This window comes from Bombella dulcis, assembly GCF_026385505.1.
Taxonomy (GTDB): domain Bacteria; phylum Pseudomonadota; class Alphaproteobacteria; order Acetobacterales; family Acetobacteraceae; genus Bombella; species Bombella dulcis.
In genome coordinates this window covers 1-230,686 of record NZ_JANIDV010000001.1, presented here as the reverse complement: position 1 = coordinate 230,686, position 230,686 = coordinate 1, and the positions used below count along the sequence as shown (strand labels likewise).

The window sequence follows — 230,686 nt, the reverse complement described above, 5'->3', positions numbered from 1 at the left end:
AGGACATCATGACCCCGCTGGACCGGATCATCAGGCACCTTCAGGACGCTCTGGAAAATCAGGAAGAGGACCCGGACACCAGTTTCCAGCAGCGGCTGGAAGGCACCATCCGCAGCCTCTACCGCCGTGCCCTGTCCCGCCTTCAGGGCTGGATCAGCATGGTGCGGGCCATCATGGAGCAGCCCGTCACGCAACGGGGCCTGCCCACCTATGTGGACTTCATCCAGCGTGAACCCCTGCCCGCCACACGGATTCTTCAGGCAGGGCATGACATTGCCCTGAACCGCCACTGGCTGGACCCGACCATTCCCTTCGCCAGCACGTTACAGAGCACCACACACGGGCTGCTCATCACCTCGGCCACATTGCGGGACCGCAGCCCGGAAGAAGACGGGGAAACCGGATGGGACAAGGCGGAACGGCGTCTGGGTACGGCACATTTTCTCAATCCCCCCATGCGGGCCGCCCTGATGAGTCCTTTTGATTATGCTCACCAGACACGGGCTTACATCATCACGGATGTTTCCAGAGACCCTGCAACGCAGGCACAGGCCTTTCAGGCCCTGTTCGAGATTGCCAATGGGGGTGCCCTGGGGCTGTTCACGGCCATCCGCCGCCTGAAAGAAGTTCATCGCCGCATTCACGAGAAACTGGGGATGAAACACATTCCCCTTTATGCCCAGCATGTTGACGCCATGAACAACGCCACTCTGGTGGACGTTTTCCGTACCGAAACCAACAGCTGCCTGCTGGGAACGGACGCCATGCGGGATGGTGTGGATGTACCCGGTGATGCCCTCCGCATGGTGGTGGTGGAGCGCACCCCCTGGCCCCGGCCCGACATCCTCCACCGGGAACGCCGCCGCCATCTCTCTGGTGGCAGACCGGGGGATTATGACGACCTCATCACCCGGATGCGCCTGCAACAGGCCTTCGGACGGCTCATCCGCCGTGCTGATGACCGGGGCGTGTTCATCATTCTGGACAGCCGTATGCCCTCCCGCCTGCTCTCGGCCTTCCCGAACGGCGTGCCGATCCAGCGATTACCGCTGAATGAGGCTCTGGAAGACATTGACACCTTCCTGAACCGATAATCCATTAAAAAAAGCCCCGCTCCCGAAAGAGCGAGGCTTTTCTTCTGACCTGTCGTAACAGGAGGCCATCCCGGCCAGAGCAACCGAGATGGGGAAGAATGAGCGATCAGAAGCCGCCCATACCTCCCATGCCACCCATTCCGCCCATGCCACCCATACCGGCACCAGCAGCATCGTCGGACTTCTTCTCCGGACGCTCGGCAACCATGGCTTCGGTGGTGATCAGCAGGCCAGCAACAGAGGCTGCATCCTGAAGAGCCGTACGGACGACCTTTGTCGGGTCGATAATACCGGCAGCCACGAGGTCCTTGTACTCACCCTTCTGGGCGTCAAAGCCTTCGTTGTAGTTGCTCAGTTCCAGCACCTTGCCAGCAATCACGGCACCATCTTCACCAGCATTGTGGGCGATCTGACGCAGCGGAGCCTGAAGGGCCTTGCGGACGATCTGGGCACCAGCACGCTGGTCATCATTCTCGAAGGTCAGGTCATCGAACAGCAGGCTTGCACGGGCCAGAGCCGTACCACCACCCGGGACGATACCTTCCTCAACAGCGGCGCGAGTTGCGTGCAGGGCGTCATCAACGCGATCCTTACGCTCCTTCACCTCAACCTCAGTGCTGCCACCGACGCGGATCACGGCAACGCCACCGGCCAGCTTGGCCAGACGTTCCTGGAGCTTCTCACGGTCGTAGTCAGATGTCGTGGCTTCAATCTGGGAGCGGATCTGGGCGCAACGGCCCTTGATGCCCTCAGCGGCACCGGCACCTTCAACGATGGTGGTGTTCTCTTTATCGATATGCACCTTCTTGGCCGTGCCAAGCATGTCGAGCGTGACGGATTCCAGCTTGATGCCGATATCTTCGGACACAACCTGACCGCCGGTCACGATGGCGATGTCTTCCAGCATGGCCTTGCGACGGTCACCGAAGCCCGGAGCCTTCACGGCAGCGATCTTCAGGCCACCACGCAGCTTGTTGACGACCAGTGTGGCCAGAGCCTCACCATCGACTTCCTCGGCGATAATCAGCAGCGGACGACCGGACTGCACGACGCTTTCCAGCAGCGGCAGCATCGGCTGGAGAGAAGAAATCTTCTTCTCGTGGATCAGGATGTAGGGGTTTTCCAGATCAGCCGTCATCTTCTCCGTGTTCGTCACGAAGTACGGGGAGATGTAACCACGGTCAAACTGCATGCCTTCCACGACATCCAGCTCGGTGTGCAGGCCCTTGGCCTCTTCCACCGTGATGACGCCCTCATGGCCGACCTTCTCCATGGCTTCGGAGATCATCTTGCCAACTTCGGACTCACCGTTGGCAGAGATCGTACCGACTTGAGAAATCTCGTCCTGGGAAGAAATCTTCTTCGTGCGGGTCTTCAGCTCTTCCACGACACGCAGAACAGCCTTGTCGATGCCACGCTTCAGATCCATCGGGTTCATGCCAGCGGCAACAGCCTTGGCACCCTCACGGATGATGGCCTGAGCCAGAACGGTAGCAGTCGTGGTGCCATCACCAGCCACATCGTTGGTCTTGGAGGACACTTCACGCACCATCTGTGCGCCCATGTTCTCGAACTTGTCGGCCAGCTCGATTTCCTTGGCGACGGAAACGCCGTCCTTGGTGATGCGGGGAGCACCGTAGCTCTTGTCCAGAACGACATTGCGGCCCTTCGGACCGAGTGTCACCTTCACGGCATTGGCAAGAATATCAACACCACGGAGCATGCGCTCACGGGCATCAGCACCAAATTTTACGTCTTTAGCAGCCATTATACCTAATTCCTTTAAAGATGGTCAGAGAGTTCCGGAACGTGGCTTCAGCCAACGATCCCCAGAATGTCGCTCTCTTTCATGATCAGCAGGTCTTCACCGCCAATCTTCACCTCGGTACCGGACCATTTGCCGAACAGGACACGGTCGCCAGCCTTGACATCCAGCGGCACGACCTGACCCTGCTCATTGCGGGCACCGGAACCAACAGCCAGAACTTCGCCTTCCATCGGCTTTTCCTTGGCTGTCTCAGGAATGATGATGCCACCGGCGGTTTTTTCTTCACCGTCCAGACGGCGGACCACTACACGGTCGTGAAGGGGACGAAACTTCGTCATGGATCACTCCATTTTAGGCTGGCCCTTCTTCAAAGCAGCGCAGCCGGGTTATTGCGCTCATTCTAGCAGCGCACCAGTAAACTCCCCGATCTAACGGGGCGAGTGAGAGATAGTGATGGCCCCATGCAGCGTCAAGAAGGACCCCCCTGAAGGCAGCAGGATTTTTTGATCGTTATTGCTTTTCAGTTACCATGCAACAACAGACAATTCTTATCATGTATACTCCTCCCGTTTCCGCCCTTGCCCGCCCCTCATGAAAGGTGAATCCTGTCCCTGTCAGCCCCATGACGGGGCATCAGACAGAGGTGAAGGATTTCGGCATGGAACTGCATCTGCAAGGGCGTTCAGCCATCGTCATGGGCGGGAGTCAGGGGCTTGGGCTGGGCATTGCCCGTGCTCTGGCACGGGAAGGTGTCCAGCCCTGCCTGCTGGCCCGTACTGAAGACACACTGCGACAGGCCGCTAGGGCACTGGCCTCGGATACCGGCATCACACCGCTCTGGCACGTCGTGGATTTCTCGAACCCTGACAGTGTCCAGTCCTGCCTGACCACATTACGAGACAGCCTGCCGGAAACCGACATCATCATCGGCAATGGTGGTGGACCGCCTCTGGGGCCAGCCACGATCTGCGATCCGGCCCTCTGGCAGAAAGAAGCCACCACGATGCTCCTCCCCACCATGCAGCTCGTCAGCCAGTATCTGCCCGGCATGAGACAACGGCAGTTTGGCCGGGTCATCATGGTATCATCCACCAGCGTGGCAGAACCCATTCCCAACCTTGTTCTCTCCAGTGCATTGCGTTCGGCACTGGCGAGCTGGGGCAAGACCCTCGCCAGAGAGGTCGCCCGTGATGGCGTGACCGTCAACACGCTCCTGCCCGGCCGGTTTGAAACGGACCGCATCGCCTCCCTGAACAGGATACGGACCGAAAAGGCCGGAATCCCTCTGGAGGAATTCCGCAGGCAAAAAGAAGACAACGTCCCGGTCGGCCGCTACGGCCAGCCAGAAGAGCTGGGCCATATGACCGCTTTTCTGGCCAGCCCCCTCGCCGCCTACATCACAGACACCTGCATCCCGGTTGATGGAGGCCTGCTTCACGGCTTCTAAAATAGACCGGCTTACAGAAAAGGCCTCCCCGCCGGATGGCAGGGAGGCCTTTATCAGGGAACCGTCAGGCTCTCTCTTCAGCTGCTGAACAGCACACGCCCTGCCACGGCATCCAGACGGGCCAGAACGGAGAAGTCCCGGGCTTCCGGCGGGGTGATGATGGCATTGTCCAGCGCGCGCTCGGCGGCACCCGGCCCCGTGCAGAGAGGGCGTGTCCTGCCAAGAGCTGGAATGGCCCGGCGGACAAGCTCCCGTGCATGTTTGGAATTGCTCTTCATGGTACGGACCACGGCTTCCACCGTGACATGCTCATGCTCTTCATGCCAGCAGTCATAATCCGTCACCATCGCGACCGTGGCGTAGTTCATCTCGGCTTCACGAGCCAGACGGGCTTCCGGCATGTTCGTCATGCCGATGACGGACGCACCCCATGAGCGATACAGCTCACTTTCCGCACGAGTAGAGAACTGCGGCCCTTCGATCACGACATAGCTGCCGCCCCGTGCCACGGTGATGCCCAGCTTCTCGGCCTCATCCGCCAGTGTGCTGGCCATGCGGGCAGAAACCGGCTCGCCCATGCTGACATGAGCCACGCAGCCTTCCTCAAAGAAGGTCCGGGGACGGCCCTGTGTCAGGTCAATGAACTGATCCACCAGAACGAAATGGCCCGGTGCCAGTTCTTCCTTCAGGGACCCCACGGCAGAGAGAGAAATGATGTCCGTCACACCGGCACGCTTGAGCGCATCAATGTTCGCACGGTAATTCAGGCGGGAAGGCGGAATGGGGTGCCCACGGCCATGACGGGGCAGGAACACGCACTTCACACCATCCAGCGTGCCGAACAGCAACTCGTCAGATGGAGACCCCCAGGGGGATTCACAACGCCGCCATTCACGGTTTTCCAGCCCGTCAATCTCGTAAAGACCGGAACCCCCGATAACACCAATGACAGGCTCAATCATCTTGTCTGCAACCATAAATCCTCACTTCATCCTGCCCTGGCCCGGTCGCCGCCCGCAGGCCACACAATCCCGCATAACCCTTCTGGCAGTCTTTCATCAGATAGCGGAGAGTGTTTCAGAAGACCAACCCAAAAATCAAGAGGCTGGCCTGTCCGCCCTTTTTACAACATCAGGAAAAGTCAGTAAGCCAGACGGACGCTTTTCGCCTATGAACGATCGTGTTTCATGTCAGAGTGACACCGTATCCGTTTCCGCCTTCACAGATCAGGAGATGCCCATGCCGTCCTCAACACCGTTCGCCCTGCCTGACCTCCCCCATGCCGGTCTGACAGACGAGGCCCGGAACTGGTTCGAAAGCCTGCGGGACAGGATATGCGCTGCCTATGCGGCTCTGGAAGACGAAGCTGCCAGCGAGAATGGTCCTGTCCTGAAAGGCCATGAACAGCCGGGGCGGTTCCAGCGGACATCATGGGACCGGCCTGAAGGCGGCGGTGGCGTCATGTCCATCCTGAAAGGGCGTGTCTTCGAGAAAGTGGGCGTGAACGTTTCCACGGTCTGGGGTGAATTCTCACCAGAGTTCCGCAAGACCATTCCCGGCGCGGAAGAAGACCCCCGCTTCTTCGCCACGGGCATCTCGCTGGTGGCCCATCCCTGCAACCCGCATGTCAGTGCGGCGCACTTCAACACCCGCATGATCATCACCTCCAAGGGCTGGTTTGGCGGTGGTGGCGACATCACTCCCATGTTCCCGAACAGTGCGGAAGCCCGTGAAGACGCCGCCGAGTTCCACCGGGCCTTTCAGGAAGCCTGTGACAGGCACGACCCGAATTACTACCCCCGCTTCAAGAAATGGTGTGACGAGTATTTCTTCCTGAAGCACCGCAATGAACCCCGTGGGCTGGGCGGCATCTTCTATGACTGGCTGGACAGCCAGAACCTCGCCAATGACTTCGCCTTCACCCGTGATGTGGGGGAAGCCTTCCTGAACAGCTATGCAGGCATCGTCCGCAAGCGGATGTTCACCCCATGGACGGATGAAGACCGGCTGGCCCAGCTCCAGCGGCGGGGACGCTATGTGGAGTTCAATCTCCTCTATGACCGGGGCACCCTGTTCGGCCTGAAAACGGGCGGCAACACGGAGGCCATCCTGATGTCCATGCCACCGGAAGTCATCTGGCCGTAACCTCACAAAAAAGGCGGGGCATGATGACCCCGCCTTTTTTATTCCTGGGATGGGAAAATGACCGCCTCACTCATTTTCCTCGATGATGCCATCCACCAGCACATGAGGCAGACCACGGGGGCAGACCTCAAGGCGGGTCTGGACACCATAGACCTTCCCCAAGACCTCGGGTGTCGTCACGGCCATGACGCCCCCCTGCGCCACAAGCTGACCATCCCGCATATAGACGACATCATGCGCCCGCTGCAGGGCAATGTTCAGGTCATGCACGACCAGCAGCGTCACGATGTTGCGCTTGCGTGTCTCACGGCGGACAACATCCATGACGGCAAACTGATAGCGTAAATCCAGCGCACTCAGCGGCTCATCCAGCAGCAGCATGGCCGGACGGCGCACCAGTGCCTGCGCCAGCCCCACCATCTGCCTCTGCCCACCGGAAAGCTCATCCATGTAGCGAAGGGCCAGCTTGCCGATCCCCAGCTCTTCCAGAACATCCGTGCTTTCCCGCAGGGCCATTTCGGCGGACACAGCTTCTCCGGCACGGCGGGCCACCATCACGGCCTCGATCACCTGAAGATGCACGGCAGGGGGAAGGCTCTGGGGCAGATAGGCTGCCAGCCTGGCCCGCTCTCCTACACCCAGCTTTGCAAGGTCCTGCCCTGCAAGGCAGATGCGCCCCTCCGCACGGGTCAGCCCGGCCACCCCACGCATGAAAGTCGACTTGCCCGACCCGTTCGGCCCCAGAAGGGCCGTCACACGCCCCGCCCGCATGGGCGCAAGCGTCATGTCATGCAGAACCTTCCGCCGCCCGTAATGAACACTGAGACCATTGACCTCAAGCTGATTCGTCTGACACTCCTCCATGTCAGGCCCCCTTTCTCAGAACGACGGCAAGGAAGAAAGGAATACCGACCAGCGAGGTGACAATCCCCACCGGAATCACGACGCCCGGCAGGATGTTCTTGGCCGCAATGGAGGCCAGAGACATGATGAGGCCTCCACACAAGGCCGAACCGGGAAGATAGAAACGGTGATCCTCACCCAGCAGGCGGCGGGCAATATGCGGGGCCACCAGCCCCACGAAACCGATCGTTCCGACAAAGGACACGGCCAGAGCTGACAGAATGCTGATCCGCAGCAGGGACATCATCCGTAACCGTCTGGTATCAACGCCATAGCTGGCCGCCCTGTCCTCACCCAGCCGCAGGGCCGTCAGCGCCGGAGCCGCCCGGAAACAGAAAGGCAGGACCAGAAGACAGCCAATGCTCATCACGGTAATCTTGCCCCAGTCTGCCCGTGTCAGGCTGCCCATCGTCCAGAAAACGAGGTCCTGAAGTGCATCTTCATCCGCAATGAACTGCATCAGGGCCACGAATGCATGGAAGGTGAAGACCAGCGCAATGCCGAACAGCACCACCATTGCCGTGGAATGACCCCGTGCCCGTGCCACCAGCTCCAGCAGTCCGGCAGAGCCGACGGCAAAGATGAAGGCCTCCAGCGGCACCATCCAGTTTTCCGGTACATAGGGAAGATGCCAGTGCAGCACGATGGCCAGTGACGCCCCGAAAGCCGCCGCCGCCGACACGCCAAGCGTATAGGGGCTGGCCAGAGGATTATCCAGAACCGTCTGCATCTCCCCGCCGGAAATCCCCAGTGCCACCCCCACCAGAGCCGCCATCAGCGCATAAGGCAGACGGATATGCCATACAATAACCGCATTTGTTCCCGATGAAGGGTTGAGAAGTGCATTCATCAGGGCCTTTGGCCCGAGTCCTGCCGGACCAAGAGAAAAGTCCAGCAGGAGGGAAAGAATGATCAGCCCCGCCAGTAAAAACAGAAGACCAACCCTGTGGCGGGTCAGCTTCAGGTAGGATGTCTGTATGCCTGTCAGCCGGGCGGCCAGACGGGCCATCTCGGTCGATGGGCCGTCCGCCTCTGTACCTGTCTCTTTAATGGGCATTCGCCTTGATCCAATATGTCCCGCTGTTAGGCATCACTGTAAAACGGCTCTGGACCAGACTGCGGTCTGCATCCGGGTCCAGCTCCCTGAAGCGTTCGGGATAGAACCATTTCGCCATGACCTCAATGGCCAGTATGTTGAACGGACTGTCATAGAAGGTATGCCAGATGCCATAGGCACGGCCATTGCGGACAGCACCCAGCCCTGCAAGTTCCGGTGCTTTCAGCAGGGCATCAAGGGAGGCCTGCGCCAGGTCCGGCGTCACCTGGGACCCCATCTTCAGCCCCGGCCCGCTGTTGCCCGGCCCCCGTGTGCCATCCAGGATCAGCACGTCCGGATTCCTGGCAATGACCATCTCGGCAGACACGTCACCAATATACCCCGGCAGAAGGTCAGCAGCGATGTTGCGGCCACCGGCAGCCTCAATGAAGGCCCCCATATTGCCACGCCCTGCCGTGTGGCAGCAGCTCTGCCGGGCACCGGCCAGCATGTTGATGAACACGCTGGGACGCTGCGCCTCCGGTATGGTGTCCACGACCGACCGGATGACGTTCAGGCGGCTGTTATAGAAATTCACATAGGCCTGAGCTTCTGCTTCATGCCCGAGGGCCTGACCGAGAATAAGCATGCTGGGCACGGTCGTCTTCACCGGGTCCTGCCGGAAATCCACGAACAGGACGGGAATATGCGCCGCCTTCAGGCGGGCCGTCACGCCACCGGACTGACCCGGCCCATGACCGGTCGTGCTGAAAATGGCAAGGTCGGGATGGAGGTCCAGCACCTTCTCCGGGCTGATCGTGTCGGCCGTCGTCCGGCCGATCACGGCAACCCTGTCAGCCTCCGGAAAGGTCTTGAGCATCTGTTCATAATTCTGTCTGTCCGCTTCCCGGAACTCCCCCTGCCAGCCAACAATGTGGTCGAACAGGTGTCTGCCTTCCAGCGGCTCCAGTGCGTAGATCAGTCGCCCTTCGCCCAGAATGATCCGCTGGGGATGATCGGGAACGGACACGACCGCCCCCGTAATATCCCGGACATCCTTTGCCTGCGCCTGATGAACCGGCAGAACGCCGACAGCCAAGGCTGTCAGCATGACACTGGCGGAACCCAGCAGGGTCTTCAGTGAAACCATGTTCCTACGCCTTCTTTATGGAAAATCATCCCACAGCGGGACCATCCCCTGCCTCGTGATCTCCCTGTCTCAATTGATAATCATTCTCGATATTAACGTTATAGAAAACCTTCTCCCCTTCTCCAAGGGCAGAATGGCCTTCCACCATCTCTTTAACGCTTTTTCCGTAAAAGAAGCCGTAACGCTCCCTGATTCCCCTGATGGCTGTGCACGACACCCAGTATCATCGGGGCAATGTCGGCACGATGCAGCCAGTGGGGCAGTTCCCGCCGGATGCTGCCACCCCGTGCGCCACTTCCCAGCCCCGTGACGACCTCCACACACCGCCAGCCCATGACACGACTACGCTGCATGAAACGGTGAAATTCCTCGAACGCCTCCTGCACGATGTAGCCATGCAGATCGAGCCGGGCATCCACGCGCATCTGGCCACGGGACAGACGACGCCACTGCGTGTCATCAAGCCCGGGGGCACGGACTCCCACATGCGGGGCCGGGCGTACACGGGGCTGCTGCACGGGGGACATCTCCACCAGCCGGACCGTCACCATGCCCGTTGCCCTGCCACCCGCAGGACGTCCGGCAGGACTGGACGCCTCTTTTCCGAAAGATGGAGTTACCGGTACGGACGCAACATTCCGGCCCGTCCGCAGGGGGGCCACATCATGCACGAAGGCACGCCACAACGCCGCCTCATCTTCACCCAGAACCCGTCTTGCCACCTTATCACGCCCCGTCTCTCATCACAGCCCGGCAGCATCACTGCCCTGCGCTATCATGGCACGCAGCCGCTTGCGTGCAAACCGGACATATGTCGTATCTGCCTCAATCCCTATGGAACGCACCTTCAGGGACTCTGCGGCAATGAGGCTGGTCCCGGTGCCCATGAAAGGGTCCAGCACCATCATCCCGGACTTCAGACCATGAAGGCGGATGCAACGCTCCGGCAGGGCAACAGGGAACGTCCCCGGATGGCTGTACCGTGCAGACCGGCTCCGCACCGTCTCATAGGGGATGAACCATGTGTCGCCCCGGCAGCGGCGGTCCTCCCGATGCTGGCGACGATGGATGTTGCTCTTGTCAGTAAACGGCACGCCCGCACCGAGCCTGTCCAGCTCCACATCACCCTGTTTGGTCAGATGAAAGATATGCTCATGGTTACGGTTGACGTAACGGGGAGAATTCACCGGCTTGAAATGCCCATGCGTCACCTCGCCTACTGATACCGACTTGATCCATGAAATATGGTTCTGGAGCGTGAAGGTCTTCCGCAGCCGGACCATCAGCTCGAAAGGGAGCCACGGCTGGGCGGATGACCCGGCAATGTTCAGGAAGAAAGACCCGTCATCCCGCATGACACGGGATATCTTGGAGCAGACCAACTCCATCCAGTCGAGATAGCTTTCTTCAGAGAGGCTGTCCCTGTAACTGCGATAGGCCAGACCAAGATTATAGGGCGGGGATGTCACGACCACATCCACACTGCCCGCAGGCATGCGCCGCATGACACTCAGGCAGTCACCTCGGATGAGCGTGTGTATCCCCAGCGTCTCACGACGCGCCCTTATCATTTAGCCGTCTGCCCTGCCTCTGCTGGAATGGCCCCGATGACGGTCCCCGGAGGCTGGAATCCGGTTGCCCTGGATGCCGGAAGAGGAACAAGAACCATCATCCGCCCATAATTCTTCATGTCACCGGCAATCTTTGCCGCCTTGTCGCCCCAGCCAAGGAAGAGGTCCCCACGGCCTGCACCCCGTATGTCGCTCCCCGTATCCTGTGCGAAGACCATCCGCGACCATGTCACGAAGCGGCCATCCTTGTCCTGACCACTGATGTCGACCCAGACAGGCATGCCGTACCCGACGAACCGCTTATCCACGGCAAGTGACCGCTGTGGTGTCAGTGGTAGCCCGAACGCACCGGTCGGCCCCTCGCTGGCCGTACGCTGGGTACGACGGAAAAAGACATAGCTGGGGTTCGCCTCCAGCACCGACTGGGCCTGCTCAGGATGGCTGGCCAGCCAGTCACGGATGCTCTGCGCATCCACATCCTCGGATTTCATCAGCTTGCGCTGGACCAGCACACGGCCGATCGGCACATAGGGCTGCCCGTTGCGGCCATCATAGCCAAGGAATATCTGCTGCCCGTCCGGAAGACGCAGACGGCCGGACCCCTGTGTCTGGAGAAACAGCAGGTCAACCGAGCTTTTCAGCCAGGCCAGCTCAAGCCCTTTTCCCTTCAGGGAGCCACCGTCGATCGTGGCCCGATCATCATAGGGGCGGAAAACGGCATTGACCCAGTGGCCATATTCCAGTTCCCCCTGTGCATTACGGCCCCGCAGCAGGTCCTTGGGGCGGCCATAAACAGGAATCTGGTAGTCCCCGCCCTGTGTCAGGGATGCAGGAACTTCAGGGTCATAATAGCCTGTATAAAATGCCTGCTTGTCGATCAGGTAAGGCTGGAACCAGTTCTCAAAGAACTGCCGTGCCTCTTTCGCATTGCTGCCCTGCACCGTCGAAACGGCGGTGCAGACATTCTTCCAGTCCTCCATCTGTCGGCCATAGGGCAGCGTGCTGGCCCCACCGAGAGAGGTCCCTTCCGGCAGATGGGCAATACGCTGGCATTCCAGCTTCATCATACTGAAAAGCCCGGTATGATCCTCATGATCCCAGCCGGAGAAATAGTCGAAACCGACCGGAGTCATTTCCATCCTGCCCGTCGGCACACCGGGCATGCACCCGGCCAGAGCCAGCATTAGAGGGGCCACCAGCAGGCCAGCGGAAGAAAAACAGCGTTTTATCATAACAGAACACACCAGCCCCCAGCATGAACCCTGCCGGACCTTGCAACATAGCCAACCTCCCCTGCGGGAGACCCATCGTCTAGCGAGGTAGCCTCAGTCCGCCTCTGTTGCAACCACCTTCCACTGGCCATTTACCCCCTGTTCAAAAGTCCAGCGGTCCCGGAACTCCGTCAGGGCCTCCGTTCCCTCAACAAGCGTGCCCGAAGCGTCCCGGCAGTAGCTGACCTGCCATGAAACAATCCGGACCCCGAGACGGCAGGCACCATGCTCCGTCTCATCAGCCGCCATGGCTGAAACATAATCCAGACGCTCAATACGCCGCAGCTCCAGATGGACCTGCTCCTGGCGGTTCTGACGCTCATCTAGAACCTTCCTGAACGTCTCCAGCACCGCAGGACTCACGGTCTTCTCCAGGGCTGCGATATCCGCACAGGCAAATGCCTTGATGGTACGGGCGAAACTGTCCTCGACATTCTTGAGGAAATACTCCGCCGAAAAGTCACTGATGCTCACGCCGACTCGGATCAGGGACTGCCCGAGCGGCGTGCCGGCCTCTGGCAGTCCATATTCCGTCGCTTTCTGGTCCGGTCCGACACGGGTGGGCAGAGGCGGCGGTCTGGGCGCATCAGCTGTTCCGCCTTCCTGCTGCTGACCGACAGCCCGTGCAGCCGGCATCTGCTCCTGCCGGATGGCCTGGGCACCGATGCGGCGTCCCAGAACGAAAAACACGGCACTGCCCACAACAACGGCCAGCACAGCCCAAAAAACGATATCCCAAGGGAAATCCGCCATCTCACGTCCTAATCATTACAGTCGGGAACAAGGCCTGCGGCGGCCGCTCCATCAATGCCCTAAAGGTAGGATGCTCCTGTGGCAATCTCAAGAGTTTCTGCGTCCTCCCGAGGCTGGGCCACCATAAAGATCATCCATCTTGCTTGGCCCCCTCCTGAAGACATGCTACCGCCTTGCAAGACCTGCCCATGCAGGAGACCGGGTTCAGAACTGACCTGCCCCGGCATCCTGCCGGCACCCCCACTCACGCATCACGCAAGGATGATCCTGATGTCTGACAAGACAAACCCTGAAACACCGCAGGACAACACCCCTCCTTCCCTGCCGCTGGCCATCAATCTGCAATATGCCAAGGACCTGTCCTTCGAGGTGCCCCGTGGGGCCACGACCTTCACGGCCCTTCAGTCTGCACCGATGGTGGGCGTGAATGTGGACGTGCAGGCCAGCCGCATCGAGAAGGACCAGTCCATCTACGAGGTCACGCTGCTCATCCGTGCCGAGGCAACCGAGGCCCCGACCGGCAGCAGTGAAGAACCGGGGCCGGTCGTCTTCATTGCCGAACTGGCCTATGCGGCCATCATCACGCTGGACAACCCGCCGCAGGAACTCATTGAACCCATCCTGCTGGTGGAAGTTCCCCGCCTGATCTTCCCCTTCGCCCGGGCCATCATCAGCGATGTCACACGGGATGGCGGCTTCCCGCCGGTGGCCATTCAGCCGATCGACTTTGCGGCCATGTGGCAGGCCAAGCAGGAGCAGAACTTCCCCGAGCCGGAAGGTGAGGCCTGATCCGGACATCGCCTCCAGGCAGTCCGGTCATGGAAAAGGCGGACCCCATGAGATCCGCCTTTTTTCATTCAGATATCATGCCTGGCAGCGCAGACGGCTCCCCGACTTCCACTACTCCCCATGTATGGAACCCCTCAACACGCTCTGCAATTGCCTGCGACAGGCAGACGGCCCGACAGCGCATCAGGGCCTCACGCTGGTCCAATGGACACAGCTCCATGAACAAGGAAACCGTTTCACTGGAATAGAACAGGACAGCCTCCACCTGTTCCTCTGCCAGAGCCACCAACGCCGCATCAGACAGACAGGACATGGGCTGCACCTGATAGGCTTCAACCCACTGCGCTCCCAGAGACTCTGCCAGATCAGCTCCATAACGCTGCCCGTGCCGTCCCCGCCCGCAGGCCAGCATGAGATCAGGACCGCTCAGTCCTTTCTGACGGCAGAGGGTTTCCAGCCCTTCCTGTGTCCCTGACGCCGCTTCAACATGCCGGAATCCCATCGCCTCTGCCCGCTCGGCCGTGCGACTGCCGACTGTCAGCAGCAGCCTGTCACGGTCCTGATGGGCCAGAAAAGGCAGGGCCTGACTGCTTGTCACCAGCATGACCCGACAGGGCCGGTCAGCAATCGGTGGCCTGTGCGCCATCCGCATCACGGGGCAGGCCACAGCCCGCCAGCCCCGAGACTGCACGGCCTGGACCGTCTCGCTCAGGCCCGGCTCAGGACGGGTAACCAGTACGGCCCGGCGCATGGCTTTCAGGGCTGGACGATCTTGGCAAAAATGGCGGACGGTGTATCCCGCCGCAGTTCGCAGGCCAGCTCATAGCCCATCCGGGCGGCATCTTCCGGCAGGCCTTCCGTTTCCCGGCGCAGCAGGAAGGTGCCATCTTCACTGGCCACCAGGCCGGAAAGATAGAGCCGCCCTTCCTTCAGCTGGGCATAACCACCAATCGGCGTCCGGCAGGAGCCGTCCAGTTCCGCCAGAAGGGCACGTTCAGCCGTAGCCACAGCACGGGCTTCCGGGTCCTCGATGGCAGACAGGAGTTCCCGCAGCTCATGGTCGCTCTCACGCACGGTCACGCCGACAATCCCCTGCCCGGAGGCTGGCAGCATCACGTCGGGAGACAGGGGCACGTCAATGCGGTCTTCCATACCGAGGCGTTTCAGACCGGCATAGGCCAGCAGGGTTGCATCACACTGGCCCGCACCCAGCTTGTCCAGACGGGTCTGAACATTCCCCCGCAGAAGGGTGAAGCGAAGGTCCGGCCGGACATGAAGCATCTGTGCCTGACGGCGGACAGACGCACACCCCACCAGTGCCCCTTCCGGCAGGCAGTCAAACGGTCTTTCAGGATCAACCGTCACGCCACGCTTCCGCAGCATCAGCACGTCACGGGCATCTTCACGCTTCATCGTGCAGGCCAGCACCAGCCCCGGAGGCAGGTGTGTCTCCAGATCCTTGAGACTGTGGACGGCAAAATCAATGCCCCCCACGGCCAGAAGCTCGTGAATCTCCTTGGAGAACAGCCCCTTCCCGCCAATCTCCGCCAGACGGTCCTTGAGGTTCAAGTCTCCGGAGGTCTGCATCTGCTCCTCCTTGAAAGCCCCCATGTCCCGCAGGACAGGACAGAAACGGGTCAGCCGGGTCAGGAAGTGCCGGGTCTGCACCAGTGCCAGCGGGGACGCCCGTGTCCCCACCCGCAGGGGCAGCTTGCGGCGGTCTGGTGGGGCCTGAACGTGAGTGCGGCGGGCCGCTTCGGCAGCGATCTTCTGAAGGGCTGCGGAGGAGAATTGTGATGCATTCATGATGGTCCCTCCATAACCGATTCTGGAAGGGGTGTCATGCTCCTGAAGAATACGTCATAATAATCCCACCATGTCTGACTTTGCCCGCTTCACCCCTCTTCTTGCCATCGAGACCTCATGCGATGACACGGCCTGCGCCATTCTGGACGCTCACGGCACTCTCCTTGGAGAGAGCGTCCTCTCGCAGGAAGACCACGCCGCACTGGGCGGTGTCGTGCCAGAACTGGCCGCCCGTGCCCACCTGAAGGCCCTGCCGGACCTGGTGGAACTGACCCTCCAGCGGGCAGGGCTGGAGCTGAAGGACATTGCCCTTTTTGCCGCCACGACCGGCCCCGGCCTGATCGGCGGGCTGATCGTGGGCAGCTCCTACGCCAAGGGGCTGGCCATGGCCTGCGGGAAGCCTTTCATGGGCATCAACCATATTGAAGGCCACATTCTCACCCCCCGGCTGCCCGCCGCCCTGCGGCCTGACGAAACGGCACCGGCCTTCCCCTATCTGGCCCTGCTGGTCTCCGGCGGGCACTGCCAGTGCATCGCCGTGGAAGATACGGGCCAGTACCGCCGCCTTGGTGGCACGATTGACGATTCCGCCGGAGAAGCCTTTGACAAGGTGGCCAAGATGCTGGGGCTGGGCTGGCCCGGCGGCCCTGCGCTGGAAAAACTGGCACGGGACGGCAATCCACGGGCCTATGAGCTGCCCCGCCCGCTGAAGGGCCGCCCCAGCTGCGACTTCTCTTTCTCCGGTCTCAAGACGGCCGTGTCCCGCCATGTCGAGCCTTATGGACGGGACGCCCTGCCCCGGCAGGTTGCAGCCGACCTCGCCGCCTCCTTCCAGCAGGCCGTGACGGACGTGATGACTGACCGCATCCTTCATGCCCTGGACATGGTTCCACACGTCACCTCACTCGTGGTGGCAGGAGGCGTGGCCGCCAATACAGTGCTGCGCCAGCGTCTCCAGGAGATTGCCAGCCAGCGTGGCATTGCCTTTCTGGCCCCGCCCCTGCAGCTCTGCACTGACAACGCCGCCATGATCGGCTGGGCGGCTCTGGAACGGCTGAAACAGGGAGAAATCCCGGATGACATCAGCCTTGCCCCCCGTCCCCGCTGGCCCCTGAGTGAACGCCAGCCCCACCAACCGCATACCCCGCACGATACGCCCTCTTCCGGGTCTTCTTCTCTGATGGAACCATCTGCATGACCATCCAGCCACATATTGCCGTCATCGGGGCCGGAGCCTGGGGGATTGCTCTGGCCTGCATCCTCGCCCAGACCGCCCGTGTCACCCTCTGGACACGGACACCCGTCCCGGCAGGCACACGCTCCCTGCCCCATCTGCCGCAGATCACCCTGCCGGACTCCATCACGGTCACCAGCGCGCTTCCCACGGACGCCGACATCGTGCTGCTCGTCGTCCCCACGCAGGGACTGCGGGACGTCACGCTGGCCCTGCATGAACGGCTGAAGGCTGACGTGCCAGTCGTCACGTGCTGCAAGGGGATGGAACGGGGGACCTTCCTGCTGCCCCTTCAGGTCGTGGCGCAGACCATGCCCGGCCGTCCGGCCGCCGTCCTTTCCGGCCCCAACTTTGCCATCGAGGTGGCACAGGGGATGCCTGCCGCTGCCACACTGGCCGCACAGGACCTCGCCTTCGTCACGAAACTGACGGAACGTCTCACCACCCCCACCCTGCGCCTCTATGCCAGCACGGACCCGCTGGGCGTGCAGCTTGCCGGTGCCGCCAAGAACGTCATTGCCATCGGGGCGGGCATCAGTGTCGGAGCGGAAATGGGCGAAAATGCCAGAGCTGCCATCATCACCCGTGCTCTGGCTGAAACGGCCCGTCTCGTGGATGCAATGGGCGGGCAGGGGCGCACCATGTACGGTCTGGCGGGCATGGGCGACCTGATCCTGACAGCCACAGGGGCCGGGTCCCGCAATTACAGCCTCGGCGTGGCCATGGGCCGGGGTGAAAACATCGAGGACATTCTCGCCCGGCGTGACACGGTTGCCGAAGGGGTCCTGACCGCACCCACGCTACAGGAACTTGGCCAGCGTTTTGGCATCGAAACGCCCATCATCAATGTCATCACCCGCCTGCTCTCCGGTGAACTGACCCCCCATCAGGCCCGTGACGAGCTGCTCGACCGCCCCACCCGTTTCGAATAGGCCGCACCATGACCAGTTTCTACGATTTCAGACTCCCTGCCCTTGAAGGTGGCGAGATTGACTGTTCCCAGTGGCAGGGCCGCCCCGTCCTGATCGTCAATACGGCCTCCGAATGTGGTTTCACGAAGCAATATGAAGGGCTTCAGAAACTCTGGCTTGAGACGGGACATGCCACGCCGGATGGTCTCATCATCCTCGGTGTGCCTAGCAATGACTTCGGGAAACAGGAACCGGGAACATCTGAACAGATAAAGGAATTCTGTCAGGTCCGTTACGGAGTGAGCTTCCCCCTGGCAGCCCGCTCCATCGTCCGGGGAACGGAGACCATTCCCCTCTTCAGATGGCTGGCAAAAGAAGGCGGTTTTCTCTCCCTGCCACGCTGGAACTTCTACAAATATCTCATTGACCGCCAGGGAAAGCTGCACCGCTGGTTCACCCCGCTGACTGATCCCCACGCCCCCCGCCTGCTGGAAGAAATCCGGCGGGTGAGCCAGCGGCACGGCTGAAAATGCTCCGTCACCTTCTCACTGTTGGCGGCTGGACCATGCTGTCCCGCCTGCTGGGGCTTGTGCGGGACCAGCTTCTGGCCATGTTTCTGGGGGCAGGGCCGGTGCAGGATGCGTACCAGATCGCCTTCCGCCTGCCCAACATGTTCCGCCGCCTCTTCGGGGAAGGTGCCCTGAACGCTGCCTTCGTTCCCCTGTTCACCTCCCGTTACGAAAAGAAAGGCCCTGAAAAGGCCCTGCTGCTTGCCGGACAGGCCTTCTCCCTGCTGCTGCTCTGGCTGAGCCTGCTGACCGTACTGGCTGAAATCTTCATGCCGTGGGTGATCGACCTCATCGCCCCCGGCTTCCGGTCTCATGGCACGGAACGGTTCACCATCGCCGTGCAGCTCACCCGCATCACCATGCCCTATACGGTGCTGATCTGCGGGGCCGCCCTGATTGCCGGCATCCTCAATGCCCGCAACCATTTTGCCGCTGCTTCGGCGGCCTACATCTCCTTCAATATTGTCGGGATTGCCGCCATCCTTGCCGGTGCCCTCTGGGGCCGCCAGCATGTGGCCTCGACCAGCTCATGGGGCATCACCCTCTCCGGTGTCGTCCAGCTTGCCGGTCTGCTCTGGGCCGCCGGAAAGGCAGGGCTGATGGTTCCGCTGGTCCGCCCCACCCTCTCGGCGGACATCAGGCTGCTGCTCCGCCGTATGCTGCCGGGGCTGGTTGGCTCCGGTGTCACGCAGATCAACCTGACCATTGACACCATCATCGCCACCCTGCTGCCGACCGGCTCCATCTCGTGGCTCTATTTTGCCGACCGGGTCAACCAGCTTCCCCTCGGCGTGCTGGGGGCCGCCCTCGGCACAACCCTGCTGCCTCTCTTTACCCGCCATCTCTCGACCAATGACCGCCCCGCCTTACAGACCAGCCTGAATCAGGCCATGAATTATGCCCTGCTGCTCAGCCTGCCCGCCATGATCGGACTGTTCAGTCTGGCACCTGAGATCATGGCCACCCTGTTCGGTTACGGGCATTTCACGCCCCGTGACGTTTACAATTCTGCGGCAGCTCTCCGCATGTATGCGCTGGGCCTGCCCGCCTTCATCATCATCAAGCTGCTGGCCCCGGCCTTTTTTGCCGAAGGCGATACCACGACACCCGTCCGCATCGGGTTTGTCACGATGGGCCTCAATCTGGCCCTCAATCTGCTGCTCTATCGCACGCTGGCCCATCTGGCCCCGCCACTGGCCAGTGCGCTGGCCGCCATCGTCAACATGCTGGCACTGGGGTGGCTACTCTGGCGGCGGAACTCCTTCCGCCCGACCCTGCCCAGCCTGTTCCGGGCAGCCCGCATCCTGTGCGCTGCCCTCGTCATGGGAGCCTGGGCATGGAGCGGTGCCCATTTTCTGACAGCCGGCCTGCCGGAATGGCACGCCCTGCCCCGGCTCCTCGTGCTGCTCATCCTGATCGGCAGCAGCGCAGCCCTTTATGGCGGGCTGCTCATTGCCCTGCAGGTCCTGGGTCTGGACGAACTCCGCACCCGCCTGCTCCGGCGACTGAAGCGTTAGAGGTGCGCTTCCAGAAGCCGGACGAGGGCTTCCAGCTTTTCCTGATCGTCTGCTGAAAAACGGTCCTTCACGGGGCTGTCGATATCCAGCACGCCGTGAACCTCGCCATTCTTCATGATGGGCAGGACGATCTCTGATTTCGAAGCCCCGTCACAGGCAATGTGACCGGGGAAGGCATGAACATCCGCCACACGCTGCACGGCCCGTTCCGCCACGGCAGCCCCGCAGACACCTTTGCCCACGGCAATTCTCGTGCAGGCCACCCGCCCCTGGAATGGACCAAGAACTAGCTCGCCCTCTTTCATCAGGTAAAAGCCGACCCAGTTGACCTGCGCCATCGCCTCGAACAGCAGGGCGGCAATATTGGCCAGAGTGGCGATCTCGTCCCGTTCCGCTTCCAGCAGACCCTGTGCCATCGACAGAACGTCATCAAAGATGATGTGATTTTCTGGTGCAGTACTCATGGGGTCACCATGCCGCTACGGGGCAGGTCATGGCAAGGGAACAAAGCAAAATGATCCCCAACGTCGTATGACAATACCATTCCTATCTCAAGGATGGGCTATCACCTTACAGGCCGTCACAGATGAAAAAACCCATGGCAAACCCAACGCAGCACATAGTATAGTAAAACAAAATATTTTATTAAAGTTTGATGATGAAAATGCAGAACAAAAGCATGGCAATCGGTCTTTTATTGAAGAAATGGATGATGGATTAAGATTAAACATATATGATGAGCAGTCATTTTTTATAACTTCATTATAGAGAAAAATATAACGTCGTTCTTGATAATGATAGAAAAGGCTCATCCATAAAAAAACACCTATCAGACATACATTAATCAAATCCTCAAAAATTGGATTAAATGGATGAGCAGCCTCCAATGTCAAAAGAGCTGACAAAGAAATGACCGTCCAGTTTCTTACAGTTGTGTTGTGATTTGCCAAACGAGTGATGACACCCTGTATGAGATTAAGGTAAGGTGCCCTGTCTTTTGCGTCGATCATTGATGAGTCCTTTCATGTACGCTCGCTACTGTATAACAAACAATGTAATAAATGAGATTAGAAAACATCCCAGTATAGGAGGAGGACACCTAGAAAAAAAGGGAGAAGACATAAAAGGGGAATGCTTCAATGAGGATGAACATTTATCATATATAAAAAGTATTCTCCCTCCTCCTGGAGGATCACTAGATATGGAAAGGTTAAACAATACATGGTCTCCCATTCCAGAAAAGATTCCTCATGTTTTCATCTCCCATTCGCACAGAGATGAAAAAGAAGTTTTGGCACTAGTAGGTTTCTTGAAAATTCATCTTGGAATTAATTGCTTTGTAGACTCTTGACAATGGGGATATTATACGAGACTTTTGAAAATAATAGATAATAAATACTGCAAAAATGAAAAAGAGAATACATATTGTTATAATACAAGAAACATCACAACATCATTAATGTCAGTCTCTCTAGTTACATCTCTCCAAAAAATTATGGATAAAATAGAATGTACATTTTTTATTGGCTCCCAAAACAGTGTCATAGAAAATATTGGAAGAGAATACGTCGATAAATCAAAGTTGCATACGACATCCGTCTGGATATACGCAGAGCACATGGCAATGAGCACACTAAGAATCAAGAAACCACGAGAAGAGACAATAAGCCTTCATGCAAGCAACGAGTCTTACCAACGGAATATAACTGCCGATTCTCTGCCAAAAACTTATTTTCCTATCAACATGAAAAATATTCCAAATATCTATTTTAACACCCTTAACGAAATAAGAATGCAAACCTCTTCACCAGAAATCGCTCTAGATAAATTATATTCAGCAATACCTGAAGGGATTCCTCAGTAATTTTGCAAATCCATCACGTTTATGGATAAACAATCTAGGGGTGAAGGTGGAATGATAATACATAAACCTTCCATCCGAAAAACACGAACACAAAGGAGCGTTACCTCACAATAATAGGGACGCTTAGCCTTCTCCCCTCCCGTGACAGCAAACTGAAAAAACCGCTCACCATCTCCTGATGAGAAAACCGTCGCATTTCCGTTTAAATCCCTGTTAATTCTGGAGAGGTATCCTGTCACAATCTAGCGGTGAGGTCTTTTTCCCTGCATGGTCGATCAGAAGCCATCCGTCCCTCCCATTCCCCCGCAGGTAACGGGGAAGGTCACGCCGACCATGGAGCAGTGGTTCAGCCTGAAGAATCAGGAGCCTGACGCCCTGCTCTTCTTCCGCATGGGGGACTTTTACGAGCTTTTCTTCGGCGATGCCCATGCAGCCGCACTCGCACTCGACATCACCCTGACCCATCGGGGCACGCATGATGAAGAACCCATCCCCATGTGTGGCGTCCCTGTCGGTACGGCCCAGATCTACCTCTCCCGGCTCATCCGCCGGGGCTTCCGGGTTGCGGTAGCCGAACAGACGGAAATCCCCCGCAAGGGCCAGAAAGGCCCGCTCCGCCGGGAGATCGTCCGTGTCATCACCCCCGGCACCCTGACGGAAGATGAACTGCTGGAGGCCGGACGGGCCAACACGCTCCTTGCCATCGTGGCCCCGGACAAGCGTCACAGGAACCGCCTCGGCGCAGCCTGGATCGACATTTCCACCGGCACGCTGGAGCTGCTCCGCCTGGGGGCGGACACTCTGGCCGAACTTCTGGCCCGTCTTGCCCCTTCGGAAATCCTGTCCGACCCGACACTGATCCCTGCCGAACATGCAGGCATCATCACCCCGTCCACGGCCCGTCCCGGCCGGGAGGCCGCAGAACGTACCGTCACAGCCGCCTATGATGTCGCCCAGATGGATGCGCTGGGGGATTTCAGTAACGAACAGATCATCGCCTGTGCCGTGCTGCTGGATTATGTCCGCCGCAGTCAGGCAGGCAGACTGCCCCGGCTGGCCCCGCCCATCGATCACGGACTGGACAGTATCATGGGGCTGGACCCCGCCACCCGCAGCAGCCTCGACATTCTCCAGTCCCGTGATGGTGGCAGCAGACACACGCTCTTCGCCAGCGTCAACCAGACGGCCACGGCCGCCGGAACCCGCCTGCTGGCTCACTGGGTCAGCACACCCGGCACGGACCTCGCCCTCATCACCGGGCGGCAGGAAGGCTGGAGCTGGCTGCACCAGCATCCCCAGCCCACGGCCACCCTGCGGGATATCCTGAAACAGGCCCCTGATTCCGCCCGTGCCCTGGGCCGCATCTCCAGCGGCCGCCCCCTACCACGGGACCTGGCCGCCATCCGTGATACGCTCCGGGCTGCCAACCAGATCACGGAGACGCTCGGCACTCTGGCCGGTACTGACATGCCGGAGCGTATCCGCCATATCGGAGCCAGCCTATACGGGCGGGCTGATACCCTGCTGGAACGGCTGGAAGCCGCCCTGAACGCCGATCTGCCCGTCAAGATCGAGGATGGTGGGGTCATCGCTCCCGGTTTTGATGCCGAGCTGGACCGCCAGCGTGACCTGCGGGACAACAGCCGCCGCCTGATCGCCCAGCTGCAGGTCCGTCTGGCGGAGGAGTATGAGATTTCCAACCTCCGCATCCGCCATCATAACCAGCTTGGCTATGTCATCGAGGTTCCTGCGGCGGCAGGCCGCACGCTGCGTCAGCATGAAGGGCTGAGCCTGCGGCAGGGCACGGCCAGTCTCGCCCGTTTCTCCAACGAGGAACTGACCTCCCTCAATCAGGCCATTCTGGAAGCGTCGGAAAAGGCCGACCAGCTGGAACGCCACCTCTTTGCCGACCTGGCCCAGCACTGCCTGAACACCCCGGCCCTTGATGATATCGGTCTTGCCCTGGCCGAGCTGGATGCCCTGATCTCCTGCGCCCGCATCATGGACCGTGGCACATGGTGCCGCCCCACCATGACGGACGGGCAGGATTTTGCCCTCCATGCCTGCCGTCATCCCGTCGTGGAAGCCGCCCTGCATGAGCAGGCGGCCCATGACACGCCCTTCATCGCCAATGACTGCGCCCTGCCGCCGGAAAAACATGCCATCCTGCTGACAGGCCCCAACATGGCCGGGAAGTCCACCTTCCTGCGGCAGAATGCTCTGGCCGTCATTCTGGCGCAGGCGGGACTGCCCGTTCCCGCACAAAAGGCCACGATCGGCATTGTGGACCGTCTCTTCTCCCGTGTGGGGGCAGCGGATGATCTAGCCCGGGGCCGCTCCACCTTCATGGTGGAAATGACCGAAACGGCGGCCATTCTCAATCAGGCAGGACCTCGCTCCCTCGTGGTGGTGGATGAGATCGGGCGGGGAACATCAACCCTTGATGGCCTTTCCATTGCATGGGCCACGCTGGAAGCCCTGCACTTCCAGCTGCGCTGCCGGACCATTTTCGCCACGCATTTCCATGAGCTTGGAGCACTGCTGGAGACCCTGCCCCGTCTGGCAGCCTGCACCATGGCCGTGAAAGAATGGGAGGGCCATGTCGTCTTCCAGCATGAAGTCCGGCCCGGACTGGCCCAGAAGAGCTGGGGCCTGCATGTAGCCAGACTGGCAGGCATCCCGGCTTCCGTCCTCCAGCGGGCACGGAGCCTTCTGACCCGCCTTGAAAAGGAACGGGGCCAGACCGGCCAGCCTGCCAGCCTGCCCCTGTTCGAGCAGGCGGAAACCGGGCCATCATCTTTTTCCCCTGATGTTCCGCCGCCTTCCGTATCAGAGGCTCCCCTCCCGGCCAGGCTGGAAACCCTGGACGCCCTGCGGCACGAGCTGGACGGGCTGGACCCCGACTCCCTCTCCCCGCGGGAGGCCCACACGGCCCTTTATCACCTGAAAAATATGATCAAAGGCCTTTCCGAGGTGGACGTTCCGGATGAAAAATGATTTTCTGAACACCACGACGCTTCCGTCAGAACCAGCTGCCAATAAAAGAGCCGTCATGTCTGCTCCCATCGCCCCCACTGCGTCCCACTCCAGCGCAGCCTCCGCCTGCCAGCCCACCATGCCCCGCCAGGAAGCTCTGGAGATGCTGAGAACGGAGCTTGGTGTGGAAAGGGGGCGCATCCACCAGCAGTTTGAACAGCGCAGGACCAATGGCGTGGAAACCGCTCGCAACCTTGCCCTGCTGATGGATCACATCATCGGAGAACTCGCCCGTCATGCCGGTCTGCCACACCATGACGGACAGACGGCTGGCGGCGAGGCCTTCTGTCTCTGCGCCACGGGGGGCTATGGCGCAGGGCTGCTGGCCCCTTTCAGCGACGTGGACCTGCTCTTCCTGACGGAAGCTCCCCCTTCTGACGGTCTCATCAGGGCCATCGAATACGTCCTCTACACGCTCTGGGACCTCGGGCTGCAGGTCGGTCATGCGACCCGTACCATAGACAGTGCCATGGAGATGGCCAGGACGGACCAGACCTCCTGCACGACGCTGCTGGATATCCGCCCCCTCTATGGCCGGAACGATCTCGTCCTGACCCTACAGGGCAGGCTGGAAGCCCATCTGAAAGGCCCCGAACTGGAACGGTTCGTCCTCCAGGCCATCACCCAGCGGGAGGACCGGCACCGCCGCTTCGGGGAAACCCCCTATCTCGTGGAACCCCACATCAAGGAAGGGAAAGGGGGCCTGCGTGATCTTCAGGTGCTGAACTGGATTGGCTATGCCGTGCTGGGCAACGGACTTTCAGTGAAATCCAACCTCCAGCGTGCCCAGGGGCTGGCCCCCGCCTGCACCCTGCTCGGCCTTCTGACAAAACGGGAAATATCCCGCACGCATGGCCTCTGGAACTTCCTGTGGACGGTCCGGCTCAATCTTCACTACATCACGGGGCGGAACGAGGAGCGGCTGACCTTCGATGTCCAGCCCATCATCGGTGCCCGGATGCGCTATGGCAATCACGGGCACCAGCGGGGGGTGGAACGCTTCATGCGCCACCACTTCCTCATGGCCCGGGCCGTGATGAGACTGACCCATGTCATCCAGCCCGCCATCCTGCTCCATCTGCGCAACCAGCTCCAGCACCGTCCCCCCCGGGTCGAGACCGGGCCAGAGGGCTTCCAGCGCATTGACGGCTGTCTGAGCCTGCCCAACCCGCTGGACCTTGTCCGGACTCCCGTCACCGTCCTCCGTTTTCTGGACTGCGCCCGCCAGCACCAGCTGGCCCTGCATCCGGCCGCCATACAGCAGATCATCCGTTTTGAACGACACAGTGCCTCACTGCGCCACAATGAAGAAGCCTCCGCACTGTTCATCAGGCTGCTCTGTGACCCGGCAGCTGAAGCACCGGTAGCTCCCATGACGGCCGGCCACCCCGCCATCAGGGGTACCGACCACGACGATGATGACGAGCAGAGCCGCATCTTCTGGCTGCCGCTGCTCAATGAGACGGGCATCCTCTCCCATCTCCTGCCCGGCTGGTCCCGCATTCTGGGCCGGACACAGTTTGACGGCTACCATATCCATACCGTGGAAGCCCATACGATCGAATCCGTCCGCATCCTGCGGATGATCGAGCAGGGCCGCATGGCCGATGAGCTGCCGCTGGCCTACAGGCTGGCCCGCACCATGACGCAACGGCCCCTGCTCTATCTGGCTACGCTGCTGCATGACATTGGCAAGGGCCGTGGCGGCAACCATTCCGAAATCGGGGCTGACATTGCCACGACCATCTGCCAGCAGCTCGGCTTCTCCGCCAGTGACACGGACACGGTGTCCTGGCTGGTCCTCCATCATCTCCTGCTGTCCCGCACCGCCTTCAGCCGAGACATTGATGACCCGCAGACCATCCTTGACCTGGCCGACACCATCCAGTCCCCCAAGCGGCTGCGGCTCCTCCTCCTTCTCACCATTGCCGACATAAGGGCCGTTGGCCCACGAGCCTGGAACGCCTGGAAGGCCACCCTGCTCGGCCGCCTCTACACCCGTATTGCAGACGTGCTGGAGGGCGGACTTCAGGCCCAGGAGGATGACGAACGGGTGGAGCATATCAGGAGCCTCGTCCAGCAGGAGCTGAAGGAAGAAGGCATGTCCGCCCCTGCCATAACCGGCTTCATGAAACTGGGACGCCCCGGATACTGGCTGGGATTTGATACGCAGAGCCATCTCCGCCATGCCCGGCTCGTCAGCGAGCATCAGGCCAGCGGGCGTGATGACGCCATCATCGTGGACATCGAGCCGCTCCCGACACGGGGCATCACGGAACTGACCGTCTTCTGCAAGGACCAGCCGGGCCTCTTCTCCCGCATCACGGGGGCACTGGCCCTCTGTGGGGCCACCATCGCCGATGCCCGCATCCATACGCTCAATAATGGCATGGTCCTGGACACGTTCTGGTTTCAGGACCCGCATGGTGAGGCGTTCATGGAACCGGGGCATGTGGAGCGGCTGCGTGACACCATCATGCAGGTCATGGAAGGCCGGATCAATCTTGATGAGACGCTGAGTGCCGCCAGCTTCCCGCTTCCCCGGCGGCTGGAGGCCCTCCCCATTCCTTCCCGTGTCCTGATCGACAATGACGCGTCAGAAAATCACAGCATCGTGGAAGTCAACGGGCGGGACCGGCCTGCCCTGCTGCACAACATCACAGCAACACTCAGCCGCCTGAAGCTGCATATCTCGTCCGCCCATGTCATGACCTACGGGCTGCGGGCCGTGGATGTCTTCTATGTGACGGACGCCACGGGACACAAGCTGGCAACAGCGGAACAGGAAGAAGCCCTCCAGACCGCCCTGCTTGAAACACTCCGCCACACGGAAGCTGAAATAGCCTGAAAAAGGGCCTCTCCATTATCCCGGAGAGGCCCTGCCCTTCTCATCCCGTCACGTTATGTGTCACATCACATGTCTGTCGAGAATGAGGCCTTGAAGGTCCTCGGCAGCCCCTGTGTCAGATAGCCATTCACGCTGCTGAAGGCCGTGTAGGATGACGCCCAGTAATGGCTGTTCGTCAGGTTCTCTACACCAAAACGGAACGTCATCGGGCGTTTCGGTGTCATCATGAAGGTGTAACGCGCACCCAGATCATAGGTCGTCCAGTTCGGGATTTTCAGGGAGTTCTGGACATTGACCCACTGATGGCCCGTATGGGTGACACGCCCCGTCAGGGTCAGGCCCTTCACGAAGGGAACATCATATTCCAGATTCCCGTTGATGGTATATCCCGGAATGCCAACAGCCCTGCTGCCAACATAATCTCCCTTGACCTGCTTCGCCTGGATCAGGGCGGTACCACCATTGAAGCGCAGCCCCCTGATGATCTCGCCATTGACATTCAGCTCGATCCCCTGATTGCGCTGCCGCCCGCTGGCCCTGAAAATCTGTTCATTCCCGTCATCCTGCACGAGACCTGTCGGCCGTTCCAGACGGTAGAAGGCCAGAGAGGCACTGAAGCGGCCAATGTCATATTTCCCGCCAACCTCATACTGGACTGTCCGGGTTGGTGACAGGAACTGCTGGGCATTGACCAGATTGGGATAAAGGGAACTCTTCGCCGGGGCCTGAAGCCCCTGATTCAGCCCTTCCACCCGGTTGAAATAGAGAGATGCATGACGGTTCACATGCACGACCAGCCCGACAACAGGCGTGATCGCATCCCGGCTGTAATGGGTCGGCGTATACTGATAGCTGTTCTGGAGAATATGCTGATAACGGAAGCCGCCCGTCACGGCGATGCGGTCATGCCAGAAGGACACCGTGTCCGAAAAGAACAGGCTGTAAAGCTGCGTCTTCGCACTGGGTGTTGCAGAAATACGCTGGACTGAATCCGGCTTTGCCTGAATGCCGGGGCTGTAGATGTTCGTACTGCCCAGATAACCACCCGCATACCCCGTGGATGCCTCCGACCATAAGGCCGATCCACCGGCATTGACCTCATGTTTCAGGAAACCTGTCCTGAAATGGGCACGCACGCCACCCCGGGTACTTTCATTGGTCTGCTGGTACGGAATATAGGCTCCATATCCGAAACCGTTCCCCGTCAGCCCGTCCGAGACATAAACCGTATCATAATTCCCTTCCTCATGGCCTGTCAGACCACCGAAGGTGCCGTACAGCATGACATGGCTGTTCAGGTCATGCTCGACATTCAGCAGGCCGAAGACATAATGCATGTCCTCATAGCTCCAGCCCTGGCTCCAGTTGCGGCCCGGCCTCGTAGGCCGGGGAATGGATGTCAGGCCGGAATTCAGCACGACGGACCCGCGCCCCTGCTGGACATTCTGATTCTGGTAGTTGATGTCGAAATTAATGCGGGTGTTGTCATTGTGCCAGTCCGTGTCCAGCCCCAGCGCAACGGAATGACGCCGCTCGCCGGAAATGGATGTCTGTCCGTCCATGCCCGCTGCATTGAAGCGGATGCCGAACTGGTCATCCCTGCCGAAACGACGCCCGATATCCAGATCACCACCTCCCTGGCCTTTGCTGGTGTAATCGCCCGTCAGGCGTGTGACCGGTTCACTCCCGGCATGTTTGAACTGGAGGTTGATGTTCCCGCCAATGGAGGTTCCCCCCGGTGCCGCCCCATTGATGAAGGCACTGGCCCCGTTGAGCACCTGCACTGAATCATAGAGCTGGGGAGAAATCAGCTGCCGGGGGCTGATCCCGTACAGCCCGTTGATGGCCACGTCATCCCCATAGACTGGCAGGCCCCGGATGATGAAGGTCTCCGAGAAGTTGCCAAAGCCATAAGTCGTCCGTACGGAAGGATCATTCTGGAGGACCTGCCCCAGTGTCTGGGACTGCTGGTTCAGGATCATGCTGGAGGTGTAACTGCGCAGATTGAAGGGCAGGTCCAGCCCCTTCCTGTTGCCCAGAACACCGGCCTGCCCGCCCAGCTTCACTTCCATCCGCTCCCGACGCCGTGCCCTGACGAGTATGGTTTCCTGCGGGTGTGCTTCCGCTTTCTGGTGAACAGTGTCCGCAGCTTTCTGCCGGGTACCAGCCTTCCCGCCCGACCGATCAGACTGTTCCATCCGGCCTTTTACAGAGTGGTCTCCTCCCTCATCCCCGGCAGCCCAGACAGGATGCCCGGCCAGCGTGCTGCCCGCCAGCAGGCACCAGAGACCGGCGGTTCTGCAAGAAAAACGAAAAGAGATAGCCATACATGCCCATCCTGGATTGTGAGACTGAATGAGCGATGGCTTATATGGTAATGAAAATTATTCTCAACAAAAAATCACACCAAAACCACTTTTCCGTCATTTTTTTTTTACGTCTTTGTCATTTTCAGCCCCCTGACCATTTACAGCACCAGCGAAGCCCGGTAATAAATGAGAATAATTCTCATTCTTGTCGTGTTGCGTCCATATGTCCCCCAGGCTCCGCACCGCACTGCGCTTTTTCCATCGCTGGATCGGCTTCCCGGCAGGACTCTTCCTTTTCATTCTCTGTTTCACCGGGTCCCTGGCCTGTTTCTCACCGGAGATTCAGGGATGGATGCAGCCCCGCACGACTCTTCAGGCTCCCCTGCCCCCCATCACACAGGCTGGCCTTCTGGAGGCCGGGCTGGCCCTGAAGACACAGCTCGATGGAGGCACCTTCGCCTTCCTGAAACTCCCTTCCCCACGGGACCCTGTCTTCCGTCTCTGGCACTATGATGGCCGCCTTTTCCTCGGCCCTGCACTGGCTCCCGACACCGGACTTCCCCTGAAGGGCCATGACGTTACCGGTGGCACGTTCTTCGTGACCCTCCATAGCAACCTCCACCTCCCCAGCCCGTGGGGGCAGATCATCATCACGCTTGCCGGGGTCGGGCTTCTCATCACGCTCCTGACAGGCCTCTGGCTTCAGCTCCGCCGCTTCCTGCCGGACCTTCTGCTTTTCCGCCCCCATGCGGCACGCCAGAGACGCTGGCTGGACCTGCACCTGCTGGGCGGCACATTATACCTGCCCGTCCTGTTCATCATCGGGCTTTCCGGTGTGGTCCTGCAATCCCAGAAACTCCTCCACATGATAAACCCGCCACACCGTTCCCCCGGCCATGCCAGCCGTCACCAGACGCACACGGCCGCACCACCTGCCATCTCCCCCGTCATCCTCACCAGCCTGACTGACAATGGCCTCCGACAGTGGGGCACGATAGCCGATGGTTTCCTCATGCAAACGAGCAGGGAACTCGGCCTGTATGCACCTGACAATCTGCATTTCTGCCTCCAGCGTCATGCCCTGACACCCTCCCATCCCGACATGCTGCCCCAGCCCCTCTGCCCGACCGTCCACAGTTTTTTCATCGGGCTTCACAACCTGCGCTGGGCCGGACTGATAACACGCTGGCTGTACTGCCTCAGCGGTCTTCTGGGCTGTGCCATCATTGGCTCCGGCATGGTGCTGTTCCTCCAGTCTGAACGGAACGGACTTGCCCATGCCGGTACGATCTCTTTCTCCCGGCAGGGCCTCCAGCGCAGCTATGAAGCACTCTCCACCGCCACCCTTCTGGGGCTGCCACTAGCCACGCTGGCCCTCTTCTGGGGAACACGCCTGCCCACACCAGACGCTCTCTCACCCGTCATCTGGGAGGAACGCCTCTTTTACGATATCTGGGGCCTGTCCCTGCTTCATGGATTCATCACCCGGCGGGCGGCCCGCCAGCAAATCGGCCTTCTGGCCCTGCTGGGTTTCGGCACGACCGGGCTGGACCTCGCCACACGCTCCTTCCACACAGGGCGGCCCCTCCTTTTCATGGCCGTGGATGCACTGGCAGCCTGCATCGGGCTGGTCAGCCTCGTCTGTCTTCTCCGTCAGCCAAAGGTGACAGCATGATGACCCTCGCCCTGCTGGCCATCCTGTGGACACTGGTCTGGCTGCTCCATCTCAATGGCCTGCCTGCCTACAGGCGACAGAATCCATGCCATCTGCCACCCGCCAGCAGGTTCCAGAATCATCTTCTCCGGCTCCTGCCCGTCCTCGCCCTGGTTTCCGCCTGCCTGATGGACGGGCTGGACGGCCTGTTCCTCTGGGCCTTTACAGCTCCCGTCACGGGCATTCTGCTGGGGATAATCCTGCCATTGTGTGTTCCAGCCGGACGGCCACGGGCATCAGGGGGGCTGGCAGGCTCCCTTTCTTCCCTGAATGGACAGAGCTTGCAAAAACACTCGGAGGCCCCAAAATATCTGCCATGAAACCATGTCTGTCCTCATGTCTGGCCTCGGCCTTTATCCTCTCTGCCGCTCTTCTGGGACTCAGCCCGCCAGCCCAGGCGGACCGTCCGTGGAAAGATGCCGAAAAACCTGCCCAGATCGTCAGTGACCATGAGCTGCACCAGCCCCTGGCACCGGCACTGACATCCCTCCCTGACGGGTCTCCCTTCACTCTGGGCGCGACAGGCAAACTGTACCGGCTGGACCCGGTTGATGGCCGTCTCAGCCCTTTGATGGATGAACTGCCTCCCATCACGGCCTTCACGGCCACGGCGCAGGGACTCTGGGCCGTCACGCAGGCCCCAAAACCAGAACTGCTCAACATTGCACCGGATACAGGGGTCATCCTCGATCATACCAGCATTGGTGACGCCCTTGCGGTCGGCAGCCACATTTCGGCCCTTCAGGTGACAGACGGCAAGGCCTTCCTGATTGATGATGGCGTCCCGGCTTTCGTGGTCATCGACCTCAAGAGCAGGCAGGTCCAGCGTCTTCTGGAAAGCGTGCCCTCCCTGATGGCGCACTCGGCCCTCATGCGCCACGGCAGTCCCGTCACCACGGCAGCGGGACAGCCGGAAACGGGCGGCAATGTCCGCTTCCTGCTGCTGGACCGTGGCAGGAACTGGCTGTTCTACCAGACTCCGACAGGGCCGCTCTACCGAATCGGTACCAGCATCCTGACCGATCCAAGCCTCGGCCCTGCCGAACGCATCGAAGCCATGACGAACTGGCGGCGTACACCGAGCCTCGGCGGGCTGGCCATCGACAGGAATGACACGCTCTACATGGTCGACATCGACCACGGAGACCTGCTTTCTTTCGGGGCAGACCGGCTGCCGTGGCGGCTCATGCATGATGACAGGCTTTATGATGCCCAGGCCATCACGCTGCTGAAAGGCCGTGAAGGGCCACAGCGTCGTCTGGCCGTCCTGACTGCTCCCGCATCGGCAGGCAAGGGCGAACACCAGCGTCTGCTGGAAATTACCCTGCCCTGATGACATTTCAGTGTTATAGTGGAGCCATGCGTTATCGATCTACCCGCGGCACACTGGATGCCGCTGCCCCCGACTTCTCCGACATCCTGCTCAGCGGTCTGGCTGATGATGGCGGGCTTTACATGCCCGGCCACTGGCCCCACATCCCCCGTGAGACGCTGACAAGCTGGCGCAGCCTCTCCTATGCCGATCTGGCAGCGGAGGTCATCGGCCTGTTCACCGAGGGCAGCATAGACCGTGACACGCTCCGCAGCATGACACAGGATGTGTACGGGCAGTTCGATCACGCCGCCGTCGCACCACTGGTTGAAGTGGAAGAAGGCCTTTTCTCTCTGGAACTGTTCCACGGCCCGACACTGGCCTTCAAGGACATGGCCATGCAGATGCTTGGCCGCCTCTTTGAACATGTACTGAAACAGCGCAACCATCACGTCACCATCGTCGGGGCAACATCGGGCGATACAGGGTCCGCCGCCATTGAAGCCTTCCGAGGGCGGGAGCATGTCTCCATCGTCATCCTGCATCCCCATAACCGGACATCCGAAGTCCAGCGGCGGCAGATGACCACCGTTCTGGAAGACAACGTTCTCAACATCGCCATGGAAGGCGACTTTGATGACTGTCAGGACATGGTCAAGGCCATGTTCGCTGATGAAGCGTTCCGTACGGACTGCTCCCTGTCCGCCGTCAACTCCATCAACTGGGCACGCATCGCTGCACAGATTCCCTATTACGTGCGCTCCGCCCTTGCCGTTGGCGGCCCGGACCGCCCGGTCTCCTTCGCCGTACCGACCGGAAACTTCGGCAATATCCTGGCCGCCTGGGTGGCCAGCCAGATGGGCCTGCCGGTCGACCATCTCTGTGTCGGTTCCAACAGGAATGACATCCTGACCCGCTTCCTGCTCAGCAATGACATGACCAAGCGGCAGGTCGAGCCGAGCCTGTCCCCTTCCATGGACATTCAGGTTTCCTCCAATTTCGAGCGGCTGCTGTTCGAGATGCTGGGGCGTGATCCCAACCGCTGCCGGGCCATCATGGGAGAATTCCGCCAGACAGGCTGCATGGCCGTGCCTCATGACGCATGGGAGCAGATCCGTGAGACCTTCCACGGCGTCGCCCTGAGCGATGAACAGACCGCCGCCACGATGAAGGACCTGTACGCCGAAAGTCACTATCTGGCGGACCCCCACTCGGCCATCGGCCTCGCCGCAGGCAGGCGTTTCCGTGAATCCGGCGTGCCGATGATCGCAGCCGCCACGGCCCATCCGGCCAAGTTCCCCGATGCCGTGAAGAAAGCCACGGGCATCCACCCTGAACTCCCCCCCCATCTGGCTGACCTCTTCTCCCGCAAGGAGCGGTATGAGGTCCTTCCCAACGATATCGAGACGGTCAAGGCCGCCGTGCGGGCACATCGGAGCCGCTGAAAGCCACAGGCTGAAACCGGTCTCCCATGCAGGAAGGGGGGTGACCTGACCGGGTCATCCCCTTTTCTTCTGGCCCCGTAACAGATGGGGACTGGAAAAAACCTCCCCGCACACCATATTCCAGACATCTTCCGCTTCTTCACCAGACATGGATACGCAGACCTGCATGAGCGAACAGATCAGACGCACGACCCTTGAAAACGGCCTCAACATCGTGACGGAACGGATGGACCGTGCCGAAACCGTCTCCTTCGGGGCCTATGTTGCAGCTGGCACCCGCCATGAAAATGAAGCCACCAACGGAGCCGCCCATTTCCTCGAGCATATGGCCTTCAAGGGGACGGAACGCCGTTCTGCCATCCGCATTGCCGAAGAGATTGAAAATGTGGGCGGCTACATCAACGCCTATACGGCACGGGAAAACACGGCCTATTACGTCAAGCTGCTGAAAAGCGATCTGCCCCTCGGTGTGGACCTGATCGGCGACATCCTCACCCACAGCACCTTCCTGCCGGAAGAGGTGGAGCGGGAACGTGGCGTCATCCTTCAGGAAATCGGTCAGGCCAATGACACGCCCGATGACATCGTGTTCGACCATTTTCAGGAATGTGCCTATCCCGACCAGCCCATGGGGCGGCCCATTCTCGGCACGGAGAGCGGCATCGCCAGCATGAGCCGGGACACGCTGATGGCCTACATGCACGAGCATTACAGCACGCAGAACATGGTCATCGCCGCCGCTGGCAATCTCCATCATGATGAAGTGGTCGATCTTGTCCGCACCCATCTTGCGGACCTGCCCACACACACGCCCCCGCAGGCCGTACCGGGCCGCTATGTCGGCGGGCTGAAACAGACGGAACGCAAGCTGGATCAGGTCCACATCCTCATGGGCTTCCCGGCTCCCGGCTATCGGGAAAAGGCCTATTACAGTGCCATGATCCTCTCCACCCTGCTAGGTGGCGGCATGTCCTCACGCCTGTTTCAGGAAATCCGGGAACGGCGCGGGCTGGTCTATAGCGTCTACACCTTTGCCAGTCCGTTTGCGGACAGTGGCATGTTCGGTCTCTATGCCGGAACCGGACCGGAAAAGACGGATGAGCTGATCCCCGCCGCCCTGAATGAACTCCGCAACCTTCAGAACGGCATCAGCAGAGAAGAACTGGACCGTGCCCGTACGCAGCTCAAGGCATCCCTCCTCATGTCACTGGAAAGCACGGGCAGCCGCTGTGCCCAGATTGCCCGCCAGATTCAGGTGCATGACCGCATCATCTCCACGGAAGACATGATCCGCAGGATTGATGCCGTGAGCGAGGAAGACGTGCTGGCCGTGGCCCGGACCATTTTCAGCGGTGCGCCGACACTGACGACAATGGGACCGGCCCGCAACATTCCCGGACCTGACGCCATTCACGCTGCACTGAAATCCGCATGACTGATCTCCTCTCCCATCTTGATGCCGCCCTGAACTTTGCCCGTCAGCATGGAGCTGACCAGGCCGATGCGGTGGTGATCCGTGGTCAGAGCCGCTCGGCCATGATCCGGCAGGGCAAGGCCGAGGGCATCCGCCATGCAGAAAGTCTCTCTCTTGGGCTGCGTGTCTTCCATAAGGGACGTGTGGCCACGGTTTCCGGTAATGAACTCAGCCCGGAGGCTCTCGACCAGCTCGCAGAACGGGCCTGTGCCATGGCCAGGGTCGTGCCTCCCTCACCGGACGACGGTCTGGCAGCCCAGCCTCTCATTCCGGTTCCTGCCAGCACGGTAGCAAAACTTGATCTTCTCGATCCTGCCACGCCACCCGACATGAATGCCCTGCTGGACAGGGCACGGGACATGGAAGAGGCCGCCCTCTCGCATGATGGCATCACCAACAGCAGCGGGGCCTCTGCCAGCACGAGCCTTCAGGATGTCGCCCTTGCCACCAGTGCGGGTTTTGCCGGACAGTACCAGCGCAGCGGCCACGGCTATGGCATCAGTGTTCTGGCCGGAACGGGCACGCAGATGGAGCGTGACTATGCCTTCCATAACGCCGTGCATCAAGCCGACCTGGAAAATCCAGCCCGGCTGGGTCATGAAGCTGCCCGCCGTGCCCTGGCCCGCCTGAATCCCACTCGCCCTAGGACGGGCCTTTATCCTGTCCTGTTCGATCCCCGTGTGGCTGGCTCCCTGCTGGCCCACCTCGCCGGGGCCATCAACGGAGCGGCCATCGTGCAGGAAGCCTCCTTCCTCAAGGAGAAACTGAATCGGACCGTTTTTGGCAGAGGCATCACCATCACTGATGACCCGACCCTGCCCCGGCTTTCCGGCTCCCGCCCCTTTGATGGCGAAGGTACGGCCTGCCTGCCGCTGAACCTCGTGGAGGACGGGCAGCTCCGCCACTGGCTGCTGGACAGCCGCTGCGCCCGCAGACTGAACCTGCCCGCCAGCAATGGCCGGGCCAGCCGCAGCGGTGGCGGCACCGTACGGCCCGGCACGTCCAACCTCTTCCTTCATGCAGGCCCCCATTCCCCTGAAGAGCTGAGGCATGATATCAAGGAGGGCGTGCTCGTCACTGAGCTGATGGGCAACGCCATCAACATGCTGACGGGGGATTACAGCCGGGGCGGGTCAGGTTTCATGATCCGCAACGGCGAGATTGCCGAGCCTGTTTCAGGGATCACCATAGCAGGCAACCTGTCTGACATGTTTGCGCGGCTCATCCCCGCCAATGATCTCAACCTGATGGCGGGTTACTATGCCCCGACCATCCGTATTGACCAGATGAGTCTTGCTGGAGACTGACCAGATTATGCGTATTCGCCTTCTTCCTCTTGCGACGGCAGCCTTCTGCCTGCCGCTCTTCGCCCTTGCCCCGGCAGCTGATGCCAGAGCCGGCATGGGGTCTTCCATGGGCAGCCGTGGCTCCCGTACATGGAGCGCACCGCCACAGACAAGCGTTGCCCCCAGCTGGACCCGGCCGATGGACCGCAGCATGACGCCCCGCACGCCGTCCTATTCCGCTCCATCCGCAGGGAGCAGTTTTGGCCGTCAGGCCGCTCCGGCCTTTGGCAGCAGCGCACGTCCTCCCTTCGCCATGCGCCATCCCTTCCTGACCGGGCTGGCTGGCGGCTTCCTCGGGGCTGGACTGTTCGGAATGCTGAGCGGACACGGCTTCTTCAGCGGGTTCAGCGGTGCCGGTGGGGGTGGTGGCTCCTTCTTCGGCTTCATCATCCAGGTGCTGGTCATTGCCTTCATCATCAACCTGATCATCAAATTCTGGCGGAAGCGTTCTGCCAGCAGCAGCACATCCAGCAGCACCGATGGGTCCAGCCCGTTCACAGCCGCTGGCGGCGCATCTCCCTTCTCCGGCCAGTCACAGCAGGCCCCTTCACAGGAGGTTTCCCTGACATCTGATGATTACAGTGCCTTCCAGCAGCTCCTGGTGAACGTGCAGGCTGCATGGAGTGCACAGGACATGATGTCCCTCCAGCGCATGGCAACGCCGGAAATGGTCAGCTACTTCAACAACCAGCTTTCCGAGCTGACAAGCCGTGGTGCCCGGAACATCGTGTCTGATGTCCAGTTCCTGCGGGGTGATCTCTCCGAAGCATGGCGGGAAGGCAGCATCACTTACGCTACGGTTGCGCTGCAATATTCCGCCATTGATGTCACGACCGACAGCATGGGTCATGTTCTGGACGGCAGCAAGACCGAACGCCAGACCATTACGGAACTCTGGACCTTCCTCCGTGCCGATGGCCGGGGCAACTGGATCCTCTCCGCCATCCAGCAGGCTGGATAAATCCAGCCTTCATGGGAGGAGGAATTCACCTCCTCCCTGCACACAGAAAACCCCGCTTCATACCCTCGAATGCAGGTCCATGAAGCGGGATTTTTCATGTTTCATCAGGCTGTCCTTACAGCCGGTACAGGGCCACCACGAACAGGGCCAGCGTAAAAAAGGATAGGCCAAGAACGATGCCAAAGAGACGCCCCTGACGGCGGGAAGGAATGTTGTGATCGCTCATGCCAGAAGAACCCTGTCAATCAGAAGGCCACAGAAGAGGAAAAACAGATAGGCCAATGAATAGCGGAACGCATGACGGGCCGGTTTGTCTTTCGTCAGGCTGTTGCCTTTGTCATCCTGTTTATCGAACAGAACCCGCAGTCCGTAATAGATGAAGCCAAGGTCCAGCAGGCTGGCGCAGACCGTGTAGAACCAGCCACACTGCCCCACCACGCTCGGCACGAGGGACACAGCCCCCAGAATGAACGTGTAAATGACGATCTGCCAGCGTGTATGGCGTGCGCCCTTCACGACCGGCAGCATGGGGATGCCCGCACTCTCATAATCCTTGCAGGCATAGAGCGAGAGTGACCAGAAATGCGGGGGCGTCCACAGGAAGACGATGGCGAACATCACCACCGGCAGCACATCCAGTGACCCCATCGTGGCGGCCCAACCGATCATGGGCGGGAAGGCCCCGGCGGCTCCGCCAATCACGATATTCTGCGACGTGCTGCGCTTCAGCCACATGGTGTAGATCACGCCATAAAAGAAAATGGAAAAGGCCAGAATACCCGCCGCCAGCAGGTTGGTCGCCAGCCAGAGCAGCACGACAGACGCCACGGACAGCACGACCGCATAAACCAGTACGCTGATCGGCTCCACACGCCCCCCCGGTACGGGACGAACTTGGGTGCGCTTCATGATCGCATCAATGTCACGATCATACCACATGTTGATGGCACCCGCCGCACCTGCTCCGATGCAGATACAGGCAATGATGACCAGCCCGACCGGAACGGACGGCCATTTTGGAGCCACGGCCATGCCAGCAAGCCCGGTAAAGACCACAAGCGAAATCACCCGTGGCTTGAGCAGGGCTATCCAGTCCTGCAGGGCGGCATCACCATCCTGCCCTTCGACACGCAGCGTACCAAGGAACCGTGCCAGTGGAGACGCTGAAAGACCGGATGATGCCTGCATGAAAAAACGCCTTACTGTTTACGAAGAAATCCCGTAACCCCTTGGGTCCGTTCAACCAGCATACCATACCACACCAGTCCGGCAGGCAGGGCGAACATGAACAGGCTCGTGCCCATCAGCAGGGCAGCAGGCACAGCCAGCTGCGACAGGACGGAACAGAGTGCCCCGACAAAAGTGACCGCAGCATGAGTCATGCCGAAAATGGCAAAGAACCGTCCCTGAGGGACTAGCCTGCTTCCACACCAGCCATAAAAGGCTGCACTCAGGGCCAGCAGGCTCCCAAACATCACCAGCTGGTGCCCCGCAGCCCCCAGCATGAAAGCCCCCGGCTGTACGACACCCTGCGGTGCCCAGAGTGGCTCCGTCAGCATGGCCAGCCAGCCAGCCAGCAGCAGCACCAGACCGCCAGAGGCCCAGCCCGCAGCAGGACCGGCAGGCAGGGCCGTACGCCAGAGGTCTCTGGCAAAAGCCACCAGCAGGGCCAGACAAGGCAGCACCAGCCCCATGATCAGACCTGCCTTATAGGCAGCAGATGAAAGTTCACCGAACAGATGATCCGCCCAGAACAGGACAGGCACCAGCCCCATGATCCCGAAAGCATAAGGTGCACACCGGGTCACCCAGCCCTGCCCCTTCTGCCCCGGCAGAAGAGCGGCCATGATGATGCCGAGTGACGGTACACTCAGCAGGGTCATTTCCACACTGCCACGCAGGACCGTCAGCAGGGCCTCCGGCCCCCCACCAGCCATACCGCTCCGCAGCAGGAAGGCCAGAAGAACCGGTGCAATGATGAGTACGGAAAGAGCATTGGCCAGAAAGGCCCAGATCAGCGGCGGAAAATCACGAAACGGGATGGAGCGCATCTCCAGCACCGTGGCCAGCACATTGAAGGCCAGAGCCAGCACGCCCACACTCCAGAGAGCCAGACCGACAGACGGCATGACGGGCAGAAGAAACACGCCAACTGCCAGTACACCAAAACCGATACGAGCTGCAGAAGGCAGGGCCATGCCCCCACCCTTCAGCAGTCCGGGCAGGAACCACTGGGCCATACCGCCCAGAAAGGCAGGGCAGACGACATAGAACGTCATCAGCACGGCATGGGAGACGATGACACCCGCCGAAGGATGCACATGCAAGAAGGGCAGCCCCATGACGCCGCCCAGCATACCGGCAAACAGGGCAAGCAGAAAAAACGCCCCGCCACTACCGCCACGATGTGACGAAGATACTGTCTGAAATAATGGCCCTGAAGTCACGCTATTCCGCCAGCCTGTTACAATAATGAAACCTGTGCTCCATCAGGGGAGCCAATGATCTTTCTTACTTAGTCCCCTCATGCGGCAATGTCACGAGGGTGAACAGCCCGGCGGGCGGGACGGGGGCAATCGTGGCACGGGCCATATCTTCCGGCGGCAGGAGGGATTCAATGGCGAAGTCAGGATGCCAGCCGAGCGACCGGGATGCCCGGGCCATGACCTGCTCCACCTTCTGGCGGATACCGCCGGACGCAAGGAAATGATTGACGAAAAGGATGTGCCCCCCCGGCTTCACGACCCTTTTCAGCTCCGCCAGCAGCAGGTCCGGATGAGGCACGACAGAAGCCACGAACATGCCCACCGCAATGTCGAAACTATTGTCAGCAAAGCTGGTATTCTCAGCGTCCATCACCATAAGTTCATCTATGTTACGCAAACCATCACGCTTCACACGTTCCCGCGCAAGGGCCAGCATGTCTTCTGAAAGATCGATTCCGGTAATGCGCTTGTCTGCCCCATAGGACGGCAGAGCCAGCCCCGTACCAACCCCGACCTCCAGAACACGCGTCCCCGGCAGGGCGTTGACAGCTGCCACGGCCCGCCGCCGCCCGAAAGCGGATACACCACCAAAAACCTTGTCATACATGCGTGCCCACCGGCGATAGGCCTCACGCACGCTGTCAGCATCGAGAGAAGAACGGGGTTTAAGGGAAGACACCATGAAAATGCAGCCTCAACTGTATGCCCCCAACAAAGCGGGGAGCATTATCGCCACTGAATACCGATCAGTCCGCCCTTTCTTGCCTTCCAATACCCTTGGCTGACAAGGTATCCCGACGATATTATGCGAAAAAATTTGGTTTACCTGTCATATACAGAACCGGAACTCATATCAGGATTATGTGATGAAACATCTTGATCTCATACTGACACTGCTCTGCCTGTCCTTCTGGGGTGCGCTGTATGCCGTCTACTACAAGGACAACATCATCCACTGGCTCGTGAACCGTTTTACCCGGGACAAATTCCCCAAAAAGATGACAATAGAGAATGGTTATTTCCCGGATGGCCAGCCCATTCCTTTCCGGGAAAATCTGTATCCATCAGCCCGAAAGAAAGATGACGAGGCAGCAGAAACGGACACCCCACCGGCTGGAAAAGACACTCCTCCCTCACAGGAAAAACCGTCCCATGAAGAGGGAAAATCGGGCACGGATCACAGCCACTAGATCACAACAGGCATAGGGGAATACACCCCCATGCCTGCCCCTTTTCCCGTCAGGAAAGACGGGCCTCGATGCAGTCCCAGATCATCCCGGCACTGTTGATGCCGTCAAAGCGGTCCAGCTCCTGAAGACCCGTCGGGGATGTGACGTTGATTTCCGTCAGCCAGTTCCCGATCACGTCAATCCCCGTGAAGACGAGGCCATGCTCCTTCAGATAGGGGCCGATGGCCTTGCAGATTTCCCTGTCCCGTTCCGTCAGCTCCACGCGCTCGGCACGCCCGCCCACATGCATGTTGGACCGGGCATCACCCTGCGCCGGAACACGATTAATCGCCCCGATCGGCTCACCATCCACAAGGATGATGCGCTTGTCCCCCAGCCGCACGGCAGGCTCATAGCGCTGGACCATCAGCGGCTCACGGGACTGGGAGAAGTGCATTTCCAGCAGGGAGGAGAAATTCTCGTCATCTTCCTTCACCCGGAAGATGCCAGCTCCCCCATTGCCATAGAGTGGCTTCAGGATGATGTCCTTATGCTTCTGCCGGAAAGCGGCAATCGCCTCCCTGTCCCACGTCACCAGAGTGGGCGGCATGAGCTGGGGGAAATGCGTGACCAGCAGTTTCTCCGGCGCATTCCGCACGGATACAGGGTCATTCACCACAAGAGCCTGCCCCTCACCCGTGCCGTGAATATGCTCCAGCATGTGCGTGGCCGTGATGTAGCCCATGTCGAAAGGCGGGTCCTGCCGCATCAGCACGACATCAAATGACCCGAGGTCCAGCACCTCCTCCGGGCCAAAAGCGGCATGATCGCCCTTCTTCCGCTGCACGCTCACCTTGCGGCCCCGTGCCTGAAGACGGCCTGCCGTGCCTTTGCCTTCCAGCAGGGACAGGGTGGTGGGGTGATAGACATACAGCTCATGCCCACGCCGCTGGGCTTCCAGCATCAGGGCAAAGGTGGAATCACCATCAATATTGATGTGTTCCAGCGGGTCCATCTGCACTGCAACACGACGCCGGGAGGGAGATGACTGAACCATGAAAATAACTCCGCAAAAGCAGTTCAGGACCGCTGGGCTTTCTTAACATATCACCATATCAGGCCGGGTCTGGATAGGCGATGGACAGCACTTCCACAAGAACGGGACCGGATGGTGTCTGCATGGTGACCTCATCATGCACGGCAGCTTTCATGAGGGCACGAGCCACCGGAGCCTGAAGACTGACCTCCCCATGCTCCAGCCGGGACTCATCCACGCCAAGGACCGTCACGGTATAATGACGGTCTTCCTCATCCGCATAACGGACGGTAGCCCCGAAGAAGACACGGCTCCGGTTCGTCTGGGCCGCCGGGTCCACGATCACGGCCTGATCCAGCCGTTTCGTCAGGAAACGGATGCGCCGGTCGATCTCCCGCAGGCGGCGTTTGCCGTACTGATAATCCGCATTCTCCGAGCGGTCGCCATTACTCGCCGCCCATGAAACGATCTCCACGACCTGCGGACGCTCCTTCTGGGTCAGCTCCTTCAGCTCCGCCCGCATCCGGGCCGCACCCTGCGGCGAAAGATAACGGTGAAGGGCGATCTTCTCTGCCGCCATCAGGCTCAGCCTTCCGCCGGACGGCGTGATGCCTCGGCATGGAAGCGGATCATCCCGCCAGAACTCTGCCCCGGTGCCAGCACATGCAGACCACGCCCGGCGATCTCCGGCCTGTTGATGGCGTCCGTCATGCTCGTGACCGGCTCGATGGCCACATAGCCCTCATCCGGCTGAGAGAAGACAACCAGATGCGAGAAAATGCGGTCGGCCTCCACGGTCAGATTCGGCAGGCCACCGGGCTGCTCCAGCACGGCCTGTCCCTCAAAACCCGTGAAGCCATTATCCAGTGTCCGCCCTTCAAGGGCCCGCCCTCCAGAGAAATCCCATTCCCCTTCGCAGGCTTTCTTCTCGACCGGCAGGCCGTGATCATCCGTCAGCCAGACCGAGTCCGTCCTGAACTTCAGGCGGGACCCCGCTTCTGAATGGAAGAAAGGATGGAACCCCAGACCGACCGGCTGATCGACCTTATCACTGTTCCGGATCACGATGGAGACATGCAGCCCATCCGCCCGCAGCTCGTAGGACATGACCGCCCTGTAGGCATAGGGCCACTCTCCCCGGCCCGCCTCATCAGAAGGCGTGTGATCGAATGTCAGGATGGCGTGGCTGTCCGTTCTGTGCGCCACCTGCCATTCATGTTCCCAGCCATTGCCATGAATGGGATGCGGGCAGCCTTCCATATTGGGGGCAAGCCTGTATTCCTCTCCCCCAAAAGCGAAATGCCCTTCGGCAATCCGGTTGACGTAAGGCAGGAGCGGATAAGCCCCCACGGCAACACCCTTCTGGTTCCGCAGGGCAGGATTGGCGACCGGACGGAGCATGTCATGGCCCTCTACCCGCCACTGGCCAAGAGCGGCTCCCGTCTCTGGCAGGATGGTCAGGCTCTGCCCGTCTCTCTTGAGTTCCAGCATGATCAGTCCTTTTTCTTCCGTCTGGTCGTCTTGCGTGTCCTGGTCTGCGGAGCCGCCGGGGCCGGAGCAATGAGGCCAATATCACTGGCCTCCCGCCGGTGAATCTCATCCCGCAGAGCGGCTGCCTGTTCGAAATCCAGTTCAGCAGCCGCTTCACGCATTTTTTTGCGCAGTTCGTCAATGGTGAGCTGCGGGTCCGCCTCCGGCGGAGCGTCCTTGCCCGCCAGCTCTTCCTGAAAGAGCGTGTCGCTGATGCGGCTGCGGACCGTCTGCGGCGTGATGCCGTGAGCCTCGTTCCAGGCCATCTGCTTTTCCCGGCGGCGGGCCGTTTCCTCAATGGCGTAACGCAGGCTGTCCGTCTCCTTGTCCGCATAAAGCAAGACACGGCCATTCACGTTACGGGCGGCACGTCCGATCGTCTGCACCAGAGAGGTCCGGGAACGCAGGAAGCCTTCCTTGTCCGCATCGAGAATCGCCACAAGGGCACATTCGGGAATATCCAGCCCTTCCCGCAGCAGGTTGATGCCCACGAGGACATCAAACGCCCCCAGACGCAGGTCCCGGATGATCTCCATACGCTCCAGCGTATCAATGTCGGAGTGGAGATACCGCACCTTCACGCCATGCTCGGAGAGATATTCCGTCAGGTCTTCGGCCATGCGCTTGGTCAGGGTCGTGACGAGAACACGGCCATTCTCCGCAATGGTCGCCTTGGCCTCATGCAGCAGGTCATCCACCTGCCCTTCCACGGGGCGAATGATAGTGACGGGGTCCGTCAGGCCGGTCGGACGGATGATCTGCTCGGCAAAGACGCCCTCTGTCTGTTCCATCTCCCACGGCCCCGGCGTGGCGGACACGAAGATGCTCTGCGGCCGGAAGGCATCCCACTCCGAAAAGGACAGGGGCCGGTTATCCAGACAGGAAGGCAGGCGGAACCCGAAATCCGCCAGCGTTTCCTTGCGGGCACGGTCTCCCCGCTCCATCCCGCCGATCTGCGGCACGCCGACATGACTTTCATCCACGATCAGCAGGGCATCTTCCGGCAGGTATTCAAACAGGGTTGGCGGCGGATCGCCGGGACGGCGACCGGAAAGATAGCGGGAGTAATTTTCAATCCCCTTGCAGACACCCGTCGTCTCCAGCATTTCCAGATCAAAATTGGTCCGCTGAAGGATACGCTCTTCCTCCAGCGGTTTCCCTTTGTCCCGGAAATACTGGATGCGCTCCTGCAATTCATCCTTGATGCTGACCATCGCCTGATTCAGCGTGGGCCGGGGCGTCACGTAATGGGAGCTGGCATAGAGGCTGACTTCTTCCAGATCAGCCGTCTTTTCCCCCGTCAGCGGGTCGAACTCGGTGATGCTTTCCACCTCATCCCCGAAGAGCATGACACGCCATGCCCTGTCCTCGTTCTGGATGGGGAAAATATCCACCTGCTCCCCCCTCACACGGAACGATCCACGCTCGAAGGCCAGATCATTCCGCTGATATTGCAGCTCCACCAGATGGCGGATCAGATCATCCCGATCGATGATCTCCCCCGGCACGAGGCGAATCTTCATGCGGGCATAGGATTCCGGCGAGCCGATACCGTAAATACAGGAGACCGAGGCCACGATGATGACATCGTTGCGCTCCAGCAGGGCCTGCGTGGCGGCATGGCGCATCCGGTCGATGCGCTCATTGCGCTGGCTGTCCTTCTCGATGAAGGTATCCGAACGGGGAACGTAGGCTTCCGGCTGGTAATAGTCATAGTATGAAACGAAATATTCCACCGCATTGTCGGGGAAGAACTGCTTCATCTCACTATAGAGCTGGGCCGCCAGTGTCTTGTTGGGGGCCATGATGAGAGCGGGCCGCTGTGCCGCCTCAATCACCTTGGCCATGGTGAAAGTCTTGCCAGACCCCGTCACGCCCATCAGCACCTGATCCCGCTCTCCGGCTTCCAGCCCTGCCAGCAGGGTCGCAATCGCCTGCGGCTGGTCGCCTGAGGGTTCGTAATCCGACTGGACGACAAACCGGTTGATCTTCGGTTTGGCGGGCTGTTTTTCAGGGAAAAAATCCGTCTGACGGGGAGCAACCGGTTTTTTCTTTTTGCGGGACGACGAAGAGACTGCCATGCGCCCTAAATGGGGCCATTCGCCTGCTGCCACAAGATGCCTGCATGGGAATAAATAATGGCTCCCCCTTCTCTCACACCCGCCCCATAAAAAGGCTGGCAGTTTTTTTGAGGTCGTTTACCATTGCGCTGCCTCCTGATTGCCTGAGGCCCCACTTCCACAAGAAGGTCAGAACCTTATGGATATTGAACAGATCGAGCAGAGCTACACGCAGTTCCGCAACACGGCACAGGAAGCCTTCCAGCTGATTGACCGGCTGATCGGCCAGATGCAGGACGCCTCACAGAATGGCGACACCCAGGCGGGTGAATGGGCAGACAGCCTCCAGAAAGTGGCTTCCATCTTCCAGAGCGGTCAGGGCCATGCGGGTGATCTCGTTGGCCAGCTGGCCGGACTTGTCAGCCAGCTCGGCGAAAAGAACGGTGGCGAAGGCTCCAGCGAACAGAACAGCGGCTTCGCCAGCTTTGGTAAGGCTCTCCAGCAGGATGTCATTCAGGAGATCGGTGGCAGCCTGCTGAAGAAGTTCTTCCGCTGAACGCTTCCACACAGCCTGACGAACAGGCCGGACGGGCATTTCTCCCGTCCGGCCTTTCTTTTATCTGGCAGGCTGCACCTGAGCCTTCCGCAGGGCCTCCTTCTGACGGGCTGCCAGAACCTCCACACTGAAATCCTGCGTCAGCTCCATGAAGAGCCGGTGCCAGTTCACCCGTGCGCCCAGCCGCAGGAAGGCACTCCCCAGCCCGATGGCCGAACGGTCCAGCATGACGAATTCCCGTGGCAGGGTGATACCGCCCGTGCGTTTCAGCCCTTCATAGACATGCTCCAGCACCTTGCGGGCTTCCTGCGGATTGTTGCTCTCTTCCACATTGCAGATTTCATCCGTCATGAGCGGACGATAGAAGAACCGTGCCCAGTCATTGAGGACGGCAGCCCGCTCCCGTGAAATATCCCTGAAACCCCAGTCATGATAGGCCTCATAAGCCCGCTCTTCATCGCCATCCCGCAGGGCGGCAAAGAGGGACAGGACACCCCCGACAAAACGGGGCGAGAAAATACGCACCGCACCAAAATCAAGCAGATTCAGCCCGCCATCCGGCCGCACGGTGAAATTGCCCATATGAGGATCACCGTGAATGACCCCGTAATGATAGACGGGCTTGTACCATGCCCTGAACAGCGCAACGGCTATGGCATTACGCTCTTCCTGGGAGAGCTGCTCTTCCAGAACGGACTTCATGGAGCAGCCACCCACCCAGTCCATCGTCAGCAGGCGTCCCGTGACCAGGCCCGTCACCGGGGCAGGCACGGTGACTTCCGGTACGTCCGCCAGCATGAGTCTGTAAAGCCGCAGATGACTGGCCTCCCGTGTGTAATCCAGCTCTTCCCGCATCCGTTCGGCAAGTTCGGTGTAGACTTCATCCTGCCTTATGGCATTGCCCACGAGGCTGAATACGCCCAGCCCCCGCTTCAGCTGTCTGAGGTCCTGCTCCATGGCTCCGGCCATGCCGGGATATTGAAGCTTGCAGGCCACCTCCCGCCCATCAGCCAGAGCGGCACAATGCACCTGCCCCAGTGACGCCGCCGCCACGGCCTCGTGACTGAATGAGCGGAAGCGGGATTCCCATTCCGGCCCCAGCTCGGCCCTCATGCGCCGCTGGACGAAACTCCACCCCATGGGCGGCGCATTGGCCTGAAGATGGGCCAGCTCCTCGGCATAATCTTCCGGCAGGGCACCCGGAATGGTTGAGAGGAGCTGGGCCGCCTTCATCATCGGGCCTTTCAGATTGCCCAGAACGGCCCGCAGCTCCTCCGCATGACTGCCCGTGTTGCTGCGCAGCCCCAGCTTATGGCCCGCCACGCGTGCCGCCACACCCCCAACCATGCTGGAGGCCCGGAACATGCGCTGCATGTTATCGACAAAACCCGTCCTGTCGATGTCACGTTCACGTGCCATAGTCTCAACCCTTACCTGTTGCCCTGTCAGGCAGTGTGCCAGCCCCCTATAATACGGGGCTGGCTTTCATCTTCATGCTGCCGGTTCAGCCTCAAGCTGGTCAATCAGCCCGGAAATGACATCCAGACCACGGTTCCAGAAGGACGGATCGCCGGCATTCAGCCCGAACGGTGCCAGCAGCTCCTGATGGCGCAGCGTGCCACCAGCGGCAAGCATCTCCTTGTATTTTCCTGCAAAACCTGCCGGACTGTCCTGATACACGCCATACAGCGCATTCACCAGACAGTCGCCGAAGGCATAGGCATACACGTAGAAGGGTGAATGGATGAAATGCGGAATGTACGACCAGTACAGGTCATAATCCTGTGTGAAATTGAAGGCCGGACCAAGGCTGCGTGTCTGCACATCCCTCCAGATTTCACCGAGACGCTCGGCGGAAATTTCGCCCCTGCGCCGTTCATCATGCACCTGCACCTCAAACTGGTAGAAGGCGATCTGCCGCACGACCGTGTTCAGCATGTCCTCCACCTTGGAGGCCAGCAGATGATGACGGCGTTCCGCATCACTCTCCGCATCCAGCAGGGACTGGAAAGTCAGCATCTCACCAAAGACGGAAGCGGTTTCGGCCAGTGTCAGCGGCGTGTCGGAACGGAGATAGCCCTGCTTCTTCCCGGCCAGCATCTGATGGATGCCATGCCCCATCTCATGGGCCAGCGTCATGACGTCACGGGGACGGCCATGATAGTTCATCAGCAGATAAGGATGCACGGAGGGCACGACCGGATGGGCAAAGGCTCCGGAGGATTTCCCCGGCACGGCTGCCGCATCAATCCACGGATTATTGAGGAACGTGCTGGCGTGACGGCCCATTTCCTCATCAAAACCCTGATAGGCCCGCTGGACGATAGCCTTGCCCTCATCCCAGCTCAGCCGCCGGTCCTGCACGTCCGGCAGCGGAGCGTTGCGGTCCCAGTGTTCCAGCTTTTCCAGCCCCAGCCAGCGGGCCTTCATGCCGTAATAACGATGGGACAGACGGGAGAAGGATGACTGCACGGCATCCACCAGCGCATCCACCACCTCGTCTTCCACCATGTTGGCCCGGTTGCGGCTGCTGACGGGACGGGGATAGCCCCTCATGGTGTCGATCGTGGCCTTGTCCTTGGCCAGCGTGTTGGTGATGCCCACCAGAAGCTTATTATTGGCCGCCAGAGTGGCACTGATGGCCCGTGCCGCCTCTTCCCGCTTCGCCCGATCACTGTCCGTCATGTAATTGAAGACATCGCCCAGCGGCTGCTCTTTCCCCTCAAAGGACACCATCAGCCCGGCCATGGTCTCATCGAACAGACGGACCCACGCATTCCGCCCGGAGACCGCCATGTCCATCAGCACACGCTCGACCTCATCGGAGAGCTGATAGGGGCGGAACACCCGCAGGTCACGCAGATAAGGCTTCCATGACGCCAGCTCTTCACTCTCGCGGAAGCCTGTCTCAAGGGCGACATCATCCAGCCGGTTCAGCTCCAGCGGGAAGAACAGGAGAAAAGCGGAAATGGCTGTCAGACGCTCCCGCACGCTCTGGGCAAAACGGCCGCAGACAGGGTCAGTCGTATGGGCAGCAAAAAGAAGCTGGGAGTAAGAGCCGATTTTCCCCAGCCCTTCCTCAATCACCTCATAGCCCTTGAGGGCATGGGCCAGATCAGCCGGAGAAGCCTTGCCCAGCGTGCCCTTCCAGCGATCCTCGAATGTCCGGGCCTCCTTCTCCAGCCGGATGAAATCCGACTCAATGGCCGGATCCTCCGGAGACGCATAGAGGCCGGAAAGGTCCCAACGGGGGGCTGCCACAGGCGCAGCAGCCTCCCCTTCAGGGGCGGAAACCTGCCTGCCTTCCGGCAGACGGGCAAAGGAACGTGTCATGCGAAAAGATGTCATCATCTTTTCAGACTAGCCAAGCCGGAAGGCTGTGAAAACTCTCTTTTCTTTCACAGCCTCATCATCTGGCCCCGTGTCAGGCCGACAGGCTTCTGAGATCAGCTTCCTCATAGCCGATGATGCGAGCATAGTCCTTGGGCACGACGTGCCAGAACTTCGGCAGGACTTCATCCCAGTGATGCAGAAAGCCCGCCGCATAGGCACTGCCTGTCTCACGTTCATGCCGTTCCACCAGACCACGCAGCTCGTCCTTCCAGCGTTGTGCCGTCACGGGCTGGCACATGACCGTGTCGTGATTCACCCGTTTCGGGAAATCACCGTCCTGATCCAGCACATAGGCCGTACCGCCCGTAAAGCCGGCACCGAAATTGTCCCCGGCCTTGCCCAAAACAACCACCGTACCGCCGGTCATGTATTCACAGCCATTGGAGCCACAGCCCTCGACCACCGCCACGGCACCGGAATTCCGGACGGCAAAACGTTCGCCCGCCTGTCCGGCAGCAAACAAGGCACCCGCCGTGGCCCCATACAGCACCGTATTGCCAATGATGGAGTTCTTCTCCGTCGCGCAGGGTGTGGTCCGGCTGGGGCGCAGCACCAGCGTGGCCCCGGAAAGGCCCTTGCCCACATAGTCATTGGCATCACCTTCCACCTCGATGCGCAGACCCTGCACGGCGAAAGCCCCGAGGGACTGACCGGCAGAACCACGAAGGGAAAGTGTCAGATGCCCTTCCGGCAGGCTGGCCATGCCAAAGCGGCGGGTAATGAGGGAGGACAGTCTCGTCCCCACCGCACGGTGCGTGTTGCGGACAATGTAATGCAAATGCAGCTTCTCCCGCCGCTCGAACAGCGGCTGGGCATCAGCGATGATCTGCGCATCCAGCGTGTCCGGTACCTCATTACGCCCTTCCAGCGTGCAGTGACGGGCAAAACCGCCCGCATCAGCCTGCACCAGCAGTGCATTGAGGTCCAGATCATCCAGATAATCCGAGCCACGATAGACCTGATGCAGCAGATCCGTCCGCCCGATGATCTCCTCAAGGGAACGATACCCCAGACGGGCCAGAATGTTGCGGACATCCTCGGCGATCAGCGTGAAGAGGTTGATGACCTTCTCCGGCGTGCCCTCGAACTTCTTCCGCAGCTCCTCATCCTGCACGCAGACCCCGACAGGGCAGGTATTGGTATGGCACTGCCGCACCATGATGCAGCCCATCGCCACGAGAGCCGCCGTCCCAATGCCAAACTCCTCGGCTCCCAGCATGGCGGCGATCACCACATCCCGCCCGGTCTTGATGCCACCATCAACACGCAGCTTCAGCCGATGACGCAGACGGTTGAGCATCAGCACCTGATGGGTCTCACTCAGCCCCATTTCCCACGGCAGACCCGCATAATAGATGGAGGACTGGGCACTGGCCCCCGTTCCGCCGGAATGGCCGGAGATCAGGATGGCATCCGCCTTCGCCTTGGCCACACCGGCGGCAATGGTCCCGATACCTGTACGGGCCACAAGCTTCACCGTCACGGTCGCTTCCGGATTAATCTGCTTGAGATCATAGATCAGCTGAGCCAGGTCCTCGATGGAATAGATGTCATGATGCGGTGGTGGCGAGATCAGCGTGACGCCGGGCGTGGCATGACGCAGACGGGCAATCAGCTCCGTGACCTTGAAACCAGGAAGCTGCCCCCCTTCACCCGGCTTCGCCCCCTGTGCGACCTTGATCTCCAGCTCCCGGCAGTTGTTGAGGTATTCCGCCGTGACACCGAAGCGGCCGGACGCCACCTGCTTGATGGCCGAGGACGCATTGTCCCCGTTGGGCCGTGGCGTGGCACGGGCCGGGTCCTCACCCCCCTCACCGGAATCGGACTTGGCCCCGATGCGGTTCATGGCGATGGCCAGCGTCTCATGCGCTTCCGGACTCAAGGCACCGAGGGAAATGCCCGGAGCGACCAGCCTGCGGCGGATCTGGGTGATGCCTTCCACGTCATCCACATCGATGGAGCGTGCGCTGGAGCGGAAATCCAGCAGCTCACGCAGGGCGACCGGCTCCTGCGCTTCCAGAGCATCAGCGTAGCGGCGGAACAGCTTGTAGCTGTTGGCCTGCACCGCCGTCTGGAGCATATGCACCGCACTGGCCGAGAAGGAATGTGCCTCCCCGCCCGGACGGATCTTGTACCGCCCCCCGATCGGCAGCGGAGACACGTTCGCCGGCTGCCATGCCTGCTTATGTGCCTTGATGACATTCCGGGCGATACCGGGCAGGCCGATACCGGAAATACGGGAGGCCATGCCGGGGAAGAACTCCGCCACGAGCGCGCGGGAGAGGCCGATCGCCTCGAAATTATAGCCCCCGCGATAGGCCGACACGACAGAGATTCCTGCCTTGGACATGATCTTGAGCAGCCCCTTATCCACGGCCTTGCGGTACTGCTGCATGGCCTGCCGCAGGGTCATCCTGCCGAACAGCCCCCGGCGGAGACGGTCGGCAATGCTCTGCTGGGCCAGCCACGGATTGACCGTGGATGCTCCCACGCCCACCATCACGGCCAGACTGTGCACGTCCAGCACATCCGAGGCCCGGACATTCACGGAGGTGAAAGTCCGCAGGCTGTGATTGATGAGATGGACATGCACGGCCGCCACGGCCAGAACCATCGGCACGGCCACACGCTCTGCCGTGCTGTGTTCATCCGTCAGGAACAGATGGGCACAGCCACCCCGCACGGCATCTTCGGCCTTCTGGCATATCTGCGTCAGGGCCGCCCGCATCCCTTCCTCGCCATCAGCCAGCGGGAAGGTGCAGTCAATGGTCTCTCCCTGCCCGCCACACATCTCCTGAAGGCGGCCAAACTCACCACTGGTCAGGATGGGGCTGGCAAGCTGGAGAAGCTGGCACTGGCTGGCCTCCTCGGCCAGGATGTTGCCGAGATTGCCCAGCCTCGTCACCAGACTCATAGCCCGTGTCTCACGCAGACTGTCGATCGGCGGGTTGGTGACCTGACTGAAGCCCTGCCGGAAATAATGGGACAGCCCCCGATAATGGCGGGACAGCACCTGAAGCGGCGTGTCATCCCCCATTGATGCCAGAGCTTCACTGCCATTCTGCACCATCGGCTGGAGCGTGGCTTCCATGTCCTCATAGGTCAGGTTGACGGCCAGCTGACGGCGGCGCAGGGTTTCCGCATCAATCCCGTCCGGCTCATGCACCTGGGCCATCATCGGCTCGACATCGTCGATGCCGTCCCTGATCCAGCCTTCATAATCCTGCCGGTTGATCAGCATGTCCAGCACGTCATCCGGCGTGTAGAAGCGGCCTTCGGCAAGGTCCAGCGCAAGGGTCTGCCCCGGCCCGAGCCGCCCCCGCAGGGCGATGGCTTCATCCGGCACACGCACCATGCCCGTCTCGGAACCGACAATCAGCAGCCCGTCCTTCGTGATGCTGTAGCGCAGAGGGCGCAGACCGGCCCTGTCCAGCCCGGCAATGACCCAGCGGCCATCCGTCCCGCAGAGAGCCGCCGGACCATCCCACGGCTCGATGACAGCATTGCAGTAACGGTAGAACGCCTTGGCCCGGTCAGACAGGGACGAATTCGCCCCTGCCGCTGCCGGAATGAGCAGGGCCTTGGCAAAAGGCGCATTCCGTCCGGCAAAGGTCAGAAGCTCGAAAACATTGTCCAGTGCCGCCGTGTCGGACCCGGCCACCTGCACGACGGGCTTGAGGGACTCCATATGCGCATCCAGAGCCGGGCTGCTCAGCCGTGTCTCATGCGCCCGCATCCAGTTCACATTGCCGGAAAGCGTGTTGATCTCCCCGTTATGGGCAATCTTGCGGAAAGGCTGGGCAAGCTTCCATTTCGGGAAGGTGTTGGTGGAATAACGCTGGTGATAGATGGCGAAACGGGACACGAACCGTTCATCCAGCAGGTCCGGGTAAAAATCCGTCAGGTTCTCTGCCAGAAACATGCCCTTATAGATGAGGGACCGGCAGGACAGGGAACAGATATACAGCTCCACCTGTGCCCGTGTGGCTTCCTGCTCGATACGCCGCCGGATGACGTAAAGGTCACGCTCCAGCGTTTCCTCATCACGCCCCAGCGTGTTGCGGATCATGATCTGCTCGATCTCGGGACGGGTCTCATTGGCCTTCTCACCAATGCAGGCCGTATCAATCGGCACCTGACGCCAGCCATAGATACCATAGCCAAAACGCAGGATTTCCGTCTCGATGATCTGGCGGCAGCGTTCCTGCGCGGCAAGGTCCGTGCGGGGCAGGAAGACCATCCCGACAGAAATGCGCCCCTCGATCCTCAGATCGCCCGCATTATGGATGGCATCCTCGAAGAAATTCTGCGGAATTTCCACATGGATGCCCGCCCCGTCACCCGTCTTGCCATCGGCATCGACAGCCCCACGGTGCCAGATGTTGCCCAGAGCTTCGATGCCCGCCTGCACCACGGCACGGCTGGGCCGGCCATCCATCGCCGCCACAAGCCCCACACCGCAGGCATCATGCTCCTGCGCCGGGTCATATAGCCCTTCCAGCCGCTCGACATTGGCCTGATAAGCTTTCACGAAATCCCGTGCCGTTTCCGGAGCGGATGTCACGTCTGTGGTTTTTTCATTCAGGGTGGACATCAGGCGCACTCCTCGACAGATGTTGCAGACCGGGCAGCCCCGGCAGACAGATAATTCATGATGGCATCGGCAGCGTCACGCCCGTCACGGATCGCCCAGACAACCAGGCTTGCCCCCCGGACAATGTCCCCACCGGCGAACACGCCCAGCAGGCTGGTTTCATGCCCCTTCCCGGAGACATCCAGCGTGCCCCAGCGTGTTACGGCGAGGTCCGGCTGCTTCCAGAGTTCCGGCAGATTTTCCGGCTCGAAGCCCAGCGCACAGATGACCAGATCGGCCTTCAGATCACGGGTGGTGTCTGTCGGCTCCACGGCACGGCGGCCTTCCCCGTCCGCAGCACCGAGACGCATCTCCCGCAGGCGGACGGCCTTCACCTTGTCATCCCCGAGGAATGCTTCCGGCGTGACCATCCAGTCGAACCGGGCACCTTCTTCCTCGGCATTGAGAACTTCCTGACGGGAGCCGGGCATGTTGTCACGGTCACGACGATAGGCGCAGACCACATCCTCTGCGCCCTGCCGGATGGCCGTACGCACGCAGTCCATGGCCGTGTCACCACCGCCCAGCACCACGACACGCCTGCCCTTCGCTGTCAGACCCGCATCCTCGTGCCCTGTCTGGGATGCCTTGAGGTAAGGCAGGGCTTCCACCACATTGGCCAGCCCGGCACCGGGGCCTTTCACCTGTCTGGCCTGATAGACGCCCGTGGCCAGAAAAACGGCGTCATGTTCCCGGCGCAGTTCCTCCAGAGACAGGGCACCCTCACCATACCCGACAGACTGCCCCAGATGGAAAATGATCCCCTGCTCCTCCAGCAGCTTCCAGCGTCGTTCCACAACACTCTTATCCAGCTTGAAGCCCGGAATGCCATACATCAGCAGCCCGCCGGGTTTCTCCTGCCGTTCATAGACATGCACCTCATGCCCCGCAGCCCGCAGCCGTTCGGCACAGGCCAGACCTGCCGGGCCAGACCCGACAATGCCCACGCTCTGCCCCGTTTCCTCGGCAGGAAGGCGGGGCACGACCCAGCCTTCAGAAAAGGCGGTCTCGGTAATGTAGCGTTCCACGGCACCGATGGTGACGCTCTGGAAGCCCGGGCGAATAACGCAGTTTCCTTCACAGAGACGGTCCTGCGGGCAGATGCGGCCACAGATTTCAGGAAAGCTGTTGGTGCTGGAAGACAATTCATAAGCTTCCTTCAGCCGGCCTTCCGTTGTAAGGCGCAGCCATTCGGGAATGACATTCCCCAATGGGCAATGGACCGTGCAGTAGGGAATGCCACACTGGGAGCAGCGTGATGCCTGCTCCCCGGCCCGTTCCGGACTGAACCCGGCGTAAATCTCTCCAAAATCTTCCCGTCTCTCGCCCGCCGCGCGTTTGTCCGGAAGTTTCTGGAAGCAGTTTACAAACCGCAGCATCTGTTCAGCCATTACGAAATACATCCCTGAATTGCCCATGCCACACGGAGGCCCCGCCCTGCATCAGGAGCGAGACCGTAACCCCGTGGCCGGGTCGTCTTGACAGTCTTCCTGACAGATACCAGCTTGCCCACAAAAAAATAGACAGTGTTACTGACCAAATATTCCACGTGCCATTTCATTAATGCAACTGATTATCAGTAATAGTTAACAGATTAAGTCCGAAACGGACTTTTTGTGCTGATGCCAGCTGCTTCAGCTTAATTTTTCAGGAAAATGCATTTTCCCTGTTGACGGCATCACGCCCACACCGTAGAAGCGTCTTCACAGAGCCGAGGCGGCGTCTCCATCGAGACCAGCTTCCTCAGAAAGCTCTTGCCCAGATGGCGGAATTGGTAGACGCGCAGGCTTCAGGTGCCTGTGTCCGCAAGGACGTGGAAGTTCGAGTCTTCTTCTGGGCACCAAGGCTTTCCTCCCTTCACTGAAGGGATGAAGTGTCCCCCTCAGAAAATCCGGTGAAATTATGAGCACTCCGCGCAACGCCATTCATCTTCATGAGGGCGACCTCCCGGACAATCTTGAGCTGGGTTCTTCCATTGCCATTGATACTGAAACGATGGGCCTCAACCCGCACCGGGACCGGCTCTGCCTCGTGCAGATTTCTGCCGGGGATGGGCAGGCGCACCTTGTGCAATTCATTCCGGAACATCTGGGCGGGCGTGGCTACGGGCACTGCCCCAACCTCAAGGCACTCCTCCAGGACAGTTCCGTCACCAAGCTGATGCATTTCGCCCGGTTTGATGTGGCCGTCCTCCAGCACTATCTGGGCATCACGCTCAGTTCCGTCATCTGCACGAAGATTGCCGCCCGTCTTGTCTATACCTTCACGGACAAGCATGGCCTTGCCTATCTCAGCCGAGAGCTGCTGGGAATCGACATGTCCAAGCAGCAGCAGAGTTCCGACTGGGGCAGCCCGACCCTGTCGGAAGAACAGCTCCAGTATGCGGCTTCCGATGTACTTCATCTCCATAAGCTCTGGGAAAAACTGGAAGCCATGCTCATCCGTGAGGGACGGCGTGAACTCGCCCAAAGCTGCTATGATTTCCTCCCTGCCCGTGCAAAGCTGGACCTTCTGGGCTATGATGTGTCGGACATTTTCGCTCATCGTGCCTGAATAAAGCCCTTCCATGACCTCATCTCCCCTTTTGACCGCCTGCCGTACCCTCCAGACAGAACGGCGGGGGCTGGAACAGCTTGAGGACGCCCTGCGTGGCCCCATGCAGAAAGGGTTCGAGGCCGCACTGGAGGCCATCCTGACCATGAAGGGCCGTCTCATCCTGACCGGGATGGGCAAGTCCGGTCATATCGGGCGCAAGATCAATGCGACACTGGCCTCCACCGGCACGCCTTCCCTCTTCCTTCATCCCGCCGATGCCGCTCACGGAGACCTCGGCATGGTGGAGGCCGACGATGTGGTCCTCTATCTCTCCAATTCCGGTGAGACGAACGAGCTGGCCCCGGTCCTTCTGCACGCCGCCCGTCTGAACCTCACACAGATCGCCTTTACGACAAAGGCAGCATCCACGCTCGCCCAGTCCGTCCAGATCCCGCTCATCATTCCCGCAGCACCGGAGGCCTGCCCGATGGGGCTGGCTCCGACCACCTCCTGCCTGCTCCAGCTTGCCCTGGGGGACGCCCTGGCCATTGCCCTGCTGGAGCAGCGGGGCTTCAATGCCCATGATTTCGGCCTGCTGCATCCTGCGGGCACTCTGGGAGCGCAGCTGCGCCCCATCAGCAACTTCATGCATACAGGACAGGACATGCCACTGGGGCGTGAGGACATGTCCCTCCGGGCCGTCATTCTGGAAATCACCCGCAAAAGTTTCGGCTGCATCGGCATTCTGGATGATGAAGGCCGCCTCGCCGGCCTCATCAGCGACGGCGACCTTCGTCCGGCCCTGGACAGGGACCTCGACAACACCACGGCTTCGGAAATCATGAACCCCACTCCGCTAACCGGCACGGCGGAGATGCGGGCACAGGACATCCGGCAGCTCATGAATGACCGCCCCGTTCCCGTGACCAGCCTGTTCATCATTGATGAGAAGCGGCGGCCGGTCGGGATTCTCCACCTTCATGACCTTCTGCGGGCGGGCCTTTCATGAAGGCACCATCACCCAAACGGGACGATTTCGACACCGACCGTCTGGAAAAGACCCGCCAGCTGGACGCCCTGCGACAGGAAGCCATGAACAGGCGGCGGACGCCCCCTTCCGCCGCAGCCATGGCCAGACGGCGTCTGTTCATGAAGAGGGCGAAATGGGCACTCCCCGGTTTTGCCGCCTTCCTTCTGCTCTCCGTGGCAACATGGCCAGAAATCAACCATCTGATCCATCAGAACAGTGCCATTCTGGCCATCATGCGCCGTACGCATACGGATAGCGGCATGATGGAACATGCCGCCTATCGGGACATTGATTCCCACAACAGGCCCTACACCATCACGGCCCGCATCGCCCAGCAGACCGAGCATGACCGCATCGACATGATCGAGCCGGAAGCGGACATCATGCTCCACAACCATCAATGGGTCCACGCCAGGGCCGACAGCGGCATGTACCTCCAGCATGAACAAACCCTGACGCTGAATGGCCATGTCGTGATCTATCGCAGTGATGGTGTCCTGCTGAACAGCCCATCCGCCGACATCGACCTCCCCCAGCAGGTCATCGCCACGCATGACTGGGTTCACGCTGAAGGCCCGTTCGGCACGCAGGATGCGGAAGGTGCCTTCATGGACCAGCAGACCGATACGCTTCAGTTCCTTGGGGCTGGACGGACGAATCATTTTGATGATTTATCGCCATCTCCCCCTTCTCCCACGGACCTGAAAAGCCCATAAAGGAAGCATGATGCGTCTCCCTGTTTCTTTCCGCCCTCATGCTGTCCTCGCCGCTGGCAGCCTTCTGCTCGCCAGCACCCTGATGCCCTCTTCAGACGCCGTTTCCGCCGACACGGCAACGGAAGACCAGTCTCATGGGCAGGTCGTCCATCTCTTCTGGAAGAAGGAAGAAATTTACGACCATAACCGCCAGACCGTGACCCTGACGGGAGGTGCCCGTGCCCAGCGGGGCGACATGACGGTCGATGCCGATACGCTGGTCGGCTATCTGCGCCCCAGGCAGAAACCTGCCGGTGCGACCGACACGACTGACAGCAGCAGCCAGAATGGCGGCGATGACGACATGGAGCTTTACCGGGTCGAGGCGTTCGGGCACGTTCACATCTACAATCTGGAAGATCAGGGCTGGGGCGATCACGGGCTGTATGACGTCGACAAGGGCGTCCTGCTGATGACCGGCAAGGCCATGAAGTTCACCACGCCCCGCCAGCTGATGACCGCCCGTGATCTGGTGGAATATTACCCGCATACACGGGTTTCCATCGGCTGGGGTGACGCCACCGTCAATACCAATGACGGAAAACGCATCACGGCTGACATCATGCAGGCTGTTGAACTCTCCGATGCCCAGAAGGCCGCCAACAGAGCCAGACAGACAGCGGGTGCGCAGAAGTCAAAAAGCGGCAATCTGGACCGTTCCTACGGCTGGGGCCATGTGGTCATCCGGACCGAGCGTCAGACCGCCACCGGGGACCGGGGCGTCTATCTGGCCGGACCGGAGCTGGCACGTCTGATCGGCCATGTACATGTCACGCAGGGGCAGAACCAGAATAACGGGTCTCAGGCCATCGTGAACCTGAAGACGGGCGTCTCCCACATGATGTCCGGTTCCAGCAACCCGGTACAGGGGCTTATCGTTCCCAACGAGACAGGGAAATAATCATGGCAGACGACCGTCAGGCCATGCCGGGGCTGGCAGCCCGTGGCATCGGAAAAAGCTACAAGAAACGCACCGTCGTTCATGATGTATCCCTCCACGTGCAGCGTGGAGAAGCCGTTGGCCTCCTCGGGCCAAATGGTGCCGGGAAAACGACCAGCTTCTACATGATTGTCGGTCTCGTCCAGACAGACATGGGAAGCATCACGCTGGATGGTGCCGACATCACTCCCCTGCCCATGTACCGTCGGGCACGGCTGGGTGTCGGCTATCTGCCGCAGGAGGCCAGCATCTTCCGTGGCCTGAATGTCGAACAGAACATCCTTGTGGCACTGGAGGCCGTCGAGAAAGATCGGGACAAACGTCAGCACATGCTGGATGGCCTGCTGGCTGAATTCGGCATCACCCGCCTGCGTCATTCTCCTGCCCTGGCCCTGTCAGGGGGTGAGCGTCGCCGCCTCGAAATCGCCCGTGCGCTGGCAAGCCAGCCGAACTACATCCTGCTGGATGAACCGCTGGCCGGTATCGACCCGATTGCCGTCAGCGAAATCCGTGCCCTCGTGTCCCATCTGAAGGACCGTGGCATCGGCGTGCTGATTACGGACCACAATGTCCGTGAAACGCTGGAAGTCATTGACCGGGCTTATATCCTGCACAGCGGCCGTGTCCTCATGGAGGGAACGCCGGAAGCCATCGTGGCCAATGAGGACGTGCGCCGGGTCTATCTGGGAGAAAATTTCTCCCTGTAACGGGGAGACTGGAAAATACGGCCCCCCCCCCGCTTTTCTTCCCCAGTTGAGGGAGATGGTGCATGAAAAAAGTCCTGTACCGGCTGTCACTGCTCTGCCTGTACGCCACATTTATACAGTACGCCAAGTTCATAACCGACGGACTGATGCGCTGCCTTACCATCAACCAGGAATCCTCTATCGGCGCATTCAGTGCAGGGGTCCTGATCTATCTTCTGGTCATCCCCGTCGCTTTTATCAACAGGCACTATAAACAGAAAAACGGACTGTAATCTCCCTTCCGCTATCCGTCAGGGAAATCATCAGGACAGAAGCAAAGACCTATTGCAGAAAGGTCGGCACCATGTCCTGCTCGAGGATGGCGTCCACCGCACTATCCTTATCCTCGGCAATGCCGACAGGTGTCCCATCTGCGGCATGGATGGCGACCAGCGTTGCCCCCTCATGCGTGATGGTCCGGAAATAGGCGACTTCCTTCATCCCCCACTCCCGCAGCTCCGCACCCGTCATGGAGCGGGCACGCTTCTGCTCTGCCAGCTCATCACTGGCAGAGATACGGCTGTCATCATTCACGGCCAAAAGGCTCATCCTCCGTAACGGGGGAAAGATCACGGGCCAGCTCCACATCCCGGGCGGGCGGAGCGGGAGACCGCATGGCACCACCGGAGCTGCCCTGCTGGATGGCAATATGCTTCACGCGCACCTCCGGTTCAGGGCGATGAAGATCAATATGCAGCAGGCCATTATCAAGCCATGCCCCGGCAATCTCGATCCCCTCCGCCAGCACGAATGCTTTATGGAACTGCCTGGCCGCAATGCCACGATGCAGGAAGACACGCCCCTGCGTGTCGTCCGCCTGCCTACCACGGATCACGAGCTGGTTGTCCTCCTGCGTGATCTGGAGGTCATCCATGACGAACCCGGCCACGGCCAGCGTGATGCGCAGGGCCGTGCGGCTCAGCTGCTCGATATTGTAGGGCGGATACCCGTCCGATGCTGTTTTTGATGCCCGTTCAAGCATTTGTTCCAGATGATCAAACCCCAGAAACATGGGGGACGTGAAAAGGCGTCCAGATGACGACATGACGTTACGATGCCTCCTCAGGGAGCGAGACGTGAATACAGGCGGGCAACCCTCACGAGGCATTGCCGCACCGGGACATATGAGGGCCCCGCCCTTCCGATACAAGGGGATGGCATTAGCCCTCACCAGCCGCTAACATGTCTGCCATGAAAAATTTAGAGTTCCTCGACCGGCTTGATGACATTGCTCCGACATCAATCCTTGTCGCTCCCCAGCCCGTGCTGAGCCAGGTGGCCCGTGACGTCCGCCCGGAAGACATGGCCGCCATCCGCGAGGCCCTGCCGGGCATGTTCTCGGCCATGTACAAGGCCCCCGGCATCGGTCTGGCTGCCCCGCAGGTGGGGATCAGCCAGCGTTTCGTACTGGTTGATGTGGCCCGGGAAGACGAACCCCGCAACCCGATGGTCCTCATCAACCCGGAGATCATCGATTCCTCCGAGACGCTCGCGGCACGGGAGGAAGGCTGCCTCTCCCTGCCCAACCAGTATGCCGAGGTCATCCGGCCGGAATCCATCCGTGTCCGCTATCGTGACCTGGAGGGCCAGACCATCGAGCAGGACGCCTCCGACCTGCTGGCAACCTGCATCCAGCACGAAATCGACCATCTGGATGGCATCCTGTTTGTCGATCACCTCTCCTCCCTGAAACGCAACATGATCATGCGGCGTCTGGCCAAGGAACAGAAGCGGAGACGGTAAGCACCATGCGCCTCATCTTCATGGGTTCGCCGGACTTTTCCGTTCCAGCCCTTCATGGCCTGATCGATGCGGGTCATGAAGTTGTTGCCGTCTATACCCAGCCCCCTCGTCCGGCAGGCCGGGGCAAGGCCCTGCGGCGGCAGCCTGTGCATGAGGCCGCTGACGCACTCGGCATCCCCGTCCGCACGCCGGAAAAATTGCGCCATAATGAAGAAGAGCTGGCCTTCTTTCAGGAGCTTGAAGCTGATGCCGCCATCGTGGCGGCTTACGGCCTCATTCTGCCGGAAGCCATCCTGAACGCCCCACGACTGGGCTGCCTGAACATTCATGCCAGCCTGCTGCCCCGCTGGCGGGGGGCGTCTCCCATCCAGTCCGCCATTCGGGCTGGCGATGCGGAAAGTGGTGTCTGCATCATGCAGATGGACAAGGGACTGGATACGGGAGCCGTCCTGCTCTCCGAGGCCACACCCATCACGCCTGAAGACACGGCAGGCAGCCTGCATGACCGTCTGGCAGAGATCGGTGCCCGTCTGGTCGCCCGTACCCTGAAGGAACAGCCTGTTCCTGTTCCACAGGATGACTTCCGGAGCTGCTATGCCCCGAGGCTGGAACGTAAAGACGGGCAGATCGACTGGAGCCGTCCGGCTATAGAAATTGAACGTCAGGTCCGGGCCTTCATTCCGTGGCCGGGAAGTTACACCCTGCTGGAAGGCCAGACCTACCGCATCGGTGCCGTCAGCCTGCCTGATACGACCGAGACTACCGCCCTGATGGCGGAGGCTCCCGCTCCGGGCACAGTTCTGGATGACAGGCTGACCATTGCCTGCGGAACGGGCTGCCTGCGGATTGACCGCATCCAGAAACCGGGACGGGCCATGATGGACCGGGAAGCCTTCCTCCGTGGCACGAAGCTGACCAGAGGGATGCGCCTTGACTGACGCTGCCCCGCCCGGCATCAGCCGCTGGGCCATCCGCATCGAGTTTGACGGGCGGCCTTTTGTCGGCTGGCAACGCCAGAAGAGTGGCCTTTCCGTCCAGCAGCTCATTGAAGAAGCGGCCGAGCATCTCACGCAGGGACGCAAGGTCAGCAGCGTGACGGCAGGGCGGACTGATTCAGGCGTCCATGCTGCGGGGCTGGTGGCCCATCTGGATTTTCCAGAGGATGCCCCTCTCAGCCGCAAGGCCGTGCGGGATGCCATCGGCTACCATCTGAAGCCCCATCCCATTTCCATTCTGGAGGCTGCCCCGGCTCCCGAGGGCTGGAATGCCCGCTTCTCCGCCACATGGCGACGGTACCGCTATACCATCCTCAACCGTCCGGCCCGTCCGGCCATGCAGGAAGGCTTTGTCTGGCATCTCCGTGCCCCACTGGATATTGAGGCCATGCAGGAAGGAGCCAACCACCTGCTGGGCGGGCATGACTTCACCTCCTTCCGGGCGGCGGCCTGTCAAGCCCGTGATGCCCTGCGCACGCTGGATGAACTCACCATCACACGCTCTGGTGAATGTGTGCATATGGATGTACAGGCCCGGTCCTTCCTGCATCATCAGGTCCGCAACATGGTCGGGACGCTGGCCCTGGTCGGGCATCACCAATGGCACCCCGACCAGGTGAAAGAAGCACTGGATGCCCGTGACCGCTGCAAGGCTGGCCCCACGGCTCCCCCTGACGGATTGTGCCTGATGGATGTCGGCTACCCGGATGATCCTTTCCGGCCATAAACTCTGCTGATTTTCATATGATCCGGACTGATTTCGGGTTCATGCTTCTGTCTCTCCAGAATGCACCCCCGGCCAGACGGTTCACGACATCGGGTGGCAGTATGAGAGGATGCTTCTGAGGCTCCACCTTCTGGGCAATTTCATGCAGCCCCGGCGTTTCCAGAGCCTTGTCGTACGCCGTAGGAGGCGTGTAACGGACATTGTCCATGTCATAAGTGGCAGCAGGAACGTTCAGTTCCTTTTCCAGAAGACGCATGACGGACAGGGGCTGTGTCACCAGGCTGTCATAATCAACCAGTACCAGCTTGGACGAAAACTGTCCGAAAAACGCCTCCTGCAAGGCCTGATACGCAAAACCGAAAGCCCCCGCAGGAGACAGCAGATAATTCACCCGCTGATGAAGCGTGGCCCGATGCTCCACAGGCACGAGATAGGATGAAAGCGTCGGGTCCCTGCCAATGATGCGTTCAAAGGAGTTGATCACCCAGACAGGGTCACGCACACAACAGATCACTTTTGCATCAGGGTAGAGATAATCCAGAAGCTGGAGCTTGCTGCACCAGGCTCGGTTATTGTCAATGACCAGATTCGGCCTCGATGGCATGTCATGATAAGTATCCATTGTCTTCTTGAGAAGATTCATGACCTTTTCATCGCTAAATTCAGTTTTATATTCACCTTCTGAAATAACAGAAAGCATCTTTGTCATGAGAGAACAGACAGGCGTTGAATATTCTGCACAGTAAATGTCAGGATGCTGCCCTAATAGAACACTAAGAAGGGTACTTCCTGAGCGGGGAAGACCGGATATAAAGTGAACATGACGAGACATTACGTACTTCCCGGCCCTGTTTTTATGTTTCAATTTGTATTGCATGAGTATGTGTCATTATTGCCACTATCAACTTCAAAAATGTATAAAAATTTATTTATTGTGTCACAGACCCCCTTCCAGCCCGGATAAGGCCCTTTCCCTGACGACAGAGCGGTAAAAACATCCTAAACTTTCCCCTCCAGACATGAGGCCACGGACGCTGCCGGACACCATTCACGGGCAGTGCTGTCTCCTGAAGGGAGGGACGTTTTTTGACTGACACGCTGATTGACGGTGCCATTACCATTCTGGGTGATCTGCTGCTGGACCAGTACATCACCGGGGACGTTACCCGCATCTCGCCGGAAGCCCCCGTCCCTGTCCTGCTGAGCAGCCATCAGCGTTCCACACCCGGCGGGGCTGCGAATGTGGCCGTGAATGTCGCCGCTCTCGGTCATCCGGTCCATCTGATCGGCGTGGTGGGTGCCGATCAGGCCGCCGATACACTCCGGCAGGCCCTCTCCAGCTGGAAGGACATCAGGCTGGACGGTCTGGTGGAAGATGCAGGCTGGACAACCATCACGAAGACCCGGGTTCTCAGCGGACGGCAGCAGATCGTCCGGCTGGATAATGAGAAACTTGTCCCCTTCTCCCATGCCACCGAAGAGGCCCTCATTGCGTCCACCGTGAACGCACTGGACAGAAGCCACATTCTCATCTGTTCCGATTATGCCAAGGGTGTCCTGTCTGACCGGGTGCTGAAAACCGTCATTGAAGCCGCCCGTGCCCGGAACATTCCCGTGCTGGTGGACCCCAAACGGGCCGATCTTTCCGCCTATCGGGGGGCCAGCCTTCTGACCCCCAACCGGCAGGAACTCGGTAAGGCCCTTGCCGCAGCCAGCATCGCCCATCCCACAGGCTCCACATGGGCACTCCATGATGATGCCGAGGTGGAGCAGGCCTGCGCCGCCATCGCCCCCCTTACCGGAAGCGACATCCTCCTCACCCGCTCCGAAAAAGGCATGACCCTCTGGCAAAAGGATACAGCCCCTCTGCACTGTCAGGCGCATCCTTCAGAAGTCTATGACGTTTCCGGGGCTGGCGATACCGTCATTGCCACGATCGCCTGTGCACTGGCCAGTGATCGCTCCCTTACCGGCGCTGTAACCATGGCCACCACGGCGGCCGCCATTGCCGTCAGCAAGCTAGGAACGGCCTTCGTCACCCGTGACGAGCTGCATCAGAAACTTCTGGAAGAAATTGCCGATAACGGAGCCTGCCTTCCCCTGACCGATGCCTGCACCATCGTGGAAAACTGGAAAAGGCACGGAGCTTCCGTCGTACTGACAAATGGCTGTTTTGACCTGCTCCATCCCGGCCATGTCTCGCTCATCCAGTTTGCCGCCAGCCAGGGGGACAAGCTGATCGTGGCCCTGAACACCGATGCCTCCATCAGACGGCTGAAAGGCCCCCGCCGCCCTCTCCAGACCGAGCAGGCCCGTGCCACCGTCATCCGTGCCCTGCGCCATGTCGATCTGGTCGTCCTCTTTGATGAAGACACGCCACTGGATGTCATCGCCGCCCTGAAGCCGGACGTTCTCGTCAAGGGAGCAGACTATAAGGAAGATGAGGTCGTTGGTGGCGACATCGTCAGGAAACATGGTGGACGGGTCTGCCTCGCCCCGCTTCTGAACGGCCATTCCACCAGCCGCATCGTCCAGATCATGGATGACACCAACCCGGCAAAGGACACACGATCATGACACATATTTCTGCATGGCGGGACTGGCTGCTCCACAAAGGCCTTCCCCTCTGGTCTCAGGCCGGTTTCGACGGGGATGCCGGACTCTATCATGAGCGTCTGACCTTTGAAGCCACGCCCATCACCCTGCCGCACCGCCGCCTGATGGTACAGGCCCGACAGATTGCCACGTACTGTCAGGCCGCCCTGAATGGCCATTACAGTGCCGGAGACCAGGCCCTGATGGTGCTGGACCGGGTTACACGGCTCTACCACCGGGCGGACAGTGCTCCCGGCTGGGTCTTCGCCCTTGGTCCGGACCAGACGCCGTCCGACACGAAACGGGACCTGTACGGTCATGCCTTCATTCTCTTTGCGCATGGATGGGCCTACCGTCTGTCTGGTGATCCAGCACTGCTGCACAGGGCGGAGGAAAGCCTTGCCGAAATTGATGCCATCTTCCCTTCCACACATGGCGGCTACCGAGATGCCATCCCTGCTACATCAGACCGGCACTCCCAGAACCCGCACATGCATCTGCTGGAAGCCTGCCTGACACTGTCTGAAGTCTCTGGCAGGGAAGTGTTCCTTGACCATGCCGAGGCCATTCTTGCCCTGGCCCTGCACTCCTTCATCCCGGCTGGAACGGATGCCCTGCTGGAGTTCTTCACACCGGACTGGAAGCCGGAACAGCCCACAGGACTGAACCGTGTCGAACCCGGCCACCAGGCCGAATGGTGCTGGCTGTTGGGAGACTATCTCCGCCTCGCCCCTGACGGCAGACATGCCGCTGCGGCCCGGAAAGCACAGCAGGGCCTCTATGCCCGCCTTCAGCAGACGGTCCCCGGCCCCCTCCTGCCTGATGCCCTGCTGGATGATGGCTCAGTACTGGAAGCCTCCACCCGCATCTGGCCCCAGACTGAAATGATGCGCCTGCTTGCCCAGCACGCCCCGGCCGATGCCCGGACCCGGCACGAACGGCTTGCCCGGATGAGCCAGCTCTTCTTCACCCGTTATGCCCCGGCCTCGCTCAATGGCGGCTGGATCGACCGGCTGGATGAGCAGGGGAAAAGTGCCACGGACCACATGCCCGCCAGCAGCCTCTATCACATCTACAGTGCCGGGCAGGTCCTTCTGAAGGACGCTTCATAAGGCGTCCCATCGTTACACAGAGAAGCGGCCATCCCCGGCAAGGTCCCGGCGGCTGCGCTCCAGCTCCACGGCGTAACAGCGCAGCGTGTGCCGTTCGCTCAGCTGCCCGACAAGCTGCCGGGACTGACGATCTTCCACAACCGCCAGCACGTCGGCTTCCGCCTCGGCGAACAGGTCAGCCGCTTCCCGAATGGTCATCTGCGGCTCCAGCATGACATCCCGGTAGCAGGCCAGAATGGAAACCGGTTTTTCACTCGCCGGAGCCGCCGTAATCTCGGACACCAGAACAATTCCCTGATAGCGGCCTTCCTCATCCACCAGCACGAGACGTTCCTCAATACCCAGCGTCAGCTGTGCCTGCGCCTGCCGGATGGTCATGATGGCCGGGAAACTGCGGACCTGCGCCCGCATCAGCTTCAGCACGGTCAGGGCACGAAGACGGCCAACATCCACGGCGGACCTGATCGTCTCACCACGCAGATGAAAACGCCATGTCGCAAAATTATAGCCAAACAGCCGCCGGACCGTCAGCAGAGACAGAACAGCCGCCAGAACCACCGCACTGCTGACTGCCATATTGCCCGTCATCTCCAGCACCAGACAGATCATGGTCATGGGGCCGCCGATGATGGCCGTTGCCATGGCGGCCATGCCCAGCACCGCACATATCTGCCCATCCGCCGGGGCCAGCCCGTGATGCGCCAGCAGATCACCAAAACCTTCCCCTGCCAGCACGCCCAGAAACAGCGAGGCAAAGAACAGCCCGCCCCGGAATCCCGACCCAATGGACAGGCAGGCCGCCACGGCCTTGAGCAGCAAAAGCAGCAGAGTCAGAGAGGGCAGGACCTTCCCTGCCAGCACCAGCCCGACCCCGCCATGTCCTGCTGACAGGACGGACGGATAAGATGCTGCCAGACAGGCTACGGGCAGCCCGCCCAGAACAGGCCGTAACCAGACAGGGACTGGCAGTTTCTGGAACACTGACTGTGTCTGCGTCACACAATACATGATGACGATGGCCGTAAGCGCACACAGAATTGCCAGCAGACTGACACCGGGTACGGCTCCCCAGCCCATATGCCAGCCCGTCATCAGGGGAGGCACACCGCCCTCCATGCACATGAGGTGCCGCACGCCCAGACCCGCCATGGCCGCCAGCGCAATGGGAAACAAATTGACGAGGCTGTATGTCCCCAGCACGATCTCGAACGCATAGAAAGCTCCCGCAATGGGAGCATCAAACCCCGCACTGACGGCCCCGGCCGCTCCCGCCCCCACAAGAATGCGCAGCTCTTCCCGCCGGACACGGAACAGACGCCCCAGCCACGACCCGAATGCTGCGGATATCTGCACATAACCGGCCTCCAGCCCGATGGACGCCCCCACACCGTTGGACAGGACCGTCTGTACCGCAAGGCTGATACTGTCCCGAACGGACATGCGCCCCCCATGCAGGGCATTGGCCTCCACCGGGTCTACCGGGCGGCGCACCATCCGCCGGCGCAGGACTGCACCCACCAGACCCACGACCAGCCCCCCAAACCCCAGAACCAGCAGACACCGCCAGAGAGGCAGTGCCGACAGTTCCGACAGGCGTCCCCCATTATGCAGGCCATACAGGACGACATGCATCCCGAGTGTGACCGTATTGATCAGCAGGACGCAGCCGCCAGCGATGCCCCCCGTCACCAGAGCCAGAAGAAACAGCCCGAATCCATCCCGCCGCACGAACGCCCGCAATATGGCAGGTGCAAGCGGCATCGTGCGTGATGGCCCGGTCTGTCTGGGCATGAAGGATGACCTCCTCTGGTCCGATGAAACTCATAAACCGTGAATGCTGTCCCCATAGCAAAAAACCCGCCTCATCCGGGCGGGTTTTTCCAACAAACTGGTTTTTCCAGTCTCGTTCAGACGCCAAAACGCTGCATGAACTCCAGATAAACCTGTGTCAGCTGTTCCACGGAGGCCAGGGAAACATGCTCATCACGCTTGTGCATGGTGGCCCCCACAAGCCCGAACTCCGCCACGGGGCAGCAATGGGTGATGAAACGAGCATCGGACGTGCCCCCGCCCGTATCAAGCTTCGGCTTCCGGCCCGTCACTGTCTGCACGGCCTGGGACAGCTGCTCCACCTCGGTGCCCGGTTCTGTCAGGAAGGATTCCCCACTGACAGCCACTTCCATCGTGGCGTCCGGTGCATGACAGGAAACGACATCTTCAATCCAGTTGCGCAGACTCTCGCTAGTATGAAGATCATTGAAACGGATATTCACCCGTGCCTGCGCCATTGCCGGAATCACGTTGGTCGCCGGGTTGCCAACATCCACGCTCGTGATCTGCAGGGATGATGGCGCAAACCAGTCGCTCCCCTGATCCAGAGTACGGGATGTCAGATCATGCAGGATCGGCACCAGACGATGGATAGGGTTATCCGCCAGATGGGGATAAGCCACATGCCCCTGCACCCCCTTGACAGTAATCACCACATTCATGCTGCCACGGCGGCCGATCTTGATGACATCACCCATCTCGGCCGGATTGGTCGGCTCGCCCAGCAGGCAGAAATCCGGGGCCTCGCCCTGCTCTTTCATCCATTCCAGCACGGACCTCGTGCCGTAATGGGCTGGCCCTTCCTCATCACCTGTAATGAGGAAGGACAAACTGCCTTTCAGCGGTCCAGCTTCCAGCCTGCGGGCCACGGCGGCCAGAGCGGCAGCGACACCGCCCTTCATGTCCGCCGTGCCACGCCCATAAATATGCCCGTCCCGGATGTCACCGGCGAACGGGTCGCAGCTCCAGCCCTCACCGGGGGGAACGACATCCGTATGCCCTGCAAAACAGAGACAGGGTTTCCCCGTCCCCAGCCGGGCATAGAGATTGGGCGTCTGTTCCCCCTCCGGACCGAAGGCAAGGCGTGTAACCTCAAAGCCCATCATTTCCAGCGCATGAGCCACGACGCTCAAGGCCCCGTCATCCGCTGGTGTTACGGAACGGCACCGCAGAAGGTCCTGCAACAGGGCAACAGGATCGGAGGGAAATGAGGGGTTGGTCATGAGGTCACTCAGTCACGCAGCAACTCATTGATGGAGGTCTTGGAGCGTGTGCGCTCATCAACACGCTTCACGATCACGGCACAGGCCAGAGCCGGTCCACCCGGTGTGTTCGGCGGGAGGGTGCCGGGGACGACCACGGAATAGGCCGGAACACGCCCCATATGGATTTCACCCGTCGTGCGGTCCACGATCTTGGTGGAAGCCCCAAGGAAAACACCCATAGACAGAACGGAACCACGCTCCACAACCACGCCCTCGGCCACCTCGGAGCGGGCACCGATGAAGCAGTCATCCCCGATGATGACAGGAGCGGCCTGAAGCGGCTCCAGCACGCCACCAATCCCGGCACCACCGCTAATATGGCAGTTCCTGCCGACCTGGGCGCAGGAGCCAACCGTAGCCCATGTATCAATCATGGTACCACTTTCAACACGGGCACCCAGATTGACAAAGCTCGGCATCAGCACGACACCCGGTGCTATGTACGCGGAACGGCGGACGACAGCCCCCGGAACGGCCCGGAACCCGGCCTTGTCGAACTCTTCCTTGCCCCAGCCAGCGAATTTCAGCGGGACCTTGTCAAAACCCGGTGCCCCACCGCAGGCATTGGTCATCGGCTCGGAATCATACAGACGGAAGGACATCAGAACGGCCTTCTTCAGCCATTCATGCACGACACGGCCATCGTCCTTCTGCTCGGCAACACGGAACGTGCCGTCATCCAGCCCGGCAAGAGCGGCTTCCACAACATCACGGGCCTGCCCCTGTGTCTGTGAAGACAGGCTGGCACGGTCTTCCCAAAGGGTTTCAATCTGCCTGCGAAGCTCTGCGTGATCCATAAAACGCTCCTTGATTACTTAAACCACAATCCGGGCAGGCGAACCTGCCCTAACAACTCAGTCCGCCTTGATGAGCGTACCCTGCCCTGTCCTGGTGAAAAGCTCCAGCAGGCAAGTATGCGGCACACGGCCATCCAGAATGACGGCAGCCTTGGCACCAGCCTGCACGGCCTTGAGGCAGGTTTCCACCTTGGGAATCATGCCGCCGGTGATGTGCCCTTCCCGGATAAGGCGACGGGCTTCCTCTGCCGTCAGTTCCTCGATGCGCTGGCCGTTCTCATCTAGCACGCCGGGAACATCCGTCAGCATCAGCAGGCGGGAGGCCCGCACGGCACCGGCCACGGCACCCGCGGCGGTATCGGCATTGATGTTATAGATCTCACCCTCTTCCCCGGCACCCAGCGGGGCCACGACCGGAATCAGACCAGCACCCAAAAGCGCATACAGCACACGGGGGTCCACACGCTCCGGCTTGCCGACAAAGCCGAGATCAACCGCCTCGCTCTCATTTTCATCCGTCCGGTGATAATGGACGAGACGGCGTGCCTGGATCAGACGCCCGTCACGACCGGAAATCCCCACGGCCAAGGCACCGGCATGGCTGATGAGGTCCGCCACCTGCTTGTTCACCGTACCGGACAGGACCATCTCGATCACGTCGATCATCTCACGATCCGTGACACGGAGACCATCAATGAAGCGGGATTCGACACCCAGACGCTTCATCATGCTGTTGATCTGCGGGCCGCCGCCATGCACCACGATCGGATTGATGCCGACCAGCTTGAGCAGGGCAATATCCCGGCCAAAGGTTGCCGCAAGGTTATTCTCGACCATCGCATGGCCACCATACTTCACCACGATGGTGTCACCTGCATAACGACGCAGGTAAGGCAGGGCACCAGCGAGAACCGCAGCCTGCTGCTGGTCACTCAGGCTGTCAGGAGCCAGAAAGTCTTCTGGAAGAGGCATGGAAGGAGACTTGGAAGAGGACATGGATCATTCAGCTTCAGAGAAAAACTTTTCAGGGCCGTTCACCGGCAGGCCCGGCGAAGCGGGCCATTATGCCACGCAGCTCGGCCACACCCAATGAGGTCGTGCTGCTTGTCGCCACAATGTGAGGGAAGGCCGCCGCATGGGTCTTTGCCAAGGCCTCCACCTCTTTCTGCCGTGCCGCCAGAGCGGAAACCGACAGGGCATCACATTTTGTCAGTGCAATCTGGAACACCACAGCCGCCTTGTCCAGCAGGTCACAGACTTCCCTGTCAGAAGCCTTGAGACCGACCCGGCCATCAATCAGCAGGATCACACGGGCCAGATTGGGACGCCCCCGCAGATAGGCGAACATTGTCCGCTGCCAGTCTTCTTTCACGGCTTTGGACGCCTTGGCAAAGCCGTAACCCGGCATGTCCACGAGGGACAGCCTGCCACCCAGATTGAAGAAATTGAGCTGCTTGGTCCGCCCCGGTTCGGAAGATGCACGGGCCAGAGCCTTCCGGCCCGTCAGCGCATTGATGAGGCTGGACTTGCCCACATTGGACCGCCCCGCAAACGCCACCTCCGCCCGGTCTGGCGGGGGCAGCTGTTCAATCGTCTGCGCACCGAAAAAGAAGTCACAGGGACCGGCGAAAAGCCTGCGTCCCTCTTCCAGCTCTTCCTCACTGGGCAGGACTGTCTGCATCTGCTGCATCACGGCCCTTTCTTCTTTGCAGCACCGCCCTTGCGGGGAGCCTTGCCCTTACGGCCAATCAGGGGCACGGGCAGGCTGGTCCGGCGTTCGATGTAATGCTGCTGGAGGAAGGTCAGCACGTTGTTCCACGTATAATAGACCAGCAGACCGGCCGGGAAACTGGACATCACGAAGACATACACGATGGGCATGAACTGCATGATGCGGGCCTGTGCCGGGTCCATGCTGACCATGCTGTGCTTCTGGAGCAGCCAGAAGGTGATGCCCAGTGCAGCCCCCCAGATGCTGAGATGCAGGAAGGAGAAAATGTGCGTGGGATCAAACGGCAGCAGCCCGAACAGATTGAACAGGTTGGTCGGGTCCGGAACGGAAAGGTCCTTGATCCAGCCGAAGAAGGGGGCATGACGCTCGTCAATGCTGAGATTGAGCATCTTGTACAGGCAGAAGAAGATCGGGGCCTGGATCAGCATGGGCAGACAGCCCCCTGCCGGGTTGATCTTTTCTTCCTTATAGAGGGCCATGACCTTCTGGTTCATGACCATCGGATCGCTTTTGTACTTTTCCCGAATCTCCGTCACCTTCGGAGCAATCATCCGCATACGGGCGGCGGACTGAGCTGCCTTGGAGGCCAGCGGGAAAAGGACGATCTTGACGATCAGCGTCATGGCCATCAGCCCGAGGCCGAAATTGCCGATATGCGCATAAAGCCAGTGCAGCAGGAACAGGATCGGCTTCGTCAGGAAGCTGAACCAGCCAAAATCGATGCTGTCATCAAACCGGGGAAGCCCCAGCTTGCGGCCATAATAGCGCAGCAGGCCCGGTTCCTTGGCACCGGCGAACAGATGGCTGCCCTGCCCCAGACGGGCACCATCCTGAACAACCTGCGGCTCCTGCGACGTGAAGGTCACACGGTAGGACCCATTCCCTTCCGGTACATAGCTGTAACGGATGCGGACATTGGAGGACGCATCAGCACCAACGGCTGTCAGCCAGTACTTGTCCGCAATGCCGCCCCAGCCGCCCTTGCCACTGTCAGTCCATGAGACATGGTCCGGCCCGTTGCCATCCGTCCGCAGGGACTTGTACCCCTTGTCGGCCAGCTTGCCATTCATGACAGCAATCGGCCCCTCATAGGCCGTGAAAGACCCGGTATCCTCCGGCAGATAATCACGCTGCACGCGCTGGAACGGATAGACGGAAACAGGCTGGCCGGAATGGTTTTCCACTTCCTGCTGCACGGTCACCATATAATGATGATCCTGTGCCAGATGGATGATGAAGCGCACACCCGCCCCGTTATCCCAGTGCAGCGTGACCGGTGTCTCAGGTGTCAGGCTGGTCTGCCCGTCATCCACCTGCCAGAGGGAATGCTCATTAGGCAGACGGGTCGTGAAACCGGCCGCATTCTCCCAGCCAAGCACCAGATAATTCGGCCGGCTGCTGCCTGCCCTGTCCAGAAGACGGACCAAAGGACTGTCCTTGGCGATGGTCTCCCGGTAGCGGGTCAGCTCCAGATCATCCAGCCGTGCCCCCCGCAGATTGAACGACCCCTGAACATCAGATGACGACACCTTCAGCCGATGCTCTTCATGATCATCCACATCATCGCCCGGAGCGGCAGACGCAGCTGCGACCGCCGGAGCGGACTGCGTGGCCATAGCCGATGCAGGACTCTGTGCTTCCACCGGCTTGTGCTTCTCCGGAAGCAGAAAGAAATTGAAGACAATCAGGATCAGGGCCGACAGGGCGACGGCCAGAATAATACGTTTGCTACTTTCCATCGGGCAGGAGCCGCTCTCTCATTATGCTGGAAGGGTAGATTGCCTCTTCAGTGGCGTAAAATCGTCCCCAAAACAATAGCCACTGCATTTTTTTTACGTTTTCCTCCGGACAGGCAGACGGAGGTCAAGGGGGGTAGTCCACTCCACCCGGATGGAATGGATGACATTTCAGGATGCGGCGGAGCGTCAGCCAGCCTCCCCGGAAGGGACCATGCCTGCGTATCGCTTCCTCTCCATAAACACTACAGCTTGGATGAAAACGGCACTGCCTACCCATGAGGGGACTCAGAAACATGCGGTAAAGCTTTATCAGCCCCAGCAGACAGGCAGAAAGCAGCCTGCTGACTGCGTTCACTCCGCCCCCGTCTCGAGAGCGTGGAGAACCTTGCGCACATCGTTTTTAAGAAGGGGGAAAGGCCGCTTCCGGGTTGCGGCACGCCCGATCAGGACAAGATCACCCGAGGAAGGACAGCCTTCCTCCTTCACCACCAGCCGGAGAGCCTCCCGCAGGCGGCGGCGTGTACGGTTGCGTATGACGGAATTACCGACCTTCTTGGTCACGGTAAAACCGGCCCGTACCGCCATGTCCCCCTGCCCCGGCAGCACCTGGCCGATCAGCCCGGGAGACACGACCTTATGGCCCTTGCGGGCCACACGCAGAAACTGCGACCGCTTCTGCAGGCGGTCAGGCTGTTTCATGCTCAGGCAGAGAGTTTCTTGCGGCCCTTGGCACGACGGTTTGCCAGCACGCGGCGACCACCAACAGTGGCAGAGCGTGTACGGAAACCGTGGCGACGCTTACGAACCAGACGGGAAGGCTGATATGTGCGCTTCATCTTTTCAATCCTCTAATCTTAACAACACGCCCCGCAAGGCCTGTATCAGAACAGGACGCACCCAGTAACGCCCCTCCACTCAGGGAGTGGCTTTTAAGGGGATGGCCCTGTCCTGTCAATCCTGCAATTCCATCTGGATGGCGCAGGACATGGGGTCTCCGCCCGTATGCCGTTCAGGCATCTTTCTTCTCGATCAGCTCGATCTTGTAACCATCCGGGTCCTGCACGAAGGCAATGACGATCCCCGTATTGCCCATCGGGCCAGCCTCACGGGTGACACGCCCGCCCCCCTGCCGGACCACGTCCACGGCGGCGGCGACATCACGCACGCCAACGGCAAAATGGCCGAAACCCGTCCCGTGGGTATAATCTTCGGTCTGGTCCCAGTTATAGGTGAGTTCGATCTCGGCCTCACCACGGGCATTGCCCTCATATCCGATATAGACCAGCGTGAAACGCCCCTCCGGCACTTCCAGACGGCGAAGCTCCTTCATCCCCAGAAGGCTGTAGAAGGCAAGACTGCGATCAAGGTCCCGCACACGGACCATTGTATGAAGATAAATGCTCATATGTCTTTCTTCCTTTTATAAAAAACGGAGTCCGGCTCCAATCCGTAAAGGAACAGCCCCAGACGATCCGCTTCTTTTATACAATGATCCGGCTCCATGACCAAGGTAAGCCGTGACGGGAATGCCACCCCCCGCAGCCCTGCCTCCGCTGCCTTCCGGACCGTGACCGGACCAATGGCAGGCATATCGGCACGCAGCTCCTGACCTGCCTTGGGCATCTTGACCAGAACGCCACCGGCCCCGTCCTGCCGCAGGCTGCCACAACGATGCAGCATGGCATCCGTCCCCTCAAGGGCTTCGACAGCCAGTGTCAGGCCATTCTGCACCACGCAGCCCTGCCCGATATCCAGTGGCCCCATGACGGACAGCACATGCACGGCGTGCCGTATGTCCGCCATCGCCTGATGGTCAGGAGCAATCCTTCCCCACGGGCCGCTTCTGTTCTGCGCCGTGCCAAGAAATTCATGCGCGCCCCGCACACGGAAGCCTTCTTCTTCCAGAAGCCGGACGATGGCGGCCAGCAGGCCGTCATCCCCCGCAAAAAGGGACCGTCCCAGCCTGGCAAGCAGACGCACGCCCTCCGCATCCGGCCTCAGGGACCGCCATGACGGCCTTAGGACTGGACCAATCAGCACAAGTTCACGGCACCCCTGTGCCCGCAATGTCTGAAGAATGGCCCCGGCCGCTGCCAGCCGGATCATTTCATGAGGATAGGGGGCCAGAAGAGCTTCATCAGCAAACCCCCTGAACCCTACAAGAAAAGGCTCCCGCCCCTCCTTCCGCAGCACGTCGGCAAGCTGGGCCGGAAGCGGCCCGCCACCAGCCAGAATCCCGACCCGTGCGGGCTGGCTCACCCTTCCACGTCCTTCTCGAAAGCTGCCCCCAGAACAGGACGTGTCAGGCCACGACGGCTGGGTTCCTCCATGAAACGGAGCATCTCCGCCACACGCCCGACATGACCATAACGCTGGCGGACCTGTTCCATCCGTTCCCCCAGAAGGGCTTCACCCTTGCTGGAACGGGGATACAGTTCCCGGAACGCCAGACGCATCTGCTGTATCTCGCTGGCATCCACACCGGACCGTTTGAGACCAATCCAGTTCAGCCCCACCAGTCTGGCCCGGTTGCCCAGAACACTGCCATAGGGGATGACGTCCATCTCCACACCGCACAGGCCGCCGACCACGGCTCCCCGACCGATGCGGACAAACTGATGCAGGGCGGCTGATCCCATGATCCGGGCATGATCCCCGATCATCACATGGCCACCCATCACGACATTATTGACGATGATGACCCCGTCCCCCACGACGCAGTCATGGGCAACATGGGCATTGGCCATGAGCAGGCAGTCCCGGCCAATGCGGGTCTCGCCTGTTCCCTGTGCCGTGCCCCGATGGATGGTCACATTCTCACGCACCACCGTTCTGGCACCGACATGGCAGCGGGTCGGCTCACCCGCATATTTCAGATCCTGAGGAGGATAGCCGACGGTCGAGAAGGGATAGACCTCCACCCCTTCCTCAAGAACCGTCTGTCCGTCAATCATGACGGACGCATGAAGCCGGACATTGTCACCCAGCCGGACATCCGGCCCGACCACACACCAGGGACCAATCTGCACCCCTCTGCCGAGAGACGCCCGTGGGTCCACAAGAGCCATCGGATGAATCCCGGTCTTTCCAGGGTGCTGTCCCGGTTCTGGCATCAGGTTCAGTCCACAATCATGGCACTGAAGGTAGCTTCCGCAACCACAACCCCGTCAACCTTCACAACCCCACGGAATTTCCAGACCGTCCCGCGGGAACGCTCCTTGCTGACATGGATGCGCAGCTGGTCCCCCGGCCCGACCGGGCGACGGAACTTGGCATTTTCCACCGTCATGAAATAGACCAGCTTGCCCTCAAAGGCCTTGCCCAATGTCAGCACGACAAGCGTAGCCGCCGTCTGTGCCATGGCCTCGACGATAAGCACTCCCGGCATGACCGGCCGTGCTGGAAAATGCCCCTGAAAGAAAGGCTCATTGACTGTCACATTCTTGACGCCAACAGCAGATTCCGCCGCCTTGATTTCCTCCATGCGATCCAGCAGAAGGAAAGGATAGCGATGAGGAATCGCCTTCATGATCTGCATCACATCTACGCTCTCAGGCACCTGATGTGTCTGCTCAGCAGCATCTCCCACTTATCTCATCTCCCAGCTTTTTTTCGACAGAACGCAACCAGCCGCTTGTCCCAGAGGGGGAAGCGGCCAATGCAGCACCTTTTACCAAAAAAATCCCACAATACCAATCTCGCATGTCCTATCTGCGAGAAAGCCTTCGCAATGTTGCAACATTCCTGAAAAATTCCCGGAAAGGCATAGCCGGACTGCCAATGACATCCGCTCCGGCCTCAACATCATTCATCACGCCACACTGTGCCCCGATGCGGGCCTTGCGCCCGACATGGATGTGCCCGATCAGTCCGGCCTGGGCGGCAATCGTCACGAAATCCTCAATCTCGGTGGACCCCGAAACCCCCGCCTGCGACACCACAATGCAGCACCGTCCCAGACGGGCATTGTGACCGATCTGCACCAGATTATCGATGCGGGTCCCCGCTCCGATGAGCGTATCCCGCATGGAACCACGATCAATGGTCGAATTGGCCCCGACTTCCACGCCATCCTCCAGAATGACACGGCCGAGCTGGGGCACGCTCTCAAACCCGTCCGGTCCAACCGCAAAACCGAACCCATCCTGGCCGATCCGTACCCCCGGATAGAGGATGACACGTTCCCCCAGAAGAGCATGGCTGAGTGTCACGTGAGATCCGATCCGGCATCCGCTCCCCAGAACGACATGATCCCCCAGCGTGGCATGGGCACCAATGACACAGCCATCACCGATCTGTGCTCCATCACCAATGACAGCAAAGGGACCTATTTCCACCTGCTCGCCAATGATGACATTCTCACCAATGACGGCCGTCGGATGCCGCTTTGCCCGTGCAGGCGGCACAGGGTGGAAAAGACGGGCCACACGGGACCACGCCAGATACGGGTCCCGGCTGACGAGAGCCGTGCAACCCTCCGGCACCCTGTCTGCAAAAGCTGGCCCCAGAATGACGGCCCCTGCCCCGGTCTCTTTCAGCAGGGGCAGATAACGGCGGTTGTCCAGAAAGGAGACATGCTGCGGACCAGCCGCATGGAGCGGAGCCACGCCTTCAAACAGCGTGTCCGTTCCAGCATTACCCCTTGCCTCAGCCCCGGCCGCTTCAGCAAGACGCTCCAGCGTGAAAGGGCCGGAACGTGCAAAGAAACGGGAATCCCCGGGGAGCTGGTCCGCCACCATCATCAGTGTCCTTACTGCTGACGGCGCAGGACAGAATCCTGAGGCTGCGGCTGCGCCGCCGGAGCTTCAGCCGGCTGCGTCGTGGCCTGATTCATCAGGCGTTCCTCATCAGCCGTCGTGGGCATCTTGCCGGACTTCGCCAGGGCTTCCGGGTCCACCCCGTCACCGGGGATGAAGACGTGCGGCAGAACCTTGTTCAGCAGGTCAGCCACTTCTTCCGTGATGTCCTGTCCATCAACATGCAGGACAGCCTGTTCGGCATGAAGTACCAGATTCATGCCATGCGCCCCTGCCACCCGGGCAATGATTCCGTCACGCTGTTCCAGCACACGCTCGATCTGATGGAAGGCCACCTGATAGGCTTCCTGAATGATACGGGCCTGGTTGCTGAAATCACGCTGGTCCCTGGCACGACGCTCCTGAAGATGACGGACACGGAGCTGGAGCTGGTCGGATGTCAGGGTGCGGGCCTGCACCTGAAGCTTCTGCTGCTCCTCACGCCAGGCCGCTTCTTCCTTCTGCACGACACGGGCCAGACGGTCACGCCGCTCACCCAGAACCTGCTGCATCTCCTGCGCTGCGGTGGAAAGCTGCATCACGCCCTGCACGCTGATCAGCCCCATCACCACAGCCGGGGGGGCATTTTCCTTCGGCACGACCGGAGATGCCGGAACAGGCGGCAGAGGCAGGACCGGTGGAACCTGCTGGCCTTCACCTTCCGCCGCACCATCACCTTCATCCACCCCGCCCATGTCGGGCATGGCAGCCGGAGCCGGGGCCGCCGCTGGAGCCGCATGATGATGCGGAGCTGCTGCCGGAGCCGCAGGCTGGGACGCCTTCGGCACGAACCATGCCCCGTTGCTGTCATTACTGTCAGCTGCCACGGACTGCGCAACGGGCATGAAAGCCAGGGCACTTACGGCCATCAGGGACCAGGGAAATGAAAAACGTGACATGAAAAACCTCTTTATGAAAATGAAAACGGTCCACCTCATGCCGATCCCGACAGGAACCGCAGGCGATGAACCGTACGTTCTCAGAACTGCTGGCCAAACCCAAAGCGGACCGGATACAGACGGTCTCCATGCTCACGATGGATCGGCACGGCACCATCAATATTGACGAGACCGAACGGACTCTTCCACGAAATACCAAGACCGCCAGAAACACGGGGCGTCATGGTGCTGCCACCAATCGGCGTATAATACGGGTCGTTCCAGTTACGGTAATGGTTGCGGTCCTTCACACGCTTGCCGGACAGACTACCGGCATCGATGAAGCCACGCCCTGAAATGCCAAGACTGTCACCCATCGGCAGCGGGAAGTTCAGCTGGATGGAGGCCGTGTACATGAAGGTACCACCGATCAGGTCTTCCTGTCCGGCACCCGGGCAATATCCATTACGGGCCTGACCCAGTGGCGTGTTGGCCGCACCGCTATGACAGGGAGCCTTGTAATGGCTGCTTCGTGGCCCGACACCACCCTGCAGGAAGCCGCGCAGGTTCTGTCCACCAAGATAGAAGTTGTCGACGATGTTGCGGTCGCCGTTGGAACTCCAGTCATGCATGTAACCGACACCGCCCTTGAACTGGAAACCCCAGCTGTGGCTGCCCGTCAGATCATCCAGCGGCAGGTAGTAACTGCCATTGGCCTTGACGCGGTAATATTTCTCATTGCCGCCCAGACCGGCAAAATCACCCCCGGCACTGAGGACATAACCGGAACGTGGGTTCATGCGGTTGTCACGGCGGTCATAGGTGATGTTCGTGCCGATCTGTGACAGGAGGGACCAGCCCGCCGCATCACGCACATAGACGGACGGCGTGTCATCTTCCCAGCCCGGATACTGTGACCCCGGCACGCCATTCCCGACGTGACGGTCCACGACCGTATAGGTCCAGGACTGGGACAGGTACCGGTTATAGGCATAACCCAGACGGACGGACGCACCGTACTGGCCTTCATTATAGCTCTGGTAGGTCTGGTAATTGTTCTGGATCGTGTAAATGTCGAACCCGGCAACGAAGTTGCGCCCGAGGAAATACGGGTCCGTCACGGACAGGTCAGCCTGCTTTTCATAATAGGCGACCGTACCGGAGAACCCGGCATCAATCCCCGTACCCAGAAGGTTGTGCTGCTTCAGGCCGAGGTTACCCATGATACCGGCATCGGTCGAGTAACCACCACCGAGGGAGAACTCACCCGTCGGCTTCTCCACCACATTGGCAGTGACATTGACCTTGTCCGGAGACGAACCCTGCGACTGCTCCACGCCCGTGCTGCTAAAATACCCCATGTCCTGAAGGGCCAGCTTGGAATATTTGCGATTAAAGGGCGTATAGGCGTCACCTTCAACCATCGGAAGGTTGCGCCGGATCACATGGTCACGGGTGATCGTGTTCCCGTTGATGTCGATGCGCTCAACATAGACATGCGGCCCTTCGATGATGTCGAAGAGCAGGTCAACGACCTTCTTTTCCGGGTTACGGGCAATTTCAGGGCGGACCATCGCGAAAGGATGACCATTGGCCTGAAGCCATTCCTGCATGTCCGTGGCGTTGTCCTGCACCGCCGTACCGTCATAATACTGGTTCTTATAGACTTCGAGATGCCGCTTCATCGTGTCTGCCGTGACATGATGAACGTTGGAGCGCACACCGATCTTGCCCAAGCGATAGCGGGGGCCTTCATGGATGGTGTACGTCACATAGAAGCTCTTATGGTCCGGTGAAAGCTCACCGGTCGCATCGATCATGTGGAAATCCACAAAACCGCTATGCAGATAGAAGCGTCTCAGAAGCTCCGCATCATAGCGGATACGCTCCGGATTATACTCATCCGAGGAGGAGAAGAAGCGGTACCAAGCATGTTCCTTGGACGACACGACATGGGACAGGGCCGCTTCACTGAAACTGTCATTCCCGACAAAAGCAATCTTTCGGACCAATGTCTGCTGGGACTCATTGATGTTAAAAATCACGTCAACACGGTTGTGAGACAGGCGGATGACCTGCGGCACCACCGTGGCCCCGTAACGGGCGCGCGCCGCATACATGTTCAGGATTTTCTGACGGTCCACGGCCACGGTCTGTGACGAGAATACAGCACGGGTCCGCAGGCTGATCTCTTTCATCAGGTCTTTATCTTTAATGGCATGGTTACCCTCAAAGACAATACGGTTCACCACCGGGTTTTCCGTTAAATTGACAAAAAGCGTGCTGCCTTCACGTTTCAATGTCACATCCCGGAATAGCCCCGTGGCATAGAGGGTCTTCAATGAACGGTTCAGAGCATCACGGTCGAAACTGTCACCCGGCTGGACCACCATGTACGAAAGGACAGTACTGGTCTCGATCCGGGTATTGCCACGCACTTCGATAGACTGGATCATACTGCCTGAGGAAAGATGATCCCTGTCCGCAGAACGCCGGGCATGATGAATGCTGCGACCCTGCTGGGATGCTGCCTCTGTTGCACAAAGCAAGATCGGTGCCGTACAGACAGAAGCCAGCAGAGCCAGTCGAACGGCCATAGGCCGGAACCTTTTCGTACGCAATCCTGACAAAACCGGTATTCCTCGTCCCAAATTTCCACGAACAGCCATCACGCCGCATCCCGTGCCCCGAACGCCCGGACAGCGCACACGCACAGGCGCATCAGACAGAGTCCCACGCAGCGTCACACCAAAGAAGACGCCTGTCTCAGTTATATACTCTACCCTAGAAGGTCTTTTCCATCATTGGAGGGGGAAAGATCAACCCCCATGTGCAAACAACCAGTGAAAAACTCCCAACCCTCTGAGATCATTCACCGTCGAGAAGATGAAAAGTGCAGCGACCAGAAACAGCCCCGCCTGAAGCGCATAACCCTGCGTCCGCTCCGAGAGGGGACGCCCCCGGATGGCCTCACAGGCATAGAACAGGAGATGCCCCCCATCCAGCATGGGTACGGGGAACAGATTCAGCAGGCCAAGATTGAGTGACAGAAGGGCCACGAACCCCAGCGCACTGGCCACGCCATAATCCACGGCCTGGCCGGACATGTGAATGATGCCGATGGTCCCGGAAAGCTGACGGGCACTCCGCTGCCCGGTGATGATCTGCCATATGCCTTCCAGCATGTTGCCGCACATGTCCCATGTCTGGCCGATGGCTGCCGGAACTGCCTTATAGACCGGCAGTGGCGCACTGTGACTGACAGCAAAACCGACCCCCAGACGGCCCACGTCATGGCCACCCTGCTGGATGCGGTCCAGCGTGACGGGCAGCTCCCCGGCCTGGCCTTTCCGCAGGAAACCGATCTTCATGACCTCTCCCGGATGGGCCGCAACCTGCGCCTGGATGTCCCCGATGCTGAGAATGTGATGCCCGTTCAGACGCTGGATTTCATCCCCGACCTGCAGCCCGGCTTTCATGGCAGCTCCATCCGGTGCCAGCGTACCGATGTCGGGCCGTGCCTCCGGCCTGCCGAAACAGGAAAGCAGCACCACGAACAGCAGGATGGTCAGCAGGAAATTGAAGACCGGCCCCGCCACCGTCACGATGGCCCGTGACAGGACAGACTTCCGGTTGAAGGCATTCTCGTCACCTTCTTCCCGGGGCGCATCGGGGCGGTTCTCAAAGCCATGCAGCTTGACGTACCCGCCCAGGGGCAGAAGGCTGATCTGCCAGCGTGTTCCTGCCCTGTCCTTCCATGATGTCAGGGCAGGCCCGAACCCGATGGAGAACACGGTCACCTGCACCCCACGCCAGCGGGCTGCCAGATAATGCCCCAGCTCATGAATGAAAACGACGATCCCGAAAACGACCAGACCGGCAATGATACTCTGAAGACTATGCATGATCAGCCATCCGTTTCATCTGGGTCCGGGCCAGCTCACGGCCCATCTCATCCCAATGGTAAACATCTTCCAGTGAGATCGGCACAGGATTTTCAGGCATGGCCTGAAGGCTGGCGTCAATCAGCTCACCAATGCCCAGGAAGCGGATTTTCCCGGCGAGGAAGGCTTCCACGGCAATCTCGTTGGCCGCAGAGAACACGGTCGGTGCCACGCCCCCCGCCCGCAGGACCTGACGGGCCAGACGCAGGGGAATGAAACGCTCTTCATCCACCGCCTCGAACTCCATCCGTCCCAGCTTCACGAAATCCAGACGTTCACATTTCGTCTGCATCCTCGTCGGAGAGGCCAGCGTGTGGGCAATGGGAATCCGCATGTCGGCCGTACCCATCTGGGCCACGAAACTGCCATCACGGAAACAGACCATGCCATGCACGACGGACTGCGGATGCACCAGCACGTCAATCTGATGCTCCGGCAGGTCGAACAGGCGGGCCGCCTCGATGACTTCCAGCCCCTTGTTGGCCATGGAAGCGGAATCAATCGTGATTTTGGCCCCCATGGACCATGTGGGATGCTTCAGGGCCTGTTCAGGGGTTGCCTTCGCCATCTCCTCCTTCGTGGAACGGCGGAACGGGCCACCGGAAGCCGTCAGGACGATCTTCTCCACGAGGGACATGTCCGCCCCACCAAGTGACTGCACGATCGCATTATGCTCGGAATCCACGGGCAGCAGTTCCGCTCCGGCATCCCGTACGGCTTCCAGCATGACGTTCCCGGCACAGACAAGAGCCTCCTTGTTGGCCAGTGCCACCTGGTGCCCGTTCCGGACGGCCTCCAGCGTGGGGGCCAGACCAGCCGCACCCGTGATGGCCGCCATCGTCCAGTCCGCTTCCAGCGCGCCCGCCTCGATGACAGCCTGACGGCCTGCTGCCACCTTCACACCGGTACCGGCAAGACGCTCCTTCAGCTCTTCATAATGCTGCTCGTCATTCAGGACAGCCAGCTCAGCATTCAGCTCACGGGCCTGCTCGGCCAGAAGGACAGCATTCCTGCCCCCCACAAGGGCACGCACCTGAATGGAATCCGCCTGCTGTTTCAGCAGATCGACGGTCGAAACACCGATGCTGCCCGTACTGCCGAGCACGCTGATCCGCCGACGCTCAGAACCTTCCCCCATGAACTACCTCTCCCTGATGATTTCAACATGATACGTGATGGCGGGTCCGCCTCATAGCAGAACCATAGCAGAGACCGCCGCTTCAGAGTAATGATTAACGAAAGAGCTGCCAGAACGGCCCGCTTCCGGCCATCAGGGCCAGAGCTGCCGCAACGGGTGCTGCCAGCAGGAGAGCGTCCAGCCTGTCCAGCAGCCCCCCATGCCCCGGAATGAGCCGCCCGGAATCCTTGACGCCCAGCCACCGCTTGAAAGCACTTTCCAGCAGGTCCCCGATCTGGGCCGCCACAGCCAGGATGCCACCCGTCACACAGGCGGAAACGGACCAGCCATGACCGGACCAGTACCCGATCCCCCCCCCGAGAATCACCGCCCCTGCAACTCCCCCCAGGGAGCCGGAAATGGTCTTGCCCGGTGAAATGGCCGGAGCCAGTTTCGGCCCACCGATCAGCCGCCCTGCCGCATAGGCACAGCTGTCACTGGCAATGACAGCAAAAATGACGAAAAATGTTTCGTAAAGCCCTTCCGGCCGCCCCCGTAGCCAGAGCAGGGAAAAACCACCCAACATAGCCACCAGAACCGGACCGCAGGTCCGCCTGCCAAACAGGACACCAGACGCCAGAAGGTAAAAAGCCGGAAACCACTGCCCCTTGATGGCTATCAGGCCACCACAGACCGGCCAGAACAGAAGCAGCAGGCCCCGCAGGCCCTTCATCGGCTGGCCAAGCAGGGTTTCCCCTTCCCAGACGATTCCGACCATGACGAGCAGGACAAGTGCCCGGTAGGCCCAGCCACCGAACCACAGGCACAGCACGACCACCGGCACGATCACAAGGCTAGACAGGATACGCTTCTGGAGTTCTGTCATTCCGGCCGCCCCCCAAAACGCCGCTGACGACGCATGTAACGCCGCATGGCCTCGGCGAAATCTTTTTCACCAAAGTCCGGCCAGAGTACATCAAGAAATATCAGTTCTGCATAGGCTGACTGCCAGAGCAGGAAATTGGACAGGCGGCTCTCCCCGCTCGTCCTCATGACGAGGTCAGGGTCAGGCACATCATGCGTCTGAAGAACACTGGCAAACATGGCCTCGTCAATATCCCGCGGATCCAGCGTACCAGCCCGCACCCGCTCCGCCAGATGGCGGGCACCCTCTGCAATCTCGGCCCGGCCACCATAGGAAAGAGCCAGCGAAAGGGTCAGACGTGTGTTCTGCCGGGTCTTTTCTTCAGCACGGCGCAGCTCCCGACAGAAAGACTCCCCGAAGCGTTCGGGTTCACCGATGATGCGCAGACGGACCCCCTGCGCATCCAGCTCCCTGAAACGGTGCCTCAGATAAAACTGCATCAGCCCCGTCAGGTCGCTGATCTCTTCACCGGAACGCCGCCAGTTTTCTGAAGAAAACGCATAGAGTGTCAGATAGTCCACTCCATGCTCCATCGCCGCACGGACACAACGCTGCACGGCCTCACCGCCTGCACGGTGCCCCTGCACGACCGGCACGCCCCGTGCCCTGGCCCAGCGTCCGTTGCCATCCATGATGACGGCAACATGACGTGGCAGCGTCCCGGCCGGGAAAGAAGAAGGACGAAACTCCGACAAGGTTCTTGCGATCAGACCTGCTTGATGTCGCGCTCTTTGTCAGCCAGCATGGTATCCACATGCTCGATGTAACGGTCTGTCAGCTTCTGGACAGCGGCTGCCCAGGCCTTTGCATCGTCCTGGCTGAGATCACCTTTTTTCTCCAGCCCCTTTGTCGTATCCATGCCGTCGCGACGGACGCTGCGCACGGCCACACGTCCCCCCTCGGCATAGCGGGCAGCAGCCTTGGCCATCTCGTTACGGCGTTCTTCCGTCAGCTGCGGAATGGGCACACGGATGGTCTGCCCCTCGGTGGCTGGGTTCAGACCCAGCCCACTGTCACGGATGGCCTTCTCCACGGAAGAGACGGCACTGGCATCCCAGACGGACACTGTCAGCATCCGGGCTTCCGGCACGGCAACGGACCCGACCTGAGAGAGCGGCACCACGGAGCCATAGATTTCCACACGCACCGGCTCCAGCAGGTTCGGGCTGGCACGGCCGGAACGCAGACCGGAAAGGTCACGGCGCAGGCTGTCCAGGGCACCTTCCATGCGGCGTTTCAGATCATCAAGCAGGTCGTTCAGTTCTGTGTTCATGGCAAATCATTCCTCAATAATCAGTTCTGCTCGCCAGCCAGTGCAAAAGGCTGACCGGCATGACGGCCTTCAACGTTTTCCGTAACGTTCTTTCAGCTCTCGACAATCCGGGTGAAGCGTCCTTCACCCCTCATTGCCGCAGCAAAAGCCCCCGGCGCATGCATGTTGAAAACGATGATCGGCAGCTCATTCTCCCGGGCGAGGCTGATGGCGGCCGCATCCATGACCTTCAGATTACGGGCCAGCGCATCCATGTAGGTCAGCTGTTCATAACGTTCAGCATTCGGGTTGAGACGGGGATCCTCGGAATAGACGCCATCAACCTGCGTCCCCTTGAAGAGCGCATCACACTCCATCTCGCTCGCCCGCAGGGCAGCCGCCGTATCCGTCGTGAAGAACGGATTGCCCGTACCGGCAGCAAAAATGACCACACGGCCCTTCTCCATATGCCGGACGGCCCGACGGCGGATGTAAGGCTCGGCAATGGACGCCATATGAATGGCCGTCATCACACGGGTTTCCACATTGCGCTTCTCCAGCGCATTCTGGAGCATCAGCGCATTGATGACCGTGGCCAGCATCCCGGCATAGTCACCCTGCACACGGTCCATCCCCTTCGCTGCGGCTGCCAGTCCCCGGAAGATGTTTCCCCCACCGACGACAAGACAGACCTGACCGCCCATGGAGGCCACATCAGCAATGTCCGCCGCCACCATGTCCACCATCTCCGGGTCCACGCCCGCAGTCCCCTTGCCCATCAGTGCCTCACCGGACACTTTGAGGAGGACCCGTTTATAGGGGAAGTTCGGCTCTTGGGGGGCGGTGCTCATGGTCGTACCAGCTCTCTGGTTGATGATGTCCTGAAATCTGTCTGCTCCCTCATACAGAGCCATCCCCGCATGAACAAGCGAAACTCGTGCGCCTCAGCCATAATCCGCAAGGCCGAGGGCACGCAGACGGGCCGTCTCCTTGTCCCATGCCGCCCGCTCCTTCACATTGAGAAAAAGATGGCAGGGCGCATCCAGAAGCCCTTCCAGCTGCTTCCGTGCCCTCATGCCGATTTCCCGGATGCGCTGCCCCCGCTCTCCGATGAGAATGGCCTTGTGGCCCGCCCGTGAGACATAGATCGTCACGTCAATGCGGATGGAGCCATCCTTGCGTGTCTTGAAGGATTCCGTCTCCACCGTGGCGTGATAGGGAATTTCCTCATGCGTCTGGAGGAAGACCTGCTCCCGCACGATCTCGGCGGCAAGGAGACGGTCCGGCAGGTCTGTCAGGTCATCCTCAGGATAATGATAGGGGCCGACGGGAACAGCCCTGGACAGCCCGTCCAGCAGACCGTCCACGCCTTCACCGGAGCGGGCACTGACCATGTAGACTTCTTCCACGGGCAGAAGGTCCGTGATGGCCTTTGTCAGAGGCAGAAGCTGATCACGCTGGATGAGGTCCGTCTTGTTCAGCACCAGCCAGACAGGGCGTTTCCCTTCCCTGAGCTTTTCAATGATCTCCCTGATCTCATCCGTCAGGCCGATACGACTGTCTATCAGTAGAAGGGTCAGGTCAGCATCCTGAGAGCCGCTCCATGCCGCATTGACCATGGCCCGGTCCAGACGGCGGCGGGGCCTGAAAATGCCCGGCAGATCCACGAACACGATCTGCGCCACATCCCTCATGACAATGCCCAGCGTGCGGAAGCGTGTCGTCTGTGCCTTGGGGCTGACAATGGACAGTTTCGCCCCGGCCATACGGTTCAACAGGGTGGACTTGCCTGCATTAGGTGCCCCGACAAGAGCCACGAACCCACAGCGTGTTTCCCCGCCCATGGCGGTCTTTTCTGTATCCTCAGGCACGTTCTGTCTCCTGCCCTATCTTTTTCAGCAGATCCGTTGCCGCTGCACTTTCAGCCAGCCGCTTGCTGCCCGCACGCCCAACACCCGCCTGCCCCAGGGCACGTACTACCACACAGAAAATCGGCGCATGGGACGGACCATCGGACGATGTCAGTTCATAATGTGGCAGAGCTTCGCCACGCCCCAGCAGGAACTCCTGAAGCAGTGTTTTCGGCTCCTTGTGAGGCTGGCCACTCTTCTCGATGTCCCGATCCCAGAGGCGGCGGACCACATGGCGGGCCGGGTCCAGTCCCGCATCCAGATAGAGTGCCCCCAGCAGAGCTTCCATCGCATCTGCCTGGACACTGGCCAGCACCCGGATGCCCGCACTTTCCTCATGCTGGGCAATCTGTATCGCCCCGGAAAGACCGATCTTCCCGGCGATGCGGGCCAGCACCGGGCGGGATACCAGATGGGCATGACGGGCACCAAGGGCACCCTCCTGTTCCTCCGGATAACGCTCGAAAAGCCACTCGGCCATCAGCAGGCCAAGCACTCGGTCCCCCACAAATTCCAGACGCTCATTCGACCCCTGCCCCCGTGGGGGCTTCGCCGCCTGACGGCCCTTCTGGTTGCCCCGGTTACGCCCCTGCCGTCTGGGCACGGCGGAACGGTGCGTCAGGGCCTCATGAAGAAGCGCAGGGTCGGAGAAGCGATGTTCCAGCTTTGCCTCGACATGGAGGACAGCCTCATCACGTGTCATCATCAGTCGATACCATGCAGGAAACGGCCCCAGCGGATTTCCACGGGCCAATACCAGAACTGCCATGTCGGGTGACGCATGTCGACCGAGAACAGCACGATTTGCGCACGCCCGACAAGATTATCAATCGGCACGAAACCAAGATCATGCCCGCCACTGTCCGTCAGATAATCATTCCCGGCGGGCACGGCACAGGTGCCGCTTTCATGCCCCCCCTGGAAACGGCTGTCGGAACTGTCATCCCGGTCATCCCCCATGGCAAAGAAGCAGCCTCTGGGGACGGTATATTCAGGCGTATTGTTGGCCAGATCATCATTCCGCATTTTCAGGATGTCATGGGCAATGACCTTCCCGTCCTCACGGGGCAGCATTTCCCTGTAACGTGTCCCGGACAGGCGGTAACCCCGCTCGTCCACCACGCTGTAATGCCCTTTATCCACCCGTGGCACTTCCTGGCCATTGATGAAAAGATGCCCCTGCTCCATGCGGACACGGTCCCCCGGCAGGCCGACAATCCGCTTGATGTAATCAATCGACGTATCCTTGGTGAAACGGAACACCGCCACGTCACCACGATGTGGTGCAGACGCAAAGAACCGTCCTGAAATGAAGGACGGCGAGAACGGGAAGGAATAGCGGGAATACCCGTAACTCATCTTGGACACCGCCACGAAATCCCCGACCTGGAGGGTCGGGATCATGGAAGCCGAAGGAATGTTGAACGGCTCGACCAGCAGTGAGCGCACGGCGACAACCAGAACAAGCCACAGCAGAACCTGCCTAATGGAGGCTCCGAGACTTTCCTGCTTGTCTGTCTGTTCTGGCTGTCTGTCTTCGCTCATGGTCCCCGTCATCCTGTTCTGGCACCTTCCCTTCCAGCAAAGGCACCTTTTCCATACCCCCTGCCATAGCCTGACTGGGCCGCCGGGTCATGCATTAATTATGGTCCGGAAATATGTCAGGCCATGCCCCTAGAGGGCAAGAGCCTGTATCAGCACCTGTGCCATGGCCATCGGCGGGTCATCACTCATGCTCAGCAGAAGCTCGGCCCTGTGGCCCGCCGGTATGCGTGCCTCCAGAAGACGGGCCGCCTCACCGGAAAGGCTGAGTACGGGAGCACCCAGATGGTTGCGCCCCACGGAAATCTCCCGGAGCTGCACCCCCTGGGCAAAGCCGGTTCCCAGTGCCTTGGCACAGGCTTCCTTCGCCGCCCAGCGTTTGGCACAAGCCCCGGCACGGGCCGCTCCCTTCAGGCCCTGCACATAATCCTGCTCCTCCGGCGTGAAGACACGGTCCAGAAAGGCGTCGCCATGCCGTACCAGTGCCCGCTCGATCCGCCCGATGACGCAGAGATCAACCCCAATCCCCAGAATCATGCGGGTTATCCCTTTGTCCGTTCGGCCTGCAATACGCCCTTCTCAGCGCGGAAACCGGCAAGCACCGTAGCCAGGTGCCCTTTGCTGCGCACCTCAAGGTCCACCAGAATCTCCATGAAATCAAGCTGCCGGTTCACGATGCGCAGATTGACCACGCTGGCCTCGTGCCGTGTCGCAAGATTGGTCAGTGCCGCCAGAACGGCCGGGTCATTCCCGGCCACGACGGAAAGACGGGCCGTATAGCGGGGCGCATCCCGCCCTGTCCGCCCCATGGCCTCCTCGCTCCATGAAATTTCAAGGAACCGCTCGGGCATGTCCGCAAACATGCTGAGATTGTGGCATTTGCGCCGGTGCACGGTCACACCCTTGCCCTGCGCAATGATGCCCACGATCCGGTCCCCCGGCAATGGGCGGCAGCAGCCTGCAAAATGGAGTTCAATCCCCCGGCCGACGCCATTGACCAGTGTACCCTCATAGCTGGTGGTCCGTCTGGCTGGCAGGGGCCTCTGGTCCAGCCGCTCCTCCAGCCGGGGCGACAGGCCGGGCACGATCCGGGGCACCTGCCCCTGACGGGACAGCTCCGGATAGGCAGCCCTCACGACATCCTGCGGGTCCAGCTGTCCGGCACCAACACTGCCATACAGGTCATCAAGACTGTTCTGTTTCAGCGTGCCGAGGATGGATTCCAGCACCTTCTCGGACCCGTCCACGCCCTTCTGGCGGAAAGCACGGGCCACGGCTCCACGACCATTCTCAACATTGTTCTGCCGCTGCTGAAGGGCCACGAAACGCCGCACACGGGCACGGGCCTTCCCCGTGACGACAAAACGCTCCCATGAAGGCGACGGCGTGCCCCCACGGGCCGTCATGATATCAATCTGGTCGCCATTCTCCAGAACATGCTTCAGCGGAACAAGGCGACCATTGACCTTGGCTCCCACGCACCGGTCCCCGACCTGACTATGCACAGCATAGGCAAAATCCACCGGCGTGGCCCCACGGGGCAGGGAAATGAGCTGCCCCTTGGGCGTGAAGCAGAAGACCTGATCCTGGTAGAGTTCAAGCTTCGTATTCTCCAGGAACTCATCCGGCTCCTGACTGTCCTCCAAAATGTCCAGAAGATCCTGCACCCAGCGCAACTTGCGGGTATAGGCCCCGAATGTTTCTGAAAGGACAGCCGTTTCCCGCTCGCTGGGACTGGTGCCATTCTTGTAGCTCCAGTGCGAGGCGACACCATTCTCGGCCAGATCGTGCATTTCTAGCGTGCGTATCTGCACCTCGATCTTCTGGCTGTGCGGACGGTAAAGCGTCACTCCCGTATGCAGGGACTGATAACCGTTCGTCTTGGGGGTGGAAATGTAATCCTTGAAGCGTCCGGCAATCATGGGATAGGCCCCATGAACCGCCCCCAGAGCGGCGTAGCAGGCCTCCCGTGTCGGCACGAGAATACGGAAGGCCATGATGTCCGAAAGCTGCTCGAAGGCAACATTCCGCCGCTTCATCTTTTCCCAGATGGAGTAAGGCGATTTCTCCCGCCCGATGACGGTCGCTCCCTCCACTCCGGCTTCCTTGCAGAGCGTGGTCAGTTCGCAGCGTATCTGCTCGATCATGTCCGCGCCCTGGCCACGCAGATAATTCAGCCGTGCCCGGATGGTCGCATCAGCTTCCGGCTCCAGATTGACGAAAGCAATGTCCTGCAATTCCGTCTTCACCCGGTCCATGCCGATACGCTCGGCCAGTGGAGCGTAAATATCCAGCGTTTCCCGTGCGATGCGCTGGCGGCGGTCCGTCCGCTGGACATAATGGAGCGTCCGCATGTTGTGCAGCCGGTCCGCCAGCTTGACGATCAGCACCCGGATATCCCGTGACATGGCCAGAACCAGCTTACGGAAATTTTCCGCCTGCTTGGTCCTGTCGGACTGGAGTTCCAGACGTGTCAGCTTGGTCACGCCATCCACGATGGCGGCAACATCCCTGCCGAAACGCTGCCCCAGCATGTCCAGAGAAATGCTCGTGTCTTCTACGGTATCATGCAGGAACCCCACCATAATGGAGGCCGGGTCCATGCGGAACCCTGCCAGAATATTGGCAACGGCAATGGGGTGGGTGATGTAGGGGTCGCCATTGTCGCGGCACTGGCCCTCATGTGCCCTGGCCGCCAGATCATAGGCCTCTTCTATCCGGGCAAGATCGGCATGGGGATCATACCGCCTGATCCGCTCCAGCAGCCCGCTGATGGACGGGTGGAAATCCTGTGCAGGTTGTGGCTCCACGGCACCGGCCACCGCCTCCTGCACGGGAGCGGTGGAAAGCAGTGTATCATCAGCCATGACCCAGGCCCCCCATCTCTACTGATGGAAGAGCCTGTACCTGCCTGCCATCGGGCGGCAGAAGGCCCGACCCTTCCTCAGGGCACATGCCTCACGTCCAAAAGTCAGCGGCGTCCCCGGCCGGAGCCGACCTCATCAGCTGCCATGTTGGCAGCTTCCTCTTCTGCAGACACATCCTGAAGGCCGAAAATGTTCTGATCCGTCGGGATGAGGTCCATCACTTCCTCATCGGAAGGCTCAACTTCAGGCTGGTTGCTCATGGAGCGGACAATGCCGTTCTTCAGCCCTTCAAGACTGACATGGTCCTCGGCGATCTCACGCAGGGCGACGACGGTATTCTTGTCGTTATCCCGTGAAACCTGCATCTCCTCCCCACGGGACAGACCACGGGCACGCTGGGCGGCCAGCAGCACCAGGTCAAAACGGTTCGGAACCTTCTCGATGCAGTCCTCTACGGTCACACGTGCCATAAAACCGGCTCTCCCCACTCACATGCTGAAACGGCCCGCACTCATCCGGGCTGGAACCAGCCTCCTGCACCGGCAGGACAGGCTCATCCCCTTATATCTCACAATCTTCCAGTATTATTATCACAACCCCCTTTATTGGCGCAACGCAAAGCTGTAAGAGGGAAGCCAAGAGGCTGTCCTGTCTTCTCCTTACGACAAGCCTTCCACCCTCAAATCTGGTAGACGCTACCATACATCATGGAGCCGGAATACAAGACACAAGAGGCGGCCCTGCCAGCAGAGTCATGGACCGCCCGAGACAAACAGGACGTTTCTTGACCCTCGTCTCCAAGAATATAATGTGAGCCATATGTCCAATCTTCTTCTACGTAAAAATGATCGCACGTCACTTTTCATCAACGGGGCCAGCCTTCATCACGCCGCACGCAATCTGGGGTTCGAGGTCGACTTCCTCGCCCTGCGGGACCTCTTCGAACAGCAGTGCTCCTTCCAGCGTGCCTTCTATTACGCTGCCATGCCGGAGACTGAAGACTATTCCCCCCTCCGCCCGCTGACAGACTGGCTGGCCTATAATGGTTACCATCTGGTTACCAAAACGGCACGGGAATTCACTAACCAGTCCGGGCAGCGTCGAGTCAAGGGAAACATGAATGTCGAACTGGCCGTTGACCTGATCGAGCAGGCCCCCCGGCTGGATCACATCGTGATCATCAGTGGTGATTCCGACCTGCGCCGTGCGGTGGAGGCTGTCCAGTCCCGTGGTGTCCGTGTCACGGTCATTTCATCCGTCAAGACGACCCCACCCATGATCGGTGATGACCTGCGCCGCCAGACGGACCACTTCGTGGAACTGGCTGACATTGCCCATCATTTCACCCGCCGCAATGCAGACAACCGGTCCCGTCCTCCCATCCGCCACCCAGCTGATGCAGATGATTATGATGATGAGGAATGATCCTCTCTCCTTCACCCCGCTCCGGCGGGGTTTTTTATTGCCTGCCCGGCATCACGCTTCTGCCATGCCTCTTTAATCCCACCCCATGCCGGACCATCTCCCTGAACGGAGCCACTGAACTGGAAAAGGAATCCGCCCATGTCATCCATCAGGACCATCGGTTTTATCGGTTACGGGGCCATGGCCTCCCTCATGGGGCGCAACCTGATCCAGGCGGGTCATGATGTCGTCGCCTATACACCATCAGGCCGAAGCAACGGAGCAGAAGCCGATGTGCCCATGCTGGCCTCGCCCCGCCTCGTGGCGGAAAAAAGTGACGCCATCATTCTCTGCGTCCCGAATGATGAGGCCGAAAACAGGACACTTCATGGGGAAGATGGCCTTCTGGCCGGACTGCGTCATAGCCAGCTGGTGCTGGATACATCCACCGTCTCTCCTGAACAGGCCGATCACCTCGCAGCCCTCCTGAAGGAACGGGGCGTTGCCGTGCTGGATACCCCCATGTCCGGCAGCACACCGGAAGCGGAGAAAGGTGCCCTCATCATGCTGGTGGGCGGCCCCGAGGACACGGTGGAACGTGCCCGCCCCATACTGGACTGCATCGGCCGCATCACCATCCATGCAGGCCCCGCCGGAAGTGCGGCCCGGCTGAAACTGGTCGTCAATGGCATCATGGGCGGCACACTGAACATCATTGCCGAAGGGATCGCCTATGGTCTGGCTTCCGGCGTGGAACGTGATGTCCTGTTTGATGCCCTTCAGGAACTGGCCGTCATCAGCCCTCACCACAAACGCAAGATCGGCATGGGCCAGGAACGGAACTTCCCCTCCCAGTTTCCCACCCGCCTGATGAGCAAGGACATGGGCCTGCTGCTGGAGGCAGGTCGCCGCTGTGGTGTCCCGATGCATGGCATGGCTGCCGCCTCCCAGAATCTGGCCTTCTCCAGTCGTCATCATGCTGATGACGATTACTCCGCCCTGATTGCACAGATGGAACAGAACATCGCCAACCGCTGAGCATCGTCTGGCAGGTCCGTCCTGTATTTTGGACCATTTTACTCTTTTTTTAAGAGAGACGCCCCCGCACACCTTGACGTTGCCGCTCCGCAACCATAGCTAAAGAGGGTCATGAATGGGCAGGGGGACACTCCCTGCCCCTCATATGTTAAGGAAGATTCACATGGCTTTTGAACTCCCAAAACTCCCCTATGCCGAAAACGCACTGGCCGATGCTGGCATGTGCCAGGAAACACTGGAACTGCACCACGGCAAGCATCATCAGGCCTATGTCACGGCCCTGAACGGTTTTGTCGAGAGCAAGCCGGAGCTGGCCGGCAAGGCCCTTGAGGAGATCATCGCCCTCTCCCACGCTGATTCCTCCCTGGCACCGGTCTTCAACAATGCCGGCCAGCACTGGAATCACTGTGTCTTCTGGAACTGCCTCTCCCCCAAGGGCGGCAAGGTTCCCGGTGCGCTGGAAAAAAAACTGACTGAAGACTTTGGCTCCGTCGATGCCTTCAAGGCTGCGTTCAAGCAGGCTGCCACGACGCAGTTCGGGTCCGGCTGGGCATGGCTGGTTCTGGGGGCCAATGGCAAGCTGAAGGTCACCAAGACAGCCAACGCCGCCAACCCGCTCTCCGAGGATGAAGGCCGTACGCTGCTGGGTCTGGATGTGTGGGAGCATTCCTACTATCTGGACTTCCGCAACCGCCGCCCGGATTACGTTACCAACTTCCTCGACCGTCTCGCCAATTACGAATACGCCGAGAGCCGCCTGAAGGGTGCCTGATCTTCCGGTCAGCTGCACATGAGAAAAGCCCCGCCACGACTGAACGTGACGGGGCTTTTTTTTCAGGTCGGCACAAAACGTGCTGCAACCCTCACATCATGAATCGTTGGCGACCCTGTCTTCACGAGACAGGACATTCGTGATGGTGCTGCGGATGATCTTCACCTTCACGCCCGGTGCAATCTCCACATCCACTTCCTGAGAATCATCACGGGTATTCTGCACCGTCCCCAAGATGCCACCTGCCGTCACGATCCGGTCACCACGACGCAGACCATTCTGCTCCTCACGCAGCTGACGCTGACGCTTCTGCTGCGGACGGATGAGCAGAAAATAGAAAACAATGAAAACCAGAACGATCGGAGCATACTGCATCAGGGCTGCCGAATTGAAAGCACCGCCACCCGTGCCGGCATCGGCAGCATAAGCCGTGGAGAAAAGAAGATTGTTCATGGGTAATTTTGGTTCCATCTTTGTGGGATACTCCCGGGACCATATCGTTCCGGGGTTTCACGTCAAGTTCATTATGGAAGAAGACCATGCCCACGACCGCCATCATCCCTCTCCTGACCCGCATCGCCGACAGTCTGGAGCGCATGGCTCCTCCTCCCGCAGACCCCGCCATGCTGGATGACCTCACGCAGGATACCTTCCTCTGGCAGGGGACAGATGGCCGCCTGCTGCCCATCCCTCGGATGCAGGCCGTCCCACTTGACCTACTGAAGGGCATTGACCGGCAGATAAAACAGGTCATGGGCAATACACGCTTCTTCGCTCACGGGCTGGCTGCCAATAATGTCATGCTCTGGGGAGCAAGGGGCATGGGCAAGTCCTCGCTCGTCAAGGCCTGTCTGATGGCCGTCAATGGAGAACAGCGCAGCAGGAACCAGCCTCCTCTGGCCCTGATCGAGATTCCACGGGATGATCTCAGCACCCTGCCGCAGCTTCTGGCCCTTCTGCGCCGCAGCACCCGCCGGGTCATCCTTTTCTGTGATGACCTTTCCTTCGAGACGCAGGATGCTGATTACAAATCCCTGAAATCCGTCCTTGATGGCGGCATTGCCGGACGGCCGGACAATGTGCTGGTCTATGCCACCTCCAACCGCCGCCATCTCATGCCGCAGACCATGATCGAGAATGAATCAGGCGACGCCATCAATCCGGGTGAGGCCATTGAAGAAAAAGTCTCCCTCTCCGACCGGTTCGGGCTGTGGATCGGCCTGTATGGCGCATCCCAGCCCCATTATCTGAGCATCATTGACGCCTATGCAGCAGACCGGAAACTGCCCATCGCCAAGGAGGAACTGCACCGCCGTGCGCTGCAATGGTCCATCCAGCGGGGCAGCCGCTCCGGCCGGGTGGCCTCCCAGTTCATCACCGCCCTGAGTGCCGAACTGGCTGAAGAAGCCCGCTGAAACAAAAAACGGCCCGCCTGGAACCAGAGCGGGCCGTTTCTTTTCCAGACCTTCAGCGATCAGAACGCTGCGCTGATCGTGCCGAAATATTCCCGTGTCGCACCCCGCTCCAAAGACTGATAATCTCCCACGGGTGGGTTGTTGTTCTCACCCATCATGGCGATGTATTTGTTGTTGAACAGGTTATAGACATTGAAGCTGACCGTCAGGTCCCGCACGCCAGCCAGTTTCCGGAACGTATAATTCACCCCCGTATTGGCCAGCCAGTAGCTGCCAATAGAGGTATCATTCATGAAGCTGTAATAACGCTTTCCGAAATAATTGGCATCGAAATGCGCATTCAGCCCATGCCATGTATAGGAAATGGAGGTCTTGTACATCCATGCCGGGTAGTTGACGATGTTCTTGCCCTTCAGCGGGTAATAATTCCCGGCACTGGAGGTCACGTCACGGTCATAAGTGCCCTTGTTGTAACTGAGCGTGTTGGTGATGACCAGGCCCGGCAACGGGCGGATGGACACGCTGCCATTGGCCCCCGTCATGGAAATGCGTCCGAAATCAAACTCTTCAGAGATCGGATTGAACATTGTTCCCCGTGCACCCGCCAGAAGCTCGTGCATCAGGGTGGAGTGATAGACCGTGGCATCCAGCTGGACGATGGAAGACGTGAAGCGGTAGCCCCCCATATAGGTCCAGGCACGGGCAGGCTTGGTCTGTGCCTTCTGCCGCAGGAATTCCTGCTGGTTGGGCACGGAGAAGAGCGAGTTGGCAACACCCGTGCCGGAAACCTCATAAGCCCGCATGTTCTTGGACACGTCGATATAGAACTCGTTCTGCCGGTTCAGTCGCCAGTCCAGATTGAAATGTGGCAGGAAAGCCCCCGTGGCATGGAGCGAGCCAGACGGCAGTCCCCCGGCATCCAGAGCCGCCCATGAATCATCATTCTCATGCCCGCCACCGGATGTCTGGGAAATCAGGGAGCGGAAACCTGCCGTAAGGGTCAGCCCCCTGCGGATGGTGTAAGTATCCTGAAGATGGGTCTGCACCACATTGGTCCGCCATCTGAAATTGTACACCCGGTCCGCTGGCCCATAGACACCATAAGGCCCGACCGCCTTGACGGGTGCACCCGCTCCCAGTTCCGGCTCCAGATAATTGTACAGCCCGGCGGTCTGGTTGTTATTCTCATACCAGACGCCCGTATCAATCCTGTGATGGCCCCAGCGGTAATCCAGACTGCTCGTGATGCCGAAACGCTGCTGGCTGTTCTTCCAGACCTCCTGATAGAGCGGCACGCCATTGGGCGTGGCAACCTGAAGGTCCGGGTCAGTCGAGGCCGCAGAGGCAGCTGCCGTGTAGCTGTAATTGCCGGACTGGGCATGGCCGTAAGCGGTCGTATGCCATGTCAGATGATCCGTCAGGGCAAGGTCAAGATTCAGCCCGCCAAGGAAGTTCGTTTCGTGCTGGCCACCATCATAATAGGGCATCTGGCAGGCATTCACCTGCCCGTTGGACCCCGGATAGGCCATGAAATTATCCGGGCTGTTATTGCACTGCTGCGCCCACTGATAGGCCTTCTTGTAATCCGGGTAGAGATGCGGCACACGCCAGCCCAGATTGTTGATCATCCCCAGTGAAAGGTCAGGGTAGTTCTGCTGCTGGAGGTCCGTCCAGTCGAAAAAGGCCGAGACCTTGCTGCGCTCACCAAGCGGCTGCACCAGCTTGGCATTGACCTGCTGGAGGAACTGGTCACCCTTCCCCTCCCACATGCCTTCATCCGTGCGAGCATAGGAAGTGTAGAATTTCGTGCCGGATTCGTTCAGACGGCCGGAATCGAACCGGGCATAGGTACGGTAAGACCCGTAACTGCCAAATGCCTGGCTGACCTTGCCACCCAGCCTGTCGGACGGATCGCTGGAGGTGAAACGGATGGTCCCGCCCAGCGTGTTGGTGGAGGCCACATCCACCCCTCCACCGCCCTGCGACATGGTCACGCTGCCAATATCATCAGGAATGATGGCCGAGGCGAGACTCAGACCATTGACGGACTGGTAGGTCTGATCATTCAGCGGGATGCCATCCAGCGTCACACCCAGCTGGTTCATGAAGAAGCCACGGACGTACAGATTGGCCCCGAAGCTGTCGATGCCGAACGGATCGGTGGAGGTGAAGCTCACACCCGGCATCCGGTCCAGGGCCTTGTAGGGACTGGTACCGGGAACGTACTCCTTCATCACGCTTTTGGGCACGACCAGTTCCGCCGCACGGCTGACATGCGAGGCATGAACGGAGAGGCTCTGCACACCATGTGCCGATACATATTTCGGCCTGCGATGACCGGCCTTCTTCACCGGCCCTGTGCTGGCACCAGCCGTGACAGTCTTCTGGACAGCTCCTTTATGGAGGCCCTTCCGCTGTGCTTCCGTAGCACGGCCATGCCATGCAGCAGCCTTCCCCGTTGCCCTGCTGGCAGAAGATGATGGAATTGATGATCGGGTCTGGGCAAAAGCGGCTCCGCTACCCATTCCCAAAAAAAGGGCAGCGGAAGACAGAAGAAGGTGGCGGCGCAATGCGTCTGGCACTCCCATTGGTCTCGGTACATAACAGAAAATCCATGACAAGGTTGTGTTCCTGTCAGGGCAGCTATCCATTCACGGTATGACGGACTACCTACCGGGCACACCCCTCCACAGCAAAGCTCCGAGTGGGTTTTTTAACTTTTCCTCTTCCTCCTGTGGCATAAAAGGCGCATTTTCTGCCGATACCTTCACAAAATATGCCACTCATGCGGGAGTATTTGATGACCACGCCCTTTCGCCCTCATACGCTGCTTGTCACGGCAGCCATTCTCATCCGGAAGGACGGAACCGTCCTGCTGGCCCAGAGACCGGAAGGCAAGACTTTTGCCGGATTATGGGAATTCCCCGGCGGAAAAGTGGAAGTCCCGGAATCACCCGAAACCGCCCTGGTCCGGGAACTGGACGAAGAGCTGGGCATCACCGTCCAGCCCGAAACGCTGGAACCCTTCACCTTTGTCAGTGAGAACTGCGCCACCTTCCACCTGCTCATGATCCTCTATCTTGTCCGGGAATGGGACAATGAGCCTGTCGGGCGGGAAGGCCAGGCACTTGCCTGGGTACCGGCCGCAGAACTGGCAGACTACCCCATGCCCAAGGCTGACGCCCCGCTCGTCCCCCGGATTCAGTCCCTGCTGGGCTGACCTGCGGCTGTCCGTCCATGTAATCCAGCCACACATTCGGGCCTTTCGGAGCGCAATGTGTACCGTGCGTTCCGAAACACCGGACTCAGCGGCCAGCGTGGCATGGGATGAACGATCTCCCTGGAAAAGGACGGTATCACTCTGACATAAACAGAAATGTAAGAACTATCTTGGTTCAAAAATAAATCTGAGAAGATCAGACAGTTTCTGGCCTTTAATGAGCACGTGTAGCTTTGGCTTTACCTTGATTCTGAAAGGCCAAACAATTTTTGATAAACACACCTTTTGGAAACCATGCCTTTCATATTTTGGCAGATGACATTCAGAACAGTTTCCATCATCTTTTTCTGGAAACTGTTTTCCGCAAGATGAGGATAATATTACAATGGCTACCTCAACAGCACGGCTGGGTCATGTAAATCTTAAAGTCGCCAACCTTGATCGCTCAGTATCATTTTACTGTGACATACTTGGAATGCATGTGACACAGCTCTTTCCAGACCAGGCCGCCTTTTTGTCATACGGTGATTACCACCATGATATCTGTGTAAATACATGGATGTCAAAAGATGGAACCCCACCATTATATGGTATGACTGGCCTCTATCATTTTGCCGTTCTCTTTACGGAACGAGAAGAATTTCTCAAACGGATTGTCAAAATATACGAATCCGGCATCAGACTGGATGCAATAGTCGATCATGGAACAAGTCATGCAGTGTATTTCAGGGACCCTGATGAGAATGGTATTGAATATTACTGGGACCGTCCGGCAGACAAGTGGGCCGACAAAGACGGAAATTTTTTCACGGAGCAGCGTCCCATGACCATGAATGATCTGCTGACAGCAAAATGACAGAACAAACAGAACAAGACTCCATGAGAGTTTCTGCCCTCCAGATGTTCTGAAAGACCTCTTCTGTATGAAACTTAAGGACCTTCCGGCGGATTTTGCCGCCTGAAAAAAGAGCCTTTCTGTCAGGAAAGGCTCTTCTCACATATCAGACAGCTTCTACCCGGAAGCTATGCTGCGGGTTGCCCGCTATGTCCGTACGGAACGCAAAAATGCCCCCGGCCTGCGGCTGCTCAGCCAGTTCCTCTTCACTCAGCCCCTTGCGGGCCGTCGTGACGAAAACGGTCTTATAATCGTCCCCGCCAAAAGCAATCTTCGTGACATTGGACACGGGCAGGACAATCGGCTTCATCGGCGTGCCATCAGGCCGGAAACGGGTGATCTGTCCACCAGCCCATGTGCCGCTCCAGACATTACCTTCACTGTCGGTCACCACACCGTCAGGATACCCCTTCTTCAGGGTAGCGAAGACACGCTTGTTGGTCAGGCTGCCATCATCGGCAATATCGAATGCATAAATGCGCTGCTGGGGGCTGTCACAGGCATAAAGCACCTTACCGCAGGGTGAAATCGCCGGACCATTGGACACGATGTAGCCACTGTCCCAGTGTGACACGCTGAGCTGACCGCCCTTATGCTCAACCCGATAGAGGGAGCCACTCTCCCGGCTTTCTCCGTCATCCATCGTACCGAACCAGATGCGCCCCTTCTGGTCCACACACCCGTCATTCAGGCGATTGCCTTCATCCTCCGTCTCGACCATGCAGGCCTGTTCGAAATAGCCCGTCTTCACGTCAAAACGGTGCAGCCCGTCCGGCAGCCCGGCAAGGAACGTGCCATCACTGGTGGGCAGCAGAAACCCCGTGCGATTGGGAGCCTCCCAGCTGTACAGGCTGCCATCCCGCAGGCCGTAACGGTGAATGCGGCAGCTGACAATATCCACAAAATAGAAGGAATGCTCCGCTTCTATCCAGACTGGCCCTTCCCCCAGCACTGCCCGGAAATCTGACAGACATACAGGTTCATGATGTTCCAGCTTCACAGGCATTTCTCCTTTTTAAGGGCCACACTCTTCCATATGATAACAGAAAGATGCCCCAGTTTCACCGCCCGCACCGGACAGCGTTGCGGCCATCATAAGGGAATTACAGGCTCATGGCTCCCCGCACCGCATGTTTTCTCGTCATAGGTAATGAGATCCTTTCTGGCCGCACGCAGGACGCCAACATCAGGGTTCTCGCCCATGCGCTGAACGGCAGGGGCATCCGGCTGATGGAGGTCCGTGTCATTCCGGACATTGCTGACCATATCATCGCCACGGTCAATGACTGCCGGGCACGGTTCGACCTCCTGTTCACCAGCGGGGGAATCGGTCCGACTCATGACGACATCACCGCCGCCTGTGTGGCTGAAGCGTTCAATGTTCCCCTGACACGCCATGAAGACAGTTTCCGTCAGCTGGAAGCCCTCTTCCCGGCTGGTGAATTCAACAGGGCACGCCAGCGCATGGCATGGCTACCAGAAGGGGCGACCCCCATCAAGAACAGCGTTTCCACGGCTCCCGGCTTCTCACTGGGCAACGTGCATGTCATGGCCGGAGTCCCCCGCATCTTCCATGCCATGATCGACTGGCTGGCTCCGCAGCTTGAAGCCGGGGCACCACTGACAAGTGCCAGCTGGTACAGTCATGACGTCTATGAAGGTGACCTTGCCGACAGGCTGACCGCCATCCAGCAGGATTTTCCCACACTGGATATCGGTTCCTACCCGTTTGAACACGGAACGGAACGGGGCGTCGCCCTAGTCGCCAAAGGCTATGACGCTGATACGGTCATCCAGGCCGGTTCCGCCCTGAAAGACCTTCTCCAGACGCTGGATTTCACCCCAAAAGAAGGCGATCCACCACGCAGCCCGTGACAGAAAAGGCCGCCTTCCACCGGGAAGCGGCCTTTCCAGAACTTGTTATGAACAGGGCAGCTCAGCTGGCAGCCCGTGTCATCTCCAGATACCGCTCCCGGCGACGTGACAGGAGGCTTTCCTTCGGAATGGCCTGCACGGTTGCCAGTTCTGCCGCAATGGCTTCACCCACCCGGTTGATGGCTTCGGCTGGCATACGCTGGGCACCGCCCACAGGCTCATCAATGATATGGTCGATCAGTCCCAGTTTCTTCAGGTCCTGTGCGGTCAGCTTCAGGGACTCAGCCGCCGTCGGGGACATCTTGGGGTCACGCCAGAGAATGGACGCTGCCGCCTCCGGTGAAATGACGGAATAGATGGCGTGTTCCAGCATGAGGACACGGTCACCTGCCGCAATGGCAATGGCCCCACCGGACCCACCTTCACCAATCACGGTGGCGATCAGCGGCACCTTGACCTGGAGGCAGGTATCAATCGCCCTGGCAATCGCTTCCGCCTGTCCACGGGCCTCGGCATCAATCCCCGGCCACGCACCGGCCGTGTCCACGAAAGTCAGGATCGGCAGGCCGAAACGCTCGGCCATGCGCATCAGACGCTGGGCCTTGCGGTACCCTTCCGGACGGGCCATGCCGAAATTATGACGCAGGCGGCTCTCCGTATCGGAGCCACGCTCCGTCCCGATCACCATGACCGGCTGACCACGGAAACGGGCCAGCCCCCCTATGAGGGCCTGATCATCCCCGAAAACACGGTCACCAGCCAGTGGCGTGTAATCCGTCATCAGGGATTCGATATAGTCCAGTGCATGAGGCCGCTGGGCGTGACGGGCCACCTGCACTTTCTGCAACGGTGTCAGCTTGCTGTAGAGGCTGCGGAGCTGCTTGTCCGCCTTCTCCGCAAGGCGAGCCATCTCGTCATCAATGTTCAGACCATCCAGACCAGCGCCATTATCCTGGCGACCAACCTGACGAAGCTCACCGATCTTGGTCTCAAGCTCGGCAACCGACTTTTCAAAATCTAGGAACTGGCGCATGGTCCGCCCGATAGCACGCAAACGGGCCACACGACAGCCCTAATTTCATCTCCTTGCAGAAAACACGACCGGCACCATCCTCAGGCCCCGGTTTCTTCAGTTTCCGCCCCGCTGTCCCTGCCCAGAGGATGGTGCTGCTTGACGGCTTCCTTCAGCCGCTCCGTCATTACCTGCGTATAGATCTGGGTCGTGGTGATGTCGGCATGCCCCAGAAGAACCTGAAGGGCACGCAGGTCCGCCCCCCGATTCAGGAGGTGTGTCGCAAAGGAATGACGCAGCACATGCGGGCTGACACGCTGCGGGTCCAGCCCCGCCTTGACGGCACAGGCATAGAGTATCTTGTCAAATCCCTGCCGGGTCAGAGGCTTTCTAGGATTGCGTCCGGAGAACAGCCAGGGACTATCCAAAATGGCATCATAAGCCAGCAGGGCCTCGGCCGCTTCCCTGGCTGCGCTGGAGAAGGGCACGAGCCGCTCCCGGCCCCCCTTTCCCCGCACGGGCAGCATCCCGCCCCGATGCCGCACGCAGTTTGCCGGCAGACTCAGCAGCTCGCTGATACGCAGCCCGGTCGTATAGAGCATCTCCAGAGCCACACGGGACAGCAGATCACGCCGCAGGTCCGCATGACCACAGGTCCCCTTCCCCAGAAGACGCTTGACCTCGTCTTCACTCAGCGGATGGGGCAGCCCGCTATGGTAACGGGGCGAGACCTGTCCGGCCGTCAGTTCGTCAGCCCGCACGCCCATCTGGAGCATGAAACGGGCAAACTGCTTGAAACAGGACAGGCGGCGGGCCTGCGTGCGGGCTGAAATTCCGGCCCGGCCCTGATCGGCAAAATAGGCCTGGACCTTGCTGCGTGACACATCCGACAGGGAGAGTGGGGCGCACCACCGGGCAAAATCCTCAAGATCGGCCCGGTAGGCAAGACGGGTCCGCTCGGCCGCCCCCCGTTCCGCCACCATCGTCTCGAGAAACGCATCAATCAGAGCCATGGATTCCACGGGAACCCGTGTGTCCCTCACACGCTGCTCCATCATCGCAGATGCTCCCTCAGTGTCCCCCGACCGGCGGCAGCTCCGGCAGGCTGGCACCCGCATTCTGAGATGGTCCGGCAGGAGCCACAACCTGCGGCGTCAGATCATGATGCACCATCACCGGGGCTGGTGGCTGTTCACCGTGGGCCGTGAGAAAATACCCACCCCCAGCCAACACAACGAGAACCAGCAGGACCAGTGCCAAACGGACAATGGGTTTCATAAATACGGCTCCATACCAAAGGCTACGCCCTGCTTATAGAAGGATAAGCCGCTTTTAAAAACCCTCTTCTCTCCCCCTTCCACCGGGATACGGGCAGGAGTGACGGGAGGCTCTACCCCCACCCATCGGCCCGTGATAGGAGAATGGCATGTCCCTTTCTTCTTCACCCTCCACACGACCCGTGCAGCCCCCCTTCCACATCATCGTCCTTGTCGGCCTCATGGGGGCGGGCAAGACCACGCTCGGGCGACTTCTGGCCCAGCATTATGGCATTCCGTTCGTCGATACCGACGCCGAGATCGAAAAAGCCTGCCGCCAGACCATTCCCGAAATCTTTGCACGGCATGGCGAAGCCCATTTCCGGGCTGGAGAACATCGGGTCATCCGCCGCCTGCTCAAAGGTGGCCCCTGCATTCTGGCCACGGGCGGCGGCGCATGGATGCACCCGCAGACCCGCAGCCTCATCCATAAGAGAACGGATGTCTGCACCATCTGGCTGCATGTCCCTACCCCTGTCCTGCTCCGGCGTCTGCTTGGCAACCGCAGCAACCGTCCCCTTCTGGCACAGGGGGACCCGGAGGAAACCCTGCACCGCCTCGCTTCGGAACGCTATCCACGCTATGCCGAAGCAGACATCATCATCGACTGTGGAGACGAAAGCGTGGAACAGGCCACCCGGACCATCACCGAGACACTTGCAGACACGACCCTGCCCCATCATGTTCCGGTCGCTCTGGCAGGTCACAGCTATGACGTCCTCATCGGCAGACATCTTCTGAATGATGCCGGACTGAGGATAAAACCCCACCTCTCCAACAATCATGCCATCATCCTGACCGATGAGACCGTGGCCGGACTGCATCTGGAAACGCTGGAGCGGAGCTTCCGACAGGCGGGCATCCGCCTTCATTCCATCACGGTTCCGGCTGGAGAAGACAGCAAATCACTCTCCCGTTTCGAGACTGTCATGGAAACGATGCTCGATCATGGCATGGAGCGTGGCACGACCGTCGTGGCCCTCGGTGGTGGCGTGATCGGTGACCTGGCCGGTTTCGTGGCCGCCACGGCCCTGCGGGGGGTTCCCTTCATCCAGATTCCCACGACGCTGCTGGCACAGGTTGACAGTTCCGTCGGCGGAAAAACGGGCATCAATGCCAGAGCCGGAAAGAATCTCATCGGCGCATTCTGGCAGCCCCGCCTCGTCCTGGCCGACACGGCAGCCCTTGCCACCCTGCCCCGCCGCCAGCTCGTGGCCGGTTATGCCGAAATCATCAAATCCGGCCTGATCGCTGATCCTGACCTGTTCGCCTGGTGTGAGGCCAATGGTCAGGCCGTGCTGAACGGCAATGCCACCGCACTGGGCGAAGCCATACGCCGTGCCTGTGCCTTCAAGGCCGGAGTCGTACAGGATGATGAACGGGAACAGGCCCGTTCCGGAGGCCGCGCCCTGCTTAATCTTGGCCATACCTTCGCCCATGCCCTTGAAGCCGAATTCCAGTATGACGGACGCCTCCTGCATGGAGAGGCGGTTTCCATCGGCCTGCACATGGCCCTTGCCCTTTCCGTCAGGATGGGACTCGCTCCCCGGGAAGACCTTGACCGGCTGGATGCTCACTTCCATGCCCTAGGAATGCCTACCCGTGTCACGGACCTTCCCCACATGCTCAGCACGGAGACCCTGCTGTCTCACATGGGGAGGGACAAGAAACTGCGTGACGGGAAGATCACCTTCGTTCTACTCCGCAGAATTGGCATGGCTTTCACCTGCCGGGAAGTGGCCATGACAGATGTCCATACCCTGCTGCTGGAGGAAGGATTTGCTCCGTAAATCCTGCCATTTTCTGGCCTGAATACAGATTATGTGTTCTATTGGTCACAGTGGATGTCCCATCGCCATGAATGGACGGAAAATCACTTAACTTCACGCCAGGTTTCTATTACATCTCAGTCATCGGCCGCGCTGGCTCAAAACGGTGATCGTCCCGACGCCCGCCAACCGTAATGGCCGTAAGTATACAGAACTAAGGACTGAGGAAGTAAATGCGCATTCGTAACGCACTTCTCGCCATGACCTCAATGGTGGCTCTGCCGTCATTTGCCATGGCCAGCACGATCACCGGCCCATATATTGATATGGCAGGCGGTTATAATCTGGTTCAGCACCAAAGTGCTCGAGTTGGTACAGACCGTAGTATCAAACGCGCTGATACGCAGTATTACGGTAAGATGCATTCAGGCACGGGCTTCAATGGCTATCTGTCTGCTGGGTATGGCTTCGGCAATGGACTGCGTCTCGAGGTCGAGGGTACCTATAATCAGACGCATATCACCCGTTTGGGTGGGAGTTTTGCTGATGGTGCTAACCGCCGCGCTCATGGTAAAAGCGAGGGCTATGGTGGACTCGTCAATGTCCTGTACGACATTGACCTTGGTATGTTCGGTCTAGATAATTTTCCCGTTACACCGTTCGTTGGTATCGGTGCGGGTTATATGTGGCAAAACTACCGCAAGGTTTACAACCGTGCGACGGGTCGTCCCGACGGTGGCTTCAATAATACTACCGGAGGTCTCGCCGCTCAGGGTATCGTTGGTGCAGCATACGACATTCCAGGCGTTCCTGGCTTGGCTCTGACTACACAGTATCGCTTCCTCGGCCAAGCTGGATCTTCGGGTGGGGCTTCTAACGGCCGTCATTACCTGCACGAAGATGGCAAACGTGGAGATCGCGTCGGTTATGGTACCCGCTACACCCACCAGTTCATGCTCGGCCTGCGTTATGCCTTCAACAATGCTCCGCCGCCACCGCCGGCTGCTCCGCACGTTGTCGTTCCGCCGCCAGCTCAGGCTGCCCGTACCTATCTCGTCTTCTTCGACTGGGATAAGTCTGCTCTGACAGGTCGTGCCCGCGAGATCGTTGCTCAGGCTGCTCAGGCTTCCACGCACGTGCAGACGACACGCATCGAAGTTAACGGTTACACCGATAACTCCGCTGCTCATCCGGGTCCACGCGGTGAAAAGTACAACATGGGTCTGTCCCTGCGCCGTGCCAACAGCGTGAAGGCTGAGCTGGTCCGTCTGGGTGTTCCGGCCACAGCTATTGACATCCACGGCTACGGTGATGCCAATCCGCTGGTTGCAACAGCTAAGAACACACGTGAGCCGCAGAACCGTCGCGTTGAAATCATTCTGAAGTAAATTGCAGAAATGGTCAGCAACCCGAATCTCTTCGGTTAAAAAAAAGGTGCCTTTAGGCACCTTTTTTTAACTGAACTCCTTATTATAAAAAAAATTCCCCACGAAACTTACCCACCCCACGGAACCATGTTAGACTGCCATGGCCTATCGTAGCTATTTTTCTGGTTTCTCGTCGCACCCCATGATTGAACAGTTCATCCCCAAAAGCCTGATAAAATTTATTCCGCTCATGCAGCGCTTTTTCTATTTCGGGATCGTCGGGGCCGTAGGGTTTCTGGTGGACTGGGCGAGCCTGTCACTCTTCCGTCATGTGGTGGGATTACGGATTGCCGCCCTCCTGGCTTATGTCGTCGCCTCCAGCAACAACTGGATTCTGAACCGTTACTGGACATTCCGGGACTGCTGCCGCAAACGTCATAAAGTTCATCACCAGTGGGGCCGCTTCGTTCTGGCCAACCTGCCCGGCTTCATCATCAACCGGGGAATCGTGCTGGCACTCTTCAGCCTCTGGCCCCTGACACGCCATTACACGGTCATCGCTCTTCTGTGCGGCACGGCAGGCGGCATGTTCATCAATTTCACACTCTGCCACCACTTCGTTTTCCATAAGAAAAAGCCCCTCCTGTAATCCGTTCCCCCGTCATGAGGCTCCATTTCCAAGTGGTGGAAAATCAGCTAGAAAGCAGGAACTGTCTCCTCTTTCTCCTGAACCCGGATTTACAGCTTCATGATCAGTACCAACGACATCCGCGCGCAATTCCTCCAGTATTTTGAATCTCACGGGCACCGTATTCTCCCGTCTGCGTCTCTGGTTCCGCAGAACGATCCGTCCCTGCTCTTCACCAATGCGGGGATGGTGCCCTTCAAGAATGTCTTCACCGGGCAGGAGACCCTTCCCTTCAAGCGGGCCACGACAGCCCAGAAGGTCGTCCGTGCTGGTGGCAAGCATAACGATCTGGACAATGTGGGCTATACGGCCCGCCATCATACCTTCTTCGAAATGATGGGCAATTTCAGCTTTGGAGATTACTTCAAAGCTGAAGTCATTGAATTTGCCTGGAACCTGCTGACAAAAGGCTTCGGCATCCCCACCGAGAAACTGCTTGTCACCGTCTATGCGGATGATCATGAGGCCGCTTCCCTCTGGAAGAAGATTGCCGGTCTTTCGGATGACAAGATCATCCCCATTGCCACGTCCGACAATTTCTGGCGCATGGGGGATACCGGTCCCTGCGGCCCCTCTTCTGAAATCTTCTACGATCATGGCCCGTCCGTGGCCGGTGGCCCTCCCGGCAGCCCTGATGAAGACGGGGACCGTTTCGTTGAAATCTGGAACCTCGTCTTCATGCAGTTCTTTGAAGAAGGCGAAGGCAAGCGGACCAACCTGCCCCATCCTTCCATTGATACCGGCATGGGGCTGGAACGTTTCGCCGCCGTCATGCAGGGCAAGAAGGACAATTACGACACGGATACGATCCGTGCCCTCATCGAGGCTTCTGCCGACCTGCTGAAGCAGGATGCAGATGGACATTTCAGGACCAGCCATCGTGTGGTGGCCGATCATCTGCGTTCCACGGCTTTCCTCATCTCCGATGGCGTGCTGCCCTCCCGTGAGGGCCGGGGCTATGTGCTGCGCCGCATCATGCGCCGTGCCATGCGTCACCTCCATCTGATGGGTGCAAAGGAGCCCGTCTTCTACCGTCTGCTGCCTGCTCTCATCCAGCAGATGGGGCACGCCTATCCCGAACTGAACCAGCACAAGGCTCTCATCACCGAGACCATGAAAGGTGAAGAAGAACGCTTCTCCGCCCTTCTGGGCCGTGGCATGGCATTGCTGGAAGATGAAATAGGACGTCTCGCCAGCAACACCCATCTTCCTGGGGATGTGGCCTTCAAACTCTATGACACGTTCGGCTTCCCGCTGGACCTGACGCAGGACGTGCTGCGTGAGCGCGGTCATAAAGTGGACGAGGCCGGTTTCGAGAGTGCCATGAAGGAACAGCGGCGGCGTGCCCGTGCCGCCTGGGTTGGCTCCGGTGACAGTGCCGTGGAAACCGTCTGGTTTGATGCCCGTGACCGTTTCGGCGGGACGGAATTCCTTGGCTATGTCAGTGAAGCCGCCGATGCCCAGGTCCAGGCCATCTTCCGGGGCAGTGACGAACTGGCCGAAGCCAGGGCTGGGGATGAAATCGCCATCCTACTCAACCAGTCCCCTTTCTATGGCGAAAGCGGTGGTCAGGTTGGCGATCATGGAACACTGACAGGCCCTGGCCTGCGGGTCGAGATCACCGATACGCAAAAGAAGAATGGCTCCCTGATCGTCCATTATGGCCGCATCGTGGAAGGCACGCTCAGGCCGGGCATGGATGTTCATGCCGAGATCGACCACACCCGCCGTACTGCCGTGCGAGGGCATCATTCAGCCACCCACCTGCTGCATGAGGCTCTGCGCCGCCATATTGGTGAGCATGTCACCCAGAAAGGCAGCCTGAACACGCCGGACCGTCTGCGCTTTGACATCAGCCAGCCCCGCCCGCTGACCAATGACGAGCTGAAGGCCATTGAAACCGAGGTGAATGCCCGCATCCGCCAGAACAGCACGGTCGAAACACGCCTGATGACGCAGGAACAGGCCATTGAAAGCGGTGCCATGGCTCTCTTCGGAGAGAAATATGGCGACGAGGTCCGTGTCGTCTTCATGGGCAATGAAGATGAGAAGAACCGTCAGGCCTATTCCATCGAACTCTGCGGCGGTACGCATGTAAACCGCCTCGGCGAGATCGGCCTCTTCCGCATCGTTTCTGAAACGGGCGTGTCCTCCGGTGTCCGCCGTATCGAGGCTGTCTGCGGAGCGGCTGCCGAACAGACCATCCGCACCAGTGAGGACCGGCTGGCCGAAATGGCTGCGCTCCTGAAGGTCACACCTGCCGAGGCTCCGGCCCGTCTGGCGGCCCTGCTGGAAGAACGCAAGGCCCTGAATGCCCAGATTTCCTCCCTCCAGCACAAGCTGACCACGGGTGAAGGAGCAGCTTCCAGCGAGACCGTCAATGGCGTCGCACTGGCCGCCCGCTTCCTTGAAGACGTCAACCCCAAGGACCTCAAGGGGCTGGCTGATGGTCTGCTGAAACAGATGTCCTCTGGTGTGGTGGCCCTGATTTCCGGTGCCAATGAGCGGGGCAGCATCGTCATTGCCGTCAGCAAGGACCTGACAGAGCGTTTTGATGCCGTGAAACTGGCCCGTGAGGCTTCCACCCTGATGGGTGGCAAGGGTGGCGGTGGCCGCCCGGACATGGCCCAGGCCGGTGGAGCCGAACCTGCCGCTGATGCCGTGTTCGCCATGATCCGCAAGACACTGGCTGACGGCTGACCCGTTCCCTCCCCGGGAGGCCAGTATCCTGATGAAAGCGTCAGACCAGCTCCCGGAGGTCTGACGCTTTTTTCGTGCCAGAAACTCCGCATGGCACAGGAACGCTCCCGTTCTGGCCTTGTGTGCCATCTTGATGAAAGACATTTCATGAATCAGAGGCCGCTTTGCGCTGGACGGTCATTAAAAAAATTTTTAGTGTCTTCTTTATGGGCAGGCTGCCCTGTCTCGCCCATAGTGGTTTCTCGGGGTCAAGGACCCCGCATGATGCGTCTTTAAGTCAGGAAACATAACGTATGGTCTTCCACCGTAACACTCTTCTGGAGCTCCTTGATGGCGTCCATACCTTTGAAGAAGAGGTATACCCGCAGAAAAAGGACCTGTTCCAGAGTCTGGCTTACGATCAGACCCCGCCAACCCTGTTCATCACTTGCGCCGACAGCCGCATCAGCCCCAGCCTGATCACCCAGACAGAGCCGGGCGAACTGTTCCTCATCCGCAATGTCGGCAATATCGTGCCAGCCTATGGCAATATGGTCGGGGCCGTGGCGTCCGCCATCGAATATGCCGTCGGTGCCCTCCGTGTGAAGAACATCATCGTCTGCGGCCACTCCAACTGCGGGGCCATGTCCGCCCTCATCAATCTGGCAACTGACCCGGAAAAACTGGCCGAGATTCCGACCGTCCGCCGCTGGCTGCATAATGCAGAAGCCGCTGCTGCCACCATCGCCGATCTTCGTGCCGAAGATGTCGGCCCCAAGGACGTGCGCGATCTGGCCGAAGCCAATGTCCGGTTACAGCTCACCCATCTGAAGACGCACCCGATTGTTGCCAAGGCTCTGTCCCGCAATGAACTGAACGTACAGGGCTGGTACTACGACATCCAGAATGGCCGGATGTATATTCTCAGCGATGAGAACAAGACGGAATATTCCGTCAAGGAAGCCATTGACCTCCTCAAAAAGGGCAGTCCTGCCACCAATGGCTGAACAGATACCGTCCCCGGTATGGAGGAACCGTCTGTCCCACGGGGCAGGCGGTTTTTTGTACCGTGTCTCTGCTGCGTGCCTGCTCCTCGGAATGCTCCTGTTTCTCCCCTCTGCTCAGGCATCGGAGAGCATCAAGCTGACAAGCTGGAACATGGACTGGCTGACGCTCCGCCCTGCCAATGACCATGCCCTTCCCGCCGACGCTCCCACACGCACGGCAGCCGATTTCGCCGCACTGCGCCAGCAGGCAGCCAGACTGCACAGCGATGTCCTCGCTTTCGAGGAAGTGGACAGCCTGGAGGCCGCCCGGCTCGTATTCCCTGAACAGGAGTATGACCTCTACATCACGCCTGATCATATTCTCCAGAAGGTCGGTCTGGCGGTCCGTCGGGATGCCAGCCTGACCGTGACACTCAACCCGGAAGTGACTGCCCTCAACATTCCCCAGCAGGGCCGTCATTACCCCCTGCGGGGTGGCATGGATGTGACCCTCCAGAAAGGGTCATCCCAGCTGAGACTGCTGGTCGTCCACCTGAAAACGGGGTGCTGGGCACAGCCGCTCACGGCAAAGAAACGGGCCTGCATCCTGCTCTATCAGCAGTTCCATGTCATTGAGGACTGGATCATGGACAGGCTGGATGACGGAACCCCCTTTGCCATTCTGGGCGACTTCAACCGCCGCCTGACACCAGCCGACCCTCTCATGCAGAGTTTGCAGGCCGATGCCAGCCTGACCCTGACCACGGCAGGCTTCACCAGCCCCTGCCGCCGTCATGGTGAGCTGTTCATCGACCACATACTGCTCGGGAACCGTGCCCGTGACTGGTTCATTCCGGGGAGTCTGCGGGTCATGACCTTCCGCAATGTCGGAAAAGGCCTGCCCCTTTCGGATCACTGCCCCGTCTCCGTACAGATGCGGCTTCCATGACATGAAGAAGCCCGGAAGGGTCTCCCCCCTCCGGGCTTCTTCATCTCTCCCTCAGGCCTGGCCTGCCATGCCGATCTGCTTGATGTCATGGAAGCTCAGGGCCTCATTCATTTCAATGGCCCGGTTCATCATGAAACCTGACCCTGCAAGGAAGACCGGGTCCCCATCCAGATCATCGGCCATAGCACTCCGGTTGAGAGCCTCGAACTGCTCCAGGGCCGCCTTGTTGCCTGTCACCCAGCGGGCCAGCGTGAAGGGCGTACTCTCGAACCCGACCGGCACATTATATTCCGCCTGAAGACGGGATTGCAGCACGTCCAGCTGGAGCGTACCAACCACGCCCACAATCGGTGGCGCACCATCCTGTGGACGGAAGAGCTGCACGACCCCTTCCTCCGCCAGCTCCACAAGAGCCTGACGCAGTTTCTTGGCCTTCATGGCGTCATCCAGCCGCACACGCCGCAGAATCTCGGGGGCGAAATGAGGCACGCCCGTAAAGCGCAGGTCTTCGCCATCCGTCAGCGTATCACCAATACGCAGGGTACCATGATTGGGAATCCCCACCACATCCCCGGCAAAGGCCTCTTCCACAAGCTGGCGATCCTGGGCGAAGAAGAACTGCGGCGTATGAAGGGCAAACTGCTTACCAATCCGGACATGCTTCAGCCGCATTCCACGGGTCAGCTTACCGGAACAGACACGGGCAAAAGCCATGCGGTCCCGGTGATTGGGGTCCATGTTCGCCTGAATCTTGAAGATCAGGGCCGTGACATTCTCTTCTGTCGCCTGCACTTCCCGTGTTTCGGAGGCCTGGGCACGAGGCGGCGGCCCGTAGGCGGCCAGGGCATCCAGCAGGTCTGTCACGCCAATCTCCTTCATGGCGGAGCCGAAGAAAACGGGGGTCAGATGCCCTTCATCAAAAAACTCTTTCTCGAAAGGCGGCAGGGCCATCTCGGCCAGCTCCACCTCTTCCCGCATCAGGGCCAGACGCTCATCATCTTCCGGCAGCTCTTCCTTGAGATGCAGGGACTTCGTGCGGATGTCATAAATGCCAGCAAACTTCGCGGCCCGCCCGACCGGCCATGTCGCTGGAGACACATCCAGAGCCAGAGCGTTTGAAATCTCATCCAGCAGGGCAAAACAGTCCTGCGCCTCACGGTCCATCTTGTTGATGAAGGTGACGATGGGAATATCCCGCAGGCGGCAGATTTCAAACAGCTTGCGTGTCCGGGCCTCGATGCCCTTGGCGGCATCAATCACCATCACCGCACAGTCCACCGCCGTCAGAGTCCGGTAGGTATCTTCAGAGAAGTCTTCATGGCCTGGCGTGTCCAGCAGGTTGAAAACACAGCCACCATAATTGAAAGTCATCACCGAGGTGACGACCGAAATGCCACGGTCCTTCTCAATGCTCATCCAGTCCGACCGGGTCCGCCGCCGCTCTCCCTTGGCCCGGACATTTCCGGCCATCTGGATGGCCCCGCCAGCCCGCAGGATGCGTTCCGTCAGTGTGGTCTTACCGGCATCAGGATGGGAAATGATGGCAAAGGTGCGCCGCCGGGGGATCTCCGCAGCGATGGTGGGGTCGGACATGTCAGCCTTCCTGAAGAGAGAGCATAAGAAACGGCAAACGCCGGACGGTAAAACCGCCCGGCGTCTCCATATACAGCCAGGGACCGTATCTTAGCGGGAGTAGAACTCGACCACCAGATTCGGTTCCATCTGCACCGGGTACGGCACATCGGAAAGCTGCGGAATACGGATGAAGGTGCCCTTCATCTGGCGATGATCCACCTCGATGTATTCCGGCACGTCACGCTCGCCGCTCTGGACGGCATCCAGAACGATGGCAAGCTGCTTGGACTTCTCACGCACCTCGATCACGTCGCCTTCCTTCACCAGGTAGGACGGGATGTTGACGCGCTTGCCGTTGACGAGCACATGACCGTGGCTGACGAACTGACGGGCAGCAAACGGGGTCATGGCGAACTTCAGACGGTAGATGACGGCATCCAGACGACGCTCCAGCAGACCGATCAGGTTCTCGGAGGTATCACCCTTGCGGCGCACGGCCTCATCATAATAGCGGCGGAACTGCTTCTCGCTGATGTTACCGTAGTAACCCTTCAGCTTCTGCTTGGCCATCAGCTGGATGGAGTAGTCAGACGGCTTCTGACGGCGACGCTGGCCGTGCTGACCCGGACCATATTCACGGCGGTTGACCGGAGACTTGGCGCGGCCCCACAGGTTGACGCCGAGACGGCGGTTGATCTTGTACTTGCTCTCAAGACGTTTTGACATCGGTTGAACCCGTATTCTCTCTCAGGCTGCCAGCCCTGCGTGACGGCCCTTTGTTGCACCGGTAGGCTCTCCCCCGCTCCATGCGGAACTGGAAGAACGGAACAGCCTGCGAACCTCATGGAATCCTGCGCCACAGCACGCATGATTCCGGCCAGACCATCCGACATTCCCGGCAATGTGACTGCCGTTACACGAGACCCCGGAGCCTGTCAAGAAAACGGGCCACCAGCAATCACGGCATAAAACAGCTTTAATCTCAGAACATCTTGGAAAAACCGGCCCATATCACCTATACCGCCATAATTCCCTTATCAGACTGGAGCACTCCCCCTTATGGAGCAGACCGAAACGGTTACAGGCCCACGCCTGACCCCACCTCATGGTGTTGCCCCCGCCATTGCAGCCCTCATGCTCGGCACCTTCACCATCGGTACGGGGGAGTTCGGCATGATGGGCATTCTGCCCGCCTTCTCCCATGCCCTGGGGGTCTCAGTCGGGCAGGCCAGTGCCGTCATTTCGGCCTATGCTCTGGGGGTCGTGGTGGGTGCGCCCGTCATGGCCATCGCCGGGGCGCATCTGTCCCGCCGTACCGTACTCCTGCTACTGCTCACCCTGTTCTGCATCGGCAATATCGGCACCATCCTGTTCTCGTCCCTGTTCCCCATTGAAGTCATGCGCTTCATCACGGGGCTGCCGCATGGTGCCTTTTTCGGCATCGCCGCCCTGACAGGGGCCTCCATGGTGGAACGGGCACGACGGGGACGGACCGTCAGCATGGTGCTGTCCGGCATCATGTTCTCCACGGTCATCGGCGCACCGCTCAGCACCTTCCTCTCCCAGTACATATCATGGGAGGTGATCTACGGTGCCCTTTCCGTTCTGGGACTGCTCTGCATTGCCGGTGTCGCCTTCCTCATCCCGTCCGACAGGCCCCGCAATAATGTGAATGCCATGTCGGAACTGGCAGCCTTCAGAAATCCCCATGTCCTGCTGACCCTGCTGACGGGGGCCATCGGTTTCGGCGGCATGTTCGGTGTCTATACCTTCCTCACCTCCGGGCTTGGACAGGTCACCCACCTCAATCACTGGATGATCACCTTCTATCAGGTCGTCTGGGGCTGCGGGATGGTGGCGGGCAACTCCTTCGGCGGAGCCATGATCGACCGGAACCTCGACCGCACCACCATCTTCAGTCTGGTGGCCAGTGTCATCTTCATGCTGGCTTTCTGGCTGTTCCTGCCCTCCAGCCTTGCCATGCTGGCCGTCTGCTTCCTGCTGCCTGCCGCCACGGTCATCCTCAGCCCGGCCATGCAGGCCCGCCTCATGGATGTGGCCGGTGACGCCCAGACACTGTCTGCCTCGCTGAACCACTCAGCCTTCAACATCGCCAACGCCCTGGGGGCATCCATGGGGGCCATGCTGGTGGAAAACGGCTTCGGCATCAGTGCCGTTGGCTGGGGCGGTGCCCTCCTCTCTGCGGGAGGACTGGTCATCTATTTCATCACGCTTCATGTGGCCCGCCGTCACACACCGTGAAACGAGCCGCATGAAAAGCCCCTGTCAGGGGACCTGACTGCTGGACACTGGAACAGGGGCTGGTGCCCCTTCCTCCAGTGATCCCTGAATGTCAGACAGGACGCTGCTGCTGCCCAGCGTACCGGCAGCATAGGCCAGAGACGCCGCCGCACTCAGCATCCCGTAATAGCTGTCCGACACGGACAGACGGGCATTGAGCAGGGTATTCTGGAGTTCCAGCATACGGGTCATCGTACCGTCACCGGACCGGTAGGCTGTCAGGGCGGCATCAAAGCCGGTCTGGCTGGCCTTCTGGAGGCTCAGGGCGGCCTGATAGGCCGTGATGCCCGTATGGAGCATGGCCTCCGCACTCACGATCGTCCGGACAGCATTGTTCTGCGTGTCCTGAAGAGCGGCACGGGCACTGTCTTCCCGTTCATGCGCCTGACGCAGACGGTTGCGGCGCAGCCCGCCATCATAGATGGGAACGGTAATCCCCGCCGTGATCAGGCTGCCGAACGTATGGACCCGGTCATTGATCGACGTCACGTTGACAAGCGGCAGATTACGGAAGCGGATGTCATCAAAATTGTACCCGACGTTACCGCTCATGAAAATCTGCGGCCTGTAACTGGCCCGTGCGCCCTCCACGGCACTTCTGGCCGCACGCAGGCTGGTATAGGCCGCCAGAACATCCGGCCGACGGGCCACGGCCTCATGCACCATCTCGTCACTCAGCCGGATGTCATCAACACGGATGTTCCGCCCGCTGTCCGTCTGGACATGCAGCGGCTGGGACGGGTTGAGACCGACAGCCGTCAGCAGCTCCAGCCGGTAGGTTTCCACGTCACCTTCCGTCCGTGCCAGCACCAGCTCGGCCTCCGCCACGGCCTGCTCGGCCTGTGACGTGTCAACGACCGTCCCCTCTCCGTTCTTCAGGTTGGCTTCTGCCGCACGGGAAATGGCATGGGCATTTTCAAGGGACTGCCGCACGAGCGACACGTTGTTCAGGGCTGCCGCATAGCGATAATAGGCCAGAGCCACCTGGTGGATGACCTTCTGATGTTCACCCGTGAACAGGATATTCTGCCCGATACTTTTCTGGGTTGCTTCCTCCATGACGGCACGACGCTTGCCGAAATCGAACAGAAGCCATTCCAGCCCCACCTGCTGGCGTTCCAGAGTGCCGTGAATGCGGGTATCCGTATTGACCTTTCCTCCTTCGGCCCGGAAGCGGTTATGAGGTTCCAGAATCCCGTAGCCCCCCATGGCCGTTGCCGTCAGGTGCGGCAGGTAGGCCGACCGGGCAATGCCGGTCTCTGCCGCACTCTCCCTGGCCGCATCCCATGCCTGCCGTGTGGAGGGATTGATGGACTGGGCCATGTCAATCAGGTCAGCCAGATTGTAGGAATGGTCCACCTGCACATTGCCTAGTGCCGCAGGCTGCGGCAGGACATGGTCCGATGAAAGACGGTAGCCGGCAGGCATCTTCAGGACACGACCGCCCTTCTGCCCCGGTGCAGCCTTCTCGTGTCCCTCGATGATGTGGCCATTTGCGTCAACCGGCGCATTCCACGGCCTGTCAGGGGCGGGTGGCATGTTCCGCATAGCTGTCGTCTGGCAGCCGCTCAGGGCACTGCTCCCCAACAGCATGGCGCAGACCAGAACAGCACGCCGTAACGACCTGTCTTCCTTCCGCTGCCTACAAAACCAACTTACAACGGAAATATCACTACATGATCGGGACGAACCAGTCTGCATGCCCTGTTCCTGTCTTTTTACCTGCCCCATGTCACTTTTCCTTAACAGGACATTCATCAGAAACTTCCCCCTTCTTTGAGGGAGGCCATCTCTTCACCCTTCAGAATTTGTCCCAATCGAATCACCTTTTTCTGATGGCTTTCCGCTACGTCTCCGAACAGGCTCCCCGCATTCGCAGCGGCCCGACGCAGGAACAGCACGTACTGCCGCATCCTGTGCTGAGTCGGACGCATGGAGACTGGTTCAATCATGGCCTGACGCAGCTGGCTCATGGCTCCACTGGCTGTTTCCTGCACCCGTGCTGCCTGAAGCAGGCGCTGATCATGATTCCAGCCCGTAACATCCTGCGCCAGCATACCATCAAGAGCCTTGAGTTTCTGCATGACCCCGCCCATCGCACTATGCGGCCAAAACAGGGTATGCACGACGTAGGTAATGGCCAGACCGATCAGAATACCGATGATACGGTCACGCGGCACTGTCAGGTCTGTCGTCGGGGCATACTTGGCCAGATCGGACAATGTAAAGGTCACGATAATCTGCAACCCAAGGTAAGAAATACGTTGATCGCCAGCCTTTACCCATGCCCCAATGAAAATGACCACCCCTATAACAAGCATGATCTCTGCCACGTCCGTCATATGCGGCATGAGCCATATGATAGTTCCCATAGCCATGCAGCAGCCCATCAGAGCACCGACAATACGTAGACGCTGCTTGTCCAGCACGGCCCCCATCGTCGGCAAGGAGACGATGAAGCAGGTAATGATGCATGTATGCACGCCCGGCCAGTTCAGCATCTTGTACGTAATGATAGCGATACAGACAGATACCGTGCCCTTAACGGCAAAACGGACATGCTCCGGGTCCGTGAAGGCACCGGGCAGGAAGAAGGCCGGCTTCTTCTTTGGTGCTACACCACTGAGCGGACCAGAAGGAAGCTGAGCCTCCTCGGCTGTCAGAGGCTGGTCCATCCTGTTCAGAAGGCGCTCCATCTCCTGCGCAACTTCTCCTGAACAGACCTGAAAGGTCCCCATCTCAGTCGGTCGACTATTTTCTTCGAAGCAGTCAGCCACTTCTCTCAGCCTCTGAGCCAGATAAGCACTATCTTCCTCAGAAATAGGTGCATTTGGCTTCAGGCAGCGCTCAACAAACTGTAACACACCAAAACTGTTCAAGGCAGCCCGACGCAAATAGGAAAGGTCTTCTGCACTCCAGCGCTGTTCCATGGCGGCAGCACCCAGCATGCCGAACATGCCACTTACACCTTCTCCAACAGTATCCATGACAGCATCCTGCCACGCCTGAGGAATGGCACGCCCTTCTCCACGACGTCCCAGACATTTTGCCGACAGACGCAGTCGCTCGATAATCTGATCCGTAAGGACATGCTCTGGCGATGGTGAAAAACAACTCCCCACAAAAGCAAGCATTCCCCCAATAATAAGGAACACACGCCATGCAGAAAGAATGAGGCGGGCGATACTGTCGCCACTCTGCACACTATCCAGTGCCACCAGCATGTAGGACAAAATCAGCCCGCCAATGACACTAATCATACCAAGGATACTTGTCGTGCTGAGATAGAAGAAAATAAAACTGAGTATGAGATTGAAAATGAGTGTTGCCAAAAAATTATTGATCGTTGTGGCAACACCCACATAGAGAACAGCTACCACCCCCGAGAAAAAGATGACGTACATGATGGAAATTTTCATGTTCGCCACCCTGTTCCCCTGCCACAACGCACCTAGCGTCAACGTAAGCAGGGTCAGCATGGGCAGCTGCCATATCTCGCCAATGATGACAAGCACCATACATACGATGGCCGTCCGCAAAGCGAGTGCCGTGCGCCCACGGGTTGGCCTCACGGCCAACCACCATAGACGCATGAAGGCATCATAATAGGGTTTAAGCATGACAGGCCGCACCATGGAGAATTTCCACGTTGGCCGTTGCCCCCAGTCTCAGAAGATGCTCAGGCGCATCGTTATCAACCTTGATACGCACGGGGAAACGCTGGGCGATATGCACCCAGTCCATCTGCCGCTCGACATAAGGCACACCACGGGGATTTTCCTTCATGTAATCGGTCAGCACACCCCGGCCCACACTCTCCACGACACCATGAATGGGATGGCTGCGGTCGATCATGGAATAGACCGTGGCGCAGGTTCCCGGACGGACCGCAGCCAGGTTGATTTCCCGGATCGGGGCCAGCGCATACCACTCATCCTTGGCGACGAGCGTGAACAGCTCCTGATTGGCCCCCAGAACCTCGCCTTCCTTCACGCTCAGGCTGGTCACGTAACCGGCTATGTTGGCCGTGACACGTGTCTGGCGCAGCTCGTAGCGAGCATGTTCAACCGCCACGGAAGCTTCCTGAAGGACCGCCTCGGCATGTTTCACGTCACCGACGGCAACCTGACTGGCCTGCTGTGCGTGCTGCGCTTCGGCCAACGCATCGACGGCGGAGTTGAACTTCGTCACGGCCTGGTCATAGACCTGCCATGACACATAATGCTGCTCGGCCAGAGGCTTGAGACGGGTCACCGTGCGCCATGCCAGGTCCTTCTCATCTTCCGCCTGATGCCTCTTGCGCTCGTTCGTAGCCGCATTGGCTATGCGGACAGCCAGCGCACGGCGGGCATCATTCAGGTCAGCCTGGGCCTGCGTCTGGCTGGCCTCAGCCCTGTGCAGGGCAATTTCATAAGGTTCCGGGTCGATCTGATAGAGCAGATCACCCTTATGTACGACCTGGTTCTCCTTGACGGCCAGAGTCTGCAACCGCCCGCCGACAAGAGCAGCGACATGCACACTCTCCGTATAGATGACCGCGCTATCACTATTGGGATGCTGGCCTGACTGGTGATCCACATAAAGGACGCCCAGGAAGGCAGACACCAGAGTGGCCATCGCAATCACACTCCCCAACGGGAAGCGACCTTTAATCCGTACTTTTTTCATGAAACAGCCTTATTGCCCGTAGAGAAGAATCCAAGCGAACAGCCCGAGCATCGTGCCCATGGAGAGATAGGTCACCAGATGGTAACGCAGCAAACCATCAACATGCAGGACCATGAATACCAGCCTCAACAGGGCGGCACTGACCCCACCTATGAACAGGCATATAAGCCAAGCTGGAAAATAGGCCCCAGCTAAAGGAAAGCTCGGCGCTCCAATACTAGCCCAACATTCTGAGGGGCCAAAAAGCAGAAATACGATCCACCACGGTGTCCCACCACCCCGGAGAGAGATCGCCCTAAGTAACTTCATGCATGCTCCTGTTCCAGCTACTGGGAAATATATGACCCCACGGAGCACGTTCCCGCACGACACGAGGGCGATGCTGCCACGGCAAGACATCTGAACAACTGGATCATATATGTATTTTAATGAGTTGGAATACCTGACCATACGAAATCACGTTCTATTCTTCAAATGAATTGAAAGCATCAGGAACCTTCCTTACTGCATACACGCAAGCCTCCAGATCGCCGGACCCGGCAGATAGTCATCATACGTGACCTTTTTAAGGCCCCCTGCCTGCCCGGCGATAAAGCAGTAGATAGAGCCGCGCCCCAAGCGCAAAAGCCGTTACGCCCAGCCCAGCGGCCAATCCGATCCACAACCCTTCCACCCCATACCCCCGATGAAAAGCAAGCCAATATCCCAGACCAATACCGACAACACCATAACTGATGATACTGATCATCATAGGAACAAACGTATCACCACAGCCCCTTAACGCCCCATTGCAGACAGCCTGAACCCCATCCACAATCTGGAAAATACCGGCGATCTTCAGCAGCAGAACAGTCATGCCAAAGGTTCCGACATCCGACGGGGTATCAGTATAATAAAGGCTGGCTATCCGGTCCGGCCGCAACATCAGCACGAGCCCTGTCAGAACAGTCCATGCCAACACCAGCAGCAGGGCACCGCTTGAGGCCCGACACGCCTCATCCTGCCGTTTGGCCCCCCGCCAGTAAGCCACCCGCACGTTCGCCGCCTGCCCGATGGCCAGACAGACCATGAAAAACAGGGAGACCGTGTTCAGGGCAACCTGATGGGCGGCCAGACTGCGTGTACCCAGCCGCCCCGCATTGAGCGTGGTGATCTGGAACAGCAGAAGCTCCGCCGCCGCCGTGATCATCATGGGCAGGCCCAGTACCAGAAGTTCCCTGATGAGCGGCCAGTGCACTCTCACGGGCTTCAGCAGCTCCCTCAGGCCGGGCCGCAGAAGGCAGAGCAGCAGCAGGACAAAGCTCATGGCCCACCCCGTCAGCATCGTGGCATGGGCGGACCCGAACAGCCCATAAGCTGGCAGACCGAACCAGCCATGAATCAGGGCCGCATTGAGTACCCCGTTGCACAGGGCCATGGCCGGCATCGTCCAGAGCAGCAGGGATTCCGCTCCCAGAGAGGGCAGGGCCACACGGCACAGCCCCAGAAACACCAGATTAGGCAGCAGGGCATAGAGCAGCACATTGATGAACTGCCCGCCCTGCCCGATCACCATGACCGGCTCCCCCATCAGGCCGAAGATGCGCCCTGAACAGAGCAGAAGGATCAGACAGGGCACGAAAGCCAGAAGGGACAGGACAACGCCTGCACTGATGATGCTGCGCCGGTCATGCCCGCCCTCATGCCCATGCTCCACCCCTCCACGGGAATGGGAGAGCAGCACGCCGACTCCACCCAGCACCGCCTGAAAGGAGATCATGGTCGTAAAGAAGAAATTGTTGGAAATCCCCCCTATGGCAACGGCATCCACGCCAAGACTGCCCAGCAGGACCGTGTCCGTCACCCCCATGGCCATCTCCGAAAGCTGGGACAGCGCAAGAGGCAGACCAACCTGAATCAGGGTACGGATGTGAGTGGACATCCCCACGACAGGGGCGGCATGTTTCATTCGTAATGTGGACATGCGTCTGTCTCTATCGCATATAACGCAGAGTGCAAGTCTTAAAGACTGAATTCCCTGTTGCACCAGACGCATCTCTGTCGCATTGAACAGGACATGAGCACGCAGCAGAGCAACACAGACATTCCCCCCGCCCAGCCCGGCCTGAGACTTCACAACAGCCATCAGCGCACGACTGTCCCCTTCACCCCCGATGACGCCGCCAATGTCCGCCTCTATTTCTGCGGACCGACCGTCTATGACAGGGTCCATCTCGGCAATCTGCGTTCCATGCTGAGCGCGGACGTGCTGGTCCGTCTGCTCCGTGCGCTCTATCCGCAAGTCACCTATGTCCGCAACATCACCGACATTGATGACAAGATCATCCAGCGGGCACGGGAAAATGGTGAAGAAATCACCAGCCTGACGGAACGCACCACACGGGACTTCCACGACGACCTCGCTGCGCTGAACATCCTGCCCCCCACCATTGAACCCCGGGCCACGCAGCACATTCCCGCCATGCTGGAGATGATCGGCCGTCTCATCGCACAGGGCCATGCTTACGAAGCTGACGGGCATGTCCTTTTCGATGTCACGTCATTCCCCGGCTATGGTGCCCTGTCCGGCCGCTCGCTGGAGGACATGCTGGCCGGTGCCCGTGTGGATGTGGCCGACTACAAGCGCAGCCCCGGCGATTTCGTCCTCTGGAAACCCTCCAGCGGGGATGAACCGGGCTGGGACAGCCCCTATGGCCGTGGCCGCCCCGGCTGGCACATTGAATGTTCCGCCATGGCCGAGCGTTATCTGGGGGAGAGTTTCGACATTCACGGTGGCGGAAATGACCTGCTCTTCCCACATCATGAGAATGAACGGGCACAGTCCCTCTGCTGCTACCCGCACGGCCATTTTGCCCGTCACTGGGTCCATACCGGGATGCTGCTTTCCGGTGGAGAGAAAATGTCCAAGTCACTGGGCAATTTCCACACCATCCATGAAGTGCTGGAACACACCCCGGCGGAAGGCCTGCGCCTGCTCTTCCTCGGGTCGCATTACCGCTCCACTCTGGATTTCACGTGGGAGAAGCTGGACGAAGCCCGCCGCATCATGGACCGCTTCTATCGGGCACTGGAAAAGACCCCACCCGCCGAAACGAAAACCATTCCGGCGGACGTGCTGAACGCCCTCTGTGACGACCTCAATACGCCACTGGCTCTCAGCGTCCTGCACCGTCATGCTGATGAGGCTCTGGACGGTCAGCAGGATGCCGCAGACCTGCTCCTGGAAGGAGGACAGCTTCTGGGCCTCTTCACCATGAGTCCGGCTGAGTGGTTCCAGGGCGGGACGGAGCTTGATCCTGCCGCCATTGAATCCCTGATCGAGCAGCGTCTGGCGGCCCGCAAGGCCCGTGATTTTGCCCTGGCAGACCAGATACGCAATGATCTGGCCGAAAAGGGCATCCTGCTGGAAGATGGTCCGGCCGGAACAACCTGGCGGAAAGGATGACAGACCCCATGACAGGCCGTAATGGCGGAGCCGATCTGGCCCCGCCCGCTCCCTTTGACCCCGTCGTCATTCTTGTCCGCCCCCAGCTGGCCGAAAATATCGGCACCACGGCACGGGCCATGGCCAATGGCGGGCTGTTCCATCTCCGCCTCGTCGCCCCACGGGATGGATGGCCACAGCCCCGTGCCTGGTATGCCTCCTCCGGGGCAGACCGCATCCTCGAGGAAGCCACGGTCTTTGAGACGGTCGATGATGCCATTGCCGACCTGCACCGTGTCTTCGCCACCTGCCCCCGCCCCCGCCATGTCATCAAGCCGGTCATGACGGCCCGTGGTGCTGCGGCAGAATTACGGGCCACCAGCAGCCGCCAGCTGAAAAGCGGCATCCTCTTCGGCCCGGAACGGGCAGGGCTGGACAATGAAGACATGGCCCGGGCCGACACGCTCATCCGCTACCCGCTGAATCCCCGCTTCATGTCGCTCAATCTGGCACAGGCCGTGCTGGTCATGGCCTATGAGTGGTATCTGACCGAAGATACCGTGCCGGAGCAGTATCTCATGACCAATGAGACGCATGTGGCAACCAAGGGCGAAGTCGAAAACTTCATGACCCACCTGCTGCGGGACCTCGATGAATGTGGCTTTCTGCATCATGAGCAGAAACGCCCGGGCATGATCCGCAATCTGCGCCACCTGTTCACCCGTGGTGAAGTCACGGAACAGGAATTGCGGACCCTGCATGGTGTCGTCAGCGAACTTTCCCGGGCACGGAAGATACGCCATACAAAAGAATGATGACTGCCCCGGAACGGTCACAGCCTGCGGGCATCATCAGCCTTTCTTCCCTCTTCTTCCTGCCGAGTCCCCATGCATCTGAAACTTCCTGATTCCCTCCTGAACCATGTCCTGCCACAGCAGCATGCGCCACGGAAAACCAGCATCCTGTCCCAGGACAATACCGTCAACATCATCTCCCGCAAGAAGACACAGGTCCGCCTGCTGGGAGACCTGTACCACAATTGCCTAACGATGGGATGGACGGCCTTTTTTGCCACGGTGACGGGCTTCTATCTGCTGCTCAACATACTATACAGCCTAGCCTATTATCTGGTGTCCGATGGCCTGAGCAACGTGAAAACAGGCCAGTTCTGGGGGGACTTCTTCTTCAGTGCCCAAACACTGTCCACCGTAGGTTATGGGTTCATCTACCCGCAGGGCTATCTCTCCAACGCCATTGCCTCAACAGAGATGCTGTCCGGCGTCATTTTCACCGCCATCGTCACGGGCATCGTGTTTGCCCGTTTTGCACGGCCGCAGGCGCAGGTCCTGTTCAGCAACGTGGCGACGATCTTTCAGGATGGTGACCATCTGCGGCTCAATTTCCGGCTGGGGAACCTGCGCAACACCCCGCTCATGAATGCCAGCATAGAAGCCATCCTCGCCCGGACCAAAAAGGACGACAACGGCAACAGCACGCTCCAACTGGACATCCTGCCCCTCTCTTTCAACCACGTCCCCATTTTCCCCGTCAGCCTATCCTTTGCGCACCATATTCTGGAAAGCAGCCCCCTTTACGGGCTGGATGCAGCGGCCCTCGAAGCTCAGCAGGCCACCATCTTCCTGGTCCTGACAGCAACCGATCCTGTCTCAGCGCAGGATGTCTTCGCCCAGCATGCCTACAAGGCTGAAGACCTGCTCTTCGGGGCACGTTTTGTCAGCCTGCTCAAGCCGTCAGATCAGGGGAAACTTGAAGTGGATTTCAGCCTGTTCCACACGACCTCGACCGACCCCCTGCCCGTCAAGGACGAAGAACCGATCGAGCTTAAAGCGGACACGGAAACACAGAAATAGACACCACGGGCAGGACCATCCCCATGTCGGGACCCGGTCCTGCCCATGTAAGTGCCGTCCTCTCAGTGCTGCGCTGCATCCTTCAGACGCTGCATCACCCGTTCCCGCCCCATGAGCGGCAGGAGGGCCGCCAGCTCCGGCCCGGACTCTTCACCCGTCAGGGCCAGACGCAGGGGAAGGAACAACTTCTTCCCCTTGCGGCCCGTTTCACGTTTCAGCGCATCCGTCCACTGCTTCCAGACAGTGGCATCCCACGGCCCTTCCGGCAGAAGGCGGGCAGCCTCACGAAAAAACTCAGCCTCTTCCGGCTGGGATGGAGCCACGATGTCACCTTTCACCACGGACCACCAGTGCGCAATCTCCACGGCCAGATCAATATTGCCACGGATGGCCAGCCAGAAGGCTTCGTCGGCTCCTTCCGGAAGCTGCGGACGTATCTCCTCGTAGGACATGCCATGCAGGACACGACGGTTCAGTCCCAGAAGCTGAGGTACATCAAATCGGGCCGCCGAACGGGACACATGACGAATGTCATAGCCCTGCACGATCGCCTCCATGCCGGACGCTGCCTCCGGGTCATCCGAACTGCCCAGACGGGCCAGATAGGCCACGAGGGCACGGGGTTCGACGCCGTCATTCCGTAATGTGGAAAGAGCCAGCCCGCCCAGACGTTTCGAGAGCTTTCCGCCATCCTGCCCCAGAAGGAGCGGCAGATGCCCGAAGGTAAAACGACCCTCTTTCGCGCCCAGAGCTTCCGCAATGTCGAGCTGCACGCCCGTATTGGTCACATGGTCCTCACCCCGCAGGATATGCGTGATGCCCATGTCGAGGTCATCAATCACGGAGGCCAGCGTGTAGAGAATGCTGCCATCCGCCCGCACCAGAACGGGATCAGAAACCGCCGTCAGCTTCACATGACAGTCACCCATCACGAGGTCCTGCCAGCGGCGTGTGGCACCACTCAGCCTGAAACGCCAGTAAGGCACCTTGCCGTTAGCTTCTGCCCGGGCACGCTGCTCGTCCGTCATTTTCAGCATGGCGCGGTCATAGAGGGGGGGCTTGCCCGCCCTCAGACGCTGCTCCCGCTTGTATTTCAGCTCCAGCTCACTCTCGAAACAGGGATAGAGCCGCCCCGTTTCCTTGAGATGCTCGATCACCTCCTCATAACGGGCCAGATGTTCGGACTGTCGGGCATACTCGTCCCAGTCCAGCCCCAGCCATGTCAGGTCCCGGCGGATGGCCTCTTCATAAGCCTTATTGCCACGCTGCGTATCCGTATCATCCATCCGCAGCAGGAACTGCCCCCCATGCCGCCGGGCGAACAGCCAGTTCGCCACCGCAAGACGGGCATTACCAACATGAAGATGCCCCGTTGGTGAAGGCGCAAAACGTACTTTCATACCGTATCTGTTCTCATTCTTTCCCGGGAGTCTGCTGACGGCGGCGGATGATCTCCGTCACGAAGGCATCGTCGTCATCTTCATCCTGACCATCCCCGTCAGGCGGACCGGCCAGCTCGTCATCACTGACGAGACGGCGGGGGTCCAGTGCCCGCCAGTCCCGTTCCATCGGCGTGGCCGGGCTGGAAACAAAATCATCCAGTTCCGTGCTCGATTTCCAGCCTTCTTCGCCCGCATCCACGACCTCGGCATTTTCACCGAAGGCAAACCAGCTCTGCAGCACGTCCCGGTCCGCTGCACCGGGGACACGGCACCGCTCGATGCTGTCCCGCACATAGGCACGGGCGAAGGCATTGGCATGGGCCAGATCAAGAAACCCCTTGACCTCCTCCACCACGTCATCATCGCCCTCGCTGGCACCGGACTGATCGAGAATACGGACGACCCAGCCCCTGTCCTCCTGCTTCACGGCTGCCTCAGCCTCTGCCTTTACGGCGTCTTCAGTGCTCTGGTCACTTCCTTCACCCCGGATGCCATTGATGAAAGCCCGTCTGGCCTCTCTGTCTTCATCATTCATCATCTGGTCCTTTCCTGAAGTTTCTGAAGAAGGAATTCACGCCCGATCTTCACCCGTGGCTCCCCATCATAGGACACGATGTCCGCCGTGGCGTAGGTCTCCGACCAGCGGTCCGGCAGGAATGAGCCTGTTCCCACAATGTCGATCGGAGCGGAGGCATCATGCATGGCCATGCATTTGGAAATGCCAAAGCCGGACGACACGACAATCTTCACCTTCGGGAACCCTGCCTCATCCAGTGCCTCCCGCATCCGCCAGATGGCGGCGGCGGAAACGCCCGTCCCTACCAGATAACGCAGCTCTTTTTCCGACCGATACCGGCGGATGGTGCCCGGCGTGTTTCGCTCCAGCACCTCATAGGAACGCTGCGGGTCCAGCCCCTCGAGAAAACGGCCGCCATGCGTGTCCAGCCGCACGCTCAGTTCACCCGCTGCTGCCCGATCCGGAAAACGGCGGCAGACTTCCAGCATGTCCGTCACTTCCCGCCCGAAATAATCCACCAGAACGGTCAAGGGTTCATCCGGGAAGCGTTCCACATACATTTCCGCCGCCCGCAGGGTAGAGCCTGCATAACCGATGAACGCATGGGGCATGGTCCCCATCCCCCGCTCCTGCCCGAAGAAACCAGCCGTGGCATGGTTCGCATTGCCGATGAACCCGACGGCTCCTTCCTTCTGCGCAGCCCGTGACCCCACGGCAGCAGCGTAGGCCATCAGCTCCTGCATCTCGCCACCGGCACAATGGCGGGCATCCATCGCCAGAAACGGCACTTCCGGCAGGGCAAGGACCATCTGATAGGCATTATGCGCTGCCACGCAGGCAGCCCCTGTCTTCTGGAGCAGTAATGTCTCCAGCGGAGCCAGAGCAACCAGAGACCCCGTCAGATAGAAAAGCGGATCACCGGCTCCAACCCATGTTCCTTCAGGGTGTACCTCCGTGATCTCGACGGAGAACCCCTGATGACGGGCGACATTCTGCACCCATTGCAGGGCCAGCCCATACGCCGCCACGACAGGGCGGCGCACGAACACGGCATAGGTCACCTGACAGTCACCAAACTGGCTGACAATATCCCGCATCCGCAGGAAATAGGCATCCGTCCGCCCCTCGATCCGGGCCGTATCCAGAGCCTCCTGCGGCGTACGGGCCTGCTCGATGGCTTCATTCCAACGGGTCATACTGTCCTCCTCCGGCAGGGCCGGGCTGATGCGGCGGCTCCCTGGGGGCCGGTGTCTCTCAGCTGTCTTTCAGCGTTTCTCAAAAATGCGCTTCAGCCTGTCCGAAAGCTGGAAAGCGATCTCAAGAGACTGTTCAGCATTCAGCCGGGGATCACAGAAGGTCGTGTAACGGGTCGGCAGGTCGGCATCCGTCAGGCAGCGGGGGCCACCCGTACATTCCGTCACGTCACTGCCCGTCATTTCCAGATGGATACCCCCCGGAATCACCCCGGCCTGCTCGAACACCTCAAGGAAACCCATGATTTCATCCAGAACATGCTCAAACGCACGGGTCTTGTATTTGTTGGATGAGGTCGTGGTGTTGCCATGCATGGGGTCGCAGATCCACGTCACGGTCCGGCCCGTCTTCCGTACGGCATCCAGCAGCGGCGGCAGGAGGTCACGCACCCTGCTGTGGCCCATGCGGGAAATCAGGGTGATGCGCCCGGCCTCATCCTGCGGATTGAGAATTTCCAGCAGCTTCTGGAGGTCCTCAATGGTCGTGGTCGGCCCGACCTTGATGCCGATGGGGTTGGCCACCCCACGCAGGAACTCCACATGCGCACCCTCCGGCTGGCGGGTACGGTCACCAATCCAGAGGAAATGGGCGGACAGGCCGTAATGCTGGCCGGTCGCCTCATCCACACGGGTCAGGGCCTGCTCATAGGGCAGGAGCAGGGCTTCATGAGAGGTATAGAACTCGACCTCATCATATTGCGGCGCATTGTCTTCCAGACCACAGGCCTTCATGAAAGCCAGCGTGTCCTCCACCCGGGAGGCCAGCTGCTCATACCGTTCACCCTGCGGCGAGTTGCGGACGTAATCCAGGTTCCAGCGATGGACCTCATGCAGATTGGCAAAACCGCCCCGTGAATAGGCACGCAGCAGGTTCAGCACACCGGCAGCCTGAAAATAGCCCATCTCCATGCGGGCCGGGTCCGGCCTGCGGGCCTCTGCCGTGAATTCCAGGCTGTTGACATTGTCACCACGATAGCAGGGTAGTTCCACCCCATCCCGTATCTCGACATCAGACGAGCGGGGCTTGGCATACTGCCCGGCCATGCGCCCGATCTTCACGACCGGCACCTTGGCGGAGAAGGTCAGGATGGCAGCCATCTGCAGCAGGACACGGAACGTGTCCCGGATGATGTCCCCGGTGAATTCCCCGAAGCTTTCGGCACAGGGGCCACCCTGAAGGACGAACGTCTCCCCCCGGGATGCCGCCGCCAGCCGTTCCTTCAGGCGGCGGGCTTCCCCACCGAAAACGAGCGGCGGATAGCGATGCAGGCGTTCCTCCACGGCGGCCAGTGCCGCACCATCCTCATAGCTCGGAGCTTGACGGATCGGGTGCGCACGCCAGCTGGCTGGGGACCACGAGGCTGTATCATGCCTGTCTGACTGCTGCATCTTGTTCTCCCTGCGACAGCGGGCGCAGCCCTGTCTTTTTCAGGACCGCCCCGGGATCGCCGTATCTGTAAAATCAGTAACCAATTTTATGACCGAAATACCGCCCGAATGGTAGGGCAGGCCACAAATTATTCAGCCCGTCCCGCGTTGCGCCATGCCCCACTGCCGGAACGGCCTGCCCCTCCCGCCATCTTTCTCACTGAAAAAACTTGATCTTCTCGCCCTGTAAAAGGGTATATGAAGGGAATGAAGCATCCCTAATCTATGCAGGAATTATCACACATGGCTTCGCGCTTTTCTTCATCCCTCAAGCGTCTGACAGCACTGACGGCAGCTCTGGGCCTTGCCTCCCTCGTACCGGCTGCGGCTCCCCATGCCGTGGCACAGACCGTCCATTTCAGCACGCCCTATCAGGACAGCCCCACAACCACCACGACAAAACAGTCAGCCCAGCAGGCACAGAGAAACACGACCAAGGGCGGAGAGCATTTCCATGCCAGAGGTCACCGCCCGCCGCCGCCGGGCTATCAGGATGTCCCGTCCACGGAATTCGAGAACGGGCCGGACCCGGACCACGAAGCCCAGCTGAAGTCCAACCGTGATGCCGTCACGGGCAGCAATCTCGGCAAGTTCGGCAGTTCCTATCAGGATACCAACCCGATTCAGGGTGGCCAGCTGGGTGATGCCACCGGCAATGGCTGGGTCGCCCCCCGTGGCAACGGCTTCTGAGCCAGGCTGACACCAGCGGCCACGGCCCGGAAAAGCTCCCCCCTTTCACGGAAGGGTGGAGCTTTTTTCATGCGGGCAGGAACCCCTCACCCTTCCTGAAGGCGTCTCAGGATGGATACCGCCCGATGCTCGTTCAGGAAGAAATCCCGGCTGGTCTGATATTCAAAATGAATGATCCTGAGTGAGCCGATCCCGGCGGCCAGATCACGCCTGCGGGAAACATTCCTGCTGCCATGAAACGCCTCTTCCAGACGGGCCTGATCCTCCAGGAACTGCTGATGGGTCAGCGGGGCATCCTCCCGGCCATTCTCCGTCAGATGGACGATGTCCCGGACCATATGTTCCCCCGTTGCCAGCGCACAGGCAGGCAGCCGCCCCAGCATGACAAGGTCTTTCACGGTCAGCAGGTTCCGTCCCACTGTCATGACGGACAATGTGCCCCGGATCATGCTGTCAATTTCCTCCTGCGGAATCTTGCCCGCAAAGCGGATGACCTGCTCCATCCGCAGGGTCGTCTCATTGGTCCAGAGCCGCTGGGTCTGGGCACGGCCTTTCAGCGGTTCTTTCAGACGCTGGATTTCCTTCACAAGCTGACGCCGCAGCTGCGCCCATGCCTGCGTGACCGAGAAGGGCAGCACCGTACGGAACACCTGAATCCCGCTCAGCAGGGCCAGAAGCAGCACGAGGGACTGGTTGAACCATGTCACCTCATCCACCCGCCCCTGATTGTCCAGCCCCATGATCCATGGAAAGAAATTGACGTAGGAGGCCGCAATCCCTGCCAGGGACGGCACACGCAGGGCCAGACCGCCAAGAAACATCAGTACGGAAAAAGGCAGGGCAAACACGGCATATTCGGAACTCATGGGCATGATCAGGAAAACCGGAATGATGCTGGCCAGCACCGAGCAGACTGCCCCGTAAAAGAAATATTTGCTGACCAGAATCATGTTGTTCATGATGGCAAAACGGGCACAGACCACACTGAGCAGGCTCATATAGGCCCCGCCATAAGGCCATGCCGTCACATACCAGACGAAAGCTCCGATCAGGATGGCCACCGCCGCCCGGATGGCATTGATGGTGGCCAGCCGTCCGTCAGCCCTGCGCTTCATGCGGTGCCGCTCCGGGGCCGGTATCTTCCGCAGGCCGGCATAGTGGGATTCCACGGCTGAGCGGAAATCAATGAGCATGATCTCCACCCCCACCCCGACAATGCTCTGCTGGAGCGCATCATCGTCATCCCGGGGCAGGCAGCGTTCCAGCTCATCATGATTTTTCTGAAGCATGGCCTCCAGCTTCCCCAGCCCGGCCATGACCTGCCCCATATCCTGCCCGAGCAGGGCGGCGATCTCGTCCAGCTCCCCGGCCACACGCTCCAGCCCGGCCACGAGACGGTCCGGCAGATGCGGGGCCGAAGCCAACCGGGACCGCACCCCCACGCCCCGGGCCAGAACGAATGACACCCGCTCCAGCGTCACATAGGCCCGGTCCGCATCCTCACCCGCATGACGGGAATCAATGCGGACAAACTCCAGCTGATCGTTGAAACTCTGCAACGAGCCAAGAATCCGTGTCATCTGGGCCACGCCCTGCACATCCTGCCGCAGGACAAGCGCAAGAGCCGATGCCGTCTGGCTCAGCAGGGTCGCCATGCGTTTCTCAAGACCGGCACGAGCAGCACGGTCCGCTCCCGGCACGGCCACCATGCCCGCCACCATCTCACACACCACGCCCAGCAGGATGTAGGACCCGCGGGACATGGCGATATAGAAGACCTGATCGGGATGCTCCGCTGCACCGACGGCAATGATGGCCCCCGTATAGCCCGCCAGAACCATCGCATAGCCCCGGAAATTCTCCAGCAGGCAGGCCATGCCCGTACACCAGCCGACCCACCCTGCCAGAAGGACGAAAAAAATCCAAGGAGACTGCGGGGCGAGAGCGATCAGGCTGATCCCCCCGACCATGCCCAGCAGCGTCCCGGCGATGCGCCAGCGTCCCTTGGAAAGGCTCATCCCGCGGGAGTTCTGCGCCACGATCCAGACCGTCATGGCCGCCCACTGGGGCGACCCCATCTCCATCCAGAAGGCAATGGCCAGAGCCACCAGTGAGGCAATGGTCGTCCGCAGGGAGAACAGGACGGCACTCAGAGTGTTCGGCTGCAATTTAAGCCAGCTCATGACCCATCCCGTTCCCCTCCGGCTGTATCAGTGGCGGTCAACCATACGGGTGGGGGACCGCATGGTGACGAACTCCTCCGCCGTGCTGGGATGCAGGGCCACGGTCTGGTCCAGCTGCGTCTTGGTCAGCTTGGCCGTCACGGCAATGGCCAGCATCTGGATGATCTCCGGCGCATCCGGCCCGACCATATGGGCACCCAGCACCACGTCACTGTGACAGTCCACCACCAGCTTCATCAGGATCTTGCCTGCCCGTTTCGGCAGAGTCTGACGCATGGGGGTAAACTGGGAGGTATAGATGGCAAGATCATGGTCCCTGGCCGCCTCTTCCTCGCTCAGCCCCACGACACCCACGGGCGATGAGAAGAAGACCGCTTTCGGCAGGGTCTCGAAGGACCATGTCCGCCCCTGCGGATTGAAGAGCTGCTCGGCCAGCATGTGACCTTCCGCAATGGCGGTGGGGGTCAGGTTATACTGGTCCCTTATGTCCCCGATGGCATAGATGGAGGGCACGTTGGTCCTGCCATCCACTCCGGCCATGACATGACCCTTCTCCATCGCCACGCCTGCGGCCTCCAGCCCCAGCGAATCCACGGCGGCCCGACGGCCCGTCGCCATGATGACGGCATCGACCTCGTAAGACGCTCCATCATCCGTTACCAGACGGACAGCCCTGCCCCCGCCAATATCTTCCAGACGGACCGGCGACGTGCCCGGATGCTGCGTGATGCCATACAGGTCAATCAGCTCCTTGAGATGGGCACGGACCTCTTCATCAAACCCACGCAGCGGCAGGGGCTGGCGGTAGAACAGGTCCACCTGCGACCCCATGCCCGCCAGAATTCCGGCAAATTCCACACCGATATAGCCACTGCCGATGATGGCGACCTTCCGGGGCCGCTCGGGCAGATGGAACAGCTCATCAGAGGTGATGGCCAGCTCAGCCCCCGGAATGTCCAGCCTCACCGGCGTGGACCCTGTAGCCAGCACGATCTTCTTGGCCCGGATGCGCTGGGCCGGAGCCTCCGGAGCCAGAACGGAGGGACCGATCTCCAGCGTGCTGGCATCCAGCAGTCTGGCATCACCCGTGTAAAGGTCGATCCCGGCTTTCTCCAGCATGGAAATGTAAATGCCGTTCAGCCGCTCAATTTCCCTATCCTTGGCCGCGATGAAGCTGTACCAGTCGAAGGAGGACGGACGCTGCACGTCCCAGCCAAAGGCTGGTGCATCCTCAATCATCCGGCCCGTCTCTGCCGCATAGACCATCAGCTTCTTGGGTACGCAGCCCAGATTGACACAGGTCCCGCCCCAGTGCCTGCGTTCGGCAATGCCCACACGGGCACCGTTCTGGGCGGCAATGCGGGCACAGCGCACCCCGCCTGAACCCGCACCAATCACGAAAAGATCATAGTCCTGCATGTCGTCCCTTCCCGCCTGCCACCCCATCCACCAGAGCGGCAGGCCCTGATCCTTGTTTCATCTGATAGCAGAACGGGCAGGCCCGGAAGGCTCAACGATGCGTGAGAGAGATCATCACCCTCACACCGTCCGTTCACACCTCCCGAACCTGCCCGTCCGCCGGGTCCACGATTTTACGGCCCCGGCTTACCGCTCGGCAAAAGCCTTCTCGACCACATAGGAACCCTGACGGCTCATATTGCCTTCCTCAAAGCCACGCTCTTCCAGCAGCTTCTGGGTGTCAGCCAGCATCTCCGGGGAACCGCAGATCATCACACGGTCATGCTCCGGGTCCAGCTCGTCAATGTTCAGGTCACGGAAGATGCGCCCGTTATTGATGAGAGCCGTGATGCGCTCCTGCACGGGGAAGTCTTCACGGGTGACGGCCGGATAGTATTTCAGCTTGGCGGCCACATCCTCGCCAAGGAACTCATGCTTTGGCAGAATGTTCGTGATGTAATCACGATAGGCCAGCTCACCACGCTCACGCACCGTATGGGTGAGAATCACGTTCTCATAACGGTCATAGGCGTCCGGGTCCTTGATAAGGCTCAGGAAGGGGGCAAGACCTGTCCCGGTGGAGAGGAAATACAGGTTGCGGCCCGGCTTCAGATTGTCCAGCAGCAGGGTTCCCACCGGCTTGCGGCCGATCAACACCGTATCACCCACCTTGACGTGACGCAGGCGGGAGGTCAGTGGGCCATTCTCCACGGCAATGGAGAGGAACTCCATCTGATCCTCGTAATTGGCGGAGGCCAGAGAATAGGCACGCAGCAGCGGCTTGCCTTCGACCTCTATGCCGATCATCGCAAACTGGCCGTTGGAGAAACGCAGGCCGGGATCACGAGTCGTGGTGAAGCTGAAAAGACGGTTCGTCCAGTGATGGACCTGCTGGACCGTGGCCGGATAAAGATGGCTATATTCCTTTGTCGGCCCGGCGAGACGGTACTGGCCCTCATGACCTTCAAACGGGACAAGGCCGGTCAGCGGCTCATCAATCACGGGCGTGGGGGCGGATTCAGCGGGGTAAGGCGTGCTCATGATCCGTCTTCATCTCCAGAAATACAAAAGTCACAACATGTTCAGTCAACAGGGTCCAGCATCACCCGTAAACCGGGGAGCCAACCGGCATGACCGACAACATGCCTTTCTTTTACCTGATTGTCACCAGAAACGGGACGTCCTCACCCCTTTTCTCTTGACTTCCCTGCCCTGCGCTCCTGAAAACACCAGCATGACGGACCGTTCCCAGCCCCACGACCCTTCCTCCATCACCCCGGCCTCCCCGGCAGAACGTGCCCTCGAGCAGGCCGAAGCCGCTTTCGGGGCGCATCTGGCCATCACCCCACGGGAGCGTGCCGCCCTGCTGCGGCAGGTCGCCCGCCGGCTGGGAGCCGACAAGACGGAGATCAACGAGGCCGAACTGCTTCATGCGCTCTGTCAGGTCCGCCGCCGCAGCTGGGCCAACGGCATGATGAACCGTGCCCACCGCAATGGTGATGTCTGGGTCCGCAAGGCAGATGTCCTTCTGGCCGCCGAACGCATCAGCGACCCGCTGATTGATGAAGACGGCCAGAGTGCCGTGCTGGAAAGCGTGCTGGAAGAACGCTGGCGGGACATGGCGGACACCCCCCTGCGTGTGCTGGACGACATGCGGGCGGACCTCGCCGATACCGGCACCTTCCTCTCCGGCACGCAGATTGAACGGCTCTCCCACAGCATCGCCCGTGCCTTTGGCGGCGTGGACCTTGGCTTCGAGGATGAAATGATCCTTGAGGAAGAACGCCGGGCACGGGAGCAGGAGGACATCCGGGCCAAAGCCGAAGCCCGCCGGGCACGGGAGCTTCAGAAGATAAAAGACTGGGAAGCCACCCTTGTCAGCTTCGAGAAGGTCCCGGCCCTGCTGCACTGTTCCCGCCGGGAAGCCCTGCGCTGGATTGGTGAAAACCGCATCCCCGTGGCCAAACGGGACATGCAGCCGGACGGGCTGGAAATTTTCCATTTCGACCCCGCAGAGCTGAAAAAATGCCGCCCCCTGCTCAATGGCTGGCGGCGTGGTACGGGTCAGAAAGGTGATGAAAGCTACGATGACAGTCCGGAAGCCCGCAGAGGCAATGCCGCCATCGCCCGGGTGGCCGCACTGGACCGCTTTGCCGCCCATTTCCGCACCGCCCGTGCCCTGAAACGCCGCATCACGCTCGTGACCGGCCCGACCAATTCCGGCAAGTCCCACACGGCACTGGAAGCCCTCGCCCAGGCTGAAAGCGGGCTGGCCCTCGCCCCGCTGCGGCTGCTGGCCCATGAATTCCGGGATGCCATGCTCAGCCGGGGTGTTCCGGCCTCCCTGACGACCGGGGAAGAACGCATCATCGACCCCACGGCCCGCCATCTTGCCGCCACGGTGGAAATGTGCCCTTTCAGCAATCCTGTTGACGTGGCCATCATTGATGAGGCCCAGATGCTCAGCGACCCGGACCGGGGTGCGGCATGGACAGCCGCCATCATGGGCGTTCCGGCACGGCATGTCTTCATCCTCGGCGCAGCGGACTGCATTCCGCTCGTCAGACGCATCGCCGAACTCTGCAACGACCCGGTGGATGAAATCCATCTGGAGCGCAAAAGCCCCCTCCGCCCTGCCGGAACACTGGCCCTGACGGACCTGCGGGCCGGTGATGCCCTCATCGCCTTCTCCCGCCGGGATGTGCTGGACCTCCGGGCCGAGCTGATGGCCCATAACCGCCGTGTTGCCGTCATCTATGGTGCCCTCAGCCCGGAAGTCCGCCGGGCCGAGGCCGCCCGCTTCAACAGGGGGGATGCCGACATTCTCATCGCCACCGATGCCATCGGCATGGGCCTCAACCTCTCCATCCGCAGGGTGGTGTTCAGCACACTGCGCAAATATGACGGACGGCAGACACGCAATCTTGTCTCGCAGGAAGTCAAACAGATCGGCGGGCGTGCGGGCCGCTTCGGCAAACATGAAGAAGGGCTGGTCTGCGTGCTGGAAGGCGCAGGCCGCCCCAGCTTCATCCGTCAGATGCTGGATGCCCCGCCGGAACCCACGCTGGAACTCCGCCCCCTCGTCCAGCCTGATGCCGACATCGTACAGGCCGTGGCGCAGGAAATGGAATCAGACAGCCTTTACGGCGTGCTGACCCGCATCAAGCGGGCCGTCCTCCGCCCGGATGACCCCAATTACCGTCTGGCCGACATGGAACAGGCTCTGGAGATCGCCGCTGCACTGGAAGGTGTGGACGGGCTGGACCTCTCGACCCGCTGGACCTACGCCATGTGCCCGATCAACACACGGGACAACGGGATTCCCCGTCTTGTGGAATGGGCCGCCTTCCATGCCCGTGGGCAGCGCATCTTCCCCCCCGGCACGGGCCGCCTTCCTGCTGCTGCCACTGCCGGACGTGAAGAGCTGGAGCGGGCCGAGAAACGCCATCGCCGCCTTGTCACATGGCGGTGGCTGGCCATGCGCTTCCCGAAACATTATCCGGAACTCGTCGTTGCCGAGCGGAACGCTACCATTCTGGATGAATGGATCGAGCAGGTCCTCCGTACCCAGAGCCGTATGCGTGAATCCTCTCGCCGCCATCAGAGCAGCCGGACCGGTCCTTCCAGACCGCCAGAAGACCACAGCTATCATAAGAAGATACCGCACGGCAGAAAGGCTGGTGGCTTCAGCAAGAAAAAGCCCCACAACAGACGCAAGAAAGACTGAACCACTACAAAAAAAGGGCGTACCATATGATGGCACGCCCGCCCCATTTCAGGTCCGTTTATCAGCCTCAGCGGCTTGGAATGGTAACCATGGCTCCCTTGGCCGATGCCGTCTCGGCAATGGCATGAATAAACTGGAGCATAGAAAATGCCAACTTGCTGGCTAAATCATCCTTAGAAATCCAGTACCATGAACCTTCATACTCAACAGACGTATAAGCCTGCTCATTGCTAGGCCTCGCCGGACTACAATGAATAATGATGGCAGGCTGAGGCTCATTTGGCCCACGCACCACAGAGGGAGCGGTGATGCCTTTATCTACCATTTTCTTTGGCACTTCCATCGTGCTGGCAACATCTTCCCAGATCGCCAGCATGGAGCGTGTCACCATCGCCACCTGACCCGGATGATCCGCTGTCCGACCATAAATAACCTCGGCTTGGTCACATCCAGGAGGAAGCTGCAGAGCTTGCCGCACCTGCCCCTGAAGCTCAACAATCTCAGGCGCACTGCTGTGTGGCAACAGAATAAAAGTCCGTTCCGGCTGGGCCGGCTGTGTCTTGGTGGCTGCCGTTGGTGCAATACTGCGGATACTCAGCGCATTACCCGCCTGCAGTTTACGCAGCGCACGGAGTAAATAGGTGAAACGGATGGAAGCTTCCTTGCCTTCTGTCCCTGCAATCGTACTGGTCGTATTACTGGCCGGACCAATGGACTGCATCGTCATCTGCAATAGCGTATCAATCGGCAAACCGCTAGAGATCAACGGCAGAAGCGTCTGCGGAGAAATAGGACGCAAAATATTAACGGAAAACTGCATGCCGGACACGGGCTGATATGTCACCGTAGGGCTGTCACTATAGGAGTAACCCAGCGAACCACCTACCGTACCACCTGCTCCTTGGATCCAAGGCGTACCACTAATGTTGGCACTGGAACTGGTCTCTGCCGTATAGGCCGAAATAATCTGTGTCGGCTCAATCAACGTCGGTGACAACGAGTACCGGAGCTGCACGATGTTGAAAAGCATCTCCTGATTCTGCTGCCGACTCATCTCTTTTTCGTAATCCAGCCGGTCCCGCCTCATGTTATGCGGCCCAACAGAAGACGAACAAGAGGATAAAACCAGCATGCTAACAGCAAACAGACACCCCAGAGAACGTAGCAACATCATGATTTATCCCGAAAAAGTAGCGCAGGCCAAAACTCTCATACTTCTACGCATATATAGCTGCCAAACAGTCTATCACACGTGATAGGTAATGACCAGCAAGAATCTATGGAATGCTTTCCTCCTCGTTAACAGCGATGCCGAACTTTACAAAGAATACTATTCAAATCAAAATAACAGTCAGGCCTCCCATGTAAGGACGTAAGACGTCCGGTACGATGATGCTGCCATCCTCCTGCTGATACATTTCCATCAGGGCAATCATCACCCGTCCCACGGCAAGGCCGGACCCGTTCAGCGTGTGCACGAAAACGGTCGTCTTCTCCCGGCGCATCCGGGCATTCATGCGGCGGGCCTGGAAATCCCGTGTATTGGAGCAGGAAGACACTTCACGCCATGCCTTCTGCCCCGGCAGCCAGGCTTCCAGATCATACGTTTTTGCGGCACCGAAGCCCGTATCACCAGCACAGAGCAGCACCCGGCGGAAGGGCAGGCCCAGCCGCTCCAGCACCGTTTCCGCCGCACGGGTCATGCGCTCATGCTCGGCCTCACTCTCTTCCGGAGCCACAACGGAGACAAGCTCGCATTTGGTGAACTGATGCTGGCGCAGCATCCCCCGCACGTCCCGTCCGGCAGACCCGGCCTCGGAGCGGAAACAAGTGGAGAGTGTCGTCATGCGCCGGGGCAGGCTTTCAGCAGGCAGGATGTCACCCATGACGGAGGCTGTCAGCGGCACTTCACCAGTCGGGATGAGCCAGCGGTCATCATCCGTATGGAAGGAATCCTCAGCGAATTTTGGCAGCTTGTCCGTGCCATACATGGATGCATCATTGACCAGCAGAGGAACCGTCACTTCCTCATAGCCGAACTCACCCGTATGGGTATCCAGCATGAACTGCCCCAGTGCCCGTTCCAGCCGGGCCAGAACGCCCCGCAGCATCACGAAGCGGGACCCGGCAATTTTGCCCGCCGCTGCAAAATCCATCAGCCCCAGAGCTTCTCCCAGCTCGAAATGCTGCTTCGCCTCGAAAGGAAAGGACGGCACCTCACCACGCTGATGCACGACCACATTGTCGTTTTCATCCCTGCCATCCGGCACGCTAGCATCCAGCTGGTTCGGTAGACGCTGGAGGACATCATCAATGCGCTTCTGAATCTCGTTGGCACGGGCTTCCAGCGTGGCGATCCGGTCACGCAGGGCGACCCCACGGGCCTCAATCTCCGTCGTATCCTCCCCATTGCGCTTGGCCTGACCGATCTCCTTTGCCAGCCCTTTCCGCCGCGCCTGTGCCTCCTGCAATTCGGCCAGGGCGGCACGACGCTGCTCATCCTCTTTCACGAGGGATTCCGCCACGGCAGGCAGGCCACGGCGGGCCAGTGCAGCATCAAAAGCGGCAGGATCTGCACGTAGGGCTTTGAGGTCATGCATGGGTCAGTATACTCCGCCTGGTTTCTGGAACTGTTGAGGTCTGTCTATACCAGTTTCGCCTGTCGGGGAATGTCCGCCTCAGGCAGCGTCCCGCTGGTCAGGCAGGGTCCCGTCATCATCTGCCGTAATGGGTTTCGGCTCCACCATGCGGGCGGCAAGAATGGAAATCTCGTACAGCCCGATCAGCGGAATGGCCAGCCCCAGCATGGTGATGGCATCCGGCGGCGCAATGACCGCCGCAATGGCAAAAGCTCCGACATAGGCATAACGGCGTATGCGCCGCAGCAGGGCCGTACCCACCAGCCCGGCCCGCACCAGAAGGGTCAGCACCACGGGCAGCTCGAAGCAGATGCCAAAGGCCATGATCATCTTGGTGACGAGATTCAGATATTCCGAAACACGGGCCTGAAGTTCAATGCCCATCTGGTTCTCACCCCCCATCTGCTGGAAGGACAGGAAGAACTTCCACGCAAAAGGAAAGACCAGATAATAGGCCAGTGCCGCCCCGGCCAGAAAGAGCAGCGGCGTGGCGATCAGGAACGGCGCAAAGGCCTTCTTTTCATTCCTGTACAGACCCGGCGCAATGAATATCCACGCCTGAATGGCCATCATGGGAAAGGACAGAAAGAACGCCCCGAACACGGCCACCCGCACATAGGTGAAGAAAGCCTCATACAGGGCCGTATAGATCAGGTGAGGCTGCTCGCCCTTCTGCCGCATGATGCTTGCCAGCGGGGCCGCCAGAAAGCGGTATATCTCACCGGAAAAATGGTAGCAGAGGAGAAAGGCCACCACGAACGTGGCCAGAGACCAGATGAGCCGCCGCCGCAGCTCGATCAGATGGTCGAGCAGTGGCATGGGCGTGTCACCCGCAACGTGCCGCCCCTGCGTCTGGGCCGTGTCGCCTTCCGCCGCCTGATGGGGAGGGGACTCCTGCTGCTCCGTCGTCCGTACCGTCTCGCTGGATGTCTCAGGCTGGGCCATGCTGCGGTTCTCCTTTCACGCCCTCGGAGGGCCGGGTTTCCGTCAGAATGGCCATCCGCCGACCATTATGCAGGGCAATCTCCGGCGGAAGGCAAGCCGGACGATGCCAGTAACGGGATTCCTCCATCAGCCTCAGGGCCGTCGTGGGGGGCAGTATGGCCGGAGCACGCTCCAGTGCTTCGGCCTGTGCCTGCATCCGGGCATTGTAGGGCTGGGCATGGGTACGGCGGCTCTCCAGCTCCTCACTGCCCGGCGGGGGGGGAGGCGGTGGAGGTGCCGGCGTTGCGGGAAGACCGTCCGGCCCGCCAAAATCCATCTGCCTGTCCAGCGAACGGTCAGGATCGATTGCCTTGCGGAGCTGTTCCCGTGGGCTAAACTGCCTGATTTCCCGCAGCTGGTCCCTCGCCTCACTGAGGTCCGCCTCCTTAACCATCTCATCAATATGCTGCTGGAATTCCGCCCCCATTCGGCGGATGGCCTTTATGGCCTTCGAGAGGGTCCGCATGGCCACGGGCAGGTCCTTGGGGCCGATGCAGACAAGAGCAACGATCACCAGAAGGGCAATTTCTGTCCAGCTCAGGTCAAACATTGGCGGGCATCTCCCCTCATGAAGGCTGTATGGTGTCTTCTAGCCCAGTTACCTCTTCATCGGAAGAAGACTCAAAAAGCAATTCCTCCCGACGGGGCAGGTCTCCAAGGCTTTCCAGCCCGAAGAGCCGTAGGAACTGCGGGGTCGTGCCCCAGAGTACAGGACGGCCCGGTACCTCCTTGCGCCCTTTTGGAGTAATCAGCCCTTCCTCCAGCAACGTATCCAGGATGCTCTGCCCCAGCCGGACACCACGGATCGTCTCGATCTCCACACGGGTGCAGGGCTGGTGATAGGCAACAATGGCCAGAGCCTCCAGCGTCCCCTGGCTCAGCCGCCGGGGCCGTTCGATCACCCGTGCCAGGGCCGGGCCGAACATGGCCCTTGTCCGCAGCTGCCAGCCGCCCGAAATGGCCTGAAGCTCCACCGCATGGCCCTCATACCGCCGGGCCAGACCATCCAGCACCGCACCGGGATTCTCGGCCTGTCTTTCCAGCCCCTGCTCCCGCAGCAGCCCCACGATGCTGCTGGCCGTTACCGGGCCGGCACTGGCAAACAGCAGGGCCTCCACAAGGCTGACGGCCCTGGCGGATTCATCCTGCCCTTCCATGTCTGGCGGAAGTTCCTGAAAGGCTGGTCCTGTCTCACTCATGCCCGGTTTCTTCCCTTTCCCGCCATTCAATGTCTCCAAATACTCTTTCCTGCCGCAACTCAAGCTGCCCGCCACGGGCCATTTCCAGACCGGCCATCAGGGCACCCGCCAGAGCCGCACGCCTCTCCAGCACGCCACCTTCCATCAGTTCCGGCAGGACGGCCCTGAGGGACTGCCAGCCCGCCACACGCCGGCTCCCCAGCAGCCGGGCCAGAGCCGCACGGGCCTGCTGGGCACTCCAGTAACGTGTCACACGGGGCGAATAGGTCCGCCTGCGCCCTTCCCGCCGCCTCGCCGCCAGATAGGCCAGCACCAGAGCCGAAACATCCCCCTTCAGGGGCGCCATCTCGATACGTGTATGATTCTCCGGTTCGGGACGGGCAAAGACATCCCGCCCCAGCCGGGGCTGCTCCTCCAGCCAGGCTGCCGCCCGATGCATGCTCTCAAGGTCGATCAGCCGCTCATGCAGCTGGTCGGCTGCATCCCCCGCCTCGTCATCCTGTTCGGCCGAGGGCAGAAGAAGGCGGGATTTCAGCCAGGCCAGCCAGGCCGCCATGACCAGCCAGTCCGCTGCGATCTCCAGCCGGAGGACCTCCGCCCCCTGCCGGGCACGTTCCACAACCTCCAGATACTGCTCGCTCAGCTGAAGAATGGATATCTGGCGGAGGTCCACCTTCTGGGACCGTGCAAGGTCCAGCAAAAAGTCCAACGGACCTTCAAACCCTTCCAGCACAAGATGCAATGCGTCATTCACGGGCTGACATCATCCGCTTTCAATTTGCTGCTACGGCGCAGGCCTGTGCCTGGGCATGAAGCCGAACACAGAGCTGACGGGCAGCGGCTCTGTCCGCAAAACTGCCAACACGCAGCCGGACAAAGACCTTCCCGTCCCGTTCCACCTTCTGATAGACCGGCTCGTAAGCCCCCAGAAGGTCAGGCAGCCTGTGCCGCAGGCGGCTCCATTCCTGGCGGGCCAGTTCTTCATTCGGCAGGGCAGCGAGCTGCACCTCATAACGCCCCGCCGAACCGGATTCACTGCTCTTCTTCCGAGTCATTTCGAGTGGAGCAGGTAGAGCTGTCGGTGGCGGCAGGGTCCGAGTATAGGACTTTGCCTCTTCCTCATCCATATCGACCAATGGAGAAGCCGCAACCAGCTTATGCCCGCCAGATGCCTCAGGCGCTTTCTCAGCCTCACTGGATTCCGTCGGGGTTTTCGGCTCTTCCTGCTTCTGCACGGGTGGAAGAGGTTCAGCTTCCACAGCACCATCCTTCTCCTTCGAAACGGTCGCTCCCTCCGTCACGCCCCCCGTGTCAGGAGAAGCCTTCTGCTCAGAGGCCGGACTGCTTTCGACAGACGGCGTGCCTGCCGGGGCGGCCGCAGGAGACGCGGCTTTCTGGCCCTCTCCAGCGGATGATCCCGCTTCAGCACCATGCTGCTGCTCCATGCGACGGGCCAGAAGCCCCGCATCCGGCTGTTCCGGCGGGGGAGCCAGATGCACGGCCCCTTTTCCCGTCACATCACTTTTAGTCGTGTCATCCCCCATGACCATCATGCCGCCCGGGTCTTCCGGACGATCCTTCACGGGGTAAGGCGGTGGCCCGATGACAGGCACACCCGCCGGATGATGCGTCACCACCCAGCTCCATACCCCACCGACCACGAGCAGGAGAGCAGCCCCCGCCACGCCAAGCAGCATCAGCCCCCGTGTGCCGGACTGCGACCCCATGAACGAGGCCAGAAAACCCGGCCTTGCGGCGTATCCGTGACTCTCCCGGGCGGCCATCCGGCCAAGGGGTCTGCGGCCTTCTCCCCCCAGCCGTTCCCCGAGATGGGGCGGTGATACGTTGCTGTTACGGTAATCGTCCGGCGTGGACATGGCTCAGCGCAGCTCCTCTACGGCCTCGACACCCAGAATGCCCAGGCCGGTCCGCAATGTTGAGGCAATGGCTGCCACGAGGGCAAGCCGTGCCCTGCTGGCCTCCGGCGCATCATCCTGGATGAAGCGCAGACTGGTTTCCTCCCGTCCCCGGTTCCAGAGCGCATGGAAGTCGGAGGCCAGATCGATGCAGTATGTGGCGATGCGGTGCGGCTCCCGGGCAAGGGCCGCCGCCTCGATCTGCCGTGGCAGACTGGCAATGCGGCGCAGAACGGCCAGTTCCTCATCTGCCGTCAGAATGGAGAGGTCCTGCCCGGCAAGAGCCTCTTCCGTCACGACGGCGGCACCATAGGTCTCTTCCCCCAGCCGCAGGACGGACCGGCAGCGTGCATGAGCATAATTGACATAGAAAACCGGGTTGTCCCGGGTCTGCGCCACGACGGCGTTCAGGTCGAACTCCATCTGGGCATCGGCCTTGCGGGTCAGCATGGTGAAGCGCACGGCATCACGACCGACCTCATCAATCAGGTCCCGCAGCGTGACGAAGGTTCCAGCCCGTTTGGACATGCGCACCGGCTCACCATCCTTCACCACACGGACGATCTGGCACATGACGACTTCAAAATCCGTCCTGCCCTCCGTCAGGGCCGCAACGGCAGCCCTCATGCGGGAGACATACCCGCCATGATCTGCCCCCAGAACGTCAATCAGCAGATCGGACCGGGACGCCTTGCGGGCATGATAGCCGACATCATTGGCGAAATAGGTGTTGGAGCCATCTGACTTCCGCAGGGCACGGTCCTGATCGTCCCCGAACTCTGTGGAACGGAACAGCGTCTGCGGGCGGGCTTCCCAGTCTTCCAGCTTCTTGCCCTTGGGCGATTCCAGCACGCCTTCATAGAGCAGGCCACGCTTCTCGAGGCTGGCAATGGCGGCATCCACCTCACCGCTTTTCAGCACCTCGGCTTCACTGCTGAAAATCTCATGATGAATGCCCAGTGCGGCAAGGTCATCACGGATCATGCCCATCATGTGCTCAAGAGCTTCCGCACGGACCGTCTCGAACCATGTCTCTGCCGGGGCCACGCCACCCTCGGCAGAGGCAAGGGAGCGGCCATGCTTTTCGGCCAGTGCCTGCCCGACAGCGATGAGATACTCACCCTGATATTGCAGGCCGCTCGGTGCCAGCTCTCCGAATTCTTCAGCCGGAATGTCCGTGCCGATGGCCTGAAGGTAACGCCAGTACGCCGCCCATGTCAGGGCAATGACCTGTGCCCCGGCATCATTGACGTAATATTCCCGTATCACCTCAAAGCCTGCGGCCTCCAGCAGGTTCGCCAGCGCATCCCCCACAACGGCACCACGACAGTGACCGACATGCATCGGACCGGTCGGGTTGGCGGACACATATTCCACATTGGCACGCCGCCCCGCCCCGAGAGTGGAACGCCCATAGGCAGCACCACGCTTCAGCACGGCCTTTGCAACATCGTGGAACAGTTCCGGCTTCAGCGTCATGTTCACGAAGCCCGGGCCAGCCATTTCCACATGGGCGATTTCCGGCAGGGCAGCCAGTTCTGCAACCAGCTCCCTGGCGATCTCGAACGGCTTGCGCTTTGCAGGTTTGGCAGCCAGAAGGGCCGCATTGGTGGCCATGTCCCCATGAGCCGCATCACGGGGGGGCGTGACTTCCACACGGGCGGCAACATCATCAGGCAGGTCCGGCAGAACAGCCCTGAGGGCTGTCACCACCTTCTCCCGCATGACGGCGAAAAGACAATCCGGGGATGATGCTGTCGGGGCAATGCCTGCCATATTCTGTAACTTTCTCTTCAAACCTGTCAGAAGGCCCACCGGGCCATGATCCGATACATGACAGGCTCTCAGGGTGCCTGTCATCCTTGCTGTGCCCCACTATAAAAGCCGCCGCCTCTTTTTGAAACAGGCCAGCCGCCACTCACCCTTCAGGGAAGAACCGTGTTCCGGCCGGGTTACCCCAGAATGGACAGGTCCATCAGCCGGCGATGCTCTTCCATGGCAAACCGGTCCGTCATTCCGGCGATATAGTCAGCCACGACACGGCGGGCTGCCTCCTCGTTGCCTGCACGCCGCCGCTCCAGTGCCATTTCCTGCCAGGGGGTGGGCAGGAGCTCCGGCTCATTTCCCAGGATGGTGCATATCTCGGCCAGGGCGATACGGGCCTTGCGGGTCATCCGCCGCACACGCCAGTGGCGGTACATCCGGGCATGAAGGAATTTCCGGATTTCCATGTTCCGCTCCGCCATTTCGGGAGAGAACTCCACGACGGCACGGCCCGCACGGCGCACGTCATCGACACTCTGCGGGTTCAGCTCATCCAGAAGGCGGCGGCTCTGCGCAATCAGGTCACTGACCAGCCGGTTGATGACCCGGCGCACGGTTTCATGCCGGATGCGCTGGTCCCGATCAAATGTCCCATGACCGGACCAGTCCAGAGACCGGGCCTCATCCAGACAGGCCTTCAGCAGGGGGACGCCTTCAATATCCTCAAAATGAAGCAGACCGGCACGGAGGCCGTCATCAAGATCATGCCCGTGATAGGCCACATCATCGCATATGGCGGCGATCTGGGCCTCCACGGAAGCATGGCTGGACAGCTCCATCGGATAGCGTTCATCAAAACCAGCCAGCCACGGCGCAGGACGCCGGACAGGCCCGTGATGCTTGGCCAGCCCTTCCAGCGTTTCCCATGTCAGGTTGAGGCCATCGAACCCGTGATAGCGGGCTTCAATCTCCGTGACCTGCCGCAGGGACTGGATGTTGTGGTCAAACCCGCCCCAGTCCTTCATGGCGGCCTGCATGGCATCCTCACCCGCATGGCCGAAAGGTGTATGGCCGAGATCATGCGCCAGAGCGATGACTTCCGTCAGGTCTTCATTGACGCCCAGCGTACGGGCGATGGAACGGGAAATCTGGGCGACTTCCAGAGAATGGGTCAGGCGTGTCCGGAAGAAATCGCCCTCATGATTGAGGAAAACCTGCGTCTTGTACTGCAGCTGCCGGAAGCCCGCAGAATGCAGCACCCGGTCCCTGTCCCGCTGCCACGGCGTGCGGGTCCGGCTTTCTTCCTCCACAAACTGCCGCCCACGGGCAGACTGAAGCTGTACTGCGTATCTGGCCATTTCCATCGTCCGTCCCCATATCCATGCGGGCCGCATGAAGCATACAGCCTTTCAGCTTTTGATTCTTGGCGGCCAGCCTTGTAGTGTCAACAGCATCTCCACCATTCCGGCCGTAATGGTGTGAGCGTTCATGATGATGTGGAGCGAATTTTCCATGGCCGATTTTGACATTTCAGCAGCGGCAGCTGCCCGTATTGCAGAGATCATCAGCCAGCAGTCCGACCCGGACGGCATGGCCCTGCGTGTGGCTGTTCTTGCAGGGGGATGCAACGGGTTCCAGTATCAGTTCAAGCTGGTACGGGAGAAACAGGATGACGACCATCTGATCGAGAAGGACGGTGCCCGCGTGTTCATCGACACGGTAAGTTTCGACCTTCTGGAAGGGGCCGAGCTGGATTTTGTCGACAAGCTGATGGGTGCCCATTTCACCATCAACAACCCCAATGCCGCCTCATCCTGCGGCTGTGGCAGCAGCTTCTCGCTCGCCTGATCTGTCCTTCTTCCCGGAGACCCTGCGCCCCATGCCCCTGACCTTTGCCAGCTGGAACATCAACTCCATCCGCACCCGTGCCCATCTGGTAAAAGACTGGCTGGACCGCAACCCGGACTGCACCCTGCTGTGCCTTCAGGAAATCAAATGCGAGACGGAAAAATTCCCGAAGCTTTTTGAGGAAGCCGGATTTCACGTCGCCGTGGCAGGGCAGAAGACCTATAACGGTGTGACCCTCATCAGCCGTGTGCCGCTGACCGTCACGACCGATCATCTGCCAGGTTTCGAAAGTGACGAAGCCCGCTACATCGAGGCAGAGCTGGATGACGTCACCATCGGCAATCTCTACCTGCCCAATGGCAATTCAGGAGGCGAGGCCGGTTTTGCCAAGAAACTGAACTTCCTTGACGCCCTTCATCAGCGATCCCTGAAGTTGCAGAAGGAAGAACGCTCCTTCGCCTTCATCGGGGATTACAATGTCTGCCCGACGGATGAGGATTACGCCCCCAAGGCCCTGTCTCCTGATGATGCACTGCTCCGCCCGGAGAGCCGTGCGGGGTTCCGCCGTCTTCTCTGGTCCGGCCTGACAGATGCGCTGCGCTGCCTGCACCCTACGGGGCGGCATTACACGTTCTGGGACTATCAGGCAGGAGCCTATCAGCGCAATTCCGGCCTGCGGATTGACCACGCCCTGCTCTCCCCCCGCCTCGCCGATCGCCTGACCAGTTTCATCATCGACAGAGATGAACGGGGCCGGGAGAAGCCATCCGACCATGTACCGGTGGTGGTCACTCTTTCCTAGAACTGCGCTTTCACCATCTTCCGGAACAGGGCTTCGGCCTACTCATGCACAGCCTGTTCCGGTTTCGGCAGTGTCATGGCCTCGGCATGAGCGAACTCGGCTTCAATCAGCTCATTCACGGCAGGAATGGACGGACCGCTCTGCTGCTCCCGGCTTCTGGATTTCAGATGCAGAAGCTCCCGGATGGGCTTCAGCACGGCAGTCGGAAGGTCACAGCCCTGACAGAGAGCCTGAAAATTCATGGGCGGCTGACCGCTCTCATGCAGACGCATCCAGCGTAAGGCCACGGCAGGACGGAGCGCATAGAAAAGCCGCTTGTACCGGGTGCTGCCATCATCGTTCACGGCCCGCTTCCAACTGTTCCGCCCCAGATTCAGATAATGAAGCTGGCAGCTTAATCCGGCCTCAATCTGTCGGGCGAAAGCGGCCAGCTCATCCGCCTCCTCCCGCCACAGATAACGCACCGGGCTGACCAGCCATTCCAGCAGGGTTGGATTGGGTTTTGTCAGCAGATTCAAGACCTTGCGTAAATCCCAGCCATTCACGTCCAGATCATCGGAGATGGGCAGCTCGATCACATCCCGGCCGGGCTTCAGAGACAGGTACCAGTCCAGCCTGTGGCGATAAATGAAACGGACATCATAGTCACTGTCCGGTGACGGGAAGCCCCAGGCACGACTGCCACTCTCCACGGCAAACAGAATCTCGACCTCATGCTCCTGCTCTATCCGATGCAGGCTGGCCATGACCTCCCTGCGCACATCGGGCGCAATTTCCGGCACATAATCCGGCATGATCTCATCAAAATTCATCCGTTCCAGGCTCCCTGCTCGTCCATTCCTGAAACTGCGCCAGATTGGATGGAGAGAAAATAGCTTGATTTTAAAAATGATTTTAATATTAAAATTGATTTTAAGAATTACTCTCAAGAAACAGGTTCCATGCGTACAGCCCTCCGTCCTCTGCTCACCTGCTCCACTCTTGCCCTCTGTGCTTCCACGCCCGGCTGGGCCGAAACGGACCCGGCCCCATCCACGGCAGCCATTTCCTCACCTGCTCCCAACGAACAGAAGAGCATCAGGAAACACGCCAGAAATGCGAAGAAAAAGAAGCCGTCCCCTCACAAGCCCAGGCAGGAATTCATCCATGTCTATGGCAATGGCCATGTCAGCTATGGTGCCGAGGAAAGCAGCATTGGCGACAAGACGGGCGTGTCTTTCCTCCAGCAGACCCAGACGGCCAATGTCGTCACCCATCAGACGATCAAGGACATGGACCCCCAGACCATGGAGGACATTGCCAAATATGTTCCCGGCATCACGATCGGCAACAGCTTTGGGGGGACGCAGGACAGCCTGCTGAAACGGGGCTTCGGCGGACCTGATGACGGGTCCATCCTGCGGGATGGCGTGCGTATGCCCATAGGCCGCAACTTCACCACCGCCACGACCGAGCGGGTCGAAGTCCTGAAAGGTCCTGCCTCGCTGTTCTACGGAATGCAGGAGCCGGGTGGCGTCATCAACATCATCACCAAACAGCCCCGCAAGGACTGGGCCGCTTCCTTCAATAGCTCATGGGCCTCACTGGGCGGCGGGTCCGGGACGCTGGATGTGGGCGGCCCTCTCACAACCAACAAGGAGCTGACCTTCCGCCTGATTGGAAACTTCAAGAATGAAAATTACTGGCGCAATTTCGGGGCGAACAAGGACAAGATCGTGGCTCCAAGCCTGCGCTACGAGCACAAACGGTTAAAGCTGGACCTCTCCTACCAGTGGGAGGACTATCACAACGTGCTGGACCGGGGGGCCTTCTTCTATAACGGCAAGCCCATCAGTGGCCGCAGATACCGGCTGGATGAACACTGGACGGCTGATTACGGCACACGCCATCTGCTGGCAGGAGCCGCAGAATACCGGCTGACACAGCATGACCGGATACGCCTCACCAGTGGCTGGAACGCAGACAGATATCACGACCGGCAGGCAGACCCGCGGGACTATAACCCGACCACGGGCATCCTGCGCCGCCGCTTCCGCAGCAATACGGGTACGACCCGTGCAAACAGCTATGTGGCACTGGACATCATCTCCGAACACAGGCTGCTCGGCATGACGCACAAGATCGCCATAGGGGGCGATTACGAAAACCGGCGCATCACGCAGGGAAGCTTCCTGACCGGTGGCACCTATGGCAGCTTCCGTCCCTCAGACCCCGTCTATGGCCTGCTTCCCATGACAGGCGTGGATGATAAAAGCCTCGGCTACTATCATACCCGCATCAACAGTGCGTCCTTCTACTTCAAAGACAATATTCATATTGGCCACGGCATCACCATTTCACCGAGTGTCCGGTACCAGTGGTTCCATTATTCCTATGGCGGTGGAGAGCCTTTCGTCAAAGCCACGGATTCCTCCTATGCCAAGCCGCTCCCTTTCATCGGGGTTGTCTATCAGCCCGCCAGGCATGTCTCATTCTTCTGGGATTATTCCCAGTCCTACAACCCCAACCAGATATCCCCCGGCTCGGTGCTGACCAGCGGATACAAACCCACCAGCGGACGGCAGTTTGAGGTTGGTGCCCGCTACCAGAAGGGCTTCCTGACGGCGGATGTCGCCCTGTACAACATTCACAAGAAAAATATCCAGCAGACTGATGGACAGACTGCGACCGGTGCCCTGCAGCAGCGTCTCTCCGGGCTGGCCGGGTCCAAGGGCGTGGAGGCCGAGATCAATGGCCGCCTCACCCGCCACTGGAACATCATCACCAACTACGCCTACACCTACGCCCGCACCATGAAGGACATTCCCGCCACGGAGGGGAAGCTGCTCACCAACGTGGCCCGTCATACAGGCGGCGGGTATCTGACATATCAGACCAATCTGCCCTGGCATCAGTCCAGTCTGCGTTTCGGTGCGGGGGCACGCTATGTCGGGCGGCGGCCCGGTGATGCCCGTAACAGCTTCTGGCTGCCCGGCTATGCCACGGTGGACCTCTTTGCCGCATGGAAGATCAGGAAGATTTACGGTCATACTGCCAGCGTGCAGCTCAATGCCGACAACATTGCCAACAAGGCCTATTTCATTTCCAGCTCGGGAGCGAATACCCGTGTCTCATGGGGACAGGGGCGGACCATCCGGGTCAGTGTCGGAATTGCCCTGTAAAGACGTAAGCACAGAAAAGGCCGGAGCGGATCAGTCCGCCCCGGCCTTCTGTCTGTATCAGGCCATCAGTTCAGGAAACCGGGATCAGTCCTGCTTCTCCTGCGCCTTGCTGCCACCGGCGGAAGGCTTCGGCTTGGGCAGGTCCAGCTTGAGGGACAGCTCCTTCAGACGGGCAGGCTCGACCGGGGCCGGGGCTTCCATCATCAGGTCTTCACCGCTCTGGTTCAGCGGGAAGAGAATAACCTCACGGATGTTCGGCTCATCAGCCAGCAGCATGACAATACGGTCCACACCCGGCGCAGCACCACCATGCGGCGGGGCACCATAGCGGAACGCATTGAGCATCCCGCCAAAGCGGGCTTCCACCACATCCGGGCCATAACCGGCGATCTCGAAGGCCCGCAGCATCACGTCCGGCAGATGGTTACGCACGGCGCCGGAGGACAGTTCCACACCGTTACAGACGATATCGTACTGATAGGCCTTGATGGTCAGCGGGTCCTGCGTGTTCAGGGCCTCCAGACCGCCCTGCGGCATGGAGAACGGATTGTGAGAGAAGTCGATCTCGCCCGTTTCCTCATTGCGCTCATACATCGGGAAGTCCACGACCCAGCAGAAGCGGAAAGCATTCTGCTCGATCAGCTCCAGATCAGTTGCCACCTTCGTCCGCACCACGCCGGAGAACTTGACGACCTCATCACCCTTGCCCGCTGCAAAGAAGACCGCATCCCCAGCCTTCAGGCCGCAGATTTCACGGATTTTCTCGACACGGTCGGCTTCCAGATTCTTGGCGATCGGCCCCTTGCCGCCTTCCTCATCAAAGATGATGTAGCCAAGACCACCGGCACCCTGATCCCGTGCCCAGTTATTGAGCTTGTCGAAGAACGCACGGGGACGGCTGCCAGCACCCGGAGCCGGAATGGCACGCACCCGGCCACCAGAGGCTGCAATGCGGGCAAACAGACCAAAGCCGGAGTCAGCGAACTGCTCCGTCACATCCCTGATGATGAGCGGGTTACGGAGATCGGGCTTGTCGGACCCGTAATCACGCATCGCATCAGCGTACGGAATGCGGGGGAAGGCCCCGTCCGTGATCTTCCAGCCTTCCGGCGTGAATTCATTGAAGACGCCTGCCAGCACCGGCTCCAGCACGGCGAAGATGTCTTCCTGCGTGGCGAAGGACATTTCAAAATCGAGCTGATAAAACTCACCGGGACTGCGATCCGCACGGGAAGCTTCATCACGGAAGCAGGGAGCGATCTGGAAATAACGGTCGAACCCGGCAACCATCGCCAGCTGCTTGAACTGCTGCGGAGCCTGCGGCAGGGCATAGAACTTGCCCGGATGCAGACGGGCCGGAACGAGGAAGTCCCGTGCGCCTTCTGGAGAGGACGCCGTCAGGATGGGGGTCTGGAACTCCGTGAAGCCCTGCTCGACCATGCGGCGGCGCAGGCTGGTGATGACCTGGCTGCGGAGCAGGATATTGCGATGCATCTTCTCCCGGCGCAGGTCGATGTAACGGTATTTCAGGCGCAGCTCTTCAGGGTAGTTCTCGTGCCCGGCCACCTGAAACGGCAGAACCTCGGCACGGGACTGCACATTAATCTCGCTGGCACGCACTTCCACGTCACCCGTTGGCAGGGAAGGATTGCGCTGGCCTTCCTCACGCACCACGACCTCACCCGTCACGGTGATGACGCTCTCCACACGCAGACGCTCGGCCTGTTCCAGCAGGGCACCCTCAGAAGGAATGACAATCTGCGTCACGCCGTGACTGTCCCGCAGGTCGATGAAGAGCAGACCGCCATGATCCCGCTTGCTGTGAATCCAGCCGGACAGCCGTACGGTCCTGCCGGCATCATCAGCACGCAAGGCGTTGCAGAAATGGGTACGGTACTGATGCATGAATTCAAACCTCGTCAATCTCTTCATGGCCCGGCCTGTACAGGCTTTTCCTGCTCTTCCGGCTCACTGCATGGAATGGCAGCCACGCCCTGAACGCAGCTCTTCTCATAAGGCCGTTTCCTACCCCAATCATGGGGGAAAAGCCAATCCTAATCAGTCACCCCGGCCTGCTGGCGGTCGCCCGTATGCGCCTCAGTACAAGTCGTAACATCTGTATTTCCGGAGCATGTAACGCTTGACCAGATCAATGACATACCGCTTCACATTATAGGAAGGCGTACCAAACCTGATTTCTGACCGGGTGACGGGTTTCTGCCCGAAGCTGGCCAGCATCTTGGCCGTGCGGACGGACCCGAACCCGTCAAAGTCAAAAATCAGGTTCCGCTCCTTGGCATATTCGATGGCTTTCCAGATCAGCAGCATGTTCATGCCCGGTATTCTGGAGCGGTGCGACCGGACGGACTGCCAGTAATACAAGGTCCGGTCATCCCAGATCAGCAGCGCAGCCGAAACAAGTTCATCCTGATCGTACGCATACAGGGCGATGGCCTGATCCCGCCTGTGAGCCTCCGTAAAAAGGGCCTTCAGCAGTGGAAAGTCATGATGACTGTGTGGCTGCTCCCGTCTGGCCAGAGTGACAAATGCTTCCGTATCACCAGACTGCCGGACGGACAGTTTCTTGTCGGCCGTGCGGATCAGGTTCCGTGTCTTCTGGTCACAGTCCTGCCAGACCGTTTCCAGAGATTTTTCAGGGAGAATACGGAATGTGAAATCCTGAAACACCTTGAAACCGGCCAGCCGGAACGCAAAGGACGAATCATTTTCCGGGTCCAGAAAGAAATGGACCCCATGATGCTTGGGGAGGCTGGCGATCGTCCTGTCCACGACATGCCGGATATTCTGCTCATAACGGAACGTCTTGGACTGGGGCAGGGAAAAATGCGGCCCCAGCGTCCGGGTATATTTCGGCATCTTGATGACATAGGACCCCAGGGCCTTTTTCCGCACGAACGGAAAGCGGGACACGACCCTGCCGCCCATTTCTATGTCTATGGAAGAAAATGTCTGACGGCTTGCTGTATTCAGCCACCATTCCTGATGAAAAATAGGCTCGGATTTCCGGATGAATGCATTATTACACATGAGGCCGCAATACATGATGAAACAGAATAGATCAGACTGCTTATTATCATCACATAACCTTCATGGTAATTAATAAATTTTTTAATAAATAAAAAATCAGAAGATTTAAACGATTAATAAATTAAAGCCGAATGAATTAATACTTAATTTTCACTTAAAGTTTCATGTATTTAGAACGAAATGACCACTTTTTAATAATTGTGTCTCTTCATTGTCAAATATGCACCTGAAAAGCAGGCCCTTTTTCAAATGTCGTCCCGAATGACGAACCGAGAAGGACCAGAAGAAGGCCTTCCTCCCTATCCATTCCACCTAGATAATGACTGTCCTGACCTCTTTTTCAACAAATCCCTCGAAATCAACAGCAGCCCGGGCCATGGCTGAAGAGCGGCCAGCCGAAACCAGGGCCACCACCTTCTGGTCCTTCATATAGACCGCCATGAAATCGAACCCGCCCAGGTCCCCCTCAATCAACACCCGGTCAAACGATTCACCCCAGCCCATATATTCCAGTTTCTTGCCGAACTGCTGCGTCCAGTACCACGGCATGGGCATGGGCTGGCGAGGCAGACCAAGAATGCTGCGGGCGGCGGCACGTCCCTCAATCTGAGCCTGCCGCCAGTGTTCTATACGATAGAACGTGCCTTCATGACGGAACGTGGCCACATCCCCGGCGGCATGAATACCCGGCAGGACCTGCATACTGTCATCCACGACAATGCCTGTGGTCCCGCTTTCCGGTTCCGTTCCCACGTCATCTGGCAGAAATCCCCGGCATGGCTCGTTCCCGACGGCCACAAGCACATGGGTGCAGGGCAGCTTCATGCCATCGGCCAGCTCCACCCCCTCGACCCTGTCCGTCCCGTAAATGCCGACCACTGAACTGTCCGTGATGAAAGCCACACCATTATCCGTATGGAGGCGCAGCAGGACACGGCCCACTTCCCGCCCCCACTGGGCCTCCATCGGAATGACCTGATCCGGTGCAATGACCGTCACTCCGGCTCCCTTCTGCCTCAGGGCGGATGCAAGCTCCAGCGTGGTCAGCCCGCCCCCGATCAGGATGACGGCCTGTTCCCCCGTGATGTTCTGCGAGATGTCCCGTGCATCACGGACATCATGAAGGGTCATCACCCCCTCGAGACCAATACCGGGAAGGTCCGGCCTCACGGGGCGGCCCCCTGTCGTGATCAGCACATGATCTGCACTGTAATCCCGCCCATCTTCCAGACGGACCCGCCGTGTCTCACAGTCCAGAGACGCTACCGTCCCCTGCACGCGGGTAATTTCATGATGGGCGAAAAACCCCTCATTCAGCAGCAGTGGGGGCTGTACCTTGTCGGGTCCTCCAAGGAAAATGCCCTTGCTGAGTGAAGGACGGTCATAGGGGAGAGAACTTTCATCCCCGATCAGGATAATGCTCCCGCCGAAGCCTTCTTCACGCAGGGTATAGATGGCACTGGCCGCCGCCGCCCCACCACCCAGCACCAGAACGGACTGGTCCTCCATGCGTCTGGTGACCGGAGCAGGCTTCGTCGCACTCACCCCTACAAGAACCCGCCCTTCAACAAGCCGGACGGGATAGACGGGCAGGGACGCAAAAGCGACAGGTTCCTTCACCTTTCCGTCACGCACCCCGAACAGGGCCTTGTGCCACGGACAGACAATCACATCCCCATGCACCTTGCTGCGACAGTGAAGACGCCCCCGCAGCGGTGCCCCCTTATGCGGGCACCGTCCCCCCACGGCATGAACCTCCCCGCCGACACACACCAACGCAATGGGCCGCTCCTTGAGGATGATGGAAAGAACCTCGCCTTCCTTCACATCCTCCACGGCCGCCACGTCATACAGGGTCTGATCCGGCATGGAAGAGTCCGTCTCACTGACATCAGGCCCGAGAACGGGCTGGGGAGCGTGGTCCATAATGCGTGTCCTGTCTCGTCAGCCCCTGCGCAACACATCCCGCCCTGAATGCGGGGCCGTCATGGCCGGGATGTTCCATAAATGACAAGCAGGGCCATACCGGCCCGGCCCCTGACCTCACCTGTCAGACAGGCTCAGAAAAAATCATCCCGGTCCGCATCCCCATTGAAGTCGCCGCCATTATCGACCGGAGCCTCCTGCTGCGGACCAAAATCCTGCGGTGAGAAACCCGGAGCGTTCATTCCGCTCCCGGCGAAAGGATCGGAGTAATTGTCACCGTAATTGTTGATGATAGTCGTCTCGCTGCCAAAGCCATCACCCATCCCGGCATCGCCGCCCTCTGCGTGGGCATGTTCATGCTCCCCGGAGAACAGCCCTTCCAGAGCATGAGCCGCCATCATGCCACCCGCAACACCCGCCGCCGTGGAGAGGGCAGACCCCAGAAAGCCGGAACCGGACCGCGCGAACATGCCCGGCTGATAGCCCGGCGGGGGAGAATAACTCCGCCCCATCTCAGGGGCAGCCGCACCGGAGGCCGGCCCCCAGCCCGGTGGCAGGGACGCCCCACGGGGCGGTGGCTCGGTAGTCCCCGCACCACGGCCGAACAGCCCGGAGAAGAACCCGCCGGACTGCCCACTGCCCTGCTGCCCCGACTGGCTGGCCTGCTGCTGGAGCTGGGCGATCTGCCCTCTGGCCTGCTGGAGCTGGAATTCAAGATCACGGATGCGAGCCTGCGCCTGCGACAGGGCGGCCTCCTGCACAACAGCCAGTTGTGTGATGCGGTAGCGGGCCTCCGGGAAACGCTGGAAATTGTCGGCAATGAAACGATCCGCCTCCGGATCGACAGGCGGCAGAGAAGACGGCCCCTGACCGTTCGGCAGCCCTATGCCCCCACCGACACGGGCAACAAAGCGGCTTATGAGATCACGTTCTTCCGAATTCATGGGCGTACTGTCCTTCACAACTGCTCGGCAGCCTTCCCGTCCGGCCTCGGCCGTGTGCATCAACGGATGATACTGCCTCTCTGATCCCCCAAGATATGATACAGCTCCACGCACCCCGCAAGGCCCCCGACCCCCTTCACCAGGCCGATACCCGCAGAATGCCCCCATCGTGACAGTTTTTTAAAGAACTCTCCGTACATGAGACCCACTCTATCTTCCCCTCTCCAGCTCTGCCCGCTGGTGATAAGGCTGGTCATCCTGTAATGTGGCGGCCATCTTTACGTTAATGGAGCCTAGTGAATTGTCCACATCCCGGCCCCCCTGCTTTCAGGACCTGATCCTGCGCCTTCACCAGTTCTGGTCACAGAAAGGCTGTGCCGTTCTCCAGCCTTACGATACCGAGCTTGGAGCAGGCACGCTCTCCCCTCACACGACCCTGCGCGCGCTGGGCCACAAGCCGTGGGCCGCTGCCTATGTCCAGCCCTGCCGCCGCCCTTCCGATGGCCGCTATGGGGAAAACCCGAACCGCCTCCAGCATTACTACCAGTATCAGGTGCTGCTCAAACCCACACCGCAGGAAAGCCAGGACCTTCTGTTGGAAAGCTACCGGGCCATCGGGATTGATCCTGAAAAGCACGATATCCGCTTCGTGGAAGATGACTGGGAGAACCCCACGATCGGAGCCTGGGGCCTCGGCTGGGAAGTCTGGTGTGATGGCATGGAAGTCACGCAGTTCACCTACTTCCAGCAGGTTGGCGGCATTCCCACCGTCGTGCCCTCCACCGAGCTGACCTACGGGCTGGAACGTCTGGCCATGTATGTGCAGGGCGTCGAGAATGTCTATGACCTCGACTTCAATGGCCGGGGCCTGACCTACGGGGATGTCTTCCTCCGGGCGGAGCGGGACTATTCACGGCATAATTTCGAGCTGGCCGACACGGACATGCTGCTTGCCCAGTTCAGGGCTGCTGAAACCGAATCCATCCGCCTCTCCGAGGCCGGTGTGGCCCAGCCTGCCTATGACCAGTGCCTGAAGGCCTCCCATCTGTTCAATCTGCTGGATGCACGGGGTGTCATTTCCGTTTCAGAACGTGCCTCCTATATCGGGCGTGTGCGCACGCTGGCCAAAGCCGCCTGCGAGGCATGGCTTGCTGGAGACGAGGAGGAAACCACTCATGGCTGAACTGCTGCTTGACCTGTTCTGCGAAGAAATCCCCTCCGGGATGCAGGCCCGTGCCGCCGGGGACCTTGCCCGCCTGCTGGAACAGACCCTCGCCGACCTGAAACCCCGCAATATCCGTAGCTTCTACGGTGCCCGTCACATCGCCGCCAGCCTTGAAGTGGATGAGAGCATCCCCACCCGCACCATCTCCGAGCGTGGCCCACGGGAGAACGCCCCGGAAAAGGCTCTGGCCGGTTTCTCCCGCAAGCATGGCGTCAGCCCGGATGAGCTGACGAAAGAAAACGGCTTCTGGGTTCTCAACCGCACCCTGCCACCGGTCAAGGCGGCCGAGCTGATTGCCGAACAGCTGCCGGACCTGCTCTGGAAATTCCCGTGGCCCAAGGCCATGCGCTGGGGCAATGGCTCCCTGTTCACATGGGTGCGCCCGCTGCACCACATTGCCTGCCTGCTGGATGGCCAGACCGTTCCCTTCTCCCTGGCCCGTCAGGATGATGATGCCCACGGGCTGAAAAGCGGCAACGTGACTGAGGGACACCGCACCCTCTCCCCCGGCAGCTTCACCATCACCAGCACGGAACAGTGGCTGCGTGAGCTTGAAACCCGCCATGTCGTCATCAACGAGGAAAAACGGGCCGACCTCATCCGTCAGGGTGTCCACAAACTCGCCGAGGAAAAGGGTCTGACACTGGTCGAGGATGAAGGACTGGTTCAGGAAGTCAGCGGGCTGGTGGAATATCCCGTGCCTCTGCTGGGCCGCATTGACGATGCCTTCATGGACCTTCCACCGGAAGTCATGCAGGTCTCCATGCGGGTCAATCAGCGGTACTTCGCCCTGCGTACCAAGGACGGCAAGGCGGCCCCCTATTTCGCTTTCGTGGCCAACCAGACTTTCAGCGATGGAGGCACGCTCTGCATTGCCGGAAATGAACGGGTTCTGCGTGCCCGCTTCGCCGATGCCCGCCATTTCTGGGACCTCGACCGCAAGACGAAACTGGCCAATCGTGTCGATGCGCTGAAACTCGTCACCTTCCACGCCAAATTAGGCACACAGGAAGAACGGGCACGGCGCATCAGCACTCTGGCAGGCATCATCGCCAGGGCCATGGGGCTGGATGACGCACAGGTGAAACACGCCGAACGGGCAGGCCTGCTTGCCAAGGCGGACCTGACGACCGGCATGGTGGGTGAATTCCCTGAACTTCAGGGTGTGATGGGGGGGTATTACGCCGCACATGACGGCGAAGCCCCGGAGGTCGCTCAGGCCGTGGCAGAACATTACATGCCCCGTGGATTGCAGGACGGCACGGCCAGTGCGCCCGTCTCCGTTGCCGTGGCTCTGGCAGACCGGCTGGACATGCTGGCCGGGTTCTTTGCCATTGGCGAAACACCCAGCGGCTCTGGTGACCCTTATGGCCTGCGCCGTGCCGCCCTTGGTGTGATCCGTACCATCCGGGACAATGGCCTGCGCCTTGATCTCGGCAATCTGCTCTCCAGAGCGGCGGAAACTTACGCCGGGAAAGACGGCAGAAACTCTGCCCTTGATGAATTGGAACCCTTCTTTACCGACAGGCTCCGGGTGCAGCTCCGCAATGAAGGCCGCCGTCATGACGTGCTGGATGCCACACTGGCCGTCACACAGGTACAGGAGGACAGAAGCCTCTTCACCGATCATCTGGATGGCGACCTGGTGCGCCTGCTCAGCCGCGTGGAAGCTCTCTCCGACATGATGGACACGGAAGACGGCCAGAATCTTCTGGCAGCCTACCGCCGTGCCACGAACATCCTGCGCATCGAAGAGAAAAAGGACGGGCCACATCATCAGGCCCCGGAGGCAGCCCTCTATGTGCAGGATGAAGAGCGTGAACTGGATGCGGCCCTGAATAAGGCTGGACCAAAGATCACGGCCAGTCTGGCGGATGATGACTTCACCAGTGCCATGCAGCATCTTGCAGCCCTGCGCCCGATCATGGACCGCTTCTTCGAGGCCGTGACTGTCAATGCGGATGATGCAGACCAGCGGCTCAACCGCCTGCGTCTGCTGTCAGCCTTCAGCCGCAATGGTCAGCTGATCGCAGACTTTGGCCGTATTGAAGGCTGATCTTCAACGCCATAGGCGGACTGTAAAAAAGGCCGGTGGGAGCATTCTCTCACCGGCCTTTTCCATATCCCTCTTCAGTGCGAGGGGCTGTCTGTCAGGAAGATTTTGGCCCCGAAAGCGATGAAGACCAGCCCTGTCAGACGGTCCAGACGGCGTACCACGACAGGCCGGTTGAAAAACTGCGCCAGCGGTACTGTCATGGCTACCAGCAGCCCCAGCCATATGAAGGTCAGCAGGACCTGAATGACCACCTGTACCAGCGTGAACGCCACCACATTCGCATCTGGCGGAATGAACTGCGGGAAAAAGGTGATCACGAAAATCCCGGCCTTGGGATTGAGCAGGTCCGTCAGCATCCCACGACGGAACCCCGGCCAGAAGGCGTTGCGATGCTCCACCCGCCTGGCCTGTTCCGGCCCTGCCTCAGCCGTCAGGGCCATGCGGGGGCGCAGAAGCTGGTTGACGCCTATCCAGACCAGATAGACCGCACCCACACATTTCACGACGAAAAATGCCGTGGAAGAGGCTGCCAACAGGGCCGTCAGCCCGAAAGCGGCTGCCAGCCCCCAGAGGCTCAGCCCGGCAGCAATGCCGAAAATGGCCCCAACACCGGCCCGACGCCCATCAGATGCTGCCGTCCGCAAAACCATGACGGAGTCCAGCCCCGGCGTGATGGTGAAAATCGCTGCCGCTGTCGTGAAAGCCAGCAAGGGAAGAAGCCACTGATGCATAGAAAAACAGACACCTGACACAAGAACCGGTTACGGAACACCCCGCACCTGACCCTCCCCAGATGGGGCTTCTTCCTTACCGTTCCAATAGATCAGTAGTCCGGATCATCCCGATGCACCCAGCTGGACAGCAGCAGGCCAAAACCGAACATCATGGTCAGCATGGCCGATCCCCCATATGAGATCAACGGCAGCGGCACCCCGCCCACCGGAATGACCCCCATGACCATGGACAGATTGACCACGCAATAAAGGAAGAAATCCATGGCAATGCCCAGCCCGACCAGACGCCCGAAACGGTTCCGGCAGCGGAGGGCAATCAGCATGCTGCTCAGCATGATCAGGAACAGCAGCCCGATGACGACCGCTCCCCCCACATAGCCCCATTCTTCCCCGATCATGGTGAAAATGAAGTCCGTCTGCTTCTCCGGCAGAAAACTCAGCTGTCCCTGCGTCCCGTGCAGATAGCCCTGCCCCCACCGTCCCCCGGCACCCAAGGCAATACGAGACTGAAGAATGTTGTACCCCGCCCCCAGCGGGTCACGCTCAGGATGCAGGAAGGTGTCAATCCGGGCCTTCTGATAATCATGGAGGTGGCTGTAAATGAACGGCCCCAGAAACGGCAGTGGCGACACCAGAATGATGATCTGCCACCAGCGCATTCCTGCCGCAAAGAACAGGGAGGCCCCAATCACGCCGACGATGGTTGCTGTCCCCAGGTTAGGCTCCTTCAGCACCAGCACGACCGGCAGAAGCGTCAGCAGAGCCGGAATGATGAGCCGCAGCGGGTTGCCCATGCGCTCCCGCCCGATGCGGTAAAACCATGTCGACAGCATGAGGACCAGCGCAATCTTGGAGAACTCGGAAGGCTGGAACTGGAAGCCCCCCAGATTGATCCAGCGTTCGGCCCCCTTGCCCACGTGCCCCATCTTCAGCACCAGTGCCAGGAGCAGGATGGACAGGCCATAGATGGGTACGGAGAGCAGCCGCAGGACCCGTGGGCTGGCCAGAGCCACGCCCAGCATCATGAGCAGACCGAAACAGAAACGGATGAGCTGAGGCTGGGCAAAGGATTCCGCCCGTCCCCCCCCGGCTGAATAGAGAGCAATATAGCCCACACCCGCCAGACAGCAGATCAGCAGCACGAAAAACCAGTTGATCTGCCAGAGCCGGGAGAACATGCGCAGATTTGGCTCGGCCCGCAGCAGGCGGCGGGCCGTACGGGGGACAGTAAAGTCCTTCAGCGACATGGCACCCCCTTCTTTTCAGTCATCCAGCCCGTCAGCCCGTGCAACCACACCTTTGGAAAGGGACGTACGATTGGCCGGGTCCCTGACCAGCGCATCAGTCATGATCTGCGCCGCCAGCGGGGCCGCTTCCGTCGCACCGGCATTACCATGTTCCACCACGACGGACACCGCATAGCGGGGATTGTCGTAGGGCGCAAAACAGATGAACAGCGCATGGGGCCGATACTGCCACGGCAGATTCATGGAGTTGAAGTGCCCACTTTCACGCAGGGCACGTGGCACATTCCGCACCTGCGCCGACCCAGTCTTGCCTGCCATCTGGACACCGGGCAGGTTCAGCCGGGCCGCCGGGGCCGTACCCTGCGGCTCGTTCACCACGGCAAACATGCCGCTCCGGGCAGCGACAAGAAACTCCTTGGCAAAAGGCAGCGGGGCCAGGTCTGGCACGATGGCCTGATCGCTCACGGAGCGCAGAAGATGAGGCTGGACCAGCCGCCCCGTCGCCAAACGTGACGCATAGGTCGCCAGAGCCAGAGGGGTCGTCTGGACCAGTCCCTGCCCGATACCGGCATTAACCGTGTCACCCCCATTCCAATGATGGCCACGCTTCCGCCGCATCTCCGGTGTGGGCACAGAACCTGCTCGCCCATGGGGCAGTTCTATAGGCAGCGGACCATCCAGCCCGAGCGTGATGGCGACATCATGAATGGCCTCCATGCCACAACGCCGGGCCACCTGATAAAAATAGACGTCACAGGAATATTTCAGGGCCTGATGCAGGTTGATCGCCCCATGCCCATACCGGCTCCAGCAATGGAAGCGCACGCCCCCCATGTCATAATAGCCCGGACAGGAAAAACGCTCGGACGGCGTGATGGCATGCGCTTTCAGGGCCGCCAGGGCCACGGCAGGCTTGAAGGTGGAACCCGGCGGATAAAGGCCGGACACCGCCCTGTCCACCAGAGGCGTGCGCTGGTCCGTAATCAGGCTGTTCCACTGGGTCCGGCTGATGCCACCATCAAACAGCGTCGGATCGAAAGACGGCGTGCTGACCAGCCCCATCACTTCGCCATTGCGACAGTCCATCACCACGGCACTGGCCACACGCTCGCCAATCCGGTCCCGGATGCGACTCTGCAAGGTCGTGTCCAGCGTCAGCTCAAGGCGGGCACCCGGCTGCCCTTCCACACGCTCCAGCTCGCCCATGACCCGGCCATAAGCATTCACTTCCATTTCCACCGTGCCGGGTTGCCCACGCAGATGGATTTCCTGCGTCTGCTCGATCCCGGCACGCCCCACCTTCATGCCCGGCAGGGCCATGATGCCATCCCGCTGAACATCTTTTTCATTCGGAGGAGCCACATACCCGATGATATGCGCCAGAAGCTCCTTGAAAGGATATTCCCGGGTCGTTCCCACATCAATCAGGACACCCGGCAGAGTCGGTGCATTCAGCCCCAGACGGGCAACATCATCCCAGGTCAGAAACTCCTTGAGGGTCAGCGGAACATAACGGCGGACATGCTTGCGGTCACGCTCGATGCGGAGGAGGTCACGCTCATCAAGCGGCACGATGGCCGCAAAACGGTCCACAACGGCCTGAAGGTCCGTCGTCTCCTCCACCATGACGAGCGCACGCCAGTTCGGCCTGTTCCCGGCCAGAAGGACACCGCAGCGGTCATAGATTTCACCACGGGCCGGAGCGATCTGACGACGGCTTGTCCGGTTGCGACGGGCCTGCTCCTTCAGCTCCTCGCCATGAACGACCTGCATCTCGTAAAGGTGATGGGCCAGTGTCCCCATGACGCCCGCCTGGGCAGCCAGAAGTAGCAGGGCACGACGTGTGAACATGCCTCCACCGGCTGCCTGTTCTTCTGAAAAAGACAGGTCAGCTGCTGGACCACTCCGTTTCCGAAATGGCGGACGAGTTTCACCACGCCGAAAGAACATCGCTCAATATACACTTAAAGAAGGATTAAAACAAAGAAATCACAAAACTTCCCGGTCGTAGACTGGATCAGTCTATTACAGTCTGTCATGTTTTTCCATAATGGAGAGACCCCACAGATAAAGAACGTGCAGAAAAGGATAACTCCCCACAGCCAAAGCTTCCTGAAACACAATGGGATAGACTGACAGGGCACCCCGTACACGAATGACCATCAGGACCCAGTCTGTCAGAGCTTCTCCCAGAATGATCAGCCCGTAGAGCGTCCATGAAAGCAGGAATCCCCGGCGGGACAGCCCGGCCCGGCAGCCGTGAGCCACACCATAGGCAACCAGCATCCAGAAGAGCAGAACACCCGGCGGATTGGCACTGAACAGCTCGATTACCAGCCCGCCACAGAACAGGCCAAACAGGGGCATGAAGGCGGGCCGGTACAGTGCCCAGAACCAGACCGTCCCCAGAGTCAGGGCCGTCTGAAGCTCTGTCTGCCCCAGAATTCCGAAAGGAGCCGACAGCACGAAAGCCAGGATGACCATGACGACACAGGGCAAGAGCTTACGCCGCACCTGCACCATCAGCTTACGCTGCCGGATGCCTTCCAGTGCCTCATGGTCCAGTCGTCCCTGTTCCAACCGTAATGCCATGCCCCACACCCGTTGCTGTTCTACCACCCGTCTGTCCTCCGGGATAATGTCCTTTCCTCAAGAAAGCAAACCCCTTACGGGGTAGACCATGCCTCTGAATTCAGTTTCTAGCCTGTCAGCCATCCCATGGGAGCCACGGAACGACTAGCATGTCTTGTAAACCATCAATGGCAATGGGCTGTTTAGCCGGAAGCCGGAAATATGGCAAATTTCAGACAGACCCGGGAGGATCAGCCATTCCTTAAAGAAGAAAATGGCAGGAAACGGCGCAGATTCTGCCAGTTGGAGGGAGCCTCACCATCATGATGATCAGGCAGGAGCGGTGGTTTCTCCCTCACCCGGCCCGCACTGGGAGGGGCCTCCGGCATGAAGTCACCATCAAAAATACGCACCAGTTCGAGACGTTCCAGCGCAGCATCCGGTATGACAACAGGCTGCCCCGGTGCCAGATAATGCACATGCCCGACCGACACCCCCCCCGTCAGGCCGGTCTGTCCCCGCGTGACAATATGCTCGCCCTCTTCCGGACGAAGACTCTGGCTGTAATACATGAGACGGGGATAGGGCGTGTTGTCGCCAATCATCATGGCATCGCCACCGCTGTTCTGTAGCGTGACAGGAATGCGGCTGGCGGCATCCTCGATGAGCAGCACGCGCACGACATGCGGGCCAACCTCACTGACCCGACCGACCAGCCCGACGGCATCCACCGCCAGACTGCCCTGCTGCACCTGATGGTCACCCACCTGCAACAGCACGGCCCGCAGATAAGGACCACTCTCATCCCGCACGACCCAGCCGCTGACATAATCTCTGGTATCTTCTGCACCCCAGTGAAGGACCGCCTTCAGACGGGCATTTTCCTGCCGGAGCGTCTGCGCCTCACCATACCAGTAGGCAAGCTGACGATTCTCTTTTCTCAGACGGGAATTCTCGGCAAGAAGGTCCCCGACACCCTGCAGGGTCAGCTGCCATTTATAGAACTGATGCTGCGGAAAAAGCAGACCCTGATAGACCGGCCCCATCTCCCTGGCAGCCGCCATCCGCAGCTGTATGGCTTTAGCAGACCATATCTGCCCTGCCAGCATGACCCCCACAGCCAGAAAAACCATGACCGGCAGGACCAGTCCGGCGAGAAGCTGACGTGTATGAATGGAGATCATGAAACGGCCACTCCGTTCCCCCAGTCCTGACTGTCAGGAAAGCCGGAACCTTCCTGACGACAAAAAGATCAGTACATGCTGCTCAGGACACTGCGAAGCTGCTGCATCTGTTCCAGCGTACGCCCTGTCCCCACGGCAACACAGGAGAGGGCATTTTCGGCCACGAAGACGGGCAGGCCGGTTGCGTAACGCAGAACATCATCCAGACGGCGCAGCAGGGCACCACCACCGGAAAGGACGATCCCCTTCTCCACGATGTCAGCGGCCAGTTCCGGCGGCGTATGCTCCAGAACCGTCGCCACGGCATCAATGATATGGCCGACCGGCTCCTGAAGAGCCTCGGCGATCTGTGCCTCACTGACAGTGATCTCGCGGGGAACACCATTGAGGAGGTCACGCCCCTTGAGCGGCATAGTCCGCTCCTCACCCTGCGTGCCGGGATCAAAAGAGGCTGCTCCAAGATCAATCTTGATGCGCTCGGCAGAACTTTCACCGATCATGAGGTTATAGTTGCGCCGGATATAGGCCATGATGGCCTCGTCCATCTGGTCCCCGCCAACACGGACGGAGCGGGCATAGACGATGCCCCCCAGAGAAATCACGGCAACCTCGGTCGTCCCGCCACCGATGTCCACGATCATGCTGCCGGAAGGCTCCGTAACGGCCAGACCGGCACCAATGGCCGCTGCCATCGGTTCCTCGATCAGATAGACCTTCCGGGCACCGGCACTTTCCGCACTCTCCTGGATGGCACGACGCTCCACGGCCGTGGAGCCGGACGGCACGCAGATGACGATCTGGGAGCTGAAAAAGGACCGGCGGTTATGCACCTTGCGGATGAAATGCTTGATCATTTCCTCCGCACTCTCGAAATCGGCGATCACGCCATCACGGAGTGGACGGATGGCCTGAATGTTCCCCGGCGTACGGCCAACCATGAGCTTGGCCTCGTTACCAACTGCCAGAACCTGTCTGCGCCCGCGCACTTCTGTAACAGCAACGACGGAAGGCTCACTCAGCACCACACCACGACCCTTGACATAGACAAGGGTATTGGCAGTGCCAAGATCGATCGCCATATCAGCGGAAATGAGCCCCAACAGACGAGAGAACATTCAAAACTCCTGGCCGGTAACCCCGCACTCACGGGGACATGAAAATAGTCAGAACACCATCCACAGCATTCCCAACAAATTATAAAGACCCATGACGGTTCAGCAAGGCCATAATTCCCCTATGGGGGAATATTTTTCGCAGAAAACCGAGACCTAATTAATGGCGGGTAACGTCCCGACCAGCCTGCTGAGCCTGCCTGAGACCGGCATATGGCGCATGACAGCAGGCCATGCCGGTCCCCTTTTTCACGCTCAGGCGGACAGTTCTTCCGGCTCGCTGCGCAGGCGTTTGACCAGCAGCTTGTTCAGCGCATGAATATAGGCCCGTGCAGCTGACACGACGGTATCCGCATCGCTCCCCTGCCCATCCACCAGACGGCCGCCTTCCTGAAGGCGCACCGTCGTGCGGGCCTGGGCATCCGTTCCCTCCGTCACGTTGGCCACAGAGAACAGGGCCAGCGTCGCCTCATGCGGGAACGCCTCTCCAATGGCCCGGAAAACCGCATCCACCGGTCCATTCCCCGTGGAAGACACATGGCGGGCCTCGCCATCCACCTTGACATCCAGCACCACCTGGGCAGCATGCTGCGTGCCACCCTTCAGCTCCAGGGAGATCAGACGGACACGTTCATGGTCACGACTTTCATCATCAACCAGTGCCCGCACGTCATCGTCAAACACGATCTTCTTATGATCTGCCAGAGCCTTGAAACGCTGGAAGGCGGCATTGACCGTCTCTTCCATCAGGTCTTCATAACCCAGAGCCTTCAGCTTGTCCCGGAAGGCCGCACGGCCGGAATGCTTGCCCAGAACCAGAGAGGTGCTCGTCCAGCCCACGCTCTCCGGGGTCATGATCTCATAGGTGCCAGCGTGCTTCAGGATGCCATCCTGATGGATGCCACTCTCATGGGCGAAGGCATTCCGCCCCACAATGGCCTTGTTCGGCTGGACATCAAAGCCCGTGATCGTGGCCAGCAGACGGGACATGCCCAGCAGGCGGGGGGTCTCGATTCCCGTCTCCATACCATAGCGGTCATGACGGGTCCGCAGGGCCATCACGAGCTCTTCCAGAGCCGCATTGCCAGCACGTTCACCAATGCCATTGATCGTGCATTCAATCTGCCGGGCACCGCCTTCGACAGCGGCCAGCGTGTTGCCAACGGCCAGCCCCAGATCATTGTGATTGTGGGTGGAGAAAATGACCTGATCCGCCCCCGGAACACGCTCCCGCAGCATGGTGAAGATGCGCTCCATCTCATCCGGCGTCGCAAACCCGACCGTATCCGGAATATTGATGGTCGTTGCCCCGTTGGCAATGGCCGTTTCCACACAGCGGCACAGGAAGTCCGGGTCCGTACGGGACCCGTCTTCAGCAGACCACTCCACGTCATCCGTATAGCGGCGGGACTCTTTATTGCCGAATGCGATCAGGTCCAGCACCTTCTCCGGCTCCATCCGCAGCTTGTACTTCATGTGCAGCGGAGAGGTGGAAATGAAGTTGTGGATACGCCCACGCCGTGCGCCTTTGATGGCCTTCCCGGCAGCTTCAATATCCTTCGGGGCACTGCGTGCCAGACCGCAGATGACAGGGCCATCCACATTGTCGGCAATCTGCTTCACGCTCTCAAAGTCGCCCTCCGAAGCTGCGGGGAAACCAGCCTCGATGACATCAACACCCAGAGCGGCCAGGGCATGGGCCATGCGCAGCTTCTCGCCCAGATTCATGGAGAAACCGGGGGACTGCTCACCATCACGCAGGGTCGTATCAAAAATGATGATGCGGTTGTCAGCGATATGACCGAAAGAAGGATGCTGAAAAGACATGGCGACGTTCTACTCTACTTCTACGAATGAAAGACTGGAAAAGCGGAAAACCCCTGAACGCAGCAAAGCACCTGCTCGCCGGTATGGCGTTCAGGGGTTTATAAGTCGTAGAAGAAGGACGTGAGAAAATGTCATTACGGCGCAACGGTAACGATCCTTCAGGGCGAAGGCAAGAGGGAAATGCACCTGCCCCTACAGCATTCCCCTTTTCTGCCGCTGGAAGTAACCATCTATGGCCTGTTTCATCGCCTGTGTGATCTGCGTTCTGTGGGCTGCACGGCGGAGAGCCTGCTCATCCAGATGATTGGACATGAAACCCATCTCGACCAGAATGGAAGGAATGTCTCCCGATTTCAGCACCTTGAAGGTCGCATGGCGGGAAGGATGACGCAGGAGCTGGATATGATCCTGAAAGGACCGGATCACGCTGGCCGCCATATGGGCTGACCCCCGCCGTGTTTCCTCATGCACGAGACTGTTGAGAATTTCCTCCACATCGGGCGGAACGCCTCCCATGTCCGGCCCGGCAAAACGGTCTGCGCTGTTTTCCGTCTCGGCCAGCATGGCGGTCTGCCGGTCGGATGCACTGCCGGACAGCGTATAGACACTGGCACCACGCACGTCAGGCTGGTGCAGCGCATCAGCATGCATGGAAATGAACAGGTCCGCCCTGTGCTGATGGGCCAACTCCACCCGTCCGGCCAGCGGAATGAAGCGGTCATCCCTCCGGCTCATGACCACATCATACCGGCCTGAAGCCATGAGCAGATCATGAAGCTCGGTCGCCGCAGCCACGGCAATATGTTTCTCATAGGTGCCGGATACGCCGATGGCCCCGGGGTCCTTCCCCCCATGCCCCGGGTCCAGCATGATGACGGGCTTGGGAGGGGGAGCATTGCGGAGAATGGCAGGAGCCTGCACGGCCTTCCTCCCTTGATGATGCCGGGCTGCCAGAGCCGTACCGCCAGCAGGCAGCAGCAGCCCTCCGGCAACGCCCCCCAGCAGGCTCCGGCGTGTCAGTCTCCCCATGATGCCTCCCTTCCCGTTCTTCCGCTTCGCATCCTCACACGCCCATCAGCTACGATACAGTACGACCCCCTTTATCCTACCGCCTCATTTAAGTGATCATCCATATGACAAAATAATCCCCGCTCACGCCTCAATTAACAACCCAACAATACAGGAAGAGGGCATTATACCGCCCTCTTCAACCTTCTGAAACTCCCTACTTGCCACGCCGTCCGATTTAGGCCATCCTTATGTTGCGTAAGTCCACTGCCCCAATGCACCCCCGCCCCTTTACCTTGGGCTGGCAAGGCGGTATCAGGCTGGACCAGCACATGCAGTGCCTCTCCGTGCCGTTTGGCGCAGATAACCCGGGACATCCGTTTCCGGCGTGCTTACACCCTGGCAGGGAGACTGCATCAAGATCATAAGCAGCCAGCCCCAAGTAACTCTATCGTTCTCAAGAGGTGGGCTGTAAATCCCGATGGCAAAATCTGCCATCAGCGTGTTTACCAGAGGCTATAATGCTATTCTGCGTTATCCAACCCGGCGGCCGTCAGAAGTGCCCGCCCGCAAGAGGCCAGACGGACGCCCCTCTGTTGACCAAGACAATCAGCGCAGACAGGGCCATACCCCCTACGCCACGGAGTCCAGTCTTTACATGACAAAGCAGATGCTCATAGACGCCACACACGCCGAAGAAACCCGTGTCGTGGTCATGAACGGCAAGCGCATTGAAGATTATGATGTCGAGACATCAGCGCGCCGTCAACTCAAAGGCAATATCTACCTCGCAAAAGTCATCCGTGTGGAGCCGAGCCTTCAGGCCGCCTTCGTGGATTATGGCGGCAACCGTCATGGCTTCCTTGCGTTCAGTGAAATTCACCCCGACTATTTCCAGATTCCTGTTGATGACCGTGAGAAACTCCTCGCCCTCCAAGAAGAGGAATATGCCACGGAACAACGCAACCGGGACAGAGAGACCGAAGACGGCGAAACCGACGAAACCGACGAAACCGACGACGACGCCCTTGAAACGGATGAACCCGGCCCGGAAATCGTCAGCGGTGAACATGATACCGGGGATGAGCAAAGTGCCAGCCGCCGTATGGCCCGCTTCCTCCGCAATTACCGCATTCAGGAAGTCATCCGCCGCCGTCAGGTGATCCTCGTCCAGGTCGTCAAGGAAGAGCGAGGCAACAAAGGTGCCGCCCTGACGACTTACCTCTCCCTCGCCGGCCGTTATGGCGTGCTAATGCCCAACGCCCTGCGTGGAGGTGGTGTCTCCCGCAAAATCACCTCCGAGACGGACCGCCGCCGCCTGCGTGACATCGTCAGCAAGCTGGACCTGCCCCGGACGATGGCCATGATCATCCGTACCGCTGGAGCCAGCCGTCCGGAAGCAGAAATCACCAGAGACTGCGACTATCTCCTCCAGCTCTGGGACAATATTCGCACTCATGCACTGTCCTCCATCGCCCCTGCCCTAATCTATGAAGAAGCCAGCCTCATCAAGCGGGCCATCCGTGACCTCTTCACCCGGGACATCGAGACCGTTCTGGTCGATGGTGAAGAAGCCTGGAAGAACACACGGGAATTCACCCGCCTGCTGATGCCCCATAATGCCAGCCGTGTCCGCCTCTGGCAGAACCGGGGACAAAATCTCTTCGCCCACTATCATGTGGAAAGCCATCTGGAAGCAATGTTCTCCCCGACCGTCCGACTGGAATCCGGTGGCTATCTCGTCATCAACCAGACGGAAGCCCTGGTCGCCATTGACGTGAACTCCGGCAAGTCCACCTCCCAGCGCAATATTGAGGAAACCGCCCTCCGCACCAATCTGGAGGCCGCTGAAGAAGTCGCTCGCCAGCTGCGTCTGCGGGACCTTGCCGGGCTGATCGTGATTGACTTCATCGACATGGAGAGTCGCCGTCATAACAGTCAGGTGGAGAAACGCCTCAAGGATGCGCTCCGGGTGGACCGTGCCCGCATCCAGCTGGGCCGCATTTCCCACTTCGGCCTGCTGGAAATGTCCCGCCAGCGTCTGCGCCCCTCCATTGCCGAGAGCATGCTCAGCCCGTGCCCGCACTGTCAGGGAACAGGCTTCATCCGGGGTGTGGAAAGCATGGCCCTCCAGGTCCTCCGCAGCGTGGAGGATGAAGCCAGCCGCCGCCGGGCTTCCGACATCACCGTCCATGTCAGCCCCAGCATCGTCCTCTACATGCTCAACAGCAAACGAGCAGCCATCAGCCAGCTTGAACAGCGGCATGACATGACTATCCGCTTCGAAAATAATAATAGCCTGCCGGAAGGTGAACTGCGAATCGAACGACAGGCCCCCCGTCAGAAACTCGCCCGTGAAGACAATCCCATCAGCGCGCTCCGCATCAATGACATCACGGAAAGCACAGCACCCTCTGCCACACCAGAGGGTGCTGTGCTTTCCGAGCTGGAAAACGACACCAAAAACGGGGCACGTCACCTCCACTTTGATGATCGTCATCATAATGAGCAAAATAATCCAGTACCATCAACCGACATGACTGAACAGCCTGTAACATCCTCCGAGAACAGCGACAGCAGACACACTGAAACTGAAAACAACGATCAGGCCCTCATGCCCGGTCGTCGTCGTACCAGAACACGGCGTATCTCCCCATCTACCCAGCGTGACGATGAAGAGCAGTCCAGCCGTTACCACAAGCATCCCAAACGTCCGGCCCGTACTCAGAAAAGAGAGCAGACTTCGACAACGCAAGAGCTCCCTAACTATCAAGGCCCGACGCCAGCTAACCCCTTCCAAGGGACCCGGATTGATATCTTCGATATTATGGATCAGCAAGAAGCCCGTCAGAATAATCTCGCTTCTAGCGCCGACACAACAGAGACGGAAGAATCAACCTCCCATCGCCATCAAAAGCCTACCCATCGTCCCCGCCGTCGTCCGACGACACGCAGCCGCATTGTAGTGGAGCAGGATGATAACGAAAATCAGATCGTTAAAATCCCCTCTCGCCCGGCAGAGCTGTCCGAAGGTGATGAAGAAGCACGCCGTCCGACACGGCGGCCTCGCCCGCCCCGTCGTCGTCCTGCACGGAATGAGGCTGCCGAGCCTGCCGACACAGTCTCCCATGAGGAAAACAGCCCGGCTGTAGAAAGCAGCAGGCCCGAACCCTCTCCAGTGCAGGAAGACGCCCCGGCTGACGAGAAACCGGCCCGCAGGCGGCGTCCTGCACGGCGCAAAAAGGCAGCTGAAGCTGTCCCGGCTGCCAGCGAGACCGCGGATGCGGCCCCGACAGAAAATGCCGCCGTGCCCCAGCCCATCAATATTGATGAGGCCAAACCCAAGAAGCGGCGTGCTGGATGGTGGAAGCGTTAAGCTCCACCCTTCACATGACGTGAACACGAAGAAAGGGCGACCAGATCAGTCTGGCCGCCCTTTCTTCATTTCCAATTCATGCTGGCCCTTTTCAGCGGCAGACGCTGTTGCTGCCATCCTGAGCAATGAATGTACCCGTCAATGGCTGGAAACAGGCGTTCCGTGTACAGCTATTGCCTGTTGCCAGGCTGCTCCCATACACCTGTGCCCCTGTGCTGGCCTGCTCATGCAGGGCAGAACCACAGAGCGGCGTGTCCACCGGTGCAGAAGGCAGATTGGTCTTGGTCTGCTGGGAAGAAGAACCCTCTTCACTGCTGCCGCCTGACGGTGCCCCTGCAAAACTCTGAATTACCGGATGCTCCGCCGCCTCAAATGACGACGATGTCGACGAACTGCTACACCCTGCCAGTACACCCGCCATCAGCATCATCAGACCATAACCCCATATCTCACGACCGTTCATGATGCTCCGCACCATAGCCCTCCTCCATCACCCTGCTATCTCATTTCTGGCCCATAGAACCATAATTGGCCTTACAGCCCAAGCTCCCCCTGTGAGGTCTGCGCCTCCGGAGAGAATACCGTTTTTTCTGATGACAGGTCTTCTCCCGGAGTCCCGGCCTCTTCCGGGTCCAGCCGGGCCTGTCTGGTCCCATCATCAAAAGAAAGCTGCACCCGGCTCCCCCGTGCCAGCCCTCTGGAAGAGGTGACAGCACGGCCTGCTTCATCCTGCACCAGCACATAGCCACGCTTCAGAATGGCCCGGGGAGACACCGCGTCCAGATGACGGGCCACACCCTCCAGTCTTGCCCGCTGAAGGTTCAGCCGGGACTGGACGGAGTCCATACGCAGGGGCGTACGCAGCAGACGCATCTGGCAGCCATTCAGATACCGCTCCCAGCCAGACTGCAACCGCCCCGCCTGCGCCTCCACAAGGCTCCGCCTCTGCCCCAGTACCGTCTCCACCGCTGGCAGATGATAGCCCGACTGCCCCAGACGGGCACGGGCACGCATCACGAAACCCGGCAGGGCCAGTTCCAGCCTCTGGGCACGGTCATCCAGGCGCATCCGGGCCGTATCCAGCAGCCCCGGCAGGTCCGGCATCCGAGCCGCAACGGCCTGAAGCCGCAGACCATTACGCTGCAATATCCCCGCCAGCCCACCGGAAAGACGGGCTGTCCGATGGGCAAGGTCTGCCAGCAGTTCGGAGCGTAACGGCACCGCCATTTCAGCCGCCGCCGTTGGTGTCGGTGCCCGGCGGTCCGCAGCGTAATCGACAAGGGTCGTATCCGTCTCATGCCCCACGGCGGAGATCACCGGCAACGGGCAGGCGGCCACGGCCCGCACCACGGCTTCATCATTGAACGCCATGAGGTCTTCCAGAGACCCACCGCCACGGGCCACGATCAGCACATCCGGCGGGCTGGGCAGACTACTCATGGCCTGCACAGCATGGACGATCTGCCGTGCTGCGCCTTCGCCCTGCACGGCAACGGGCCAGAGCAGAACATTTCGTGGGAAACGGCGGGAAATGGTCGTGCAGATGTCATGCAGCACCGCCCCGGACCGGGACGTCACCACCCCCACACAGCGGGGCAGGAACGGGATGGGTTTCTTGCGCCCCTGATCGAACAGCCCTTCATCCCGCAGACGGATACGCAGGGCCTCGATCCGGGCCAGAAGAGCACCCTCGCCCGCAAATTCCATGCTGTCGATGATGAGCTGGTAATTCGAGCGTTCGCCGTAAGACGAAATCTTCCCGGTGGCGATGACCTCCGTGCCATTCTCCGGCACCATGCCCAGCCGGGAGACATTCCCCCGCCAGATGACGCCGGAAATCTTCCCGCCTTCATCCTTGAGGGAGAGATAGACATGGCCGGAGGCATAACGCTTCATCTCCGTGATCTCGCCACGGACACGCACCCGCCCGAACGTTCCTTCCAGCACACGCTTGATTGCCGAGGAAATGGCACCAACGGAATATTCCGGGATATTGCTGCTCCCCGGCCCCGGACCACTCTGCGCCCCGGCGGGAGAAAGAAGGCTCTCTCGTTCCATCATGCGCTCATTCTATGCTAAATGACGGATAACATGAAAGCGGCTATCTGCGTCACACGAGATATAAAAGGAAACAGGATGCGCGTACTTCTGGTGGGTTCAGGTGGGCGGGAACATGCCCTCGCCACAGCCATTGCCCGATCCCCTCTGCTGGACACACTCTTTGCCGCTCCCGGCAATCCCGGCATGGCGGACTGTGCCCGCTGCGTTTCCATCGCTGCTGACGACATTCCCGGCCTTGTCGCCTTCGCCGAGAAGGAAAAGATTGACCTCGTCGTACCGGGGCCTGAAGTCTCCCTCGTGGCAGGACTGACCGATGCCTGCCAGCAGGCGGGCATTGCATGTGCCGGTCCTTCCCAAGCAGCAGCTGCGCTGGAAGGTAGCAAGGCCTTCACCAAGGAAGTCGCCGATGCTGCCGGTATCCCCACGGCCTGCTGGCAGCGTTTCGATACCGGCAGCACCAAAGAGGCTGCCAAAGCCTATGTGCGTGAACAGGGTGCCCCCATCGTCATCAAGGCGGATGGTCTGGCTGCCGGTAAGGGCGTGGTCGTGGCCCAGAGCGTGGATGAAGCCCTGGAAGCCATTGACCGCCTTGGCCTGCCGCTGGTCATCGAGGAATGCCTTGTCGGGCGGGAAGTCTCCCTCTTCGCCTTCTGTGCCGATGACAAGGCCAGCCTGATCGGGGCCGCCCGGGACCATAAGCGGGTCGGTGATGGTGATACCGGGCCGAACACCGGCGGCATGGGAGCCATCTGCCCGCCACCTGATTTTGACCGTGCTGCACAGGAAGCTGCGCTGGACCTCACCGTCCGCCCAATGCTGGCCGAAATGGTCCGCCGTGGCACGCCCTTCCGTGGCGTGATCTTCGCTGGCCTGATGCTGACGGAAGAAGGCCCGAAACTCATCGAATACAATGTGCGTTTTGGTGACCCGGAAGCACAGGCCCTGCTCATCCGTCTGGAAAGCGACCTGCTCCCGGCCCTCAAGACCCTGGCGGAAGGTACCCTTTCTGAAGACAGCATCCGCTTCTCGGACAAGCCTTCCATCTCTCTGGTGCTGGCCGCCAGGGGATACCCTGATGCACCCGTGAAGGGCGGTGTCATTTCCGGACTGGACCGGACGGAACAGCTTCCCGGCGTGTCCGTCTTCCATGCCGGAACGAAGCTGGATGGTGACAGGCTGCTGGCCAATGGTGGCCGTGTCCTGACCATCTGCGCCACGGGTCCCACGGCCGCCAAGGCACGCTCCCGTGCCTATGAGGCCGCTGCGACCATCCAATGGGATGACAAAATGCTCCGCAGCGATATCGGGCTGTAAGATATCACTGCACGCCACGCATGAAACAGGCCCTGCTCCTTTTCAGGAGCAGGGCCTGTTCTTCATGAAGTCAGTGCCTTCAACGTTCAGTTTTCGACAGAAGAGTCGACAGCTCCCACAGACTGTCCAGCTGATAATTCGGCTTCAGGGCCTTGCAGACTTCAGCCACACCATGCCCGTAACTGGCCCAGCAGACATCCATGCCGAGCGTCTGGGCAAACTGAATATCCGCCGTCGTATCACCAACCATCAGGAACTGTCCGGCTTCCCAGCCCGGCAACAGATGGGACAGACGCTGGGTGAACACTTCCCGTTCCGGCTTGCGGGGCAGCCCCTCTTCCGCGCCGAAAGACGCCTCAAAGAATGTCTCCAGCTGGAAGCGGGCCAGACTGTGCCGCAGGGTCGGGCCATGCTTGTTGCTCAGGGCGATCATCCTGTAGCCCCTTTCCTGCAGAATATGCAGGACCTCATGGGCACCGTCATAGAGGTAGGTTTCTTCCTCATCAGCCTGTGCGTAACGCTGGCGGTAAGCCGCAACATAACGCTGGGCTTCCTCTAGGGAGGCTCCCTCATCCACGATGCTCTGGTAAAACCCCTGTAGCGCATCGCCCTTGCCCAGCCGCTCTACCAGATAGGAACGGGGCGGCGGCGTACGGCCGATGTCCCTGAAAGCTTCCTCCAGGCTCCGCAGGATGGCCGGGCGGGTTTCAGCCAGAGTGCCATCATAATCCAGCAGAATGATGGGGTAGCGTAACATGGGTGTTCCTTACTCTCTGTTCTGGCCTGACGGGGCCATGAGCCGCTCAAGACCGGCCGTCAGGCTGGCGGCATCATCTGTCACGGGCAGCATACCAGCATAATGTCCCTCCGGTGTCATCACCACGAAGGACGGGGCAGGCCTGTAATAACTCTGCCCCGCTTCCAGCTCATACGGTGCGTGGAAAAGCCCTGTCATGGCCTGTGTCATGTTCGGGGTCGCAAAGACGGGAAAAATATGCGGGGCAACGCCCATCACATAATCTTTCAGCGTATCGGGGTCCTCGGCCTTTGCATCCAGAGAGACGACCAGCGGCAGGGTATGGCGTCCCTTCTGCTTCATCGTCACGAGTGTCTGGTCCAGTGCCCTGAGCGGAGGCTGGCAACGTTCAGACGGGCAGCGTGGGTCCACGAACCAGACGACCGCCCATGATCCCCGGAAATCACCTTCCGTCACCATGCCCCCGCCAAGGGAAAAGACACGGAAAGACCCGCCCACGACATTGCCCTGCGTGTGGACCCGTGCCCCTTCACCCGCACCCGTGGAGAGCCAGTACCCCCCATAACCCAGCAGTACCGCCAGCAGAAACAGGCCCAGAACACTCCACCAGGCACGGCGGACCTTCGTTCTGGGGTCCAGCCCCGTCTTTTCCTCATCCTGCTGAAGAGTCATGCTCTGTCTCCTTCGTGCTGTCTCACTTCGTCAATGCGCTTCGGCCCAATTCTGACCAAGCCCCGTCTCCACGGACAGGGCAACATCCAGCTCTGCCACGGATTCCATGACCTCTTTCACAAGGGCTGCCGTCTCCCCGGCCTCTTCTTCCGGGACTTCAAAAAGCAGTTCGTCATGCACCTGAAGCAGCATCCGGGCTTTCAGCCCCGTCCCGGCCAGACGGCCTGACAGGCGGATCATGGCTTTCTTGATGATGTCCGCCGCTCCCCCCTGCAAGGGCGCATTGATGGCCTGACGCTCGGCATAGGACCGCTGTGCGGCCTGCTTGGCCGTAATTCCCGGCACATAACAGCGACGGCCGAAGGGGGTCAGCACATAGCCCTTTTCCCGGGCTTCTTCCTTCATCTTTTCCATGTAATCCCGGATGCCGGGATAGCGTTCAAAATAGGCTTCGATGTACCGCTTGGCCTCACCCTGCGGCACCTGAAGCTGACGGGCCAGACCAAAGGCCGAAATGCCGTAAATGATGCCAAAATTGATGGCCTTGGCCCGCCGTCTCGTCAGCGGGTCCATCTCTTCCAGAGGAATGCCGAACACTTCGGAGGCCGTGCGGGCATGAATGTCCTGCCCATGACGGAAGGCATCCAGAAGCGGTTCAATCTGTGCTACATGGGCCAGAAGACGCAGCTCGATCTGGCTGTAATCGGCAGACAGCAGCTTGTGCCCCGGTGCCGCCACAAAGGCCTGACGGATGCGTGCCCCTTCCTCCGTGCGGATGGGGATGTTCTGAAGGTTCGGCTCGTTGGAGGAGAGACGCCCCGTAGTCGTGGTCGTCATCTGGAAAGTCGTATGCACACGCTGGGTTTTCGGGTCCATCAGCTTGAGCAGCGCATCTGCATAAGTGGATTTCAGCTTGGCCAGACGCCGCCAGTTCAGGATGGCTGTGGGCAGGTCGTGCCCCTGCTCGGCCAGCTCCTCCAGAACACGGGAATCCGTCCCCCATGCGCCTGTCTTGGTCCGTTTGCCACCGGATATGCCCATTTCATCAAACAGGATTTCCCCCAGCTGCTTGGGCGAACCGATATTGAAGGGCCGCCCGGCCCGGTCGTAAATCCCCTGCTCCATCTCCGCCATGCGACTGGCGAAATCCTCCGACAGGCGGCGCAGCTCATCGGCATCCACCCGAATGCCCGCCTCCTCCATCCGCTCCAGAACAGTGATGAGCGGGCGTTCCATTTCCTCATACAGAGCCGTGGCCTTCTGGCGGGGTAGTGTTACCCGCAGCACCTCCCAGAGGCGCAATGTCACGTCGGCATCTTCTGCCGCATAGGCCGTAGCTTTATCCAGCGGCACCTGCGTGAACGGGATGCGGTTACGCCCTGTCCCCGTCACCTCGTCATAAGGGATGGGCGTATGGCCCAGATGCAGACGGGAGAGTTCATCCATGCCCTGCCCGTGCGCCCCGGCAGACTGGGCGTAGGAAAGCAGCATCGTGTCATCCAGCGGTGCAATGACATCCAGCCCGGCCTGCCGCAGAATGGTGAGATCATATTTCGCATTCTGGAAAATCTTCAGCACCGCATCATCGGCCATCAGCGGGGCAAGCTGCTCCAGCGTTTCCTTCACGTCCAGCTGTTCACCCACGGGAGCTTCCAGCGTGCCTTCATGACGGAACGGCACATAACAGGCCTTACCTGGTGCCACGGCCAGAGACAAGCCGACAATTTCCGCCGTACGGGCATTCAGGCCGGTTGTTTCCGTATCCACGGCCACACGCCCTGCGGCCTGGGCCGCCTCAATCCACCGGGCCAGCGTCTCCCTGTCCGTGACGGTCTCATAGGGGCCAAAAGGAGCATCACTGCGGGGAATGTCTCCAGCCTCCTGCGCCTCTGCTGAAGCAGAGGCCGGACTGGCATCAGGCCTGCGCTGTGCCGGATGACGAGCCTTGCCGCCAAAGCCCATGCGCTGGAGAATGGATGAAAACCCCATACTCTCCAGCCAGCTCCGCAGTGTTTCGGCATCGGGTTCACCACGGGGACGCAGTTCATCCACGGGAACAGGCACCGCCACGTCATCCGCCAGCAGCACCAGCTGACGGGAAATGCGTGCTCCCTCGGCATGATCGATCAGGTTCTGCCGCCTCTTGGAGGGCTTCATGCCGGGAGCTGCTGCCAGAACGGCATCCAGCGATCCATATTCGTTGATGAGCTGTGCTGCCCCTTTGGGACCGATCCCCGGTACGCCCGGTACGTTGTCGGTGGAATCCCCCATGAGGGCCTGCACGTCCACCACCTTGTCGGGCGTCACGCCAAACTTGGCTTCCACCTCGGCCAGACCGATGGGCTTCTGCTTCATCGGGTCCTTCAGGGAGACGCCGGGACGGATAAGCTGCATCAGGTCCTTATCTGACGAAATGATGGTGCAGCTGCCGCCCTGCTCCACGACCAGACGGGCATAGGTTGCCAGCAGGTCATCCGCCTCCCAGCCCGGCAGCTCGATGGCCGGAATCCCGAACTGGTCCGTCGCCTGACGGATGAGGTCGAACTGGGGGCGCAGGTCTTCCGGCGGTTCGGGACGATGGGCTTTATAATCGGGATAAATGTCGTTACGGAACGTCCTGCGGCCTGCATCGAAGATCACGGCCATCGGCTGGCCTTCATGTTCCCTCATGAGCTGCATGAGCATGTTGGTGAAGCCGTAAACGGCATTGACGGGTACACCCTCCGGATTACTCATGTGGCGAATGGCAAAGAAGGCACGGAAAATGAACCCCGAACCATCCACCAGAACCAGATGTGTATTTTCTGACGTCACGCCGTCTTTCTCCCCTGCCCGTGCAGACAGACCAGTCTTGCAGATGCTTTCTTCTCTAGCCGATTTCCGGCGTTTTAAAAACGGCCCCCTGTCCGTCATGGCCGTATTTCTGCTCATGGCCCTGCTCGGCGGGTGCCAGACTCTGCCTGCGCCACAAAGTCTGCCCCACCGCCCTGCTGAAGCCGCCTTCATCCCGGCCAGCACGCAGATTGCTCTCTCCGATGGCCGTCGGGCACCGGTACGACTTTACCCGGCACAGGGTACTCCACACGGGATCATTCTGACCTTTCATGGCTTTGGGGACAGCCGGGATGCGTGGGAAGTCATGGCACCAGCCCTGAACAGGGCGGGTTTTCTCATCGTGGCACCGGATGTGCGGGGATTTGGGGAATTCCCGACCAGGGGAGGCTGGAGCACGACAGACCGCATGATTGCCGATGCCGTGGAAGAAACCCGCTGGTGCCAGCAGCACTGGCCGGACCTGCCCCTCTATCTGATGGGGGAAAGCATGGGGGGTACCATTGCCCTTCTGGCCAGCACGACATTGCCCGCCCCCCACCCTGACGGGCTGATCCTTCTGGCCCCGGCCATCATGACGATTGGCGAGCCGTGGCAGACCCTTCTGGAAGGCTGGAACCTCATTACCCCACAGGCACGGCTGACGGGTGCGCATATGCCGGGGCATCATGTCGCCACGGGCAATCTCAAAGCCCTCCGCCGCATGTTTTTTGACCCCCTGACCCGCCACGGCACAAATGTTCATGCCCTGCGGGGGCTGACCCATCTGATGAGCCGTGCGCTGGAGCAGGTGCCCTCCGTGCGGACACCGACCCTGCTCATCTGGGGTGACCGGGACCAGTTTGTTCCTGCCTCGGCCACACGTCGCCTCATCCGGCAGGCTCCGCCATCCCTCTTCCGTCTGGATGAGCTGCCCCGTGGCTATCACCTCATCACCCGTGAACCACATGACCGGCCTGCCAGGGACATCATCTCATGGATTGAACAGCCCGGACGTTTCCTGCCCTCTGGCGGGGACAGTGCCGCCACCATGTGGCTATGGCTGGAGCAGACACGCTGAACGGAATGGAAAAAAGAGTGCATCAAGGGCTAGGCAAGCACGCTCCTTGCCGTTAAAAGTACCGTCAACGGGGACCCGTAGCTCAGCTGGATAGAGCGTTGCCCTCCGAAGGCAAAGGCCGCGCGTTCGAATCGCGCCGGGTCCACCATGAATCTTTCCAGTTCAACTTTGCTGTGACGTTTTTAAGATCCCGATGACTTGTAAAACGCCACCTACATCTATCATCCTAAAAAAAACTATTAAAGGCTGCCGCTTTCGTGGCCAGTGTTCCGCTAAGATCCGTCTCAGCCTGAATAGCCAGAGACTTACAAAGGCTCTTTCCGAATATACTTAATATCTTTAAAAAATCTTGCTGCTCTGCCTCAATGAGAGTTCAAAAATGAAATTGCCATTCACAGCAGAATTGGATGACTTTCCATCCATCATAAATTGTCAGATGAGACACAAAGAACATTGATTACGGTGTCGGCGTAAATTAAACACCAATATGAAGAAATTACAGCTACATTCTCCTGAAATCAGGAACATCAATAGTCAGAACAAGACCCTCACTATCTTTCGATAATATATCTTCATTCTGTTTTATCGATAAAACAAGTATCTGCAATGCTGACCGTGCAATACGGAGTGCCTGAAGGACCTCGTCCTGAAATTGTACAAATTCGTATCTTTCTATCTCTTCAAAAGAATTCCCTTCTTCATGAAGCAAATAATCATGCAATATTACGAAACGATGCGTTGAAGAATTCCGTATGTTTTTGTGAGAATTGAAAATGCCATTGTCAGAATTATAATCTCCAGACAATTCAACCAGACCATAGAGCGCTTGGACACCAGAATTAATTATGTCTACAACTTTATCTTTTAACGGACGTTCACCATTTACACTCTTAGAAACACGCCACAAATTACTAAAATTTACACCTTTCATATTCTCCCCAAGTTCAAAATATCTGTTGATGAATACAGAAATCTTATCCAGGAGATCCAATACTGAGCGATGAGCCAGAATAAGAGCTGACATATCTGCTCCGTACAAAGCACCATCAAATGTACTGGCAAACCCTTCTATGTCTGCCCAACGATCTCCATCTAAAGCCCGCCACGTCAGATCGCGAGCCAGAATGTAATCGCTTTTCAACATATTAAACATGGGAAATATAATTGGCTGACCTTCACTTATTAAACCTCTGATGTCGGGTAAACACAACCAATCCAAAGTTTCTGAGGTAAGATTCATAGCCTCCAAAGTCGGCGCAAGAGCAAGACGTTCATCTTTAACCCACTGCACATAGGAACTCTCAGATGAAGGCTGAGCCAAAGGCTCATCCCATAGGTTCGCAAAATTCAGAATATCGTCAGCTTCTTTTTGACTGGTATATTCAGTCAATTTTCCCTTATTCAGCCTTACAAGCCTGTTCAGTCTTTTTATCTGTTCAAGTGTTGCATCAGAACCCATTCCCTGGCGATACAGACGAAACAAATTCCGAGCCGCACAAGAGGCGGCAACCCCATTTTCCAAGTCTGCTTTCAGGGCAAAAAACCATGCATCCTGTGCATCTCCATATCGGAAACTGGCTGAAAATTGATTTCCAAGATTTGTTAAAGCGATTGACCTTTCTGTATTATCAAATTTTTTACCATCTGCTGCCTTCCAGAAATATTGACGTATCTTGTTACGATCATGCCGTGTTCTTTCCTGATGATCCAGCCAATCCACGTCATGTGGTGGTGTACCAATCATGGCACTCATGCCGTTTGCTAAATTATAAGCTATTCCGGGACTGGGATATTGTTCATAACACCACTGGAATATTCTTAAACCTTCCTCAATGGCATTCTTATCCTGTATGAGACTCCCAGCATTAACCAAAGTACATGCCTTCATCTGATTTAGATTAAAATACTTCACAGAATATTTATCTGTTAATTTTCTCGCTTCCTTAATCGCCTCTTCAGGATTTCTATTCGATAAGTCTTGTAAACGAGATTCAGTCTCATGAAGTTCTGCTATCTGTCTCTTTGCCTCTTTTTTTGTTATGTTTGTATCCATTACTTTTTCCTTAAAAAACATAAAACTGTGATGGAGGGAAAAACTCCCCCTCCCTCACAACTCCATTTTTGATAACGTGTCCAGTATCTCTCTTGTTTTTGACGAGATCATCATCTTCCATTTTCACATACGAAATGCAAGAAAGCTCTTCTGAAAGACTGATGACATAGCAACTGCAATAGTCCAGACCATTTTCTGCAAAAGCACTATAAATTCCTGTACTCAGAAACACCCTTCTCTCTTTCCACCACCTCCCAGGAGGCCACACTATCATGCTCTCCACCTCATGGATTTTCTGGGCGTTGCTTTCAGCCGGATTTGCGGCACTGACGGCCCTCTGTGCCAAGGTTGGTGTCAGCACCATTGATTCCGACCTTGCCACTTTCATCCGGACGATGGTCATTCTTGGCGTGCTGGGCACGATCCTGCTGGCAACGGGCAAGTTCCAGGCCACTGAAGGCTTCAGCCCGCGGGCCTGCCTGTTCCTGCTGCTGTCCGGTCTGGCAACGGGGGCTTCGTGGCTGTGCTATTTCCGTGCCCTGAAACTGGGAGATGCCGCCCGTGTGGCTCCACTGGACAAGCTGAGCGTCGTCTTCGTCGCCATTCTCGGCGTCACGATACTGGGGGAGCAGCTTTCCATCAAAGGCTGGCTGGGCATCATGTTCATCGGGCTGGGTGCCATTCTGGTCTCCCTCGGCTGAAACAGGGCACCCATAAAAAAAAGAGGGAACCTGACTGGCAGGTCCCCTCCTTCCGGAACACTCTCTTTCAGAGAGGGCACTCATCCCCCTCCCGTCGAGATCATTCGCCTTCCTTCTCAGCGGGTTCTTCTGTCGCTGCCGGTTCCTCCGTTGTGGTCACGGGGGCCAGACGGCTGGCAAAGTTGCAGGCCATCAGATAGCAGACAACAGCCGTACCCAGAGAGGCAAAGGCCGTCTCACGCTCACCCGGATTGATCAGCATGGCCACGAAAACCAGAATGATCGTGCCCAGACAGATGAGGCTCACATAGGGGAAGAGCGGCAGGGTGAAGTGCTTGCTCGTACCAGCCCGCTTGCTCCGACGCCGCAGCACGATATAGGAGGTGGAGATCAGGGCATAAGTCAGCAGGATCAAACCACCACTACAGTTCAGCAGGAAGCCGAAAATCTGGCTCGGGGCGAAGATGGAGGAGAACGCCACCAGCAGGCCGGCCACGGAGCTGATCGTGATGGCCATGCGGGGTGCCTTGTCCGGGGACGTACGCACGAGGAAGGCAGGCGCATCACCCTGAATGGCCAGCTCCGTCAGGATACGGGACGTGATGTACATGCTGGAATTCAGGCAGGACAGCACGGCACTGAGAATGGCGATCTGCATGATCAGCGCAGCACCCGGAACACCCATGATCTTGAGCACGGCCACGAAGGGAGACTTGCCCGGATACAGGGTCCACCACGGCACGATCATCGTGATCAGGCAGATGGAGGAGACGTAGAACATCATGATGCGCAGGCCAAGCGTCCGTGTCACGCGGGACACATTCTCACCCGGGTCAGCCGTTTCAGAAGCTGCTACGGTGGAAATCTCGGAGCCCATCATGGTGAAAAGCACGGTCGGCACCAGAGCCAGCAGCGGTACGACACCATTCGGCAACAGGCCACGCTGACCAAACAGGTTATGGTGGACAGGCACACCCGGACCGAACACATGCAGGACAAACAGCAGTGACAGCAGGATGAAGGCCACAATGGTGAAGACCTTGATGCTGGAAAGCCAGAACTCACACTCACCGAAAATCTTCGGAGCGAAGAAGTTGACGAGCTTCATGCAGATGATGAGCACGACGGCCAGCAGCCACACGGGCAGATTGATCCAGTCCCGCAGCATCATCGCACCGGCGATGGCCTCGGAGCCGATCACGACCACCCAGAAGAACCAGTACAGCCAGCCGGAGGCGAAGCCGATCCGGTCCCCGTGGGCAAGGCGGATATACTCCACGAAGGAGCCACGCCCCGGATCACTGACAACAATCTCGCCAAGCATCCGCATGATCCCCATGATCAGGAATCCAACGGCCACGAAAACGAACGCAATACCCGGCCCGGCCTTGGCGATGGCAGCACTGCTGCCAACAAACAGTCCAGCGCCGATCACGCCACCAAGGGCGATCATCGCAATATGACGACTCGATAGTCCCGTATCCTGGGACTGAGCCTGATCAGTGGTGGGTTCCGTCATGAAAAGGTCCTTATGAATTTTTCGCTATGCAGCCCGCCCATCATGAAACATGAACGTTCTGCTAAGTCATTCCCATCTTGTAACATCTACTGACAAAATGGAAGTCAGAACAGAATAAAAGCCTCTCCAGCCTCTCAGAAGTGGCGGTAGAAATACAGCTCCAGCACTCCTGCCGTCCTGTGCACCGGCGGGACGGCCATACCGGCCGGAACACCGGCCTTCGCCATCGCCTTTCCCGCAGGCCCGGCAAAGGCGGCACCGCCGGTAATCGCACCCGACGTGTTGCCATCAAACGTATATTCTGCGGAGAAATCAAGCTCATCCGACATATGGCTCCCGACATTACTCGGCAGCCCGGAGCCTGTGGGATAGAGAAAAGAAAGGTCGTAGAAATGCAGACCCAGCTTCAGCTCATCCTCCTTCCGCAGCAGATGGACAGGAGGCACGCCCGTCAGGTCCACCTGATGCACCTCCATGTTGGAGAGTGGAGAGAGATACATGCCCGTAATCTCTCCCGGCCAGAACCCACCATATGTATAACGGCGGCCATCGTACAGAAAGTACGTATCGTAATTATGCTTTGTCCGGCTCTGCGGGTTCTTCCCCCCGCTGAAGCGAGTATAGCGGTAGAAGACATGAGGCTTCCACGGCAGGGTGGTGAATGTGTAACCCGGCTCTATATAGGTCGCATAGGCACTGACCCCTTTGTACCCATTTCCAGCATGACTGTTCTGCTCAGAAACGAACGTGCCATAGAGGGTGAAATTCTTCGAAATTCCTAAGGCCTTGATCGGCACAAACGTACCGCCCCAGCCCAGCTGGGTCACGTTCATGCCCTGCCGGTCCCCACGATTGGCGTAATCAAAGGCGGCACCGATATTGGCCTTGCGTACGTGAAAGTAAGCCAGGGTCAGATAGGCTGCCCGGTCCTCATAGGAAGACCCGCCATCCCCACCCGGCTTGCTGCGGAACCATGTGATGTCGAAGCCCTCAAACTTCGTCTCGGGGCGGTCATTGTTCCGGGTCTGCTTGTTGTTGGTGTTGTTCTCCAGCATGAAGACATCGGCCCGAAGCTTCTTCCCCTGATACTTGATGACACCCGGCCCTGAAAAGGCAAAACGGGGAGCATACCACCAGGCTCCACGATCACCGGAACTATAGGCCCCTTTCCCCATGAGGAAGCCATCATCAATCTGGAACTTCTGCCGTCCCCCCTCGATAATCAGCTTCCGTTCCTTGCTGAAGGGCAGGTCTATGCCGAGATTGGCCTCTTCCAGCGTGACCGCACGGGGGGTCCGGGTCGTCTGGGAAATGCTCTCGGCATCACCGTCACCCAGCGTCGTGGACCCGACAGCCGAAGCCTGCCCGAACACGCTGAATCCCCACGGGGTCTTCCACTGTCCGGCCAGAATGGGCTTGCCATACAGCTCCGCATAGGTCGTGTCCTTGATGAGGGCATAGCCCCCCGTACGCCGCTCCCGGTAGGAGCCTGTCCCGAAGTTAGTATTCGGCAGAAAAAAAGCGTCTCCCCCAATATCCAGAGATGCCTTAATCGAAACATTTTTGGTCGCCACAAGTGTCTGGTCAGCATAGGCATCAGAAACCACATAGATGTGGCCAAAAGCGGCCAACGAAACAAGAAGTCTCCGCAGTTTTGATGACATATGAAAAACCTTTTGGGGATATTCTTCATCATTTTATTACAGAAGAACACACTCCTGTCCATATCTTGACTTTTACAGTCATCATTTTTATCTATGAATTAGCAGCCGCATATAAGTTATTCTTTGTTCTCATTACCCGGAAACTGTCACCCGAAATCCGGCCCGGACTGGCGGTTTATGACCCTTTCTGGCGCATGAACCCTTCTGTCCGGCTGCCTCCGAACCGGCGGGCATGAGAGTATGAAAAAAATTTCAAAAATGTTTGTAAAAATACAGTTCCAGCACCCCGGATGCGCCATGCACGGGCGGCATGTCCTGCCCGTCCGGCACGCCAGCCTTCGCCAAAGCCCGCCCCGCCGGACCGGAAAAAGCCACCCCGGCAGCAATCGCCCCGGACGTATTGGCATCCAGTGCATATTCTGCCGAAACATTGACCTCGTCAGACATATGACGCTTCGTCCCGACGGGCAGCCCTGCCCCCGTAGGATAGAGATAGGCAAGATCATAGAAATGCAGGCCTAATTTCAGCTCATCATCCTTCTTCAGGAGATGGACGGGGGGGACGCCGGTGATGTCGAACTGATGAACCTCCATGTTGGAAAGAGGTGACATGTTGTTGCCCACGATCTCACCCGGCCAGTAACCGCCATATGTATACCGGGCACCGTCATAGAGGAAGAACGTATCGTAATTATGTTTCGTCCGGCTATGCGGGTCCCGCCCTCCGCTGAAACGGGTATAGCGATAGAAAACATGAGGCCGCCACGGCAGACGGGCGAACGTGTACCCTGGCTCCACATACACGGCATAGGCACTGACACCCTTATAGCCATTGCCTGCATGACTGTTCTGCTCGGACACGAAATTGCCGTAGAACGTGATGTTCTTCGTGAAAGGATGGCTCTTCATGACAAAAGGTGAGCCGCCCCAGCTCAGGGCCGTCACGCTCATGCCCTGCCTGTCCGCCCTGTTCGAGTAGTCGTAGGCCGCCCCTTTGTCAGCATGACGGACATAAAAATAGGTCAGCGTGACATAAGCCGCCCTGTCCCCATAGATACTGCCGCCATCCCCACCCGGTTTGCTTCGGAACAGGGTCACATCAAACCCGACAAACTTCGTTTCAGGCTTGTCATTGCCATAGGTCTGGCGGTTGTTGCTGTTATTCTCCAGCATGAAGATGTCAGAGCGGATGGACTTCCCCTCATATTTGAGGACACCCGGCCCGGAAAACGCAAAACGGGGCGCATACCACCATGCGCCACGCTCGCCGGAGCTGTAGGCTCCCTTCCCCATGAGAAAACCATCATCAATCTGGAACTTCTGGCGTCCGCCCTGAATGATGAGGCGCTTTTTCTCAGCAAGAGGAATCTTCACGCCCAGAGTGGCGTCCTCAAGATTCACCTGCCGGGGCGTACCGGAGGTCTGGCTCACGCTTTCGGCGTCACCATCCCCCAAAGTCGTGGAGCCAATGGCGGACACCAGCCCGAAAACCGAAAAGCCCCACGGGGTCTTCCATGTTCCGGAAAGCATGGGCTGGCCATACAGTTCACCCAGAGCAACGTTTCTGGTGCGTGTGTAGTAACCTGATTTATGCGGCTCATAAGAACCGGTTCCAAAATTGGCATTCGGAAAATAAAACGCATCACCCCCGATATCGAGAGCGGCATTCAGGGTAATAGCCTTGCTGGAAAACAGGGACACATCCGCACGGGCTTCGGACACGGCAAAAACACCGGCTGACACTGCTGCCGCACAAAGCAGTTTCTGCACCCTCACCGCCATGACCGTCCTTTTTCCAGGCTGTTCTGGCGATTTATTACCTCATGTCCGGGGCATAATCCAGAGAATGTTACGATCTCGGAAAAACATCATCTGTCATAATACCATTCTGCAACAGGAGGATACATGCAGCACATGTTTGACATCAGCAGGTCTGCAACGGTGGTGACAGATCGCCCCGCAAGACTGTAAAATAGATCGGCGATGGGGCTATACTGGCCCCATCATCTTCTTTAGCCCGGTACGCCATCACCACCTGTGATGCCCCAGACCTGCCCTGTCACATAGCTGCTCTCCTGCGAGGCCAGAGTGACATAGACCGGCGCAATCTCCACCGGCTGACCCGGCCGATAATAAGGTGTCTCCTCCCCGAAATGCTGTACGACTGACTGAGGCTGCGCACCACAGACCTGCAACGGTGTCCAGAATGGCCCCGGTGCCACAGCATTGACCCGAATACCCCGAGGCAGAAGCTGCCGGGCCAGACTGTGCGTCATGTTGGCGATGCCTGCTTTCGTCATGGCGTAATCAACCAAAATATGGCTGGGCTGATAAGCATTGCGGGATGTCGTGTTGATGATCACACTGCCCTTCGGCAGGTGTGGCACAGCTGCCTTGACGAGCCAGAAGAGCGCGTAAATGTTGGTCTTCAGCGTCCAGTCAAATTCTTCGGTCGTCAGGTCGAGAATGTCCTCACAGTAATGCTGCCGCCCTGCATTATTGACAAGAATATCCAGCCCTCCCAGTTCATCCACAGCCTTGCGGACGATCTTCTGACAGGTGGCTTCTTTGCGGATGTCCCCCGGCAGGAGGACGACCTTCCGCCCTGCTTTCTGGATCAGGCCCGCGACCTCACGAGCATCGCTTTCTTCCTGCGGCAGATAGCTGATGGCCACATCGGCCCCTTCCCGTGCATAGGCGATGGCAACAGCCCGCCCGATGCCGGAATCCCCGCCAGTAATCAGAGCCTTGCGCCCCGCAAGACGGCCAGACCCCTGATAATGTTCCTCTCCACAATCAGGCCGAGGCGTCATCCGGCTCTGAAGACCCGGCCAATTCTGCGGCTGTTGGGGAAACGGCGGAGCAGGATAACGGGTCACGGGGTCCAGAAGGCCGCCTGCTCCCTGCGTCTGTACGACAGAAGGACCATTCCCTGCCGCCTGAGCGGATGAAAGCAAGGACAGCGACCCCAGTGCCGCCGCACCGGAGAAAAAGGCCCGCCTGCCTACAGATGGCACATCCACACCGTCATTGTCGGAAACCTCTGTCCTGCCTGTATCAGTCTCGTTCCGATGCATGGGGCCTTCTCCTTTTTCAGTAGAGCAGTTCCAGAGAAAGTACCCTCTACCCCACGGCCCCATGCGTCAACTACCCGCCCAGCCCAGGATCAGCCGTTTCATGTCACGATCCGTTTACACGGTCATGACGCCGTCCATAAACCAGATAGATACCACCACCGATCACCAGCCAGATCACCAGCCGTGCCCATGTAATGCCATCCATGGAGATCATCACGGCACCGCAGGACAGTGCCCCCGCCAGTGGAACAAACAGTGCGCCCCCCGGCACCGTGAAGCAGCGTTCCATTTCCGGCGCACGGAAGCGCAGAAGCATGACGGCAATGCAGACGATCACGAAGGCCAGCAGCGTCCCGATGGAGGTCATGGCCCCCAGCACGCCGATCGGCAGAATACCTGCCAGAACACAGGCGGCCATACCGATCAGGATATGGGTCGCCCAGGGGGTATGAGTCCGTGGGTTCAGCCGGGCGAAGAAACGGGGCAGCAGCCCGTCATCCGACATGGCAATCGCCACACGGCTCTGCCCCAGCAGCAGCCCGTACAGCACCGAAATATACCCTACCGAAATCCCCAGCTTCACCAGCGGGGCCAGAAACGAAATATGGACACGATCCATCAGCGTGGCGACCGGGTTCGGATCATTGGCCAGCTCGTGATAATTCACCACACCGACCATCACAGCCGCAAACGCCACATACAGGACGGAACTGACCAGCAGGCTCCCCATGATGCCCAGTGGCAGATCCCGCTGCGGGTTGGCCGTATCCCGTGCCGCCGTGGAAACAATGTCAAAGCCGATATAGGCAAAGAAGGTCATGCTGGCGGCCTGCATGATGCCGCTGAAGCCAAAATGACCGAAATGTCCCGTATTCTGCGGAATGAAGGGATGGAAATTCTCTCCCGCCACCGATGGCAGACAGACGATGATGACCAGCGCAACAATGGAGAGCTTCAGCCCCACGATGATGCTGTTGATGGTGCTGGATTCCTTCATCCCCCGCATCAGCATGATCGAAACCAGCGCAAGGATCAGCATGGCCGGGGCATTGACCCACGCCAGCACATGCCGCCCGTCCGGCATGGTGACCGGTGTCATGGTGGGCGCAAGGAAACGGGGGTCCAGAACGATCCCCCAGCCACGCAGCAGGGAAACCACATAGCCCGACCAGCTGGACGCCACGGCAGCCGCCGCAACGATATATTCCAGTATCAGATCCCAGCCGATGACCCAGCCCATCCCTCTCCCCATGATGCGGGACGCGTAGGAATAGGCAGAGCCGGAGGCCAGAGGCATCATCCCCGCCAGTTCAGCGTAACAGAGGCCCGCAAATCCGCACGCAATGGCCGCCACGATGAAGGAGAGCAGCACGGCTGGCCCGGCATGCTGCCCAGCTGCAACGCCTGTCAGGGAAAACAGACCGGCCCCGACCGTCACCCCGACCCCGAGTGCCGTCAGCTTCCACGGCCCCATGACCTTCTTCAGCCCCGGGCTTCTGCCCTGTGGGGATGGGGAAGAAGTGCCACCCTGCCCTCTGGCGGCCCCGCTGAACGATCCCATAGACTGTCTCCCCATATCCGCTCATCTCATTTCGATATGAGAACATCTAGACACAGAATCTTTCTTTTGGGAAATGATTTCATGCCAGTAATTTCACGGCGGGGCAGATACCCCGCCATATCCGGCATATTACGGGCGCAGCTGCCCCTTTCCATGCACTTCATAACGGTACGTCATCAGCTGGGCCGGGCCGACCGGGCCACGGGGCGGCATACGGCCCGTCGCAATGCCAATCTCCGCCCCGAAACCGAACTCCCCACCATCACTGAACTGCGTGGACGTGTTCCACATCACGATGGCACTGGGCATACGCTGCATGAAATACTGCGCCACGGCCTCGTCTTCCGTCAGGATCGCTTCCGTATGATGGGAGGAGAAACGGGCAATATGCGCCAGGGCCGCATCCACACCCTCCACGACGGAAATGCTCAGGGTCCTGTCGAGCCATTCCGTGGCAAAATCCTTTTCCGTGGCGGCGGGCAGGTCCGGCAGGATGGCACGGGTCGCCTCATCCGCTCGGAAGGTACAGCCCTCCGCTGCCAGATCATCAACAATCTTCGGCAGAAGGACCGGAGCGATCGCCGCATCAATCAGGAGCGTTTCCGTAGCCCCGCAGATACCGGAGCGGCGGAGCTTGGCATTCCGCATGACCTTTCTGGCCAGCTCAGGGTCCGCTGCCTCATGCACATAGCTGTGGCACAGCCCCGCCGCATGTGCCAGAACGGGCACACGGGCCTCCGCCTGCACACCTTCCACCAGCGCACGCCCCCCACGGGGCACGATCACGTCAATCAGCCCTGCGGCACTGAGCATGTCGCCCACATGCTCCCGCCCGGCATCCGGTGCCATGAGGACGGCATCTTCCGGCAGTCCGGCACGGGCCAGACCCTGCTGGATCACATGATGCAGGGCCCGTGCGCTATGGAAACTTTCCGACCCGCCCCGCAGAAGCAGGGCATTACCGGAGCGTATGCCGAGGGCGGCCGCATCCACCCCCACATTGGGGCGGCTCTCATAAATCACGCCCAGCACACCGAACGGAATGGCCACACGGCGCATCTTCAGGCCATTGGGCCGTTCCCATTCCGCCAGAACCTGCCCGACCGGGTCTTCCATGACGGCGAGGGTTTCCACGCCGCTGGCCATCCCTTCAAGACGTTCTTCCGTCAATGTCAGCCGCTCCCTAAAAGAGGCACTGACATCAGCCTGCTCAAGGTCCTTCCGGTTGGCGGCCAGCAGAGCCTCCGTCTCACTCCGCAATCCTGCGGCTATATGACGCAAGGCGTCTGCCCGCTGTTCTGCCGGACTTAAGGCCAGTATCCCGGCCGCCACACGGGCACGTTTTGCCAGAACATGCATGGGGGGACACTGTCCCTCATTCTGCCTCTCTGTGGGCATGGCCTTCTCTCCTCATCTCTCTACCGGCACGGCTCAAGCTGCCGGATGATCTGCACCATCCATCCCTGGAAATTCATCGTGCCGATTTATGGCGGCATGGCAAGATCGTTCCGATGCACGATGGCATCCGGCCCCTCACGCCCCAGTTTCCCGGCAATCTCTCCCGACTGGCAGCCAGTCAGCCGGACCATTTCCTCTGAATCATAAGCGGGCAGGCCATAAGCCAGACAGTGTCCCGCTTCATCCAGAATGGGCACAGGCTCTCCCTGCGAAAACTGGCCTTCCACCCGGACAAGCCCGGCAGGCAGGAGGGACCCGCCCTGCTTCAGGGCGTCACAGGCCCCGGCATCAATCACCAGAGCAACACCGGGTTTCAGACCACCGGCAATCCATTACTGCCGGACTGTCAGGGCTTCTTCCGCAGCCAGGAACCAGCTGCACCGCTCGCCTTCCATCACGGCACAGAGAGGATGCTTCATGGCTCCCTGAGCAATGACCATGGCACAGCCGGACTGCGTGGCCATGACAGCGGCCAGAAGTTTGGTTCTCATGCCGCCAGAAGGATAACCGGGCGGCGGATTGCCGCCCATTGCCATGATCTCCCGTGTCAGCCGCTCAATCACGGGCAGATGCACCGCTGCCGGGTTGCTGCGGGGGTCGGACTCATACAGCCCGTCAATGTCGGACAGCAGAACGAGCTGGTCGGCCCCGATCATCTGGGCAATGCGGGCGGCCAGCCTGTCATTGTCACCAAAGCGGATTTCTGCCGTGGCAATCGTGTCATTCTCATTGATGACAGGAACACAGCCCAGCTCCAGCAGGGTCTGTATCGTGGCCCGCCCGTTGAGGTAACGCTGCCGCTCTTCCGTATCCTCTGCCGTGAGGAGAATCTGCGAGGCTGTCATGCCGTGGCGTTCCAGTGCTTCCGCCCAGGCCTGCGCCAGAAGGACCTGCCCGACAGAGGCCGCTGCCTGTTTCTCAGCCAGACGCAGGGTACCGTCCACCAGCCCCAGCCGATAGCGGGCCAGTGCAATCGCCCCGGACGACACGACACAGACCTGCACGCCCCGCTCCCGCAGGAAAGCAATGTCCGCTACCACACTGTCCAGCCACTCATGCCTGGGGGCTGCCTGTTGCGGGTCCACCATCAGGGCACTGCCAATCTTGATGACAAGACGCTTCGCCCCGGTCAGGGACGGCAGGGAAGACACGATGCCCATTGGCAGCACTCCACATGAAACTTGCTCGTTCTCAAACCGTAACGGAACTTCCCGCCCCGTGCCAGATGAAAAATGAGCTACAGGGGAAACATCCTGTCCCGCACGACATCCTTCATGATGAGGGTGGAGGTCAGCCGCTGCACACCCGGCAGGGCTGTCAGACGGTCATCATACAGCCTCTGATAGGCGGGCAGGTCTTTCGTCATGACCTCCAGCATGAAATCCGGGTCTCCGAAAAGACGCCGTGCCTCCGTGATTTCGGGGATGGCAATGACGGCTTCCTCGAACGCCCGCAGGACGCTCTGCGTGATGTCCCGGAAGGTCACGAACACGAGTGATGAAAATTCCAGCCCCACGCTCGCCGGATTGATCTGCGCCCTGTAAGCCCTGATCGCCCCACTGGCCTCGAGCGTCTTCACCCGTCTGTGACAAGGGGACAGGCTGAGGCCGACGCGGTCGGCCAGTTCCGTGATGCTCAGCCGACCATCCCTCTGGAGTTCAGCAAGAATCTTCCGGTCAAGTGCATCCATGACATGTTTCCTTCCAAAATTTCCTCATCATACAGGATATTTTGAAAAATATTTCCATACCGGGAAGATTATCGTGTCCCGCAGACCCCGCAAGAACGAGAGCCTTCCATGCCCTTCAGTATCCTGTCCGCCTTCTGGCTTGTTTCCTTCCTTTTCATCATGTCACCGGGCATGGACTGGGCCTATGCCATCACCGCAGGCAGCACGGGCCGTCGTGTCATCCCGGCCGTCAGCGGCATGGTGCTGGGGCATTTCCTCATCATCCTTCTGGTCGCTGCGGGGCTGGGATCACTTCTCAGGGCGACGCCCTTTGCCCTGCCTGCCATCACCTTCTGTGGTGCCCTCTACCTGCTCTGGCTGGGGATCGGACAGCTCCGGGCGGAAGCCGCCCTGCCCGGCACGGTGAAAACCTCATCAGGTTCCGCCCTGCACTGGCTGGGCAAGGGTGTGACAGTCAGCCTGTTCAATCCCAAGGTCATGATGATCATAATGGCCGTCCTGCCCCAGTTCCTTCAGCAGGGGTCACCCGTAAGCCCCTACTGGCAGATCAGCCTTCTTGGCTTCATCCACTGCCTGACCTGCCTGTGTGTCTATCTGGCAGTCGGCTATGGGGCACATCTCCTCCTCTCCGCCCGCCCCCGGATGGCCGGGCTGGTCAACAGGCTTTCAGGCTGTTCCATGACAGGCATTGCCCTGCTGATGCTTGGTGAAACCTGCCTGAAGCAGATGTGAGACTCATGATGAGTCAATATGGAATAAACAAGATTACGACTTTAAGTACATATTCCGAACCATGATTGACCGGCAATTAAACAACCGTCTACATCTAGGCCCCATACTGGCATGAAAAGGAAAATCAATACATGGCTACAGAATGTACAATACATGATATGATCTTAACAGGTTCAACCCTACATGATTATGGAGCCATAGGAACGTTTCTCAAAAACTTTGGTCCCCTCATTGTCTCGACGCTTAGCTTAGGACTTGCTTGGTCTGTTTCTCGAATTACGAAAAACCAAAAAGAAATTAATAGAAAATCATACAACCTAAACCTTTTTAAAGAAAGATTCGCTTTATGGAAAAAATTCAATGACAAAAAATATGCTTACAGTGCCAAATTTGGAGATCTTTTCCGAATAGAAACACCAAGAGAACACGGAATAGATTTAGAAGAAATACTCGATAGAGCATTGAGCGATCAATCATATGAAGAGGAAATTTCAAAAATCCTGAAAGAAATTAAGTTTCTATTCAGGGATCCAGAAAACAAGTTCAGAGACGTTATAAAATCTATAGAATACAATACTAATATATCTTATAACCATGGGAAATATAAAGATATTTTTATTAGATGCAAAACTCTAAAGGAAATAATATTAATTAATCAGGAAAATTATGATGAAAAATTTGCAGAATTATTCAGAAAAATAATAATGACCTATGATTTTATAGATAATGAATTATTATTCATTAGTAATTTTAGTGAATTAAAAAATTTTTATACCACTTTCATAAAGAAGCATCGTAGCGTATGTGATCTAAAGCATAGCATCTCACAAAAAGAAGAAGAAATTTATAGTATACAACAAAATAAGAATTACTCACATGATGACGATAGCAATATTATAAAAATCAAAAAAGAAATTCAGCAAAATAAAGAATCAATAGACGAAATAGAAAAAGAATTAAATAACTTAAAAAAAATAAATAGACATTTAGTAGAACAAATCAACAACATTGAAGTAAAAATAAGAATTAAATCAGATGAATACGAAAAAGAATTAAAATTAATATATCACAATTCAAATATGAAAGGAGAATTCTTTGATAGAGTTAATAATATGATGGAATATTACCTAGATGTTGATAAATAAAATTTACCCTCCCGCTACTCTCAATGTTTCCTTCTATCCTTGACAGGAAGAGACCGGCCTCACATCTCTCGAAACATGTCTTCTACCCCCATATCGCCGCCGGCTGCCCATCCGCTCCGTCTGCTGGGAATTCTCAGCGTCCTGATGGGCTTTGCGGCCATCTCGACCGATTTCTACCTGCCCGCCATGCCTACCATGTCACAGGCCTTACAGGCACCAGGTGGCGAAATGGCATGGACGATCTCGGGCTATCTGGTCGGGTTCAGTTTCAGCCAGCTCATCTGGGGGCCGGTCAGTGACCATTATGGCAGGCGGCTGCCCATCGCCCTCGGGCTGGTCCTGTTCACGCTCGGCTCGGCAGGCTGTGCCCTTGCGGACTCCATCACGACACTCATTGCCTTCCGCATCCTTCAGGCCATCGGGGCCTGCGCCAATGTCGTCATTGCCCGTGCCATGGTGCGGGACCTCTATCATGGTCACCGTGCGGCCCAGATGCTCTCCACGCTGATGACGGTCACGGCCATCACGCCCCTGCTTGCACCCCTCATTGGCGGGCAGATTCTGGCCTTCTGGGGCTGGCGGGCCATTTTTGTCAGTCTGGTCTGTGTGGGCATCATCATGCTTGGCAGCCTCATCTTCCTGCCGGAAACCCTGCCGAAACGGACTGAACAGTCCCATTCCGTCCTTCATGCCTTTTCCCATTATGCCCATCTCATCCGCCGCCCCCGCCTGATCGGCTATGCCGGGGCGGGTGGCTGCTATTATGCGGGGACATTCGCCTATATTTCCGGCTCACCCTTTGCCTATATCAGCTACCATCATGCCTCGTCCCTGCTCTATGCGCTGCTCTTCGGCATGGGGATCATCGGCATCATGACCGCCAACATGATCAATGCCCGTCTGGTCCGCACATGGGGAAGTGACAGGCTGCTTGTCATGGGAACCATCATCAGCGTTCTGGTCTCCCTCTGGCTGATGATTGACGTCTGGACAGATTTCGGCGGGATATGGGGGATGTTCCTGCCCCTGTTCCTTTTCGTCGCCATGGCGGGCTTCATTGTGGCCAATTCACTCTCCGGTGCCCTGCATGATGACCCCGGCCATGCAGGCACCGTCTCGGCCATGACGGGTGCCGTCCATTATGGCAGCGGCATCATCGGCTCCGGCATGGTGGGGCTGCTGACCGATGGTACACCCCGCCCCATGGCCACGACCATCGGCGTCGGCTCGCTGCTCAGCCTCGCCTTCCTGCTGCTCATCCGTCAGGACAGGAAGGACTGAAAACGGCCTGACAGTTTACGGATTCAGCTCGCCCCGCTCCAGCCAGCCTGCAAGCTGCTGCATTCCCGTCTGGATATCCACGAGCTGAAACTCATAACTCCACGGCTCACCCGTCTTTGTCTTCGCCGTCAGCCGTGCAGTCTTTCCGGATGAAAGGACCTGAACGATGCTGGCTGGCAGCTCCTGCTGGGCCATGCAGCCTGTTTCATCACAGGACTGCAATGGCAGGGACACGGACTGCCCGCCATCCACGCTCAGCTGGAGATCAGCCTTCATGTCGAACGGCAGACGTGTCGGAAGGTTCAGGCTGATCTGCCAGGGCTGCTGGGCCAGCGGCTTCTTGATGAGATCCGACGTGGCATGGGCCAGCAGGAAGAAACCACTATCCATCGTGGTCCCCACCATGTGCTCCAGCTGGATGGTGCAGAACTGTGTCCCCTGACGGCTCCCTTTGGCCGGATAGGCACAGCCATAACGCCACGGCCCCGCAAAAGCGGAACGGGATGCCACGCCCGGATGTTCAGCCGCCATGATCTCCGGGAGGCCGCCTCCCTTTTCCGTCACAGCTTCCACCGCCGCTGCCCGGTTATCCTTCGGCTCGGCAGCGGAAGCAGACAGGGCAGACAGCATTCCGGCAGCTGCCACCCCTGCCATGACGACATGAGAGCGTCTGAACATCATTCTTTCTCCTTCTACGGTCACGCCCGTCACCGTAACACCAACACGCCCTCACATCATCAGGAAAACTCAGTGCTGCACACCGGCTCCGTCAGCTGCCGCAATACGCCGCAGCACATAAGGCAGAATACCCCCCTGGGCAATATAGGCCAGCTCGGCCTCCGTCTCCAGCTGGAGGGTGGCCTGAATGGTCTGCTCTGCTCCATCAGGGGTCGTAAAACGCACCTGAACCGGCTGCCGGGGTTCCAGCCGGTCGGAAAGGTCAATGCTCACCTGCTCCTGCCCTGTCAGGCCGAGCGTCTGGCGGGTCACACCCCTGGGGAAGGTGATGGGCAGAATCCCCATCCCGGCCAGATTGGCCCGGTGAATCCGCTCGAAATCCTCAGCAATGACGGCCTTCACGCCCAGAAGACGGGGGCCTTTCGCTGCCCAGTCCCGTGATGACCCCATGCCGTAATTCCGCCCGGCAACCACCACCAGCGGTACCCGCTCCTGCTGATACCGGGCGGCAACGTCGAAAATGGACCCTTCCTCGCCATCGGGCCAGTGGCGGGTCACACCGCCTTCACTACCGGGGATCATCTCATTCCTGATGCGGATATTGGCAAACGTGCCCCGTGCCATGACAAGATCATTCCCCCGGCGGCTGCCATAGGAATTGAACTGCGCCGGAGCCACACCATGCTCCTTCAGATACCAGGCCGCAGGCGAGTGGGCCGCAATCGTCCCGGCCGGGGAGATATGGTCAGTCGTGATGTTGTCCTCGAAGAGAGCCAGAATCCGGGCGTTGCGGATCGGCCCCGTCACGCCGGCACTCCCCTCCAGCCACGGTGGAGAATGGATGTAGGTGGAGGTCTCATCCCATGCAAAGGTTGCACCAGCCCTGTCCTCCCCCAGGGCCTGCCACTGGGCTGGTCCCTGCTCCACGGTGGCATAGCCACGGGCGAACGCCTCTGACACGACAGACTGCGCCATGAGCCGGGCCAGCTCGTCCCCATCGGGCCAGATGTCAGACAGCATGATGGGCTGACCGGCTTCATCATGCCCAAGCGGTTCGGTCGTCAGGTCCCGTATCACAGTCCCGGCGAGAGCATAGGCCATCACGAGCGGCGGGCTGGTGATGTAATTCAGCTTCGTATAGGGGGACACACGCCCCTCGAAATTACGGTTGCCCGACAGCACGGCGGCGACTGTCAGATCATGCTCCGTGATCGTCCGGGCAATGTCGGCCTGCAACGGCCCGCTATTGCCGATGCAGGTCGTGCAGCCATAGCCGACAATCTCAAAACCCAGCGCACTGAAATCGTCCAGCAGACCGGCCCGCTCCAGATAACGGGTCACGGCCTGACTGCCCGGAGCCAGAGAGGTCTTGATGCGTCTTGCCACTTTCAGCCCCCGCTGACGGGCCTTCCGTGCCAAAAGACCAGCCGTCAGCATGGCCGCAGGGTTGGACGTGTTGGTGCAGGAAGTGATCGCCGCCAGCACGACATCCCCGGCCCCCAGTGTTTCTCCCGCAAGAGCTGCATCCTCCGTGTGGATGGGCAGACGGGCATCATTCTGCTTCTCAGCCGCCAGTGCAGCACGGCTTGTCTCTGCCACAGCAGGAAGGTCGTGACGCTGGGACGGTGTTTTCGGCCCGGCGACAGAAGGCCTCACGGTAGCAAGGTCCAGCCGCAGCACGGTGGTGAAGAGCGGCTCCTCATTCCCTTCGCGGAACAGGCCCTGCTTCCGCAGATAGGCTTCCACGAGACGGATGTGATCCGGAGAACGACCTGTCAGGGCCAGATACTCCATCGTCAGCGCATCGGGGGGGAAATAGCCGCAGGTCGCTCCATATTCCGGGGCCATGTTGGCAATGGTGGCCCGGTCCGCCACCGGCAGATGATCCAGCGCAGGCCCGAAGAACTCCACGAACTTGCCGACCACGCCCTCTGCCCGGAGCTGTTCCGTCAGGGTCAGCACGATATCCGTGGCCGTCACGCCGGGAGCGGGCCGTCCCTCCAGATACACGCCCACGACGTCGGGCAGACGCATGGCGATGGCCTCACCCAGAGCGGCAGCTTCCGCCTCAATCCCGCCAACGCCCCAGCCCAGAACACCAAGGCCATTGATCATGGTCGTGTGACTGTCCGTTCCGAACACCGTATCCGGGAACAGGGTCGTCACGCCGTTCTCTTCCTTCCGCATGACCAGCGGGGCCAGATATTCCAGATTCACCTGATGGCAGATGCCTGCCTCGGGCGGAATGACCCGAAAATTGTCGAAAGCCTGCTGCCCCCAGCGCAGGAAGCTGTACCGCTCCCGGTTGCGGCTGAACTCATGGGCCACATTCTGCTCCAGGGCATCCTTCTGCCCGGCCACATCCACCGTCACGGAATGGTCGATCACGAGGTCCACGGGAATGAACGGATTGACCTTTTCCGGATCGCCCCCCAGAGCTTTCATGCCATCCCGCATGGCGGCAAGGTCCACCACGGCGGGCACGCCTGTAAAATCCTGCATCAGGATGCGGGCGGGGCAGAAGGGAATTTCTCCTTCGGAGTGACAGCTCTCGGCCCAGCCCGTCACCAGTGCCGCCGCATCATGCCGCCCCTGCCGCAGCACATTCTCCAGCACGATCTTCAGCGCATAAGGCAGGCGTCGTGCCTTTTCCCCGGCTTCCGCCAGTACTGGTGGAAGGGACACATAGCGATAGCTCTGCCCTTCATGCTCCAGCGTCTGCCACGCAATAATTCCCTGCCTGTCGGCCCCGTTCATCTCACTCATGATAGGCTCCCGCTCTCCTGCGTCTTTCCGTTAGTTCTCTGCGCCATAAGAAGACGGAACATCCCGTCTGGTCTGCCCTACATACAGGGCACGGGGACGGCTGATGCCGGGTCGGCTCTCCAGCATTTCCTTCCACTGGGCGACCCAGCCTGCCGTGCGGGCCACCGCAAAGAAGACCGTGAACATGGAAGACGGAATCCCCATCGCCCGCAGAATGATGCCGGAATAGAAATCCACATTGGGATAAAGCCGCCGGGAGATGAAATACTCATCATTCAGGGCCGTTTCTTCCAGCCTCAGGGCCAGTTCAAGGCGGGGGTCATGGTCCATGCCCAGCTCGGCCAGAACCTCATGGCAGATGCGCCGCATCAGCCCGGCCCGCGGGTCCAGCTTCTTGTAGACACGGTGCCCGAAGCCCATCAGCCTCGTTCCGTCCTCCCGGTTCCGTACCCGCTCCATGAAGGCCGGTATACCGTCCACCGTGCCGATCTCATCCAGCATGTCCAGCACGGCTTCATTCGCTCCGCCATGTGCCGGTCCCCAGAGAGCCGCCACACCTGCGGCAATGCAGGCAAACGGATTAACCCCCGTGGAACCGACCGTCCGCACGGTGGAGGTGGACACGTTCTGCCCGTGATCGGCATGGAGGATCAGAATTCTGTCAAAAGCACGGGCCAGAACGGGATTCACCTGCCACGGAGCTTCCGGCATGGAGAAAAGCATGTGCAGGCAGTTCTCTGCATAACTCAGTCCCGGACGGGGGTAGATCAGCGGCAGACCACGGCTGTAGCGATAGACCCATGCCGCAAGGGTTGGCATTTTGGCCACCAGCCGCAGCGTGGACATCTCCCGCTCTTCCGGCGTGATACGGTGCCGCTGGTCAGCTTCCTGATTGCCATAGAAGCTGGAAAGACCGGCCAGCGTCCCGCAGAGCATGGCCATGGGGTGAGAATCCCGCCGGAACCCATTGAAAAAATTGCGTATCTGCTCATGGAGATGGGCTTCGGCCATCAGGCCCTGCTCGAAACGGGCTTTCTGCCGGGCATCGGGCAGTTCGCCATGCGAGAGCAGCCAGGCAACATCCGTAAAGCTTGCCTTTTCGCAGAGCTGTTCGATCGGGTAGCCACGATGCAGCAGGAGTCCCTCTTCACCGTCAATGTAGGTGATGGCACTCTGGCAGGACGCCGTATTGGCAAAGCCGGGGTCATAAGAGAACACGCCTGCCTGCTGGTAGAGGTGCCGCATGTCCACCACATCCGGCCCCATCTGGCTCTTCATGCTCTCCAGAGGAACATCCTGCGCTCCGTTCGCCCTGCGAAGTACCCACCTGTCCGCTGCTGTCTCCCCGATGCCCATGATACGACCTCCCTGCGAAAAGAAACCGGAACGGTCCAGTTTATTCCGTTATCGTTATGTTTGAGTAACGCACACATCCCTGCGACCCGCAAGAAGCCTGCCTGATGAAAACATGTTTACCGACTGAACCCTTGCCATATCGTTATGAAACATGATCAGCTTTCCATTTCACGCAGACAGACTCCCTGTCTGCTGCGGCCAGGAACGGGGCATCAGGCCCCATTTTCAGGGAGAGTTCTCATGTCGGCCCATACATCCCCCACAGCAGGGCAGCCCATACCCGTCACCCTGATTCCCGGCGATGGAATCGGCCCGGAAATCACACGGGCCACAAAAGACGTTCTGGCCGCCCTCGGCGCACCATTCCTCTGGGATGAGCAGAAAGCCGGTGCCATCGCCCTGGAAGAAGACGGCACGCCCCTGCCGGACGCCACGCTCAGGAGTCTGGAACGCACCCGCCTCGCCCTCAAGGCTCCACTGGCCACGCCCAGCGGCACGGGATTTCGGTCCGTCAATGTCATGCTGCGGCAGAGATTCGATCTCTACGCCAATATCCGTCCGGCCCGCACGCTCATTCCGCAGGAAGATTTACGCCGTTATGACGGGCTGGATATCGTGCTGATCCGGGAGAATATCGAAGGCTATTACGCCGCCCGTGATTATTACATCCCCCAGGGGGATGACCCGCAGGGCATGGCCCTCTCCGCCGGATACACGACACGGGCTGAATGTGAACGCATCGTCACCCATGCCTTTGAATACGCCCTGGCGCATGGCCGCAGAAAGGTGACACTCGTCCACAAAGCCAACATCCTCAAGCTGATGAGCGGCCTGTTTCTGGAAACAGGCCGGAAAGTGGCTGCCCGCTATGAAGACCGTATCGCTTTTGACGAACGCATCGTTGATGCCTGCGCCATGCAGCTCTGCCTGAACCCCGCACAGTTTGACGTGATCGTCACCACGAATCTTTTCGGGGACATCCTCTCCGACCAGATATCCGGCCTGACGGGCGGGCTGGGACTGGCACCGGGAGCCAATATCGGAAACGACATGGCCATCTTTGAGGCCGTACATGGGTCCGCTCCCGACATAGCCGGACAGAACAGAGCGAACCCTACCGCCCTGCTGCTCGCCAGTGCGCTCATGCTGGACCATACGGGCCATGAGACGCTGGCCACACGCCTGCGTGATGCCATCACCCGGACTCTCCAGAACGGCACACGCACGGGCGACCTTGGTGGCACGGCCACGACGGACCAGTTTACGGCAGCCCTCATCAGGGCACTGGAAACTGCCTGATCTTTACCCATGAAAAAACCCGGCCTTACAGGACCGGGTTTTCCTCAATTTCCAGAAAAAATGAACTTCAGCCCATGTTTCTGAGCAGAATGCTGCGATGGATCACCGAGAACCCCCAGAACATCAGGCTGATGGCCACATAGTACCCCAGAGCTGCCTGCGCCATGATCGGATTCATGCAGAACAGGGTCACACCCAGCACGATGTTGACGATGGCATCCAGAGCCATGAAGCTGCGCCCGTAAGGGGACGCCCCCATCCCGGCCAGTTCCATCACGCCACGTACGATGAACCATGCGGTCACCCAGACCACCAGCCCGACCGCTGACCCGACAGGATTGAAAAAGACCAGAAAAGACAGGATGATAAAAAACACGCCCAGCAGGCCATCCAGCATCCTGCGTTCCATCCCTGCCCGGCGGAACACATCCACCAGCGTACACACGCCCACAACCAGCAGCACCAGTGCCACCAGTGCCGTCAGGGAGATCACGGTCAGGACGGGGGCCATCGCCATGAAAACGCCCGTGAGGACAATCAAGGCCCCCATGATGATTCCACCATTACCTTCCTGCTTCAGTAACGTCTTCTGCTGACTGTCAATCATGACCTGACCCCTTCCATAATTACCCTGCAAGGCATGACGTATATTCATCATCCTGACAAGTATCATATGCCATGCATCATAATAGGGGCCTGCCGCCTTTCTTGCAGCGGCATATCCTGCAATTCTGTCTCACAGTGCCTACATGAATGGTGCAAGCCCCTGAAGCATTAAAAGGAAACCATCATGGCGGAAACAAGGCTGGTACTGATGCGCCACGGACAGAGTCTGGGCAATGAGGCCAACCAGTTCACCGGCTGGAATGATCTGGACCTGTCTCCCGATGGCCATGAGGAAGCCCGCAGGGCAGGCCGGCTGATGCGGGCGCATGGTTTCCGCTTTGATGCCGCCCACTGCTCCATGCTCAGACGGACCATCCACACGCTTCATCACTGTCTGGACGAGCTGGATCAGACATGGCTGCCAGAATACAGAAGCTGGCGGCTGAATGAACGCCATTACGGCGCATTACAGGGACTGAACAGGGACGACACCATCGCCCGTTACGGGCGGGAGCAGGTACAGCAATGGCGTCGGGGCTTTGACATCACCCCACCGGAAGTGGAACTGGATAGCCCCCACTATCCCGGCAATGATTCACGTTACGCCACCATTCCCAGGGCTGATCTCCCCCGTGCGGAAAGTCTGGCCACAACCATGCAACGAGTTCTGCCCTACTGGAAGGAAACGCTGCTCCCCAGCCCGCAACGAGGCCAGTCCCTGCTTGTCATCACGCATGGAACGGTCATGCGTGCCCTCATCGGCCATCTCAACGACCTCAACCCGGAAGAAGCCCGGACGCTGGAAATCCCGACCGGGACGCCGCTCGTTTATGAGGTGGATGCGGGTGGGATGGTGGAACGGGCGGGTTATCTATGACAACTTCAGTAATGGAACGTTCTGCTTCTCAATGAGATTTTTTCGGCTCTGGAGGAGGGCATATATAACCGTCCAATGGCTTTGCCATAGCCGTAAGCGCAGGCTGAGAACTACCCCCCATAAACGAGGCCATTTCTTTCACCGCATAGCCATAGGAAAAAACTGAAGCACAAAGGAAAACATATGCACAAAATACAGCTACCCATGAGACAGAATAATATTTCCTATCAAATAGATCCAATTTCTTACCAAAAAAAGAGAATAATGACTCCACAAGAAAAGGAGATGACGAACGAAAAATAGAAATATATTTCCTGTTAAAAGAATTCCTGAAACATTTTGATCGGAACAGGAAAGCATCCAACATAAAAACAATAAATGGCTTTAGAGAGTAACCATAAACTCTATTTTTCTTCCTACTGGAAGACGCTGAACACGGAAAAAGTGTATCCAAAATCATACAACCTACTGATTGCATGATGGAACGGCTTTCTTTCTCTAAAGATTTTTCTTCAGAAATTAAAAACAAAAAAGATAATAACGAAAGTGATACTCCTATTATGATATAAAGAAAGGTCCACAAATAAGCATGATGCGCTACCGAAGCCAAAGTACATGCCAAACTATTTTTGTTACTATCGACTTCCAACACATTATATGTTGGATAACTTCCAAGACAGGCAATCAAAAACGCCACACCAAACCCTATCCCAACACGGGAGCCGGCCAACGCCAACCTGAAGGACTTCTCACTTTTAAAACCCTGCCAGAAACCACTCTTCCTCGACACCGCCACCCTCATGAAACTCCATACCCACGGTTCACACCACGCTCCCCGATTCCTCCACCATTCCATCCGCCGGAACTGTGGGTAACCCCGGAGCAAACCCTCAGCTATGGCCTGCGCCCTGCGTGGCGGTGATGAGGCTGAAGAGGGCCGTGCCACAGCACATATAGAGAACGTTCCGTTTTGGCCCGCCAAAGGTGAGGTTCGAGCAGCCAACGGGAAGCCGGATGCGGCCAATCATCTGGCCGTGCGGGTTATAGACAAACACGCCACACAGCCCCAGTGGCCCCCAGGCCCCACACCAGAGATTGCCTTCCACATCGGCACGGATGCCATCAGGGCGCATGGCCCGTCCGGCCAATGTGAAATCCGTGAAAAGACGGCCATTGATCGGCCGCCCCTGCTTCATGTCAAACACATGAATGGCATGATCCGGCAGGGGCGGCTGTGAGCCGGGAGCCGGTGCGGACGACACGACATAAAGCTTTGTCCCGTCCGGAGAGAAACACAGTCCGTTTGGCCCGGCCACATCATGCTGCGACAGCATGGCCTCGACCTTCCCGGTCCTGCCATCCACCCGGAAGGTATGGTCTTCCTGCCGCCGCAGCCCGCCATACTGGGCCGTCAGCTCTGCATCCAGATACGGGTCAAGATGACGCTGTGGATTGGCAGGGCCATCCACATCAGGATGACCTTCCGCCACGCCATCACCGTAAGCGGGATCGGTGAACCAGATGCTGCCATCAGGAGCCACCACGACATCATTGGGAGAATTGAACGTCCTGCCTCGGTACCGGTCCGCCAGTACGGTCACGCTGCCATCATGCTCCCAGCGGATCACCCGGCGCATCCCGTGCTCGCAGGTGACCAGCCGCCCTTCTGCATCGAACGTGTTGCCATTAGCATTGAAGCTCTCCCGCCGGTAGAGGCTCATATGTCCCTGCGGTCCATCTTCCGGATCATAGCGATACTGGCGGCTTGTGATCGTATCGCTCAGCAGCAGGAACCGCCCGACCGTGCACCAGGCCGGACCTTCCAGCCAGCCCGTCCCCTGCCACAGCTTCCGCAGGGGAGAGTTCCCGTAATTCACCAGCCCGAAGGACGGGTCCAGTGCCAGAACATCCGGGTCTGGCAGATTGACCGGCGTATCATCCCCTCCCCATGTACGGGGCGGCGTGGACATCACGCTGGGAGAAGACGCAATGGACCCAACTGCCCGCCCCGCCAGGGGCGAGACGGCCAGCCCGGCCAGGCCACCCAGCAGACCACGCCGGGAAAGACGGGCCAGAGACGGGCTGCCACGCCCCGTCCTCGTGCCTAAAATCACTTTGCCCATAAGTCCGTTCCTTCCCTCAACCTGCCATGATGCTGCGCTCAGTAACCGAACGCAAAAGCCTGCTGCACGGCGGCCACATCCTGCACGCCACCGGCCAGAAGAATCTGGAGCAGCAGACGGGCCTTCTGCGGGTTCAGGTCATAGGACGCCACAAAGTGATGGGCGTCATCATCCACTTCCACATTGCGGTTCACGAAGCCATCCCCGACATGGCTGGACCGCACGACCACCAGCCCGGCCTTCACAGCCCGATCCAGTGCCTGCATGGCCGGGGCGGACACATTGCCATCCCCCATCCCTGCAATGACAAGCCCCTTCACACCGGCCCGGATGGCGTCGTCAATCTGGCGACCATCCATGTCCGCATGGGCATAGATCACATCCACGGGCGGAAGCTCCGCATCAGGTGCCAGTGGAAGGGACAGACGGGCACGGGCCGGACCATAGAAACGCACGGCAGCAGGGTCCACGATCCCCACCGGCCCCGCATTGCGGGACACGAAAGTCTGCAATGCCGTCGTATCCGCCTTACTGACCCAGTGCGCCGCATGGATAGTGTCATTCAGCACCACCAGCACCCCCCGCCCTCTGGACTGCGGATGCGCCGCCACCTTGACGGCTTCATAAATATTGGCCGGTCCATCCGCACTGATGGCTGACCCCGGACGCATGGAACCTGTCATGATTACGGGCTGTTCATGATGCAGGACGGTACCGAGAAAGAAGGCCGTTTCTTCCATCGTGTCCGTCCCGTGCGTGATGACCACCGCATCCGCCTCGTGGCGGGCAAAAGCCGCATTGATCCGGTCAACCAGACGAAACCAGACCTTGTGATTCATGTCCTGCGACGGAATGTTGGAAAGCTGCTCCACCTGGAGATGAGCCAGCCTGTCCAGACCGGGCACGGCCTCCACCAGCTGCTGCCCCTTGGCCGACCCGGCATCATACCCGATGGCAGAACGTGGGTCCGCCTTCCCGGCAATCGTCCCGCCCGTTGCCAGAATGAGGACACGGGGCAGCTCCGCCACGGCCTGCCCGCCCTCAGCAGAGGCTGGCTGGGCTGCCATCAGCCCGGCACCGACCGGCAGTACCCTGAGGGCGGAAAGAGCCGTCTTCACGTAATGCCGTGCCCCGGCACGGGTTTTCAGACTGTTCAGCGTGTGTCGGATGGTCATGGACAAGGCCTTTTTCTATACGAAAGCCACAATGAGCGGCCCCAGAAGAGTCAGCAGCACATTAGCCACAGCATAGGTGATGGCAAAGGGAATGGTGGGGCTGCTATGGCCCGCCTTGGCCAGAACCTCACCAAAAGCCGGGTTGGAACTGCGGGTGCCCGCCAGTGCCCCCGCAAAAAGGGCGACATTGCGATAGCCCAGCAGATAACGGCCCGCAAGGGCCGTCACCACCAGCGGGACAAGGGTCACCACCATGCCGAGCAGAAGCAGCATCATGCCATGCCGGGCAATGATGGCCACAACCTGCTCGCCTGTCTGCAGTCCCGTCACGGCCACGAACCCGGCCAGACCAAAACTGCCCCAGAGGGAACAGACAGAGGACGGTATGGCCCCATAGGCCGGATGCCGCCCATGCCACCACCCGAACAGCAGACCGGAAAGCAGCGCACCGCCACCGCTGCCCAGCGTGACAGGCACACCACCCAGCCGGACAACCACAAGCCCGAACACCAGCCCCAGGGCCACGCCCATCATGTTGTAGACGAGGTCCGTCGCCACGGGCACGGCAGCCTGCTGGGGAGGAGCCTCCGGCGTGACGGGCGGGTTTTCACCCTCCACGGCCTCCGGCAGGACACCGGCCTTCAGCGCATCATCCCGCATAGTGCGGCGCATGGCGAGCGGCAGGATCGTGGCACAGAAAATGATGGTCCCGATGGAGCCGAAAATATAGGTCACGGCATAGCCAACAGCGACATGGGCCTGCATCTGCTGCACCTGGGCCAGCGGCAGGCCCAGTTTTTCCAGCGCAGAACTGGCCGTGCCGATGATGGCGGACTGCGTGAGTCCACCTGCCGCCAGACCGGCAGCCGTGCCCTTGTCCAGATGGAACAGCCGCCCCACCCCGAGAACCGTCACGAACGCACTGGCAGCCATAATGACGGCCAGTACGATCTCCCGCAGGGACTGCCGCCCCAGCGAGCGGAAAAAGCCCGGCCCGCTGCGGTAGCCCACGGCATAGATGAACAGGACAAACAGGACGGTCTTGAGGCTTGACCCTGCATGGCCTCCGAACTGGCTGAGCAGCACCGCCACCAGCAGAGACCCGGCAACACCCCCCAGCTGGAAGGCCCCGACCTTTATGCGCCCGACCCAGAACCCAAGACCGACGGACAGGAAAAAAGCCAGCTCCGGGGCCTGTGCGAAAAGCTGCGACAGACCGTGAGACAAAAACTGGAGCATCCCGTGACCTTTTCCCCAAGAACAGTCAGGGGAATCACCACACCTTCATCAGAACGCCATGATGACTCCCCTCCACCCTCATTCCGCTTTCGTGAAAATCTCTTCCAGATGTTCAAGAGACACGGCCTCACGGGTGTCAGGGAGAGGCTTGCCGGCATGATCCAGCTTCTCGATCTCGTAAACGACAAAACCTTCATCGTCATAGTGAACATCAATGACGAGGAAGCGGTCGGATGCCTCACCTTCACCACGATGTTCTTCCGTCTTCACCAGCGTCTGGTTTTTGGCGAAGGGCAGGTCAGCCAGTTTTTCTTCATCAATCTGACGGACGGCGTGATTCCACTCTTCGAACGTCTTCCGGATGGCCGCATAGACCTGCGAAATATCGGGGAATTCTTCCACATCCTCGGTCGTGGTGACCTCCACCGTGGCAATGTCGGACCCGAAATTAGCCTGCACCTGATAAGATTCAGGAGCAACAGTCTGCACTGCCTCCAGGATACGCTCAAGGAACTCAGGCCCGTACATGGATGAGTTGAAATTCAGCATCTTGGAACGATCAAGAGTAACACTGATTTTGGCAGTTGTGGCCATGGCCCCCTCCTGGATGAAAAAATTGCCAGACCTTACTCTACCAAAACAGGCTGCCCCGCACATCCCCCCTGAAAACCAACCCCGCCATGCCCCCCGGCACAGCCCCCTCTCAGGAAAGGCCGTTTCCCCTGATGAATGCTGACAATTCTGACCATGATGCCCGGAGGACACCATCATGTTACAAAAACGTAACATGACCTGCAGAACCCCGGCCGGAAAAAACAGGACGGCACCGCTCCCCAACCGTCCATGATCATGGAAGCCTCACACGGTACACCCTGTCACAATCACGTTTTCACTGTTCCGATCCCGTTATGAATGTCCTAGGCTGGGATACAAAACAGCGCATAAAAGTGGCTATATGCAACAAGTTTAATGGGTGGGTAAGATTATGTTACCCACCCTTTTACCCACTTTTATCCCGCCTAGGCGGCCCTTCCGTTCCGAGAGCACCAGTCCCTCACTGCCTGCTCAGACCAGCGTGTTGCTCCCCCCGTCTGGATTGAAGGAGCTGGGAACTTGTTGCTACCGACCCATCTCCAGATCGTTCTCTGGTTAACCCCAACAATCTCAGCGGTCTTCTTCACAGAAATATAAATCTGCCCGCTCATCCCTTCTCCCCCGCTCTGGTGTTCCACGCCCCTATGGCCTTCTCTTGTGCCCGACTATTCCACGGACCGTTGGCGTTACATTCCTTACAGACAGCGTAATAAAGATTGGTCAGGTAGCGGCTTTCTTTGCGTCCAACAGGTCCCCCCCCATCAGGACAAAACGGGAACGGCTTGAGTTCTGGTTCAGTCATCAACATTCCTTCCCAAACCATTATTTTTCGCAATCTCTGACCGCCGCACGGAATAGGATGGTGCCACCATCGGATAGGTGCTTGGGAGGTCCCACTTCTCCCGATACTGTTGTGGAGTCATGCCGTAAGTTGACATAAGATGCCGCCTCAGTGTCTTGAGCTTCTTCCCATCTTCTAGGCAGATGATGTAGTCATGGAATACGGACTTGCGAGGGTGCACGGCTGGAACAGGCTTCTCCTGCTCTGATTTAACCGGGCTTGCCTCAGCGGCAAGGGCATTACGAACAGAACGGATCAAACCAGGTACCGCCTCGGCTGTCACCTCATGATTTGTAAGATACGCTTCGACAATCTGAGCTGTCAGTTTTGTTATTTGATCGGGCATTCCCGCCTCCACTCCTTCCAGAACATGACCGCTATCTTGTACGGCCAGAATAAAACGGTGCTGATTACTGACCATATGCCACGGGGACAGCGGGGCCGGTAGATCGTCTCCCTGTATCGGGCGAATAAACCAGACCAGAGGTAGAGGAAAGAAGCTATTATGATTAAAAGAGTCACGCCATTCTCTCCTTCACCCATTCATTCAGTTCAGCGGCCCCGATGAGCGGCCAGAGGGTCACACACACCACGGCACTGGTCAGGCCAGGACGGTATCCACTGCTGGTACGCAGCATGCTGATGCGCCACAGAATGCCGGGGGTCAGATACCCGGCGATAAGTAGGGAGATGATCAGACCCATGATGGGACCTCCAGATCATCAGTGCCAGAGTGTGTTGAGGCTTCTGTTCCTCCCAGTTCATTCTCGTTGGCCTCAAATGAGGCCATCTTGTCTCTAACCGCCCTATCAACCCGCTCTGACAGTTGAGGGCGGCTTGCCCTAAGCTTCTCCCTTAAGCCCATGAACCCCTGGTCGCTTGTGAGTTTCTGAAGGGCTTCCACTGTTGCCGCATCCTGGATGGCCTCCACCATTTCGCGAGCTTCCACCATGCTCCTATCTTCCGGAGGCCTGTCAGTTCCGGTTTCTGCCCAATTTTTCAGGCGGGCCCCCTGTTCTGCGATAATTCGCTTCCCTTCAGGGAATATTTGCTGCAACTCATGGTTTAGCTTGTGAGGCAGGTCATAGCAGGGCTGTCCAGGAGTTTCAGGGTGCATGGTCATGGAACCAGACAGCTCGAACATGAAAGACTTTTCACAGATTGGCTGAAATCCCATCTGCCTAATCTCGTTGCGTGTTCGCCCTGTTTCTGGGTTCTCAACCTTTTCGAACTTGATCTTCTCCTGTGCCCTTAGGCAGAAAATCAAATGCGTGCGTGTTTGAATCAAGCGTGCCATCATACGCTTGTGCTGTTGCTTTGGCTTCTTCCAGCTTGGAGCGGTCATAGCTTCAACCTTCCATTGCTGGATATTACCTTGACGGTCAGTGGCCGCCGCCAGGGCCGCCCTCTCCGCCATATCAGAACATCCGCCTTCCCCGTCCCACTCATGGCTCATGCTGTCGATTACGATAACCGTTGCCCCAGCTTTCTCGGCCGCCCGGATCGCTTCGATATAACGCATCGGCTCAAAAGGCGGCTGGAAGTCAACATGGAGGAAATCAAACGTACCTTTGGAGGGGTCAGCCTTCTGACCGGGACGTGGTGCGTAATGAAGGGCACGCCCGGCTTCCGTATCGATAACGGCAATCTTCCCATTCTTTCCCTTGATCCCCTCAGCCAGCGTCAGAGCAGAGAACGTTTTTCCGGAGCCAGAAGCCCCAGCGATACCAAACAGAAGACCAATCTTTTCCCGAACGGCCGGTTTAATCGTAAAGCTCATGCCGCATCTCCAAATTCCGCCAGAATGTCATCCCTTATCTCCTGCTCTTCCTGCTCATTAATGAGCCATGCAGGGGCCTCCACGTGGGCCATGTGAGGATATCCGGGCCATTTCCCGCTCTTCATGCACTCGCTCCAGATACGGATTGCACGGGTGACATTCTCATCCGCCACATGACGGAGACTTGGAGCGGGGGTGAGAACAGAAACAGCGTAAGGAGCGTTCATCTCCACTACGATGAACCGCATTGGCTCTGGAGAAATCCCCCGTATTGCCTTCATGCCACGAGCATAAAAACGGTCCTGCGTGCGGTATTCCGTTGCAAGTGAGCGGCTCCATTGCTGGGGCGATGCACTCTTGGTCGTGCCTTTCAGGTCAAACAATGGGGATCTGGGATTATCCGGCAGGAAATCCACCATCCCACGGCACCAGATGTCCCTCTCCCGCCACGCTATGACGGCCTCGGACTGCCCCGGCTCGAAAAAAGCGGCGCAGTCCTCTCTCTGCATCAGCTGATCACGGGCCGCCTCAGCACATGCCAGAACTGCTTCATACTCATACTCCAGAAGGACAATTTTCCCTCCTGCCTGAGCTGCATCCCGAGCTTCTTTAGCTGCTTTGCTAAGGTAGTTATCAAAAGGTATCGCTACGATATCCGCTCCTTTCCCCAGAATTAGCCTGTGCAATGCCGATCCTTTCTGCATTGGCTTCGTCGGCTGGAAATCTGGCCTGTCAATATTCAGGCGAGGATGTCTGAACCGTGCATGGAGTGGGCTTTGATCTAGTAGAACCTTGGCGATTGAATTGGACAAGCTGGCCTCCGGGCACGGGTCCGCATGGTATTGCTCGCTCGTTAGGTTGTAGATGCCGGGATCGACGATCTTACTCATCACTCACCCTCCTTGAGCCATTCTTTTTCCCGCAGGCGGGCAAGCTTGATCAAAAGGCGGTATTCGTCACCGTATCTATTACTTCCGTGTTTTCTCCGAACAGCATCTTCAAACTCTGATAGGGTTCCAGAAAAACACCCCCTGTTCACAGAAACCCCGTTCTCTGTGCGGAATATTGTAAGAACGCCGCATTCTGATCCAACAGGGCCAACGAAAAAATAATCCGTTTTCCCAGAAATGCGGGCATCACAGGACACCTTGGCATTCCCGAACACCTTGGCATCCCCGAACACCCTGGCATCCCCGTACACCTCGGCATCACCGAACACCAGGGCATCACCGTACACCTCGGCATACCCGTACACCTTGGCCTCCCGGGAGACTTTGGCATCCCCGAACACCCTGGCATCCCCGTACACCTCGGCATCACCGAACACCAGGGCATCACCGTACACCTCGGCATACCCGTACACCTTGGCCTCCCGGGAGACTTTGGCATTCCCGAACACCTGGGCATTATCGAACACCTTGGCATCACCGAGCACAAAGGCATTATCGTACACCTCGGCATTATCGAACACCTTGGCATCCCAGGACACCCCGGCATCCCCGAACACCCTGGCATCCCCGTACACCTCGGCACGCCCGGACACCAGGGCATCACCGTACACCTCGGCATACCCGTACACCTTGGCCTCCCGGGAGACTTTGGCATTCCCGAACACCTGGGCATTATCGAACACCTTGGCATTCCCGAACACAAAGGCATTATCGAACACCTTGGCATTATCGAACACCTTGGCATTATCGAACACCTTGGCATTATCGAACACGCTGGCATTCCCGAAGATCCACGCATTACCCGATTGATCAAGGTTAAATTCTGTTTCTACGTATCCACCTAAATCGCCCGGTGAAACCCCGGCAGACTCTATGTCGACGAGTGCCCGAATACGGTGCAGAGTGCGCCCTTGGAAACTTATTGTCTCTTCCGTCAGTTCGTATTTTTTCTCGCTCATCTTGCTCCTCCCTTTTCACTGGAGCATGCGGGCGTATGAACGGGTTTTTCCGCATCTTCGTGGCAGGCGACAATTCCCTGAGCCCCAAGGGCACAAATAAGTATGATGAAAAACACCTTTTCCATCAGAACGCCCCCATCTCAATGAGCTTACGCATCATCACGGTTGCATCATGCTCAAGGCCGCTTGCATAAAGGTGTTGTCCGTTCTGGGATGCACTATCTGACTCCTGAAGCAGGCTCTTGATATCTTCCTTCAGCGATCCAATGTGACGCCTGGTCATAATCTGATATTCCGACCGCTCCAGAGTTCCCGGGCATAAAAAGGACGCACTTTTCCTGACTGCGTTTTTCAGCATCTCAAAAAATCCTCAGTTTATTTGGTAGTTCTAACTAGCGGTTACGCCGCTTCACTCTTCCGGTTATAATCGTGACGTTGCTTTATAGCGTCTTCATGCCGCTTAACTTCCGTTACGCCCGTATCGTCTTCGTCGATACAATCGCTTAACTTGCCTCTCAGCTTATCGAGCGCATCGAACGCCACGTACGTTTCATCTTCCAGGCACTCATTCAGCCAGTCATTCTTGTCCAGAACGTCAGCTGTACGGCTGATCAGCGCAAGAACGGCACGCTTTGAAGGATTACGGCCATTCTCGACACGCTCCAGAAGGCCGCTATCTGAGGGGCGTTTGGTACGAGAAATTTGGGACTCAATGGCGTTCATTTGGTCTCTCCCCTGATCGTCAGGGCATCAAGGTCTTCATTCCTGAAGTGGCCAATGGCAGGGAAAGATGATTCAGTAATCGGACCACGCATCTCCTGTGGATATGACAGGCTGTCAATCAGGGTATCGATAGCAACTTTCGCTGTTATGAGTTCGTTTCGCTCATCTATTGTCAGGCCGCTTGCCTCCGAAATCATTTCCAGGTCGGCATGGACCGCCTTGATTCGAGACAGGGCTTCATTCCTGCTGTTTTCCACCTCGTCACCTCCGTGTTCGTGTGGTGTGAGGTCATAGGTAAGCTTTTATGCTTATAATGTCAATGCCGATTAAAAGCTTTTATGCTTTATTCTTTTATGAGACATCCTGCCAACAGACACAAAAAAAACGCCCCGAAGGGCGGTTGAAATAAATTAAGCAATCTATTTTTTCCTCGTTATCTTATAATCATGACTGTTTTCATGCATACGAACTGACAAAAAAACTAAGCCCAGCATAAATGTTGCCAGCATATGGCAGAAAAATGGAAGAACCATACACAAAAACAAAAACCTTCCTATAAAGACAAAACAAGGAATTAAAAATGAAGAAGGAATTATTTTTATAAATAAGGGTAAAAAACTACATAATAAAACCAAAATTATAGAAATTTCCGACAGATAACCGAACAAAATACAATAAAACTGTCTTCTCGAAAGACAATCTTCTCCTAGAAAAACACCCTCTCCTCTTAACGGCATTTCTAAAGAATAATCTTTTGTTCCCGGGAATGTTGCGATAGCTGCCAAGGCAGTAATAAAAAAACCAGCCAAAGCAGCCAAAAATGCCCCCATCTCAGATGTTAGACCATTTTCCCCAGAAATTTGGAAATTAGGAGAAAATGCAGAAAAAGATATTACAAAACCAAAAAATACAGACCACTTATCAATACGATTTTTTTGTTTATTTCTTATACGAAAATATCTCCTCACTGGCAGAATGAGAAACGCAAACATCTTATACATCCTAGTACTGAGAAGATATGATCTCATTTAGATATGTATGATCTACTTCTATCATTTTGTCACGTATCTTTTCATGAACTTCATGGCACACCGGAGGAAGAATATCATCAAATTGTATTATTACACGCCTATGAACTAAATCGGATAGAATATCCTGTATATCAGCAATACGTGAAGATGCTGTATGGCTATTCCCAGAATTATCGCGATACTTTAAAGTGTAATCTTCGTATTTTTTAGCAGTTTTTGATGCTAAAAGTTTATTCACCCATGAAAATGAATTCTTCTCCTTAACTTTGAAAATCAATTTCGACTCTTTAGGTGCAGCTATATCTTCATCATGGAGTTCGTCGTTAATTGGCTTTCTCTTAAAATCAAAATATGTTATTTCAGCTCCATTAAGTTCTTCCTTAAGAGAAGAATCAACAGATTTTGATGCTGACAACCTACCTTGCACAATATTATCGTTTCCATCTGTAAATTGAACATATTTTTTTAGAATGTTATTTAAAAATTTAAATGCTAAATGTGGAGATATAACATTACCTTTTTCCACGATAACAGTATATCCACTTACTTTTTCAGAGAAATCTATGAGAATATGTATAGCTTCAGCTGTATGTTCATTGTCATGCATTGCTGCATTCCTAAAATTAAAATTTCTTTCATCTCCAACGGCTTGATCATGTTCCCTATCAATTGCACCAAGAAGAATTATTGCAAGCTTATCCTCTCTATATATATCACTTATGCAGCCACTATACCTATAATCGTGAGAAGTTTTTGAAGGTGAAAAATCACATTCACATGTGTTCCCCAATTCTCTCAAATTATAAATTTCATTAATTGCATCCTTCAAAGAAAGATTTTCCGAAGGCTTCCCTAAAACACAATAGCTTGCCTTATAGAACCAAAAATTACGCTGAAACCTATCTGCCATTTTTATAATCTCCCTATACTTCTAAAAAGGTTTATCAACAAACTACTTCCACACCCACTTCCCGACCACGCGTCCCTGTATCATCACATCCATCACAGGTTGGTCATACGGAGCATAATCCGGGTTCTTGCTGATGATGCGGAGAACATCCTGCTCAGGGGATGAACCGGGGATGATCTGGACCATCTTCACCACCAGACCGTAGCGATTGTGGATGATGTAGGCCCCATCATGCGAAACGGTCCGGTCCCCCACATCCACAAGGACTTTCTCCCCCGGAAGATAATCCGGGACCATGGACTCACCTGCCACCGTGACGATGGCCAGATTGTTGAGCGAGGTGGCCCGTACCCCAGCCAGGGCACTTCTGGGGATTGTCCATATCTTGGACGCGTCTTGCAGGTCAGGAACCTCTAGTCCCGCGCCGGCCTCAGCTTGCACGTCAAACTCAGGGATCTGCACCATGCCATAGGTGCCGTCCAGATGACTCTGCTTTGGATGCGCCATGTCTGTGGTGGATGGCTTATTTTCGTTACCAGCCAGCAAAGAAGCATATCTGGCCTTTATCTTTTCTTCAGTGCGGGCGGATAACGCATTGCTGCTCTGGGCATCGTCCATGAAACGACTGACCGTAGTTTGAGCAAGCTTACACTCTTTGGCTATGCGGGAGTAACTATGTCCGGAAAGCTGGGCAATATGATCAATCCATGCCTTCTGACGAATGCGTGTCGATAAATCAGTCATAAGCTTTTTTGCTCCGATGTATGCAAAAAAGATACAAGCAAAAAAGCATTTACATTATAAGCATAAAAGCTTAATTAACTCTTATGAAACTTATTACTTATTCCCAGATTGCAGCCCTCGCTCAGGAGAAAAACCTTTCCCTGAATGAGCTGGCAAGAAAAGCAGGCGTTGCACGGTCTGTTTTGGACAGATGGCGGTCAGGGAAAACCGCGCCGACCCTGAGAACTGTAGGGAAAATTCAAAATGCCCTGTCATCTACCCCCACCCAGAGGAGCGCATCATGAGCGTATCCATCGCCACAACCAGCCTCACAATGTCCAGCCGTGAGATTGCGGAGCTGATGGGGAAAGCCCACCGCAACGTCGTTCGTGACATCGAAAAGATGCTGAATGTCATCGGGAAAGATGTGCTCAACTTTGAGCACATCTATCATGACAGCTACGGACGGGATCAAAAAGAATATCGGCTCCCCAAGAACCTGACAATCAACCTAGTTGCCGGGTACCGGCCTGACCTGCGACTGAAGATCATCGACCGCTGGCTCGAACTGGAACAGCAGGCTCAACCTCGTGTCCCCACCACTCTATCCGAAGCCCTACGCCTAGCCGCCGAAAAGGCGGAACGTGTGGAATTGCTAGAGCCAAAGGCTGCCGCTCTGGACGCTATTAGCCAATCACAGGACGATTTGGGCGTGCGGGATGCTGGGCGTGAGCTGGGCATCGGACAGACACGTCTAGCCCGTCTCCTGATTGAACGCCGCTGGGCCTGCCGTGAAGGTAGCCGCTCCAAGCTGAAAGCCGCCCATTACGGGCTCTCCAACGGATACGTTCGTTTCGTGACCCGCTGCTACACGGACCCGCACACCGGTGAAGACCGCCTATCTGATGTGATGGTTCTGACCCGCAAAGGGCTGACCCGAATGGCTGAGACCGTTGCCAAGGAAGGAATTCCGGCATGAGCGGCGTCAACAAGGTGATCCTTGTCGGCAATCTGGGGCGTGACCCAGAAGTCAGGAACACACAGTCCGGCAGCAAGATTGTCAATCTAGCCATCGGCGCCAGCGACACATGGCAGGACCGCAACACAGGTGAGCGGCGGGAACGCACAACGTGGCACCGTGTCTCCATTTTTGATGAGCGTGTTGGTGATGTGGCGCAGCGTTACCTCCGCAAGGGCCGCAAGGTCTACATCGAGGGCGAACTCCGCACCCGCAAATGGAAAGACCAGCAGGGCGTGGAAAAATATACGACTGAGGTCGTGATCGACCGCTTCCGGGGCAGTCTCATACTGCTCGACAGTCAGGGCCAAACCCGTCAGCCCCAGCCCGCACAATCCAACAACAGCCAGCAGTACCAGAGCAGCACCTCAATGAGCGACTTCGCCGGATATGGCGATGACGAAAACCTATTCTGATGGAGAATAAGATGACCAACAAAACAGCCAACAATGTGGGCGGAATTGCCGCTGACCGCCTTCGCTCCATCGTCGAGCGTGTCGAGCGTCTGGAAGATGAACGCAAGGCACTTGGTTCCGACATCCGGGACGTGTTCACGGAGGCCAAGTCAGCTGGTTTTGACGTGAAGGCGATCAAGCAGATTCTCAAGCTCCGCAAGCAGAACCCTGCTGACGTCGATGAACAGGAAATGCTTGTCGACACGTACCGGAGGGCACTGGGAATATGAGTATTCTGGATTTTATTGTGAACTGCTGTACCATGATCAGGGCTGAAAACCGCGCCCTGAAACTGGCCCTCAGCAGTGCGAGAGAACGGCTGCTCACCGAGATGGCATACATCCGGAAACTGGCAGAGGACAGGGACGCCCTGATCGCCCAGAACTGCCGCCTGCGTGCCCAGCGGGATGACGCCCTAGCGTGCCGGAAGCGTGATGATAAGGGAAGGTTCGTCAGGTGAGACACTGCGAGGATATCCTCCACGCCTCCATCTGGAGGCAGCTCCAGCACCTGCTCCCTGAGGGGTGCCTGTCATGGTCCGTCGAGAACCGGAGGAATGGGAAACGTGAAGGCAGACGGCGAAAAAACCGAGGGTGTATTCCCGGCGTACCAGACCTTCATTTCCTGCACGATGGCCGCCTGCTCTGCGTGGAACTCAAAACAAAATCAGGTCGCCTCAATGAAGCGCAGGCGGCCCTGCATGAAAGGATCCGCCAGTGTGGCGGGGCTGTGAGTGTGTGCCGGTCTCTAGAGGACGTTGTGGCGTTCCTGACAGAGAATGGCGTGAAGATGAAAGGCTCGGTCGCATGAGCATTGAAGCTATCAACTGGGCAAAAAAACAGCGTGTCAGCCCAACCCAGAAGCTGGTTCTTCTGGTGCTGGCCGATTGTGCTGACAGCGATGGTCTGGCCTTCCCCTCCATGAGCTATCTGGAAGAGGTCACTGGCCTTAGCGATAAAGCAATTCGCACTGCAAAGAAGGCAATGCTGAATGCCGGTTTCCTCGTGAAGGAAAGCTGGATGCGGCTCAATGACGTGCGTCTCTCTATGACCGCCAATTCCGAGGAAACGGAACCTCGTTCCGTAAAAACGGAACGTAATTCCCAAAAAACGGAACCTCGTTCCACTTCATCAAAAACGGAACCTCGTTCCGTCTTGGCGGAACCTCCTTCCATCAAAACGGAACCTCGTTCCGCAGTACCAGAACCACCAATAACCACCAATAACCATCACTCTATCCCCCCTACCCCCCATCCGAAGGAATCGACCGCCTCGAAACCGAAATCGTCACAACCGAAAATCGATCTGCCCGACTGGATGCCAGTCGAGGCGTGGGATGGGTTCGTGGAGATGCGCCGGAAATCGAAAAGGCCGTTCACCGACCGGGCGGCGCAGCTGATCGTGAAAAAATTGGACGAATTCCGGCAGCAGGGACACGACCCAGGGGAGGTTCTCGACCAGTCCACGGTCAACGGGTGGCAGGGAATTTTTCCGCCAAAAAACGACCGTAACGGCCCACTGCCCCACAACGTCACCCCGTTCCCCAGCCGGATGAGCCGAGAGGAGGAAAACCGCCGGGCGTCCATGGATTTCCTGAAGGGTTTGGCCAATGGATAACCAGCTCACAGTCACCGGAGAATCGCGGTTCCCCACCATGATCCGGGGGGGAAAGATCGAGTTCAGCCCCGGCCTGCTCAAGGCGATCGAGCAGCAGACGGACGCCCCCGATGCCAGCCATCTCCCCTACCTGCCCCGTGCCGTTGTGGCGGAGGCGAGGAAGGCCGCAGAGGCGATTGAGGCAAAGTTCCTGTCCCCCGCAGAGCCGGCTGAATTGCGGGAATTTCTTGTGACATTGCATCACTCGCTGAACGCAATCGCCATCAAGCCTCTGGACCGTGAAACGCTGGAATTGAGGGTTGCGGCGGCCCAGATGACACTCGAAGACGCACCACGCTGTGCGTTCGGGGACAAGTTCGCCAAAGCCTGCTTCGCCCGGTTCAAGTGGATGCCAACTCCGGCTGATTTTCTGGAGCTGGCCAACGAGCTGGCGGAAGAATATCGGGCCAAGGTCACCAAGGTTCGCCTGATCGTGACCCACGATGCCGGGAAACGGTTCACGCTGGGTTATGCTCCGCCGCTAGAGCACGAACCGACCGAACCGCCGCAGCTCACCCGTGACCAGGAGGAAACTCTCAGGTCGGCCAGGAAGGGCGTCAATGACGAGATAAAAACCAAACGAGAGGCGATGGTGGGATGAATATGCCTCTATCAGCCTCACAGGACGTCGCTGAGTGCGGTGCAAATCATTCTACGATAGGATGACACCGGGCACGACACAGGCGTGGCTCAGAGAGCTTCTGTGAAGGTATTTTATTTTGAAGGCCACGACAGGAGGTATGCATGAACAGAACATGCCGGAAATGCGGGGCTGAGAAATCCCTTACCGAATTCTGCAAGGACAGCCGAAGCAAAGGCGGATATCGCCACACATGCTTGCAATGCTACCGGGCCGAACGAAAGAAGATTTATGCCGAAAAAGCGGCAAGACAAATACCAAAAATTTCAACAACATCCGTGGTGAACGGGCAGAAAATCTGCGGACAGTGCCTACAGACATTACCTGTTTCCCGATTCAGTCGAGACAGGAGCAAAACCTGCGGCCTGCAATGGCGTTGCAAGGGATGCGTCGAGAAAAACAAAGCAGCCCGTCAAACCAAGAATAACGGGCAGTCAAAAACCAGAAAAACACGGGAATTCCCACCGTTCAAAGGGTATGGGATGTCCGCATGATGCCTGAAACCACATTCGGGAATGATAGAGCTGGGCAGGCCAAAAAAAACCGCCCGGGGGACGATCCCGGGCGGTCGTGACTGCTGTTCTTGTTTGTTGGGGTGTGAACTAATTATCACGGCAGGACGGGCAGCGCAATGGGCGAAACAACAGAAAAACGAACAAAATTAGACCGGCATCTGGAATCCCTGAACGCCACATCAGAGCAGTGCGAGGCAGCAGAGTGGTTCTGGACAAGGGAAATCTGGGCAAGACACGGGGTGCGTGATCCAGTTCTGGATGCCGTCCCCTCACGATACAACAGCGCCGGGCAGGAAGAAGCATCCGGCGATGAACTGACATGGCGGCTTTCGCGAGCCGACACGCATGCAATACTCAGGACATTCTATGACCAGCATGGATGGGGCTATTGGGGGCTGGCGTATTCGTTTCTGGTCGAGCAGAAATCGTTTCAAGAGATCGGGGCGGCGTACCGTCCAGAACTCAAAAATACCCAGAAATATGAACACGGGCGTCGGTTGTGCCTCGACCTCTTGGATCGTCTAGTAATTTGGCTGTCTGATTATCGCAAAGAACGGCGGAAAACAGCCAACAAAACGGCAGACGGGCACCCTTGGCCAAGATCGCCACGAGCCGTCATTGTAGAAAGCTGTTGACGAGACCGAAAAAAAACCCTATCAAATCGCTAGCTTTGGAATTTGTGCGCCTATCCTTTCCGTGCTTGTCTTGTAGGGCGCACAATTAGCCCCCGCCGACTTTGAACCTCGTGCGGGGGTTTTCTATTTATCTGCCATAGCTGCTCCTTCCATGTTTTCA

The 230,686-nt window shown here is 58.9% G+C and carries 209 protein-coding genes, 2 tRNA genes and 1 pseudogene (1 of these 212 cut by a window edge); 78 read left to right on the top strand and 134 right to left on the bottom strand.

Going from position 1 to position 230,686, the window contains the following annotated elements:
* On the top strand, positions 1-1,094 hold the end of the coding sequence (locus NQF87_RS01045; protein WP_266126575.1) for an ATP-dependent DNA helicase. Its footprint begins 1,897 nt before the window's first position; 1,094 of the gene's 2,991 nt are visible here — the last part of the coding sequence; its start codon lies off the left edge, out of view; it ends in the stop codon at positions 1,092-1,094.
* 106 nt (positions 1,095-1,200) lie between these two features.
* Here the strand turns inward: NQF87_RS01045 and groL are convergent, their stop codons facing one another.
* Positions 1,201-2,862 (bottom strand): chaperonin GroEL, encoded by a 1,662-nt coding sequence (groL, locus tag NQF87_RS01040; protein ID WP_043560525.1) that lies wholly within the window; start codon positions 2,860-2,862, stop codon positions 1,201-1,203.
* A 47-nt stretch (positions 2,863-2,909) separates the two neighbouring features.
* Complete coding sequence (groES, locus tag NQF87_RS01035) at positions 2,910-3,200, bottom strand: co-chaperone GroES (RefSeq protein WP_043560528.1); 291 nt, start codon at positions 3,198-3,200, stop codon at positions 2,910-2,912.
* Positions 3,201-3,460: 260 nt separating this feature from the next.
* Between groES and NQF87_RS01030 the strand changes: the two genes are divergently transcribed.
* On the top strand, positions 3,461-4,309 hold the full coding sequence (locus NQF87_RS01030) for an SDR family oxidoreductase (RefSeq protein ID WP_266126574.1): 849 nt from the start codon (positions 3,461-3,463) through the stop codon (positions 4,307-4,309).
* A gap of 77 nt (positions 4,310-4,386) precedes the next feature.
* Here the strand turns inward: NQF87_RS01030 and NQF87_RS01025 are convergent, their stop codons facing one another.
* Positions 4,387-5,286, bottom strand: coding sequence for an S-methyl-5'-thioadenosine phosphorylase (locus tag NQF87_RS01025; RefSeq protein ID WP_266126573.1), 900 nt, complete (start codon positions 5,284-5,286; stop codon positions 4,387-4,389).
* Positions 5,287-5,548: 262 nt separating this feature from the next.
* Here NQF87_RS01025 and hemF point away from each other — a divergent pair, with 262 nt between their 5' ends.
* On the top strand, positions 5,549-6,454 hold the full coding sequence (gene hemF, locus NQF87_RS01020; protein WP_266126572.1) for an oxygen-dependent coproporphyrinogen oxidase: 906 nt from the start codon (positions 5,549-5,551) through the stop codon (positions 6,452-6,454).
* A gap of 66 nt (positions 6,455-6,520) precedes the next feature.
* Here hemF and NQF87_RS01015 read toward each other — a convergent pair whose 3' ends face one another.
* From NQF87_RS01015 to NQF87_RS00985, 7 genes are all read right to left on the bottom strand, one after another.
* Complete coding sequence (locus NQF87_RS01015) at positions 6,521-7,318, bottom strand: ABC transporter ATP-binding protein (protein ID WP_266126571.1); 798 nt, start codon at positions 7,316-7,318, stop codon at positions 6,521-6,523.
* A 1-nt stretch (position 7,319) separates the two neighbouring features.
* The gene (locus NQF87_RS01010) at positions 7,320-8,414 is read right to left on the bottom strand and encodes a FecCD family ABC transporter permease (RefSeq protein WP_266126570.1); all 1,095 of its coding nucleotides are present in this window, start codon (positions 8,412-8,414) and stop codon (positions 7,320-7,322) included.
* Positions 8,404-9,543: an ABC transporter substrate-binding protein gene (locus NQF87_RS01005; RefSeq protein ID WP_266126569.1), complete on the bottom strand. Its 1,140-nt coding sequence runs from the start codon at positions 9,541-9,543 to the stop codon at positions 8,404-8,406. The genes NQF87_RS01010 and NQF87_RS01005 overlap by 11 nt, the downstream gene beginning before the upstream one ends.
* 152 nt (positions 9,544-9,695) lie before the next feature.
* Positions 9,696-10,265: a Smr/MutS family protein gene (locus tag NQF87_RS01000; protein WP_266126568.1), complete on the bottom strand. Its 570-nt coding sequence runs from the start codon at positions 10,263-10,265 to the stop codon at positions 9,696-9,698.
* Between the two features lie 21 nt (positions 10,266-10,286).
* Entirely contained in the window at positions 10,287-11,114 is an 828-nt protein-coding gene (locus NQF87_RS00995; protein WP_266126567.1) for a DNA-methyltransferase, read from the bottom strand.
* Entirely contained in the window at positions 11,111-12,346 is a 1,236-nt protein-coding gene (gene mltA, locus NQF87_RS00990) for a murein transglycosylase A (protein ID WP_266126566.1), read from the bottom strand. Before mltA ends, NQF87_RS00995 begins: the two co-directional genes overlap by 4 nt.
* A gap of 93 nt (positions 12,347-12,439) precedes the next feature.
* Complete coding sequence (locus NQF87_RS00985; RefSeq protein ID WP_266126565.1) at positions 12,440-13,138, bottom strand: Tim44/TimA family putative adaptor protein; 699 nt, start codon at positions 13,136-13,138, stop codon at positions 12,440-12,442.
* A gap of 270 nt (positions 13,139-13,408) precedes the next feature.
* Between NQF87_RS00985 and secB the strand changes: the two genes are divergently transcribed.
* Positions 13,409-13,927, top strand: coding sequence for a protein-export chaperone SecB (secB, locus tag NQF87_RS00980; RefSeq protein ID WP_266126564.1), 519 nt, complete (start codon positions 13,409-13,411; stop codon positions 13,925-13,927).
* A gap of 64 nt (positions 13,928-13,991) precedes the next feature.
* On the opposite strand, the gene NQF87_RS00975 is transcribed toward secB, so the two are convergent.
* Positions 13,992-14,678 (bottom strand): uroporphyrinogen-III synthase, encoded by a 687-nt coding sequence (locus NQF87_RS00975; protein ID WP_266126563.1) that lies wholly within the window; start codon positions 14,676-14,678, stop codon positions 13,992-13,994.
* A gap of 5 nt (positions 14,679-14,683) precedes the next feature.
* Complete coding sequence (gene hemC, locus NQF87_RS00970) at positions 14,684-15,733, bottom strand: hydroxymethylbilane synthase (RefSeq protein ID WP_266126562.1); 1,050 nt, start codon at positions 15,731-15,733, stop codon at positions 14,684-14,686.
* Positions 15,734-15,803: 70 nt separating this feature from the next.
* Between hemC and tsaD the strand changes: the two genes are divergently transcribed.
* The 4 genes from tsaD to murJ are packed head-to-tail and all read left to right on the top strand — an operon-like array spanning position 15,804 to position 19,964.
* Positions 15,804-16,931 carry a tRNA (adenosine(37)-N6)-threonylcarbamoyltransferase complex transferase subunit TsaD gene (tsaD, locus tag NQF87_RS00965; RefSeq protein WP_266126561.1) on the top strand — a complete coding sequence of 376 codons (1,128 nt, stop codon included), beginning with the start codon at positions 15,804-15,806 and terminating at the stop codon, positions 16,929-16,931.
* Positions 16,928-17,899 carry an NAD(P)H-dependent glycerol-3-phosphate dehydrogenase gene (locus NQF87_RS00960; protein WP_266126560.1) on the top strand — a complete coding sequence of 324 codons (972 nt, stop codon included), beginning with the start codon at positions 16,928-16,930 and terminating at the stop codon, positions 17,897-17,899. Before tsaD ends, NQF87_RS00960 begins: the two co-directional genes overlap by 4 nt.
* An 8-nt stretch (positions 17,900-17,907) precedes the next feature.
* A complete protein-coding gene (locus NQF87_RS00955) occupies positions 17,908-18,405 on the top strand; it encodes a glutathione peroxidase (protein WP_266126559.1) in 498 nt (165 codons plus the stop codon).
* Positions 18,406-18,407: 2 nt separating this feature from the next.
* A complete protein-coding gene (gene murJ / locus NQF87_RS00950) occupies positions 18,408-19,964 on the top strand; it encodes a murein biosynthesis integral membrane protein MurJ (RefSeq protein ID WP_266126558.1) in 1,557 nt (518 codons plus the stop codon).
* Here murJ and NQF87_RS00945 read toward each other — a convergent pair.
* Positions 19,961-20,428, bottom strand: coding sequence for a GAF domain-containing protein (locus NQF87_RS00945; RefSeq protein ID WP_266126557.1), 468 nt, complete (start codon positions 20,426-20,428; stop codon positions 19,961-19,963). The two genes, murJ and NQF87_RS00945, sit on opposite strands and share 4 nt — an antisense overlap.
* Here NQF87_RS00945 and NQF87_RS00940 point away from each other — a divergent pair.
* From NQF87_RS00940 to NQF87_RS00920, 5 genes are all read left to right on the top strand, one after another.
* The gene (locus tag NQF87_RS00940; protein WP_266126556.1) at positions 20,427-20,732 is read left to right on the top strand and encodes a hypothetical protein; all 306 of its coding nucleotides are present in this window, start codon (positions 20,427-20,429) and stop codon (positions 20,730-20,732) included. The genes NQF87_RS00945 and NQF87_RS00940 overlap by 2 nt on opposite strands.
* Positions 20,733-20,988: 256 nt before the next feature.
* Positions 20,989-21,315, top strand: a complete 327-nt coding sequence (locus tag NQF87_RS00935; protein WP_266126555.1) for a hypothetical protein — start codon at positions 20,989-20,991, stop codon at positions 21,313-21,315.
* 24 nt (positions 21,316-21,339) lie between these two features.
* Complete coding sequence (locus NQF87_RS00930; RefSeq protein WP_266126554.1) at positions 21,340-21,828, top strand: hypothetical protein; 489 nt, start codon at positions 21,340-21,342, stop codon at positions 21,826-21,828.
* 267 nt (positions 21,829-22,095) lie between these two features.
* The gene (gene mutS, locus NQF87_RS00925; RefSeq protein WP_266126553.1) at positions 22,096-24,825 is read left to right on the top strand and encodes a DNA mismatch repair protein MutS; all 2,730 of its coding nucleotides are present in this window, start codon (positions 22,096-22,098) and stop codon (positions 24,823-24,825) included.
* Positions 24,815-27,712 carry a [protein-PII] uridylyltransferase gene (locus NQF87_RS00920; protein ID WP_266126552.1) on the top strand — a complete coding sequence of 966 codons (2,898 nt, stop codon included), beginning with the start codon at positions 24,815-24,817 and terminating at the stop codon, positions 27,710-27,712. The genes mutS and NQF87_RS00920 overlap by 11 nt, the downstream gene beginning before the upstream one ends.
* Before the next feature lie 65 nt (positions 27,713-27,777).
* Here the strand turns inward: NQF87_RS00920 and NQF87_RS00915 are convergent, their stop codons facing one another.
* Positions 27,778-30,039 (bottom strand): TonB-dependent receptor, encoded by a 2,262-nt coding sequence (locus NQF87_RS00915; RefSeq protein ID WP_266126551.1) that lies wholly within the window; start codon positions 30,037-30,039, stop codon positions 27,778-27,780.
* A gap of 205 nt (positions 30,040-30,244) precedes the next feature.
* On the opposite strand from NQF87_RS00915, the gene NQF87_RS00910 reads away from it, so the two are divergent.
* From NQF87_RS00910 to NQF87_RS00880, 7 genes are all read left to right on the top strand, one after another.
* The gene (locus tag NQF87_RS00910; protein WP_266126550.1) at positions 30,245-31,696 is read left to right on the top strand and encodes a PepSY-associated TM helix domain-containing protein; all 1,452 of its coding nucleotides are present in this window, start codon (positions 30,245-30,247) and stop codon (positions 31,694-31,696) included.
* Entirely contained in the window at positions 31,693-32,055 is a 363-nt protein-coding gene (locus tag NQF87_RS00905; RefSeq protein WP_266126549.1) for a hypothetical protein, read from the top strand. The genes NQF87_RS00910 and NQF87_RS00905 overlap by 4 nt, the downstream gene beginning before the upstream one ends.
* Entirely contained in the window at positions 32,052-33,068 is a 1,017-nt protein-coding gene (locus NQF87_RS00900) for a hypothetical protein (protein ID WP_266126548.1), read from the top strand. The genes NQF87_RS00905 and NQF87_RS00900 overlap by 4 nt, the downstream gene beginning before the upstream one ends.
* Before the next feature lie 26 nt (positions 33,069-33,094).
* Positions 33,095-34,492 (top strand): threonine synthase, encoded by a 1,398-nt coding sequence (thrC, locus tag NQF87_RS00895; RefSeq protein WP_266127021.1) that lies wholly within the window; start codon positions 33,095-33,097, stop codon positions 34,490-34,492.
* Positions 34,493-34,658: 166 nt separating this feature from the next.
* Positions 34,659-35,927, top strand: a complete 1,269-nt coding sequence (locus NQF87_RS00890) for a M16 family metallopeptidase (RefSeq protein ID WP_266126547.1) — start codon at positions 34,659-34,661, stop codon at positions 35,925-35,927.
* Positions 35,924-37,273, top strand: a complete 1,350-nt coding sequence (locus NQF87_RS00885; RefSeq protein WP_266126546.1) for a TldD/PmbA family protein — start codon at positions 35,924-35,926, stop codon at positions 37,271-37,273. Before NQF87_RS00890 ends, NQF87_RS00885 begins: the two co-directional genes overlap by 4 nt.
* Before the next feature lie 7 nt (positions 37,274-37,280).
* Positions 37,281-38,273 carry a Tim44 domain-containing protein gene (locus NQF87_RS00880; protein ID WP_266126545.1) on the top strand — a complete coding sequence of 331 codons (993 nt, stop codon included), beginning with the start codon at positions 37,281-37,283 and terminating at the stop codon, positions 38,271-38,273.
* A gap of 222 nt (positions 38,274-38,495) precedes the next feature.
* On the opposite strand, the gene NQF87_RS00875 is transcribed toward NQF87_RS00880, so the two are convergent.
* The 3 genes from NQF87_RS00875 to NQF87_RS00865 all read right to left on the bottom strand — a co-directional run bounded on the left by NQF87_RS00875 (position 38,496) and on the right by NQF87_RS00865 (position 41,441).
* Positions 38,496-39,461, bottom strand: a complete 966-nt coding sequence (locus NQF87_RS00875; protein ID WP_266126544.1) for a heme o synthase — start codon at positions 39,459-39,461, stop codon at positions 38,496-38,498.
* Positions 39,462-39,472: 11 nt separating this feature from the next.
* Positions 39,473-40,720 carry a heme-copper oxidase family protein gene (locus NQF87_RS00870; protein WP_266126543.1) on the bottom strand — a complete coding sequence of 416 codons (1,248 nt, stop codon included), beginning with the start codon at positions 40,718-40,720 and terminating at the stop codon, positions 39,473-39,475.
* Between the two features lie 64 nt (positions 40,721-40,784).
* Positions 40,785-41,441 carry a class I SAM-dependent methyltransferase gene (locus NQF87_RS00865; RefSeq protein ID WP_266126542.1) on the bottom strand — a complete coding sequence of 219 codons (657 nt, stop codon included), beginning with the start codon at positions 41,439-41,441 and terminating at the stop codon, positions 40,785-40,787.
* Between the two features lie 184 nt (positions 41,442-41,625).
* On the opposite strand from NQF87_RS00865, the gene NQF87_RS00860 reads away from it, so the two are divergent.
* Positions 41,626-41,949, top strand: coding sequence for a hypothetical protein (locus tag NQF87_RS00860; protein ID WP_266126541.1), 324 nt, complete (start codon positions 41,626-41,628; stop codon positions 41,947-41,949).
* Between the two features lie 49 nt (positions 41,950-41,998).
* On the opposite strand, the gene gshB is transcribed toward NQF87_RS00860, so the two are convergent.
* From gshB to uvrB, 4 genes are read right to left on the bottom strand one after another with little or no spacing between them, the layout of a single operon-like run.
* Entirely contained in the window at positions 41,999-42,985 is a 987-nt protein-coding gene (gshB, locus tag NQF87_RS00855) for a glutathione synthase (protein ID WP_266126540.1), read from the bottom strand.
* Positions 42,986-43,043: 58 nt separating this feature from the next.
* Positions 43,044-43,544 carry a transcription elongation factor GreB gene (gene greB / locus NQF87_RS00850; RefSeq protein WP_266126539.1) on the bottom strand — a complete coding sequence of 167 codons (501 nt, stop codon included), beginning with the start codon at positions 43,542-43,544 and terminating at the stop codon, positions 43,044-43,046.
* Positions 43,545-43,549: 5 nt separating this feature from the next.
* Positions 43,550-44,455 (bottom strand): aldose 1-epimerase, encoded by a 906-nt coding sequence (locus tag NQF87_RS00845; RefSeq protein ID WP_266126538.1) that lies wholly within the window; start codon positions 44,453-44,455, stop codon positions 43,550-43,552.
* 2 nt (positions 44,456-44,457) lie between these two features.
* On the bottom strand, positions 44,458-46,575 hold the full coding sequence (uvrB, locus tag NQF87_RS00840; protein ID WP_266126537.1) for an excinuclease ABC subunit UvrB: 2,118 nt from the start codon (positions 46,573-46,575) through the stop codon (positions 44,458-44,460).
* Positions 46,576-46,753: 178 nt separating this feature from the next.
* Between uvrB and NQF87_RS00835 the strand changes: the two genes are divergently transcribed.
* Positions 46,754-47,110, top strand: coding sequence for a hypothetical protein (locus NQF87_RS00835; protein ID WP_266126536.1), 357 nt, complete (start codon positions 46,754-46,756; stop codon positions 47,108-47,110).
* Between the two features lie 60 nt (positions 47,111-47,170).
* Here NQF87_RS00835 and NQF87_RS00830 read toward each other — a convergent pair whose 3' ends face one another.
* The 4 genes from NQF87_RS00830 to NQF87_RS00815 form a co-directional block, all read right to left on the bottom strand.
* Positions 47,171-48,529, bottom strand: coding sequence for an ABC1 kinase family protein (locus NQF87_RS00830; protein ID WP_266126535.1), 1,359 nt, complete (start codon positions 48,527-48,529; stop codon positions 47,171-47,173).
* Positions 48,530-48,601: 72 nt separating this feature from the next.
* Positions 48,602-50,443 carry a M3 family oligoendopeptidase gene (locus NQF87_RS00825; protein WP_266126534.1) on the bottom strand — a complete coding sequence of 614 codons (1,842 nt, stop codon included), beginning with the start codon at positions 50,441-50,443 and terminating at the stop codon, positions 48,602-48,604.
* A gap of 91 nt (positions 50,444-50,534) precedes the next feature.
* Positions 50,535-55,097 carry a glutamate synthase large subunit gene (gltB, locus tag NQF87_RS00820; protein WP_266126533.1) on the bottom strand — a complete coding sequence of 1,521 codons (4,563 nt, stop codon included), beginning with the start codon at positions 55,095-55,097 and terminating at the stop codon, positions 50,535-50,537.
* Positions 55,097-56,527, bottom strand: coding sequence for an NAD(P)-dependent oxidoreductase (locus tag NQF87_RS00815; RefSeq protein WP_266126532.1), 1,431 nt, complete (start codon positions 56,525-56,527; stop codon positions 55,097-55,099). The genes gltB and NQF87_RS00815 overlap by 1 nt, the downstream gene beginning before the upstream one ends.
* Positions 56,528-56,892: 365 nt before the next feature.
* Here NQF87_RS00815 and NQF87_RS00810 point away from each other — a divergent pair.
* The 7 genes from NQF87_RS00810 (at position 56,893) to NQF87_RS00780 (ending at position 61,375) form a co-directional block, all read left to right on the top strand.
* Positions 56,893-56,979, top strand: a tRNA-Leu gene (locus NQF87_RS00810).
* Between the two features lie 59 nt (positions 56,980-57,038).
* Positions 57,039-57,689, top strand: a complete 651-nt coding sequence (locus tag NQF87_RS00805; RefSeq protein ID WP_266126531.1) for a ribonuclease D — start codon at positions 57,039-57,041, stop codon at positions 57,687-57,689.
* Positions 57,690-57,702: 13 nt separating this feature from the next.
* Positions 57,703-58,680 (top strand): KpsF/GutQ family sugar-phosphate isomerase, encoded by a 978-nt coding sequence (locus tag NQF87_RS00800; RefSeq protein ID WP_266126530.1) that lies wholly within the window; start codon positions 57,703-57,705, stop codon positions 58,678-58,680.
* Positions 58,677-59,417 carry an LPS export ABC transporter periplasmic protein LptC gene (lptC, locus tag NQF87_RS00795; protein WP_266126529.1) on the top strand — a complete coding sequence of 247 codons (741 nt, stop codon included), beginning with the start codon at positions 58,677-58,679 and terminating at the stop codon, positions 59,415-59,417. The genes NQF87_RS00800 and lptC overlap by 4 nt, the downstream gene beginning before the upstream one ends.
* A gap of 7 nt (positions 59,418-59,424) precedes the next feature.
* Complete coding sequence (locus NQF87_RS00790) at positions 59,425-60,357, top strand: LptA/OstA family protein (RefSeq protein WP_266126528.1); 933 nt, start codon at positions 59,425-59,427, stop codon at positions 60,355-60,357.
* 2 nt (positions 60,358-60,359) lie between these two features.
* Positions 60,360-61,103: an LPS export ABC transporter ATP-binding protein gene (gene lptB / locus NQF87_RS00785; protein WP_266126527.1), complete on the top strand. Its 744-nt coding sequence runs from the start codon at positions 60,360-60,362 to the stop codon at positions 61,101-61,103.
* 62 nt (positions 61,104-61,165) lie between these two features.
* On the top strand, positions 61,166-61,375 hold the full coding sequence (locus NQF87_RS00780; protein WP_266126526.1) for a hypothetical protein: 210 nt from the start codon (positions 61,166-61,168) through the stop codon (positions 61,373-61,375).
* A gap of 49 nt (positions 61,376-61,424) precedes the next feature.
* On the opposite strand, the gene NQF87_RS00775 is transcribed toward NQF87_RS00780, so the two are convergent.
* Together NQF87_RS00775 and NQF87_RS00770 are read right to left on the bottom strand one after the other, a co-directional pair.
* Positions 61,425-61,676 (bottom strand): DUF1150 family protein, encoded by a 252-nt coding sequence (locus NQF87_RS00775; protein WP_266126525.1) that lies wholly within the window; start codon positions 61,674-61,676, stop codon positions 61,425-61,427.
* Positions 61,669-62,187 carry an Hsp20 family protein gene (locus tag NQF87_RS00770; RefSeq protein ID WP_266126524.1) on the bottom strand — a complete coding sequence of 173 codons (519 nt, stop codon included), beginning with the start codon at positions 62,185-62,187 and terminating at the stop codon, positions 61,669-61,671. Before NQF87_RS00770 ends, NQF87_RS00775 begins: the two co-directional genes overlap by 8 nt.
* A gap of 146 nt (positions 62,188-62,333) precedes the next feature.
* On the opposite strand from NQF87_RS00770, the gene def reads away from it, so the two are divergent.
* The 3 genes from def to truA are packed head-to-tail and all read left to right on the top strand — an operon-like array spanning position 62,334 to position 64,607.
* Complete coding sequence (gene def / locus NQF87_RS00765) at positions 62,334-62,885, top strand: peptide deformylase (protein WP_266126523.1); 552 nt, start codon at positions 62,334-62,336, stop codon at positions 62,883-62,885.
* A gap of 5 nt (positions 62,886-62,890) precedes the next feature.
* Complete coding sequence (fmt, locus tag NQF87_RS00760) at positions 62,891-63,823, top strand: methionyl-tRNA formyltransferase (RefSeq protein ID WP_266126522.1); 933 nt, start codon at positions 62,891-62,893, stop codon at positions 63,821-63,823.
* A complete protein-coding gene (gene truA / locus NQF87_RS00755; protein ID WP_266126521.1) occupies positions 63,816-64,607 on the top strand; it encodes a tRNA pseudouridine(38-40) synthase TruA in 792 nt (263 codons plus the stop codon). Before fmt ends, truA begins: the two co-directional genes overlap by 8 nt.
* 13 nt (positions 64,608-64,620) lie before the next feature.
* Here truA and NQF87_RS00750 read toward each other — a convergent pair whose 3' ends face one another.
* The gene (locus NQF87_RS00750) at positions 64,621-65,439 is read right to left on the bottom strand and encodes a sulfotransferase family protein (protein ID WP_266126520.1); all 819 of its coding nucleotides are present in this window, start codon (positions 65,437-65,439) and stop codon (positions 64,621-64,623) included.
* A gap of 254 nt (positions 65,440-65,693) precedes the next feature.
* Here NQF87_RS00750 and rfaE2 point away from each other — a divergent pair, with 254 nt between their 5' ends.
* A complete protein-coding gene (rfaE2, locus tag NQF87_RS00745) occupies positions 65,694-67,184 on the top strand; it encodes a D-glycero-beta-D-manno-heptose 1-phosphate adenylyltransferase (protein ID WP_266126519.1) in 1,491 nt (496 codons plus the stop codon).
* Positions 67,181-68,314, top strand: a complete 1,134-nt coding sequence (locus NQF87_RS00740; RefSeq protein ID WP_266126518.1) for an AGE family epimerase/isomerase — start codon at positions 67,181-67,183, stop codon at positions 68,312-68,314. The genes rfaE2 and NQF87_RS00740 overlap by 4 nt, the downstream gene beginning before the upstream one ends.
* Before the next feature lie 12 nt (positions 68,315-68,326).
* Here the strand turns inward: NQF87_RS00740 and NQF87_RS00735 are convergent, their stop codons facing one another.
* The 28 genes from NQF87_RS00735 to rpoZ form a co-directional block, all read right to left on the bottom strand.
* Positions 68,327-70,105 (bottom strand): chloride channel protein, encoded by a 1,779-nt coding sequence (locus NQF87_RS00735; RefSeq protein ID WP_266126517.1) that lies wholly within the window; start codon positions 70,103-70,105, stop codon positions 68,327-68,329.
* 116 nt (positions 70,106-70,221) lie between these two features.
* Positions 70,222-71,367, bottom strand: coding sequence for a succinyl-diaminopimelate desuccinylase (dapE, locus tag NQF87_RS00730; RefSeq protein ID WP_266126516.1), 1,146 nt, complete (start codon positions 71,365-71,367; stop codon positions 70,222-70,224).
* An 8-nt stretch (positions 71,368-71,375) separates the two neighbouring features.
* Entirely contained in the window at positions 71,376-72,206 is an 831-nt protein-coding gene (gene dapD, locus NQF87_RS00725) for a 2,3,4,5-tetrahydropyridine-2,6-dicarboxylate N-succinyltransferase (protein ID WP_266126515.1), read from the bottom strand.
* A gap of 57 nt (positions 72,207-72,263) precedes the next feature.
* A complete protein-coding gene (argB, locus tag NQF87_RS00720; RefSeq protein ID WP_266126514.1) occupies positions 72,264-73,178 on the bottom strand; it encodes an acetylglutamate kinase in 915 nt (304 codons plus the stop codon).
* Positions 73,179-73,230: 52 nt separating this feature from the next.
* On the bottom strand, positions 73,231-73,896 hold the full coding sequence (yihA, locus tag NQF87_RS00715; protein ID WP_407651984.1) for a ribosome biogenesis GTP-binding protein YihA/YsxC: 666 nt from the start codon (positions 73,894-73,896) through the stop codon (positions 73,231-73,233).
* Positions 73,896-75,677, bottom strand: coding sequence for a membrane protein insertase YidC (yidC, locus tag NQF87_RS00710; protein WP_266126513.1), 1,782 nt, complete (start codon positions 75,675-75,677; stop codon positions 73,896-73,898). The genes yihA and yidC overlap by 1 nt, the downstream gene beginning before the upstream one ends.
* A 124-nt stretch (positions 75,678-75,801) precedes the next feature.
* Positions 75,802-76,032: a membrane protein insertion efficiency factor YidD gene (gene yidD / locus NQF87_RS00705; RefSeq protein WP_266126512.1), complete on the bottom strand. Its 231-nt coding sequence runs from the start codon at positions 76,030-76,032 to the stop codon at positions 75,802-75,804.
* The gene (gene rnpA / locus NQF87_RS00700; RefSeq protein WP_266126511.1) at positions 76,029-76,376 is read right to left on the bottom strand and encodes a ribonuclease P protein component; all 348 of its coding nucleotides are present in this window, start codon (positions 76,374-76,376) and stop codon (positions 76,029-76,031) included. Before rnpA ends, yidD begins: the two co-directional genes overlap by 4 nt.
* A gap of 2 nt (positions 76,377-76,378) precedes the next feature.
* Positions 76,379-76,513: a 50S ribosomal protein L34 gene (rpmH, locus tag NQF87_RS00695; RefSeq protein WP_018979184.1), complete on the bottom strand. Its 135-nt coding sequence runs from the start codon at positions 76,511-76,513 to the stop codon at positions 76,379-76,381.
* A gap of 173 nt (positions 76,514-76,686) precedes the next feature.
* Entirely contained in the window at positions 76,687-77,082 is a 396-nt protein-coding gene (gene gloA, locus NQF87_RS00690) for a lactoylglutathione lyase (protein ID WP_266126510.1), read from the bottom strand.
* Complete coding sequence (locus NQF87_RS00685) at positions 77,079-77,936, bottom strand: LpxI family protein (RefSeq protein WP_266126509.1); 858 nt, start codon at positions 77,934-77,936, stop codon at positions 77,079-77,081. Before NQF87_RS00685 ends, gloA begins: the two co-directional genes overlap by 4 nt.
* Entirely contained in the window at positions 77,933-78,790 is an 858-nt protein-coding gene (gene lpxA / locus NQF87_RS00680; RefSeq protein ID WP_266126508.1) for an acyl-ACP--UDP-N-acetylglucosamine O-acyltransferase, read from the bottom strand. The genes NQF87_RS00685 and lpxA overlap by 4 nt, the downstream gene beginning before the upstream one ends.
* Positions 78,791-78,795: 5 nt before the next feature.
* Positions 78,796-79,215, bottom strand: a complete 420-nt coding sequence (fabZ, locus tag NQF87_RS00675) for a 3-hydroxyacyl-ACP dehydratase FabZ (RefSeq protein WP_266127019.1) — start codon at positions 79,213-79,215, stop codon at positions 78,796-78,798.
* Positions 79,216-79,384: 169 nt separating this feature from the next.
* Positions 79,385-80,419, bottom strand: coding sequence for a UDP-3-O-(3-hydroxymyristoyl)glucosamine N-acyltransferase (gene lpxD, locus NQF87_RS00670; RefSeq protein ID WP_266126507.1), 1,035 nt, complete (start codon positions 80,417-80,419; stop codon positions 79,385-79,387).
* 8 nt (positions 80,420-80,427) lie between these two features.
* Entirely contained in the window at positions 80,428-81,372 is a 945-nt protein-coding gene (locus NQF87_RS00665; RefSeq protein WP_266126506.1) for an OmpH family outer membrane protein, read from the bottom strand.
* A gap of 80 nt (positions 81,373-81,452) precedes the next feature.
* Positions 81,453-83,948, bottom strand: a complete 2,496-nt coding sequence (bamA, locus tag NQF87_RS00660) for an outer membrane protein assembly factor BamA (RefSeq protein ID WP_266126505.1) — start codon at positions 83,946-83,948, stop codon at positions 81,453-81,455.
* Positions 83,949-84,170: 222 nt separating this feature from the next.
* Positions 84,171-85,256: an RIP metalloprotease RseP gene (rseP, locus tag NQF87_RS00655; protein WP_266126504.1), complete on the bottom strand. Its 1,086-nt coding sequence runs from the start codon at positions 85,254-85,256 to the stop codon at positions 84,171-84,173.
* The gene (gene dxr, locus NQF87_RS00650; protein WP_266126503.1) at positions 85,249-86,433 is read right to left on the bottom strand and encodes a 1-deoxy-D-xylulose-5-phosphate reductoisomerase; all 1,185 of its coding nucleotides are present in this window, start codon (positions 86,431-86,433) and stop codon (positions 85,249-85,251) included. The genes rseP and dxr overlap by 8 nt, the downstream gene beginning before the upstream one ends.
* 94 nt (positions 86,434-86,527) lie before the next feature.
* On the bottom strand, positions 86,528-87,298 hold the full coding sequence (locus NQF87_RS00645; protein WP_266126502.1) for a phosphatidate cytidylyltransferase: 771 nt from the start codon (positions 87,296-87,298) through the stop codon (positions 86,528-86,530).
* Positions 87,295-88,032 carry a polyprenyl diphosphate synthase gene (gene uppS / locus NQF87_RS00640; RefSeq protein ID WP_266126501.1) on the bottom strand — a complete coding sequence of 246 codons (738 nt, stop codon included), beginning with the start codon at positions 88,030-88,032 and terminating at the stop codon, positions 87,295-87,297. The genes NQF87_RS00645 and uppS overlap by 4 nt, the downstream gene beginning before the upstream one ends.
* Positions 88,033-88,043: 11 nt before the next feature.
* Entirely contained in the window at positions 88,044-88,610 is a 567-nt protein-coding gene (frr, locus tag NQF87_RS00635; RefSeq protein ID WP_266126500.1) for a ribosome recycling factor, read from the bottom strand.
* Between the two features lie 92 nt (positions 88,611-88,702).
* Entirely contained in the window at positions 88,703-89,440 is a 738-nt protein-coding gene (pyrH, locus tag NQF87_RS00630; RefSeq protein WP_266126499.1) for a UMP kinase, read from the bottom strand.
* Between the two features lie 93 nt (positions 89,441-89,533).
* The gene (era, locus tag NQF87_RS00625; protein WP_266127018.1) at positions 89,534-90,433 is read right to left on the bottom strand and encodes a GTPase Era; all 900 of its coding nucleotides are present in this window, start codon (positions 90,431-90,433) and stop codon (positions 89,534-89,536) included.
* Positions 90,434-90,452: 19 nt separating this feature from the next.
* Positions 90,453-91,202: a ribonuclease III gene (gene rnc / locus NQF87_RS00620; protein ID WP_266127017.1), complete on the bottom strand. Its 750-nt coding sequence runs from the start codon at positions 91,200-91,202 to the stop codon at positions 90,453-90,455.
* A gap of 2 nt (positions 91,203-91,204) precedes the next feature.
* Positions 91,205-92,044, bottom strand: a complete 840-nt coding sequence (gene lepB, locus NQF87_RS00615; RefSeq protein ID WP_266126498.1) for a signal peptidase I — start codon at positions 92,042-92,044, stop codon at positions 91,205-91,207.
* Between the two features lie 129 nt (positions 92,045-92,173).
* Positions 92,174-92,578, bottom strand: a complete 405-nt coding sequence (acpS, locus tag NQF87_RS00610; RefSeq protein ID WP_266126497.1) for a holo-ACP synthase — start codon at positions 92,576-92,578, stop codon at positions 92,174-92,176.
* A 5-nt stretch (positions 92,579-92,583) separates the two neighbouring features.
* Positions 92,584-94,908 (bottom strand): RelA/SpoT family protein, encoded by a 2,325-nt coding sequence (locus tag NQF87_RS00605; protein WP_266126496.1) that lies wholly within the window; start codon positions 94,906-94,908, stop codon positions 92,584-92,586.
* A 104-nt stretch (positions 94,909-95,012) separates the two neighbouring features.
* Positions 95,013-95,378: a DNA-directed RNA polymerase subunit omega gene (rpoZ, locus tag NQF87_RS00600; protein ID WP_266126495.1), complete on the bottom strand. Its 366-nt coding sequence runs from the start codon at positions 95,376-95,378 to the stop codon at positions 95,013-95,015.
* 349 nt (positions 95,379-95,727) lie between these two features.
* On the opposite strand from rpoZ, the gene NQF87_RS00595 reads away from it, so the two are divergent.
* On the top strand, positions 95,728-96,333 hold the full coding sequence (locus NQF87_RS00595; protein ID WP_182040291.1) for a LabA-like NYN domain-containing protein: 606 nt from the start codon (positions 95,728-95,730) through the stop codon (positions 96,331-96,333).
* Between the two features lie 11 nt (positions 96,334-96,344).
* Here the strand turns inward: NQF87_RS00595 and NQF87_RS00590 are convergent, their stop codons facing one another.
* On the bottom strand, positions 96,345-96,473 hold the full coding sequence (locus NQF87_RS00590) for a hypothetical protein (protein WP_266126494.1): 129 nt from the start codon (positions 96,471-96,473) through the stop codon (positions 96,345-96,347).
* Between NQF87_RS00590 and NQF87_RS00585 the strand changes: the two genes are divergently transcribed.
* Both NQF87_RS00585 and NQF87_RS00580 read left to right on the top strand, forming a co-directional pair.
* Entirely contained in the window at positions 96,472-97,350 is an 879-nt protein-coding gene (locus NQF87_RS00585; RefSeq protein ID WP_266126493.1) for an NAD(P)-dependent oxidoreductase, read from the top strand. The genes NQF87_RS00590 and NQF87_RS00585 overlap by 2 nt on opposite strands.
* A 163-nt stretch (positions 97,351-97,513) precedes the next feature.
* Positions 97,514-98,122: a superoxide dismutase gene (locus tag NQF87_RS00580; RefSeq protein WP_266126492.1), complete on the top strand. Its 609-nt coding sequence runs from the start codon at positions 97,514-97,516 to the stop codon at positions 98,120-98,122.
* Between the two features lie 96 nt (positions 98,123-98,218).
* Here the strand turns inward: NQF87_RS00580 and yajC are convergent, their stop codons facing one another.
* The gene (yajC, locus tag NQF87_RS00575) at positions 98,219-98,575 is read right to left on the bottom strand and encodes a preprotein translocase subunit YajC (protein ID WP_266126491.1); all 357 of its coding nucleotides are present in this window, start codon (positions 98,573-98,575) and stop codon (positions 98,219-98,221) included.
* An 86-nt stretch (positions 98,576-98,661) separates the two neighbouring features.
* Between yajC and NQF87_RS00570 the strand changes: the two genes are divergently transcribed.
* A complete protein-coding gene (locus NQF87_RS00570) occupies positions 98,662-99,537 on the top strand; it encodes an ATP-binding protein (RefSeq protein ID WP_266126490.1) in 876 nt (291 codons plus the stop codon).
* Positions 99,538-99,596: 59 nt separating this feature from the next.
* Here NQF87_RS00570 and NQF87_RS00565 read toward each other — a convergent pair whose 3' ends face one another.
* Positions 99,597-102,125: a TonB-dependent receptor gene (locus NQF87_RS00565; RefSeq protein ID WP_266126489.1), complete on the bottom strand. Its 2,529-nt coding sequence runs from the start codon at positions 102,123-102,125 to the stop codon at positions 99,597-99,599.
* 212 nt (positions 102,126-102,337) lie between these two features.
* Between NQF87_RS00565 and mutT the strand changes: the two genes are divergently transcribed.
* Both mutT and NQF87_RS00555 read left to right on the top strand, forming a co-directional pair.
* A complete protein-coding gene (gene mutT, locus NQF87_RS00560) occupies positions 102,338-102,757 on the top strand; it encodes an 8-oxo-dGTP diphosphatase MutT (protein WP_266126488.1) in 420 nt (139 codons plus the stop codon).
* 385 nt (positions 102,758-103,142) lie between these two features.
* Positions 103,143-103,613, top strand: a complete 471-nt coding sequence (locus tag NQF87_RS00555) for a VOC family protein (protein WP_266126487.1) — start codon at positions 103,143-103,145, stop codon at positions 103,611-103,613.
* A 145-nt stretch (positions 103,614-103,758) separates the two neighbouring features.
* Here NQF87_RS00555 and NQF87_RS00550 read toward each other — a convergent pair whose 3' ends face one another.
* Entirely contained in the window at positions 103,759-104,652 is an 894-nt protein-coding gene (locus NQF87_RS00550; protein ID WP_266126486.1) for an SMP-30/gluconolactonase/LRE family protein, read from the bottom strand.
* A 113-nt stretch (positions 104,653-104,765) separates the two neighbouring features.
* Between NQF87_RS00550 and NQF87_RS00545 the strand changes: the two genes are divergently transcribed.
* On the top strand, positions 104,766-105,527 hold the full coding sequence (locus tag NQF87_RS00545) for a competence/damage-inducible protein A (RefSeq protein ID WP_266126485.1): 762 nt from the start codon (positions 104,766-104,768) through the stop codon (positions 105,525-105,527).
* 61 nt (positions 105,528-105,588) lie between these two features.
* Here NQF87_RS00545 and NQF87_RS00540 read toward each other — a convergent pair whose 3' ends face one another.
* The 3 genes from NQF87_RS00540 to NQF87_RS00530 form a co-directional block, all read right to left on the bottom strand.
* Complete coding sequence (locus tag NQF87_RS00540) at positions 105,589-106,560, bottom strand: acetyl-CoA carboxylase carboxyltransferase subunit alpha (RefSeq protein ID WP_266127016.1); 972 nt, start codon at positions 106,558-106,560, stop codon at positions 105,589-105,591.
* An 80-nt stretch (positions 106,561-106,640) separates the two neighbouring features.
* Entirely contained in the window at positions 106,641-107,597 is a 957-nt protein-coding gene (locus NQF87_RS00535; RefSeq protein WP_266126484.1) for a tyrosine recombinase, read from the bottom strand.
* 13 nt (positions 107,598-107,610) lie between these two features.
* Positions 107,611-107,817, bottom strand: a complete 207-nt coding sequence (locus tag NQF87_RS00530) for a hypothetical protein (RefSeq protein ID WP_266126483.1) — start codon at positions 107,815-107,817, stop codon at positions 107,611-107,613.
* A gap of 148 nt (positions 107,818-107,965) precedes the next feature.
* Here NQF87_RS00530 and aroB point away from each other — a divergent pair, with 148 nt between their 5' ends.
* From aroB to NQF87_RS00500, 6 genes are all read left to right on the top strand, one after another.
* On the top strand, positions 107,966-109,645 hold the full coding sequence (aroB, locus tag NQF87_RS00525; protein ID WP_266126482.1) for a 3-dehydroquinate synthase: 1,680 nt from the start codon (positions 107,966-107,968) through the stop codon (positions 109,643-109,645).
* Between the two features lie 212 nt (positions 109,646-109,857).
* Positions 109,858-111,012, top strand: a complete 1,155-nt coding sequence (locus NQF87_RS00520) for an OmpA family protein (protein ID WP_266126481.1) — start codon at positions 109,858-109,860, stop codon at positions 111,010-111,012.
* Between the two features lie 139 nt (positions 111,013-111,151).
* A complete protein-coding gene (locus NQF87_RS00515; RefSeq protein ID WP_266126480.1) occupies positions 111,152-111,640 on the top strand; it encodes a GtrA family protein in 489 nt (162 codons plus the stop codon).
* A 99-nt stretch (positions 111,641-111,739) separates the two neighbouring features.
* Positions 111,740-114,379 (top strand): alanine--tRNA ligase, encoded by a 2,640-nt coding sequence (gene alaS, locus NQF87_RS00510; RefSeq protein ID WP_266126479.1) that lies wholly within the window; start codon positions 111,740-111,742, stop codon positions 114,377-114,379.
* A 293-nt stretch (positions 114,380-114,672) separates the two neighbouring features.
* The gene (locus tag NQF87_RS00505; protein WP_266126478.1) at positions 114,673-115,365 is read left to right on the top strand and encodes a carbonic anhydrase; all 693 of its coding nucleotides are present in this window, start codon (positions 114,673-114,675) and stop codon (positions 115,363-115,365) included.
* The gene (locus tag NQF87_RS00500) at positions 115,358-116,293 is read left to right on the top strand and encodes an endonuclease/exonuclease/phosphatase family protein (RefSeq protein WP_266126477.1); all 936 of its coding nucleotides are present in this window, start codon (positions 115,358-115,360) and stop codon (positions 116,291-116,293) included. The genes NQF87_RS00505 and NQF87_RS00500 overlap by 8 nt, the downstream gene beginning before the upstream one ends.
* A 51-nt stretch (positions 116,294-116,344) precedes the next feature.
* On the opposite strand, the gene NQF87_RS00495 is transcribed toward NQF87_RS00500, so the two are convergent.
* Both NQF87_RS00495 and rpsD read right to left on the bottom strand, forming a co-directional pair.
* On the bottom strand, positions 116,345-117,886 hold the full coding sequence (locus NQF87_RS00495; RefSeq protein WP_266126476.1) for a peptide chain release factor 3: 1,542 nt from the start codon (positions 117,884-117,886) through the stop codon (positions 116,345-116,347).
* Positions 117,887-117,976: 90 nt separating this feature from the next.
* Positions 117,977-118,594 (bottom strand): 30S ribosomal protein S4, encoded by a 618-nt coding sequence (gene rpsD / locus NQF87_RS00490; RefSeq protein ID WP_266126475.1) that lies wholly within the window; start codon positions 118,592-118,594, stop codon positions 117,977-117,979.
* Positions 118,595-118,927: 333 nt separating this feature from the next.
* Here rpsD and NQF87_RS00485 point away from each other — a divergent pair, with 333 nt between their 5' ends.
* Positions 118,928-120,130, top strand: a complete 1,203-nt coding sequence (locus tag NQF87_RS00485; RefSeq protein ID WP_266126474.1) for an MFS transporter — start codon at positions 118,928-118,930, stop codon at positions 120,128-120,130.
* Positions 120,131-120,154: 24 nt separating this feature from the next.
* Here the strand turns inward: NQF87_RS00485 and NQF87_RS00480 are convergent, their stop codons facing one another.
* The 5 genes from NQF87_RS00480 to NQF87_RS00465 all read right to left on the bottom strand — a co-directional run bounded on the left by NQF87_RS00480 (position 120,155) and on the right by NQF87_RS00465 (position 126,800).
* Positions 120,155-121,900, bottom strand: coding sequence for a TolC family protein (locus tag NQF87_RS00480; RefSeq protein ID WP_266126473.1), 1,746 nt, complete (start codon positions 121,898-121,900; stop codon positions 120,155-120,157).
* 26 nt (positions 121,901-121,926) lie between these two features.
* A complete protein-coding gene (locus NQF87_RS00475; RefSeq protein ID WP_266126472.1) occupies positions 121,927-123,804 on the bottom strand; it encodes an FUSC family protein in 1,878 nt (625 codons plus the stop codon).
* Positions 123,782-124,837 (bottom strand): multidrug transporter subunit MdtN, encoded by a 1,056-nt coding sequence (mdtN, locus tag NQF87_RS00470; RefSeq protein ID WP_266126471.1) that lies wholly within the window; start codon positions 124,835-124,837, stop codon positions 123,782-123,784. Before mdtN ends, NQF87_RS00475 begins: the two co-directional genes overlap by 23 nt.
* Before the next feature lie 9 nt (positions 124,838-124,846).
* Entirely contained in the window at positions 124,847-125,146 is a 300-nt protein-coding gene (locus tag NQF87_RS08810) for a YtcA family lipoprotein (protein WP_407651974.1), read from the bottom strand.
* Between the two features lie 256 nt (positions 125,147-125,402).
* Positions 125,403-126,800, bottom strand: coding sequence for an MATE family efflux transporter (locus NQF87_RS00465; protein ID WP_266126470.1), 1,398 nt, complete (start codon positions 126,798-126,800; stop codon positions 125,403-125,405).
* Positions 126,801-126,893: 93 nt separating this feature from the next.
* On the opposite strand from NQF87_RS00465, the gene cysS reads away from it, so the two are divergent.
* From cysS to NQF87_RS00450, 3 genes are all read left to right on the top strand, one after another.
* On the top strand, positions 126,894-128,282 hold the full coding sequence (cysS, locus tag NQF87_RS00460) for a cysteine--tRNA ligase (protein WP_266126469.1): 1,389 nt from the start codon (positions 126,894-126,896) through the stop codon (positions 128,280-128,282).
* Positions 128,283-128,290: 8 nt separating this feature from the next.
* A complete protein-coding gene (locus NQF87_RS00455; protein WP_266126468.1) occupies positions 128,291-129,076 on the top strand; it encodes an RNA methyltransferase in 786 nt (261 codons plus the stop codon).
* 72 nt (positions 129,077-129,148) lie between these two features.
* Positions 129,149-130,132 (top strand): ion channel, encoded by a 984-nt coding sequence (locus NQF87_RS00450; protein WP_266126467.1) that lies wholly within the window; start codon positions 129,149-129,151, stop codon positions 130,130-130,132.
* A 62-nt stretch (positions 130,133-130,194) separates the two neighbouring features.
* On the opposite strand, the gene gltX is transcribed toward NQF87_RS00450, so the two are convergent.
* The 4 genes from gltX to NQF87_RS00430 all read right to left on the bottom strand — a co-directional run bounded on the left by gltX (position 130,195) and on the right by NQF87_RS00430 (position 134,733).
* Complete coding sequence (gene gltX, locus NQF87_RS00445; protein WP_266126466.1) at positions 130,195-131,532, bottom strand: glutamate--tRNA ligase; 1,338 nt, start codon at positions 131,530-131,532, stop codon at positions 130,195-130,197.
* A 13-nt stretch (positions 131,533-131,545) separates the two neighbouring features.
* Positions 131,546-132,001, bottom strand: coding sequence for a hypothetical protein (locus NQF87_RS00440; RefSeq protein ID WP_266127015.1), 456 nt, complete (start codon positions 131,999-132,001; stop codon positions 131,546-131,548).
* Positions 132,002-132,108: 107 nt separating this feature from the next.
* On the bottom strand, positions 132,109-133,287 hold the full coding sequence (locus tag NQF87_RS00435; RefSeq protein WP_407651973.1) for a beta/alpha barrel domain-containing protein: 1,179 nt from the start codon (positions 133,285-133,287) through the stop codon (positions 132,109-132,111).
* 69 nt (positions 133,288-133,356) lie between these two features.
* Entirely contained in the window at positions 133,357-134,733 is a 1,377-nt protein-coding gene (locus tag NQF87_RS00430) for a class II 3-deoxy-7-phosphoheptulonate synthase (RefSeq protein WP_266126465.1), read from the bottom strand.
* A 282-nt stretch (positions 134,734-135,015) separates the two neighbouring features.
* Here NQF87_RS00430 and NQF87_RS00425 point away from each other — a divergent pair, with 282 nt between their 5' ends.
* Positions 135,016-135,462, top strand: a complete 447-nt coding sequence (locus NQF87_RS00425; RefSeq protein ID WP_266126464.1) for a hypothetical protein — start codon at positions 135,016-135,018, stop codon at positions 135,460-135,462.
* Positions 135,463-135,548: 86 nt separating this feature from the next.
* Here NQF87_RS00425 and NQF87_RS00420 read toward each other — a convergent pair whose 3' ends face one another.
* From NQF87_RS00420 to NQF87_RS00410, 3 genes are all read right to left on the bottom strand, one after another.
* Positions 135,549-137,645, bottom strand: coding sequence for an FUSC family protein (locus tag NQF87_RS00420; RefSeq protein ID WP_266126463.1), 2,097 nt, complete (start codon positions 137,643-137,645; stop codon positions 135,549-135,551).
* 27 nt (positions 137,646-137,672) lie between these two features.
* The gene (gene gorA / locus NQF87_RS00415; protein ID WP_266126462.1) at positions 137,673-139,064 is read right to left on the bottom strand and encodes a glutathione-disulfide reductase; all 1,392 of its coding nucleotides are present in this window, start codon (positions 139,062-139,064) and stop codon (positions 137,673-137,675) included.
* A gap of 186 nt (positions 139,065-139,250) precedes the next feature.
* A complete protein-coding gene (locus tag NQF87_RS00410; protein ID WP_266126461.1) occupies positions 139,251-140,144 on the bottom strand; it encodes a ferredoxin--NADP reductase in 894 nt (297 codons plus the stop codon).
* Positions 140,145-140,337: 193 nt separating this feature from the next.
* Between NQF87_RS00410 and NQF87_RS00405 the strand changes: the two genes are divergently transcribed.
* Entirely contained in the window at positions 140,338-142,830 is a 2,493-nt protein-coding gene (locus NQF87_RS00405; RefSeq protein ID WP_266126460.1) for a helicase-related protein, read from the top strand.
* Positions 142,831-142,897: 67 nt separating this feature from the next.
* Here the strand turns inward: NQF87_RS00405 and NQF87_RS00400 are convergent, their stop codons facing one another.
* The 9 genes from NQF87_RS00400 to NQF87_RS00360 all read right to left on the bottom strand — a co-directional run bounded on the left by NQF87_RS00400 (position 142,898) and on the right by NQF87_RS00360 (position 152,696).
* Entirely contained in the window at positions 142,898-144,004 is a 1,107-nt protein-coding gene (locus tag NQF87_RS00400; RefSeq protein WP_266126459.1) for a hypothetical protein, read from the bottom strand.
* A gap of 160 nt (positions 144,005-144,164) precedes the next feature.
* A complete protein-coding gene (gene serS / locus NQF87_RS00395) occupies positions 144,165-145,430 on the bottom strand; it encodes a serine--tRNA ligase (RefSeq protein ID WP_266126458.1) in 1,266 nt (421 codons plus the stop codon).
* Between the two features lie 78 nt (positions 145,431-145,508).
* A complete protein-coding gene (gene tatC, locus NQF87_RS00390) occupies positions 145,509-146,288 on the bottom strand; it encodes a twin-arginine translocase subunit TatC (protein WP_266127013.1) in 780 nt (259 codons plus the stop codon).
* A gap of 112 nt (positions 146,289-146,400) precedes the next feature.
* Positions 146,401-147,003, bottom strand: coding sequence for a Sec-independent protein translocase protein TatB (gene tatB, locus NQF87_RS00385; protein WP_266126457.1), 603 nt, complete (start codon positions 147,001-147,003; stop codon positions 146,401-146,403).
* A 16-nt stretch (positions 147,004-147,019) separates the two neighbouring features.
* On the bottom strand, positions 147,020-147,652 hold the full coding sequence (gene scpB, locus NQF87_RS00380) for an SMC-Scp complex subunit ScpB (RefSeq protein ID WP_266126456.1): 633 nt from the start codon (positions 147,650-147,652) through the stop codon (positions 147,020-147,022).
* Positions 147,645-148,406 carry a segregation and condensation protein A gene (locus tag NQF87_RS00375; RefSeq protein WP_266126455.1) on the bottom strand — a complete coding sequence of 254 codons (762 nt, stop codon included), beginning with the start codon at positions 148,404-148,406 and terminating at the stop codon, positions 147,645-147,647. The genes scpB and NQF87_RS00375 overlap by 8 nt, the downstream gene beginning before the upstream one ends.
* Before the next feature lie 19 nt (positions 148,407-148,425).
* A complete protein-coding gene (locus NQF87_RS00370) occupies positions 148,426-149,529 on the bottom strand; it encodes an SPOR domain-containing protein (RefSeq protein ID WP_266126454.1) in 1,104 nt (367 codons plus the stop codon).
* 3 nt (positions 149,530-149,532) lie between these two features.
* Positions 149,533-151,344: an arginine--tRNA ligase gene (gene argS, locus NQF87_RS00365; protein WP_407651972.1), complete on the bottom strand. Its 1,812-nt coding sequence runs from the start codon at positions 151,342-151,344 to the stop codon at positions 149,533-149,535.
* Between the two features lie 176 nt (positions 151,345-151,520).
* Complete coding sequence (locus NQF87_RS00360; RefSeq protein ID WP_266127011.1) at positions 151,521-152,696, bottom strand: deoxyguanosinetriphosphate triphosphohydrolase; 1,176 nt, start codon at positions 152,694-152,696, stop codon at positions 151,521-151,523.
* Positions 152,697-152,844: 148 nt separating this feature from the next.
* Here NQF87_RS00360 and erpA point away from each other — a divergent pair, with 148 nt between their 5' ends.
* Positions 152,845-153,180 carry an iron-sulfur cluster insertion protein ErpA gene (gene erpA / locus NQF87_RS00355; RefSeq protein ID WP_266126453.1) on the top strand — a complete coding sequence of 112 codons (336 nt, stop codon included), beginning with the start codon at positions 152,845-152,847 and terminating at the stop codon, positions 153,178-153,180.
* 31 nt (positions 153,181-153,211) lie between these two features.
* Positions 153,212-153,982, top strand: coding sequence for an exodeoxyribonuclease III (xth, locus tag NQF87_RS00350; RefSeq protein WP_266127010.1), 771 nt, complete (start codon positions 153,212-153,214; stop codon positions 153,980-153,982).
* Positions 153,983-154,020: 38 nt separating this feature from the next.
* Here xth and NQF87_RS00345 read toward each other — a convergent pair whose 3' ends face one another.
* Complete coding sequence (locus NQF87_RS00345; RefSeq protein WP_266126452.1) at positions 154,021-154,794, bottom strand: nucleotidyltransferase domain-containing protein; 774 nt, start codon at positions 154,792-154,794, stop codon at positions 154,021-154,023.
* 129 nt (positions 154,795-154,923) lie between these two features.
* Between NQF87_RS00345 and NQF87_RS00340 the strand changes: the two genes are divergently transcribed.
* Positions 154,924-157,143 (top strand): TonB-dependent receptor, encoded by a 2,220-nt coding sequence (locus tag NQF87_RS00340; RefSeq protein ID WP_266126451.1) that lies wholly within the window; start codon positions 154,924-154,926, stop codon positions 157,141-157,143.
* Positions 157,144-157,227: 84 nt separating this feature from the next.
* On the opposite strand, the gene aspS is transcribed toward NQF87_RS00340, so the two are convergent.
* The 4 genes from aspS to NQF87_RS00320 form a co-directional block, all read right to left on the bottom strand.
* Positions 157,228-159,048: an aspartate--tRNA ligase gene (gene aspS / locus NQF87_RS00335; protein WP_266127009.1), complete on the bottom strand. Its 1,821-nt coding sequence runs from the start codon at positions 159,046-159,048 to the stop codon at positions 157,228-157,230.
* Positions 159,049-159,240: 192 nt separating this feature from the next.
* Positions 159,241-160,089, bottom strand: a complete 849-nt coding sequence (locus NQF87_RS00330; protein ID WP_266126450.1) for a GNAT family N-acetyltransferase — start codon at positions 160,087-160,089, stop codon at positions 159,241-159,243.
* 414 nt (positions 160,090-160,503) lie between these two features.
* Positions 160,504-162,117: an FAD-dependent oxidoreductase gene (locus tag NQF87_RS00325; RefSeq protein ID WP_266126449.1), complete on the bottom strand. Its 1,614-nt coding sequence runs from the start codon at positions 162,115-162,117 to the stop codon at positions 160,504-160,506.
* A 134-nt stretch (positions 162,118-162,251) separates the two neighbouring features.
* On the bottom strand, positions 162,252-163,061 hold the full coding sequence (locus tag NQF87_RS00320; RefSeq protein WP_266126448.1) for a DUF2076 domain-containing protein: 810 nt from the start codon (positions 163,059-163,061) through the stop codon (positions 162,252-162,254).
* 286 nt (positions 163,062-163,347) lie between these two features.
* On the opposite strand from NQF87_RS00320, the gene NQF87_RS00315 reads away from it, so the two are divergent.
* Together NQF87_RS00315 and glyS are read left to right on the top strand one after the other, a co-directional pair.
* Complete coding sequence (locus NQF87_RS00315) at positions 163,348-164,244, top strand: glycine--tRNA ligase subunit alpha (protein ID WP_266127008.1); 897 nt, start codon at positions 163,348-163,350, stop codon at positions 164,242-164,244.
* Positions 164,237-166,342 carry a glycine--tRNA ligase subunit beta gene (gene glyS / locus NQF87_RS00310; protein WP_266126447.1) on the top strand — a complete coding sequence of 702 codons (2,106 nt, stop codon included), beginning with the start codon at positions 164,237-164,239 and terminating at the stop codon, positions 166,340-166,342. The genes NQF87_RS00315 and glyS overlap by 8 nt, the downstream gene beginning before the upstream one ends.
* 74 nt (positions 166,343-166,416) lie before the next feature.
* Here the strand turns inward: glyS and NQF87_RS00305 are convergent, their stop codons facing one another.
* The 8 genes from NQF87_RS00305 to NQF87_RS00270 form a co-directional block, all read right to left on the bottom strand.
* Positions 166,417-167,073 carry a LysE family translocator gene (locus tag NQF87_RS00305; protein WP_266126446.1) on the bottom strand — a complete coding sequence of 219 codons (657 nt, stop codon included), beginning with the start codon at positions 167,071-167,073 and terminating at the stop codon, positions 166,417-166,419.
* A gap of 92 nt (positions 167,074-167,165) precedes the next feature.
* Complete coding sequence (gene rodA / locus NQF87_RS00300; protein WP_266126445.1) at positions 167,166-168,323, bottom strand: rod shape-determining protein RodA; 1,158 nt, start codon at positions 168,321-168,323, stop codon at positions 167,166-167,168.
* 15 nt (positions 168,324-168,338) lie between these two features.
* Positions 168,339-170,174 carry a penicillin-binding protein 2 gene (gene mrdA / locus NQF87_RS00295; RefSeq protein WP_266126444.1) on the bottom strand — a complete coding sequence of 612 codons (1,836 nt, stop codon included), beginning with the start codon at positions 170,172-170,174 and terminating at the stop codon, positions 168,339-168,341.
* 174 nt (positions 170,175-170,348) lie between these two features.
* Positions 170,349-170,942, bottom strand: coding sequence for a hypothetical protein (locus NQF87_RS00290; RefSeq protein ID WP_266126443.1), 594 nt, complete (start codon positions 170,940-170,942; stop codon positions 170,349-170,351).
* Between the two features lie 203 nt (positions 170,943-171,145).
* Positions 171,146-172,078, bottom strand: coding sequence for a rod shape-determining protein MreC (gene mreC / locus NQF87_RS00285; protein ID WP_266126442.1), 933 nt, complete (start codon positions 172,076-172,078; stop codon positions 171,146-171,148).
* Positions 172,079-172,146: 68 nt separating this feature from the next.
* Positions 172,147-173,193 carry a rod shape-determining protein gene (locus NQF87_RS00280; RefSeq protein WP_266126441.1) on the bottom strand — a complete coding sequence of 349 codons (1,047 nt, stop codon included), beginning with the start codon at positions 173,191-173,193 and terminating at the stop codon, positions 172,147-172,149.
* A gap of 252 nt (positions 173,194-173,445) precedes the next feature.
* Complete coding sequence (locus tag NQF87_RS00275) at positions 173,446-175,017, bottom strand: 2-isopropylmalate synthase (RefSeq protein ID WP_266126440.1); 1,572 nt, start codon at positions 175,015-175,017, stop codon at positions 173,446-173,448.
* Positions 175,018-175,209: 192 nt separating this feature from the next.
* A complete protein-coding gene (locus tag NQF87_RS00270) occupies positions 175,210-176,046 on the bottom strand; it encodes an N-acetylmuramoyl-L-alanine amidase family protein (RefSeq protein ID WP_266126439.1) in 837 nt (278 codons plus the stop codon).
* Between the two features lie 637 nt (positions 176,047-176,683).
* On the opposite strand from NQF87_RS00270, the gene NQF87_RS00265 reads away from it, so the two are divergent.
* On the top strand, positions 176,684-179,401 hold the full coding sequence (locus tag NQF87_RS00265; protein WP_266127007.1) for an Rne/Rng family ribonuclease: 2,718 nt from the start codon (positions 176,684-176,686) through the stop codon (positions 179,399-179,401).
* Positions 179,402-179,492: 91 nt separating this feature from the next.
* Here NQF87_RS00265 and NQF87_RS00260 read toward each other — a convergent pair whose 3' ends face one another.
* Together NQF87_RS00260 and xseA are read right to left on the bottom strand one after the other, a co-directional pair.
* Positions 179,493-179,879, bottom strand: coding sequence for a hypothetical protein (locus NQF87_RS00260; RefSeq protein ID WP_266126438.1), 387 nt, complete (start codon positions 179,877-179,879; stop codon positions 179,493-179,495).
* A 56-nt stretch (positions 179,880-179,935) separates the two neighbouring features.
* Positions 179,936-181,462, bottom strand: a complete 1,527-nt coding sequence (gene xseA / locus NQF87_RS00255) for an exodeoxyribonuclease VII large subunit (RefSeq protein WP_266126437.1) — start codon at positions 181,460-181,462, stop codon at positions 179,936-179,938.
* Positions 181,463-181,537: 75 nt separating this feature from the next.
* Here xseA and purD point away from each other — a divergent pair, with 75 nt between their 5' ends.
* Entirely contained in the window at positions 181,538-182,776 is a 1,239-nt protein-coding gene (gene purD / locus NQF87_RS00250; protein ID WP_266126436.1) for a phosphoribosylamine--glycine ligase, read from the top strand.
* A 79-nt stretch (positions 182,777-182,855) separates the two neighbouring features.
* Here the strand turns inward: purD and NQF87_RS00245 are convergent, their stop codons facing one another.
* Genes NQF87_RS00245 through polA form a run of 3 tightly spaced genes read right to left on the bottom strand, consistent with a single transcriptional unit; the run spans position 182,856 to position 187,019 of the window.
* The gene (locus NQF87_RS00245; RefSeq protein WP_266126435.1) at positions 182,856-183,533 is read right to left on the bottom strand and encodes an HAD family hydrolase; all 678 of its coding nucleotides are present in this window, start codon (positions 183,531-183,533) and stop codon (positions 182,856-182,858) included.
* A 9-nt stretch (positions 183,534-183,542) separates the two neighbouring features.
* Complete coding sequence (locus NQF87_RS00240; RefSeq protein WP_266126434.1) at positions 183,543-184,205, bottom strand: SCO family protein; 663 nt, start codon at positions 184,203-184,205, stop codon at positions 183,543-183,545.
* 30 nt (positions 184,206-184,235) lie between these two features.
* The gene (gene polA, locus NQF87_RS00235) at positions 184,236-187,019 is read right to left on the bottom strand and encodes a DNA polymerase I (protein ID WP_266126433.1); all 2,784 of its coding nucleotides are present in this window, start codon (positions 187,017-187,019) and stop codon (positions 184,236-184,238) included.
* A 97-nt stretch (positions 187,020-187,116) separates the two neighbouring features.
* Here polA and NQF87_RS00230 point away from each other — a divergent pair, with 97 nt between their 5' ends.
* Both NQF87_RS00230 and NQF87_RS00225 read left to right on the top strand, forming a co-directional pair.
* On the top strand, positions 187,117-188,097 hold the full coding sequence (locus NQF87_RS00230; protein WP_266126432.1) for an alpha/beta fold hydrolase: 981 nt from the start codon (positions 187,117-187,119) through the stop codon (positions 188,095-188,097).
* A gap of 71 nt (positions 188,098-188,168) precedes the next feature.
* Positions 188,169-188,245: transfer RNA gene (locus NQF87_RS00225), tRNA-Arg, on the top strand.
* A 354-nt stretch (positions 188,246-188,599) separates the two neighbouring features.
* Here NQF87_RS00225 and NQF87_RS00220 read toward each other — a convergent pair.
* A complete protein-coding gene (locus NQF87_RS00220; protein WP_266126431.1) occupies positions 188,600-190,150 on the bottom strand; it encodes an LA2681 family HEPN domain-containing protein in 1,551 nt (516 codons plus the stop codon).
* A gap of 272 nt (positions 190,151-190,422) precedes the next feature.
* Between NQF87_RS00220 and NQF87_RS00215 the strand changes: the two genes are divergently transcribed.
* Positions 190,423-190,851, top strand: a complete 429-nt coding sequence (locus NQF87_RS00215) for an EamA family transporter (RefSeq protein WP_266126430.1) — start codon at positions 190,423-190,425, stop codon at positions 190,849-190,851.
* 100 nt (positions 190,852-190,951) lie between these two features.
* Here NQF87_RS00215 and NQF87_RS00210 read toward each other — a convergent pair whose 3' ends face one another.
* The 8 genes and pseudogenes from NQF87_RS00210 to NQF87_RS00175 all read right to left on the bottom strand — a co-directional run bounded on the left by NQF87_RS00210 (position 190,952) and on the right by NQF87_RS00175 (position 201,820).
* A complete protein-coding gene (locus NQF87_RS00210) occupies positions 190,952-192,370 on the bottom strand; it encodes an amino acid permease (RefSeq protein ID WP_266126429.1) in 1,419 nt (472 codons plus the stop codon).
* 134 nt (positions 192,371-192,504) lie between these two features.
* Positions 192,505-194,034: an alginate export family protein gene (locus NQF87_RS00205; RefSeq protein ID WP_266126428.1), complete on the bottom strand. Its 1,530-nt coding sequence runs from the start codon at positions 194,032-194,034 to the stop codon at positions 192,505-192,507.
* Positions 194,035-194,286: 252 nt separating this feature from the next.
* The gene (locus tag NQF87_RS00200; protein WP_266126427.1) at positions 194,287-195,816 is read right to left on the bottom strand and encodes an alginate export family protein; all 1,530 of its coding nucleotides are present in this window, start codon (positions 195,814-195,816) and stop codon (positions 194,287-194,289) included.
* Positions 195,817-196,046: 230 nt separating this feature from the next.
* A complete protein-coding gene (locus tag NQF87_RS00195; protein WP_266126426.1) occupies positions 196,047-197,111 on the bottom strand; it encodes an SDR family oxidoreductase in 1,065 nt (354 codons plus the stop codon).
* Positions 197,112-197,214: 103 nt separating this feature from the next.
* The gene (locus NQF87_RS00190) at positions 197,215-198,672 is read right to left on the bottom strand and encodes an APC family permease (protein WP_266126425.1); all 1,458 of its coding nucleotides are present in this window, start codon (positions 198,670-198,672) and stop codon (positions 197,215-197,217) included.
* A 129-nt stretch (positions 198,673-198,801) separates the two neighbouring features.
* Complete coding sequence (locus tag NQF87_RS00185; RefSeq protein ID WP_266126424.1) at positions 198,802-200,070, bottom strand: glutamate-5-semialdehyde dehydrogenase; 1,269 nt, start codon at positions 200,068-200,070, stop codon at positions 198,802-198,804.
* Between the two features lie 86 nt (positions 200,071-200,156).
* Positions 200,157-201,290, bottom strand: a pseudogene (gene proB, locus NQF87_RS00180) (glutamate 5-kinase).
* Positions 201,291-201,367: 77 nt separating this feature from the next.
* A complete protein-coding gene (locus NQF87_RS00175; RefSeq protein ID WP_266126423.1) occupies positions 201,368-201,820 on the bottom strand; it encodes an Lrp/AsnC family transcriptional regulator in 453 nt (150 codons plus the stop codon).
* Between the two features lie 108 nt (positions 201,821-201,928).
* Between NQF87_RS00175 and NQF87_RS00170 the strand changes: the two genes are divergently transcribed.
* The 3 genes from NQF87_RS00170 (at position 201,929) to NQF87_RS00160 (ending at position 204,978) form a co-directional block, all read left to right on the top strand.
* Positions 201,929-202,552 carry a LysE family translocator gene (locus NQF87_RS00170; RefSeq protein WP_266126422.1) on the top strand — a complete coding sequence of 208 codons (624 nt, stop codon included), beginning with the start codon at positions 201,929-201,931 and terminating at the stop codon, positions 202,550-202,552.
* Positions 202,553-202,683: 131 nt separating this feature from the next.
* The gene (locus tag NQF87_RS00165; protein ID WP_266126421.1) at positions 202,684-203,697 is read left to right on the top strand and encodes a hypothetical protein; all 1,014 of its coding nucleotides are present in this window, start codon (positions 202,684-202,686) and stop codon (positions 203,695-203,697) included.
* A 75-nt stretch (positions 203,698-203,772) separates the two neighbouring features.
* Positions 203,773-204,978 (top strand): multidrug effflux MFS transporter, encoded by a 1,206-nt coding sequence (locus NQF87_RS00160; protein ID WP_266126420.1) that lies wholly within the window; start codon positions 203,773-203,775, stop codon positions 204,976-204,978.
* Between the two features lie 15 nt (positions 204,979-204,993).
* Here NQF87_RS00160 and NQF87_RS00155 read toward each other — a convergent pair whose 3' ends face one another.
* The 3 genes from NQF87_RS00155 to NQF87_RS00145 form a co-directional block, all read right to left on the bottom strand.
* Positions 204,994-205,659 (bottom strand): invasion associated locus B family protein, encoded by a 666-nt coding sequence (locus NQF87_RS00155; RefSeq protein WP_266126419.1) that lies wholly within the window; start codon positions 205,657-205,659, stop codon positions 204,994-204,996.
* A gap of 66 nt (positions 205,660-205,725) precedes the next feature.
* The gene (gene acnA / locus NQF87_RS00150; protein ID WP_266127006.1) at positions 205,726-208,413 is read right to left on the bottom strand and encodes an aconitate hydratase AcnA; all 2,688 of its coding nucleotides are present in this window, start codon (positions 208,411-208,413) and stop codon (positions 205,726-205,728) included.
* Positions 208,414-208,452: 39 nt separating this feature from the next.
* Positions 208,453-209,778 carry a citrate synthase gene (locus tag NQF87_RS00145; RefSeq protein WP_266126418.1) on the bottom strand — a complete coding sequence of 442 codons (1,326 nt, stop codon included), beginning with the start codon at positions 209,776-209,778 and terminating at the stop codon, positions 208,453-208,455.
* Positions 209,779-210,018: 240 nt separating this feature from the next.
* Between NQF87_RS00145 and NQF87_RS00140 the strand changes: the two genes are divergently transcribed.
* On the top strand, positions 210,019-211,077 hold the full coding sequence (locus NQF87_RS00140; protein ID WP_266126417.1) for an isocitrate/isopropylmalate dehydrogenase family protein: 1,059 nt from the start codon (positions 210,019-210,021) through the stop codon (positions 211,075-211,077).
* Positions 211,078-211,144: 67 nt separating this feature from the next.
* On the opposite strand, the gene NQF87_RS00135 is transcribed toward NQF87_RS00140, so the two are convergent.
* A complete protein-coding gene (locus NQF87_RS00135; RefSeq protein WP_266126416.1) occupies positions 211,145-211,684 on the bottom strand; it encodes an HdeD family acid-resistance protein in 540 nt (179 codons plus the stop codon).
* Between the two features lie 183 nt (positions 211,685-211,867).
* On the opposite strand from NQF87_RS00135, the gene gpmA reads away from it, so the two are divergent.
* Positions 211,868-212,560, top strand: coding sequence for a 2,3-diphosphoglycerate-dependent phosphoglycerate mutase (gpmA, locus tag NQF87_RS00130; protein ID WP_266126415.1), 693 nt, complete (start codon positions 211,868-211,870; stop codon positions 212,558-212,560).
* A gap of 28 nt (positions 212,561-212,588) precedes the next feature.
* Here the strand turns inward: gpmA and NQF87_RS00125 are convergent, their stop codons facing one another.
* The 17 genes from NQF87_RS00125 to NQF87_RS00050 form a co-directional block, all read right to left on the bottom strand.
* A complete protein-coding gene (locus tag NQF87_RS00125; protein WP_266126414.1) occupies positions 212,589-213,362 on the bottom strand; it encodes a hypothetical protein in 774 nt (257 codons plus the stop codon).
* 88 nt (positions 213,363-213,450) lie between these two features.
* Positions 213,451-214,683: an SMP-30/gluconolactonase/LRE family protein gene (locus tag NQF87_RS00120; protein WP_266126413.1), complete on the bottom strand. Its 1,233-nt coding sequence runs from the start codon at positions 214,681-214,683 to the stop codon at positions 213,451-213,453.
* A 38-nt stretch (positions 214,684-214,721) separates the two neighbouring features.
* Positions 214,722-215,858 (bottom strand): asparaginase, encoded by a 1,137-nt coding sequence (locus NQF87_RS00115; protein ID WP_266126412.1) that lies wholly within the window; start codon positions 215,856-215,858, stop codon positions 214,722-214,724.
* 15 nt (positions 215,859-215,873) lie between these two features.
* Complete coding sequence (locus NQF87_RS00110; RefSeq protein WP_266126411.1) at positions 215,874-217,097, bottom strand: aspartate-alanine antiporter-like transporter; 1,224 nt, start codon at positions 217,095-217,097, stop codon at positions 215,874-215,876.
* Positions 217,098-217,175: 78 nt separating this feature from the next.
* On the bottom strand, positions 217,176-217,691 hold the full coding sequence (locus NQF87_RS00105) for a hypothetical protein (RefSeq protein WP_266126410.1): 516 nt from the start codon (positions 217,689-217,691) through the stop codon (positions 217,176-217,178).
* A gap of 425 nt (positions 217,692-218,116) precedes the next feature.
* Positions 218,117-218,302, bottom strand: a complete 186-nt coding sequence (locus NQF87_RS08805; protein WP_407651971.1) for a helix-turn-helix transcriptional regulator — start codon at positions 218,300-218,302, stop codon at positions 218,117-218,119.
* Positions 218,303-218,485: 183 nt separating this feature from the next.
* Positions 218,486-218,878, bottom strand: a complete 393-nt coding sequence (locus tag NQF87_RS00100) for a MucR family transcriptional regulator (RefSeq protein WP_266127005.1) — start codon at positions 218,876-218,878, stop codon at positions 218,486-218,488.
* 172 nt (positions 218,879-219,050) lie between these two features.
* On the bottom strand, positions 219,051-219,236 hold the full coding sequence (locus NQF87_RS00095) for a hypothetical protein (protein WP_266126409.1): 186 nt from the start codon (positions 219,234-219,236) through the stop codon (positions 219,051-219,053).
* A complete protein-coding gene (locus NQF87_RS00090; RefSeq protein WP_266126408.1) occupies positions 219,227-220,312 on the bottom strand; it encodes an AAA family ATPase in 1,086 nt (361 codons plus the stop codon). The genes NQF87_RS00095 and NQF87_RS00090 overlap by 10 nt, the downstream gene beginning before the upstream one ends.
* Positions 220,309-221,202, bottom strand: a complete 894-nt coding sequence (locus tag NQF87_RS00085; RefSeq protein ID WP_266127004.1) for a PD-(D/E)XK nuclease-like domain-containing protein — start codon at positions 221,200-221,202, stop codon at positions 220,309-220,311. The genes NQF87_RS00090 and NQF87_RS00085 overlap by 4 nt, the downstream gene beginning before the upstream one ends.
* Positions 221,202-222,221, bottom strand: a complete 1,020-nt coding sequence (locus NQF87_RS00080; protein WP_266126407.1) for a hypothetical protein — start codon at positions 222,219-222,221, stop codon at positions 221,202-221,204. Before NQF87_RS00080 ends, NQF87_RS00085 begins: the two co-directional genes overlap by 1 nt.
* Positions 222,222-222,345: 124 nt before the next feature.
* The gene (locus NQF87_RS00075) at positions 222,346-222,579 is read right to left on the bottom strand and encodes a hypothetical protein (RefSeq protein WP_266126406.1); all 234 of its coding nucleotides are present in this window, start codon (positions 222,577-222,579) and stop codon (positions 222,346-222,348) included.
* A 41-nt stretch (positions 222,580-222,620) separates the two neighbouring features.
* The gene (locus tag NQF87_RS00070; RefSeq protein WP_266126405.1) at positions 222,621-222,944 is read right to left on the bottom strand and encodes a hypothetical protein; all 324 of its coding nucleotides are present in this window, start codon (positions 222,942-222,944) and stop codon (positions 222,621-222,623) included.
* Positions 222,941-223,201: a hypothetical protein gene (locus tag NQF87_RS00065; RefSeq protein ID WP_266126404.1), complete on the bottom strand. Its 261-nt coding sequence runs from the start codon at positions 223,199-223,201 to the stop codon at positions 222,941-222,943. Before NQF87_RS00065 ends, NQF87_RS00070 begins: the two co-directional genes overlap by 4 nt.
* A 162-nt stretch (positions 223,202-223,363) precedes the next feature.
* The gene (locus NQF87_RS00060; protein ID WP_266126403.1) at positions 223,364-223,936 is read right to left on the bottom strand and encodes a hypothetical protein; all 573 of its coding nucleotides are present in this window, start codon (positions 223,934-223,936) and stop codon (positions 223,364-223,366) included.
* 10 nt (positions 223,937-223,946) lie between these two features.
* Positions 223,947-224,885: a hypothetical protein gene (locus NQF87_RS00055; RefSeq protein WP_266126402.1), complete on the bottom strand. Its 939-nt coding sequence runs from the start codon at positions 224,883-224,885 to the stop codon at positions 223,947-223,949.
* Positions 224,886-224,927: 42 nt separating this feature from the next.
* Positions 224,928-225,629 carry a S24 family peptidase gene (locus tag NQF87_RS00050; protein WP_266126401.1) on the bottom strand — a complete coding sequence of 234 codons (702 nt, stop codon included), beginning with the start codon at positions 225,627-225,629 and terminating at the stop codon, positions 224,928-224,930.
* Between the two features lie 83 nt (positions 225,630-225,712).
* On the opposite strand from NQF87_RS00050, the gene NQF87_RS08800 reads away from it, so the two are divergent.
* The 10 genes from NQF87_RS08800 to NQF87_RS00005 all read left to right on the top strand — a co-directional run bounded on the left by NQF87_RS08800 (position 225,713) and on the right by NQF87_RS00005 (position 230,526).
* Positions 225,713-225,913, top strand: coding sequence for a helix-turn-helix domain-containing protein (locus NQF87_RS08800; protein ID WP_407651970.1), 201 nt, complete (start codon positions 225,713-225,715; stop codon positions 225,911-225,913).
* Positions 225,910-226,587 (top strand): phage regulatory protein/antirepressor Ant, encoded by a 678-nt coding sequence (locus NQF87_RS00045; protein WP_266126400.1) that lies wholly within the window; start codon positions 225,910-225,912, stop codon positions 226,585-226,587. The genes NQF87_RS08800 and NQF87_RS00045 overlap by 4 nt, the downstream gene beginning before the upstream one ends.
* Positions 226,584-227,042 (top strand): single-stranded DNA-binding protein, encoded by a 459-nt coding sequence (gene ssb, locus NQF87_RS00040; protein WP_266126399.1) that lies wholly within the window; start codon positions 226,584-226,586, stop codon positions 227,040-227,042. The genes NQF87_RS00045 and ssb overlap by 4 nt, the downstream gene beginning before the upstream one ends.
* A gap of 11 nt (positions 227,043-227,053) precedes the next feature.
* Positions 227,054-227,311 carry a DUF2312 domain-containing protein gene (locus tag NQF87_RS00035; protein ID WP_266126398.1) on the top strand — a complete coding sequence of 86 codons (258 nt, stop codon included), beginning with the start codon at positions 227,054-227,056 and terminating at the stop codon, positions 227,309-227,311.
* On the top strand, positions 227,308-227,541 hold the full coding sequence (locus NQF87_RS00030) for a hypothetical protein (protein WP_266126397.1): 234 nt from the start codon (positions 227,308-227,310) through the stop codon (positions 227,539-227,541). Before NQF87_RS00035 ends, NQF87_RS00030 begins: the two co-directional genes overlap by 4 nt.
* On the top strand, positions 227,538-227,891 hold the full coding sequence (locus tag NQF87_RS00025; protein ID WP_266126396.1) for a VRR-NUC domain-containing protein: 354 nt from the start codon (positions 227,538-227,540) through the stop codon (positions 227,889-227,891). The genes NQF87_RS00030 and NQF87_RS00025 overlap by 4 nt, the downstream gene beginning before the upstream one ends.
* The gene (locus tag NQF87_RS00020) at positions 227,888-228,697 is read left to right on the top strand and encodes a helix-turn-helix domain-containing protein (protein WP_266126395.1); all 810 of its coding nucleotides are present in this window, start codon (positions 227,888-227,890) and stop codon (positions 228,695-228,697) included. The genes NQF87_RS00025 and NQF87_RS00020 overlap by 4 nt, the downstream gene beginning before the upstream one ends.
* Entirely contained in the window at positions 228,690-229,337 is a 648-nt protein-coding gene (locus NQF87_RS00015; protein WP_266126394.1) for a hypothetical protein, read from the top strand. The genes NQF87_RS00020 and NQF87_RS00015 overlap by 8 nt, the downstream gene beginning before the upstream one ends.
* 143 nt (positions 229,338-229,480) lie before the next feature.
* A complete protein-coding gene (locus NQF87_RS00010) occupies positions 229,481-229,870 on the top strand; it encodes a hypothetical protein (RefSeq protein ID WP_266126393.1) in 390 nt (129 codons plus the stop codon).
* A gap of 137 nt (positions 229,871-230,007) precedes the next feature.
* Positions 230,008-230,526, top strand: coding sequence for a hypothetical protein (locus NQF87_RS00005; protein WP_266126392.1), 519 nt, complete (start codon positions 230,008-230,010; stop codon positions 230,524-230,526).
* The last annotated feature ends 160 nt before the right edge of the window (positions 230,527-230,686 follow it).

Bases quoted from the DNA above. Each gene is read 5' to 3' on its own strand.
- NQF87_RS08810 (WP_407651974.1), bottom strand. From the start codon at position 125,146: ATGAAGTTACTTAGGGCGATCTCTCTCCGGGGTGGTGGGACACCGTGG.
- argB (WP_266126514.1), bottom strand. From the start codon at position 73,178: ATGCCTCTTCCAGAAGACTTTCTGGCTCCTGACAGCCTGAGTGACCAG.
- NQF87_RS00095 (WP_266126409.1), bottom strand. From the start codon at position 219,236: ATGGGTCTGATCATCTCCCTACTTATCGCCGGGTATCTGACCCCCGGC.
- NQF87_RS00020 (WP_266126395.1), top strand. From the start codon at position 227,888: ATGAGCATTGAAGCTATCAACTGGGCAAAAAAACAGCGTGTCAGCCCA.
- NQF87_RS00215 (WP_266126430.1), top strand. From the start codon at position 190,423: ATGCTCTCCACCTCATGGATTTTCTGGGCGTTGCTTTCAGCCGGATTT.
- NQF87_RS00120 (WP_266126413.1), bottom strand. From the start codon at position 214,683: ATGGGCAAAGTGATTTTAGGCACGAGGACGGGGCGTGGCAGCCCGTCT.
- NQF87_RS00960 (WP_266126560.1), top strand. From the start codon at position 16,928: ATGACCATCCAGCCACATATTGCCGTCATCGGGGCCGGAGCCTGGGGG.
- NQF87_RS00475 (WP_266126472.1), bottom strand. From the start codon at position 123,804: ATGGTGCGGCCTGTCATGCTTAAACCCTATTATGATGCCTTCATGCGT.
- NQF87_RS00370 (WP_266126454.1), bottom strand. From the start codon at position 149,529: ATGTCCACGCCGGACGATTACCGTAACAGCAACGTATCACCGCCCCAT.
- gltX (WP_266126466.1), bottom strand. From the start codon at position 131,532: ATGAAAGTACGTTTTGCGCCTTCACCAACGGGGCATCTTCATGTTGGT.
- lepB (WP_266126498.1), bottom strand. From the start codon at position 92,044: ATGAGCGAAGACAGACAGCCAGAACAGACAGACAAGCAGGAAAGTCTC.
- NQF87_RS00985 (WP_266126565.1), bottom strand. From the start codon at position 13,138: ATGGCGGATTTCCCTTGGGATATCGTTTTTTGGGCTGTGCTGGCCGTT.
- NQF87_RS00205 (WP_266126428.1), bottom strand. From the start codon at position 194,034: ATGTCATCAAAACTGCGGAGACTTCTTGTTTCGTTGGCCGCTTTTGGC.
- NQF87_RS00915 (WP_266126551.1), bottom strand. From the start codon at position 30,039: ATGGCTATCTCTTTTCGTTTTTCTTGCAGAACCGCCGGTCTCTGGTGC.
- NQF87_RS00275 (WP_266126440.1), bottom strand. From the start codon at position 175,017: ATGTCTTTTCAGCATCCTTCTTTCGGTCATATCGCTGACAACCGCATC.
- NQF87_RS01010 (WP_266126570.1), bottom strand. From the start codon at position 8,414: ATGCCCATTAAAGAGACAGGTACAGAGGCGGACGGCCCATCGACCGAG.
- erpA (WP_266126453.1), top strand. From the start codon at position 152,845: ATGGCCGATTTTGACATTTCAGCAGCGGCAGCTGCCCGTATTGCAGAG.
- NQF87_RS00160 (WP_266126420.1), top strand. From the start codon at position 203,773: ATGTCTTCTACCCCCATATCGCCGCCGGCTGCCCATCCGCTCCGTCTG.
- tatB (WP_266126457.1), bottom strand. From the start codon at position 147,003: ATGTTTGACCTGAGCTGGACAGAAATTGCCCTTCTGGTGATCGTTGCT.
- NQF87_RS00945 (WP_266126557.1), bottom strand. From the start codon at position 20,428: ATGAGTACTGCACCAGAAAATCACATCATCTTTGATGACGTTCTGTCG.
- greB (WP_266126539.1), bottom strand. From the start codon at position 43,544: ATGGCGGCAGAGAAGATCGCCCTTCACCGTTATCTTTCGCCGCAGGGT.
- NQF87_RS00030 (WP_266126397.1), top strand. From the start codon at position 227,308: ATGAGTATTCTGGATTTTATTGTGAACTGCTGTACCATGATCAGGGCT.
- NQF87_RS00590 (WP_266126494.1), bottom strand. From the start codon at position 96,473: ATGGGCGGATTCCTTTTCCAGTTCAGTGGCTCCGTTCAGGGAGATGGT.
- NQF87_RS00975 (WP_266126563.1), bottom strand. From the start codon at position 14,678: ATGCGCCGGGCCGTACTGGTTACCCGTCCTGAGCCGGGCCTGAGCGAG.
- NQF87_RS00005 (WP_266126392.1), top strand. From the start codon at position 230,008: ATGGGCGAAACAACAGAAAAACGAACAAAATTAGACCGGCATCTGGAA.
- NQF87_RS00055 (WP_266126402.1), bottom strand. From the start codon at position 224,885: ATGGCAGATAGGTTTCAGCGTAATTTTTGGTTCTATAAGGCAAGCTAT.
- ssb (WP_266126399.1), top strand. From the start codon at position 226,584: ATGAGCGGCGTCAACAAGGTGATCCTTGTCGGCAATCTGGGGCGTGAC.
- rpoZ (WP_266126495.1), bottom strand. From the start codon at position 95,378: ATGGCACGTGTGACCGTAGAGGACTGCATCGAGAAGGTTCCGAACCGT.
- NQF87_RS00085 (WP_266127004.1), bottom strand. From the start codon at position 221,202: ATGAGTAAGATCGTCGATCCCGGCATCTACAACCTAACGAGCGAGCAA.
- mdtN (WP_266126471.1), bottom strand. From the start codon at position 124,837: ATGAAAAAAGTACGGATTAAAGGTCGCTTCCCGTTGGGGAGTGTGATT.
- NQF87_RS00735 (WP_266126517.1), bottom strand. From the start codon at position 70,105: ATGCCCAGACAGACCGGGCCATCACGCACGATGCCGCTTGCACCTGCC.
- mutS (WP_266126553.1), top strand. From the start codon at position 22,096: ATGGTCGATCAGAAGCCATCCGTCCCTCCCATTCCCCCGCAGGTAACG.
- NQF87_RS00260 (WP_266126438.1), bottom strand. From the start codon at position 179,879: ATGGTGCGGAGCATCATGAACGGTCGTGAGATATGGGGTTATGGTCTG.
- NQF87_RS00015 (WP_266126394.1), top strand. From the start codon at position 228,690: ATGGATAACCAGCTCACAGTCACCGGAGAATCGCGGTTCCCCACCATG.
- NQF87_RS00185 (WP_266126424.1), bottom strand. From the start codon at position 200,070: ATGCCCACAGAGAGGCAGAATGAGGGACAGTGTCCCCCCATGCATGTT.
- argS (WP_407651972.1), bottom strand. From the start codon at position 151,344: ATGGCAGGCATTGCCCCGACAGCATCATCCCCGGATTGTCTTTTCGCC.
- NQF87_RS00740 (WP_266126518.1), top strand. From the start codon at position 67,181: ATGACACATATTTCTGCATGGCGGGACTGGCTGCTCCACAAAGGCCTT.
- yajC (WP_266126491.1), bottom strand. From the start codon at position 98,575: ATGAACAATCTTCTTTTCTCCACGGCTTATGCTGCCGATGCCGGCACG.
- NQF87_RS00315 (WP_266127008.1), top strand. From the start codon at position 163,348: ATGGAGCCTAGTGAATTGTCCACATCCCGGCCCCCCTGCTTTCAGGAC.
- NQF87_RS00210 (WP_266126429.1), bottom strand. From the start codon at position 192,370: ATGACGGAACCCACCACTGATCAGGCTCAGTCCCAGGATACGGGACTA.
- rodA (WP_266126445.1), bottom strand. From the start codon at position 168,323: ATGTCGCTGAAGGACTTTACTGTCCCCCGTACGGCCCGCCGCCTGCTG.
- def (WP_266126523.1), top strand. From the start codon at position 62,334: ATGAAAAATTTAGAGTTCCTCGACCGGCTTGATGACATTGCTCCGACA.
- rseP (WP_266126504.1), bottom strand. From the start codon at position 85,256: ATGCATAGTCTTCAGAGTATCATTGCCGGTCTGGTCGTTTTCGGGATC.
- NQF87_RS00505 (WP_266126478.1), top strand. From the start codon at position 114,673: ATGGTCTTCCACCGTAACACTCTTCTGGAGCTCCTTGATGGCGTCCAT.
- NQF87_RS00835 (WP_266126536.1), top strand. From the start codon at position 46,754: ATGGATATTGAACAGATCGAGCAGAGCTACACGCAGTTCCGCAACACG.
- NQF87_RS00645 (WP_266126502.1), bottom strand. From the start codon at position 87,298: ATGACAGAACTCCAGAAGCGTATCCTGTCTAGCCTTGTGATCGTGCCG.
- gltB (WP_266126533.1), bottom strand. From the start codon at position 55,097: ATGTCCACCCTGAATGAAAAAACCACAGACGTGACATCCGCTCCGGAA.
- NQF87_RS00220 (WP_266126431.1), bottom strand. From the start codon at position 190,150: ATGGATACAAACATAACAAAAAAAGAGGCAAAGAGACAGATAGCAGAA.
- NQF87_RS08800 (WP_407651970.1), top strand. From the start codon at position 225,713: ATGAAACTTATTACTTATTCCCAGATTGCAGCCCTCGCTCAGGAGAAA.
- NQF87_RS00580 (WP_266126492.1), top strand. From the start codon at position 97,514: ATGGCTTTTGAACTCCCAAAACTCCCCTATGCCGAAAACGCACTGGCC.
- pyrH (WP_266126499.1), bottom strand. From the start codon at position 89,440: ATGAGCACCGCCCCCCAAGAGCCGAACTTCCCCTATAAACGGGTCCTC.
- NQF87_RS00940 (WP_266126556.1), top strand. From the start codon at position 20,427: ATGGGGTCACCATGCCGCTACGGGGCAGGTCATGGCAAGGGAACAAAG.
- NQF87_RS00865 (WP_266126542.1), bottom strand. From the start codon at position 41,441: ATGGTGTCTTCCCTTAAACCCCGTTCTTCTCTCGATGCTGACAGCGTG.
- NQF87_RS00430 (WP_266126465.1), bottom strand. From the start codon at position 134,733: ATGCAGCAGTCAGACAGGCATGATACAGCCTCGTGGTCCCCAGCCAGC.
- mltA (WP_266126566.1), bottom strand. From the start codon at position 12,346: ATGATAAAACGCTGTTTTTCTTCCGCTGGCCTGCTGGTGGCCCCTCTA.
- NQF87_RS00595 (WP_182040291.1), top strand. From the start codon at position 95,728: ATGTCCAATCTTCTTCTACGTAAAAATGATCGCACGTCACTTTTCATC.
- NQF87_RS00570 (WP_266126490.1), top strand. From the start codon at position 98,662: ATGCCCACGACCGCCATCATCCCTCTCCTGACCCGCATCGCCGACAGT.
- NQF87_RS00555 (WP_266126487.1), top strand. From the start codon at position 103,143: ATGGCTACCTCAACAGCACGGCTGGGTCATGTAAATCTTAAAGTCGCC.
- NQF87_RS00515 (WP_266126480.1), top strand. From the start codon at position 111,152: ATGGCCTATCGTAGCTATTTTTCTGGTTTCTCGTCGCACCCCATGATT.
- gpmA (WP_266126415.1), top strand. From the start codon at position 211,868: ATGGCGGAAACAAGGCTGGTACTGATGCGCCACGGACAGAGTCTGGGC.
- NQF87_RS00455 (WP_266126468.1), top strand. From the start codon at position 128,291: ATGACAGGCCGTAATGGCGGAGCCGATCTGGCCCCGCCCGCTCCCTTT.
- NQF87_RS00890 (WP_266126547.1), top strand. From the start codon at position 34,659: ATGAGCGAACAGATCAGACGCACGACCCTTGAAAACGGCCTCAACATC.
- NQF87_RS00325 (WP_266126449.1), bottom strand. From the start codon at position 162,117: ATGGACCACGCTCCCCAGCCCGTTCTCGGGCCTGATGTCAGTGAGACG.
- NQF87_RS00500 (WP_266126477.1), top strand. From the start codon at position 115,358: ATGGCTGAACAGATACCGTCCCCGGTATGGAGGAACCGTCTGTCCCAC.
- NQF87_RS00565 (WP_266126489.1), bottom strand. From the start codon at position 102,125: ATGGGAGTGCCAGACGCATTGCGCCGCCACCTTCTTCTGTCTTCCGCT.
- thrC (WP_266127021.1), top strand. From the start codon at position 33,095: ATGCGTTATCGATCTACCCGCGGCACACTGGATGCCGCTGCCCCCGAC.
- NQF87_RS00410 (WP_266126461.1), bottom strand. From the start codon at position 140,144: ATGAGCACGCCTTACCCCGCTGAATCCGCCCCCACGCCCGTGATTGAT.
- NQF87_RS00910 (WP_266126550.1), top strand. From the start codon at position 30,245: ATGTCCCCCAGGCTCCGCACCGCACTGCGCTTTTTCCATCGCTGGATC.
- NQF87_RS00435 (WP_407651973.1), bottom strand. From the start codon at position 133,287: ATGACCCGTTGGAATGAAGCCATCGAGCAGGCCCGTACGCCGCAGGAG.
- xth (WP_266127010.1), top strand. From the start codon at position 153,212: ATGCCCCTGACCTTTGCCAGCTGGAACATCAACTCCATCCGCACCCGT.
- NQF87_RS00200 (WP_266126427.1), bottom strand. From the start codon at position 195,816: ATGGCGGTGAGGGTGCAGAAACTGCTTTGTGCGGCAGCAGTGTCAGCC.
- frr (WP_266126500.1), bottom strand. From the start codon at position 88,610: ATGAACACAGAACTGAACGACCTGCTTGATGATCTGAAACGCCGCATG.
- gloA (WP_266126510.1), bottom strand. From the start codon at position 77,082: ATGAGCATTTATCTTCATACAATGGTCCGTGTGCGGGACCTTGATCGC.
- mrdA (WP_266126444.1), bottom strand. From the start codon at position 170,174: ATGTTCACACGTCGTGCCCTGCTACTTCTGGCTGCCCAGGCGGGCGTC.
- NQF87_RS00405 (WP_266126460.1), top strand. From the start codon at position 140,338: ATGACGGACCGTTCCCAGCCCCACGACCCTTCCTCCATCACCCCGGCC.
- NQF87_RS00360 (WP_266127011.1), bottom strand. From the start codon at position 152,696: ATGGAAATGGCCAGATACGCAGTACAGCTTCAGTCTGCCCGTGGGCGG.
- hemC (WP_266126562.1), bottom strand. From the start codon at position 15,733: ATGAATGCATCACAATTCTCCTCCGCAGCCCTTCAGAAGATCGCTGCC.
- NQF87_RS00750 (WP_266126520.1), bottom strand. From the start codon at position 65,439: ATGTCTCGTCATGTTCACTTTATATCCGGTCTTCCCCGCTCAGGAAGT.
- NQF87_RS00955 (WP_266126559.1), top strand. From the start codon at position 17,908: ATGACCAGTTTCTACGATTTCAGACTCCCTGCCCTTGAAGGTGGCGAG.
- NQF87_RS00845 (WP_266126538.1), bottom strand. From the start codon at position 44,455: ATGCTGGAACTCAAGAGAGACGGGCAGAGCCTGACCATCCTGCCAGAG.
- NQF87_RS00830 (WP_266126535.1), bottom strand. From the start codon at position 48,529: ATGGCACGTGAACGTGACATCGACAGGACGGGTTTTGTCGATAACATG.
- hemF (WP_266126572.1), top strand. From the start codon at position 5,549: ATGCCGTCCTCAACACCGTTCGCCCTGCCTGACCTCCCCCATGCCGGT.
- NQF87_RS00805 (WP_266126531.1), top strand. From the start codon at position 57,039: ATGAGCACTCCGCGCAACGCCATTCATCTTCATGAGGGCGACCTCCCG.
- NQF87_RS08805 (WP_407651971.1), bottom strand. From the start codon at position 218,302: ATGAGCGGGCAGATTTATATTTCTGTGAAGAAGACCGCTGAGATTGTT.
- glyS (WP_266126447.1), top strand. From the start codon at position 164,237: ATGGCTGAACTGCTGCTTGACCTGTTCTGCGAAGAAATCCCCTCCGGG.
- lpxD (WP_266126507.1), bottom strand. From the start codon at position 80,419: ATGATGGTGGCGGACCAGCTCCCCGGGGATTCCCGTTTCTTTGCACGT.
- rnc (WP_266127017.1), bottom strand. From the start codon at position 91,202: ATGACACGTGATGAGGCTGTCCTCCATGTCGAGGCAAAGCTGGAACAT.
- NQF87_RS00880 (WP_266126545.1), top strand. From the start codon at position 37,281: ATGCGTATTCGCCTTCTTCCTCTTGCGACGGCAGCCTTCTGCCTGCCG.
- NQF87_RS00815 (WP_266126532.1), bottom strand. From the start codon at position 56,527: ATGGCTGAACAGATGCTGCGGTTTGTAAACTGCTTCCAGAAACTTCCG.
- NQF87_RS00070 (WP_266126405.1), bottom strand. From the start codon at position 222,944: ATGAACGCCATTGAGTCCCAAATTTCTCGTACCAAACGCCCCTCAGAT.
- NQF87_RS00155 (WP_266126419.1), bottom strand. From the start codon at position 205,659: ATGATGTTCAGACGCTCTCATGTCGTCATGGCAGGGGTGGCAGCTGCC.
- era (WP_266127018.1), bottom strand. From the start codon at position 90,433: ATGGGCGGGGAAACACGCTGTGGGTTCGTGGCTCTTGTCGGGGCACCT.
- NQF87_RS00535 (WP_266126484.1), bottom strand. From the start codon at position 107,597: ATGATGGAGCAGCGTGTGAGGGACACACGGGTTCCCGTGGAATCCATG.
- NQF87_RS00545 (WP_266126485.1), top strand. From the start codon at position 104,766: ATGGCTCCCCGCACCGCATGTTTTCTCGTCATAGGTAATGAGATCCTT.
- NQF87_RS00145 (WP_266126418.1), bottom strand. From the start codon at position 209,778: ATGGGCATCGGGGAGACAGCAGCGGACAGGTGGGTACTTCGCAGGGCG.
- NQF87_RS00035 (WP_266126398.1), top strand. From the start codon at position 227,054: ATGACCAACAAAACAGCCAACAATGTGGGCGGAATTGCCGCTGACCGC.
- NQF87_RS00105 (WP_266126410.1), bottom strand. From the start codon at position 217,691: ATGGCCACAACTGCCAAAATCAGTGTTACTCTTGATCGTTCCAAGATG.
- NQF87_RS00330 (WP_266126450.1), bottom strand. From the start codon at position 160,089: ATGGGCGGCAGGGTCGTGTCCCGCTTTCCGTTCGTGCGGAAAAAGGCC.
- rnpA (WP_266126511.1), bottom strand. From the start codon at position 76,376: ATGAAACAGCCTGACCGCCTGCAGAAGCGGTCGCAGTTTCTGCGTGTG.
- NQF87_RS00175 (WP_266126423.1), bottom strand. From the start codon at position 201,820: ATGGATGCACTTGACCGGAAGATTCTTGCTGAACTCCAGAGGGATGGT.
- NQF87_RS00420 (WP_266126463.1), bottom strand. From the start codon at position 137,645: ATGAGCTGGCTTAAATTGCAGCCGAACACTCTGAGTGCCGTCCTGTTC.
- NQF87_RS00050 (WP_266126401.1), bottom strand. From the start codon at position 225,629: ATGACTGATTTATCGACACGCATTCGTCAGAAGGCATGGATTGATCAT.
- aroB (WP_266126482.1), top strand. From the start codon at position 107,966: ATGTCCCTTTCTTCTTCACCCTCCACACGACCCGTGCAGCCCCCCTTC.
- NQF87_RS00125 (WP_266126414.1), bottom strand. From the start codon at position 213,362: ATGAGGGTGGCGGTGTCGAGGAAGAGTGGTTTCTGGCAGGGTTTTAAA.
- NQF87_RS00345 (WP_266126452.1), bottom strand. From the start codon at position 154,794: ATGAATTTTGATGAGATCATGCCGGATTATGTGCCGGAAATTGCGCCC.
- NQF87_RS00400 (WP_266126459.1), bottom strand. From the start codon at position 144,004: ATGATGTTGCTACGTTCTCTGGGGTGTCTGTTTGCTGTTAGCATGCTG.
- NQF87_RS00780 (WP_266126526.1), top strand. From the start codon at position 61,166: ATGAAAAAAGTCCTGTACCGGCTGTCACTGCTCTGCCTGTACGCCACA.
- NQF87_RS00075 (WP_266126406.1), bottom strand. From the start codon at position 222,579: ATGCTGAAAAACGCAGTCAGGAAAAGTGCGTCCTTTTTATGCCCGGGA.
- NQF87_RS00230 (WP_266126432.1), top strand. From the start codon at position 187,117: ATGGCCGTATTTCTGCTCATGGCCCTGCTCGGCGGGTGCCAGACTCTG.
- NQF87_RS00240 (WP_266126434.1), bottom strand. From the start codon at position 184,205: ATGACTCTTCAGCAGGATGAGGAAAAGACGGGGCTGGACCCCAGAACG.
- NQF87_RS00530 (WP_266126483.1), bottom strand. From the start codon at position 107,817: ATGAAACCCATTGTCCGTTTGGCACTGGTCCTGCTGGTTCTCGTTGTG.
- NQF87_RS00270 (WP_266126439.1), bottom strand. From the start codon at position 176,046: ATGGGGAGACTGACACGCCGGAGCCTGCTGGGGGGCGTTGCCGGAGGG.
- cysS (WP_266126469.1), top strand. From the start codon at position 126,894: ATGAGCACGCAGCAGAGCAACACAGACATTCCCCCCGCCCAGCCCGGC.
- NQF87_RS00905 (WP_266126549.1), top strand. From the start codon at position 31,693: ATGATGACCCTCGCCCTGCTGGCCATCCTGTGGACACTGGTCTGGCTG.
- secB (WP_266126564.1), top strand. From the start codon at position 13,409: ATGTCTGACAAGACAAACCCTGAAACACCGCAGGACAACACCCCTCCT.
- NQF87_RS00585 (WP_266126493.1), top strand. From the start codon at position 96,472: ATGTCATCCATCAGGACCATCGGTTTTATCGGTTACGGGGCCATGGCC.
- bamA (WP_266126505.1), bottom strand. From the start codon at position 83,948: ATGGCCGTTCGACTGGCTCTGCTGGCTTCTGTCTGTACGGCACCGATC.
- NQF87_RS00245 (WP_266126435.1), bottom strand. From the start codon at position 183,533: ATGTTACGCTACCCCATCATTCTGCTGGATTATGATGGCACTCTGGCT.
- NQF87_RS00665 (WP_266126506.1), bottom strand. From the start codon at position 81,372: ATGTCACGTTTTTCATTTCCCTGGTCCCTGATGGCCGTAAGTGCCCTG.
- lpxA (WP_266126508.1), bottom strand. From the start codon at position 78,790: ATGCCAGAACCGGGACAGCACCCTGGAAAGACCGGGATTCATCCGATG.
- fmt (WP_266126522.1), top strand. From the start codon at position 62,891: ATGCGCCTCATCTTCATGGGTTCGCCGGACTTTTCCGTTCCAGCCCTT.
- mreC (WP_266126442.1), bottom strand. From the start codon at position 172,078: ATGATCTCCATTCATACACGTCAGCTTCTCGCCGGACTGGTCCTGCCG.
- NQF87_RS00280 (WP_266126441.1), bottom strand. From the start codon at position 173,193: ATGTTCTCTCGTCTGTTGGGGCTCATTTCCGCTGATATGGCGATCGAT.
- groES (WP_043560528.1), bottom strand. From the start codon at position 3,200: ATGACGAAGTTTCGTCCCCTTCACGACCGTGTAGTGGTCCGCCGTCTG.
- NQF87_RS00885 (WP_266126546.1), top strand. From the start codon at position 35,924: ATGACTGATCTCCTCTCCCATCTTGATGCCGCCCTGAACTTTGCCCGT.
- purD (WP_266126436.1), top strand. From the start codon at position 181,538: ATGCGCGTACTTCTGGTGGGTTCAGGTGGGCGGGAACATGCCCTCGCC.
- dxr (WP_266126503.1), bottom strand. From the start codon at position 86,433: ATGGGGGAAGGTTCTGAGCGTCGGCGGATCAGCGTGCTCGGCAGTACG.
- uvrB (WP_266126537.1), bottom strand. From the start codon at position 46,575: ATGGCAGTCTCTTCGTCGTCCCGCAAAAAGAAAAAACCGGTTGCTCCC.
- NQF87_RS00875 (WP_266126544.1), bottom strand. From the start codon at position 39,461: ATGCAGGCATCATCCGGTCTTTCAGCGTCTCCACTGGCACGGTTCCTT.
- NQF87_RS00480 (WP_266126473.1), bottom strand. From the start codon at position 121,900: ATGGGGCAGGTAAAAAGACAGGAACAGGGCATGCAGACTGGTTCGTCC.
- NQF87_RS00995 (WP_266126567.1), bottom strand. From the start codon at position 11,114: ATGATAAGGGCGCGTCGTGAGACGCTGGGGATACACACGCTCATCCGA.
- NQF87_RS00080 (WP_266126407.1), bottom strand. From the start codon at position 222,221: ATGAGCGAGAAAAAATACGAACTGACGGAAGAGACAATAAGTTTCCAA.
- NQF87_RS00110 (WP_266126411.1), bottom strand. From the start codon at position 217,097: ATGCTCCAGTTTTTGTCTCACGGTCTGTCGCAGCTTTTCGCACAGGCC.
- serS (WP_266126458.1), bottom strand. From the start codon at position 145,430: ATGCATGACCTCAAAGCCCTACGTGCAGATCCTGCCGCTTTTGATGCT.
- NQF87_RS00195 (WP_266126426.1), bottom strand. From the start codon at position 197,111: ATGCATCGGAACGAGACTGATACAGGCAGGACAGAGGTTTCCGACAAT.
- NQF87_RS00165 (WP_266126421.1), top strand. From the start codon at position 202,684: ATGGCTACAGAATGTACAATACATGATATGATCTTAACAGGTTCAACC.
- NQF87_RS00935 (WP_266126555.1), top strand. From the start codon at position 20,989: ATGTACGCTCGCTACTGTATAACAAACAATGTAATAAATGAGATTAGA.
- NQF87_RS00340 (WP_266126451.1), top strand. From the start codon at position 154,924: ATGCGTACAGCCCTCCGTCCTCTGCTCACCTGCTCCACTCTTGCCCTC.
- mutT (WP_266126488.1), top strand. From the start codon at position 102,338: ATGACCACGCCCTTTCGCCCTCATACGCTGCTTGTCACGGCAGCCATT.
- xseA (WP_266126437.1), bottom strand. From the start codon at position 181,462: ATGATGGAACGAGAGAGCCTTCTTTCTCCCGCCGGGGCGCAGAGTGGT.
- NQF87_RS00265 (WP_266127007.1), top strand. From the start codon at position 176,684: ATGACAAAGCAGATGCTCATAGACGCCACACACGCCGAAGAAACCCGT.
- rpmH (WP_018979184.1), bottom strand. From the start codon at position 76,513: ATGAAGCGCACATATCAGCCTTCCCGTCTGGTTCGTAAGCGTCGCCAC.
- fabZ (WP_266127019.1), bottom strand. From the start codon at position 79,215: ATGCAGATCATGAAGGCGATTCCTCATCGCTATCCTTTCCTTCTGCTG.
- NQF87_RS00485 (WP_266126474.1), top strand. From the start codon at position 118,928: ATGGAGCAGACCGAAACGGTTACAGGCCCACGCCTGACCCCACCTCAT.
- acpS (WP_266126497.1), bottom strand. From the start codon at position 92,578: ATGATTCTGGGGATTGGGGTTGATCTCTGCGTCATCGGGCGGATCGAG.
- NQF87_RS00425 (WP_266126464.1), top strand. From the start codon at position 135,016: ATGGCTTCGCGCTTTTCTTCATCCCTCAAGCGTCTGACAGCACTGACG.
- NQF87_RS01025 (WP_266126573.1), bottom strand. From the start codon at position 5,286: ATGGTTGCAGACAAGATGATTGAGCCTGTCATTGGTGTTATCGGGGGT.
- NQF87_RS00190 (WP_266126425.1), bottom strand. From the start codon at position 198,672: ATGGGATCGTTCAGCGGGGCCGCCAGAGGGCAGGGTGGCACTTCTTCC.
- NQF87_RS00170 (WP_266126422.1), top strand. From the start codon at position 201,929: ATGCCCTTCAGTATCCTGTCCGCCTTCTGGCTTGTTTCCTTCCTTTTC.
- alaS (WP_266126479.1), top strand. From the start codon at position 111,740: ATGATCAGTACCAACGACATCCGCGCGCAATTCCTCCAGTATTTTGAA.
- NQF87_RS00140 (WP_266126417.1), top strand. From the start codon at position 210,019: ATGTCGGCCCATACATCCCCCACAGCAGGGCAGCCCATACCCGTCACC.
- NQF87_RS00900 (WP_266126548.1), top strand. From the start codon at position 32,052: ATGAAACCATGTCTGTCCTCATGTCTGGCCTCGGCCTTTATCCTCTCT.
- NQF87_RS00800 (WP_266126530.1), top strand. From the start codon at position 57,703: ATGACCTCATCTCCCCTTTTGACCGCCTGCCGTACCCTCCAGACAGAA.
- NQF87_RS00465 (WP_266126470.1), bottom strand. From the start codon at position 126,800: ATGTCCACATTACGAATGAAACATGCCGCCCCTGTCGTGGGGATGTCC.
- NQF87_RS00495 (WP_266126476.1), bottom strand. From the start codon at position 117,886: ATGTCCGACCCCACCATCGCTGCGGAGATCCCCCGGCGGCGCACCTTT.
- gshB (WP_266126540.1), bottom strand. From the start codon at position 42,985: ATGGTTCAGTCATCTCCCTCCCGGCGTCGTGTTGCAGTGCAGATGGAC.
- NQF87_RS00520 (WP_266126481.1), top strand. From the start codon at position 109,858: ATGCGCATTCGTAACGCACTTCTCGCCATGACCTCAATGGTGGCTCTG.
- acnA (WP_266127006.1), bottom strand. From the start codon at position 208,413: ATGAACGGGGCCGACAGGCAGGGAATTATTGCGTGGCAGACGCTGGAG.
- NQF87_RS00825 (WP_266126534.1), bottom strand. From the start codon at position 50,443: ATGACACGTTCCTTTGCCCGTCTGCCGGAAGGCAGGCAGGTTTCCGCC.
- NQF87_RS00115 (WP_266126412.1), bottom strand. From the start codon at position 215,858: ATGACCATCCGACACACGCTGAACAGTCTGAAAACCCGTGCCGGGGCA.
- NQF87_RS00100 (WP_266127005.1), bottom strand. From the start codon at position 218,878: ATGCCCGATCAAATAACAAAACTGACAGCTCAGATTGTCGAAGCGTAT.
- NQF87_RS00010 (WP_266126393.1), top strand. From the start codon at position 229,481: ATGAACAGAACATGCCGGAAATGCGGGGCTGAGAAATCCCTTACCGAA.
- aspS (WP_266127009.1), bottom strand. From the start codon at position 159,048: ATGCATCAGTACCGTACCCATTTCTGCAACGCCTTGCGTGCTGATGAT.
- lptC (WP_266126529.1), top strand. From the start codon at position 58,677: ATGAAGGCACCATCACCCAAACGGGACGATTTCGACACCGACCGTCTG.
- NQF87_RS00770 (WP_266126524.1), bottom strand. From the start codon at position 62,187: ATGTCGTCATCTGGACGCCTTTTCACGTCCCCCATGTTTCTGGGGTTT.
- NQF87_RS00305 (WP_266126446.1), bottom strand. From the start codon at position 167,073: ATGCATCAGTGGCTTCTTCCCTTGCTGGCTTTCACGACAGCGGCAGCG.
- NQF87_RS00540 (WP_266127016.1), bottom strand. From the start codon at position 106,560: ATGCGCCAGTTCCTAGATTTTGAAAAGTCGGTTGCCGAGCTTGAGACC.
- NQF87_RS00135 (WP_266126416.1), bottom strand. From the start codon at position 211,684: ATGATTGACAGTCAGCAGAAGACGTTACTGAAGCAGGAAGGTAATGGT.
- NQF87_RS00320 (WP_266126448.1), bottom strand. From the start codon at position 163,061: ATGAATTCGGAAGAACGTGATCTCATAAGCCGCTTTGTTGCCCGTGTC.
- dapE (WP_266126516.1), bottom strand. From the start codon at position 71,367: ATGACCAACCCCTCATTTCCCTCCGATCCTGTTGCCCTGTTGCAGGAC.
- NQF87_RS00605 (WP_266126496.1), bottom strand. From the start codon at position 94,908: ATGGCTGATGATACACTGCTTTCCACCGCTCCCGTGCAGGAGGCGGTG.
- NQF87_RS00090 (WP_266126408.1), bottom strand. From the start codon at position 220,312: ATGAGCTTTACGATTAAACCGGCCGTTCGGGAAAAGATTGGTCTTCTG.
- NQF87_RS00920 (WP_266126552.1), top strand. From the start codon at position 24,815: ATGAAAAATGATTTTCTGAACACCACGACGCTTCCGTCAGAACCAGCT.
- yidC (WP_266126513.1), bottom strand. From the start codon at position 75,677: ATGGAAAGTAGCAAACGTATTATTCTGGCCGTCGCCCTGTCGGCCCTG.
- gorA (WP_266126462.1), bottom strand. From the start codon at position 139,064: ATGCAGGACTATGATCTTTTCGTGATTGGTGCGGGTTCAGGCGGGGTG.
- NQF87_RS01015 (WP_266126571.1), bottom strand. From the start codon at position 7,318: ATGGAGGAGTGTCAGACGAATCAGCTTGAGGTCAATGGTCTCAGTGTT.
- groL (WP_043560525.1), bottom strand. From the start codon at position 2,862: ATGGCTGCTAAAGACGTAAAATTTGGTGCTGATGCCCGTGAGCGCATG.
- NQF87_RS00860 (WP_266126541.1), top strand. From the start codon at position 41,626: ATGAAACATCTTGATCTCATACTGACACTGCTCTGCCTGTCCTTCTGG.
- yihA (WP_407651984.1), bottom strand. From the start codon at position 73,896: ATGCAGCAGATGCAGACAGTCCTGCCCAGTGAGGAAGAGCTGGAAGAG.
- murJ (WP_266126558.1), top strand. From the start codon at position 18,408: ATGCTCCGTCACCTTCTCACTGTTGGCGGCTGGACCATGCTGTCCCGC.
- rpsD (WP_266126475.1), bottom strand. From the start codon at position 118,594: ATGTCAAAACGTCTTGAGAGCAAGTACAAGATCAACCGCCGTCTCGGC.
- NQF87_RS00450 (WP_266126467.1), top strand. From the start codon at position 129,149: ATGCATCTGAAACTTCCTGATTCCCTCCTGAACCATGTCCTGCCACAG.
- NQF87_RS01005 (WP_266126569.1), bottom strand. From the start codon at position 9,543: ATGGTTTCACTGAAGACCCTGCTGGGTTCCGCCAGTGTCATGCTGACA.
- scpB (WP_266126456.1), bottom strand. From the start codon at position 147,652: ATGAGTGAGACAGGACCAGCCTTTCAGGAACTTCCGCCAGACATGGAA.
- NQF87_RS00045 (WP_266126400.1), top strand. From the start codon at position 225,910: ATGAGCGTATCCATCGCCACAACCAGCCTCACAATGTCCAGCCGTGAG.
- tsaD (WP_266126561.1), top strand. From the start codon at position 15,804: ATGTCTGACTTTGCCCGCTTCACCCCTCTTCTTGCCATCGAGACCTCA.
- tatC (WP_266127013.1), bottom strand. From the start codon at position 146,288: ATGCCACTGCTCGACCATCTGATCGAGCTGCGGCGGCGGCTCATCTGG.
- lptB (WP_266126527.1), top strand. From the start codon at position 60,360: ATGGCAGACGACCGTCAGGCCATGCCGGGGCTGGCAGCCCGTGGCATC.
- dapD (WP_266126515.1), bottom strand. From the start codon at position 72,206: ATGGATCACGCAGAGCTTCGCAGGCAGATTGAAACCCTTTGGGAAGAC.
- NQF87_RS00790 (WP_266126528.1), top strand. From the start codon at position 59,425: ATGATGCGTCTCCCTGTTTCTTTCCGCCCTCATGCTGTCCTCGCCGCT.
- NQF87_RS00060 (WP_266126403.1), bottom strand. From the start codon at position 223,936: ATGTTTGCGTTTCTCATTCTGCCAGTGAGGAGATATTTTCGTATAAGA.